148 protein-coding genes and 1 riboswitch (1 of these 149 cut by a window edge) are annotated in these 162234 nt (G+C 67.8%); of the genes, 70 read left to right on the top strand and 78 right to left on the bottom strand.

All coding sequences use genetic code 11. From position 1 onward, the window contains the following. The first annotated feature begins 200 nt into the window (after positions 1–200). Positions 201–908 (top strand): hypothetical protein, encoded by a 708-nt coding sequence (locus ACWF99_RS29700; RefSeq protein WP_378636367.1) that lies wholly within the window; start codon positions 201–203, stop codon positions 906–908. A 15-nt stretch (positions 909–923) separates the two neighbouring features. Here ACWF99_RS29700 and ACWF99_RS29695 read toward each other — a convergent pair whose 3' ends face one another. Beyond that, positions 924–2474, bottom strand: coding sequence for a CBS domain-containing protein (locus ACWF99_RS29695; RefSeq protein ID WP_378636369.1), 1551 nt, complete (start codon positions 2472–2474; stop codon positions 924–926). An 18-nt stretch (positions 2475–2492) separates the two neighbouring features. Continuing rightward, positions 2493–4454, bottom strand: coding sequence for a UvrD-helicase domain-containing protein (locus ACWF99_RS29690; RefSeq protein WP_452537990.1), 1962 nt, complete (start codon positions 4452–4454; stop codon positions 2493–2495). Between the two features lie 464 nt (positions 4455–4918). On the opposite strand from ACWF99_RS29690, the gene ACWF99_RS29685 reads away from it, so the two are divergent. Together ACWF99_RS29685 and ACWF99_RS29680 are read left to right on the top strand one after the other, a co-directional pair. Continuing rightward, entirely contained in the window at positions 4919–5668 is a 750-nt protein-coding gene (locus tag ACWF99_RS29685) for a hypothetical protein (protein WP_452537989.1), read from the top strand. Positions 5669–5770: 102 nt separating this feature from the next. Next, complete coding sequence (locus ACWF99_RS29680) at positions 5771–7147, top strand: DoxX family protein (protein ID WP_452537988.1); 1377 nt, start codon at positions 5771–5773, stop codon at positions 7145–7147. Positions 7148–7178: 31 nt separating this feature from the next. Here ACWF99_RS29680 and ACWF99_RS29675 read toward each other — a convergent pair whose 3' ends face one another. Then, positions 7179–7451, bottom strand: coding sequence for a MoaD/ThiS family protein (locus ACWF99_RS29675; RefSeq protein ID WP_378636379.1), 273 nt, complete (start codon positions 7449–7451; stop codon positions 7179–7181). Between the two features lie 4 nt (positions 7452–7455). Beyond that, entirely contained in the window at positions 7456–8553 is a 1098-nt protein-coding gene (locus ACWF99_RS29670) for a WD40/YVTN/BNR-like repeat-containing protein (protein ID WP_378636381.1), read from the bottom strand. Positions 8554–8738: 185 nt separating this feature from the next. On the opposite strand from ACWF99_RS29670, the gene ACWF99_RS29665 reads away from it, so the two are divergent. Further along, positions 8739–10073 (top strand): hypothetical protein, encoded by a 1335-nt coding sequence (locus tag ACWF99_RS29665; protein ID WP_378661713.1) that lies wholly within the window; start codon positions 8739–8741, stop codon positions 10071–10073. A gap of 41 nt (positions 10074–10114) precedes the next feature. Next, on the top strand, positions 10115–10954 hold the full coding sequence (locus tag ACWF99_RS29660; RefSeq protein ID WP_452537987.1) for an EamA family transporter: 840 nt from the start codon (positions 10115–10117) through the stop codon (positions 10952–10954). Here ACWF99_RS29660 and ACWF99_RS29655 read toward each other — a convergent pair. The 5 genes from ACWF99_RS29655 to ACWF99_RS29635 form a co-directional block, all read right to left on the bottom strand. Further along, entirely contained in the window at positions 10899–11636 is a 738-nt protein-coding gene (locus ACWF99_RS29655; RefSeq protein ID WP_452537986.1) for a phosphoribosylanthranilate isomerase, read from the bottom strand. The genes ACWF99_RS29660 and ACWF99_RS29655 overlap by 56 nt on opposite strands. A 949-nt stretch (positions 11637–12585) precedes the next feature. Further along, a complete protein-coding gene (locus ACWF99_RS29650; RefSeq protein WP_452537985.1) occupies positions 12586–12894 on the bottom strand; it encodes a transposase in 309 nt (102 codons plus the stop codon). A 407-nt stretch (positions 12895–13301) separates the two neighbouring features. Next, positions 13302–13652 (bottom strand): hypothetical protein, encoded by a 351-nt coding sequence (locus tag ACWF99_RS29645; protein WP_452537984.1) that lies wholly within the window; start codon positions 13650–13652, stop codon positions 13302–13304. Next, positions 13649–16144, bottom strand: a complete 2496-nt coding sequence (locus ACWF99_RS29640) for an AAA family ATPase (protein WP_452537983.1) — start codon at positions 16142–16144, stop codon at positions 13649–13651. The genes ACWF99_RS29645 and ACWF99_RS29640 overlap by 4 nt, the downstream gene beginning before the upstream one ends. Before the next feature lie 57 nt (positions 16145–16201). Beyond that, positions 16202–16744, bottom strand: a complete 543-nt coding sequence (locus tag ACWF99_RS29635; protein ID WP_452537982.1) for a hypothetical protein — start codon at positions 16742–16744, stop codon at positions 16202–16204. Positions 16745–17121: 377 nt separating this feature from the next. Here ACWF99_RS29635 and ACWF99_RS29630 point away from each other — a divergent pair, with 377 nt between their 5' ends. The 6 genes from ACWF99_RS29630 to ACWF99_RS29605 all read left to right on the top strand — a co-directional run bounded on the left by ACWF99_RS29630 (position 17122) and on the right by ACWF99_RS29605 (position 26950). Then, positions 17122–19110 (top strand): type I restriction-modification system subunit M, encoded by a 1989-nt coding sequence (locus ACWF99_RS29630; protein WP_452537981.1) that lies wholly within the window; start codon positions 17122–17124, stop codon positions 19108–19110. Beyond that, complete coding sequence (locus tag ACWF99_RS29625) at positions 19107–20342, top strand: hypothetical protein (RefSeq protein ID WP_452537980.1); 1236 nt, start codon at positions 19107–19109, stop codon at positions 20340–20342. Before ACWF99_RS29630 ends, ACWF99_RS29625 begins: the two co-directional genes overlap by 4 nt. A gap of 4 nt (positions 20343–20346) precedes the next feature. Next, a complete protein-coding gene (locus ACWF99_RS29620) occupies positions 20347–23529 on the top strand; it encodes a type I restriction endonuclease subunit R (RefSeq protein WP_452537979.1) in 3183 nt (1060 codons plus the stop codon). A gap of 160 nt (positions 23530–23689) precedes the next feature. After that, positions 23690–25255, top strand: a complete 1566-nt coding sequence (locus ACWF99_RS29615) for a protein kinase domain-containing protein (RefSeq protein ID WP_452537978.1) — start codon at positions 23690–23692, stop codon at positions 25253–25255. 13 nt (positions 25256–25268) lie between these two features. Next, positions 25269–26444 carry a hypothetical protein gene (locus ACWF99_RS29610; protein WP_452537995.1) on the top strand — a complete coding sequence of 392 codons (1176 nt, stop codon included), beginning with the start codon at positions 25269–25271 and terminating at the stop codon, positions 26442–26444. A gap of 98 nt (positions 26445–26542) precedes the next feature. Further along, a complete protein-coding gene (locus ACWF99_RS29605) occupies positions 26543–26950 on the top strand; it encodes a hypothetical protein (protein ID WP_452537977.1) in 408 nt (135 codons plus the stop codon). 46 nt (positions 26951–26996) lie between these two features. Here the strand turns inward: ACWF99_RS29605 and ACWF99_RS29600 are convergent, their stop codons facing one another. From ACWF99_RS29600 to ACWF99_RS29590, 3 genes are all read right to left on the bottom strand, one after another. Next, the gene (locus ACWF99_RS29600; RefSeq protein ID WP_452537976.1) at positions 26997–27623 is read right to left on the bottom strand and encodes a uracil-DNA glycosylase; all 627 of its coding nucleotides are present in this window, start codon (positions 27621–27623) and stop codon (positions 26997–26999) included. A gap of 420 nt (positions 27624–28043) precedes the next feature. Next, positions 28044–29555: a hypothetical protein gene (locus ACWF99_RS29595; protein WP_452537975.1), complete on the bottom strand. Its 1512-nt coding sequence runs from the start codon at positions 29553–29555 to the stop codon at positions 28044–28046. Further along, positions 29552–29767 (bottom strand): hypothetical protein, encoded by a 216-nt coding sequence (locus tag ACWF99_RS29590; RefSeq protein WP_452537974.1) that lies wholly within the window; start codon positions 29765–29767, stop codon positions 29552–29554. Before ACWF99_RS29590 ends, ACWF99_RS29595 begins: the two co-directional genes overlap by 4 nt. Between ACWF99_RS29590 and ACWF99_RS29585 the strand changes: the two genes are divergently transcribed. Further along, a complete protein-coding gene (locus tag ACWF99_RS29585) occupies positions 29742–30590 on the top strand; it encodes a TetR/AcrR family transcriptional regulator (RefSeq protein ID WP_452537973.1) in 849 nt (282 codons plus the stop codon). The genes ACWF99_RS29590 and ACWF99_RS29585 overlap by 26 nt on opposite strands. Before the next feature lie 260 nt (positions 30591–30850). On the opposite strand, the gene ACWF99_RS29580 is transcribed toward ACWF99_RS29585, so the two are convergent. Continuing rightward, positions 30851–32269, bottom strand: a complete 1419-nt coding sequence (locus ACWF99_RS29580; RefSeq protein ID WP_452537972.1) for a WGR domain-containing protein — start codon at positions 32267–32269, stop codon at positions 30851–30853. Positions 32270–32743: 474 nt separating this feature from the next. On the opposite strand from ACWF99_RS29580, the gene ACWF99_RS29575 reads away from it, so the two are divergent. Continuing rightward, complete coding sequence (locus ACWF99_RS29575) at positions 32744–33370, top strand: hypothetical protein (RefSeq protein ID WP_378636434.1); 627 nt, start codon at positions 32744–32746, stop codon at positions 33368–33370. Between the two features lie 10 nt (positions 33371–33380). Here the strand turns inward: ACWF99_RS29575 and ACWF99_RS29570 are convergent, their stop codons facing one another. Further along, a complete protein-coding gene (locus ACWF99_RS29570; protein WP_378636437.1) occupies positions 33381–33968 on the bottom strand; it encodes a TetR/AcrR family transcriptional regulator in 588 nt (195 codons plus the stop codon). A 42-nt stretch (positions 33969–34010) separates the two neighbouring features. On the opposite strand from ACWF99_RS29570, the gene ACWF99_RS29565 reads away from it, so the two are divergent. The 3 genes from ACWF99_RS29565 (at position 34011) to ACWF99_RS29555 (ending at position 35830) form a co-directional block, all read left to right on the top strand. Beyond that, on the top strand, positions 34011–34442 hold the full coding sequence (locus tag ACWF99_RS29565; protein ID WP_452537994.1) for a DUF5360 family protein: 432 nt from the start codon (positions 34011–34013) through the stop codon (positions 34440–34442). A 33-nt stretch (positions 34443–34475) separates the two neighbouring features. Then, complete coding sequence (locus ACWF99_RS29560) at positions 34476–35216, top strand: glucose 1-dehydrogenase (RefSeq protein ID WP_378636439.1); 741 nt, start codon at positions 34476–34478, stop codon at positions 35214–35216. A gap of 80 nt (positions 35217–35296) precedes the next feature. Continuing rightward, positions 35297–35830, top strand: coding sequence for a hypothetical protein (locus tag ACWF99_RS29555; protein WP_062991977.1), 534 nt, complete (start codon positions 35297–35299; stop codon positions 35828–35830). A 48-nt stretch (positions 35831–35878) separates the two neighbouring features. Here ACWF99_RS29555 and ppnP read toward each other — a convergent pair whose 3' ends face one another. Genes ppnP through sucB form a run of 6 tightly spaced genes read right to left on the bottom strand, consistent with a single transcriptional unit; the run spans position 35879 to position 41227 of the window. Beyond that, positions 35879–36190 carry a pyrimidine/purine nucleoside phosphorylase gene (gene ppnP / locus ACWF99_RS29550; RefSeq protein ID WP_452537971.1) on the bottom strand — a complete coding sequence of 104 codons (312 nt, stop codon included), beginning with the start codon at positions 36188–36190 and terminating at the stop codon, positions 35879–35881. 38 nt (positions 36191–36228) lie between these two features. Further along, positions 36229–37251: a lipoyl synthase gene (gene lipA, locus ACWF99_RS29545; RefSeq protein WP_358127197.1), complete on the bottom strand. Its 1023-nt coding sequence runs from the start codon at positions 37249–37251 to the stop codon at positions 36229–36231. Further along, positions 37248–37997, bottom strand: coding sequence for a lipoyl(octanoyl) transferase LipB (gene lipB, locus ACWF99_RS29540; RefSeq protein ID WP_452537970.1), 750 nt, complete (start codon positions 37995–37997; stop codon positions 37248–37250). Before lipB ends, lipA begins: the two co-directional genes overlap by 4 nt. A 44-nt stretch (positions 37998–38041) precedes the next feature. Next, positions 38042–38545: a GNAT family N-acetyltransferase gene (locus ACWF99_RS29535; RefSeq protein ID WP_378636451.1), complete on the bottom strand. Its 504-nt coding sequence runs from the start codon at positions 38543–38545 to the stop codon at positions 38042–38044. Between the two features lie 4 nt (positions 38546–38549). Next, on the bottom strand, positions 38550–39443 hold the full coding sequence (locus tag ACWF99_RS29530; RefSeq protein ID WP_378661629.1) for a TIGR01777 family oxidoreductase: 894 nt from the start codon (positions 39441–39443) through the stop codon (positions 38550–38552). Positions 39444–39454: 11 nt separating this feature from the next. Further along, positions 39455–41227 (bottom strand): 2-oxoglutarate dehydrogenase, E2 component, dihydrolipoamide succinyltransferase, encoded by a 1773-nt coding sequence (gene sucB / locus ACWF99_RS29525; RefSeq protein WP_452537969.1) that lies wholly within the window; start codon positions 41225–41227, stop codon positions 39455–39457. Positions 41228–41459: 232 nt separating this feature from the next. Between sucB and ACWF99_RS29520 the strand changes: the two genes are divergently transcribed. Then, a complete protein-coding gene (locus ACWF99_RS29520; RefSeq protein ID WP_378636459.1) occupies positions 41460–41810 on the top strand; it encodes an oxidoreductase in 351 nt (116 codons plus the stop codon). Here ACWF99_RS29520 and ACWF99_RS29515 read toward each other — a convergent pair whose 3' ends face one another. Beyond that, complete coding sequence (locus tag ACWF99_RS29515; RefSeq protein WP_378636461.1) at positions 41811–43319, bottom strand: leucyl aminopeptidase; 1509 nt, start codon at positions 43317–43319, stop codon at positions 41811–41813. It lies immediately after the preceding gene. A gap of 137 nt (positions 43320–43456) precedes the next feature. Here ACWF99_RS29515 and ACWF99_RS29510 point away from each other — a divergent pair, with 137 nt between their 5' ends. From ACWF99_RS29510 to ACWF99_RS29485, 6 genes are all read left to right on the top strand, one after another. Then, positions 43457–44242: a hypothetical protein gene (locus ACWF99_RS29510; protein WP_452537968.1), complete on the top strand. Its 786-nt coding sequence runs from the start codon at positions 43457–43459 to the stop codon at positions 44240–44242. After that, positions 44239–45324, top strand: a complete 1086-nt coding sequence (locus ACWF99_RS29505; protein ID WP_378636466.1) for a hypothetical protein — start codon at positions 44239–44241, stop codon at positions 45322–45324. The genes ACWF99_RS29510 and ACWF99_RS29505 overlap by 4 nt, the downstream gene beginning before the upstream one ends. Then, entirely contained in the window at positions 45321–46802 is a 1482-nt protein-coding gene (locus ACWF99_RS29500) for a hypothetical protein (protein ID WP_452537967.1), read from the top strand. The genes ACWF99_RS29505 and ACWF99_RS29500 overlap by 4 nt, the downstream gene beginning before the upstream one ends. Next, positions 46799–48103 carry an AAA domain-containing protein gene (locus tag ACWF99_RS29495; protein ID WP_378636470.1) on the top strand — a complete coding sequence of 435 codons (1305 nt, stop codon included), beginning with the start codon at positions 46799–46801 and terminating at the stop codon, positions 48101–48103. Before ACWF99_RS29500 ends, ACWF99_RS29495 begins: the two co-directional genes overlap by 4 nt. A 187-nt stretch (positions 48104–48290) precedes the next feature. Next, positions 48291–50270, top strand: a complete 1980-nt coding sequence (locus ACWF99_RS29490) for a sensor histidine kinase (RefSeq protein ID WP_452537966.1) — start codon at positions 48291–48293, stop codon at positions 50268–50270. Continuing rightward, positions 50267–50641, top strand: coding sequence for a DUF742 domain-containing protein (locus ACWF99_RS29485; RefSeq protein WP_378636475.1), 375 nt, complete (start codon positions 50267–50269; stop codon positions 50639–50641). Before ACWF99_RS29490 ends, ACWF99_RS29485 begins: the two co-directional genes overlap by 4 nt. A 9-nt stretch (positions 50642–50650) precedes the next feature. Here ACWF99_RS29485 and ACWF99_RS29480 read toward each other — a convergent pair whose 3' ends face one another. The 4 genes from ACWF99_RS29480 to ACWF99_RS29465 all read right to left on the bottom strand — a co-directional run bounded on the left by ACWF99_RS29480 (position 50651) and on the right by ACWF99_RS29465 (position 55344). After that, positions 50651–52114 (bottom strand): MFS transporter, encoded by a 1464-nt coding sequence (locus ACWF99_RS29480; RefSeq protein WP_452537965.1) that lies wholly within the window; start codon positions 52112–52114, stop codon positions 50651–50653. 132 nt (positions 52115–52246) lie between these two features. Continuing rightward, complete coding sequence (locus ACWF99_RS29475) at positions 52247–52714, bottom strand: MarR family winged helix-turn-helix transcriptional regulator (RefSeq protein WP_378636480.1); 468 nt, start codon at positions 52712–52714, stop codon at positions 52247–52249. 95 nt (positions 52715–52809) lie between these two features. After that, positions 52810–54765, bottom strand: coding sequence for a GMC family oxidoreductase (locus ACWF99_RS29470; protein ID WP_378636483.1), 1956 nt, complete (start codon positions 54763–54765; stop codon positions 52810–52812). A gap of 114 nt (positions 54766–54879) precedes the next feature. Beyond that, positions 54880–55344 carry a carboxypeptidase-like regulatory domain-containing protein gene (locus ACWF99_RS29465; protein ID WP_378636484.1) on the bottom strand — a complete coding sequence of 155 codons (465 nt, stop codon included), beginning with the start codon at positions 55342–55344 and terminating at the stop codon, positions 54880–54882. 172 nt (positions 55345–55516) lie between these two features. Between ACWF99_RS29465 and msrA the strand changes: the two genes are divergently transcribed. After that, positions 55517–56032 carry a peptide-methionine (S)-S-oxide reductase MsrA gene (gene msrA / locus ACWF99_RS29460; RefSeq protein WP_378636487.1) on the top strand — a complete coding sequence of 172 codons (516 nt, stop codon included), beginning with the start codon at positions 55517–55519 and terminating at the stop codon, positions 56030–56032. Positions 56033–56140: 108 nt separating this feature from the next. Further along, entirely contained in the window at positions 56141–57166 is a 1026-nt protein-coding gene (locus ACWF99_RS29455) for a hypothetical protein (protein WP_452537964.1), read from the top strand. 54 nt (positions 57167–57220) lie between these two features. On the opposite strand, the gene ACWF99_RS29450 is transcribed toward ACWF99_RS29455, so the two are convergent. Next, positions 57221–57469, bottom strand: coding sequence for a hypothetical protein (locus tag ACWF99_RS29450; protein ID WP_452537963.1), 249 nt, complete (start codon positions 57467–57469; stop codon positions 57221–57223). Between ACWF99_RS29450 and ACWF99_RS29445 the strand changes: the two genes are divergently transcribed. Continuing rightward, on the top strand, positions 57453–58010 hold the full coding sequence (locus ACWF99_RS29445) for a hypothetical protein (RefSeq protein WP_452537962.1): 558 nt from the start codon (positions 57453–57455) through the stop codon (positions 58008–58010). The genes ACWF99_RS29450 and ACWF99_RS29445 overlap by 17 nt on opposite strands. A 64-nt stretch (positions 58011–58074) precedes the next feature. Here the strand turns inward: ACWF99_RS29445 and ACWF99_RS29440 are convergent, their stop codons facing one another. Both ACWF99_RS29440 and ACWF99_RS29435 read right to left on the bottom strand, forming a co-directional pair. After that, on the bottom strand, positions 58075–58728 hold the full coding sequence (locus ACWF99_RS29440; protein WP_452537961.1) for a nucleotidyltransferase domain-containing protein: 654 nt from the start codon (positions 58726–58728) through the stop codon (positions 58075–58077). An 83-nt stretch (positions 58729–58811) separates the two neighbouring features. Beyond that, positions 58812–60413: a phosphatase PAP2 family protein gene (locus tag ACWF99_RS29435; RefSeq protein WP_452537960.1), complete on the bottom strand. Its 1602-nt coding sequence runs from the start codon at positions 60411–60413 to the stop codon at positions 58812–58814. A 243-nt stretch (positions 60414–60656) separates the two neighbouring features. Between ACWF99_RS29435 and gcvT the strand changes: the two genes are divergently transcribed. Further along, positions 60657–61757, top strand: coding sequence for a glycine cleavage system aminomethyltransferase GcvT (gene gcvT, locus ACWF99_RS29430; protein ID WP_452537959.1), 1101 nt, complete (start codon positions 60657–60659; stop codon positions 61755–61757). 55 nt (positions 61758–61812) lie between these two features. Next, positions 61813–62910 carry a branched-chain amino acid aminotransferase gene (locus ACWF99_RS29425; RefSeq protein ID WP_378636504.1) on the top strand — a complete coding sequence of 366 codons (1098 nt, stop codon included), beginning with the start codon at positions 61813–61815 and terminating at the stop codon, positions 62908–62910. A 57-nt stretch (positions 62911–62967) separates the two neighbouring features. On the opposite strand, the gene ACWF99_RS29420 is transcribed toward ACWF99_RS29425, so the two are convergent. The 5 genes from ACWF99_RS29420 to ACWF99_RS29400 all read right to left on the bottom strand — a co-directional run bounded on the left by ACWF99_RS29420 (position 62968) and on the right by ACWF99_RS29400 (position 67215). Next, positions 62968–63681, bottom strand: a complete 714-nt coding sequence (locus tag ACWF99_RS29420) for an MBL fold metallo-hydrolase (RefSeq protein ID WP_378636506.1) — start codon at positions 63679–63681, stop codon at positions 62968–62970. A 133-nt stretch (positions 63682–63814) separates the two neighbouring features. Further along, entirely contained in the window at positions 63815–64564 is a 750-nt protein-coding gene (locus ACWF99_RS29415; RefSeq protein ID WP_378636508.1) for an adenosylcobinamide-GDP ribazoletransferase, read from the bottom strand. Beyond that, positions 64561–65676, bottom strand: a complete 1116-nt coding sequence (gene cobT / locus ACWF99_RS29410; RefSeq protein ID WP_378661578.1) for a nicotinate-nucleotide--dimethylbenzimidazole phosphoribosyltransferase — start codon at positions 65674–65676, stop codon at positions 64561–64563. Before cobT ends, ACWF99_RS29415 begins: the two co-directional genes overlap by 4 nt. A gap of 39 nt (positions 65677–65715) precedes the next feature. Further along, entirely contained in the window at positions 65716–66252 is a 537-nt protein-coding gene (gene cobU / locus ACWF99_RS29405; RefSeq protein ID WP_378636513.1) for a bifunctional adenosylcobinamide kinase/adenosylcobinamide-phosphate guanylyltransferase, read from the bottom strand. Between the two features lie 57 nt (positions 66253–66309). Then, a complete protein-coding gene (locus ACWF99_RS29400; protein ID WP_452537958.1) occupies positions 66310–67215 on the bottom strand; it encodes an alpha/beta hydrolase in 906 nt (301 codons plus the stop codon). A 198-nt stretch (positions 67216–67413) separates the two neighbouring features. On the opposite strand from ACWF99_RS29400, the gene ACWF99_RS29395 reads away from it, so the two are divergent. Beyond that, positions 67414–67872, top strand: coding sequence for a MarR family winged helix-turn-helix transcriptional regulator (locus ACWF99_RS29395; protein WP_452537957.1), 459 nt, complete (start codon positions 67414–67416; stop codon positions 67870–67872). Positions 67873–67882: 10 nt separating this feature from the next. Then, positions 67883–68338 carry a hypothetical protein gene (locus ACWF99_RS29390; protein ID WP_452537956.1) on the top strand — a complete coding sequence of 152 codons (456 nt, stop codon included), beginning with the start codon at positions 67883–67885 and terminating at the stop codon, positions 68336–68338. An 8-nt stretch (positions 68339–68346) separates the two neighbouring features. Here the strand turns inward: ACWF99_RS29390 and ACWF99_RS29385 are convergent, their stop codons facing one another. Beyond that, the gene (locus tag ACWF99_RS29385; RefSeq protein WP_452537955.1) at positions 68347–69300 is read right to left on the bottom strand and encodes a helix-turn-helix domain-containing protein; all 954 of its coding nucleotides are present in this window, start codon (positions 69298–69300) and stop codon (positions 68347–68349) included. Between the two features lie 85 nt (positions 69301–69385). Between ACWF99_RS29385 and ACWF99_RS29380 the strand changes: the two genes are divergently transcribed. Beyond that, positions 69386–69553 carry a hypothetical protein gene (locus ACWF99_RS29380; RefSeq protein WP_378636527.1) on the top strand — a complete coding sequence of 56 codons (168 nt, stop codon included), beginning with the start codon at positions 69386–69388 and terminating at the stop codon, positions 69551–69553. A gap of 58 nt (positions 69554–69611) precedes the next feature. On the opposite strand, the gene ACWF99_RS29375 is transcribed toward ACWF99_RS29380, so the two are convergent. Beyond that, complete coding sequence (locus tag ACWF99_RS29375; RefSeq protein WP_378636811.1) at positions 69612–70211, bottom strand: DUF3043 domain-containing protein; 600 nt, start codon at positions 70209–70211, stop codon at positions 69612–69614. 315 nt (positions 70212–70526) lie between these two features. Between ACWF99_RS29375 and ACWF99_RS29370 the strand changes: the two genes are divergently transcribed. Together ACWF99_RS29370 and ACWF99_RS29365 are read left to right on the top strand one after the other, a co-directional pair. Further along, positions 70527–70883: a HesB/IscA family protein gene (locus ACWF99_RS29370; RefSeq protein WP_067459056.1), complete on the top strand. Its 357-nt coding sequence runs from the start codon at positions 70527–70529 to the stop codon at positions 70881–70883. 230 nt (positions 70884–71113) lie between these two features. Beyond that, entirely contained in the window at positions 71114–72040 is a 927-nt protein-coding gene (locus ACWF99_RS29365; protein WP_378636813.1) for a carbohydrate kinase family protein, read from the top strand. A 58-nt stretch (positions 72041–72098) separates the two neighbouring features. Here ACWF99_RS29365 and asnB read toward each other — a convergent pair whose 3' ends face one another. Then, positions 72099–74042, bottom strand: coding sequence for an asparagine synthase (glutamine-hydrolyzing) (gene asnB, locus ACWF99_RS29360; RefSeq protein WP_378661732.1), 1944 nt, complete (start codon positions 74040–74042; stop codon positions 72099–72101). A 481-nt stretch (positions 74043–74523) separates the two neighbouring features. Here asnB and ctaC point away from each other — a divergent pair, with 481 nt between their 5' ends. Further along, positions 74524–75513, top strand: coding sequence for an aa3-type cytochrome oxidase subunit II (gene ctaC, locus ACWF99_RS29355; RefSeq protein ID WP_378636817.1), 990 nt, complete (start codon positions 74524–74526; stop codon positions 75511–75513). A gap of 10 nt (positions 75514–75523) precedes the next feature. Further along, the gene (locus ACWF99_RS29350) at positions 75524–75940 is read left to right on the top strand and encodes a cytochrome c oxidase subunit 4 (RefSeq protein WP_056816603.1); all 417 of its coding nucleotides are present in this window, start codon (positions 75524–75526) and stop codon (positions 75938–75940) included. Between the two features lie 137 nt (positions 75941–76077). On the opposite strand, the gene ACWF99_RS29345 is transcribed toward ACWF99_RS29350, so the two are convergent. The 14 genes from ACWF99_RS29345 to ACWF99_RS29280 all read right to left on the bottom strand — a co-directional run bounded on the left by ACWF99_RS29345 (position 76078) and on the right by ACWF99_RS29280 (position 91117). After that, entirely contained in the window at positions 76078–77571 is a 1494-nt protein-coding gene (locus ACWF99_RS29345; protein WP_452537954.1) for an MFS transporter, read from the bottom strand. A gap of 232 nt (positions 77572–77803) precedes the next feature. Further along, positions 77804–79075: an FAD-binding oxidoreductase gene (locus ACWF99_RS29340; RefSeq protein WP_378660387.1), complete on the bottom strand. Its 1272-nt coding sequence runs from the start codon at positions 79073–79075 to the stop codon at positions 77804–77806. 51 nt (positions 79076–79126) lie between these two features. Further along, complete coding sequence (locus ACWF99_RS29335; protein ID WP_452537953.1) at positions 79127–80680, bottom strand: alkaline phosphatase D family protein; 1554 nt, start codon at positions 80678–80680, stop codon at positions 79127–79129. Positions 80681–80777: 97 nt separating this feature from the next. Further along, positions 80778–82157 carry an ABC1 kinase family protein gene (locus ACWF99_RS29330; RefSeq protein ID WP_452537952.1) on the bottom strand — a complete coding sequence of 460 codons (1380 nt, stop codon included), beginning with the start codon at positions 82155–82157 and terminating at the stop codon, positions 80778–80780. Positions 82158–82331: 174 nt separating this feature from the next. After that, the gene (locus ACWF99_RS29325; RefSeq protein ID WP_378636561.1) at positions 82332–83060 is read right to left on the bottom strand and encodes a lysophospholipid acyltransferase family protein; all 729 of its coding nucleotides are present in this window, start codon (positions 83058–83060) and stop codon (positions 82332–82334) included. Positions 83061–83177: 117 nt separating this feature from the next. Next, positions 83178–84173, bottom strand: coding sequence for an ROK family protein (locus ACWF99_RS29320; RefSeq protein ID WP_378636564.1), 996 nt, complete (start codon positions 84171–84173; stop codon positions 83178–83180). Next, positions 84170–84862: a hypothetical protein gene (locus ACWF99_RS29315; RefSeq protein ID WP_452537951.1), complete on the bottom strand. Its 693-nt coding sequence runs from the start codon at positions 84860–84862 to the stop codon at positions 84170–84172. Before ACWF99_RS29315 ends, ACWF99_RS29320 begins: the two co-directional genes overlap by 4 nt. Then, positions 84852–86102 carry an ArsA family ATPase gene (locus ACWF99_RS29310; protein WP_452537993.1) on the bottom strand — a complete coding sequence of 417 codons (1251 nt, stop codon included), beginning with the start codon at positions 86100–86102 and terminating at the stop codon, positions 84852–84854. Before ACWF99_RS29310 ends, ACWF99_RS29315 begins: the two co-directional genes overlap by 11 nt. A gap of 26 nt (positions 86103–86128) precedes the next feature. After that, a complete protein-coding gene (locus ACWF99_RS29305) occupies positions 86129–86566 on the bottom strand; it encodes an SRPBCC family protein (protein ID WP_378636569.1) in 438 nt (145 codons plus the stop codon). A 39-nt stretch (positions 86567–86605) separates the two neighbouring features. Next, positions 86606–87001, bottom strand: a complete 396-nt coding sequence (locus tag ACWF99_RS29300) for a polyketide cyclase / dehydrase and lipid transport (RefSeq protein WP_378636572.1) — start codon at positions 86999–87001, stop codon at positions 86606–86608. Between the two features lie 43 nt (positions 87002–87044). Further along, positions 87045–88172 (bottom strand): glycosyltransferase family 4 protein, encoded by a 1128-nt coding sequence (locus ACWF99_RS29295; protein WP_378660402.1) that lies wholly within the window; start codon positions 88170–88172, stop codon positions 87045–87047. A 69-nt stretch (positions 88173–88241) separates the two neighbouring features. Continuing rightward, positions 88242–89249 carry a peptidase MA family metallohydrolase gene (locus ACWF99_RS29290; RefSeq protein WP_378660405.1) on the bottom strand — a complete coding sequence of 336 codons (1008 nt, stop codon included), beginning with the start codon at positions 89247–89249 and terminating at the stop codon, positions 88242–88244. Positions 89250–89258: 9 nt separating this feature from the next. Then, complete coding sequence (locus ACWF99_RS29285) at positions 89259–90323, bottom strand: NlpC/P60 family protein (RefSeq protein ID WP_378636579.1); 1065 nt, start codon at positions 90321–90323, stop codon at positions 89259–89261. A 224-nt stretch (positions 90324–90547) separates the two neighbouring features. Continuing rightward, positions 90548–91117, bottom strand: coding sequence for a C40 family peptidase (locus ACWF99_RS29280; RefSeq protein ID WP_378636581.1), 570 nt, complete (start codon positions 91115–91117; stop codon positions 90548–90550). A gap of 721 nt (positions 91118–91838) precedes the next feature. Between ACWF99_RS29280 and ACWF99_RS29275 the strand changes: the two genes are divergently transcribed. From ACWF99_RS29275 to ACWF99_RS29265, 3 genes are all read left to right on the top strand, one after another. Then, a complete protein-coding gene (locus tag ACWF99_RS29275; RefSeq protein ID WP_452537950.1) occupies positions 91839–93653 on the top strand; it encodes a DEDD exonuclease domain-containing protein in 1815 nt (604 codons plus the stop codon). A 123-nt stretch (positions 93654–93776) separates the two neighbouring features. After that, the gene (gene trpF, locus ACWF99_RS29270; RefSeq protein ID WP_378636586.1) at positions 93777–94328 is read left to right on the top strand and encodes a phosphoribosylanthranilate isomerase; all 552 of its coding nucleotides are present in this window, start codon (positions 93777–93779) and stop codon (positions 94326–94328) included. Between the two features lie 4 nt (positions 94329–94332). Further along, positions 94333–94608, top strand: a complete 276-nt coding sequence (locus tag ACWF99_RS29265; protein WP_378636588.1) for an Lrp/AsnC family transcriptional regulator — start codon at positions 94333–94335, stop codon at positions 94606–94608. Between the two features lie 10 nt (positions 94609–94618). Here the strand turns inward: ACWF99_RS29265 and trpD are convergent, their stop codons facing one another. Beyond that, a complete protein-coding gene (gene trpD, locus ACWF99_RS29260) occupies positions 94619–95680 on the bottom strand; it encodes an anthranilate phosphoribosyltransferase (RefSeq protein WP_378636591.1) in 1062 nt (353 codons plus the stop codon). Positions 95681–95771: 91 nt separating this feature from the next. Further along, the gene (locus ACWF99_RS29255; protein WP_452537949.1) at positions 95772–96188 is read right to left on the bottom strand and encodes a hypothetical protein; all 417 of its coding nucleotides are present in this window, start codon (positions 96186–96188) and stop codon (positions 95772–95774) included. Positions 96189–96367: 179 nt separating this feature from the next. Between ACWF99_RS29255 and ctaE the strand changes: the two genes are divergently transcribed. The 4 genes from ctaE to qcrB all read left to right on the top strand — a co-directional run bounded on the left by ctaE (position 96368) and on the right by qcrB (position 100741). Next, on the top strand, positions 96368–96979 hold the full coding sequence (gene ctaE, locus ACWF99_RS29250) for an aa3-type cytochrome oxidase subunit III (protein WP_301905794.1): 612 nt from the start codon (positions 96368–96370) through the stop codon (positions 96977–96979). Positions 96980–97036: 57 nt separating this feature from the next. Next, complete coding sequence (gene qcrC, locus ACWF99_RS29245) at positions 97037–97909, top strand: cytochrome bc1 complex diheme cytochrome c subunit (RefSeq protein WP_378636596.1); 873 nt, start codon at positions 97037–97039, stop codon at positions 97907–97909. A gap of 73 nt (positions 97910–97982) precedes the next feature. Continuing rightward, the gene (gene qcrA / locus ACWF99_RS29240) at positions 97983–99122 is read left to right on the top strand and encodes a cytochrome bc1 complex Rieske iron-sulfur subunit (RefSeq protein ID WP_358071506.1); all 1140 of its coding nucleotides are present in this window, start codon (positions 97983–97985) and stop codon (positions 99120–99122) included. After that, positions 99119–100741 (top strand): cytochrome bc1 complex cytochrome b subunit, encoded by a 1623-nt coding sequence (gene qcrB / locus ACWF99_RS29235; protein ID WP_378636599.1) that lies wholly within the window; start codon positions 99119–99121, stop codon positions 100739–100741. The genes qcrA and qcrB overlap by 4 nt, the downstream gene beginning before the upstream one ends. Positions 100742–100818: 77 nt before the next feature. On the opposite strand, the gene ACWF99_RS29230 is transcribed toward qcrB, so the two are convergent. Further along, positions 100819–101316: a polyadenylate-specific 3'-exoribonuclease AS gene (locus ACWF99_RS29230; RefSeq protein WP_378636821.1), complete on the bottom strand. Its 498-nt coding sequence runs from the start codon at positions 101314–101316 to the stop codon at positions 100819–100821. A gap of 178 nt (positions 101317–101494) precedes the next feature. On the opposite strand from ACWF99_RS29230, the gene ACWF99_RS29225 reads away from it, so the two are divergent. Continuing rightward, the gene (locus ACWF99_RS29225) at positions 101495–102880 is read left to right on the top strand and encodes a class II 3-deoxy-7-phosphoheptulonate synthase (RefSeq protein ID WP_378636602.1); all 1386 of its coding nucleotides are present in this window, start codon (positions 101495–101497) and stop codon (positions 102878–102880) included. Between the two features lie 78 nt (positions 102881–102958). On the opposite strand, the gene pknB is transcribed toward ACWF99_RS29225, so the two are convergent. Then, positions 102959–104878 carry a Stk1 family PASTA domain-containing Ser/Thr kinase gene (gene pknB, locus ACWF99_RS29220; protein WP_378660571.1) on the bottom strand — a complete coding sequence of 640 codons (1920 nt, stop codon included), beginning with the start codon at positions 104876–104878 and terminating at the stop codon, positions 102959–102961. Positions 104879–105003: 125 nt separating this feature from the next. Here pknB and ACWF99_RS29215 point away from each other — a divergent pair, with 125 nt between their 5' ends. Further along, complete coding sequence (locus ACWF99_RS29215; protein WP_378636605.1) at positions 105004–105372, top strand: Rv2175c family DNA-binding protein; 369 nt, start codon at positions 105004–105006, stop codon at positions 105370–105372. Positions 105373–105404: 32 nt separating this feature from the next. Here ACWF99_RS29215 and ACWF99_RS29210 read toward each other — a convergent pair whose 3' ends face one another. From ACWF99_RS29210 to ACWF99_RS29195, 4 genes are all read right to left on the bottom strand, one after another. Next, positions 105405–106523: a phytoene/squalene synthase family protein gene (locus ACWF99_RS29210; protein WP_452537948.1), complete on the bottom strand. Its 1119-nt coding sequence runs from the start codon at positions 106521–106523 to the stop codon at positions 105405–105407. 32 nt (positions 106524–106555) lie between these two features. After that, a complete protein-coding gene (locus tag ACWF99_RS29205; protein WP_378660424.1) occupies positions 106556–108217 on the bottom strand; it encodes an alpha-(1->6)-mannopyranosyltransferase A in 1662 nt (553 codons plus the stop codon). A 101-nt stretch (positions 108218–108318) separates the two neighbouring features. Then, a complete protein-coding gene (gene crtI, locus ACWF99_RS29200; protein WP_378636613.1) occupies positions 108319–109905 on the bottom strand; it encodes a phytoene desaturase family protein in 1587 nt (528 codons plus the stop codon). Positions 109906–109918: 13 nt separating this feature from the next. After that, the gene (locus ACWF99_RS29195) at positions 109919–111073 is read right to left on the bottom strand and encodes a polyprenyl synthetase family protein (protein WP_452537992.1); all 1155 of its coding nucleotides are present in this window, start codon (positions 111071–111073) and stop codon (positions 109919–109921) included. Positions 111074–111323: 250 nt separating this feature from the next. Between ACWF99_RS29195 and ACWF99_RS29190 the strand changes: the two genes are divergently transcribed. Continuing rightward, positions 111324–112325: a methylenetetrahydrofolate reductase gene (locus tag ACWF99_RS29190; protein WP_378636616.1), complete on the top strand. Its 1002-nt coding sequence runs from the start codon at positions 111324–111326 to the stop codon at positions 112323–112325. Between the two features lie 9 nt (positions 112326–112334). Here the strand turns inward: ACWF99_RS29190 and ACWF99_RS29185 are convergent, their stop codons facing one another. Next, positions 112335–112913 (bottom strand): DUF2867 domain-containing protein, encoded by a 579-nt coding sequence (locus ACWF99_RS29185; RefSeq protein ID WP_378660430.1) that lies wholly within the window; start codon positions 112911–112913, stop codon positions 112335–112337. A gap of 146 nt (positions 112914–113059) precedes the next feature. Beyond that, positions 113060–114637 carry a DHA2 family efflux MFS transporter permease subunit gene (locus ACWF99_RS29180; RefSeq protein WP_378636622.1) on the bottom strand — a complete coding sequence of 526 codons (1578 nt, stop codon included), beginning with the start codon at positions 114635–114637 and terminating at the stop codon, positions 113060–113062. Between the two features lie 84 nt (positions 114638–114721). On the opposite strand from ACWF99_RS29180, the gene ACWF99_RS29175 reads away from it, so the two are divergent. Beyond that, complete coding sequence (locus ACWF99_RS29175; RefSeq protein WP_378636625.1) at positions 114722–115204, top strand: MarR family winged helix-turn-helix transcriptional regulator; 483 nt, start codon at positions 114722–114724, stop codon at positions 115202–115204. A gap of 40 nt (positions 115205–115244) precedes the next feature. Here ACWF99_RS29175 and ACWF99_RS29170 read toward each other — a convergent pair whose 3' ends face one another. The 12 genes from ACWF99_RS29170 to ACWF99_RS29115 form a co-directional block, all read right to left on the bottom strand. Further along, positions 115245–116393, bottom strand: a complete 1149-nt coding sequence (locus ACWF99_RS29170) for an LLM class flavin-dependent oxidoreductase (RefSeq protein WP_378636628.1) — start codon at positions 116391–116393, stop codon at positions 115245–115247. Further along, on the bottom strand, positions 116390–117199 hold the full coding sequence (locus tag ACWF99_RS29165) for a DUF1684 domain-containing protein (RefSeq protein ID WP_378636630.1): 810 nt from the start codon (positions 117197–117199) through the stop codon (positions 116390–116392). Before ACWF99_RS29165 ends, ACWF99_RS29170 begins: the two co-directional genes overlap by 4 nt. Continuing rightward, complete coding sequence (locus tag ACWF99_RS29160; protein ID WP_452537947.1) at positions 117196–118563, bottom strand: NtaA/DmoA family FMN-dependent monooxygenase; 1368 nt, start codon at positions 118561–118563, stop codon at positions 117196–117198. Before ACWF99_RS29160 ends, ACWF99_RS29165 begins: the two co-directional genes overlap by 4 nt. Continuing rightward, positions 118560–119687: an LLM class flavin-dependent oxidoreductase gene (locus tag ACWF99_RS29155; protein WP_452537946.1), complete on the bottom strand. Its 1128-nt coding sequence runs from the start codon at positions 119685–119687 to the stop codon at positions 118560–118562. Before ACWF99_RS29155 ends, ACWF99_RS29160 begins: the two co-directional genes overlap by 4 nt. Next, positions 119684–121351 (bottom strand): dipeptide ABC transporter ATP-binding protein, encoded by a 1668-nt coding sequence (locus tag ACWF99_RS29150; RefSeq protein ID WP_452537945.1) that lies wholly within the window; start codon positions 121349–121351, stop codon positions 119684–119686. Before ACWF99_RS29150 ends, ACWF99_RS29155 begins: the two co-directional genes overlap by 4 nt. After that, positions 121348–122175, bottom strand: a complete 828-nt coding sequence (locus tag ACWF99_RS29145) for an ABC transporter permease (RefSeq protein WP_378660576.1) — start codon at positions 122173–122175, stop codon at positions 121348–121350. The genes ACWF99_RS29150 and ACWF99_RS29145 overlap by 4 nt, the downstream gene beginning before the upstream one ends. 67 nt (positions 122176–122242) lie before the next feature. Then, complete coding sequence (locus ACWF99_RS29140; protein WP_452537944.1) at positions 122243–123292, bottom strand: ABC transporter permease; 1050 nt, start codon at positions 123290–123292, stop codon at positions 122243–122245. 2 nt (positions 123293–123294) lie between these two features. Beyond that, positions 123295–124914 (bottom strand): ABC transporter substrate-binding protein, encoded by a 1620-nt coding sequence (locus ACWF99_RS29135; RefSeq protein WP_378660456.1) that lies wholly within the window; start codon positions 124912–124914, stop codon positions 123295–123297. Further along, the gene (locus ACWF99_RS29130; protein ID WP_378636646.1) at positions 124911–125981 is read right to left on the bottom strand and encodes an LLM class flavin-dependent oxidoreductase; all 1071 of its coding nucleotides are present in this window, start codon (positions 125979–125981) and stop codon (positions 124911–124913) included. Before ACWF99_RS29130 ends, ACWF99_RS29135 begins: the two co-directional genes overlap by 4 nt. Positions 125982–126009: 28 nt before the next feature. Continuing rightward, positions 126010–126969: an ABC transporter substrate-binding protein gene (locus ACWF99_RS29125; protein WP_378636648.1), complete on the bottom strand. Its 960-nt coding sequence runs from the start codon at positions 126967–126969 to the stop codon at positions 126010–126012. Between the two features lie 32 nt (positions 126970–127001). Beyond that, positions 127002–127763, bottom strand: a complete 762-nt coding sequence (locus ACWF99_RS29120) for an amino acid ABC transporter ATP-binding protein (RefSeq protein WP_378660462.1) — start codon at positions 127761–127763, stop codon at positions 127002–127004. After that, entirely contained in the window at positions 127760–128770 is a 1011-nt protein-coding gene (locus tag ACWF99_RS29115; protein ID WP_452537943.1) for an amino acid ABC transporter permease, read from the bottom strand. Before ACWF99_RS29115 ends, ACWF99_RS29120 begins: the two co-directional genes overlap by 4 nt. A 110-nt stretch (positions 128771–128880) precedes the next feature. Next, positions 128881–128974, bottom strand: a riboswitch (SAM riboswitch). 153 nt (positions 128975–129127) lie between these two features. Here ACWF99_RS29115 and ACWF99_RS29110 point away from each other — a divergent pair. Continuing rightward, positions 129128–129973 (top strand): hypothetical protein, encoded by an 846-nt coding sequence (locus ACWF99_RS29110; RefSeq protein ID WP_452537942.1) that lies wholly within the window; start codon positions 129128–129130, stop codon positions 129971–129973. A gap of 93 nt (positions 129974–130066) precedes the next feature. On the opposite strand, the gene ACWF99_RS29105 is transcribed toward ACWF99_RS29110, so the two are convergent. From ACWF99_RS29105 to ACWF99_RS29085, 5 genes are all read right to left on the bottom strand, one after another. Beyond that, a complete protein-coding gene (locus ACWF99_RS29105) occupies positions 130067–131239 on the bottom strand; it encodes a glycosyltransferase family 2 protein (protein WP_378636659.1) in 1173 nt (390 codons plus the stop codon). Position 131240: 1 nt separating this feature from the next. Then, positions 131241–131996, bottom strand: coding sequence for an LppM family (lipo)protein (locus ACWF99_RS29100; protein WP_378660581.1), 756 nt, complete (start codon positions 131994–131996; stop codon positions 131241–131243). Positions 131997–132142: 146 nt separating this feature from the next. Next, positions 132143–133141, bottom strand: coding sequence for a carotenoid biosynthesis protein (locus ACWF99_RS29095; RefSeq protein WP_452537941.1), 999 nt, complete (start codon positions 133139–133141; stop codon positions 132143–132145). Between the two features lie 4 nt (positions 133142–133145). Beyond that, complete coding sequence (locus ACWF99_RS29090; protein WP_452537940.1) at positions 133146–134711, bottom strand: phytoene desaturase family protein; 1566 nt, start codon at positions 134709–134711, stop codon at positions 133146–133148. Continuing rightward, positions 134708–135334, bottom strand: coding sequence for a GNAT family N-acetyltransferase (locus ACWF99_RS29085; RefSeq protein WP_378636667.1), 627 nt, complete (start codon positions 135332–135334; stop codon positions 134708–134710). Before ACWF99_RS29085 ends, ACWF99_RS29090 begins: the two co-directional genes overlap by 4 nt. Positions 135335–135451: 117 nt before the next feature. On the opposite strand from ACWF99_RS29085, the gene ACWF99_RS29080 reads away from it, so the two are divergent. From ACWF99_RS29080 to ftsZ, 15 genes are all read left to right on the top strand, one after another. Next, positions 135452–135901 carry an SAV_6107 family HEPN domain-containing protein gene (locus ACWF99_RS29080; RefSeq protein ID WP_378636670.1) on the top strand — a complete coding sequence of 150 codons (450 nt, stop codon included), beginning with the start codon at positions 135452–135454 and terminating at the stop codon, positions 135899–135901. A 125-nt stretch (positions 135902–136026) separates the two neighbouring features. Then, positions 136027–136455 (top strand): DUF3040 domain-containing protein, encoded by a 429-nt coding sequence (locus ACWF99_RS29075; protein WP_378636672.1) that lies wholly within the window; start codon positions 136027–136029, stop codon positions 136453–136455. Positions 136456–136857: 402 nt separating this feature from the next. Then, positions 136858–137289: a division/cell wall cluster transcriptional repressor MraZ gene (mraZ, locus tag ACWF99_RS29070; RefSeq protein WP_056816815.1), complete on the top strand. Its 432-nt coding sequence runs from the start codon at positions 136858–136860 to the stop codon at positions 137287–137289. Positions 137290–137482: 193 nt separating this feature from the next. Beyond that, positions 137483–138481 carry a 16S rRNA (cytosine(1402)-N(4))-methyltransferase RsmH gene (gene rsmH, locus ACWF99_RS29065; protein WP_378636675.1) on the top strand — a complete coding sequence of 333 codons (999 nt, stop codon included), beginning with the start codon at positions 137483–137485 and terminating at the stop codon, positions 138479–138481. Further along, entirely contained in the window at positions 138478–139506 is a 1029-nt protein-coding gene (locus tag ACWF99_RS29060; RefSeq protein WP_452537939.1) for a hypothetical protein, read from the top strand. The genes rsmH and ACWF99_RS29060 overlap by 4 nt, the downstream gene beginning before the upstream one ends. Continuing rightward, entirely contained in the window at positions 139503–141380 is a 1878-nt protein-coding gene (locus tag ACWF99_RS29055) for a peptidoglycan D,D-transpeptidase FtsI family protein (RefSeq protein ID WP_378636680.1), read from the top strand. Before ACWF99_RS29060 ends, ACWF99_RS29055 begins: the two co-directional genes overlap by 4 nt. 170 nt (positions 141381–141550) lie before the next feature. Then, the gene (locus ACWF99_RS29050) at positions 141551–143140 is read left to right on the top strand and encodes a UDP-N-acetylmuramoyl-L-alanyl-D-glutamate--2,6-diaminopimelate ligase (RefSeq protein ID WP_452537938.1); all 1590 of its coding nucleotides are present in this window, start codon (positions 141551–141553) and stop codon (positions 143138–143140) included. Further along, positions 143137–144633, top strand: coding sequence for a UDP-N-acetylmuramoyl-tripeptide--D-alanyl-D-alanine ligase (locus ACWF99_RS29045; RefSeq protein WP_452537937.1), 1497 nt, complete (start codon positions 143137–143139; stop codon positions 144631–144633). Before ACWF99_RS29050 ends, ACWF99_RS29045 begins: the two co-directional genes overlap by 4 nt. After that, positions 144630–145706 carry a phospho-N-acetylmuramoyl-pentapeptide-transferase gene (mraY, locus tag ACWF99_RS29040; RefSeq protein WP_101463569.1) on the top strand — a complete coding sequence of 359 codons (1077 nt, stop codon included), beginning with the start codon at positions 144630–144632 and terminating at the stop codon, positions 145704–145706. Before ACWF99_RS29045 ends, mraY begins: the two co-directional genes overlap by 4 nt. Positions 145707–145756: 50 nt before the next feature. Next, on the top strand, positions 145757–147193 hold the full coding sequence (murD, locus tag ACWF99_RS29035) for a UDP-N-acetylmuramoyl-L-alanine--D-glutamate ligase (protein ID WP_378636836.1): 1437 nt from the start codon (positions 145757–145759) through the stop codon (positions 147191–147193). A 45-nt stretch (positions 147194–147238) separates the two neighbouring features. Further along, complete coding sequence (gene ftsW / locus ACWF99_RS29030) at positions 147239–148732, top strand: putative lipid II flippase FtsW (RefSeq protein ID WP_378636688.1); 1494 nt, start codon at positions 147239–147241, stop codon at positions 148730–148732. 55 nt (positions 148733–148787) lie between these two features. After that, the gene (gene murG / locus ACWF99_RS29025; RefSeq protein ID WP_056816454.1) at positions 148788–149903 is read left to right on the top strand and encodes an undecaprenyldiphospho-muramoylpentapeptide beta-N-acetylglucosaminyltransferase; all 1116 of its coding nucleotides are present in this window, start codon (positions 148788–148790) and stop codon (positions 149901–149903) included. After that, positions 149900–151414, top strand: a complete 1515-nt coding sequence (gene murC / locus ACWF99_RS29020) for a UDP-N-acetylmuramate--L-alanine ligase (protein WP_378636691.1) — start codon at positions 149900–149902, stop codon at positions 151412–151414. Before murG ends, murC begins: the two co-directional genes overlap by 4 nt. Positions 151415–151422: 8 nt before the next feature. Then, positions 151423–152100 carry a cell division protein FtsQ/DivIB gene (locus ACWF99_RS29015; RefSeq protein ID WP_378636838.1) on the top strand — a complete coding sequence of 226 codons (678 nt, stop codon included), beginning with the start codon at positions 151423–151425 and terminating at the stop codon, positions 152098–152100. A 160-nt stretch (positions 152101–152260) separates the two neighbouring features. Beyond that, positions 152261–153520, top strand: a complete 1260-nt coding sequence (ftsZ, locus tag ACWF99_RS29010) for a cell division protein FtsZ (protein WP_378636693.1) — start codon at positions 152261–152263, stop codon at positions 153518–153520. A 68-nt stretch (positions 153521–153588) separates the two neighbouring features. On the opposite strand, the gene ACWF99_RS29005 is transcribed toward ftsZ, so the two are convergent. Then, complete coding sequence (locus ACWF99_RS29005) at positions 153589–154134, bottom strand: LppU/SCO3897 family protein (RefSeq protein WP_378636696.1); 546 nt, start codon at positions 154132–154134, stop codon at positions 153589–153591. Positions 154135–154312: 178 nt separating this feature from the next. Here ACWF99_RS29005 and ACWF99_RS29000 point away from each other — a divergent pair, with 178 nt between their 5' ends. The 8 genes from ACWF99_RS29000 to ileS form a co-directional block, all read left to right on the top strand. Further along, the gene (locus tag ACWF99_RS29000; RefSeq protein WP_452537936.1) at positions 154313–157102 is read left to right on the top strand and encodes an AAA family ATPase; all 2790 of its coding nucleotides are present in this window, start codon (positions 154313–154315) and stop codon (positions 157100–157102) included. A 146-nt stretch (positions 157103–157248) separates the two neighbouring features. After that, complete coding sequence (gene pgeF / locus ACWF99_RS28995; RefSeq protein ID WP_452537935.1) at positions 157249–157980, top strand: peptidoglycan editing factor PgeF; 732 nt, start codon at positions 157249–157251, stop codon at positions 157978–157980. Then, the gene (locus ACWF99_RS28990; protein WP_452537934.1) at positions 157977–158708 is read left to right on the top strand and encodes a YggS family pyridoxal phosphate-dependent enzyme; all 732 of its coding nucleotides are present in this window, start codon (positions 157977–157979) and stop codon (positions 158706–158708) included. The genes pgeF and ACWF99_RS28990 overlap by 4 nt, the downstream gene beginning before the upstream one ends. A gap of 107 nt (positions 158709–158815) precedes the next feature. Next, positions 158816–159571: a cell division protein SepF gene (locus ACWF99_RS28985; RefSeq protein WP_378636706.1), complete on the top strand. Its 756-nt coding sequence runs from the start codon at positions 158816–158818 to the stop codon at positions 159569–159571. Between the two features lie 89 nt (positions 159572–159660). Continuing rightward, positions 159661–159963 carry a YggT family protein gene (locus ACWF99_RS28980; protein ID WP_056816435.1) on the top strand — a complete coding sequence of 101 codons (303 nt, stop codon included), beginning with the start codon at positions 159661–159663 and terminating at the stop codon, positions 159961–159963. 60 nt (positions 159964–160023) lie between these two features. Next, a complete protein-coding gene (gene wag31, locus ACWF99_RS28975) occupies positions 160024–160881 on the top strand; it encodes a DivIVA-like cell division protein Wag31 (protein ID WP_101463560.1) in 858 nt (285 codons plus the stop codon). A gap of 89 nt (positions 160882–160970) precedes the next feature. After that, entirely contained in the window at positions 160971–161171 is a 201-nt protein-coding gene (locus ACWF99_RS28970; RefSeq protein WP_378636709.1) for a hypothetical protein, read from the top strand. A 279-nt stretch (positions 161172–161450) separates the two neighbouring features. Then, on the top strand, positions 161451–162234 hold the beginning of the coding sequence (gene ileS, locus ACWF99_RS28965; protein ID WP_452537933.1) for an isoleucine--tRNA ligase. The gene runs 2351 nt beyond the window's last position; the window shows 784 of its 3135 coding nt (coding positions 1–784); its start codon is at positions 161451–161453; the stop codon falls past the right edge of the window.

Here is a 162234-nt window from a genome sequence, read left to right as displayed (position 1 = left end):
AACCCGGAAGCTAAGGCCACCTGCGCCGATGGTACTGCACTCGACAGGGTGTGGGAGAGTAGGACACTGCCGGAACATCATTGCGAAAGGCCCTCAACCATTGGTTGGGGGCCTTTTTGCGTTCCCAGGGCCGTGCCCCGCGGTTCGGTCGATCTTGGCTTCTCCCAACCTGTCTGGCCGTCTGGGACTAGCCTGTGCGTGTGAGTGCAGAACTCCCGCCCAACGAGGGCGAGCCGAAGGCGCACGTCCATGGTCGTGCCAGCCTCGATGCGCAGCATCGCAGCGCACAGAACGAGTCGTACACCCGCCAAGTGCGTTCCAGTACCAACTTCGGTGTGTGGCGACGTGATGCCGAAGTGAGCAGTAAGGGTACGAAGGAGAAGCGCCGCACCGTCCAATTAGTGGTGGCCGGTGGGTTTCTCGTCGCGGGGGTCGTCGGCGCAGCACTGGTCTTCATGGCGTTTCAACCCGACGCCAACGGAGATGCCCCGGTGAAGGGCGGTTCCGTGACGTCGCTCGCCCAACCGGCCGCGCCGGTCGATGTCACCACGACGGTCGTACCTACCGCGGTGAAACCGACTGCGAGTGTGACCGTCTCGGCGCGCACGCCGACAGCGATGCTGTCTCAACCGTGTCCCGCCGATACCGTCTGCTGGTGGGGTATGCCCGACTTCAAAGACTTGCTTCATTCGTTGCCGCACGGTGAAGTGCCGGCGATCGGTCCGGAAAGCTGCCTGGAGCTGGGCGTAGCCAGTCTGGGTCCGAGAGGCGCCGGCTCTATCGTCAATGGCAGTAGTGTCCCGCAAACGTTCTGGGAGAACGGTGACTGCAGTGGGCAGTCGTTCGTGCTGAAGCCTGGGGAGCAACTGGCAAAGCTGCCGACATTCCCATTCTCCGTCAGCGGGTAGCGGCCGGCCCTGTGCTCAGGGATTGGGTTCGGCGGTGCGCAGGAGTTGCAGCAGACCGTGTACTGCAGCCTCCTGCCCCGCCGACAGCGGATCAGTGGCGAAGTGCATCAACTCGTTCCGTACATCGCGCACCTGCTCCACCAGCTCCAGGACCTGACTTTGATCGAGGCGCCACCCGAGCTTGCGCCAGCGAACCGGGTCGCGCAGCAGGTACACGTAGCCACCGAAGGTCAGGTGCGCCGCTTCGGTGGTGTGGGCGCGCCTGTTCTTGGGGGCCGCGGCTTTGATGTCGTCGGGATCGAGATGATCGTTGGCCGCGCGACGCAGCCGGTTCTCCGCCTCCTCGATCAGCACGAAAGGCTTTGCCAGCATGCCGAATTGGTGGGTGAGATCCGATGCGGTGAGGATGCCTGTCACCCGAGCGCGATCAGGGCTGCGCACGAAGATGAAACCGTTGGCGTAGATGGCGTCGATCTGGTCGAGCAACGGAGCGTCGTGGTCGACGACGACGGCGGGCACGGTCGCCTCGGCCAGGGTCGGGTGGTCACCGGAGATATGGGCTCGGCCGATCGATTCCCAGGTGATCGCACCGTGATAGGTCCCGTCGTGGTCGATGACGGCGAGTTGCGAGAACTGATGACGCACCATGGTCGTCTTCGCCACCGTAAGGCTCACGTGCGAGGGCACCGACGTCAGCGCCGCGGGCAGATCCCCCAGCCGCCGGGTCATCGGTTCCGGATCGGAGACGTTCTCCACCGCGCTGGAATCCCGTTGCCGGACTTCGCTGTCCACCGCGTGATCGGTAACGGTGCCGGGTTCGGCATCGAGCGGCACGATGGTGACGATGTCGCTGAGCGCACCCTCGGTGAACGGCGGGCGGGTGGTGAGTCCGTTCTCGGCGAGGGCGGATTTGATCACCTCGATCGCGGCCGCGGTACGCCGCTCGAACTGCCAGTGCTCGAGCAGACTGCGGATGGTGAGTTGACGGGGATTGCCCGCAGCATGGGAACTCGCCTCGGCGAGCAGTTGGACCGAATCGGTGGCCACCTCGTCACTGTCGAATCCGGGATCCGTCCCGAACTCGGCCAGATGGGCGATGCGAGCGGCCGCATGATTGCGGTGGATCCCGCAGACGGTGAGCAACGAACCGAGACTGGCGCGCAGGTCGGGTCGCAACGCCTCCCACACGATGTCGGTTCGCAGCCAGTCGACCTTCCTGACCTGGCGGAATTCCTCGGGCTCGGTCTCGCGATATTCGTACTGGCCGACCACCCGTCCGATCGCGACATAGCCGGTTTGCAGCTTCAGTGGCATGACAACCAGGTCGTCGTTCGCGATGTCGGTGCCGAATTTCCAGAGTTGCCCAGCCCAGTTGCCGACCACATTGGGTGTAGCGAGGGGATACTTCTCTCGCAGTGCTGCCTTGAGCTCTTCCCAGGTGCGATAGCGGCTGAGGTCGCCCATTTCATCCCAGCCGATGATGGCCAGGCCCTCGTCGAGTGCGCGGTGTTCGCGCTGGCCGTCGCGGCCCGACCGGATGAGCCACGCGCGCGGGTTGTCGTACACAGTTCTGATCCTCCCAGTTCAGTCCGACAGGTAGGCGACCCAGAGATAGTCGCGGGCGCGGCTGGTGGCGACCAGTAGCTGCCTGGCGAGCATCTCGGCTCGATCCCTGGCGCCGCCGGACAGCGCGTCCAGGTCGGTCGGTGGTTCCTCGGTGATATGAAAGACGGCGGCGAAATCCATCCCTTTCGCGCGGCGCACCGTGCCGACTTTGACCGGTTCGACCTGCGAGCCGTCGTAGTTCTCCAGCGAGACAGCCTTGATGCCCGCCCGGCGCAGCACCCGCAGGTATCGCGTGACCTCGCTCGGCCAGTTGACGATCACGGCGATCTCGGCACCCGGCGGCAGGTGTGCGTCACGGAGTGCGCGGGGGAGTAGCCCGTCGATGTCGCGACGGGGGACGCGAACGTCGGCTGCGCGACCGTCCGGCAGCGTGGGATCGCTGTCACGAAGGATGACGCCGGCGCCGCCATCGAGATCATCGACGGTGTTGCCCGCCTCGATACGTTGTGAATACCGCAGCACCGCTTCACGATTGCGGTAGTTCTTCCGCAGCACGCGACCACGCCCACCGGCGAGCGGGATCCCGGCCTCGGACAGGGTGCAACCCCCGGCGTAGACCTGCTGCTGTCCGTCGCCGACCAGCAGCAGCTGTGCGTCGGGACCGCCGCCCGCTATCTGGTGCACCAGCTGCAGTTGCCGGAGAGTGAAGTCCTGCACTTCGTCGACGACGACCATGGCGTACGCCTCGGTGCTGTCGAGTGGGCGGGCTCGAAGTTCGTCGACGGCGAGGGAGATGACATCGTTGAAATCGTGGGCATGCCGCGCGTCCAGGACTTCCTGGTAGGGCTGATACCAGTGCTCCCAGACGAATTGACGGCGGGTCGACCGCAGGCTGATTCCCTCGCGACCCACCCGCTGCACGCGCTTGTACGACTCCAGATCGGTGATCCCGCGGCCCTTGATGACCCGATTGATCTCGTCCTGCCAGTAACCGTGGTCGGTCCCCTCGACTCGCCCCAACACTCCGCGGGCGCCTTGCCACGATTTGGCGAACGCGGCATCGACGGCTTTGTCGTTCAACCGGAAGACGACATCACGGCGGTCCAGGAACGCCATCGCCCACGCGTGCAGCCCGGTGAACTCGGCGCGCCCGGCGGCGTGTGGCGCGATCGGCGCGAAGCATCGCTCATGGTAGGTGGGCAGGCTCTTGACGAACGTCGTGAAGAGCAGTCGCCCGGGGTTGCGCTTGGCGAAGTGCGCCATTCGTTGCAACGCGACGACCGACTTTCCGGTGCCCGCCGGACCGCTGAACCGGGCAGGGCCGGTGAAGGTGGCGTGGACGAGCGGCACCTGATCGGGGTCGAGGAACGTCATCCAGTCGCTGAACGGTCTGGCAAGCGCGGAGGACCTCGCGTCCTCGCGGAGGTCGTCCTGGTCGAATAGACCACCGGCATCGATGGTTTCGGCTTCGGGGGCATCGTCGGCACAGAGGTACCGATGCGTGGGGAGCTTCTCCGCAGCGGTCGCCGCGAGCTCGCTGACCCGTTCAGCGCGCATCCGCTTCTCACGACGTGCCAGCGTCTCGACGAAACCGGCCTCGTCGACGACGAGATAGCGGCCGTCCGAGGTAGCCCGCGCGCCGCGCGGCATGAGCAGTACGACATCGACGGAATGCGGTACGAACTGGGCGCCACCGACAACGAGCCTGGCGAAGGTTCGCTCGGCCTCGCTGCGGATCTTCAGGACGTCGGCCGAGCTGGGCAGCGTGTCGGTGAAGACGAGTGCGAAAACGCCCGTCCGCCCCAGTGCGTACGCCGCGATCCGGTCGGGCACGGGCGAACCGCTGTCCACGAGCAGATGCCAGCCACGCACCGTGAGCAGTCCTGCCAGGAACCGACGCTGCCCCGGTGTCAACTGTCGCTGTTCGGCGAGTGTGCGCTCCGCCCACCGTGCTACCCGCTCGCGATGAATATTCGGCATCGATCCCCCTCCGGATGCGCGGCTCCGCGCAGCTGATGGAGCCGTAATGCGTTGAGTACCAACATAGTTGACATCAGCTGTGAAGGCATGTGGATCGGAGCCCGCACGGGGGCGGGGTTTCCCGCTGATCTATTGCGCTGTCGTGAGTCTCGGCCCGACCGCGGTCATGCGATCGACGTATTTCCAGCGGTGTGCTCCGTCGTGCAAAGCTGTCCGGTTCGCTTCCGTACGAGGGGATTTCATTCATGCAACGTCATCTGGCACCTGTCGCCGTCTTGGCCGTTCTGGCCGGTGTAACCGGGTGCGGGAGCGTTGATTCGCCGGCGACACCAGCCGCCACATCCGCGGCTGGTTCCGCGCCGACATCAGGTCTCGGCACACCGTTCGCGTTCACCGACGCGTCCACGCGGGCGAAGGTAGGCACCGTTACGTTCACCGAAGTAGCCCTCGCGCCCGCTGACTGCGTGACCGATCTGGGTGCGGGCCGCGTCGCGTTGGCGGTTCGCGCCCAGATCGAGAGCATCGGCACCAGCCGGCTGTCGCGACCCGACCAGTGGCTGCTCAGCACCGTGGACCGCGCCGGGATCACCCAGCGGACCGAGCACGCCATCCTCACCGACGCCTGTTTCGACGCGTTCACCTACAGCGCGTCGCCTAAATCGGGAACCACAGTCGAGGGCTGGGCCGTGGTCCAAGCATTACCCGAAATCGTCGCGCTGCAGTTCGTTCCGCTGGTCCAGGACGAAAGCGCCCCGATGAACGCGCCGCGCTTCGTCACCCCGGCACCGGCGAAAGTCACCATTGCGCTCGCGATCGCTCCGGCACCCGTCACCGCCCTGGCACCCGCCGCAGCGACCACTACGCCCTCGGCCGCCGCTCCATTTCCCGCCACGACCCCGGAGCTCGCGCCCGAAAGCACCACTACCGCAGTGCCTACCACGGTGCCCACACCGAAGAAGACGACGCCCGCAGTCGGTGTCGCGTGCACCCCGCCCGGCGACGACTACGCCACCGCGGCTGACGGAAGCACCCTCAAATGCACCAAAGCAGGGGGCCCGAGCGCGAAATGGGTGCAATCAGTGCCCCTGCTCGGTACTCGCACTCCTGGTGCACCCTGCGAGGTGGGCTCGGGTGTAGCGACATCGCCCGACGGTGAGGAGATGTTCTGCCTCGGCGAGGGACCCGACACCAATGTGTGGACCGTTGTGAATTGACGCCTGACCCGAATGCTCGGGGCAACGACTTTGCTGGATTTCCGAGTCACGCCTGCTGCCATAGCGTCTCACCCGCACGGCTTTCGACCGTAGGAGTGACGGATGGTTACAGGGGTGTTGGCTCAGCGGGAGCCCGAGGTCGATGGCATCGAGCGGGAGGCTGTGGAGCGGTGGCATCCGGCGGTCCGTGTGCTCTTCCGGTTCGGGTTCATCGTTGTCGGTGTCGGGATGGCGGGGGTGTGGCTGCTGCACGCGCTGCTGCGCACCCTCGGTGTGCCGCAGGAGATGGTGAGCGAGGTCGCCGAATGGACGGCGCTGCATCCGCTCACCGATTGGGTCGGCACTCAGATCTTCGATGTACCCATCGATTACACGGTCACCGGTAGCGGAGACACCGCGGCGAAATGGGTGGCTGTTTTCACCCTGCTCCTGGTTGCCGTGCCGGTGACCGCCGCCTGGTCGGTCTTCGACCGGCGCCGCCCGAACTACACGCGACTGTATGAGTGGTTCCGGCTGCTGTTGCGTATCTCCCTGGCGAGCGCCCTTTTGCTGTACGGGATGATCAAGGTGTTGCCGTCGCAGATGTCGTTCAATCTCGAGCGGCTGGTCGAACCGTTCGGTCAGATGAGCCCGATGGCGGTGCTGTGGGCGCAGTCGTCGCTGTCGGAGCCGTATGAGATGGCGTTGGGTGCGGCGGAAGTCGTTGCGGCGCTTCTTCTCATCCTGCCGGTGACCGCGGGGCTCGGATCTGTTCTTGCTGTCGTTGTGGCGTTGCAGGTGCTCTTGATGAATCTGACGTTCGATGTGCCGGTGAAGCTGTTCGCCCTGCAATTGTTCTTGTACGCAACAGTATTGGCCGCACCGGACGTCATCCGGGTCGTTCGGGCCCTGCTCGGCCGCGCAGTCGTAGCTCGAACGTCGACACCCTTGCTGTCCACTGCGCGTGGCAACCGAATCCTGCTGACAGTCCAGGTGCTGATGGGGGTGTGGCTGCTCGGTGCCACGACCGTCGAGGCATACGACGGCTGGCACACCTACGGCAACGCACGGCCCAAGTCGCCGCTCTACGGCATCTGGAACGTCACCGAGTACTCGATCGCGGGGGAGCAGGTGCCCGCACTGGTCGACTTCCGCGAACCGCCGTCCAACAGCCGAATGCCCAGTGCCACCGAACGATTCCGCCGCATCATCTTCGACATTCCCCAGGGCATGACCGTCCAGCGGCTGGATGATTCGCTGGTCTCCTTCCCCGCTCGAATCGACACCGACCAGCACACCGTCACGCTGTCGAAAGACACGGGGCACCAATGGACGCTCGCGACGTTCAGTTATATGCAGCCACAATCGGATCGGCTGATTCTGGAGGGCATACTCGGTGGACGTCCGGTACGGATGCAGCTGGACCAGGTCGACCTCGCGCAGTTCCCGGCTGTTTCACGGGGGTTCCATTGGGTGCAGGCGACGCCCTATTTCCGCTAACAGGATTCATTGCACCCCAACGGAATAGGTCTCATCCGCCGGCAACCGACGGGATGATCATCACCTCGGTACGTGCGCCGACAGCGGTGTCCTGGCCGTCGAGAAGACGGCATTCGTCACCGTCGATATAGAAGTTCACGTACCGGCGCAGAACCCCGCGTTCATCGCGGAGACGGCGCTCCAAACCGGGTGATCGTTCGCGCAGCGCATCGAGGACCTGTTGCAGAGTCGCACCGTCGACATCGAGTTCCTTGGCGCCGTCGACATAGGTGCGGAGCATGGAGGGCAAGCAGACGCGAGCCATCGCGCTATCCGATGACCGCGGCGCGCACGCACAGCACGTCGGGCAGCTTGTCGGCCACGAGCCGCCAATGGTCGCCTTCGTCCGCGCTGCAATACACCTCGCCGTTGCGGGTGCCGAAATAGATGCCGGTCGGCTCGGCATCGTCGGCGCACATGGCATCGCGCATGACCGCGGCCCAGAACGGGACCTCGGGGAGGCCGTCGTTCAGCTTCGACCACGTCTCGCCGCCGTCCGCACTGCGATACACCGCGCAGACCGCATCGGGCGGAAAGCGGAAGCGATCCATATCCGCCACCAGCGGGAAGGTGTAGATCACCCCGGGCTTACGCGGATGCGCGACGATCGGAAAGCCGAAATTGGACGGCGGTAACCCACCGTCGATCGACTGCCAGCTCACCCCCGCGTCGGTGCTCCTGAACACCCCACCGTGGTTCTGCAAATACATGGTGCTCGGCGACTCGGCATCGAGAGCGACCTTGTGCACGCACTGCCCCCATTCCGGCAACTCGCCGGGCATGAAGTCCGCGGTGACACCCTTGTTCGTCGGAGTCCACGATTCCCCGCCGTCGGCGGTCTGATAGACCCCGCCAGTGGACATAGCCACCGCAAGTCGCTGAGTATCGACGGGATGCGGCAGCACAGTGTGGAGGGCCAACCCGCCGCCGCCCGGCTCCCACCGTGGCCGATGGGGATGGTCCCACAACCCCCTGACCAGCTCGAACGTCCGGCCACGATCAGTCGACCGGAACAATGCAGACGGCTCGACACCCGCGTACACCACATCCGGCTCGGCCTCGGTAGCAGGCGCGATCTGCCACACGCCACCCAGCGCAGCCCCGGTGTCCTCGGGAAACGCCAGCGGCGCGTCATCCGGCTCGCTCCACGTCTCCCCGAGATCATCACTGACCACCAATGTGGGCCCGAAATGACTGTTCAACACCCCGGCGAGCACCCGCGGCGTCCCCCGCCGGGTATCAATCGCCAAGGCCTTCACATCCGCCACCGGAAACTGCGGCGGCGACACGGTCCAACTGGCCCGCCCATCCCGGCTACGAGCCAAAAACAAACCCTTACGTGTTCCGATTCCGAGCAGCACGTCCATCGCGAACCTCCGGTTGGTCACCCGCAACGCCGATATGCGTGACACTACGCCGCCCCACCGACAGGACCTGCGGATTTCCAGAGCGTTCGCCACGGTGTTCGTGAACTCCTCGGGCGTCTGGGAGCATCTAGTAAGTGAAAGAACCTGGGCTGGAATGGGTTCGACACAGATCGGTAGGTGGGGACATGTCCAATCTCGATGAACGCATGAGACTGGCGGTCGAATGGTTCGAGCGTTACCAATTCTCTGATGGCGCGGGCGGGGCCGGCTGGGGCTGGGTCCATGACGTGCCGCCGAATCCGCAGAACACCGCGGAGGTGGTGTGCGCGCTGACTGCGGCAGGCATTCCCGTTCCCCGGGCAGACGAGGTGCTGCATCTGGTACGTCGGCAGATGATCGTGCCGCCCACCGCGGGCGCGGGGGAGTTCACGGGGCCGATCGATATCGCGTGGCAACTGCGGGCGATGCACTGCCTTGGGGTGGCCGACGACGATTCCGATGTTCGCGAGTGCATCAGGACGTTGATCCAGGAACAGGATGCCGAATCGGGCGGGTATCGGATGTCCGGATCTGTCGGCCCGGTGTCTCTGACCGCGACGACCGCCGCCATGCACGCACTCGCCCCGTACGCGGCCGATGACGTGGAAGTGGCGCGGGCGACGCTGCGCGGCGTGACCTTTCTGGCGCTGACGATGCTGTCCGACGACGTCCGCGCCGAACCGCTGTACTCGGCGGCACACATCGCCACGGTGCTGGCCCGTCCCGAGTACGCGTCGGTGGGTGGCAGGCGGGCGCGGCGGGCATCCGAGCTGGCGATCGAACGGATGCTCGACGGGCTCGCCAGTGGTGCCAACTGCAATGGGGACGAGCATTTCCTGCGTGGCGATGTCGCCCATATCTGGACCCACCTCGGGCTGCATGCGGCAGTCGGTGCCGTGCTGGTCGCCGATGGCACGTTGATCTTTCATCCTGCGGTCCGGGCGGCGTTGACCGCGTTGTTCGATTTGCAGGTGATGACTCAGCAACTGCCGAGTCGCGGCGGATTCCGGACATCGAGCGAGGGGTTCATCACCGCGTACTCGACGACCCTGGCCGTCGAGGCCATGGTGCACGCGCGAACCGCGGTGGCCGAAACCGTCAACCCCGGAAGGGTTTTCGACCTGATCTGTCAGGTCGACGGCGCGCACCACAGCGATGGCCGGGTGGTGACCGAATGGGGGTCACGCCGACTGGTGATGAACAGCCATGCGGGCTTCGCGATGTTCGTATTGGCATTGGCCGCGGGACTGACGATCGTGGGGCTCGGAGCCTTGTTGAAGGCGGGCCTGGCCGAGGAGGCCCCGCTCCCTGAGCGTGCTGCCGCGGGTGGCTTGATCGTGTGGGGCACGTTCGTGCTCGCGTTCGGCACACTCGCCTGGCTGACCAGCCGATTCCCCAACTTCTCCCAGCGGGCTATTGCGGCGGGCGTCTTCGGCGGGTTCACTGCTGTGGTGCTGCCTATCGTGACCTACATTTTTTGACCGCAGTCCGGTCATCGCTCACACGATCGTCGCCGTGGATCATGCTCGCGGCGACCTTCGTGTGGGGCATGTCGAGTGCCGCGCTGGCGGCGCTCGAGGGTTCCCTCGCCTCCTCGGCGCTGGTCGCCGCCGGGGGCGGAGTGACCTTGCTCCTCGTCGCGGGCGCACGCCGCCAAGGTCCGATTCGAACACTGCTGGAATCGCCCGGCCTGTATGTGCGATTGGGCGCGCTCGAGGCAGCCAACTTGCTGCTGTTCGTCGCAGCGTTGAAATGTGGACCGTTACCCGTGGTGGTGGCGTTGCACCTGATCGCGCCGTTGCTGTTGCTCGCCGCCGAGATAGTCCGCGGGCGGCGCCGACCGACGGTGCTCGTCGGCGTCGAATTCGTGCTGGTCGGTGCCGCGGTGGCAGTGGCGGTACCGGGCAGCTCGGCTGAAATCGGTATGGACAGAGCGCTGTTGGGCTGTGTCCTCGCGGTCGGTAGCGCGGTGTGTGTCGCACTGCTGGTCAGCCTCATCGCCCGGGAGTCGGCACAGCGACCGACGATCGCGTCGGCGGGATGGCAGTTGGTGGTGGCCAGTGTGCTCGGCGGCGGACTGATCCTGACCGATCCACCGGACGCTCGGACCGCCGGATCGCTCATCCTGGTCGGGGCGCTACTGCTCGGACCCGGTTTCTGCCTCTATTGGCTGGGCCTGCGGGGCCTGGACGCGACGACGGCGAGCATCATCGGGCTCAACGAAGCCGTTTTCGCGGCCGTGGTGAGTGCGATCTTCACGAACACGCCGATCACGGTGGGGGCGGTGATCGGCGGGGCACTGGTGCTCAGTGCTGTTGTGCTGGATGACAAGTCGAGGCGAGCTCCCGGGTCGCGGCTTTGACGAATTCAGCACATGCCGCCTTGGACTTGTTGCCGCCGGCGTCGTCGACGCCGGTGTTGACGTCCACACCATAGGGCTGCACGAGGTCGATTGCCCGACCGACGTTGTCCGGGGTGAGACCACCGGCCAACGCCACATCCTTGCGCCCGGCCATCGCCTCGACGATCTTCTTGCTGATGTTCCAGTCGTGTGTTTGCCCGGTTCCCCCGAGACGGCTGGGCGTGCGCGAGTCCAGGAGGATGACGTCGCAATACTTGGCGACATCCTCGACGGCGGAGAAAACGCCCTCGTCGGTGACATGTACGGCCCGCAGGATCTCGCGATTGCCCCTGTGCTCGTACACCTTTCGCAAGTTGGCTCGATTCACCAAGCCGTGCACCTGGATAGCCTCGACATCGACCGTCTGCGCAAGCTGCAAAATCGCGTCAGCGTCTTCGAGGTGGGTGACCAGCACACGCTTCACCGAGCGTGCGCCGACTCGGCTCGATACCTGTGCGGACAGGGCGGCGGCCTGCTCCGGTGTGAGCGCGTCCTCGCTGAAGTGCGTGATGCCAGAGATGAACCCCACGGCATCGGGCCGAGCACTCAACGCCGCAGCGAGGTCGAGTTCGGACCTGATACCACAGATCTTCACCTGGACGCGTTTTTCCATATGGTCAACCCTAGTATCAAGGTGCTTCATGGGTGGGGTACGGAGGGTCTGGTCACAGTAGATGCGGTCTCGCAGATACACAGCGGGGCGCAAATCTGTTGGCTGTTCTTCCTCGTCCCAGACGTATGGACTATGGAACGGGCGCAGCGATTTTATCGACAGCTCCTCACTGCTCCGCTCGACATTGCTCTGCCGATTTCACAGCGATGCATTCCATCCACTTGCGTTGAACCTCACCAGAAGTCGGTGCCTCACCACACTGTGTGCCGCACCGCCGATAACCCGGGACCGGAGAGCCATCGGGGTAGGTGCAGTTGGTTCCTTGCGCATCACACTGGTAGTCGCGACCGTGCGGGTCTTCGTTAGCGGTGGGCTGTGGACAGCGTGGATCCCCGACTACGTACGACTGATCGCTGTATATCGCGGTGCCGTTCTCGCAATACAAGAAGGTCGGCTCGGATTGCTGGATCGCGGGTGAGGATGCGGGCGGTGCCGGTGAGGCGTGCGGGGTCAACTCAGCCGAAGGGGTTGGGGTGGTGGTTCCTGGGAGGTGGGTTGACGACATCGACGCAGCGGGCCCCTCGGACAAAGGCTGGGACGCCGTGGTCGGCGACACCGACCCGGTAGGTGTTGTCGGCGGCGGGTTGCCGCCGCATCCTGCCAACGCCAGTGTGGCCGCGGCAATCAGTCCGACAGCGAACCGACCAGCAGTGACGGTCATCAGCACACCTTCCTGGAAAGCGTTGGTCTTCGCAGGTCAGCGTACGTCTGTAGGTGGCATGTGCTTGCTACCGAGCCTGCTGCCCGACCAAGCTCAGCGCAGGGAGGCGCGATCTGCTGAATCGCGGCCGATATTCCGCTTGATGTGCTTGGGACAATGAGTTCACCATCCACGCGAGCCACCGATAGTAGGGCTGGCGAGCGAGCTGCAGCACCCGGCACGTCACCGCCACGGGGATCCCCTCGGCGGCAAGCTCTTTCACGAGCGGGTAGAGCCTTTTCCCGGTATCTGAGCCTGTGACAGATACGCCGCAGCGCGCCGCAGGACCTCTTTCTCCTGCTCGAGCAACCGTATCCGGCGGCGAGCATCCCGCAGCTCGACCGACTCACTGCGAGTGGTCCCGGGCTTGTTCCCGTCGTCGATCTCGGCTTGGCGCATCCATTTCGACAACGTCATCGGATGGACCCCGAAATCGGCCGCGATCTGATCCAACGTCACGCCGTCGTCGCGGTTGCGGGCGACCCGCACGACGTCGTCGCGGAACTCTTTCGGATACGGCTTGGGCACTGCGACATCCTCTCAGGCTTACCTCTCGGCAAGCCATCTTGGTTGTCACCTACCCCTGCAGCAGCCCCGTGTGCGCAGCGATCGCTTCGCCGGTGTCGGCTTGCAGGCGTGCGGTGGCGTCGAGCAGTTCGTCGAACACGTCGATCCGAACAGCGTGTGCGAACGGCAACGGCGCGGTTCACAGCCTTCGGTGAGCACCACTGAGTGTCGGGTGGTGAGTGCTCGGATCGTCTTGATGTAGTCGGGATCGTCGTGCTGGATGACGACCGCGTTCGTGTTTCGGACGACATTGGTGCCGGTGCGGCTGGTCAACCACACGGCAGTGGCTTCGGCATGAGGCTGTCGATCGACGGTTGCGAACCCCATCGTTGTTCTCCTTGCACTTTGCGAAGTTGGAAGATCGGAATTCATCGGGGCGCGCCGGCGATTCGGCCGTGCAGGTTCTGCACGATGCCGAGCAGGTGGACCACTTCGTGGTAGGTGGGTGAGAGTTGGTAGGCATGGTGATGGCAGGCCTCCGACAGTCGGCTCCACGCATACTGCGCCTGCGTCGCGACCTCGGGTGTGTCGTGGTAGGCGACTTCTAAACAGGAGAGTCGGGCGCTGCCGCTGGCTCGGCCGGGATCGATGCCACGCACGCGCAGGAGTTCACCGATGATCTCCTCCAACGCCGTTCGCGTCAGCCAGGCGCCCATGCGGTTGGTGTGTGGGGTCTTGCCGGCGACCTGGGTGGCCGCCAACGTCAGCAGGCCGCTCATTTGGCTACCGCCTCGATGTCGCGCACCATGCGCTGAACGTTTTTGGCCGCTTGCCGTACGTCGGTGCCGACGGGGAATCCGTGGTGCATTTTGGGCCCCACCGTGTGCAATGCCGACTTGAGGTACTCGGCGCGCGCCCAGTTGTCGAGGACGTGGTTTTCCCGCGGTTCCCCGAAGACTGCGAGGGTCACCTTTGATCGGGTGGACGTTGCCTTCTCCCACTCCTGCTCGAGCGCTGCGAGTGTCTGTCCCGCACGGATATTGCGCGAGAAGTAGGTGTGCCGCGCCGCTGCTTCCACTGCAAACCGCAGCATCCCGGGCAGTGTGCGCCGCAGGGCTTCGTCGGGGAAGCGGTCGTTCTCGTACTCCTTGATCAGGCCGAACGCGTCGCCGATGTAGCGGGTGGCCGGATCGGTGACCGGGGAAATGCACACCTGAGAGTCGTTGTTGCGGCTCACCTCCACGATCGTGGCGGCGAAGTTCGCACGGCGTACTGCAGCGGGGAGTCGGTCGTCGTGAGAGAGGACGACCACCTGGCGGGTCTGCGCGAGTTCGCTGAGCAGCGAGACGAGTCCGTCGACCTTGGCGGGGTCCATCGCCTGGACCGGGTCGTCGAGAACCAAGAAGCGGAACGGTGATTCGGCCATGGTGGCGCGTGGGAGGAACAGGGCCAGTGCCATGGCGTGCAGTTCGCCCTGGCTCAATACGGTAAGCCCTGCGGCCGCAACACCGTCCACCGTCGAGTCGACCCGGAGTTTGCGTTGGTTGAGCGTACCCACCAACGAGAGGTCGCCGATCTCGATATTGCTCTCCTGCTTCAGCACATTCCAGGCGTGGATCGCTCCCTCGCGGATCGGTGCGAGGCGTTCGTTTCGCAGGCGAAGGTCGTTCGCCTGCAACCACTTCCTCGCTTCGGCAAGTTGGTCGACCATCGGCTTGTCGGCGAGCCACGTCTGCCAATCCGCACACCACGCACGGACGCGAGCGTTGAGTGGCTGCCAGTGGTCCTCACGTGCGGACAGGCATTCCGCGGCGGATTCGGTGAGCTCGTCTACGGCCGTGATCAGGGCGTCAGCTGCGTTTTCGACGTGGTCCGCGAGTTCGAGCAGCGTTGGACTGTCGGCGCGGCGGGTGATCGCTGCCCAGTCGCGCCACGCAGTGCGGGCTGCGGTGACTGCCGCGTCGAGTTCCTCGACAGGGGAGTTTTCGAGGACAGCAGGCGGTGCCGACAGCATGTGCAATGCCTCGGCCTGTGCCAACTCCACGAATTGTGTTGCTTGGGTGAGCGCGGCCAGCTGCTCGCGGTCTGTGCTCACCGCCTCGCGGCTGCGCGTGGCCCATGCGGCGTCGAGGCGGCCACCTTCGCAAACCGGGCATGGCATATCGCCGTGTACGCCGTGCACCTGCAGGGCTTGTTCGAGCAGGTTCAGGGTGGCGATCTTCTTTTCGCTGGCGGCTGCCCCGAGCTCGGCGACTGCGGTGATGCCTGACCGCAGGCGCTTCGCGACGGCGCTTGCGTTGTCGGCAGTAACGGGCGCGCGCAGCGCGGCGAGTGCGCGCAGTCCGGATACCGGCCCGTTGGTGTCGGTATCGGCGGTGTGCAGCAGGTCTCGCAGCTGCGTGAGATCGGGCTGGGTCTTCCTCAGCAGCGGCGCAACCGCCGCGGCCCGATGGTCGTCGAGCTGGGCGGCAGCCGTGGCAAGATCCTTGCGCCGTTTGCCGAGTTCGTCTCCCGGAGATTTGAGGGCCTTGTGTCGCAACTGAATTCGATATATGGCATCAGTGAGCTGTCCGACTCCGAGTACCCGCGAGATCGCGTCGTGCAGTTCGCTCGGTGTTCCGCTGAGCATGGCGCCGAGTTCGTCGTAGGACAGGATCGGGCGGAATTGCCGCAACGGACCGTCCCAGCCGAGGTCGCCGCGACCGTCCTGTTGTTTGCCACCGCGACGTTGGGTGCGCGTCGTGTGCTTGTTGACATCGGTCTCGTCGTCGGCCCAGCTGGTAGTTACGGTGACCGGTTCGTTGCCCTCCTCGACCAGCTGCACTGCGATGCGCGCCGTTCCGTGGTGCAGGTTGCGCCACTCGTCGCGCCACTGAGTCGACTTTTTGCCGGCCCAACGGTAGGCGCTGTCGGTCAGCGTGAGTTCCAGCGCTTCGGAGATGCTCGACTTTCCCGAGCCGTTGCGCCCGGCGACGATGGTCAGGCCAGGCTCTGGGCGCAGTGTCAGCGCGGTGGTCGGACCGATTCCGCGGAAACCTTCGACCTCGATCGAAGTAAGGAAAGTGCCGCGTGATTCAGGCTGTGCCCCAACGGCTTTTGAGCAGGGCGGGTTCTGCGTTGTCCCACCGAGGTAGTCATCGAGCGCTGGGTCCCCATCCAGCGCGGCGAGGATCAGCAGACCAACTTCGTCGGTGAGCCCGGCCCGATCGAGTTGATCGGCGACCCAGGGAACCAGATCGGTCGCAGCAGTTGCATCGGTGGTGTCTGACATTGCGGTGAACCCTTCTCGTGGTGAACGTGATTCGGGTGAAACCTGGGAGGTGTGAGGTCAGAGCGGGGTTATCGACTGGATCGCGGCGACCGGGACAGTGCTGGCATCGCTGCTCAGGTGCCCCTTGACTACGCCGGCTGTCGTACCGGTGAGGGTGATCGAGTGCACCCGCTCCCAGCTGGTGCCTTCGTCGAGCGCGACGGTGACGCGATAGCGCTTGGTCGGCGCGAAAACGACCGGTGCTGTGGTGACGATCCGCAGTTCGTAGGTGAAGATGCAGCCCGCCGAACCGAAGCACTGCTTCTCGGTGATCGACAGCTCAGGGTCGATGTTGTGCTGGGTGGGAATGTCGTAGACCGGGGCAGGCGGGGTGGTTGTGGTGAAGCGAATGGTGGTACCGGCGTTCGGTGCCGCGGATCTGGTTGTCGAGGCGGAGTTGTCGCTGGAACCGAAGGCCGCTCCGATAACGCCGAGAAGGATCCCGAGCGTGCACAGGCCGCCGATGGCGGCAGCGACGATGACCAGGGGGCTCGTGTTGCGACTGGGACGGCCAGGTGGCCTCGGTGGCTGGAAAGGCTGTGGATGCTGCGGATAAGTCACGGGGGCCTTCTCTGATCGGGGCGCGGAGCTAGCGGCTTAGGCGCCTTGATTCTCGGCGTTGTACACAGACTGCAGAAAGCTGAAAACATTGTCAAGAGATGACATGAGACTTGACGAAACTTCTAGCGTGGTTCAGTATGGTCGTTGTACACGGAGTGTTGGTGCAACGGTGGTCAAGCGAGCACCGCACCGAGTCCGCATCCGCTGCTGACGCACACGCGGCAGCAGCGATACGGTGAGACATTTCGTAGCGCGCACCGGCTTTCGCATGAGCCTGGCGCGAGCCTGTAACGAGGTTGATCGGGTCGCCGAAGTGGTGACCGTCGGCCTCGTCTCCGGCGCGATCGACCCGACAACATTTCCCAAGGAGGTAGCGAGTGAACACCGGCAAGCACAGCGAGCTGGCCAACCACGCGTGGTCGGTCGCCGACCTGTTGCGCGGCGACTACAAGCAGTCCGACTACGGCAAGGTGATCCTGCCGTTCACGGTGCTGCGGCGGCTCGAATGCGTGCTGGCGCCGACGCGGGACGCGGTGGTTGCTCGAAACAAGCAGCTCGAGGGCGTGGATGTCGACAAGCGTGAGCTGTTGTGCCAGGCCTCCGACGCCCGGTTCTACAACACCACCGACCTGACGTTGCGCAAGATCGCCGATGACTCCTCGCAGACCCGCGCGAACCTGCTCGCCTACATCAACGCGTTCTCCCCGAACGCGCTCGAGGTGCTGGAGAAGTACGAATTCGCCCAGCAGATCAGGAAATTGGACTCGGCCGGGCTGCTGTACAAGGTGGTCACCAAGTTCGCCGATCTGGATGTGCGGCCCGAGGTGGTGTCGAGCCACCAGATGGGTTACATCTTCGAGGAACTGATCCGGCGATTCGCCGAACAGTCGAACGAGACCGCGGGCGAGCACTTCACGCCGCGCGAGGTCATCGAACTGATGGTGAACCTGCTGATCGCCCCCGACGCGGATCTGCTGTCGCAGGCCGGCAAGGTGCGCCGCATCCTCGACCCGGCGTGCGGCACCGGCGGCATGCTCAGCGCCGCCGAAGCGCACATTGTGAAGCTGAATCCCAAAGCGACAGTGGAGCTCAACGGCCAGGAGCTCAATCCCGAGTCGTGGGCGATCTGCCGGTCGGACCTGATGATCAAGGGCGAGGACCCTGAGAACATCGTGCTCGCCAACTCGCTCGGCGACAACGACGGACACAAGGGTCAGAAGTTCGACTACATGCTGGCCAACCCGCCGTTCGGCGTGGAGTGGAAGAAGATCAAGGAAGAAGTCGAGTGGGAGGCTCAGAACCTCGGCGACTCCGGCCGCTACGGTGCTGGCCTGCCGCGCATCAACGACGGTTCCCTGCTGTTCCTCCAGCACATGATCTCGAAGATGCGCCCCGTGTCCGCAGGTGGCAGCCGCGTCGCGATCGTCTTCAACGGGTCGCCGCTGTTTACCGGCGCGGCCGAGTCCGGTGAATCGAATATCCGCCGCTGGATCATTGAGAACGACTGGCTGGAAGCTGTTGTCGCGCTGCCGGATCAGCTGTTCTACAACACCGGTATCTCCACTTACTTTTGGATCCTCACCAACCGTAAGACGCCCGAGCATCGGGGGAAGGTGATGCTGGTCGACGCTCGGGACTACTGGGTGAAGATGCGGAAGTCACTGGGAGACAAGCGTAAACAGATCAGCGATAGTCAGATCGAGGAGATCACTCGGCTGTACGGGGACGCGACTGCGATCGCCGGGAACGCTGAGCATCCGCTGCACGGCAAGGTGAAGATCTTCGCCAACGAGGACTTTGGATACCGGCGAATCACAGTCGAACGACCGTTGAAGTTGCGGTTCGAACTCACGGCCGACGGTTTGGATAAGCTGGCCGGTTCGGCGCCGGTGCGCAAGCTCTACAGCGACTCGGATGCGTTCATGCGCCTGCTCACCCCGCTGGTCGGCGAGAGTTGGAAGACGAAAGCTGACGCGATCAGTGCGCTCCGCGATGCTGTGGCCGCCGAGGGTGAAACCTGGCCGACCGGTGCGCCGTTCGCAAAGGTCTTCCGCGATGCCATTGGTTTCCGTGACTCGGATGGCGAAGCGCAGTTGGTGAAGGGAGCCCCCGAACCGGACCCGGATCTGCGTGACTACGAGAACGTTCCGCTCGCCGAGAATGTTGACGAATATCTCACGCGTGAGGTTCTTCCGCATGTTCCGGATGCGTGGATCGACCACGCGAAAACCAAAGTGGGCTATGAAGTTCCGTTCACTCGCCACTTCTACGTTTACGTTCCACCACGACCACTGGCTGAGATCGATGCTGAGTTGAAGGCGCTGGAGGCCGAGATTCAGGTTCTGTTGGGGGAGGTTACGCGATGACTGGCGACCTCGTATTCGGGGCACTGCCATCGACATGGCAAGATGTCCGGGCTAAGTGGTTACTTGAACGGCAGCGACGTAACCCAAAGTCCGACGAGGGAATCGTGACGGCCTTCAGGGATGGTCAGGTTACTCTCCGGGAGAACCGGAGGACCGATGGGTTTACTAACGCGCTTCAGGAGATTGGCTACCAGGGGATTCGTGAAGGCGACTTAGTCGTTCATGGGATGGATGGCTTTGCGGGCGCCATAGGTGTTTCGGACTCTGATGGAAAGGCATCACCTGTCGTACACGCTTACCGAAGTCGCGGAGAAGTTGACGTACGATACGTGGCGTACCTACTTCGAATTCTAGCGCGCAGCGGATATATCGCGACACTAGCTAAGGGGATTCGGGAGCGTTCCACGGCGTTCGATGCGGCAACATTGGCGAATGTAGTGCTTCCGACTCCTTCGCTGGAGGAGCAGCGCCGCATCGCCGACTTCCTCGACGCCGAAACCTCCCGCATCGACCGACTGGCTGAGTTGTATTCGGCTATTCCTGGGGTTCTTCATGAGCGCCATCGGGCGGTGATTGACGGCCAGATGGCTACATGCGGGGACGTAGTGCCGATGCGTTATGTTGTCAAATTCCGTGAAGGACCGGGAATTATGGCGGAAGATTTCCGGGATGAGGGCACGCCTCTGGTTCGGATTGCGGGCCTTCGCGATGGAGTTGTCACGCTAGGCGGATGTAATTTTCTCGATCCGGAGAAAGTGGACAAGCGATGGTCACAGTTTCGGTTGAAGGTTGGTGATCGACTTTTGAGCGGCAGTGCGACACTGGGGGCAGTCTCTATCGTCAGAGATCCGAAGGTCGAGGGGGCGATTCCGTATACGGGTCTGATCATATTGCGGCCCATTTCAGATGTTGACATGGATTTCGTGGAAGCATTTTTGGAATCATCGAACTTCGCGAATCAGATCGACATTTTGAAAGCGGGAGCTACGATGCAGCACTTCGGTCCCACGCATCTTTCTCAGATCAAGATGCCAATGGTGAGTCTGGCGATGCAACAAGATATCGCCCGTACGGTTAAGAGCTCGGAGGGTGTTCTTCGACACGCTGTCAACCGAATACAACGTCAAGTTGCACTCCTCGCAGAGCGCCGCCAGGCGCTGATCACCGCCGCAGTCACCGGCCAACTCGACATCACCACCGCCTCTGGGCGGAATCTCACCCAGGGGGTCTAACGTCATGTCGGTCTACGACGAAAAAACGTTCGGCGAAGCCATTGTTTCCGCGATGGTGGAGAGCGGTGGTTGGCAGGAGGGGAATCCGCACGAGTACAACATCGAGCTCGGGCTGGATATGGGGGAGATGCTGGCGTTCGTCGGGAAGACCCAGCGGGAGGATTGGGATGAGCTGGTTGCCGCGTATGGGGGTAGTCAGGATGAGGCCCAGCGGGGGTTCGCCAAGAGGCTCGGGCAGGAGTTGGCCGGTAAGGGGCTGATCAAAGTTCTGCGGGAGGGGGTGAAGGATCGGGGGACTTTGCTGCGGGTCGCGTACTTCAAGCCGAATCTGGTCGGGTCGGAGGCGGTATTGGATCTGTACCGGGCCAATCGGTTGACCGTGGTGCGGGAGTTGCCGTACACCAGCAAGCCGGGGGTATCGCGGCCGAGGTTGGATTTGGCGTTGCTGCTGAACGGGATTCCGGTCGCGACCGCCGAACTGAAGAACCCGCTCACGGGGCAGGGGGTGGAGAAGGCGAAGAAGCAGTATCGGGAGGATCGGGATCCGACCGAGCTGATTTTCAAGCACCGGGTGATCGCCAACTTCGCGGTCGACCCGGATCTGGTTTTCGTCACCACCCAGCTGCGCGGCGCGAAAACCGTGTTCCTGCCGTTCAATACGGGGTCGGAGGGGCCGGGGAACGCGGGCGGCAAAGGCAACCCGCCAGCGAGTGAGCCGGGCAAGCACGCCACGTCCTACCTGTGGGAGCAGGTGTGGCAGCGTGACGCCTGGATGGACCTCCTGGAACGGTTCGTCCACACCACCGAGCGCAAAGTCGCGGGTGGCAGGACCGTGCGCTCCACCATCTTCCCGCGCTACCACCAGTGGGACGTGGTCAAGAAGCTCACGGCTCACGCGGCCACCCACGGTGCCGGGCACAACTACCTGGTGATGGCCTCGGCGGGGTCGGGTAAGTCGAACACGATCGGCTGGCTGGCGCATCGGCTCAGTGACCTGCACACGGCGCCGCTCGACCAGCTCGAGCCGGAAGCGCGTGCCGCCGGATTGCAGTCGGGGAAGCCGGTTTTCGACAAGATCATCATCATCACCGATCGTCGCAATCTCGACTCGCAGCTCAGCGACACCGTCGGTGGTTTCGAGCGGGTGCAGGGCCTTGTCGTGAAGATCGACGACCGGCTCGGCGCCAAATCCGCGCAGCTCGCGGCCGCCCTGAATTCGGCCTCCGGCAAGATCATCACCGTCACCCTGCACACCTTCCCGGCGCTGCTGGACTACGTGCGTCGCGAGCAGACCGCGCTCGCGCAGGGGCGCTACGCCATCATCATCGACGAGGCGCACTCCTCCCAGTCGGGTGACGCTGCCGCCGCGGTGAAGACCGCACTGCGTGACCTCGGCCTCGACACCGACGACGAGGACACCGGCGCCACCGAGGCCACCGTCGACGAACGGCTGAAAGCCAAGGCCGCAGCTCGGGGCAAAGCGCACAACATCTCCTACTTCGCCTTCACCGCCACCCCGAAGTCGAAGACCCTGGAGAACTTCGGCACCCCGGACCCGCACAGCGATCCGGAGAACCGGAAATACCTTCCGTTCCACACCTATTCGATGCGCCAGGCGATCGACGAGGGGTTCATCCTCGACCCGCTGCGCAACTACCTCACCTACAAGGCCTACTACCGCCTGGTGAACAACAACTCCGACGATGTGGAAGTGCCGGAAGGCAAGGGCAGCAACCTGCTCGGACAGACCGCCACCATGCACGCGTCGTCGGTGGTCGCGCACGCGCGGGAGATCGTCGAACACTTCGTCGCCCACACCCACGGTCGTTTGGGTGGTCGGGCCAAGGCCATGGTGGTCACCGGGTCTCGGCGCAGTGCCGTCGATATGGCGCGGGCCATTCGGCAGTACATCGAGGAGACCGGGTACCTCACCAAATATCCCGATCTCGGTGTGCTGGTGGCATTTTCCGGTGCGCTGGAGATCGACGGCGAGGAGACCACCGAGGTCAAGGAGAACGGTGGCCTCGCTGAATCGGCGCTGCCTAAGGCCTTCAGTTACACCCGCGCCGACGACCGGGCCACCCAGTCCGGCGGCCGTGGTCAGAAGGAATACCGCATTCTCGTCGTGGCGGAGAAATACCAAACCGGCTTCGACGAGCCGCTGCTCACCACCATGTACGTGAACAAGACCCTCGCGGGCATCGCGGCCGTGCAGACGCTGTCGCGGCTCAACCGCACGCGTGATGGGAAGACCCAGGAAGATCTGGTGGTGCTCGACTTCGTCAACGACGCGGACAAGATCCGCGAATCGTTCGTCCCGTACTACGAGAACGCCTACACCCACGCCACCGATCCGAACCTGCTCTACCTCGCGCAGGATCAGGTCCGGTCGGCGCCCATCCTGGTCGACCAGGAAATGTCGGAGTTCGCCTCCGCCTATCTGGCCGCCGAACAGCAGGCCGCAGGGTCGCCCGCGAAATGGGCGAAGCTGCATGCCGAGCTGTACCGGCACCTCGAACCCGCGGTCGGGCGGTTCCGGTCACTGCTGGAAAGCGGTGAGGACAACCAGGTCGAGGAAGCCGAAGCGTTCCGGGGCGCGCTCACCGACTACGTGCGGAAATACGCTTTCCTCGCCCAGATCGTGCCCTATCAGGACTCCGACCTGGAACAGCTCTACCTGTATGGTCGCCACCTGCTCAACCGGCTGCCCCGCCGATCCGACGGCAGCATCGACCTCGGCGACATCGATCTCAGTCACCTGCGGATCGAGAAGACCGGCGAACACGACCTCGGGCTGTCCGCCGACGGTGCCAAGGAACTGCCCGGCTTCGGTGACGGCAGCGGTCCGGCCGCCGAACCCGACAAGACCCTGCTGTCGGCTCTGGTCGACCGCTTCAACGAACGCCACGGCACCGCGTTCACCGAAGGTGACCTCGCTGTCCAGTTCAACGAGGCCGTCGACGATCCCCAGGTGCAGGACGCGGCCCTGGCCAACAACCAGGAGGACTTCGGCGTCGTCTTCGACAAGGTGTTCGCCCAGAAGGTCGGCCAACACTTCGACACCCAAAACGACCTCGGCGTCCGTTACTTCTCCGCCGACCAGGAATTCCGCAAGGACCTCGACCGCCAGGCCCGTAGCGCGGCCTACCGCCTGATCCGCCGCCGCCACGGTCTACCGGAGCTGTAGCGGCAATCGCACGGGGGAGTCATTGAGGGGATCGAGAATTCGGCCCCCTCGTTGCGGCCAAAGCCCGGTATGTTTCTGAGCGGAACAACTGCCGCGTATCGGACTGCCTTGGGCTCCGACGTTGCGTGCGGTCGTGACTGGCGAGCGGAGGGGGTGAGCGGTGCGCAAACGCATCGGCGACCGGTATGAACTGGTCGAGGAGATCGGGTCCGGCGGGATGGGGTCGGTCTGGCGCGGCTACGACAGCGTGCTCGACCGGGAGATCGCCGTGAAAATGATCCGGCTCACCCACCTTCCCTTCGACGCGGATCTGGCGGAACTGGCCGAGCGGTTCCGGCGCGAGGCCCGGATCACCGCGCATATCCGCCACCACGGGGTACCGCAGGTCCACGACGCGGTGCTCGACGCCGAACTCGACAACGTCTACCTGGTGATGGAACTGGTCGAGGGGTCGACCACCCTGGGCCAGTTCATCACTCCGGATCTGGCCCTGCCGATCGACTGGGCGGCATCGATCGCGGCGCAGATCGCCACCGCGCTGTCGTACGCGCACGCGTTGCCGGTGGTCCACCGAGATCTCAAACCCGACAACATCCTCGTCACGCCAGACGGCACCGTGAAGATCATCGACTTCGGCATCGCCGCCCTCTTGCGTCCCGACACCCCGAAACTGACGATGACCGGAGCGGCTGTGGGCACCGCCGCCTATATGTCGCCGGAACAGATTCTCGGCGGGAAGGTCACGCCCCGCACCGACCTCTATGCGCTCGGCTGCATCTTGCACGAAATGCTGTGCGGACAAGTGGTTTTCGGTGGCTCGATGCCGATGGTCATGCAGCATCACGCCTTCACCGCCCCTGTGCCGCCGCGTGAACTGCGCGACGATGTGCCCCTCGAACTCGACAGCCTTGTCCTCGACTTGCTCGCCAAGACTCCCGAGCAACGCCCGGCGGACGCAGCCGAGGTCTACGAGCGACTGCTCCCGCTGTTGCCGGTCGCCGGTATGCAACAGCCGCCCGTTGGTGGGTACCTGTCCGGCTTCCCCGATCCCACGCGAATATTTCGGCACCCCAACGCCCCACTTCGCCAAGAGCGGGTCGCACCGACAATGCGGTTCCCCGGCGCGCTCCCCGCGACCACGCCGGTCAGCGACGAGGCGCTCGACAAGCTCATCGCCGCCAGCGAGGACGAGTACTACGACCTGCTCGACGCGCATCGTTACGCCCAGGCCGCAGACGTCCTCGGCGCGGTCGTGACCACCGCCGGCCAGGCCTACGGCCTCGACAGCCGTCGGGTACTCGACATTCGAGTCAATGTGGCGGCCGCGTACTTCCTCGGCGGGGACTACCGCAAGGCCCGCAGCGAATTCGACAGTCTCGCTGAGGCATTCGCACGGATAGGCGGATTCTCCGAACCCATGTCGCTCGAATGCCGTGGTCGCGCGGTCGACTGCCGAATCGAACTCGGTGAAGTCACCGTGGCGCTGTCCGGGCTGGAGTCGGTGCTGTCGGACGTGCGGTCGGTACAGGGTGACGGCTCGGAATTGGCCGTCGAACTCCGGTTCAACCTCGGCCTGCTGCTCGCCATGACCGGCGAGCTCGCCAAAGCCCGCACGACACTCGAAGCCCTCTACGAGGACCTCCACATGCTGCGGGGCCCCGACGACGACCTCACACACCGCGTCGGCGCCGCCATCGAGCGGCTGGACGGAACACCCGGCAGCTGAGTACCGCCGAGTGATGGTCGGTCGGCGAAGCTCACCTGGCGACGAAAGAGTCGCTGTTCGAGCCGCAGGTGTACAACGGGCTGGTCGACCGAGGTTATGGGTGACCGCTCATCACACCGAAACAGTATGTGACCTCGATATTGTCGTGACTGGGCGGGGTGGTCAGCTGGCAGTGCAGTGTGACGGTGACCGATGGCACGGGGCCGAGGCGTTTCGCGCGGAGCTGAATCGGCAACGCGATCTGCAACGATGCGACTGGCCGTTCCATCGGATTCGGCAGGTGGAGTTCGTGATCGACCCGGTCGGGTGCCTGGATGCGTTGTGCATCGAGTTGGAGGCGCACGGTATCCGGCCGATTGGGGACGATACGGAGCCTGTCAGCGGCGCTGAACCTGAAATCGATACTGCGGCCGATGTTGTCATCATCGAACCGATCGCCGACGAGGTCTGTGGTGATGAAAGGGTCGTCGCGCCTGCGGAGGCTCCGAGCATCGCACTTCTCGACGAATTCGATTGGAGAAGAGCCGAATCTATGTCGTCATCCGAGTTGGTTCGGGAATGGATAAGCCCGGATCACGCTGTGGAACCAATCGACCTAGGCGACGAGTCGCGGTGGGTGAAGCATCCGCAGCTGACGCACGCCGCGGCCGAACCGGACGACGCGGAATCGGGCAAGATGAGCGAATACGCTATGTTCGCAGCCGAATTGGAGAGTCCGACCAGGGCGGATCACCGCACTATTGTCGAGGACCTGTGCAATGTTGTTACCGTCGAAGATCCGGTCACTGGACTCCGGCTGCGGGCCGCCTATATCAGCGCGGCGAAGTCCCGGGAACGCGACAACGTCAAAAGCGCCATCGATCGTGCGCTGCACGCTGCGGTAGCCCATGGTCGTCTGCTCGTCGACGACCCCCTCGATCTCGGTGATCCCGGACTGATGGCATATCGAGTTCCCGACCAGCCGCTGTCGCAGTGGAGGGCGCTGGGTCCGCGGCTCATCGAGCAGGTGCCACCACGCGGGCTGGCCGAGGTGATGGCCCACCAAGCGGTGATGTTCGGCTGGCGCGACGGAATCGGCTTGTTCCGTGCGGTAATCAAGGCGTTCGGTCAAACACGGCTTACCGGCAACACTGCCGCTGCGCTCGACCGCGTCATGGGGTTGGCGCAGTCGACGACCGACAGCTGGTAGTCAATCGCGGCAGGCGAGCTTGCAACCTCGCTCTACAGCACAGAGTCAGTCGCAAGCATCGCGCTAGTCTGATCGAAGTCGGCGTAGGCGCGATCCCGGTGACCACGGAGGTCGAGTTCTGGAGTCAGACGAACCAAGACTTCCGGCGCGGCGGTCATCGAAGTCGTCGGGCCAGTCTGTGGGCCGCGGCGAGTGTGGTCGCCTATAGCAGGATCCCGGGCATGGCGCGCTCGACAACGATCACGATCAGCGGCAAGCATGTTCAGATCAGTGATGAACAGATCTTCCTGGCCACCCGTGACCAGACCCCGGGGACGCCGCAGACGTACGTGGTCCTTGTGAACGACGTCCTTTGGCCGCCGACTCAACTCATCCGATCGGCCACGGGAGTAGCGGCAAGTTCGGGTGAGACGACCAACTACAACTCGCACGCCGCACTGAAAGCCCTGACGAGCTGGGGTTCGCCACGTTCGAGCGGGTGGAATACGAAGCGCGGGGAGCGGTAGTGGTGCGCGAGAGTCGCAAGCGCAACTAGCTGGCTCGGCATTCGAATCAGCGGCGCAGCATGGCGGCCAGTTGGCCGATCGCTTCATCGAAGCGGCGACGGGCAGCTTTCGGGGCCAGACCTCGTTGGGAGCAGTGGGGCACGCCTTCCGGGAATACGTAGAGATCCGGGCGGTGGATGGCGGCGCGGCGCCAGCCGTCTTCGGCTGCTCTGCCCAGGCACAGCACGATTTCCAGGTCGGGGCACTGGGCGATGAATTCGCGGGTCCATCGGGTGCCTCGGTCGCGTTCGGAGGCCAGGGACGCTCCGTTTTCGCGGCCGGTGGGGAATGGGCAGACGTTCCAGTTGACGACTGAGTGCCAGTCGATGCCGTGGGAGGCGTAGGCCTCGCGGCAGTTTCTTGCCGTCGCGTCGTTGTTGTCGGGGCTGATCAGGCCGGAACCTCCGTTGCGCGCGGCCTCGGCCTTAGTGGACGGATTGTCGAGCAGGACGAGTGCTCGTGCCTTGATTCCACCTAGATCGGGGTCGACGTACGGCACGTGGCCGTGCGGGATTCCCTCGGCGTCGGCGATCTTGTCGGCTAGGTCGTTCAGTGGTCGCACGTGGGGTGCGCGGATGCGGGAGTGCTTGTCCGCCAAGACATCAGGGTAGGCATTGCGTCCGTAGACCGTCATATGGGGAGTGTGACAGGGGCCGCCGACATGTTCGGATCATTGGCCGAATGAGCGTCGGAGGTTTGCGTTGATCAGGGTGTTGATGCGGTGGCGGAGGTGGCCGACTGTTGAGGTGTCGAGGTCTGGGGAGGTGACGTAGAGGGTCCAGCGGAGGTGAGTGCCGCCGTGGTTGTCGGATGGGAGGTCGAAATGTAGTTGGGCGGTAGGGTGTTTGGGCCACAGAGTTGTCCAGATGACGCGGTTGGGGTAGGTGCTTTCGAGGACCTCGGGCCGTTGTTCGTCTGTCAGCAAGATGAGCCAGGGTCGGGTGGGGTCGCGATCGGGGTTGGTGAGGGCGGCGAAGACTGCGTGAGGTGGGGCGGGTTGGCTTCGCCGACGGCTGCCGATGGCGTGCATAGGCAGAGGATAGTTGGCGGCGGCTCAGCCGGCGGTCAGGTCGATGCCGAGTTCGGTTCGGCCGCACTGGGTTGCTTGGTTGGCGAGGAGTGTGCGGAGGGGTTGGGGGATTTCCTCGCGGGCTTCGGAGATCGATTGCCAGATCGCCGGGTCCTGCGTCGTGACGGTGGCGACGAAGAGTTCCAGGTTGTCGGATTCGTTGAGGAGAGTCAGGGAGCGGAGTCGGGATGAGACGTCCTGGCGGAGGGCGATTTGTATCAGGGTTGTGGTGCAGTCGGCGGTGGGGGCAGCTTCGAGCGCTTCTCGGAAATTGTTGTCGGTGAGGGTGTTTATGGCGGTGGCGAGGGTGTCGTGGGTGGTGGTGGGGAGGTCGTTGAGGAGGGGGAGGGCTTCGGGCCAGAGGTTGTGGGTGGCGGTGGCTTCGATGGCGGCGGTGAGGTAGGCGGGGCGGTGCATTACCGGGAGGGAAGCCAGGCGTTTGCGGTCCGGGTCGGAGAGGGCGAGGGCTACTGGCAGGAGGGTGGGCCAATGACTTTCGGCGTGGGCTTGCTCTATGAGGGTGGTGAGGGAGTCGTCGGGTTCTGTGGCTACACGGGCGGCGACGGTGTGGAGTTGGGTGGGGGAGAGGTGGGTGGCTAGGGGGAGTAGGGAGAGCCAGAGGTTTTGGGTTAGGGCTAGGTCGGCGATTTTGGTGAGGAGGGTGGGGTTTTGCATGGCTGGGCGTTGGGCCAGGCGTTGTAGGGGTTCTGGTGCCATGCCTGCTGCTACGGGGAGGAGGGTGTCCCAGGCGTCTACTTCTTCTACTGCGGCGATTAGGCCGTCGATGACTTCGTCGTCTTGAGCGGCTACGACGTTGGCCAGTTTGGAGCGTTCGGTGGGGCCGAGGAGGGCTAGCAGGGTGATTGCTTTGGGCCATTCGTCGGCGTCGTGGGTTGCGCGGATGACGCCGGGGACGCGGTCGGTGACGATGGTGAGGAGACGGTCGGCTGCTGAGGTTTCCTCGAGGTAGTAGCCGACTTGGAGGATGTCGAGATCGGAGGCGTGGGGGAGGGCTGCGCGCAGGACCGAGTCGGGGACAGAGCCTGCGAGGTTGCCCATCGTCAGATAGTCGCCGCGGCTGATCAATTCGCTGGCGACGGCTGCTGCCATCGGGCCGGGGACCTGGGCGATCAGTTCGACTGCTCGGCGGGGGTCGAGGGTGAGGGTGGCGTCGGCCAGGAAGCTGGGGGAGAGGGCGCTGGCGATGGCTACGGCGCGGGTTGGGTCGACGGAGCCGGCGAGTGCGGCGGCGAGGACGGGGCCGAAGGCGGCTTCGGTAATCTTGGCGGCGATGGGGGCGGGGACCAGTTTGGCGGCGGCGCCGACTCGCTGCATGCGGCGGGCTTCGCGGCGGGCGGTGAGATCGGTGATCTGGTCGCGGAATTCGCGGAGGGCCGCAGGTGGGAGGGTGGCGAGGAATGCCAGGTCGGCGGGGTCGCGGTCGAGGACGCGGGCCAGTTTGGCCAGTTCGACGGTGGTGTGGTGGGTCGCGGTCATAGTCCGAGCACCTTCTTCACGGCGGGGCGGGCCAGGCGGGGGATGAGGCGCATGCCGGAGTCGAGGGCGCCGTCGAGGGCTGCCCTGCGGTGGTCGAGGGCGGCGCGGACGTAGTTGTCGAGGAGGGCCAGCTCGTCGGGGGTGAGGGTGGCGAAGTCGGGTGGCGGTGGGGCGCCGAGTGTTGCGGTGAGTTGGCGCAGGGCATCCGACACGGACCGTCTCCTTCGATGCGATGTCCGGAAGTTCGTACTGCCGGTACGGACAACGATACTGCCGGTACGACGCACCTTCTGTAAAGAGTCCTTTGCCCTCGGTGCGTGGATCACCTCAATCGTACTGCTGGTACGTGTATGGTTCTCGACCGTGACCCGCGCCAGTCGACGACCTCCGCCGGTGAGCCGGGATGTCATCGTCGACGCCGCGATCCGGGTGCTCGATCGTGACGGGCCTCATCCGAGCATGGATGCTTTCGCGGTCGAGGCCGGGATCACAAAGCCGCGGCTGTACCGGCAGTTCACCGACAAAGGTGACCTCTACGCCGCCATCGGTACGCGATTCGCCGACTCGGCGTTCGCGGCAACGGGGACCGACCTGACCCTGCTGTTGCAGCCGCCCAACGCCGCAATCGATCGCGCGCTCACCGATTACGCAGTCGGAATTCTGGCCCACCCCAATGTTTTCCGGTTCCTGACTCAGACGAGTGCGAATCGTGAGGGTGCTACAGGTCAGTACGACCTCGCCAGTGCGGTGGCGGGTCGCTTCGCGGAAAGAGCTCGGGCGGTGGCGGATTCGATTCCGTTGGATGCCGAGGGGATCGAATATCTGGCGCGGGCGATCGTCGGCGTGATGATCGTGCTGACTGATCTGTGGCTGAGTGACGCGAAACCGGATTCCGGAGAATTCGTCAGAAGGGTGCACGAATTGGTGTGGGGGATGATCGATGCGTTTCTGCGGGGGCGGGGGATCGCGGCCGATCCAGGGTTGCCGATCTTTGTCACCCTGGCCGCGTTGAACCCGGATTCGGGCGAAGTCTGAGGCATCGGCGACTCGCGATGGAACACAACCTGCGGCGGCACCGGCAGTCGGCGTTCTATCTGACCCAGCCCGAGTACGCAGCCCGCCGCCAGCCACAGCCGTCACCTCGTGACTGGCGGACGGTAGTCGTTCGTGGCTGGCGGTGAGGCTGCGACGTTCGTGCGCGTGTTCCGATTTGGTGATCGGGGTCCAGGCCATCGTCGTCTAGTCGATGGGTGGTGGACTCGGCATGACGGCGGGGTTGGGCCGCAGTGGGGGACTCAGCCCAGGCGGCGGATGTCGCCGCGGACTCGGTAGAAGCCGCCGCGGGCGGATTCGGAGACCGCGTCGACGACGTAGCGGGCGCCGGCGAGGCGGATGTCGCGGGGGAATTGGACGTTCCAGGCGGGGTCGTAGCCGGGGGAGATGACGTGGACGCGGAGGGAGTCGCCGTGTTGGAGGCATTCGACGATGACGCCGGTGCCTACGTCGGTGGTGAGTTCGAGGGTGGTGCTGGGGGCTACGGCGGAGAATTCGGGGGCTTTCACCGAGCGGGTGGTGGGGAGGACGCCCTGGTCGGCGTCGCGGATGGCGGCTTCGCTGACGTCGAGGCAGGCCAGGGCGCCGGAGGTGGTGACCAGGTAGAGCTTTTCGTCGTGGTACTGCATGGAGTAGGCGGAGCCGCAGCCGGTGGCGAGTTTCCACAGGCGGGTGCCGGTGGCGTCGAAGCAGTAGACCGAGGAATGGGAGTCGCCGGCGAAGACGTAGCGGCCGTCGGGGGAGGCGGCACAGGAGAAGACGGCGGCGTCGCACTGGTAGGTGCGGGTGGCGGTGCCCTGCTTGGTGATCTCCTCGACCTGGTTGTGGGAGGTGCCCGCGTAGACGGTGTCGGATTCCTGCCAGCCGAACAGGACCGCGCCGCGGGTGGACGAATTCCACTGGGAGCGACCGGTTTCCAGGTGGTACTTGGTGACGCCGGCGCTGTGGCCGTGGTAGACGCCGGTGGGGTCGACGCGGACCATCCAGCCGGAGTTGCCCTTGCTGCGCGCGGACCAGAGGGATTCCTCTTCGTGGTCGATGACGGTCAGGCCGCCCGCGGAGTCGGAGGCGGCGAGGATGCCGTCGTGGATGTCGAGCCAGTAGACGTCGTCGGCGGAGACGTCGTAGGCGGCGCGGGGGACCTTGCCGGACAGGTCGTAGACGCGGCCGTCGTCGCAGCCCGCGTAGATCCAGAAGTCGTCGGCGACGATGCATTTGACCGCGTCGGGCAGTCTGTAGCTGTTGGTGACAACGCCGCCGGGGGAGAGGGTGAAGACCTCGCCGTCCTCGTTGCCGACCCAGCAGCGCTGCTCGTCGACGAAGATGCCGAAGGCGGCGGCGCCGGAGTCGAAGCGCCACAGCACGGGGGCCGACTTGGCGGTGGAGCGCTGGCTGGTGATGCTGCGGCGGGTGACGGTGCGGCGTTCGCGCGCGCCCATGACGGCGGGGGCGTAGCCCTTGCGCACCTTTTCACCGATCTTTTTCCGCGCGGCCGACTTCGCCTTGTCCTCGGTGGCGAAGGAGCTCGCTTTGGACTGGCCCTGCTCGCCGATGCGGCCGTAGCGGATGTTGACGTTCGTTCCGGTGACGATTACCTCGTAGAACTTGTGCGAGGAGCCCGCGTCGTCGGACAGTTCGAGATAGGTGGTTTCGGCGGTCATGCGTCCTCGCTGAGCTCGTGGAGATCGATTGCACGAAAAGTAGCAAGGGGCACCGACATTCGGTGCGGTGCTCGTCAGAGGTGGTATATCCGGTAGTCGGTGGGGTGGACGGATGCAGTCCGGGTGCGCTGGACCGCTGCCCGGCGAACAAGCCGATAGCGCGCGTCGGCAGTTCGACCCGACTGCAGAATCCGGCTCCCAGATGGTGGGATCGAAGGGTTCCACGCAGACGCGGGATCGCGGAGGACCGCGCGATGCCGACCCTTGACGGGTTGGTCCCGGAGAGGTGAGAAACCACTGCGCCGATCATCGCGACAGGCCGTCTTTGTAACGACACGCGGCGAAAGGATTGCGGGATCGCGCTGGGTGATAGATGCTGGTCCAACTGTTGGTGCGTATCTGGGCGTGACTTTTCCGCGACCATTTCGTAATCTTACGGTGACCTGCTCTCGACAATGACTGGTGATAGACAACGTGACTGCTTCGCATCGCAAACCGTCGGCTCCCAAGAGTCGGCTGCCGCTCGCCGTATGCAGTCTCGCGGCGACCGTTCCCGGCATGTTGATGATGGTGATGCGGCCGGGTGCGCAGGTCGAGGCAGTGGCTTCGGTCGAACCGCTGTCGACGTCGGCCATCGAGGTCGACCCGATCGCCGCGGCGCCGACGCACGATGCGCCGCAGCCGGGGCCGATCGTCAGGGCGGATGACGAGATGGCGGCGTTGTCAGCGCTGAAGGTGAAGGTGTTGTGCGGGACGGAGTTCAACGGGACTCTGCCGCATGTGGCGCAGGTCGGAAACCTGCTGCAGAAGATGTTCGGGGTCTCGGACATCGGTGGTGCGCACGGTCGCTACGACGGTGACCATGGTGCGGGGCAAGCACTCGATGTGATGACGGGCAACCTTGCCCTGGGCAATACGATCGCCGATTTCGTCCTGGCCAACAAGGCGCGCTTCGGTGTCACCTACGTGATCTGGCAGCAGCGCTACAACGACGGCAACGGCTGGTCCTACATGGAGGATCGCGGCAGCCCCACGCAGAACCACTATGACCACGTGCACATTTCGTTCGAGTCGTCGGGCGCGACCAACATCGCCTGCTGATCGCGCGAAGTCAGGATCTCGTCTCGAGCTCGGCCAGAATCGGTTCGGCCTGGTTTCGCAGTAGTTCCAGCTGACGGTCCGGGGGGAATCGTTCGGGGTCGAAGACTGCCTGGATACCGATGCCGTCGATGAGGATCGTGAGGGATTCGGCCGCGCTGTCGAGATCGGGGCCCGGTCGGTAGCCGACGGAGGTCAGGACCAGTTCGAGTGCCTCGCGCCAGGCTCGGTAACGCGCGCGTTGTTCGCCGGCGAGCTCGGTGTCGTGGGTGGCCCAGTCCCAGAAGGCGATCCACACCTGCCATTCGACGCGACGGGTTCGATCCATCGGCAGGCACTGACTCAGCAGCTCGTACAGATCGGCGGACTCGGGGGCCATGCGGGTCACGCGGTCCGCGACAGCGGTGGATGCCGCGCCGAGCGCCGCCCGCAGCACGGCGCGTTTGTCCGCGAAGTAGTGCACGACCATGCCGGTGGTGCATCCGGCCTCGGCCGCGATGTCGCGGACGGTGGTGTGCGCCAAGCCTTTGGTGGCGATGACCTGGCATGCCGCAGCGCTGATCGCGCGGCGACGCTCTTCGTGATCGACGATTTTCGGCATTGACACGAGAGTTTACATACCCGTTATTATGTAACCGTGGTTATGCAAAACCTGCGCGTGGTGAAGCGACTGATGTGGGTGACCGACCTCGGCTTCCTCGCCTACTGGGTCGTCACCGCACTGGGGCTGATCAGCGTCGGGTCGGATGAGTTTCTCCAGCAGTGGAACTGGTCGTTTCTCGGACTCGATGCCGCGGCGATCGGGTTGGGGCTGGCCGGGCTCGCGCTCGGCAGGCGCTCGGCCCTCTCGATCCCACTGATCATCGTGTCGTTGTCGCTGACCTCCGCCGCGGGGCTGATGGCGCTGAACTTCTACGTGATTCGGGGTGGGCACAGCCTGATGTGGTGGATTCCCAACCTCTGGTTGTTCCTGTTTCCGGTCGTGGCGCTCGCCGGGATCGTTCGCGCATGGAGCGAAAATGGAACGCGTTCTAGCAATGCTGCCCATGGTGTGGGCTGTCCTCCTACGGTGTGAGGAGGTTCGGTTTCTACGAAGGAGTATGTGGACATGGGACGGTTGGCCGGCAAGGTCGCGGTGATCAGTGGTGGTGCGCGCGGGATGGGGGCGGCGCATGCTCGGCGGTTTGTCGCCGAGGGGGCGTCGGTGGTGATCGGGGACGTGCTCGATGACGAAGGCGCCACGGTGGCAAAGGAACTCGGGGACGCGGTGACCTATCGCCATCTCGACGTTCGTGAGCCGGAGCAGTGGGCGGGGATCGTGGCTGCCGCGGTCGAGGAGTTCGGTGGGCTGCATGTGCTGGTGAACAATGCGGGGATCGTCAACGGGAATCTGTTGGTGGACTTCGCGTTGGACGAGTGGCAGCGGATCATCGATATCAATCTGACCGGGACGTTTCTCGGGATGCAGGCGGCCGTTCCGGCGATGAAGGAAGCCGGTGGCGGGTCGATCGTGAACATCTCCTCGGTCGAGGGGATGCGGGGGAGTCCGGGCCTGCACGGGTACACGGCGACGAAGTTCGCGGTGCGTGGGCTCACCAAGTCGGCGGCGCTGGAGCTCGCGCCGCAGGGAATTCGGGTGAATTCGGTGCATCCGGGCCTGATTTCCACGCCGATGACGGAGGGGATCCCGGCTGACTTCCTGCAGATTCCGCTCGCGCGGGCCGCCGAGCCGGATGAGGTGTCGGCGCTGGTGGCGTATCTGGCCTCCGACGAGTCCTCGTATTCGACCGGCGCGGAGTTCGTGGTGGACGGCGGTCTCACTGTCGGTGTACCGCACAAAAGCTTCTGACCTGGCGTGTAGCCCGATGTGGGCGATCTACTCACCGGAACGGGTGATTTCGGCGCGCGAAAGCGAGGAAGATGGAAGGTATGGCCCCCAACAGTGCGAAATATCTGATCAGCAACGGCACCGACGACCGGGTGTCGCTTTTCGATGACGGGCGCGTGAAGGTTTGGTCGACCACCCATTTGTGGACCGAAGAAGGTCGCGAGCGGCACAACGCCCTCGGCGAGACCGTGCTGCTCGGCATCGGGCGCACGCTCGGTGAGCCCGGCCCCGTGGATCGGCGCCAGCAGTGTGACGCGGAGTTCGAGCTCGACCCGGAGAAGGGTCACACGGTGGCTGCCACCGTCGGCGCGGACAACGGGACGTTCGTGCAGTTCTTCCATGACGGCAAGATCGCGGTCGGCAACGACGGACGCGATGTGGCGACGGTGTTCAACGCCGGCCGGGAAACGACGTCGGCTCGCGGGACGACCGGAGTCGGTGGGTCGGTGATGGTCACCTTCGGTGGCAGCTACCGACCGAGGACCAAGCGCGAGAGTGACTTTCAGGTGGAATTGAGCGAGGCCACGGCCCCGCGGCCCAACCGGCTGTACAAGGACGAGTTCCTGGTGAAGTAGATCCGGCGATCCGGGGCGACCGATCTGGTCGCCCCGGCTCCGGGTTCGTCAGCCGTAGTAGCAGACGTAGTGCATGGTGTCGACGACCTCGATGTCGAACGAGCTGTCGCCGGGGACCTTGAACGACTCGCCCGCACGGTAGGTGATGGGCTCGGTCGTACCGGCCAAGGTCACGTTGGCCTCACCCGCGACCAGCTCCATGACCTCCGGAGCGTTGGTGGTGAAGGTGAGCGACGACGGCTGGATCACGCCGACCGACACCGAGGCGCCATCGGGCAACTCGAGGCTGTAGCTGACGCACTTGCCATCGAAGTAGACGTTGGCCTTTTTGCTGACGGAGACGTTCTCGAACTTCGACATGGGTCCTTCCGAGGGGGTGAGGGGACCCTTAGTCTAGGTCAGCTGCCGAAGCGGGCCAGGACCGAGCTGGCTTCCTGAGAAGCGGTGCCTTCCTTGGCGAGGTGGGCCATGGCCTCGGGGATCTCGCGGCCGTGGTGGGCCATCGCCTGGGCGTAGAGACGGCCTGCCCGGTACGAGGAGCGGACCAGCGGGCCTGCCATCACACCGGCGAAGCCGAGTTCTTCGGCGACCTTGGAATGCTCGACGAATTCCTCCGGCTTCACCCAGCGGTCGACCGGGTGGTGGCGGGGGCTCGGACGCAGGTACTGGGTGATGGTGAGGATGTCGCAGCCCGCTTCGTGCAGGTCGCGCATCGCCTCGGTGACCTCTTCGGGGGTTTCGCCCATGCCGAGGATGAGGTTGGACTTGGTGACCAGGCCCGCCTCGCGGGCGGCGGTGATCACGGCGAGGGAGCGCTCGTAGCGGAAGGCGGGGCGGATGCGCTTGAAGATGCGCGGCACCGTTTCCAGGTTGTGCGCGAGGACCTCGGGGCGCGAGGAGAAGACCTCGGCGAGCTGGGCCGGGTCGGCGTTGAAGTCGGGGATGAGGAGTTCGACGCCGGTAGCCGGGTTGCTCGCTTTGATGGCGCGCACGGTCTCGGCGTAGAGCCAGGCGCCACCGTCGTCGAGGTCGTCGCGGGCGACGCCGGTGATGGTGGAGTAGCGCAGGCCCATCGACTGGACGCTCTCGGCGACGCGGCGGGGCTCGTCGCGGTCGAGGGCGGCGGGCTTGCCGGTGTCGATCTGGCAGAAATCGCAGCGGCGGGTGCACTGCTCACCGCCGATGAGGAAGGTGGCCTCGCGGTCTTCCCAGCATTCGAAGATGTTGGGGCAGCCCGCTTCTTCGCAGACGGTGTGCAGGCCCTCGGACTTCACCAGGCTCTTGAGCTCGGTGTATTCGGGGCCCATGGTGGCACGGGTGCGAATCCACTTGGGTTTGCGCTCGATCGGTGTCTCCGCGTTGCGCGCTTCGATGCGCAGCAGCTTGCGTCCGGCGGGGGCAGAGGCGTCGACGGAAGTCACCGGACCGACTCTACGCTCGGGGCCTGCACGTTCGCAGGGGCGGTGGTGCGATCAATGTCATGGGGCCGAACGGGAATTTCACCGTCGAGCGCGGCAACAATCGCGGCGGCCACGAGGGGCTTGAGTTCGGCGACGGTGACTTCGCGGCCGAGTTCGCGGGTCAGGGTGGTGACGCCGGCGTCCTTGATGCCGCAGGGCACTATCGCCTGGAAGCCGTCGAGAGCGGAATTGCAGTTCAGGGAGATGCCGTGCAGGGCGACACCACGCTGCACGCGCACCCCGATCGCGGCGATCTTGCGCTCGGCGAGCAGCTCGGTGGCGGGCAGCCACACGCCGGAGCGGCCTTCGATGCGGCCGCAGGTGATGCCGAGCCCGGACACGACCTGGATCAGGGCCTCTTCCAGGCGCCGGACGTAGTGGACGACATCGACCGGCTCGGCGAGGCGGATGATCGGGTAGCCGACCAGCTGGCCGGGCCCGTGCCAGGTGATCTTGCCGCCGCGGTCGACCTGCACTACCGGGCTGCCGTCGATCGGCAGATCCTCGGTCTCGGTGCGGCGGCCCGCGGTGTAGACAGACGGGTGCTCGAGCACGAACAGCCGGTCGGAACCTTCGCCTGCGGCGCGCTGATCGGCGGTCTGCCGTTGCAGTTCCCAGGCGGCGTGATAATCGATGAGTCCGAGATCCTCGACCACGATCGGGGTCGTATCGAATCGAGCGGACGCGGTGGGGCGCGTGTCGTTCACCGTTCTGACGTTACGCCGGGGGCCCGGCGCGGCCAAAGAGGGTCTCAGGGTTCGATCGGGAAGTTGCGCTGCATCAGGGTCAGGTCCATCCAGCGGCCGAATTTGTGGCCGACCTCGGGGAGTTCGCCGACGGTGTGGAAACCGAAGCGTTCGTGCAGGACTATCGACGCGCTGTTGGTGGACTCGATGGCGGCGATCATGGCGTGCACGCGGCCGGAATCGATGGCGCGCGCGATCAATTCGGTGAGCAGGGTGGTGGCTACGCCGCGGCGCTGAAAACGGCTGTCGACGTAGACCGAGTTCTCGACGGTGAAGCGATAGCCGGACTTGGGGCGCCACTGGCCGTAGGAGGCGTAGCCGGCCACCTCGCCATCGATGTCGGCGATCAGGATCGGCATGGCGGCATCGGTGCGGGTGGCGAACCAGGTGAGGCGGTCGTCCAGGTCCACTTCGTCGGTGTCCCAGATCGCGGTCGACTCGGCGATGTTGGTGTTGTGGATGGCGAGGACCGCGGGGAGGTCGGCCTTGTCGGCGTCGCGGATCAGCATCGGCTCACCCTCTGCCGACAGCGGCGGCCAGCGCGGCGCCGATGGTCGGGTGCTGGTAGGCGTACCCGGCCTCTTCCAGCACCGCGGGGATGGTGCGTGGGCCGTGCAGGATCGCGTCGGCCAGCTCGCCGACGAGGGCCTGCAGGGCGAAACCGGGGACGATGAACGGGGTCGGCCGGTGTAGTGCGCGGCCGAGGGCGCGGTTGAATTCCGCGTTGGTGACGGGGGCGGGGCCGGCGACATTGATCGGGCCGGAGATCTCGGGGTGAGTGAGCGCGAAGACGATCGCGCCGACCTCGTCGTCGAGGGAGATCCACGGGAGGTACTGGCGGCCGCTGCCGAGGCGTCCGCCCAGACCGACCCAGTACAGCGGGTGCAACTTGCCGAGCATGCCGCCGTTGCGGGCCAGCACCACGGCACTGCGGAGCAGCACGATGCGCGCGCCCGCTTCGGCGGCCGGTTCGGTGGCGGCTTCCCAGTCCCGGCACAGAGTGGCCAGGAAATCCGTTCCGGCGGGCGACGTCTCGTCGATGATCGCGTCACCGGTCTCGCCGCCGTAGTAGTGCGAGCCGCTGGCGTTGACCAGGGTCGGAACACCGGTGGCGGCCACCGCGGTGGCCAGGACATCGGTGGGGGTGATGCGGCTGTCACGCAGCAACTGCTTGTAGCCGCCGTTCCAGCGACGGTCGGCGATGCCGGCACCACACAGGTTCACCACCGCGTCGGCCCCGCGCAACGCCCGCTCGTCGAGCTGGGCGCGCGCGGGATCCCACGCGAATTCGTCCGGTGCGGCGGGAGTGCGCCGCACCAGGCGGGAGACCTGGTGCCCGTCGCGGCGCAGTGCCGCGACGAGCGCCGTCCCGATCAGGCCGGACGAACCGGCGATGACCACCTTCATGAATTCCTCGACTACAGGCCGAGATCGGCCTCGAACGCCGAATCTTCCAGCCGGTGCTTGATGGTGGAGACGAACCGGCCCGCGTCGGCACCGTCGATGAGACGGTGATCGTAGGTGAGCGGCAGGTACACCATCGAGCGCACGCCGATGGACTCGCCACCGGCCTCGTCGGTCACCACCACCGGGCGCTTGACGATCGCGCCGGTGCCCAGCATGGCCGCCTGCGGCGGAACCAGGATCGGGGTGTCGAAGAGCGCGCCCTCGCTACCGATGTTGGTGATGGTGAAGGTGCCACCGGACAGCTCGTCGGGCTTGAGCCCACCGGTGCGCGCGCGGTTGGCGATGTCGGCGATCGCGCGGGCCAGACCGGCCAGCGACAGGTCGCTGGCGTTGTGGATGACCGGCGAGAGCAGACCCTGCTCGGTGTCGACCGCGATCCCCAGGTGCACCGACGCGTGGTAGGTGATTTCCTTGGTGTCCTCGTTGTAGGACGCGTTCACGTTCGGGTGCACACCGAGCGCCTCGACGACGGCCTTCGCGAAGAACGGCAGGTACGTCAGGTTGACGCCCTCGCGCGACTTGAACGAGGCCTTGGCGAGCTGACGCAGATGCGCGATCTTGGTGACATCGGCCTCGTGGACCTGGGTCAGCTGCGCGGTGGCCTGCAGCGATTCGCGCGTCTTGGTCGCGGTGATCTGGCGGATCCGGCTGGCCTTCTGCGTGGTGCCGACGAGGGCGGCCAGCTTCGGGGCGGCGGACTGCTTGGCCGCGGGCGCGGGTGCGGCGGCAGCGGCCGGAGCCGGAGCGGCGGCGGGCGCCTTCTTGGCCTCGGCGGCGGCGAGCACGTCCTGCTTGCGGATGCGGCCGCCGACACCGGAACCGGTCAGGGTCGACAGGTCGACGTTGTTCTCGTCGGCCAGCTTGCGGACCAGCGGGGTCACGTACGGGGTGCTGCCGTTGGCCGACGCCGGGGCGGGAGCGGCCTTGGCAGCCGGAGCCGGGGCGGGCTTGGGAGCCGGTGCCGGAGCGGGCTTGGGAGCCGGTGCCGGTTCGGGTTTCGGCGAGGGCGCCGCGGCGGCGGGCGCGGGAGCCGGTGCTGCCTTGGGCTCGGGTGCCGGTTCGGGCTCGGGGGCAGGCGCGGGGGCGGGCTCGGCGGCCGCGGGCTGACCGCTACCGATGACACCCAGCTGACCACCCACATCGATGACGTCGTCTTCCTGCGCCGTGATCTCGAGCAGCGTGCCGGCGACCGGCGACGGGATCTCGGTGTCGACCTTGTCGGTGGACACCTCGAGCAGCGGCTCGTCGACGGCGACGGTGTCACCCACGGCCTTGAGCCAGCGGGTCACAGTGCCTTCGGTCACCGACTCGCCCAGTTCGGGCATCTTCACGGGCGTGCCGGAAGCAGCGGACGCGGCAGGCGCGGCGGCCGGGGCGGGGGCCTCGGCGGCAGGTGCCTGCGCGGCGGGCGCGGGCTCGGGTTCGGGGGCCGGCTCAGGCGCGGCGGGTGCGGCAGCAGGCTCGGGTGCGGTGGCGGGGGTCTCGCCGGCATCGCTGATCACGCCGAGTTCACCGCCGACCTCGACGATGTCGTCTTCCTGGGCGACGATCTTGGAGAGCACGCCCGCGGTCGGCGACGGGATCTCGGTGTCGACCTTGTCGGTGGAGACTTCGAGCAGCGGTTCGTCGACCTCGACCGTGTCTCCTTCCTGCTTCAGCCACCTGGTCACCGTGCCCTCGGTGACGCTCTCACCAAGGGCTGGCATCTGGACGGAGAAGGCCATGTCCTCTGACTCCTCTGAGTGTGTACCCGGCGGACATCCGTCGCGGGTCGCGGCTTTCGTCCACCCCACCGGTCTCGGCGGAGCACCCGGGAAACGTTGGTTCTTGTTCCGGCAACCATCCTTGCACTCGTCCGTCGCGGGTGTAGCGCAGGGCGGCGATCCGGGCGAAGCTGGCACCATGGAATGTACGGCGGTGAGCAGAATTCCGCCGGAATGTAGGAGGTCGAGCCGGATGGGTTTGCTGGATCGTTTCCGTGGTGGGCGCGGTGCGAGCAGGTCAGGCGCGCGCGAGACCGCGTCGGAAGTGAGCGCCTTGGCGGACTGGGCGCGGACGCGGCGCGGCGTCGAAGCCTTCGTCGAACCCAAAACGACTGTGACCGATGTCACAGCAGTGCTGGTGGCCGCCGACGGTGAGTGGACCCGTCGCATCGTCGGGGAGAAGGGCGCGCGGCGGCTGGCCGGCGCGTTGAAGATCCCCGTCTACGACGTGAACCGCACCGGCTATCCGCAACGCATGCGCGACTTCGATGCCCGCCGCCGCATCGAGGAGCGGCGGGCTCGCGAAGCCGAGCTGGAGGAGTGACTACTCCGCGCCGATCTCCTCGATCACGGTGATCAGCGTGCGGACCGGAACGCCGGTGCCACCCTTGCCGATGTAGCCGAACGGTCCGCCGGTGTTGTAGGCCGGACCCGCGACGTCCAGGTGGGCCCACTGCACGCCCTCGGGCACGAAGTCCTTGAGGAACAGTGCGGCCGAGAGCATTCCGCCCCAGCGGTGCGGCGCGACATTGGCCAGGTCGGCGACCTTGGAGTTGAGGTCGGCACGCAGTTCCGCGGGAAGCGGCATCGCCCAGCCGTTCTCGCCGACCGAGCGCGAGATCGCGGCGACGCGATCGCGGAACTCGTCGGTGCCCATCACGCCCGGGGTGCGGGTGCCGAGCGCGACCATCTGCGCACCGGTGAGGGTGGCGACATCGATCAGGTAGTCGGGCTCGTCCTCGATCGCGCGCACGATCGCGTCGGCCAGGATGAGCCGGCCCTCGGCGTCGGTGTTGATGACCTCGACGGTGGTGCCGCCGTACTGGGTGAGCACGTCGCCGGGGCGCTGCGCGGTAGCCGAGGGCATGTTCTCCGCCATCGGGACGGTCGCGGTGACGGTGACCGGCAGGCCGAGCCGCGCGGCCAGCAGCACGGTGGCGATGACCGCCGCGGCGCCCGCCATGTCGGAGGTCATGTTCTCCATGTTGGCGGCGGGCTTGATCGAGATGCCGCCGGTGTCGAAGGTGATGCCCTTGCCGACGAGCGCGATCTTCTTCGGGCCGCCCGCGTAGGTGATCCGGATCAGGCGCGGCGGACGCGAGGAACCCTGGCCGACGCCGATGATGCCGCCGTAGCCGCCTGCGGCGAGCGCGTTCTCGTCGAGCACCTCGACCTCGAGGCCCGCTCCGACGGCGAGGATCCGGGCCCGCTCGGCGAACTCGGCCGGGTAGAGCGCGCTCGGTGGGGTGTTGACGAAATCGCGTGCGGTGGCGATCGCTTCGGCGACCAGCTGTGCGCGCAGGAGCTCGAGAGTGCCGAATTCCGGCCCGGGCACCAGCAATTCGAGGCGGACCACCGGGCGCTCGTCCGGCTTGGGCGCGCTCTTGGACTTGAACGACGAGAAGGTGTACGCGCCGAGGTAGAACCCTTCGGCCGCCGCACCGAGATCGATGCCGGACAGGGTGGTGGCGACGAGTTCGGTGCCGCTGAGCGCGCGCCCGGCCACACCGGCGCTACGGCGCACCTGTTCGGCGTCGACCTTGTCGGCCGCGCCGAGTCCGACGGCGAGCACGCTGGTGACGTCGGCCAGCGCGGCGGGCGCGGGCACCCGGGTGAGTTCCTCGGGCTTGCCCTTGGCGCCGACCGAGCCGAGAGCGTCCAGCAGTTCCGCGCGAACCTCGGCGGTGAGCACGTCGCCGAACAGGTCCGCGGGCACGATGGCCGGTCCGTTCTCCGAGGACGTCAACCCGATCACCAGCACGTCGGTGTCCGCGGCGATGGTTTCGGTACGCGCCAGTTCCGGTCCGAGTGAACGATCTGCAACAGCTGTCATTGCCCCAGGTTATTCGGTCGCTATCGGTGCTCGCATCACGAGTCCGGGTGGGCGGGTGTGCGGTACTTCGATCCGGCTGTCCCGGAAATACTGGGAATTACTGGACAATACTGGTAGCTGTGGATACGCTCCGACTCGTGACGGACTCGGCCGAGGAGCTGGAGGTGCGCATCTCCGGTTTGCGGGCCGAGGTGCGACGGGCGGCCGCCGGTGGGGACCGGGCCGGGGCGCGGCAATTGCGCGCCGAACTGCGCAGGGCAGAGTTGGCCTGGGACGCGGCGGTTCTCGGTTCGATGCCGGAAGAGGCGTCGGAGGCGCCGGGGGTGCCGGTGCGTGAACACGTACATCGCGCGCTGACCTTGCTGTCGGTACCGTCGTCGCCGAAATTGGTGCTCGCTACCCATGACGCGTTCTTCTCCGGCGAGCTGCTGCCCGCCCGGCTGACGAGCCTGCGCCGTGACGAGGAGCGGTCCTTCCGGTCGGCGCCGTACGCCCGCCCGTACTACCTGTGCGCGGCGCTCACCACCGATCTGCTCGCTCCCGCGCGCGGTCTGATGGCGGTGAGTTCGTGGCCGCTGGAACGGCGGATGGTCGGCCCGTTGAGTCCACGGGTCGGGCTGCTGGTGTCGGCTATTCGCTTGGCCGAACATCTTTCGGCGCAGCCTGCGGGGGAAACGTCGGGTTTGCGCGTACTGTGGCGGCTCGCCGTGTCGATTCCTGGCATCTCCACCGCCCCGGACTCGCTCGACCCGGCGAAGGTGATCGAGGCCGCGCAGCGTGAGCTCGCGGTGCACGAGGACGAGGACGCGAGGCAGCGCAATTCGGCCGCGCGTCGGGCGGCGGATCAGCTGGCGGATCCGGCCGCACAACTATTCGGTGTTCGGCTCGGCGTAGCCGATCGGCGACGAATCGAGGTGAAATGAGCACTCTCGCAGCACAGTTGGACGAGTTGCGCGGCGAAGCCCCCGCGACCAGGCACAATGCCCGCACCATCGCCGCGCTGACGGCCAATCCCGGATGTGCCCGCCGCGCCCTGCTCGACGCGGCCGCGGTGGACAAGACCGTGATCGCCCAATCACTGGGATTCCCGCCACAATTCGGTCAGTCCCAGTTCGCCATTACGCGCGGCAACGCTTTCGAGGCGATGGTGAAGGCGAACGGTTGCGCGGAACTGCTCGCCCTGCTGCGTGACAAACTCGGACTCACGATTCCCGAAGTCGCCTACCACGACCTGAATTCGGTGGGGGAGAACACCGGCAACGCGGTGCGCTATCAACGCACCAGGCAATTGCTGAAGAGCGCGATCGCGGCGGGCGACGGCACCCTGTTCGACCACCCGATGCTGCGGCTCGATATCGCCGGCGCGACGGCCTATCTGGAACCCGATGTGGTGGCCGTGCAGTTGGACGGCAAGTTCCATGTGGTGGAGGTCAAGGCTTTCCCGGTGATCGACGGGCAGGCGGATCCGGCGCAGGTGGCGGCCGCCGCGCGTCAGTCCGCGGTGTACGTGATCGCTTTGCGTGAGCTGATGGCCGAGATCGGCGAGTCACCGGAGATCGTGTCGCACAATGTGATTCTGGTCTGCGCGAAGGACTTCTCGAATCGGCCCACCGCTGAACTCGTCGATCTGCGCAAGCAACTCGCCACGGTCTCGCGCCAATTGACCCGGCTCACCGCGATTCCCGAGCTGCTCGACCTGCTGCCACCCGAGGCCACCTTCGCGCCGGGGGAGAACCTCGAGAAGACGATCGCCGCCATCCCGGCTCGCTACGCGCCCGAGTGCATGTCGAGCTGCGAGCTCGCGTTCGCCTGCCGCGACGAGGCCCGCACCTGCGGCTCGGTGGACGCGCTGGGTCGCGGGGTGTGCGATGTGGTCGGTGGCATCGAGAACATCCACACGGTCCTCGGCCTGGCCGACGGAACGCTGGAACCCGGCCCCGAGCACGCCGACATCACCGCCATGCTGCGGACCGCCCATCGGCTGCGGTGGGAGATCGCCGGATGAGCGTCCTGGCGGCCCTGGCCAAGGCCGAGGCCGTCCGGGCCGGCCGCGCGCAGGCGACCGCGGCGGTGCGCCACATCCACCTCGCCGAGCGGCCGCTGGTCGCGGTGCCGTTACGGCTGGCGGGGGAAGCAGCGGCGCCGGTGGCGATCATGATCGGCACCTCGGCCGACGGCCAGAACGTGCTGACGGTGCCGCAGCCGCGCGACCGCGTGCTGCGGCTGCGGTTCATCGAGCAACTGGCCGATGTTGTGCTGCCCTATCTCTCGATGTTTCTCGTCGAGACCGAGGAGCTCACCAGTAAGGCGGGTGAGACCTACACGCGGTGTCTCGACGCGCCCCAGATGTGGACGCCGAACCCCGGCGGCGTGAATTTCCTGAAGCTGCTGGGGCGTTCGGTGCGGTTTCACCGGACCGATGGGGACAACCCCGTACCGGAGTCGATTCCGCTGCTCGGGCGCTGGCTCACCTGGTTCGGTGATCGCGCCGAACATCCCGGGTCGGCGGTGTTGCCCGCGATGACGACCGTGCTGTCGTCGCATTGGGCGTCGGGCCAGTCCAGCCTCGAAGACGGCAATCTCGCGGCCCTGCTCGGCTGGATCGACCCGCCGCCCGGGTTGACCGGCGCGGAAGCCGCTGTCCTGGCAGAGGACCCGCTGCTGTCGCCGCCCGCGGGTCCGGCCACCGATCCCGGATTCGACAACGAGGAACTCGCGCCGCTGATCGCCGCCTACAACGCCGCACTCGACGACTCAGCCAGATCTGTCGCGGCCGAACGACTCGAGCGCTCGCTGCGTGGCCAGCTCGAACCCACCTGGCAGCTGATGTGGCGTTCGATCGAGCTGCTGAGCGCACTGCCCGAAGGCGCCAGCGTGGAGAACCGGTGGACCGATGATCGCGGTGCGTTCTCCCGCTTCGCCGCCGATGTCGCGGAGGGTGTTCCGCAGGCCCGCCGCGATTCCGCCGTTCCGGCGGTGCGCAGACTGCTGGAGCGGGAACGGGCGCTGGAAGCCCTGCAGGGGCAGTGCGCTTTCGATGATCCGCTGCGCATGCTCGAGCACCGTGTCAGCGGAGCGGCGTTCCGCGGCACCGTCACCCACAGTGAGCCCGAGCGCCTCGATCGTTCGGGATCGCGCCCGAAACTGCGCCCGCACATCCATATTCGGACCGCCGATCCGTTCATCGCCGCGGTCGGGGAAGAGCTGACCTGTGTCGAGCGGCCGAAACAGTCGGGGCTCGTCGTCGAGATCGACGGTGACACGATCGTTCTCGAACTGTCCGGCGGAATGGGGCGCAAACTCGTCGCCGAGCCGGGCAGTGTTCCCGAGGAAGGCGATGACCTCGGTTTCGCCCGCTTCAAACCGGCACCGTTCAACGGGATGCTGAATCTGCCCGCGCGCGAGGAGACGCCGTGGACCCACGGAGGTCCGCCGCCGGAATGGACCCCGCCGACCGACGAGGAGGGGGACGAACTCCAGTGACCACACCGGACGAGGCCGTCGCCGGAATTCTCACCGACCTGCGCGACGAGAGCCATCGCGCAATCGTCGTCGACTCCCCACCGGGAGCGGGCAAGTCGACGCTGGTGGTGCGCGCGGCTCGCCAGCTCGCCGAGGACGGCGACCAGCGGATGATCGTCGCCCAGACCAACGAGCAGGTCGACGACCTCATCGACCGGTTGGCCGCCGCCGACCCCGCACTGCGGATCGGGCGGCTGTCCAGCGCGGCCTACGTCGTGAGCGATCGGGTAGATCGGCACGGCAATGTCCGGGTCGCCAAGCAACCCGGCGACCTCGCCGACCGCACCATCGTCATCGGCACCGCGGCCAAGTGGGCCACCATCACCGAGGGCAGCTGGTCGCACGCGATCATCGACGAGGCCTACCAGATGCGCTCGGACATGTTGTTGCGCATCGCGAATCGGTTCGATCGCGGCCTGTTCGTCGGCGACCCGGGACAGCTCGACCCGTTCGCGACCGTCGAAACCGCGCGCTGGGCCGGTCTCACCTGGGATCCGACGATGAGCGCGGTCAGCGTGATGCTGGCCAACAACGACCACATCCCCACCCATCGGCTGCCGGTGTCCTGGCGGCTTCCCGCCACCGCCGCACCGGTGGTGTCGAAGGCGTTCTACCCCTTCACCGAATTCCAGTCCGGTACCGGATTCGGCGACCGGCGCATGGATTTCACGACCCGCGGCCTGGGTGGGCCGGTCGACGCGGTACTGGAGGAGGCGGCCGAATCCGGTTGGGGCTGGTACGAACTGCCTGCCCGGCACACCCTGCGCACCGACCGTGACGCCGTCGCCGCGATCGCGGCGATCGCGGCCCGGCTGATCGAACGCGGCGCCACCGCCCACTCCGAATCCGGCAGCCACCCGGTGACCACCGAGCGGGTCGCGATCGGCACCGCGCACCGCGACCAGGCCGACGCCATCCGCACCGCCTTGCGCGGCACCTGCGCCGAACCCGTCACCGTCGACACCGCCAACCGGCTCCAGGGTCGCGAGTACGACGTCACCCTGGTGCTGCACCCACTCTCGGGCCGCCGCGACGCCAGCGCCTTCCACCTCGAGGCGGGGCGGCTGTGTGTGCTGGCCTCCCGGCACCGCCACGCCTGCATCCTCGTCGGCCGCGCCGGCATCCCCGAACTCCTCGACGCCCACCCCTCCGCCGACCCGGTACACCTCGGGGTGCCGGTGAAGTTCCCCGACGGCTGGGAGGCGAATCAAGCGGTGCTGAGTCATCTGTCGGGCCATCGGGTGCGAGCGGCGGCGCTATAAACGCACCGGCCGTTCAGATGCTGCGAGTTAGCCTGATACACCCTGTGTTTCGACAATTCGCGACTTCGCGCGCACGCTCGGGCCGTCGGTTAGTCTCACGGCGAGACACGCGTGGTGGGTGGCCCATTAGCGGCACCGGCACGCAGCGGGGCGCCGGGGCGTTCCGGGGAGCGGAAAGATTTCAGATTTGAAGATCAGGCGTACCGGTGTTCGTGGCCGGGTCAGTGTGCGTATCCGGTTGTTGTCGATGGTGCTCATCTCCAGTGTCATGCTGTTGGTGGTCGGTGGTGGCGGAGCCGTCTATCTGGTGAATTCGGCCAGGAATTCCACCGACTGGGCCGAATTGGCGAGCAGTACCACCGGGCCCGCGATTCTCATGGTGTCGGCATTCCAGGAAGAGCGCAGGCTGTCGCTGTTGCGGCTGGCCGGTGACGTGTCGTCGGCGCCCGCGCTGGCCACCGCCAAGCAGCGTTCCGACGAGGCGCTCGCGGCGGTGATCGCGAAAGGCGACGCGGCTCGCGCGCTGAATCCCGATGGTTCCCGCGAGGACATCGAGGGATACAACAAGCTGTTCTCCATGGTGCCGACCGTGCGCACCGGCGTGGAATTCCTGCGGATTTCCAGCGACGAGGTATTCGGGTTCTACACCGGGGTGATCGGCACGATCATCGCCGCGTCGATGCTGGCCGCCCGGGTCGCGCCCGAGGCGAAGGTCGGCATCGAATTGGGCTACGCCGTAGAACAATTGCGTGCGGCGGAAGCGCTGTCACAAGCCGACACTCTCGGCTCCGTCGCAGTGACCACCGGCGAGATGAGCGCTGCCCAGCTGGTCGACTTCGGCCGTCGGATCGGCGAATTCCGCGGCGAGGCGGCCTATTCCGCGACGGTGCTGAAAGGCCGCCGCCTGGCGCAGCTCTCGGAGATCACCGCGAGCCCGCAGTGGCAGCAGGTCATCGCGATGCAGGACGCCATCCTGCTGCGCGGACCGATATCCGTACGCGACGGGGAGGCCGGGCTCCCGATCGGTCTGGCCGACTGGCAGGACGCGTCCAAGCACGTCGGCCTGGCCTTGCAGAAACTGTGGGAAGACCAGAGCGGGGACGCCCACGTCATCGCCAGAGAGCAGGGCGAACGCGACACCGGCAGCGCGCTGCTGGGCGGTGCGCTGATCGCGCTCGCCGCGGTGGCCGCCTTCCTCGTCGCGCTGGTGATGGCGAACCGGTTCATCGCGCGGATGCACCGATTGCGCCACGACACCCTCGAACTCGCCGACGAGCGGCTGCCGGAGGTGATGCGCCGGGTCGCGACGGGGGAGACCGTCGACACCGCGGCGGAGGGTTCGAGCCTGGACTTCGGTACCGACGAGCTCGGCCAGGTGGCCGCGGCGTTCAACCGCGCCCACGTTGCCGCGATGTCGGCCGCCGTCGCCGAGGCACAGACCAAGGCGGGGATCAGTACCGTCTTCCTCGACATCGCGCACCGCAGCCAGGTGGTGGTGCACCGTCAGCTCGCGCTGCTCGACCGCGCCGAGCGCGACGAGAGCAACGCTGATCAGCTCGATCTGCTGTTCCAGCTCGACCATCTGGCCACCCGGGCCCGGCGCAACGCCGAGAACCTCATCATCCTCGGCGGCGAACAGCCGGGCCGTCGGTGGCGCAAGCCGGTCCCGCTGCTCGAGCTGGTGCGCGGCGCGATCGCGGAAAGCCTGGACTACACCAGGATCGCGGCCAAGCAGATGCCGGATGTGCGCGTCTCGGGGCACGCCGTCGCTGACGTGATCCACCTGCTCGCCGAGCTGATGGACAACGCGACCGCCTTCTCCCCACCCGAGACCCAGGTCGTGGTGTCGGGGATCGTGGTCGGTCGTGGGGTCGCGGTGGAGGTCGTCGACCAGGGGCTGGGCATGTCGGAAAGCGATGTGGCCGAACGCAACGCGATGCTGGCCGACCCGCCCGCGTTCAGCGTGGGCACGCTGGCCGGAACCTCGCGGCTCGGACTGTTCGTGGTGGCCACGCTGGCGGGCAGGCACGGCATTTCGGTGCGGCTGTCGGAATCGGTCTACGGCGGCGTGCGGGTCGTGGTGCTGATCCCGTCGGCACTGGCCGAGGCGTCCGATCCCGAGTCGGCGATCTCCGGCCAGTTCCCCGCTGTCTCGCCGCGACCATGAGCGACGAGCGCGAACACTGGTACGAGGACGAAGCTGGTCCGCTGGTGCGCCTGTACGCCGTCACCGGCGGGCGCGCCAAGGCGCAGCGCCCCGACCTCGAGCTCACCACCCTGCTCGTCGCCGCGCGCTCGGGTGCCCGCTCACGCCTGCTCGCTCCCGAATACGACCTGATCGTCGAGTTGTGCCGCACGCCACTGTCGGTCGCGGAGGTCTCCGCCCACCTGCACCTACCCCTGACCTCGACGAAGCTGCTCATCGGCGACCTGATCGACGAGGGCCGGCTCCACGCTCGGGGGCCGCGAAACCAGATGAGCACCGCCCCGGACCTGGACGTCCTACGGGCGGTGCTCGCCGGGATCAAACGGTCCTAGGCCAGGTCGTCAGGCTTTCGCCACCGATACCGGCTGCGCCGACAGTGTCGCGAGTTCGGTATCGAGATCGGCGGGCTCGGCCGGTCGGCGTGGAATGGTCATCGCGATACCGGCCGCCACGAGCGCTACAGCGGCGCCGATCAGCAGGCCGACATGGAACCCGGTCTCCGACGGCACGGCGTGCCCGGCGAAGTCGGTCGTCATATTCGCCAGCACCACACCCACAACGGCCGCCGACACCGACGTACCGAGCGAGCGCATCAGCGTATTGATGCTGTTGGCGGAGGCGGTTTCCGACAGCGGCACCGCACCCATGATCAGGGCGGGCATGGCGCCGTAGGCCAGGCCGACACCGATGTTGGTGATGCAGACCATCGCCATCAGACCCCAGGTCGAACCCATCAGCGCGACCGACGAGCCATAGCCGATGGCGATGATCAGCGCCCCGACCGCGAGGGTGACCTTGGGTCCGCGTGCGGCCGACAGTTTCGCGCCCGCCGGGGACAACGCCATCATCATCAAGCCGCCCGGCGCCATCCACAGACCCATACCCAGCATGGTTTGTCCCATGCCGTGGCCGGTGGCCGAGGGCAACTGCATCAACTGCGGCACGATCAGCGCCTGGCCGTACATGGCGAAGCCGACCAGGACGGACGCGGCATTGGTCAGCAGCACCTGCGGTCGCGCCGTGGTGCGCAGATCGACGAGCGGGTCGGAAGTCCGCAATTCCCACCGTCCCCACGCGGCCAGGGTCACCGCCGAGGCGGCGAACAGCCCGAGCGTCGTGGCACTGCTCCAGCCCCACCCGGCGCCCTTGGACACTGGAAGGAGCAGGAATACCAGTCCCGCGCCGAGTCCCACCGCACCGACGAAATCGAACCGTCCACCCGCGTCACCGCGCTTCGCCTCGGCCGGAACCAGGGTCACGATGAGCACCACGATCAGTGCGCTCAGCGCCGCCGCGGCCCAGAACAGGACCCGCCAGCTCGCGTACTGCGCGACCGCGGCCGATATCGGCAGACCCAGCGCGCCACCGACCCCGAGCGACGCGCTCATGAGCGCGATCGAGGAACCCAGCCGTTCCGCGGGAAGCACATCGCGCATCAGGCTGATTCCCAACGGGATCAAACCGACCCCCATGCCCTGGATTCCGCGTCCGATCAGCATGGGTACCAGCGAGGAGGACATGGCGGCGATCGCGGCGCCCACGATCAGAAATCCACCGGAGACCAGCAGCATGCGGTGTTTTCCGTAGAGGTCACCGAGCTTGCCGGCGACCGGGGTGAACACTGCTCCGACCAGCAGCGTCACCGTGATCACCCAGGACGCGTCGGCGGCGCTGGTGTGGAGCAGTTGCGGGAGTTGACCGATGATCGGCACCACCGCCGTCTGCGTAATCGCGGCGACGGTGCCGCCGAAGGCGAGGACGCCGACGACCACCCCGGGTCGTGCCGTCTTTTTCGAGATCCCCACGTACCGCTCCTATCGACAAACACGCAAGTTATGTACAGAGCACAAGATATGCATACTGCATCAGATGTGTATAGTACACATTATTGGGCGCGCGAACTCGATCGGGAAATCGTGACATAGGTCGCAGTCCCGCTAGTGATCCGCGGGCAGGGCCGCGATCGGGCGCGGCCAGAACTCCCCTGACCGGCGTTCGATGTCGGTGTTGAATCGTCGCAGGTAGCCGGCGAAGGCGGCGATATCCTCGGCCGGCCAGTCCTCGAGGATCGAATCCAGGGCGTCGACGATCAGGGCTCGTTCGGCATTCAACCGGCGCTCACCCTTGGATGTGACCCGAAACTTCCGCGCCATCCCGCCCTCGGGATCCGGCATCCGCTCGATCGCGCCGGTCCGCATCATGGCCGCGGTCTGCCGATTGAGAGTCGAGGCATCCAAGCCCAGTGCGTCACTGAGCTGCCCGATGGACATCATTCCACCCATCCGCAGCCGGCTCAGCAAGATATAGGCGCTGCGGTCCATGGCGTCGGGCCCCCGGCGCGATCTCAGGCTGTGGCGACCCAGGAGCATGGTCTCGAACTCGACCAACTGCGTCGCCTTGTCCATCTCAGCCCTTTCCGCGAATTCGCACCGGCCCGGCCGCGCGGTGGATCACCATATGTGTACCGACCACACTACGTGTCCGCTGCACATCGACACCGCTAACCCAGCCGGGCCGCGAGCCGTTTCGCGTTCATGTAGCCGATCGCCTCGATGGTGACCATCGGGTTCACGCCGGGGGCGGTGGGGAAGCTCGACCCGTCGGCCACCACGATGTTCGGCACATCCCAGGTGGCGCCGTCCGGGTCGGTCGCCGAGAGCTCCGGCGTCCCGCCCATCCTGGCCGAGCCCATGATGTGCAGGGCGCCCATCGAGCAGCGGCCGGGGCCGTAGCCCGCCTTCTTCGCCGCGGCGTCGAATTCGGCGAGCGAACCGCGGGTGCCCGGTTCGAAGGAGATGCCCGCCTGATGGCCGGAGAAGATCCGTTGCGCGCCTGCGGCTTCCAGGATGGAGGCGGCGCCGACGATGCCGGTGTGCAGGTGCGCGGCGTCGTAGTCGGACAGCTGGTATTTCACCACCGGTTCGCCGGACTTGTCGATCGAGACGGTGCCGGGGTCGCGGTCACGGGTGATGATGCCGATGGAGTTCGTGCGCGCGAAATCGAGCATGGTGGCCCGATGTTGCGCCGCGCCGCGCCAGCTCATGAAGCCGGTGGCCAAACCGGGATGGACCGGGCCGGTCTCGTAGATCACGCCGTAGCCGTTGCCGTCGAGGTTCGCGTGGTGCCTGCTGATGCGGGCCTGCAACGCCCCTTCCCACGGGCGGACGTCGTCGTCGAAGACGCCGAAGACCGCCGCGGCCGGGTGTAGGCGCAGATACCGGCCGATGTTCTTGTTGCGCAGACCGGATCGTCGCAGCAGCGCCGGTGTCTGGATCGCGCCCGCGGCGACCACGACCGCCTTGGCGCGCACCGTGATCTCCACCCCGGAGGCGGTGACCGCCGAAACCGACTCGGCCCGGCCCGCTTTCACCGTGATCGCGCGGACGTCGGCGTCGACCACCAGGCGCGCACCGTGCTCGGCCGCATCGGCGAGCCAGGTCTTGGTCGCCGACTGCTTGGCGCCGAGGCGGCAGCCGTAGCCGCAACGCCCACACTCGATTCCGGCGTCACAGGCATCGCTGACATTGCGCGGCAGGGTGTCCACATCCCAGCCGAGCGCGCGCGCACCGCGCTCGAGAATTCCGTCGCGCGCCGAGAGCGGTGACTTGCTGTCGGTGACGCTGATCCGTTTCTGTACAGCGGCCAGCGCATCACCGAACTCGTCCTCGGCGAACTGCGGCACGCCGGTCTCGGCCCACTCGGCACGGACCGTGTCGGGCGTCGGCAGCGAGGTGCTCCAGTTGACCACGGTGCCGCCGCCGAGGCAGGTCCCCGCGACGAGGGTGATCTGGCCTTCCGCCGAGGCGGCGGGTCCCGGCGCGTACAGGCTGGTCAGCGCGTCGAGTTCGCCGTCGCCGAAATCCTGGTCGTCGTAATAGTTTCCGCGTTCGAGCACGATCACGTCGAGGCCGGCTTCGGCCAGCACCGCCGCGGCGGCACCGCCACCGGCGCCGGAGCCGACCACCACCACATCGCATTCGAGCGCGGTGGATTCGGTGAACCGCAGCGGTGACAGCGGCGGCTTCGGGGCGGTGTCGAGCCGGCCGACCGGCGCCGGGTAGCCGATCTCCGCCCACAGTGGATTCGTGCCGGTGGGACCGGGGCTCACGTTGTAGGCGAGCAGGGAAGCCTGCTTGAGCGCCTGGAAGATCGCCCGGGCGGGGGCGAGGCCGGAGTCGGCCAGGCGCAGCAGGGCTGCCTCGCGCTGCTCCTGCGAGAGCGTGGAGAACCGGCGCAAGCCGCTGCCGGTGAACAGGCCGAAGAGGCGAGAATCCCACAGTCCCAACAGCGTTGCCAGCTGCTTCTGCTCGGCTTCGCGAGGATTGCGCCCGAGGATGCGGAAGATCGTGTCGACCGCGCCGATATCGGTCGCGGCGGGCAATCCGCGCCCGTCGCCAGGGAGAAACGTATCGCAGATCATGCCCAGCGCGGCCCGCTGTTCGGCTGTCGGTTCCATGCGGAAACCACCCCTTTTCACTCTGGGGTGATTTCTATCACGGGACACGCGACCGCGCTGGGGGTCAACAGGTTTCGGGCCGGGCGGTGCTAACGCCCGGCCCGGCCTCCTCGATCAGTCGGCGGTGAACTGGATCGTTTTGAGCGACGGAGTCGACAGGTCGACATCGGCGCGGGTGACCGACTGCGTCGCCGAATCGTTGCGGTAGGCCGTGAGCTGGTAACGCCCGGGCTGTAGTCCGCGGAAACTCACCTGCCCGTTGGCGCCGGTGGACATGTGCCGGTGAATATTGTCGCCACAGGCGTCGATGCCGGTGAGGACGATCTTGCCGCCCGCGATCGGCGTGCGGTGCTTCGCGGTGATCAGCACCGCGTCGATCTGGCCCGCGGCCGCCGGGCTCGCCCCGCGGACTCCCTGGCCGTTCTGCCGTGCCTGTCGTAGTTCCTCGCAGGGCGCCGCGTCCTGCGCGATCGAGTCGTCGGCGCCGGGGTGAGCCCCCATGGCGGTCGCCGCCGTCCCCATCAGAGCTGTTGCCGCCAATCCGATCGCCAAACACTGGGAAATGACAAATCGTGGCATCGCGCCGTCTTCCTCCTACTTCCTGGCCTGACCTGAAAGTGCACGTGGACATTGCTGAGGTAACGCTCGGGCGGCAACAATACTGACGGGAATTCCGGCACTGAAACCGGTGTTCCATAGAGGCGGTTGTGGCCGATTCGTGCGACCGTTGAGCCCTCATGAAGGAGGATGTGTGAGCGACACTCGTAAGGCGATTCTGGCCGGTGGATGCTTCTGGGGCATGCAGGATCTGATCCGCCGTCAGCCCGGCGTACTGGCCACCAGGGTCGGTTACACCGGCGGGACCAACGACAATCCGACCTACCGCAATCACCCGGGCCACGCCGAGGCCGTCGAGATCGAATACGACCCGGCGCAGACCGACTATCGCGCGTTGCTCGAGTTCCTGTTCCAGATCCACGATCCGACCACCAAGGATCGCCAGGGCAACGATCTCGGCGACAGTTACCGTTCCGCGATCTTCTATCTCGACGACGATCAGCGCCGCATCGCCCTCGACACCATCGCCGATGTCGACGCCTCGGGCCTGTGGCCGGGCAAGGTCGTCACCGAGGTGACCCCGGCGAGCACGTTCTGGGACGCCGAGCCCGAGCACCAGGACTACCTGATTCGCTACCCCGACGGCTACACCTGCCATTTTCCTCGTCCCGGCTGGAAACTCCCGAAGCGCGAGAACACCGGCAAGTAGCGTTTTCCATATGTCATGATCGGCTGTGTCGGCGTGACCGTGACGTCGGATCGGAGTACTCATATGAGCGGCAGCGGCCGTCTCGAACGATGAGGGGAAGCGATTCGGATGACATATGGACAGCAGCAACCCGGTTATCCCCCGGCGGGACCGACGCTCAGTGTCGGTGACGCCATCGGGTACGGGTGGACGAAATTCAAAGACAACGCGCTCGTATGGATCGGGATGGTGGTCGTCGCATTCCTGATCCAGGCGGTGATCAGCTTCCTGTTCGGGCTCGGAAACTCCGGCGACACCGATTATGACGGCGGTGTCAGTTTCGGGTTCGGGCTCTGGCAGATCCTCGGCACCATCGTGAGCACGGTGATCGGATATCTGATCTCGGCGGCATTCGTGCGTGGCTCGCTGCACGAAACCGATGGCAACAAGCCCGGATTCGGGTCGTTCTTCCAGTTCACCAATGTGGGTGCGGTGATCATCGCCGGCCTGCTGGTCGGTCTGGCGACCGGCATCGGCCTGCTGCTGTGTGTGCTGCCGGGCCTGGTCGTCGCGTTCTTCACCTGGTGGACGATGCAGTTCGTGATCGACCGTGACCAGGACGGTGTCACCGCGATCAAGTCGAGTTTCTCGGCGATATCGAGCAACGCGGGAACGCTGCTGCTGCTGGCTCTGGCGCTGTTCGGTATCAACATCGTCGGTGCGCTGCTGTGCGGTCTCGGCCTGCTCGTCACGATCCCGTTGACGATCATCGCCTCGACCTACGCCTACCGGGTTGTCACCGGTGGGCCGGTCGCCGGCGCGGCGAAGACCCCGGAGCCGGGATACCCGCAGCAATACGGCGGGCCCGCAGCGGGATTCGGCGGGCAGCCGGGGTACGGCGGTCCGGAAGGCGGACAGGGTTACGGCGGTCCCGGCTACAGTGGTCCCGGTTACGGCGGCCCCGAAGGTGGACCCGGGTACGGCGGGCCCGCTGGTGGTCCCGGTTACGGCGGTCCGGGTACCGGTGGACCGGGCACGGGCGGTCCGGGTGGACCGGGCACGGGTGGACCGGGTTATGGCGGTCCCGGGTACCCGGACAATCCTGATCTGGGCAAGCCCGGTGACCAGGGCTGGGGACCTGAAGGCAACCGCTGAGAAGTTGATCCCGAGGGGCGTGCGATGTCGTTCATCGCACGCCCCTCGTGCTGTTCACTCGCAGCCGATGCCGTCTCCGTCACGGTCGAGGCCGTAGTCGTCGGGGCCGATCACCGTGACGCGGCCGGTATAGACGGGGCCGTTGCCGCTACCGCCTTCACAGTCCACATCGCTGACGATGGGCAGGCACGGGGTGTAGGAATCGTGGCAGTTCGAGGGCTGCGCTGCTGCGACGGCCGGCGTGGCGATCGCGAACGCGAAGGCCGCGATGACGGCGGAACCGAGGGTGACGGCGTATTTCATTGTGCTCCATTCAATTATCCAGCGGCGCACAGTGTTTCACGGGTGGGTGATTTGTCGGAAATTTGCTTGTCGGTACCTGCCGGTAGCATCGGGGGACTCGGACAAGGGGGAGTTGATCGATCCGCTACCCGGATTGCATTCGGTGGGTTTGGCTCTCGCCGATCACGGAAAATGGTGGAGCCAAGCCTATTTCGCCGAGGTTGCCCGTCGCGCCGATCAGGTTGCGGTGATGTCCTATGACACGGCGATGCCTACCCGAGCTCTCTACAGCGGGTATGTGGCGCAGCAGACCGGACTCGCCGCCGAGGTGACCCCGGACGGAGTCGATCTCTTGATGGGTGCACCCGCCTTCTGGGCCGACGACCCAGGCCATCACGGTGCTGCCGAGACCGTTGCCGCCGCGGTTCGGGGAATTCGCCTCGGCCTGACCGACACCGATGTCGGCCGAGCGAATTTCGGTGTGGCTCTATACGTGGATTTCGCTGCCACGCCACAGGATTGGGCCGACTATCGACGAGAGTGGTGTCGAACAACCGAATGAATTCGGCGACCGTCCGATTCCGGTTCGGCGGCACTATTGGTTCTCGGCCGCTTGTTCGTCCGGTCTAATCCGTGGTGGGGACGATGGCGGGCGCGCGGATCTCGGCCAGCCACGGGTGATCCGGGTAGAGCTGGATCAGCCAGGAATTCAGCCGGGTGAGCCGGTACTCGGGGAGCAGGGGGAGGACGCGGAGGAAATCGGCGTAGTCCTTGGGGCGGTTGGCTTTCGCCTTGAACAGCAGCACGACCTCGGGGACGAGATAGGGGATGCCGTTGGTCGTGGTGCGGATGAGTTCGGTGTAGGAGAGAGTGATCGTGGGGTCGCGGCGGCAGATCCAGGTGTCGCCGTCGTGCGGTTCACGGAAGACGTCGAGATGGAAGGCGCCGGTGAAGGGGTCGCGCAGCCAGGTCTGATGGAGTTCGGGGCAGGACGCGGCCAGGGCATAGGGCCAGAGCTCGCCACTGCCGACGACGTCCCATTCGTATTCTGGGAAAGCGGCCGCGATCTCGGGGAAATCCATTCGGGGGACGGTGATTTCGATGTCGTCATGGGCACGGGAGATCGCGCCTGCGAACAGGTCGAGGGCCCAGCCGCCCGCGACGGCCCAGGGGGCCGGGCAGGTGGCGAGGCGGGCGGCGACCACGCTCGGGGTCCACGGGTCCCAGCGGCGGGCGGCTTCGGTTGCGGTGATCGGACGTCCCCCGTCCGGCGAGCTCATCTATCCATCCTCGATACCCACGGCCGGGGACGCAAGGCTGTTGTGGGCGATGGTGATCGAGACGAGACGGGTTTGTGAGGAAGTCAGCGTCGGCGGTCGGTGAGCCAGGCCAGGGGGCGGCGGTGGTGGGGTCGTGGGCGGTTTTCCCAGCGGGGGTTGTCCTCGTTGCGGCGGTAGGCCGGGATCCGGCCCGCCACGGAGAAACGGAAAGTGGTGGCGATGCCCACTACTTCGCCGTCGGCGGCGACGGCGACGGGGGTTTTCGAGGTGACGGTGAGTTCGTGCATCTGACGTTCGCCGTAGACGCGGCTGTGCCCGATGGCGGCGAGCATCAGGGCGATGACGGCGCGGGTGCGGGAGAACCGGACGTCGGCCCGGAGCCAGCGGACGTCGAGCAGACCCTCGTCGAGGCGGGAGCGGAAAGCGGGCACAGCGCCGTGCGGGTGGTAGGGGCCGTTGCCGATGAACAGGAACCACATGTCGTGCCAGCGGTCGTCGAGCCGGATGTGGATCGGCTCCGCGCGGCGCAGGGTGACGACGAGGGCGGCGGCGAAGGCGGGCCACTTGCCCCAGCGGTCTTCCCACTTCTCGCGCAGGCGGACCAGCTCGGGGTAGGCGCCGATGCTCGCGGTGTTGATCCAATGGTGGGTGTAGGGGCCGTCGGTGGTGTCGAGTTCGACTGCGGCGATGTCGACTTCGACGGCCTCGCCGGTGCCGGTGGCATCGGCCACCTCGCGCAGGTCGTAGACGCCGAGGTCGCGGGCGAAGTGGTTCAGGGTGCCGGCGGGGATGACGACCAGGGGCAGGTTGTTGCGGACCGCGACAGCTGCGGCCGCGGCGATGGTTCCGTCTCCGCCCGCGGCGCCGACCGCGAGGACCGAGGTGCGGTCGCTCGCCGCGCGATCCGCGGTGTCGGCGTCTGTCGCGACAGCGGTGTCGACCGCTTCCTGTAGCACCTCGACGGCGTCACGGCCGGGTTCGGTGCGTACCAGGGTCGCGGCGGGCAGGGCTTCGGCGATGTCCGCCGTGGGGTCGTAGGAGGAGTCGCCGGAGCGGGGATTCACCAGTAGCAGCAGACCTTTGCCGTCGGCGAGGATCGGCGCGTCGTGCACGACGTGCGCGTCGGCCTCGTCGGATTCGCGAATCGGCCACCAGCGGCGGGTGGTGAGAGCGACAGCGGTGCCGACGCCGGCGCCGACCAGCACGTCGGACGGCCAGTGCGCGCCGGTGTGGATGCGCGAGTAGGCGACGGCGGCGGCCACCGGCGCGACGGCGAGCGCGGCGCGCGGGCTCTCCAGGGCAACGGCCGTGGCGAAGGCGGCGGCATTGGCGCTGTGGCCCGATGGGAAGGACGACGACACCGGCGCGGCGACCAGCCTGCGGCCGAGCGGCATCAGTTCGGCCGGCGGCCGCCGCCGCGGGATCAGGGTCTTGAGCACGAGGTTGACGACGAAACTGCTGCCACCCAGCGCGATGACGCCGCGCAACGCCGCCCGTCGCGGGGGACCCGGCTGCACCGCGAGTGCCACCGCCACGGCCAGCCATAGACCGCCGGTGTTGGCAGACCGGGTCAACCGCAGCATGCCGCGATCGACCGACGATTCCGGAATTCGGGACACCGCCCGGCTCATCGTGTCGTCCATCCGGGCGACATGGCCGAAGCGTGCTCGGGGCAACTCACTCACACCCAGAACACTACCGCCGTTGGGCGTCACGATCTTTGGACACGGACAGCGCCACCCGTGCGCCCTCGATGGCAAGGCCGCGCTGTCCGCGTCGACAGGTCCCGCCGGCCGAGCCGGAGGCGCCGATCCGACGTACGTTGGTGCCCGCGATCCTCGCTCCGGCGGGCGACGCGCGAAACCGGTCGGACCTCCTCGATTACGGGGGCAGGAAGCGGTAGGCGCGCCGCCCGATAAACTCTGCCCATGACCGACACCGCGCTGCTCGAGGGCCCCATCCACGCTGTTCATGTCGAACTCGGCGCCACCTTCGCGCCGTTCGGCGGGTGGGAGATGCCCGTGCAGTACGCGGGCACGGTCGGCGAGCACACGGCGGTGCGCACCACGGTCGGGCTCTTCGACGTGAGCCACCTCGGTAAGGCGACCGTCGCGGGTCAGGGAGCCGCGGCTTTCGTGAATTCGGCGTTGACCAACGACCTGGGCCGGATCCAGCCGGGAAAGGCGCAGTACACCCTGTGCTGTGCCGAGGACGGCGGCGTGATCGACGACCTGATCGCCTACTACGTCAGCGACGACGAGGTGTTCCTGGTGCCGAACGCGGCCAACACCGCGGCGGTGGTGGCCGAGTTGCGCAAGCTCGCTCCCGAGGGGATCACCGTCACCGACCATCATCGCGACTACGCGGTGTTCGCGGTGCAGGGGCCCAAGGCCACCGAGGTGCTGACCGCGCTCGGCCTGCCCACCGAGATGGAGTACATGGCCTACGCCGACGCCGAGTGGCAGGGCCGTCCGGTGCGCGTGTGCCGGACCGGCTACACCGGCGAGCACGGCTACGAGCTGCTGCCGACGTGGGCTGACGCGGAGCCGCTGTTCCGCGCCCTGATCGCGCAGGTCGAGGCCGAGGGCGGCCAGGCGGCCGGACTCGGCGCGCGCGACACCCTGCGCACCGAGATGGGCTACCCGCTGCACGGACACGAACTGTCCCTCGACATCACCCCGAACCAGGCCCGTACCGGCTGGGCCGTGGGCTGGAAGAAGCCGGAATTCTGGGGCAAGGCCGCGCTCGAGCAGGAGAAGGCCGACGGCCCGCGCCGTACGCTGATGGGACTGAAGGCACTGGATCGCGGCGTGCTGCGCCAGGGCCAGACCGTGCTCCGCGACGGCGAGCCGGTCGGCGAGACCACCTCGGGGACGTTCTCACCGTCGCTGAAGGTCGGCATCGCGCTGGCGCTGCTCGACACCGACGCGAAGCTCGAACCCGGCGACGAGGTGGAGGTCGACGTCCGCGGGCGCAAGCTGCGCGCCGCGGTCGTCAAGCCGCCGTTCGTCGACACCAAGACCAAGTAACTCCCCCGTAGTGGGGGCGAGACAGCACCGAATCGGCCCGGATAGGATTCCCACCATGACAGTCGCCGCACAGTTCACCCGTATCCCGCATCCCGCGCCCACCCCGGCGCAGCGGCGGGAAGAGGTACTGGCGGCCCCCGGTTTCGGACGGTTCTTCACCGATCACATGGTGTCGATCGACTACGCCGACGGCCGGTGGGGCAACGCGCGCGTCGAACCGTACGGCCCGCTCTCGATGGACCCGGCGACCATGGTGTTCCACTACGGCCAGGCGATCTTCGAAGGGCTCAAGGCCTACCGCCAGCCCGACGGCGAGATCGCGACCTTCCGCATCGATGCCAACGCCGCGCGGTTCCGCCGCTCGGCCGCGCGGATGGCGATGGCGGAACTGCCCGAGGAACTGTTCATCGAGTCCGTGCGCCAGCTCCTCGACGTCGACGCCGACTGGGTGCCCGCGGCCGGTGGCGAGGACTCGCTGTACCTGCGGCCGTTCATGTTCTCCACCGAGGCGGGCCTGGGCGTGAAGCCCGCGTCGGCCTACAAATACCTGCTGCTCGCCTCGCCTGCCGGGGCCTACTTCCCGCGCGGTGTGAAGCCGGTGCGGGTGTGGCTGTCGACCGAGTACGTGCGCGCGGCTCCCGGCGGCACCGGTGAGGCGAAGGTGGCGGGCAACTACGCCTCGTCGCTGCTCGCGCAGGCGCAGGCCACCGACGAGGGCTGTGACCAGGTGGTCTGGCTGGACGCCTGCGAGCGTCGCTACGTCGAGGAGATGGGCACCAACAACCTGTTCTTCGTGTTCGGCACCGGCTCGGAGGCACGGCTGGTGACCCCCGAGCTGTCGGGTTCGCTGCTGCCCGGTATCACCCGCGACTCGCTGCTCACCCTGGCCGCCGACTCCGGCTACCCGGTGGAGGAGCGCAAGATCTCGGTGGAGGAATGGCGCAAGGGCGCCGAATCCGGTGAGATCAGTGAGGTCTTCGCCTGCGGGACGGCCGCGGTGATCACGCCGGTGGGCTGGGTGAAGTCCGGCGAGGGCGAATTCGCCATAGGTGGCGGTGAACCCGGTGAGGTGACGATGGCGCTGCGCGACACGTTGACCGGAATCCAGCGCGGAACCTTCGCCGACACCCACGGGTGGATGCGGACTCTGTAAGCGTCACAACAGCATTCGAGAGCGGGTCCCTGGCGTAGGGGCCCGCTCTTGTGCTGTTCAGCCCGGCATCAACGCCTGCCACTCGCCGAGGGACTTCGGGCGCAGGACGTAGTTGGATTCGCGGACGGACGACAGCGCGGCGCTGGGGGCTTCGGAGTACCAGTGGCCGGGGTAGACGACCGGGTTGCCGTCGAGGGCGGCGAGTTGGCGCAGGCTGCGGAACATCTCGTCGGTGTCGCCGCCGGGGAAGTCGGTGCGGCCGCAGCCGTCGATGAACAGGGTGTCGCCGGAGATGAGGCGGCCGTCGAACAGGAAGCACTGGCTGCCCGGGGTGTGGCCGGGCGTGTGGAGTAACTCGATCTCGAAGGCGCCGACCTTCACCTTGTCGCCGTGGTCGTGGCCGGTCAGTTCACTGGGGGCGATGCCGGTGGTCTGGGCGACCCAGTCCAGTTCGAGCTTGTTGACATGGACCGGGACGCTGGTCTTCTCGAGCAGTTCGGCCACGCCGCCGAGGGTGAAACCGAGCATGGTGCCGCCGACGTGGTCGGGATGATGATGGGTGGCGAGTACGCCGGATACGCGCATGCCGTCGGCCTCCGCGACGTCGACCAGGTCGGCCGCTTGGTAGGCGGGGTCGACCAGGAGGGTCTCGCCGGTCTCCCGGTCGCCGATCAGATACGCGAAGTTGCGCATCTGCGTGGCGATCGGATCGCCGACGGCGTAATCCCGGCCGGACAGCAGCTGGCGGAAGTAGAGGCGCTCGGATGACATGCGCTCCACTGTATTGCCACCGGTGTGCTGGCGACGCACCCGAGTACCGTTGACCGGACGGTCTGTGGGAGCACACAATCGCCGATATCTTGGACTTGTGACCAGTAAGAGTTTGCGGTAATTGAGCGTTTCGCTATAACGCCAGCGAGAAGCCCACTGCGGCAATCGAAACCGTGATCTCCACTACTGCGCCGAGAATATCGCCGGACAGGCCCTCGAAACGGCGGACACAGTGCCGGGTGACAGCGACGGTCACCGCGAGGGCGGCGATCACGACAACGGGGCCGAGCCAGAGGTTGTCTGGAACCGCCCACACCGCGGCGCCGACGGCGAGCGCGGGCCAGATCCACACGGCGGCGCGCGGCTGCGTGCCCGCGACCAACGCGCCGAAACCGGCGTCGGGGGCGGCGGGGATGCCGGTGCGGCACGCCGGAACGACCGCGACTCGGCCCGCGGCGACGGCGAGGACGAGCGCGAGCCAGCGGTGCTGATCGGCCAGCGTCGCGAAGGCTACCGCTTGGACGGCGACGGCGAAGATGAGCGCGGCGACGCCGAACGGGCCCGCACCGCCGGACTTCATGATCTCGCGGGCCCGCTGGGGCGGGCCATAGCTGCCGAGCCCGTCGACGGTGTCGGCCAGGCCGTCGAGATGCATGCCCCGGGTGAGCACGGCGAGCAGGCCGACGACGAGGAGACCGGCGAGAAGGGCGGTCAGGCCCGCGCTGACCAGTAACCACAGGGCGGCCGCCGCGAACGCTCCCAGAGCGAGCCCGATCAGCGGGGCGAGAGTGATCGCGTGTCCCGCGGTACGCCGGTCGACCAGTGCCGGGCCGGTGATCGGGACGACCGTCAGCCAGGAGACCGCGAGCCGGAGCGCGTTCACTTGGCCAGGTCGACGGTGTCCGATTCCTCGGCCGAGGTGCTGACGCCCGCGTCGGCGAAGGTCGACATCTCGGCGAGGGTCGCGACCGCGGCCCGCAGGATCGGGAGGGCGGTCAGTGCCCCGGAGCCTTCGCCGAGGCGCATCTCGAGGTCGATCAGCGGGGTCAGGCGCAGGTGCTTCAAGGCCAGGTCGTGAGCCGGTTCGGTGGAGCGGTGGGCCGGCAGCCACCAGGCTTTCGCGCCCGCGGCGATGTCCTCGGCGACCAGGGCGGCGGCGGTGACCACGACGCCGTCGAGCAGCACGGGCGTGCGACGGACGGCCGCCTGGGCGAGGAAACCGGTCATGGCGGCGAAGTCGGCGCCCGCGGCGACGCGGAGCAGGTCGACGGGGTCGGTGGCGACCGGGCGGGCACGGCGCATGCCGTCGCGGATGGCGGCGACCTTGCGGATCCAACCCTGGTCGTCGACGCCGGTGCCGCGGCCGACCGCGGCGACGGGTTCGGTGCCGGTGAGGACGGCGATGAGGACGGTGGCGGGAGTGGTGTTGCCGATGCCCATGTCACCGGCGATGAGCAGGTCGGCGCCCGCGTCGATTTCCTCGTCGGCGATCGCGCGACCCGCGGCCAGCGCGGCGGTGACCTCGGCGTCGGTGAGCGCGTCCTCGCGATCGATGGAACCGCTCGAGCGACGCACCTTGTGCTGGGCCACCGAGGGGTCGGTGTCGCCGTTGACGGCGATGTCGACGACCCGCACGGTCGCGCCCGCCACGGCGGCCAGCGCGTTCACGGCCGCGCCGCCCGCCAGGAAATTGGCCACCATCTGCGCGGTGACCTCGCTCGGATACGCCGAGACACCGTGCTCGGCCACGCCGTGATCGCCCGCGAACAGCACCACCCTGGCGCGTTCGAACTGCTGGGGCGGGCATACGCCCTGGCATGCGGCGACCCAGTTGCCGAGTTCTTCGAGCCGTCCCAGTGATCCGGCCGGTTTGGTGAGCTGCGTCTGGCGCTGCTCGGCCGCCGCGCGCACCTGCGCGTCCGGGGCCGCGACCGGGTCGAATCCGTGCGTCACTGGCAAGCCTTTCGGAGGTGGTACAGGGTGTTCGACGCTCATCTTGCCCGGATCACGGTGCACGGCGGTGACCGGCCCGGCTCATTTCAATCGAAGCGGCAGCCCGGCCACGATGAGGTACGCCTCGTCGCACGCCCGCGCGAGACGCTGGTTCAGCGCGCCGATCTCGTCGCGGAACAGTCGCCCCGAGCGGGTCGCGGGGATCACGCCCATGCCCACCTCGGGCGATACGATCACCAGCCGTTCCCGGTAGGACTCGACGGCGTCCACGAGCGTGTCGCAGTCGGGGGTGACGGTGCCGCGCGGTGCGTCCCAGGCGTCGCGGGCGTCGAGGCGGGCGGTGAGCCAGGTGCCGATGTCGTCGAGCAGGGTCGCGGGCGCCGCGGTGGCGAGAACTGTTGCGGGCTCGGTGTTCTCGACGGTCGTCCAGTGTTCGGGGCGGCGGTCGCGGTGGACGGCGATCCGGTCGGCGAAGTCGTGATCGGTGGGATCGACCACGGCGGTGGCCAGGTAGCGAACCGAGGATGCGTCGGTCAGCACGGCCTCGGCGAAGGCGGATTTTCCGGAGCGGGCGCCGCCGAGCACGAGGACGCGGGCCGAGGAGGACCTGTCTGACATGTCAGCACGGTAGCAATCGGCGACCACGCGCCACTGGCGACACCGTCGGCTGCCGAGTCAGGCCGACAGCGCGTCCAAGATCATCGGGCGAGCGGTGGTCAGGGCCTGCTGCCAGTACGGCCAATTGTGGGTGCCGTTGACGATGTCGACACGGGCGGAGACCCCGAGAGCGGTGGCCCGGTCGCGGAAGATGCCCGCGGCGACCACCGTCATCGCCTCCAGGCTCATCGCGTTGAGGGTGTTGCCGAGGCCGTAGGGGACATCGGCGGCGCCGGGGATGCCGTTGCCGGTGGTCACATAGAGGGGCAGGCCGCGCAGTCGCTCGACCTGGGCGGTGGCGTCGTTGCGGGCCCACGCGGGGTCGCCTGCCGGGCCCCACATGTCGTCGACGTTGAAATTGCCCTCGTCGAGCATGGCGACGCGCATGGCCTGGTTCCACATCGGGTAGGTCGGGTTGACGAAGCCGGAGAACGAACCGGCGAAGCGGAACTGATCACGATGATGGGCGGCGAGGGTGAGTGCGGCGTTGCCGCCCATGGACGCGCCGACGATGGCGTTGTTGGTACGCGAGACCCCATATCTGGCAAGGAAATCGGGCAGTTCACGGGTGAGGAACGTTTCCCACCGGTAGGTCGTCTTCTGGCCGTTGGTGCTGCTGGGCCGGTACCAGTCGGTGTAGAAGCTGGAGTGGCCGCCGACCGGGAACACCAAAGTGACGTTGTCGCCGGCGAATTGGCGCAGGGCATCGGTGTCGGTGGTCCATTGGCTGTGGTCGTCGGGGGCGCGCAGACCGTCGAGCAGGTAGAGCGCGGAGCTGCCGCCGCGCGCAGCCCACTGCACCTGGACCTTGACCGGACCCATGCTCGACGGAACGATCAAGTCCTCGAAACCGCCCGCGGGCGTCCGCATCAACGGCGCCGCGATCGGCGCGGCAGCGGCCGCGGAGGTGCCGAGGGACGACACGACCGCAGCCGTAGCGACGATCGTGAGAGCTCTGCTCAGCCGACGAAATCTTCCCCACCCAGCGTGAAACACCTTGCTAGCCGACCAGTTTCCGCCGGTCGAGTCAAGCCGATTGTGTGGCTTCACAGCTTCGATCGCCATTACATGGCTTGCCATGTAATATGGGAAGCGGCGGCAGAGGATCGACGGAGGGTGGGGATGGAACAGATCGAGCGGGATCTCATGGATCGGGCCGACTCCCTGGGGTACGTGATCAATCACCTGGCGCGGCTCATGGAGCAGGCGCTGCGTGATCGTATTGCCGAGTACGGCGTCGTACCGGGGCAATTCGCTCAACTACTCGCGCTGTACGAGGAGGAAGGGATCTCGCAGCTGCGGCTCTGCGAGAAGGTGCGGATCGACCAGTCGACGATGGCGCACACCCTCAAGCGGATGGAGCGGGACGGCTTGATCGAGCGCATCGCCGACCCGCGCGACGGCAGGCGGTCGCTGATCTACCTCACCGACCGGTCCCGTGCGCTGCGCACCGCGCTGACCGCGGCCGCCCGGGAGGTGAACGACCTCGCCACCGCAGGTTTTCCCGACGTGGACGGTGACGAGTTCCTTCGCATGGCTCGACAGTCGATCGGCAATCTCGAGGCCGATCGTGGGGCGTGAGGGGCGAACCGTGGCATCCCGGATCCATCCCGTCGCGGGCGCGGTCGGATTGCTCACCGTGCTCACCTTCTGGACGTCGACGGTGGTGAGCGAACTCAGCGGGTCCACAGCGACGATCGTCGCGGTCAAGCTGGCCATCCCCTGGGCCCTGCCGATTCTCGTGCTCGCGCTCGCCATCACCGGCGGCACCGGCTTCCGACTGGCCGGGAAGTCGGCGATGCCCGCCCTCCTCGCCAAAAAGCGCCGGATGCCCTTCATTGCGGGCAATGGCTTACTGGTGCTGATCCCCTCGGCGATCACCCTGGCGGTGCTCGCCGGCCGTGCCGAGTTCGGGCCGCTGTTCTACGGCGTGCAAGCGCTGGAACTGCTCGCCGGCGCGACCAATATCGTGCTCATGTCGCTCAATGCTCGCGACGGATTCCGCGTCACCGGCCGCTTCGGACACCGCCGTTCCGTGACGGAGTGAAGCTCGGCTCAGCCGGCCGCGCCGAAGCGGCGGCGGTATTCGGTGGGGGCGATGCCGACCTGGCGCTGGAAGTGGTGGCGCAACAGAGCGCCGGAGCCGAAGCCGGACTCGTCGGCGATCCGTTCCAGGGCCATGTCGGTGGTTTCGAGCAGGTGCTTGGCGAACAGGACGCGCTGAGTGGTGAGCCATTTGACCGGGGTGGTGCCGGTTTCGGCGGCGAAGCGGCGGGCGAAGGTGCGGGTGGACATGCTGGAGCGGGCCGCGAGCTCGTCGACGGTGTGTGGGTGGGCGAGGTTCTCGGTGAGCCAGGCCAGCGTGGTGGACAGGCCGATCGAACTGCACTCGGGGACCGGCTGCTCGATGAACTGGCGCTGACCGCCGTCGCGCTGCGGCGGAACGACCATGCGGCGCGCGATGCCGTTGGCGGCGGCGGTACCGATCTCGCGGCGGACCAGGTGCAGGCAGGCGTCGATGCCCGCGGCGGTACCCGCGCTGGTGATCAGGTTGCCTTCGTCGACGAACAGGACGTCGGGGTCGACGGTCGCATCGGGGAACATCGTGGCGAGTCTGTCGACATAACGCCAGTGGGTGGTGCACTTGCGGCCGTCGAGCAGACCGGCCGCGCCGGCCAGGAAGGCGCCCGAGCAGACGGTGAGGACGGTCGCGCCCGCGTCGGCCGCCCCGCGCACCGCCTTGAGTACCCGGTCGTCGTACTGGTCGATCGGGGAGGCCGGGATGGCGACCAAGTCGGCCTTCGCGAGTTGGTCGAGGCCGAATTCTGGGGTGACCGCGATGCCGGGGGTGGTGGAACGCAGTGGCTTGCCCGGGTCGGCGCCGCAGACCCGGAAGTCGAAGCCGGGCAGGCCGTCGGCGGTGCGGTCGAGGCCGAAAACCTCACAGACGACACCGAATTCGAACATCGCGAGCCGGTCGCTGAGGACCACGGCAACCTTCGAGAGCATGCCTCATCGTAGCTGGCTGAATCTTTACGCACAATGACAGAACAGCCACTTTCGGCTGAAAATCATCGAGCGCAAAATTACTGCCATGCTTACTTTTCTGATCGTCCTCACCGCCATCATCGGACTCGCCGTACTGATCGGTCGCGGCACCGCCGGCTCCACCGGGATCGTCGACCGCGACGCCCAGCGCATGGACACCGAGCTCAAAGCCATCGCGGGCTACGCCGACTACATCCGCCCGAGCCATCACTGAAAAGACGAATGCCGCCCCATCCGCAAGGATGAGACGGCATTTGTAAGTCCGGTCGAACTCAGACCGCGTCGCCGGGGCCGACCCGCGGCTTCGGAGCGCGCATCTTGCGGATCTGTGAGGCGCGGACGAAGGCGTACCAGCCGAGCTTGAAGCCGGTGTCGGTGGTGTCGGGGAACCGTTCGATCACCCGGTTGCTCACGATCTTGCCCAGGACGAAGCCCTCGATGATCATGAAGACCATCATCACCAGCATGGCCAGGGTGACGATGGTCTGCAGGCCGGGGGCGACGAACATCGACAGGATCAGCACCAGCGCCATCGGCATGAACAGGCCGACGAGGTTGCGGCGGGCGTCCACCAGGTCGCGCACATACGCGCGGACCGGGCCCTGATCGCGGGGCAGCAGATACTTGTCCTCGCCGGCGAGCATGCGGGCGCGGCGGTCCTGCACGGCGGCGCGACGGTCGGCGGCGGCGGCCTTGCGGTCCTGTTTGGTGCCCTTGACAGCCTTGCGGCGCGCGCGGGCTTCCTTGGCGGTCAGCGGGGCGGGCGCGATCGGACCGCGCCGCTTGCCTTCTGCCTCACGCCTTTTCGGCGTCGGCCTGCCCTTACCGGGAGTGGTCGACGCCGTGGCGGCGGCCTGTTCGGAGTCGGACACCGACGGGTCGACGGACTCGTCGATGGTGCTGGACTCGTCGCGACGAAACAATTTCACGTTCACCAGGCTATTCGATGATGCCGACCATCGGGAAATGCGGTCCGCTCAGCGGTGGGCCCGGTCTCATCCGCGGCCGGGCTGCGACGTAGATCACGCCGTCACAGGGCGTACTGTGGGCACAAGCACCCAGGTGGCGTCTACTGGCTGCGCCGAGGGTGGCAAAATAGGAATAGCAGTTGCTGCGACAGCGTTGAAGACAGTCGTGCGCTGTGCACCTGAGGTCCGTTGACGGGCTGAGTCGAACTAGGAGTGTCCATGACTGTGCAGAACGAGACCGCCACCGAGACCCACGGTGCGACGCTGACCGACGCTGCCGCCATCAAGGCGAAGGCGCTGCTCGACCAGGAGGGTCGCGACGATCTGGCCCTGCGGATCGCCGTGCAGCCCGGTGGCTGTGCCGGTCTGCGTTACCAGCTGTTCTTCGACGATCGCATCCTCGACGGTGACATCGTCGTCGAGTTCTCCGGCGTGAAGCTGGCCGTCGACCGCATGAGCGCCCCGTACATCGACGGCGCCTCGATCGACTTCGTCGACACCATCGAGAAGCAGGGCTTCACCATCGACAACCCCAACGCCACCGGTTCTTGCGCCTGCGGCGATTCGTTCAACTGATGTTCGGCGCCGCGGGTTAGCGGCGCCGTAACCTCGCCTTCGAGGGCGCGCCCGGGATCATTGTGGTTGCGTGGCGAGGTAGCGAACAGGTGAACCACAGGCGGTAGCGCTTGCTAACGTTGAAGTCCGGGATCGGGTGATCCCGGACTTTCTGTTTTCCTCGTCTAGCGTCGAAGGGGCCCTGCCTCGTGTCTGTTGCCGTGTCCGCATCCATCGCCACCGACCACCTCATGCGCTTCCCCGGCCGGTTCGCCGATGCGCTGCTCGCCGATCAACTCGATCATGTGTCCTTGAGCTTCCTCGTCGACGATCTGCAGATCCGCCGCGGCGGAGTGGCGGGCAACATCGCCTACGCGATGGGCCTGCTGAAGCAGCGTCCGGTGCTCGTCGGTGCCGTCGGCGCCGACTTCGCCGAGTACCGCCAGTGGCTGGAGGCCAGCGGTGTCGACTGCTCGGCGGTGCACGTGTCCGCGACATCGCACACCGCCCGGTTCGTGTGCACCACCGATGAGACGATGGCGCAGATCGCGTCCTTCTACCCGGGTGCGATGAGCGAGGCGCGCGATATCGACATCGCCGCGATCGCCGCCGCGCACGATGTCGACCTGGTGCTGGTCGGGGCGAACGATCCCGACGCGATGGTCGCGCACACCCGCCAGGCCAAGGCGCAGGGTATCGCCTATGCCGCCGACCCGTCCCAGCAGCTGGCCCGTCTCGACGGCGAGCAGGCGACCGAACTGGTCGACGGCGCCGCCTATCTGTTCACCAACAAGTACGAGTGGGCCCTGCTGCAGCAGAAGACCGGCCTCAGCGAAGCCGACATCACCGCCAAGGTCGGCATCCGGGTCACCACGCTGGGCTCCGAAGGTGTGCTCGTCGTCGACGCCGACGGCACCGAGGTCCGCGTCGGCGTGGTGCCCGAGGTGGCCAAGGTCGACCCGACCGGTGTCGGCGACGGTTTCCGCGCCGGATTCCTCACCGCCCACCGCGCCGGCCTGACCCTGGAACGCGCCGCCCAGCTCGGCTCCCTGATCGCCGTCCTGATCCTGGAGACCACCGGCACCCAGGAGTGGACCCTCAACACCGAAGACGCCCTCGAGCGCCTCACCAAGGCCTACGGCTCGGATGCCGCCGACGAACTGGCCTTCCTGCTCTGACGGACAGAACGCGAACGCCCCCTGGATCTTTCGATCCAGGGGGCGTTCTTCTGTGCGTCTACAGCGAGACCGGGTAGACCGGTTCCTGGATCTCGGGCTTGATGCGGTCCTCGACGAAGATGCCGTGCCAGACCATGAAGACCAGGACGGTCCAGAGGCGGCGGCTGTGGTCGGAGACGCCCGCTTTGTGGTCGCGGAGCATCTGGAGGACGGCCGGCTTGTGCAGCAGGTGGTCGGTCTGGGACTCGGCGATCTGGGTTTCGGCCCAGTCGTAGAGTTCGGTGCCGCGCAGCCAGTGGCGCAGCGGGACCGGGAAGCCGAGCTTGGCGCGGTGCAGGACGTGGTCGGGGACGATGCCGTCCAAGGCCTGGCGCAGCGCGTACTTCGAGGTTTCCTTGGTGATCTTCTGGTCGAACGGGATGCCCTCGGCGACGCGCATGACCTCGTTGTCCAGGAACGGCACGCGCAGTTCCAGGGAGTTGGCCATGGTCATCTTGTCGGCCTTGACCAGGATGTCGCCGCGCAGCCAGGTGAACAGGTCCAGGTGCTGCATGCGTGCGACCGGGTCCCAGCCCGCGGACTGGGCGTAGATCGGCGCGGTGACGTCCTGGTGGGTCCACTCGGGACGGAAGTCGCGCAGGACCGCGCGCAGCTGGGCGTCGTTGAAGCTGCGGGCATTGCCGTAGTAGCGGTCCTCGAGGCTGAGCGAGCCGCGCTGCAGCAGCGACTTGCCGCGCTTACCGTCGGGGATCTTGTCACCGAGCTTGCCGAGCAGCTTGCGAGCACCGGCGGGCAGATATTCGAAGGGCTTGAGCGACAACGGTTCCCGGTAGATCGTGTAGCCGCCGAACAGTTCGTCGGCGCCCTCGCCGGAGAGCACGACCTTGACGTGCTTGCGGGCTTCCTTGGCCACGAAGTACAGCGGGACCAGGGCCGGGTCGGCGACCGGATCGTCGAGATACCAGACGATCTCGGGGATCGCGGCGGCGAATTCGGCGGGGGAGACCACCTTGACGATGTGGCGGGCGCCGATCAGCTCGGCGCTCTCGGCGGCGACGTCGACCTCGGAGTAGCCCTCGCGCTCGAACCCGGTGGTGAAGGTGATCAGCTTCGGGTTGTGGCGCATCGCCAGCGCGGCGATGGCGGTGGAGTCGATGCCGCCCGACAGGAACGAGCCGACGGTGACATCGGCGCGCATGTGCTTGGCGACCGAGTCCTCCAGGGCGGCGGCGATTTCGGCGTAGCGGGCCTTCTCCGAGCCCGCGACGAACGGGCGAACCCGGAAGTCGGGGCGGAAATAGCGGGTGACAACAGGCTCCTGGCCGACCTTCACCGTGGCGTAGTTGCCGGACTCGAGGCGACGGATGTTGCGGTGCAGCGACTCGGGCTCGGGCACGTACTGCAGCACCGTGTAGTGCTCGAGCGCGCGCGGGTCGAGCTCGTCGGACAGGTCCAGCGGGCTCAGCAGTTCGAGCAGGCTCTTCTTCTCGCTGGCGAAGGCGGTGCCGCCGGGGCCGGTCGCGATGAACAGCGGCTTGATGCCGAACGGATCGCGCGCGAGGAACAGTTCCGAGGTCTCGGTGTCCCAGATCGCGAACGCGAACATGCCACGCAGCTTGCGCACGGCCTCGGGGCCCCAGAAGTGGAAGGCGGCCACGATGGCCTCGCCGTCACCGTCGGTCGCGAAGATCTTGCCCTCGGGGAATTCGGCGCCGTGCTCGGCGGCCAGCTGCTCGCGCAGCTCGAGGTAGTTGTAGATCTCGCCGTTGAAGGTCATCGCGTAGCGCTGCGGGTTGTCCGCCGGGCCCCAGCGCAGCGGCTGGTGCGAGTGCTCGATATCGATGATGGACAGGCGGTTGAACCCGAAGATCATGTGATCGTCGTGCCAGGTGCCCTTCTCGTCCGGGCCACGATGCCGCTGGCAGTGCAGCGCGTCGTACACCTGATCGACCACCGCGGTCGTCGCGGAATCAGCTGTCAGGAATCCGAGCAGTCCGCACACGGTGTCGCCCAACCTTCTCTCGTTCGATGATGGGTGGCCACAACGGGCCGAAACGCTGTGTCCGAGTATGCCGCACGCCTGCCCGACACGCCGCGCTCGCCCGCTCGCGCGGGGTGCGTAGCCACCAGACGGGGGTCAAACCGCAGGTCGCGATGTTCGGTGCGGTCACGGCGGAGTGTCGAAAGTGACCCCGCGACAAGACAGTGCCTGCTTTGGTCTACGCTGCGTAGTACTCAGGTCCTTCTCAGGTGTGCAGGCGTCACAGCGGCAATACTTCGGGACGGCCTGAAACTGCTTTGAAGAGGTGTCGAACGGGCGAATCGCCGCCCGGACGACGCAATGTGTCGGAATGTGTGGCGACCAGGAAGGCGTGAGCGTGGCGCACAAGGCGAGCGAAGAGATCGGGGCACGACCCGAGAAGGGTCGGCAGGGCCGGATCCTTCGGCGGGCCGGGCTGGCGGTGTCCTTGGGGATCACCGCGATGCTCGTCTCGGGCTGCTCGATCGACAATGTTTGGCTCCGGTTCGGCTGGCCATCGGGTATCACCCCGCAGGCCACCCGCATGCGTGAGCTGTGGACCTGGTCGGTGCTGGCCGCGCTCGCCATGGGCGTGCTGGTCTGGGGTCTGACCTTCTGGACGATCATCTTCCACCGCAAGCGCAAGAACTCCCCGGAGTTCCCGCGTCAGACCGGCTACAACGTGTCGCTGGAACTGACCTACACGGCGATCCCGTTCGTGATCATCGCGGTGCTGTTCTACTTCACCGTGGTCGTGCAGAACTACGTGCACGAGAAGACCGACAACCCGGATGTCACCGTCGACGTGACCGCCTTCCAGTGGAACTGGAAGTTCGGCTACCGCAACATCAACAACGTCGGCGGTCTCACCTGGAACGGCATCGACACGGAGAAGGAGCTGCTGAACGAAGAGCAGCTCGCCGAATACCGTGAGCTGAAGAACGACAAGGGTCACCCGCAGCCGGGCCCCCTGCACGGCAAGCCGGCCAACGACATCCTCTCGTACCTGCACTACGACAAGGTCGAGACCTTCGGCTCCAGCGAAGAGGTTCCGGTCCTGGTGCTGCCGACCGGTAAGCGCATCGAGTTCCAGCTCGCCGCCGCCGACGTGATCCACGCCTTCTGGGTGCCGGAGTTCATGTTCAAGCGCGACGTGATGCCGAACCCGAAGGAAAACCAGTCCGACAACGTCTTCCAGATCTCCGAGATCGAGAAGGAAGGCGCGTTCGTCGGCCGCTGCGCCGAGATGTGCGGCACCTACCACTCGATGATGAACTTCGAGGTCCGCGCGGTCTCGCCGGAGAAGTACGCCAAGTACATGCAGGCGCGCATCGACGGCAAGACCAACGGTGAGGCGCTGGCATCGATCGGCGAGTCGCCGGTGGCCACCTCCACGTACCCCTTCAACACCAAGCGTGATGCCAAGAGCGCTTCGGTGAACGAGAGCAAGTGAGGATTCTGATATGAGGATCGAAGCGCGGATCTTCGAACTGCTCACGGCGTTCTTCATCCTGGTGGGCATCGTCTACGGCTTCTTCACCGCCCAGTCGCGCACCGGCATCGAGTGGGCGGGCACCACCGCGATCGTGCTGACCGCGGGCCTGTCGCTGATCATCGGCACCTACTTCCGGTTCGTCGCGCGTCGCATCGACCTGCGGCCCGAGGACTACGAAGAGGCCGAGATCGTCGACGGCGCCGGTGACCTGGGCTTCTTCTCGCCCGGTAGCTTCTGGCCCATCCTCCTCGCGGGCGCCGGTTCGGTGACCGCGCTGGGTCTGGCGTTCTTCCAGTTCTGGCTGATCGGCCTCGGCGTGGTGCTCGTGCTCGCCGCCGCCGCCGGCCTGGTCTTCGAGTACTACCTGGGTGCCGAGAAGCACTGATCCAGCAGGAAAACGGTCGTCGCGACGCCCTCAGCCGAGGGAGTCGCGGCGACCGTTTTCGTTGTCGGAGGGTGTGTGCGCCGAGAACGACAGAGCCGGTCGTGCGAGCGCACGACCGGCTCTGGGCATCGAATGCCTCAGTGCGCGAACACCAGTCCTTCCTCCGGTCCTTCCACTTTGCGCGGAGCGGACAGCTGCACGATCCGGCGGGGCAGCGCCGCCGCGACCACCGCGCCGATGAGCGCGGTCGCGCCACCGATCAGGAAGGCGATCGTGAAGCCGCGGTCCAGATAGAACACCGCGCCCTGCGTCATCTCCGGCGGGATCGGCGCGATGTAGGAGTTGTTCATGATCGTGAACGCGATGACCGGCAGGACGGCGGGGAACACGCTCTGCGAGACGCCGACGATGCTCGCGGTGCCCGCCTGCAACTGCGGCGGCACGGCCTCGATCAGCAGATTCGGGATCGCGGCGTAGGCCATGCCCATGCCCGTGCCGAAGATGCCCGCGAAGACGATCAGCAGGGGCTTGCTGTCGTGCACGGCGGCGGTCAGCACGAATCCGACGGCCATCAGCAGCATGCCGCAGGTCATCAGGATGCGGGGGCGCACGTCGCGGCGGCCGACGAGCACACCCACGAGCACACCGCCGACCACCACCATCAGCCCCACCGGCGCCTGGAAGATCGCGAAACCCTCCGCGGTGACGCCGAATCCGTATTCGAGCCCGAACACGGCCGGTGTCATGGCCATCATCGGCAGCAGGATGGTGAACAGGCCACTGGCGCCGTAGCAGAGTCCGGCGCCGATCGTGGTGAGCAGCACCGAACGACGGCCGAGCACGTCGAGGTCGATCAGCGGCTCCCGGATCATTCGCGCGCTCGCCAGCCAGGCCAGCAGCAGCACGACACCACCGAAGAGGTACACCATGGTCGTACTGTCACGCCAGCCCCAGGTCGGCCCGAAGCTGACCGCGATGAGGATGCCGGCGATGCCGCCGCCGAGCAGAAACGCTCCGAGCGGGTCGATCCGTGAGCGCAGCCGCACCGACGACTCGGCCGTCGTGAAGAAGATCAGCGCGCCCAGTACGGCGAGACCGATGACGAAGAACCAGAAGATGCTGCGGAATCCGTGGTTGTCGATCAGCCACCCGGTGAGGAACGGCGCGGGAATCGCGATCAACCCCATGCCGCTGGTGGCGATGCTGACCGCCAGCGCGATCGTCTTCGCCGGGAACACGTCCCGGATCAGCGAGTAGCTCAGGAACAGGCAGGGGATGAGCAGGCCGGTCAGCGCACGGCCCGCGATCAGGACCGCGTAGCTGCCCGCGATCGCCGACAGCAGCGATCCCGCCGCGGCCACGGTCACGCAACCGAGCAGGGCTTTGCGCTTGCCGTACATGTCCGCCAGCTTGCCGATCAGCGGCGCGGTGACGGCGCCGACCAGCAGGAACGACGTCAGCAGCCAGGCGCCCTGGGTGGTCTGGTAGTGCGCGGCGATCGACGGTAGCGCCGTCGAGATCATCATGTAGCTCACCGCCAGCATCTCCAGCAGGAGCACGATCGAGGCGAGCGAGAAGATCAGGCGTGGGGTCCAGCGGTCCACGGCGGGTGTCGGAGTGGGAGCGACCATCAGAGGTCCTTTCGAGGATGGGGCCCGCATCCGACGAACGATCGGAATGCGTAACCGACATCACACTTTCTCCGGGTGAGCCGTAGAGCCGACTATCCCATCCACTGGGAGATGGATATGACTGATAGTCAGATGGTCGCCGTCGAAACCGACGTGACCAGCGGGTCAGGCGTGTAACACAGTGCGCGAATACGCGCAGCCGGGTGAAACGCCGAACCCGTCGAGTCCTTCCTCAGACGCTGTAGCGCAGGCCCTGCTCCGAGCGGCAGATGTCGTCGATGCCCGAGACGATCTCGCGCAGCTGCTCCGAGGGCAGGGCCGAGGGACGCAGGCGGCAGGTGAAGGTGATCAGGCCGTAGTCGGCGGGCGTGAGGCCGCGGGCGGCGGCTTCGGCGCGCAGGTACTCCGAGCGCACGCCGTAGGTCATCGCGGAGATGACGGTGAAGCAGCCCGAGCGCTCGCGGTGCGCCGAGAACAGATCGTGCAGGCCGTAGAAGACCGAACCGTAGTTGGCCAGCGGGGCGAACACACCGACGCGGTAGGCGGGGCCGCGCTCGGAGGAGTTGATGACGGTGTCGGCCAGGTACTCGGCGTCGCGCATGGTGAGGACCTTCGGCGCGAACATCAGCGCGCCCGCCGCCGCGTTGCGGACCGGCATGCCCGCGCGGCCGCCCGCGGCGGAAGCGATGGCGCCCAACGACTTGCGGGTCCGCGTGCCGACCTCACGCCGGGCCCGCAGGCCGCGCGTGGGGGCGGTGGGGTACAGGCTCGACCACTGACCGAAACGGACGGCGCCGAGGGTCACCTGGCCGGTGCCGACCGGGCGCGCCACCTTCAGCGGGGCGGTGTCGACCCAGCGACCGACCTGCAGCGCCGCGCTGCCGGGGTTGGTGATCTCGTTGGTCGCGTGCTCGACGAAGGAGTCGAAGTCGAGGAACCGGTCGGCGTCGGTGGTGAGCATGGTGTGGTCCTTGTCGACCTCGACCACGTCCAGGGTGAGGGCGGTGATGATGCCCGCGCGACCGCCCGCGCCGAGGATGCGGTGGAACCGCTCGGTGTGGTGACCGCGCCCGCAGGTGCCGATCCGGCCGTCGGGGTCGACGTACTCGAGGTCGACGATCTGGTCGATGAACATGCCGTAGCGATGCGAGGCGGTGCTCACCCCGCCGACGGAGGCGAAGCCGCCCGCGGTGATGTCGCGATGATCGCCGACCACCGGCAGGCCGAGGCCGTGCGCGCCGAGGCGGCGGTCGATCTCGGACAGCTTCGCGCCCGCCTGCACGCGCACGGTGCGCCGACCCAGGTTGATGTCGAGCACCGAGTTCATCTTGCGCAGCGACAGCGCCCCGCGCTGATCGGTCAGGCCATAGGACTCTTCGGTCTGTTCACCGCCGCGCACCGTCAACCGTTCCGAGCGACCGCGCGAATCACGCACAGTGCGAACGACATCCGCCGTATCGGTGGGGAGATATTCTTCGGAGATGACGGTATGCGGCGTGCCCATGACCGCATAGCTAACCATAGGTGCGCGGTTCTTGCGCAGGGTACTTCGCACCTATTTCCGCGTGGGCGCGAGTTGCTTGGTGAACAGGACTTTTCCGGTCGCGTCGCACAAGTTGACGGTCATTTCTCCGGTGCGGCCGTCGATTTTCACCTCGCCGAAGTGCTGGTACTCCGGATCCATCGGGGAGGTGTTGGCGGTGGGCGGCGCGTGGACGTAGACCGCCTCGGGTCCGAAGGTGGGATCGAGGGGGTTGGGGCCGAAGGCGCCCGCGTTGAGCGGGCCCGAGACGAACTCCCAGAACTCGTCGAAATCGGTGAAGGCGGCGCGGGTGGGGGAGTAGTGGTGCGCGGCGGTGTAGTGGACATCCGCGGTGAGCCAGACGACATCGCTGACCTTGTTCGCCTTGATCGCCGAGAGCACCTGCGCGATCTCGGTCTCGCGGCCCGACGGTGCGCCGGGGGCGGCGTTGGCGGGGCCTTCGAAGGCGGTCTTGCCGTCGGGGACGACCACACCCAGCGGCAGGTCGGCGGCGACGATCTTCCAGGTGGCCTTGGAGTTCTTCAACCCGTCGGTGAGCCAAGCGATCTGGGCGGCGCCCAGGATCTGGCCCTGGGGCGCGGTATTGGCGGTGTTGGCGTCTTTGTAGGCGCGCATGTCCAGGACGAACACGTCCAGCAGCGGGCCGTAGGAGATCTTGCGGTAGAGGCGGCCGTCGACGGCTTCCTTGGGCTCCAAGGGCATCCACTCGTGGAAGGCCTGCCAGGAACGCGTAGCGAGGGTGTCCATGCTGCGCTCGGTGTAGCCCTTGTCGGCGGCGACCGTGCCGCCGGGGGACCAGTTGTTGGTGGTCTCGTGGTCGTCCCACTGGACGATCTGGGCGACGGCGGCGTTGAACCGGCGGTAGTTGTCGTCGGTGAGGTTATAGGCGTAGTTGCCGCGGAACTGGTCGAGGGTTTCCGCGGGGGCGTTCTTCGCTTCGGCGGTGATGTTGCGCCAGATCCGGCCGTCGGGCAGCGTCACCGATTCCTTCAGCGCGTTGTCGGCGTAGATGCAGTCGCCGGAATGCAGGAACAAGTGCGGGTCGCGAGCGGCCATGGCGGAGAACACCTTCATGCCGCCGAGGTCCGGGTTGATCCCGAAACCCTGGCCGGCGACGTCACCGGACCACAGCAGCGAGATGTCGGCGGGCGCGGTCGGCGCCGTGCGGAACACGCCGGTGAGGGCCTCCGAGCTCGCGCCCCCTTCCCCATCGAGGCGCACCCGGTAGTGCACGAGCTGCCCGGCGGGCAGACCGTTGACCCGCACCCGCCCGGTGCCGTCGGTAGCCGGGGTGAGTAGCGGCCCGGTGAATCGCTTGACGTCGGTGAACTTCTCGCTCGCCGACGTCTCCACCACCAGTGTCGCGGGCGTATCCGAGCGAGCCCAGATCAAGGCGCCGTCGCTGCGCGGATCCCCGACCGCCACCCCGTGCGTGAGCGAAGGCCTGGCTCGCACCAGTGCGGGCCCTTCGTTACCGCATGCCACCAGCGCGGGGGCGGTCACCACACCGAGGGCGGTTGCGCGCAGCAGCGTGCGCCGAGACATCGCGAAATCCGAAACAGCCATGAACGTCACGGTGCGCCACCGGTCGGAACACGCGGTCGTTAGCAAGGCAACGGAACATGAACGGTGCCGTACGACAGACCGAACTCGGGTGAGGCGTCTACAGACCCGCGGCGGCGGCGGTTTCGGGGTACCAGCGGGTGCATTCGGCGCGGAGGGGCACGGCGGTGTGGAGCTGGCACAGGACTGCCAGGCCGCCGAGGAAGGAGCGCAGGATCGGGGTGTGGGCCGGCGGCATGGTGAGTTGGCGCAGGATGTTCGTCAGGCGCAGGTCGGTGGCGAGGCGGACCTGTTCGCGGAGCCAGTCGGCCGAGAGGGGGTAGGTGGGGGCGAGCAGGGCTTCGCGGACCGGTTGGAGTCGGGCGGCGACGGTGGCGATGTCGAGGTCGCGGTCGGGGGCGACGAAGCCGTGGCGGCGCATGGCGGCCTCGAGGTCGGCGGGGGAGTCGGCGATGACGGCGGCGCCCACGTCGCTCGCGACGTCGAGGAAGGTACCGGGCCAGGGAGTGCAGGCGCCGAAGTCGACCACGCCGAGCCGGCCGTCGGGCATGCGAAGGAAATTGCCGGGGTGCGGGTCGCCGTAGACGAGGGCGGCGCGGGCGGGAGCGGAGAACAGGAAGCGCATGATCAGCACGCCGAGCCGGTCGAGTTCGTTCGCATTGCCGCGAATGATCAGCCGGGACAGGGGAACACCGTCGAGCCATTCGGTGACCAGCACGTCGCCGCGCTGGGCGATCACCCGGCTCACCACGACATCGGGGTCGTCGGCGAAGGAGGTGGCGAAGGCGCGCTGGTTGACGGCTTCGCGGGCGTAGTCGAGTTCGTCGCGGATCTCGTTGCACAGCGCCTCCACCACCGGGCGGGTGTCGGCGCCGGGCAGCAGTGCGGTGAACAACGGTGTGGCGCGACGCAGAGCTTGCAGGTCGGCCAGCACCGCGCGGCGGGAACCGGGGTACATGACCTTGACCGCGACCTGCGTGCCGTCGTGCCAGCGCGCCCGATGGACCTGGCCGACCGAGGCGGCGGCGGAGGCGCGGTCGTCGAATTCGAGGAACAGTGAGCGCCAGTGCGGGCCGAGATGGGTGGCGAGCTCGGCGTGGACCGCGCCGGGAAGCATGGCGGGCGCCGAATCGTGCAGTCGGGCAAGGGCTTGGCGGTACGGTTCGGCCAGGTCGGGGGCCAGTCCGAGTTCGAGCAGGCCGAGGAGCTGGCCCAGTTTCGCGACACAGCCCTTGAGCTCACCGAGGACCTGGAAGAGGTGTTCGGCGGTGCGAACGCGGATGTCGCGGTCGACGGCGGCGGGGTCGCGACCCGCGGCGCGTTTGCCGAAGCCCGCGATGCGGCGGCCCGCGTAGGCCACCGGTACCGCGGCCAAGCGCGCACTGCGCACTACCCGGCCGGTGGGTGGATTGCCGTCACGAGGGGTCGTGCGCCGGGCGAACGGCATGACGCGACCCTCGTCGGATTCGCCTCCGGCCATCGTCTACCTCGCTGTCCCCGACGCCCGCCACCTGTGGTGGCCGCCCGCCCGTGCCTGGCAAAGGTTACCAATCGGGCGCGAAGGTGTCCGGGCAACGGCGGACGCGTGCGAGAAGGATTGATCCGAGCGACGTAGACGTGCGCCGGTTCATCGTGTGGCGCACCAGGTTTCGGCTCAGCCGGCCTTGGTCTCGGGAATGCGGGTGGCGTCGATCTGGTTGTCGGTGGGTGCGACGCCCTTCTTGAGGCTGTGCGCGTACACGTCGACATATTCCTGGCCGGTGAGCCGCATCAGCTCGTACATCACCTCGTCGGTGACAGCGCGTTCGACGAAGCGGTTGCCGCTCATGCCCTCGTAGCGCGAGAAATCAAGAGGCGCTCCGAACTTCAGCGTGACCTTCTGGCGACGCCACTTGAACGGTCCGGGCGGGCTCACCTTGTCGGTGCCGATCACCGCGACCGGGATCACCGGGACGCCGGTCTCCAGCGCGAGGCGCGCCATGCCGGTCTTGCCCTTGTAGAGGCGGCCGTCAGGGGAGCGGGTGCCCTCCGGGTACAGGCCGACGAGGCGACCTTCGTCGAGGAGCTTGGTGGCGGCGGTGAGCGCGTCCTCGGCGGCCGAGGCGCCGCTGCGGTCGATCGGGTACTGGCCGGTGCCGCTGAAGAAGAACTTCTGCAGCCGGCCCTTGAAACCGGGGGTGGTGAAGTACTCGGCCTTGGCCAGGTAGTTGATCCGGCGCGGGCTCAGCAGCGGAGCGAACAGCCAGTCCGAGAAGGAGAGGTGATTGCCCGCCATGATGGCCGGGCCCTCGGTCGGAATGTTCTCGACCCCTTCGACCTCGGGCCGGTTGTACACGTGCATGAACGGCCCCACGAGAACGAACTTGAGCAGCCAGTAGAACATGGCGTCCTTTCCCCGGGACCGTGATGGTCGTGTAGAGCCTCGTCGGACAACGACTTTACCGCTGGTCGCAGGTCACAACCAACCCGAGCTGGTAGCTGGAGCACATGGCTGTGACCCTTATCTCGCCGCGCGACCGGCCACCGGCGCATCGACCGCCGCCCTGGCCAATTCCGCGGCGCCGATCATGCCCGCGGCCTCTCCGAGCTGGGTGGTGCGCAGGCGTGCCAGCGGCCGGTGCCCGGCTCCGGTGACAGCGCTCGCGTAGTGTTCGCGAGCCTCGTCGAGGAACAGCGGCGCCGAACTGCTCACCCCGCCCGCGATCACCACGAGGTCGGGATCGAACAGATCGCTGACGAAGGCGAGGCCGAGTCCGAGCCACCGCGCGAAGTCGGCCATCACCCGGACCGCGAGTGGATCGCCGTCCTGTGCGGCGCCCGCGACCCGGCGGCCGGTGAGCGAGCCGGGGTCGCGCAGAACGTCGCGCGCGAGCACCGAACGCACAGGGTCGGTGGCGAGCATTTCGATGGCGGTGTCGGCCAGCGCCGTTCCGCTGCAGTAGCGCTCCCAGCAGCCGTGTTTGCCGCAGGGACAGGCACGGCCCTCGGGCACGACCTGGAGATGGCCGAGTTCGGGGGCGATGCCGTGGCTGCCGCGATAGAGCTGACCGTCGATGAGCAGCGCGGCCCCGATGCCGGTGCCGATCGCGACGAGCACCACCGTCTGCCCGCCCGCCGCCGCGCCGAAGCGGTATTCGGCCCAGCCCGCGGCGTTCGCGTCGTGTTCGAGGATCACCGGCAGGCCCAGCCGCGCGGTGAGCCGTTGGGCGACCGGGGCGTTCTGCCACGGCAGGTGCGGGGCGAACAGGACCGTCGATTGATCGGTGGAGATGAAACCGGCGACGGCCAGCCCCACCGCCGCGATCGGATGCCGCCGGGCCAGCTCGCGCACCGAGCGGTCGATCGCGTCCTCGAGGGCGCGCGCCGAATGTGGGGTCGGCGCCTGCACGGTGTCGAGCACCTCGCCGTCGACGTCGACCACCGAGGCGCGAATGTTGGTGCCACCCACATCGATGCCGACGGTGAGCAGGTGTTGCGGGTCGATCCTGCTGGTCATCCCCGGATCGTCACCGGAATGTCGACATATTGCGAGCGTGGCGCGCGGGCGGCGGCCGACCGATCCTCGGCCCTGGGGCGCTGGTTCGGGGTGCCGGCCGTCGGCTGCGCGGTGGGGGCGAAGGTGTCAGCGCCCGGCGCGGTCGCGTCGGCGCGGTCCGGTTCGGGGGTGATGTGCGGTGTGCGCGTGGTCCGAGGCGCGTTGTACTCGTCGACCCGGCGTGGGCGCGGGGCACTGGACTGGTCCGGGCGAGGGGCTCGCCGGCGCGGGCTGGAACCCGGATCCTGCAGACCCGTGGCATCGCGGGGGCGTGGGGGCTGCTCCGTGGGCTCGGGTGCGGTGGCGTCGTCGGCCGAATGCGGGTGTGCCGCAGCGTGCTCGGCCCATTCCGGCGGGAGAACCGGTTCGACGGGGATGCCCGCGAGGGCTTCGCGCAGGACCGTCACCATGGAGGTGCCGTGGTCGGCGAGGGCCGCGACGACGTCGTGGTGGTCGCCGCGCAGCAGGGCCGCGGCCGCGCAGACCGGGCACCAGGCGCAACCGCCCAGATCGGCTCGGCCGTCGGCGGCGGTGCGGCGCAGCACGGGTTCGACCCGGGCGAGGAGAACTTCGGAGAGTAGGCGCAGCTCCTCGGTGAACTCGGCGAAGCCGTCGTGGCCGTGGCGCTCGGACTGGGAGTCAGTGCTCATCTGCGGTGGCCTTCGTGTAGTTCGGATCGGCGGGCCACACCCGCGGATCGGGCCGGAAGCGGACCACGAGGTGACCGGTGTCGAGTTCGGCGCCCGCCACCGTGCAGCGGCGCAGCACCGGCGCGAGCCGTACGCGTGTGCGTACCCCGTCGGCTCCCACGATCAGATCGTCCTCCACTCGGCCCAGCCGCAAGGTGCCGGGATCGACTACCGGCAGCCGCATCCGCATCGCGTACACGGAGTCGACACCGGAGCCGGACTCCCATCGAACCATCGGTTCGCCCGAATCCGCTCCCTGAGCGTGTGAGGCGGACAGCGTGTCGACCGAATGCGAGAAGGCCGCCAGCGAATTCACCCCCACCGGTTCGGCGCCGGCGTGCTGGGCGATCAGGATCGGGACATCGGTGAGTTGCTCGTGCAGCCGGGCCACCACCTCGAGTTGCTCGGCGCGGCGGTTCAGGTACCAGTGCACGGCCGGGTGGGCGTTGTCGCCGGGCGGTGGCACCGGCGCCAGCACCTTGTTCACCACCACCGCGTCCATCCGCAGGCCCAGCAACGCGGCCGCCGAACGCACCCGCCGCGCCTCGGCGACGGCGACCTGTTCGGGGCCGGTGATCAGGCGAGCGCTGGTACGGGTGCGGTCGGCGAGGAGATCGCGGACCTGGGTCACCGCGACCACGACCCGTTCGACCGCGGCCGCGAGCACCGCCTTGCGCAGATCCAGTCCGATCGCGCTCATCGTGCGCGCATGCTTGGGCCAGAGGCGTTCGAGATAGTTGAGCATGGTGTCGGGGGCGGTGACGATGCGCAGCATGTCGGCCGAGGGCGGGCAGTCGACGACGATGACGTCCCAGTCGTTCTCCTCGGCGTACTGGGCGATCTCGACCAGCATCAACAGTTCCTGCACACCGGGCAGCCCGGTCAGCTCGGCCGGGTCCAGCGCGGCGAGGTCGAAGCCGTGATCGTGGCCGCCGCCCTTGGCCAGCATCGCCACCACATCGCGGAACCGGTCCTCGAGCAGGGCGAGCGAGTCGATCTCGATCACCTCGATCCCGGGCGCCACCCTGGCCACCCCGGCGACGGTGCCCGGATCGTGTGGGAAACGGAAACCGAGCGCGTCGCCGAGTGAATGGGCCTGATCCAGCGAGGCGATCAGCACACGCTGACCCGAGCGGGCATAGGTCATGCTCGTCGCGCAGGCCAGCGTCGTCTTCCCGACACCACCCTTGCCGACGAACAGTTCGACGCGGGTACCGCCCGGGGCGCTCAGCCTTCGACCCGCTTCTTGAGCTCGTTGAGCGCGGTGTCGGTGATGACCTTCTCGGCTTTGCGTTTGAACATGCCGATCATCGGGATGTTCAGGTCGACGGTGAGTTCGTAGACCACCTCGGTGCCACCCCCCGGCCGGTCCCGGAGTTCGTAGCTGCCGTCCTGGGCCTTCTGCAGGTCACCTTCGAGCAGCCGCCAGCTCACCGCTCTACCGTCGGCGCGCCAGGTGTAGGACAGCACGTAGGTGTCCTTGACGACGCCGGCGTCGAGCACGAACCGTGCTGTGGCCGCGCGCCCTTCGGCGTCGCGATCGATGACTTCGACCGACTTCGCGGCGGCCACCCACTCCGGATAGGACTCCAGATCCGCGATAACGGCCATCACCTGCTGCGACGGTGCGTCGATGAGAATCGATCTCTGAGTCCGGTCGGCCATGGCAGCCAAGCCCTCATTTCTGTCTGGGAACGATGCCTGTCAGGGGGCGGCGGCGATCGCGGGCGCGACGCCCGCGGGGCGACCGGCTTCGAGTCGCGCCTTGAGCTCGAAGGCCATGTTGCGACCCGCGACCCGGCGGGCCCGATTGGCCGCGGCCAGCGCGCGCGGCGACTCCGACGCGGCCGTGGTGGGCTCGGCGTGCAGGAAGTAGTGCAGGATGGCGCCCTCGGGGACGGCCTCGAGCCATACCTCCATGGTGCCGGTCAGCGCGCCTGCCACCGTCCAGCGGATGCCTTTGTCGCCGCGATCCTCGCGCACATCTAGGCGCAGGTCGGGCCACCAGCGGCGCCAGTTGTTCGCGGCGCTGAGCACCTCGGCGATCGCGGTGCCGGGTGCGGCGAGGAAGGTCTGATCTGCGACCTGGATACTGCTCACCCGGCTGAGCGTAGTGGACGCCACACCGGGCCCGGCCAAGGTGTCACCGCAGCAGTTCCCGCAAGCGGGCGCCCTGACGGTCCCAATGCCAGTTCTGCTCCACCCAGGCCCGGCCCGCGGCGCCCATCTCGGCCGCCTTGTCCCGGTCGGTGAGCAGCTCGACGATGGCATCGCTGATCTGCGGGACCGACCGGCCGTGCACCACGATGCCGGTCTCGCCCTCGCGCACCGTCTCGGGGGCGCCGCCGGAATCTCCCGCCACGACCGGGACCCCGGTCGCCGACGCCTCGAGGAAGACGATCCCGAGGCCCTCGACGTCCAGGCCTGCCCCGCGCGTGCGGCACGGCATCGCGAACACATCGGCGATCGTGTGATGGGCGGCCAGCTCGCCGGAGGGTACCCGCCCGGTGAACACCACACTGTCCTGCACGCCGAGCGCCTCGGCCAGCGCGCGCAGGCGCGTCTCGTACGGTCCACCACCGGCGATCACCAGCACCGCGCCGTCGACCCGCTCGCGGATCTCGCTCATCGCCACGATCAGCATGTCCTGACCCTTGCGCGGGACCAGCCGCGACAGGCACAGCACCGTCGGGCGCTCGCCGAGGCCGTAGCGGGCGCGCAGCTCTTCCCGGGCGGCCGGGTCGGGCCGGAACTCGGTGGGGTCGACGCCCGGCGGTAGATGCTCGAGCGCCGCGCGCGGACCGAAGGCCGAGGCGAAACGGCCGCGGGTGTACTTGCTGACGTAGGTCACCACATCGGTGTGCTCGCCGATCGACCGCAGCACCTGGCGCGAACCGGGCAGCATCGACCAGCCGACCTCGTGACCGTGGGTACTGGCCAGGATGCGCTCCGCGCCCGCGCGCCGCAGCATCGGCGCCATCGCGGCCAGGGGAGCGGCCGCACCGAACCACACGGTGTCGCAGTCGTGCTCGCGCAGCAGCGCACTCGCGCGCTTGATGACCGCGGGGGTCGGCAGCATCAGTGTCGTCGGATGACGCACCACCTGGAACTTCTGCGCGGCGTCGAACTTCTCGTGGCTGTCACCGCGCCAGCGCGGGGCGTACACCACCAGGTCCTCGGGCGGCAGCTGATTCGACAGCGCCTGCAGATACGACTGGATTCCGCCCGGCCGAGGCGGGAAATCGTTGGTAACCAGCAGAGTTCGGGCCATAAGAGAACAACCTAATCGGTCGGCTGACAGGTGGGCGGACGTGGTCAGGCGTACCCGCGCCTGCGACCGTCATGCGGCGCGGCCGCGTAACCAGGCCCGCCACCCGTCCAGCAACTCGGCACGCGAGGCACCGAGCACGGCGGTGAACGCCGCATCCTGGGCCGCGGGGGACTGGGGGCCGGTGGCCAGGCGCTTGTACAAGGTGGTGAGGGCGGTGGTGCCGTAGCGGTCGGCGAGGAAGGCACAGGTGCTCCACGCGCTTTCGTAAGCGTAGGCCGCGTCGACACCGGTGAAATCGGTATCGGCGACGAGTTCGGTGGGCAGGGCGCCGCCGCGCAACCGGGTGGTCAGCGTGGGCGCGATCTGGGAGAAGGTGGTCTGCTGATCGCGCTGAGCGACGTACTCCGCGAAGCCCTCCAGCATCCACAACGGTGCGCCGTCGGTGGTGTCGGCCCGGGTGGCGAGGTGGGTGAGTTCGTGGCGCAGCAACGTGGCCATCCCCTCGTTCCCGACTCGCCTGCGGGCGTCGGGGTTGAACACGATGCGCTGGTCGGTGGGTTGGGTGCCGGGGGTGTAGGACCCGGTGAGCGACACGGCGGCCACGTCGGTGCCGGTGGCGCCCGCGGACCTGGTCAGCGCGGTGAATTCGGCCGGAGTGCTCGCCACGACCACCACGGGTGCGCGATTCCACTCGGTGCCCCACACCGCGCTCACATCCGAAATGGCTCGGCCCAGTTGTTGTTCGAGGACATCGAGGTCGGCGCGATGGCTGGGGTGGGCCACCAGCAGCGCCTCGGCCGCGGCACCGTCGGCGACTTCACGCACCAGGATCGGGCCGTACGGTTGCAGCTCGCGGCGCACCGGACTCAAGCGCGGATTGTCGATGCCCTCGGAGGTGTCGAGGACTTCGGCCTCGTCGGTGGCCAGCTGCAACGGACCCGCGTTGCGCGGCACCAGGATCAGTGCCACGCACGCCCCGGTCAGCAGCGTGACCGAGGCGAGCGTGATGCAGAATTCCAGGCGGCCGTTCGACGAGAACCACGAACGCAGGCCCGAGCGGGGGGACGGATCGGTCACCGGTCTTGCTCAGTATCGCCGGGCCGAGTGGTACGGGGTGGTGTTGATCGGCGCGACAGCGACCGGCACGCCGAACGTGGAGGCGTGCACCATCATTCCGTTGCCCGCGTAGATGCCGACGTGGGTGATGTCGGGATAGAACAGGATCACGTCGCCGGGCAGCAGTTCGTCCTTGGACACCGGCGTGCCGTAGCCCGCCTGCTGGGAACTGGTGCGCGGCACGTTCTTGCCGACCTGTTTGAACGCCCACTGCACGAGACCGGAGCAGTCGAACTGATCGGGCCCGGTGGCGCCCCAGACATACGGATCGCCGACGCGGGTGAGGGCGGCGGCCAGCGCGCTGGTGCCGCTGCCGGGGACCAGGCCCGCCAGCAGCGAATCACGGTCGAAGCCAGGGGGGAACGGTGAACCGGCCAGCGTCGACTTGTCGCGAGCCGAGAGCTGACTCCACGCCTCGACCACCGAGGTGGTCGAGGCGGCGAGATCCTGGCGTTTGCGTTCGACGTCCGCGCGCACCGCGTCGGCGGCGGTGGTCGCGGCGTGCGCCGCCTCGGCGGCCGTGCGGGCGACGGCGTCGGCCGCGGTGGCGGCGTCGGCGGCCTGCTTGAACTGGCGGACCGTATCGGTGGTCTGCTGGGCGAGCACGTCCAGCGTCGACATCTTGTCCAGCAACTGCTGCGGGGAACCGCTCGACAGCACGGCGAACATGCTGTTGGTGCGCACGCCGGTATAGGCGGCCACGGCGGTGCGGTCGATCATCGGCTGGAACTTGCGCACTTCGGCGCGGGCGGCCTCGACGACCGCGGAGGTGGCGGCGACCCTGTCGTCGGCTTCGCGTTGCAGCGCGAGCTTGGCGTCGAGATCGCCTTGCGCGGTGAGAGCGAGCTGATTGAGCTGTTCGGACTGACGAGAGAGGTCGACCATGCGGGAGATCGCGTCGGTCGCGGTGGTCGGCAGGGCCACGGGGTCGGCACCGGAGGGACCGGCGGTGTAGATCGCGCACACCAGGATCGCGGCGGAAAGGGCTCCGGCGAAACCACGCGTGGCGTGCGAATTCCGGTGGTGTGCAGTCACAGTGGCCCGTGCCCCGTTCTCTCGTTGTCCGCCGATACAGCGCACTACCTGAGCGCGATCTCCTCGTCAGCCGAGAAGGTCTCGATCAGGTTACGGAACTGCATGCAGTCGTGTCCAGTAAAGGTACGTGCGCCGTCCAACCCAGTGGACGGCGCACGTACCCGGACGATCAGTGCCGTGACGGTGCGCACTTCCCCGCGAATCGCGCATCACGCGGCATTCGATCAGAAGCGTCGAGCGCCCGCGAACGGCATCGACGACAGCGACGCGATCTGAACGGGGGTGCCCGCGGTGGAGGCGTGCACGACGTTGCCGTCACCGGCGTACAGGCCGGAGTGGCCGCCGCCGTAGAACGACACCATGTCGCCGGGCTGCAGGGCGTCGATGGAGACCGGGGTGCCGGCGCCCAGCTGGGCGTCGCTGGTGCGCGGAATGTCCATGCCCGCCTGGGCGTAGGCCCACTGGACCAGGCCCGAGCAGTCGAAGGCGTTCGGGCCGGCGGCGCCGTAGACGTAGGGCGAGCCGATCTTGCTCAGCGCGGCATCGAGGGCGATGTCGGCGGCGGTGGCGCGCGGTGCGGTGAAAACCTGCGGCGCGGCCGGGATCTCGATCCCGGGGACGCCCTGGGGCAGCGGAATCTCGTTCGGAACCTCGAAAGTGCCGATGCCGGGCACGGTCACCGGGGTGGCCGATGCCGGGGCGGCCGGCAGGAGGAACGCGCCGATGGTGGCAGCGCCGACGGCTCCGACGGCAACGGCACGCTGCGCCTGACGCTTGACGGTGTTGTTCGCCATGATGCGGAACTTCCAATCTGCCCCACGACGCCGTGTCCGTTTGACGCGGCGGGCTTCGTCTCGCTGACCGTTTCCGATCGGCGGGACTCCGTGAGGTCTCAAAAAGGTTACGAAGACATCACGGGGGTTTGTAAAGTCGGACATCGGTCCAAAGGGGGTTTCGGCTGATATCACCGAAGAATGTGTGCGAGCTGAGTCACACCCGATCACGAAACGATAACGCCAGGTCGCGGCGTTCGAGATTTCCGGGTGCTACCGGCGCGTCGCCAATAGGGTTCGCGCGGCGATTGTGGTGCCCAGAATCGGTAAATCCGCAGGTCGTGCAGGCTCGGAGCGCGGTTTGCCTGCGTGTCGGACGGTCCGCCTCACGGGCGGCGCGCCGTAAGCTGCGGCGCGCGCAGAGCGGTAAGGCCGATTACCCATTGAAATCTGATGAACTCATGTGAATTCGATAAGAATGTGAGCCCGGTCACAATTCAGTTTGATCTTGGGCATTTTGTTCGCATCAGAACGAAAGTCTCGCGCCGAATTGTCGGCTCCGAAGATCACGGCCCCGGGTCGTACCGGGCCGCGGGCCGGGTCGCCGGGTGGTATCCGCCCCTCGCCGCTTGGCGGGAAAATCGCTGAGGCGGTTACGGTACGGCCACGTCAGGCGGCTGATCGGCTGAGTGGTGACCGAGTTCGGGCGAGCTTGTCGGACCCCCGTCCTACGCTGCTCGCCGTGCCCGATCCCGTTCCGCTCCCGGCTGCCGCCCGGCAGTTGGCCTTCGACGAGCTCGATACCCCGCTGTATGCCACCACTTTCGTCGTCGTCGACCTCGAAACGACCGGGACCAGCGCTGATCGGGACGCGATCACCGAGATCGGGGCGGTGAAGGTGCGCGGCGGCGAGGTGCTGGGGGAGTTCGCGACCCTGGTGAATCCGGGGTACGCGATTCCGCCCGCCATCGTGCAGATCACCGGGATCACCACGGCGATGGTCTACGAGGCGCCGCGGATCGAGGGAGTGTTGCCGGGGTTCTTCGAGTTCGCCGCCGGCGCAGTGCTGGTGGCGCACAACGCGCGCTTCGACACCGCGTTCCTCAAAGCGGCCGCGGCCCGCCAGGACATCGCGTGGCCCAATCCGCAGGTGTTGTGCACGGTGAAGCTGGCACGGCGGGTGCTCACGCGAGACGAGGCCCCATCGGCGCGGCTCGGGGTGCTGGCGCAGATCCTCGGTGCGTCGACGACACCGACGCACCGCGCGCTCGACGACGCCCGCGCCACCGTCGATGTGCTGCACGCGTTGATCGGCCGGGTCGGCAATCAGGGCGTGCACAGCCTGACCGAGCTGCTCGACTATCTGCCCGGCGTCACCGGAACCCAACGCGCCAAGCGCACTTTCGCGACCGATCTGCCTGCCGTGCCCGGCGTCTATCTCTTCCGCGGACCGTCGGACGAAGTCCTCTATATAGGGACTGCGGTGAATCTGCGCCGTCGCGTCCGCAACTACTTCACCGGCTCGGAGACCCGCGGCCGGATGAAAGAGATGGTGGCACTGGCGATTCGGGTCGACCACGTGGTGTGCGCGCACGGCCTCGAAGCCGGGGTGCGCGAGCTGCGGTTGCTCGCCGCGCACGCGCCGCCGTACAACCGCCGCTCGAAGTTCCCCAAGCGTGGGTGGTGGCTCACCCTGAGCGAGGAGGCGTTCCCCCGATTGACCGCGGTGCGCACCCCGACCCGAACCGCGATGGGGCCGTTCAATTCCCGGACCGACGCCGTCGACGTGGCGTTGACGATCGCTGAATTCGCCGGAATCCGAACCTGCGCCACCCGGCTCACCCGCACGGCGAAACACACCTGCCCGCCCACGGTGGTCGGTGGCTGTCCCGCCGCACGTCACGACGGCGATCTCGACGCGACGAGCTACGCGCCGGCCGTCGACGCGGTCTGCGACCTGTTCACCGGGCGCTCCGACGCTGTGCTCCGCGCGATGATCGATCGCATCGAAACATATGCCACCGCAGAGCATTTCGAGGCAGCTGCCCGTTTGCGCGACCGCACCGCCACCGTTGTGACGAAACTGCACCGCACCCAGCGTCTGGCCGCCCTCGCTCGCCTCGCGGAACTGATCATCGCCCTGCCCGACGGTGCGGGCGGCTGGGAATTCTCCGTCATCCGCCACGGCCGCCTCGCCGCGGCAGGCACCGCGGCCCGCGGCACCCCGCCGATGGCCGTTGTCGATCAGATCGTCGCCGCCGCCGAAACCGTGATCCCCGACCTGGGCACCGCGTCGCCGGGTAGCGGGACCCAGCGTCCCCTCGAGGGCGTGGTCGTCGACCTCGACGCCCGCGTCCCACCCCTGCGTGGAGCCCCACCGGAGGAAGTCGGCGTCATCGCTCGCTGGCTTGCCAAACCCGGCGCGCGGATCGTGCGGACCAGCGACGGGTACCACGAACCGCTGCACGGTGCGGCGCGCTGGGTGGGATGGGCCCAGCTCGCGCGCGCGGCCGCCACCACCAGGAGCGAACAGGAGGAGTATCTGGCCGAACGTTGACACCGAGAACACCAGCCTCCGTGCGGGCCGGCGGTCTGGCCGAACGGCCGGGAAGTCCGTCCTGGATCATGGACGACGACTCCGTGCACCGTGGCGGGGCCCGAGGACAAGGAGCAGCGGCGGATGTTCGTGAAGGTGTGCGGTCTGACCACCGAGGAACAGATCGACTGGGCGATCGAGCTCGGGTACTCCGCGATCGGCGTCATGGTGACGACGAAGAGCAAGCGGTACCGCACCCCCGAACAGGCACGCGCGCTCGCCGGCTACGCGCGTGGGCGCATCACCACTTTCGCCGTCGCCCTGGAGGCGAGCGAGGTCGCCGAGGTGGCGGACGCGTTCGACGTCGTGCAGCTCTACCGGTGGACCGACCTGCCGAACCTGGCCTTCTGCTCCTCGAACCCGCCGGAACCGGGTCAGACCAGCGAATACTTCTTCTATGACGCCAGTGCGGGGACCGGTGTGTTCGAAGAATTCCCCGACTGGGTTCGTGCGCAACCGGGCCGGGTGGTGCTGGCGGGCGGCCTCGACCCCGACAACGTCGCCGATGTCATCGCCCGGCACCGTCCCTATGGCGTGGACGTGTCCAGTTCGGTGGAAACGGCACCCGGGGTGAAGAGCTATGACCTGATGCGTCGGTTCAAAGCGGCCACCGAGCGGCCCGAAGTTCTAGAGTGATCCCATGATTACCGCGATCGTGATGATCCAGGCGCAGAACTCTCGCATCCCCGAGACCGCGCAGGCCCTCGCCGACACCGAAGGAGTCGCCGAGGTGTACTCCTGCGCCGGTGACGTGGACCTGATCGCGATCGTGCGCGTGCGCGACCACGCGCGCATCGCCGAAGTGGTCACCGCGGGCATCGACAAGGTGGAGGGCGTGGTCCGCACCACCACCCACATCGCCTTCAAGTCCTATTCCAGCGCCGACGTGGAAGCCGGATTCTCGCTGGGGGAGTGAGCCTTCGGGCTCAGCTCTCGTCGAGCGTCCTGGTGAGTTCGGCCCAGCTCTGCAGCAGCTTCGCCGCCGCCCCGCTGTCCACCGCGGCGGCGGCGCGCTCGAGCCCGTCGGTCAGCGCCGCGTCCAGGTCGAGATCGACATCGCCGACCCCGCGCGAGAGATCGTAGGCCACGATCGCCGCGGCCGAGTTCAACAGCACCGCGTCACGAACCGGTCCGGCCGTCCCCGCGAACACATCGCGCGCGACCTGGGCGTTGACCTCGGCATCCCCACCACGCAGGTCGTCCAGATCCACCCTCGCGATGCCGAGCCGCGTCGGATCGATCAGCGTTTGTCGGATCCGCCCCCCACTGACCACCCACACATCGGTCAGATCCGAGGTGGTGATCTCGTCGAGCCCGTCACGCCCACGCACGACCAGCGCACTCGACCCACGCTCCTCGAACACCCCCGCGATCACGGGTGCGAGATCGGCGAACGCGCACCCGATCAGCCCGGCGCGCGGCTGGGCCGGATTGGTCAGCGGGCCCAACACGTTGAACACGGTCGGGATGCCGATCTCCTTGCGCGCGGCCCCGGCGAAACGCAGCCCCGAGTGGAACAGCGGCGCGAAACAGAACCCGATCCCCGCCTCGCGCACCGATCGCGCCACCGACTCGGGTCCGAGCGCGAGCTTCACACCCAGCGCTTCGAGTACATCGGCACCACCGGACTTCGACGACGCCGCCCGGTTCCCGTGCTTGACCACGGGGACCCCGGCCGCGGCCACGACCACCGCGGACATGGTCGAGATGTTCACCGACCCCGAACGATCGCCGCCGGTGCCGACGACATCGACCGCGTCGCCGTCGACGTGGACCAGCCGCGCGTGCCCGAGCATCCCGGCCACCATGCCCGCCAGTTCGGTCGGCGTGGGGCCCTTGATCTTCATGGCGACGCCGAACGCCGCGATCTGGGCCGGGGTGGCGTTGTCGGTGAAGATCTCGTCGATCACCCAGGTGGTGTCGTCCGCGGCCAGGTCGCCACCGTCGGCGAGGGTTCCGAGCACCTGGGGCCAGCTGCGCACGCTCATCTGCTCTGCTTCTCCTTCGACGACACCGTTGCGCCACTGTAGATCGGGCGCGCGGAGGTGGCGCAAGATCTTTTGCGCCGTCGGGCAAAGTTTACGGGGCGGTGCGCGGGGGTTGCAGCGCGTCCCAGCCGTCGGCGACCCCGTCGTGGCGCTGGGCGAGCCCGGCCATCCGCGAGCGTTCCTGCGAGCAGGTCAGTGGATCGAGCCGTTGCACCCGCTGCAGGATGACCGGGACCAGGTCCTCGGCCGGCGCGGCGGCCTCGGCGCGTTCGTATCCGTCGTACCCGGCGATCTCGCACGCGGCCTCGATCTGCCCGGCGGGCAGCCGCAGATGGTGGCGCAACACCGCATCGGCCTCCCGATCCAGCTCGCTCGCCCGATCCAGCGCGGTCGAACACGCCTCGACATCGTCGAAACTCGACGCGACCACCACGAGATCGTCGCGCCCCGGGTCCAACTCCCGCGCCGACCCACCGAACAGCCGCCGCCACATCCGCACCACGACCATCGCCGCCTCCTCGTCTCAGCCTATCCACATCCAACGCTGTCACAATGGGTTGTCGCGCGGTCGTCGCCAACACGCCGACGGAAGTCGTGGACCCCCTCTGTGCGTGGGTTTTCCGACTTGCGCCACAAACTTTCGTACCCGGGTACATGTGTCGTACTACGAAGAGTCATACTTACCCCGTGACGACCGCAGTAGGCACCCCAGGATCGGCCATTACTCAGCGTGTGCATTCGCTGAACCGGCCCAACATGGTCAGCGTCGGAACCATCATCTGGCTGTCGAGCGAGCTGATGTTCTTCGCCGGACTGTTCGCCATGTACTTCGTTGCTCGCGCGCAGGCGCACGGGAACTGGCCCCCGGAGCCGACCGAGCTGAACATGAAGCTCGCGATTCCGGTGACGGCCGTGCTGATCGCGTCCTCGTTCACCTGCCAGATGGGTGTGTTCGCCGCGGAGAAGGGCGACGTGTTCGGCCTTCGTCGCTGGTACACCATCACCCTGCTGATGGGCGCGTTCTTCGTCGCCGGGCAGGGCTACGAGTACTACCACCTGGTGGAGGAGGGAACTTCGATCGCCGGCAGCTCGTACGGCTCGGTTTTCTACATCACCACCGGCTTCCACGGTCTGCACGTGATCGGCGGTCTGATCGCGTTCGTGTTCCTGCTCGTCCGCACCACACTGAGCAAGTTCACCCCCGCCCAGGCCACCGCCGCGATCGTGGTGTCCTACTACTGGCACTTCGTCGACATCGTCTGGATCGGGCTGTTCGCCACGATCTACTTCGTCCGATAGCGCGCGGCGCACACAGCATTTGCACAAGTCGGTTCCGTCTACTCCAAAGGGACACAGATGAGTTCATCTCCCCCGTCGGCCCCAGAGCCCGCCGGCCACGGCGCCGGGCAGGACGCACAGGCCGCCAAGGCGCGTAAGCAGCGCCGTGCCCGTCGTCGTATCGCGGGTGCTCTCGCGCTGATGATCGGCTTGGTCGGAGCCGGCTTCCTGGCTACTGCGCTCACCCCGCAGGCGCAGGTCGCGACCGCGCACGAGGACCAGTCCGCGCTCATCCGCGAGGGCAAGCAGCTCTACGACACCTCCTGCGTGACGTGCCACGGCGCGAACCTGCAGGGTGTCGCCGACCGTGGTCCGAGCCTGATCGGCGTCGGCGAGGCCGCGGTCTACTTCCAGGTCTCCTCCGGTCGCATGCCGATGGCCGCCAACGGCGCCCAGGCGCTGCGCAAGCCGGAGAAGTTCGACGCGCACCAGACCGACGCGCTCGGCGCGTACGTCGCCGCCAACGGCGGTGGCCCCTCGGTGATCCGCGACGCCAACGGTGAGATCGCCCAGGAGTCGCTGCGCGGCGACGACATCGCCCGTGGCTCGGAGCTGTTCCGCATGAACTGCGCCTCCTGCCACAACTTCACCGGTCGCGGTGGCGCGCTCTCCGGCGGCAAGTTCGCGCCGCCGCTGGCCGAGGCCAGTGAGCAGCAGATATACCAGGCGATGGTCACCGGCCCGCAGAACATGCCCAAGTTCTCCGACCGGCAGCTGACGTCGGAGGAGAAGCGCGACATCGTCGCCTACGTCAAGAACTCCGCCGAGGAGAAGTCACCCGGCGGCTGGGATCTCGGCGGGTTCGGTCCGGCGACCGAAGGTTTGGCGATCTGGGTCATCGGCATCACCGCCGTGGTCGGCGCCGCGATGTGGATCGGATCGCGGTCATGATCGGTCAGCGCGCGGAGGCGGCAGCGCAGCGTAACCACGCAGCGCGCCCGAGCATGACGAATTGGATGCAGCCATGAGTGGACAGGAGCACAGCGACATGGGTCGCGAACCCACCGAAGACGAACTGGACGCGATGTCGCGTGACGAGCTGGTCGAGCTCGGCACCAATCGCGACGACGTCGATGTCGTCTACCGCAACGAGCGGTGGCCGGTGCCGGGCACCAAGGCCGAGAAGCGCGCCGAACGTGCGGTCACGTTCTGGTTCGCCGTCTCCGGCCTCGCCGCCGCCGCGCTCATCGGTGTCTTCCTGTTCTGGCCGTGGGAGTGGAAGGGCTACGGCGACGAGGGCCACAGCGCCTACTCACTGTTCACCCCGCTCGTCGGCCTGACCTTCGGCATCTCGGTGCTGGTCATCGGTGTCGCGGTGGTGCTGATCCGCAAGCGGTTCATCCCCGCCGAGATCTCGATCCAGCAGCGCCACGACGGCCCCTCCGACGAGGTCGAGCGGCGCACCCTGGCGGCCGAGCTGCAGGACGCGCTCGACACCTCCACCCTCGGTCGTCGCAAGATGATGCTCGGTACCGCGGGCGCCGGTGTCGGTGTGCTCGGTATCGGCGCACTGCTGGTGTTCGTCGGCGGCATGGTGAAGAACCCGTGGGCCAAGGGCGACAAGTCGCCGCTGTGGGTCTCGGGCTGGACCCCGGACTACCCGGGCGAGACCGTCTACATCCGCCGCGACACCGGTCGCCCCGGCGACATCGTGCTGGTGCGTCCCGAAGACCTGGACGCCGGCTCGATGGAAACCGTGTTCCCGTGGAAAGAGAAGTGGCGCGGCGATGAGCACGCCACGCTCGAGTCGCTGCGCGGTATCCGCAACGCGGTCATGATGATCCGGTTGCGCACCGAAGACGCCGAGAAGGCGATCAAGCGCAAGGGCCAGGAGAGCTTCAACTTCGGCGACTACTTCGCCTACTCGAAGATCTGCACCCATCTCGGCTGCCCCACCTCGCTGTTCGAGCAGCAGACCAACCGGATCCTGTGCCCCTGCCACCAGTCGCAGTTCCTCGCGACCGAGTGGGCAAAGCCGGTCTTCGGTCCTGCCGCCCGCGCACTGCCTCAGCTGCCGATCACCGTCAACTCCGAGGGCTTCCTGGTCGCCGCAGGCGACTTCATCGAGCCGCTCGGCCCGGCCTTCTGGGAGCGTCGTTCATGAGCGTTGTGGCCAATCAGGCAAATGAGATGGACGAGCGGTATCGCGCCGCCGCGTTCATGAAGCGTTCGATCAACAAGGTCTTCCCGACCCACTGGTCGTTCCTGCTGGGTGAGATCGCGCTCTACGCGTTCATCATCCTGCTGCTGTCGGGTGTGTACCTGACGCTGTTCTTCGACCCGTCGATGACCCACGTGGTCTACGACGGCGCCTACCAGCCGCTGCGCGGCGTCGGCATGTCGCGGGCCTACGAGACCGCGCTCAACATCTCCTTCGAGGTGCGCGGCGGTCTGTTCGTCCGGCAGATCCACCACTGGGCGGCCCTGCTGTTCGCGGCGTCGATCATCATCCACCTGTTCCGCATCTTCTTCACCGGCGCGTTCCGCAAGCCGCGTGAGGCGAACTGGGTGATCGGCTCGCTGCTGCTGATCCTGGCGATGTTCGAAGGCTTCTTCGGCTACTCGCTGCCCGACGATCTGCTCTCCGGTACGGGTCTGCGCGCCGCGTTCTCAGGTATCACCATCGGTGTCCCGGTCGTCGGTACCTGGCTGCACTGGCTGATGTTCGGCGGCGACTTCCCCGGCGACATCATCATCCCGCGCCTCTACATCGCGCACGTGCTGCTGCTGCCCGGCATCATCCTGGCGCTGATCGGCGCGCACGTCGCGCTGGTCTGGTACCAGAAGCACACCCAGTTCCCCGGACCGGCCCGCACCGAGCACAACGTCGTCGGCGCGCGCATCATCCCGGTGTTCGCCGCCGACCAGGGCGCGTTCTTCGCGTTCACCCTCGGCATCGTCGGCATCATGGGTGGCGTCCTGCAGATCAACCCGATCTGGAACCTCGGTCCGTACAACCCGTCCCAGGTGTCGGCGGGTTCGCAGCCCGACTTCTACATGATGTGGACCGACGGTATGGCGCGTCTGATGCCGCCGTGGGAGCTCTACCTGGGTCGGTACACGATCCCGGCGGTGTTCTGGGTCGCGCTCATCATGGGCCTGGTGTTCACGCTGCTGATCGCCTACCCGTGGATCGAGAAGCGCCTCACCAACGACCACTCGGCGCATCACAACCTGCTCCAGCGTCCGCGTGACGTGCCGGTGCGTACCGCGATCGGCGCCATGTCCATCGCGTTCTACGTGGTGCTCACGCTGTCGTGTGTCAACGACATCATCGCGCTGAAGTTCGACATCTCGCTGAACGCGACTACCTGGATCGGTCGTATCGGCGTGCTGTTGCTGCCGCCGATCGCGTACTTCATCACCTACCGGTTCTGCATCGGTCTGCAGCGCAGTGACCGGGCGGTGCTCGAGCACGGCATCGAGACCGGTGTGATCAAGCGTCTGCCGCACGGTGAGTACATCGAGGTGCACCAGCCGCTGGGCGGGGTCGACGCACACGGCCACGCCATCCCGCTGGAATACCAGGGCGCCCCGGTGCCCAAGAAGATGAACAAGCTGGGTTCGGCGGGCAAGCCCGGCACCGGTAGCTTCCTCAAGGCCGATCCCAAGGCCGAGGGCGAGTCCTGGGCCGAGATCGAGGAGAACGAGGAGCACCGGATGCTCACCGTTCTCGCCGAGCAGCAGGCGATCGCGAACAACAGCGAGCCGTTCGGTCACTGATCGAGCATCGCGAACAACGAAGGCCCCGAGTCGAATTCGACTCGGGGCCTTCGCTTTTGTCCTACCGGCGCGGTGTTCTACAGGCGCGGAGTGCGCCGATATGTCTCGATGGCCTCGAACTTGGCCAGGTTGTGGCGGGCGTCGGCGAGTGCGTCGTGCGCGTCATCGGGGATAGGCGGCAGGGCGGGGCTGCCGTTGACGGCCCAGTGCTGGCGCAGTTCGTTGGTGTAGCGCGGCATGCCCTTGGGCAACGCTGTCATGTCACCCCACAGTTGGCACAGCGCCACGTGGTCGTACGCGCCGACCCAGGCCCACAGCTCCGGCTGCACGCTGGGCCGGGGCAGGAAGAACTTGAACAGGTCGTCGCGGATCTGTTCCCTGGTGCGATACAGCGGCGACCCGGCGGCCGGCAGCTTCGGCAGCACATGCTTGCGCACCCACGGCCCGGCCCGCCCGGCGTCGAATTCGGTGGAGACCGCGTAGTACTCGCGCCCGTCCTCACAGACGACGCCGATCGAGATCAGGTCGATCGTCACCCCATCCTCGATGAATTCCGAATCGTAGAAATATCGCAGGGAGATCGCCTCTTCGTGCCGGTGGGTTGCTCGTGGGCTCCGACGCGACGGGCGATGGACCCCACGATGGGTCGACGAAACCCTATGTGGGCGCTCTGTGCGTGTTTCGCACGGGTCGGCGGTGGCTTCGCGGGTACGCCGGATAGTCGCCCGTGCGCGCGGGTCGTATTCTGATCTGGTGACCTGGACCGTCGACGTACCCATTGACCGCCTGCCGGAACTGCCGCCGCTGCCCGAAGAGCTGCGTGGTCGCCTCGATGCCGCGCTGGCCCGGCCCGCTCTGCAGCAGCCGTCCTGGGACGCCGACGAGGCCGCCACCATGCGCACTGTGCTGGAGAGCGTGCCACCGATCTGCCTGCCCGCCGAGGTGGAGGACCTCAAGGCACAGCTGGCCGCTGTCGCGCGCGGTGAGGCGTTCCTCATGCAGGGCGGTGACTGCGCGGAGACCTTCGCCGACAACACCGAGCCCCACATCCGCGGCAATATCCGCACGCTGCTGCAGATGGCCGTGGTGCTCACCTACGGCGCGAGCATGCCGGTGGTGAAGGTGGCGCGGATCGCGGGCCAGTACGCCAAGCCGCGCTCGTCCGACACCGATGCGCTGGGCCTGAAGTCCTACCGCGGCGACATGGTGAACTCGCTCGTCGCCGACGAGGCCCTGCGTCGCCACGACCCGTCGCGTCTGGTCCGTGCGTACGCCAACGCCAGCGCCGCGATGAACCTGGTTCGTGCCCTGACCAGCGCGGGCACGGCCGACCTGCACCGCCTGCACGACTGGAACCGCGACTTCGTCGCCCAGTCGCCCGCGGGCGCGCGCTACGAGACCCTCGCCGAGGAGATCGACCGCGGTCTGCGCTTCATGGCCGCCTGTCAGGTCAACGACCCGAGCCTGAAGACCGCGCGCATCTACGCCTCACACGAGGCGCTGGTCCTCGACTACGAGCGCGCGATGCTGCGGCTGAGCGAGTCCGAGACCGGTGAACCGCTGCTCTACGACCTGTCCGCGCACTTCCTGTGGATCGGTGAGCGCACCCGTCAGCTCGACGGCGCCCACATCGCGCTGGCCGAACTCCTCGCGAACCCGATCGGGCTCAAGATCGGGCCCACCACCACGCCGGAACTGGCCGTGGAATACGTCGAGCGGCTCGACCCGAACAACGAGCCCGGCCGGCTCACCCTGGTCGCCCGCATGGGCAACGGCAAGGTGCGCGATGTGCTGCCCCCGATCATCGAGAAGGTGCAGGCCACCGGCCACCAGGTCATCTGGCAGTGCGACCCCATGCACGGCAACACCCACGAGTCGTCCACCGGTTTCAAGACCCGCCACTTCGACCGCATCGTCGACGAGGTCCAGGGCTTCTTCGAGGTGCACCACGCCCTCGGCACCCACCCCGGCGGGCTGCACATCGAGCTGACCGGCGAGAACGTCACCGAGTGCCTCGGCGGCGCCCAGGACATCTCCGATCTCGACCTCGGCGGCCGCTACGAAACGGCCTGCGACCCGCGCCTGAATACCCAGCAGTCCCTGGAACTGTCGTTCCTGGTCGCGGAAATGCTGCGCTGAATCAGCGGGACGAGCCCGGGGCGGTCAGCGGGGACCGCGCCCGGGCTTTTCTTTGTCCTTCTCGGGATCCTTGCCCCTTCAAGGCAGGGCGGTGAGCGTGACGACGCTGCCCGCCTCCACATTCGAGTTGAAGCCGGGTACCTGGCCGATGACCAGGGAACTGTCCGAATCGGTGAGGGATTTGACCTCGACCCGTAGACCGAGCTGTTGCAGTTTGGACCGGGCACTGCCGACGCTTTGACCCATCACATTGGGGACCTTGACCGCATTCGACACGATCAGCGTCACGGTATCGCCCGATTGCAGGGTGGTGCCGACGGCCGGCTCGGTGGCGATGGCCTTGTCGCCCTCGACGCTCTTGTCGAACTGCACGCGTGTCTCGCGAACGACCAGGCCCGCGGTGGTCAGCGCACTCGCTGCCTCCTCGGCGGTCTTGCCGCGGACATCGGGCACGTTCACCGGCTGGGAACCCTTGCTGCGGTACACCTTCACCTGCGCGCCCATCGGCAGGATCGTGCCCGGCGCGGGCTCCACCTTGGCCAGCGAACCCTTCGGTGCGGTACTGGCCGCCTCGCCGCTGTCGATGGGCTGCAAACCGGCATCGCGGATCGCCTGGTTGGTGGCGCTGAGCTGGTCGCCGGGCTTGATGTCGGGCACCCGCGGTTTGCCGTTGGAGATCAGCACCGCGACCGTGGAACTCTTGGTCACCCGCGACCCGGCCGACGGATCGGAGCCGACGACCCCGCCCACCGGGACCGTGTCGGAGGCCTTCTGCCGTAACTCCGTCTCGAAACCGGCTTCCTGCAGGACCGCGACGGCCCGCTCGGAGTCCATGCCCGCGATCGGCGGCACCGCGGTGTAGCGACCGACGCCGATCCACCAGCCGCCGATACCGACCAGCAGGGTCAGCGCGGTGACGATGCCCACCCACACCAAACCTGTTCGGCGCGAATGATCGTCGCCACCGCCGAACGCGCTCGCCGCCGGTGCGGGGGCGTACTCCTCCGGGCGCGGGCGCGGTGCGGTGACCACCCGGGTGTGGTGCGGTTCGGGCGCGGGGGAATGGTGCGCGGCCATCGGCGGCGGGGTCGCCGGGCGCTCGCCGGGATGATGCGCGGCACCGGTCTGATAGCTCTCGCTGAGATGTTCGGCCGAATCGCGCGGTGCGGGCACCCGGTAGGGCGGCAGATTCAGCTCCATCGCGATCGTCTGCAGTTTCGCCGCCATCTCGTTGGCGTCGGCGAAGCGCTGCGCGGGGTCGCGGGAGGTGGCCTTGGCGACCAACGCGTCGAATTCGGGCGGTACGCCACCGATGAAGTTGCTCGGGGCGGGCACATCGTTCTCGACCCGCTGATACGCCACCGACAGCGAGTTGTCGCCGGTGAACGGCACCCGCCCGGTGAGCAGTTCGAAGATCAGGACGCCGAAGGAGTACACGTCGCTACGGGCATCGGCGGTGCCGGTGGTGACCTGCTCGGGGGAGAGGTAGGCGGCCGTGCCGAGGATCACGCTCGCGGAGGTGGTGTTGGCCGCGGCCACGGCACGGACCAGGCCGAAGTCGGCGATCTTCACCTCGCCCGCGTCGGAGATCAGCACGTTCTCCGGCTTCACATCGCGGTGGACCAGGCCCGCGTCGTGGGCGGTGCCGATCGCGCGCAGCACCGGCTCGGCCACGGCGCGCACGGCGTGTGGCGGCATCGGCCCGCGTTCGCGCAGCAGCTCACGCAGCGTGCCGCCCTCGACCAATTCCATGATCAGGAACGGGTATTCGCCATCGACGCCCTGGTCGTACACGGCGACCAGCGACGGATGCTTGAGCTTGGCCACCGCCCGCGCCTCGAACTCGAAACGGCTGAGGAACTGCGGGTCACCGGCGAACTTCGGGTCCATCACCTTGATCGCGACGGGGCGATCGAGCCGGGTGTCGGTCCCGCGGAAGACCATCGACATCCCGCCGCGAGCGATCGGCGCATCGATGCGATAGCGCCCTTCCAGCATCTGGCCGATCAAGTGATGTCCTCCGGCATTCAACCGGCCGCCGTGTGCGGCCACCACGATGGTAACCGGGTGGTGTGGGCATGCCAGACGATGCGTGCGCGCCGACACGTACTACCGTTGTGGGAGTGAGTGCCTTCCCCTGCAGCGACGACGTGCTGCCCGACACCGAAACCATCGTCTCGCTTCCCGAGGCGGCCGATATTCTCGGCATCCCGGTCACCTCGGTGCACCAATTGCTGCGTGACCACCAGATCCTCGCGATCCGCCGCGACGGCGTCGCGGGCATTCCGTCCCGGTTCTTCGATTCCGAGGACGAGATCGTCCGCATGCTTCCGGGCGTGATCACCGTCATGCGCGACGCGAAGTACACCGACGAGGACATTCTCGGCTGGCTCTACACCGACGACCCCTCCTTGCCCGGCCGCCCGGTGGACGCTCTGCACGGGCAATTGGCCCGCGAGGTGGTTCGCCGCGCGCACGCCGAACCCTTCTGACCGTCACACCGCAGGATCGCGCGCGACCACGATCAGTGGCCGTTGCCGGCGAACCGCAGTGACCAGCGGTGGCCGCTGGGGGTCGTGAAACCCTTGGCGGCGACCAGGATTCGGCGACGGTGGGGGACCGTGGCCCGGGTGGTGAAGACCTGGTAGTCGGCCGCTTCGATGCGGTCCAGGATTTCGGCGTAGAGGACGGCGGCGGTGGTGATCGCCGGGCGTACGCGGGGGGCGAGCAGGGCGATGCCGGGGAGGGCTTGCCGGTAGATGTCGCGGTTGACGGCGATCAGGTGGGCCAGCGCGCGCCGCAGCGGTGCGTCGGTGTGGCCCCGACGACGGCAGTCGCGCAGGTGGGCTTCGTCCACGCCGAACGCCGTCAGCTCGTCGAGGGGCAGGTAGACGCGGTCGCGGTCGAGGTCTTCGGCGACATCGCGCAGGAAATTGGTGAGCTGGAAGGCCTCGCCGAGGGCCGCGGCGGCCGGTTCGGCCTCGGTGACGGGGACGACGGTGCCGAGGACCGGCAGTAGTTGCAGGCCGATGGCCGCGGCGGATCCGCGCATGTACTCGCGGAGCTCGCTCATCGTTGCGTAGCGGGTGCGGTGGGTGGCCGTACCGGGGACGTCCATACGCATGGCGTCGAGGAAAGTCCAGATGTGGGTGTGCGCGATGTCGTAGCGGCTGATGGTGTCCGCGGCCGCGGTGATGATCTGATGGCGGCGCGGGTCGGTGGTGTCGAGGTCGCCGTGTTCGAGGGCCAGTCGCAGGTGTTTCTCGACGAGGTCGAGGTGCTGGGCGGGGGAGACGTCGACGACCTGCGGAGGTTCACTCGGTACGGGAGCGTGCGGCTGGGCCGAGGTTCCGGCGAGCCGCGCTGGGGCGCGTCGACCAGCGATGAGATCGGTCGGAGCGAGGCTGTGCCGGGCGCCGTCGCGGGGGTCGAGGACGCGGGCTGGGTTGTCGGCATGGTCGACGATGTCGTCGACCATCCGGGCGAACGCGTACAGCGCGTGTACGGCCTGCCGACGTTCCGGTGAGAGCAGTGTGGTGGCCAGGTAGTAGGTGCGCCCGTGCTCGGCGGCGATCCGCCGGCAGCTCGCGTAGGCCGCATCCAGATCGGCGGTCAGCGGTCGGGCATCTCCGGACACGTTCACGGTGTCGTGTCGAAGCCTCTGCGCGCGAGGGCTCATGCTCGAACTGGCGGCGCCGATTCCGTGGCAACGGCCTTCGAACCGGCCGAACGCAGATGCAGCGGATCGACGGTGCGCAGCGACACCGCCGCGACCACGGCGGCGAAGGTCGCGAGCGCGACATGCCAGAAGTTGTAGAGGCCGATCGACCCGTCGGGCTGGAACACCAGCATCAGCCATGTGCAGATCCCGACCAGCCACATCAACGTGCGGGTCGACATCGCGAACCCGGCGGCCAGCGCGAGCGGCCACGAGTAGTACCAGGGCAGCGCGGCGGGGGAGAGCAGCACGATCGCGACGAAGGCGATGATGATGCCCATCACGGCCTCACGCTCACTGTGCCGGAACCGCCACCAGGTCGCGACGAGCAGCGCGACCATGGCGATCTGGCACAGCAGGCGGGTCACGTCCAGCACGGAGTTGAAATCGAGCGGGGTCACCCAGGTGACCATGTGCGCGAGAATCGTCGGCAGCGACAGCCAGTTGATGATCTTGTTCGAGCCCTGCAACGCGGTGACCCAGCCGAAACCGACTCCCGCGATCACCGACGCCGCGCCGAACACCAGCGCGAACACGCCCACGCCGATACCGGCGATCTTGGCGAAGACGAACAGCGGGTGCGGCATATCCGCGGACGGTCTGGCAGCGTCGGGGTGTTTCTGTTCTTCGGCGAGTGCGGCGTCGGAATCCACCGCGGCTCGCCGCTCGGCGGCTCGCCGTTCCTTCTCGTGCAGAATCCAGATCCACACCAGGAACGGCAGTGCCACGCCTGCCGTCGCCTTGATCGCCACGCCGATGGCGACCACCACGATGCCGGCCACATGATGGCGTTCGAGCACGAGCGCGACGCCCGCGCACATCAGCCCGACCATCAGCATCTCGTTGTGCACGCCACCGATCAGATGCACCAGCACCAGCGGGTTGAGCACGGCCAGCCACAGCGCGACCGTCGGCTTTCCGCCCAGATGCTTGGTCAGATACGGCACCGCCCACATCATCAGCGCCAGTCCGGGCAGCATGACGACGCGCAGCGCGATGGTCCCGGCGATGACGTTCTCGCCGGTGAGCGAGGTGATCGCACGGCCCATCAACAAGAAGACGGGGCCGTACGGGGCGGTGGTGGTGGTCCAGACCGGGCTCACGTTGTCCAGCAGCACGCCGGGATTGGCGACGGGACCCACCTGATAGGGGTCGAAACCGTCACGCAACAGGGCACCCTGGGCGAGGTAGGAGTAGGAGTCACGGCTGAACATCGGCGCCGCGAACAGCAGGGGCGTGATCCAGATTCCGACGATCGCCCGCAACTCGTTGAGCGTGACCGTCGATTCGCCCTTGCCGATGGTGGTGCGACCCAGCCGGACCCACGCCGTGATCATCAGCAGCACGCCGATCCAGATCACGATCGTCGACAGCACGTATCCGTGGCCGAATCGCAGCCACGACAGGTGCAGCGCTTCGAGCAGCGGATCGCGTTTGCGAACAGCCCCCGCACCGAAGCCACCGAAGGTGATCATCATGGCGCCGAAGAAACCCATCAGAGCGGCGTGGCCCTCGGGGCTCCTGGCGAACTCGCCTGCGGTGCGCAGCCAGGTCCGGACGCCCGGGTCGCTCCCGGCGGGTAGGTGACGCTGGCGCTCGAGGGTGCGCGTGTTGTCCATGGTGCCTACGGTCGTCTCGGAGGGCGGCATGTTCGGTCGGTCCCCCCGGATGGTCGGCGGTCGCAACCGCGAGCTGATAAGTCGGCCGTCAGTTTACGGCTTCAAGTTGGAACACTAACCCGGTGGTCGGTACCGGCGTGTGCCCGGCTGCCGGTGATTCGTGCCGCCGCCAGCTTGCCGGACAGCAGTGTGGTGGGCACACCCACCCCCGGAGTGGTGCCGCAACCTGCGAGAACGACGTTGTCCACACCCCTTGGCAGATTGCGTGGCCGGAATGGCCCGGTTTGCCGGAATACATGGGCGAGGGAGAACGGAGTGCCCGCGATCATGCCCTGGGCGGCCCACGTGGCGGGTGTGTCGAGGTGGTCGACGCGGAAATGTTCGGCGATGCCGGTGTAGCCGCGCTGCTCCAGTACCCCGAGCAGCTCGCGCAGGTAGGCGGGGGCGAGCCGGTCCCAGTCGAGCGGGGCGGCGGTCAGGTTGGGGCACGGCGCGAGCACCGACAGTGGTTCGAAGCGCCCGGTGGCCCGGTCGACGAACTGGTCGGCGTCGGTGAGCGCGGGCCGGGTGAGCAGCAGCGACGGATCGCTCATGAGCCGGCCGCGGCCCTTGCGCGCGGCGATCTCGGCGAAGGTCTGTGCCCAGGCGGCGCCGAACTCGATGGTGTGATGGGCCTGTACGGGCCAGCGTGCGGCGACTTCGGCCGGGATGGTGCCGTGGGCGACGACGGCCGAGGGAGAGGCGCGCAGGCCGCGACGGTGGCGCAGGCCGAATGTCGGCAGTGAGCCGATATCGGCGGTGAGGACCACCGCGTCGCAGGGGTAGGTGCGCCCGTCGGCGGTGCGCACCGCTTCGGCGCGTCGGCCACGGCCCTTCTGCCCCTGTCCGTTCGGTGTCCGTGCGGGGCGATAGTCTATGCCGTCGACGTCGGCATTCAGTACGAGCTGACCACCCGCGGCCGTGAACGCCTCGGCGAGCGCCGCCGTGATCGCGCGCATTCCGCCTTCGGGGAAGTAGACACCCAGGCAGGTGTCCATGTTCGGGATCGCGCCGTAGACGGCGAGCGCGTCGTCCGGCGACATGCCCGCGTACAGCGCCTGGAAGGTGAACAGCCTGGTCAGTCGTTCGTCGCCCAGAAAGGACCGTACGCGTGGCCCGAGTTTGCCGAAGCCGCCGAGCTTGGCGAGCGCGGTGAGCGCGGCCCTGGAGCGCGGTGTGCGCACCATGTCGAGCGGCGAATCGAAATCGGCGTTCATGAACTCGTCGAACTCGGCGTCGTAGACGCGGCCGAGCCAGTCGCGCAGTCGGCGGTAGTTGCGCGCTTCGGTAGGCCCACAAGCACTTTCGACCTCGGCGGCCATCAGATCGGCGTCGTCGAAGACGCGGATGTCGCTGCCGTCGGCGAAGCGTGCGTGATAGGCGGGCGCGAGGCGGTGGATGCGCAGGCCCACGCTCTGCCTGGTGTGCCCGACGGCGGCCAGCGCGTCGTCGATCACCTCCGGCAAGGTGAGTACCGTTGCGCCGCTGTCGATCTCGTAGTCGTCGAACCGGTATCGACCCACCCGGCCGCCCGGATGATCGGCCCGTTCCAGCACCGTCACCTCGCGACCCGCGCCCCGCAGGTGCAGCGCGGCCGCCAGACCTGCCAGCCCGGCTCCGACTACGACGACGTGATTCCCTTGTCCCACAACACTTTTCCTATCAGGCTGCGCGGCGAGTGGCAGCCAGTGCCATGGTGTGGAGCAACTGCTTGGCCTCCGGCGTCGCGGAACTGGTCGCGATGGCGGCGAGCCCGGTGTCGGTGAGCTCGGTGATCCGGCGCTCCACGTCGTCGACCGCGCCCAGGTCGGTGAGCACTGCGCGCAGCCGGTCGACGGCGTCGTCGTCGAGGTCCGTGCCGAGGCCGGTCCGGATCAGCGCGGCGGAGGCCGGATCGGCCCGGCGCAGCGCCTCGGCGATCAACACGGTCCGCTTGCCCTCCCGCAGGTCGTCGCCCGACGGCTTCCCGGTCACCGCCGGGTCGCCGAACACGCCGAGCAGGTCGTCACGCAGCTGGAACGCGATCCCCACGTCGGTTCCGTAGATCCGCAGCGCGTCCACCAGTGCCTCGTCGGCACCCGCCAGCGCCGCGCCCAGATGCAACGGCCGTTCGATCGTGTACGCGGCGGTTTTGTACCGGTTGATCCGCAACGCGGCCTCGACCGACTCGTCGCCGCCCGCCTCGCCGTTGATGTCGAGGAGTTGCCCACCGAGCACCTCGGTCCGCATCCGGGCCCACACCGGCGCGAACCGGGTCAGCGCCCGCGGGCTCAAACCGGCCTCGTGCACCAGATCGTCCGCCCACGCCAGCGCGAGATCGCCGATCAGAATCGCGACCGCCGAGCCGTAGGCGGCGCCGTCGCCGGGCCAGCCCGCCGCCGCGTGCCGATCCTCGAACTCGATGTGCACGGTCGGGAACCCGCGCCGAGTACGCGAGGAGTCGATGATGTCGTCGTGCACGAGCGCGCATGCCTGCACCAATTCCAGGGCCGAACAGGCGGTGAGTACGGCGGCGGCATCCGGCCCGGCGGGATCGCCACCGGCGCCCAGCCAGCCGGTCCACGCGAATCCCGGTCTCGTGCGCTTGCCGCCACGAACCACGAACTGTCCGAGCGCTTCGACGGCGTCGAGGAAGACGGGCCCCAGCGGCTCGACGATCTCACGCCGGGTGGCGAAGAAACTGGTCAGCACCTGTTCGACAGCGGCGACGAAGGCCGGTGTGCCCGGGGTCAGCGCGACGAGATCGACCGAGGTCAGAGCGTCGGCGGCGGACCGGGATAGCGGGGTACCGATTCCGGCGGACAGGGCGGCCTCCAGGGGCGAAGTGGGCGAACAGCGGGACCGGTTGGGCACTCGGTGGTGCGGTCACCAGCGTTGTCTCGAACGATACGCGGGCCGACCGGGCGCGCTCGCGGCGCACAGGGCCGCTGCGACGCAGCCCACATCCGGGTTTCCGCAGTGCTGCCGACCGCGGGCCCGTCCATCGGCCTTGACGCATTGTCCGGTGTTCGGCGCCCGGTTTCCCAGTCGGTGCCGGGGCGTCATCGCCTCCCACTAGACTGAGCCGGTGGATTTCGACAATGGACGGGGAAGTTCGACCCCAGATCGACCCGCCCAGCGGCCGTCGATCGTCTCGAACACCCCCTCGGTGGTGCAGAGTCTGCGCACCCATTCGGGCAACGGCGTGCCGTTCTCCGTGGAGTTCAACCCTCCGCGCGACGAAGCGGGCGAGGCTCGGCTGTGGCGCGCGGTTCGCGAGTTCGAACGCATGCATCCCGCCTTCGTGTCGATGACCTACGGCGCGGGCGGGTCCACCCGCGACCGCACCGTGCGTATCACCGGTGCGCTCGCGCAGGAAACCACCCTGCTGCCGGTCGCCCACCTCACCGCGGTCGGGCACAGCATCGCCGAACTGCGCTCCCTGATCGGCTCGTACGCCGACTCCGGCATCTGCAATGTCCTGGTCCTGCGCGGTGACCCGCCCGGTGACCCGCTGGGCGAATGGGCCAAGCACCCCGGCGGGGTCGAATACGCGGAGGAACTGGTCCGCATCGTGCGCGATCTCGGGGACTTCCACGTCGGCGTCGCCTCGTTCCCCCAGGGCCACCACCGCTCGCCCGACCTCGACCACGACACCCACCACCTGGCGGCGAAACTCCGTGCGGGAGCGGAGTATTCGATCACCCAGATGTTCTTCGACGTCGAGCACTATCTGCGTCTGCGCGACCGCGTGATCGCCATGGACCCCATCGAGGGCGCCAAGCCGATCATCCCCGAGCTGATGCCCATCACCTCCCTGCGCACGGTCGCCCGCGCCGAAGAACTCAGCGGCCGCCCCGTCCCCGCCGACGTGGTAGCCCGCCTCACCCGCGCGGCAGGCACCGGCCCGGAGGAAGACCGTGCCGCCGTCCGCGCCGAAGGCATCCAGATCGCCACCGAAATGGCCCAGCGCCTCACCGAAGAAGGCGCCCCCTGCCTCCACTTCATCACCTTGAACTTCGCCAAGGCCACCAGCGAAGTCCTCACCAACCTCGGCTACGGCGTATCCGCCGCCCCCCTCAGCGCCTAGGAACAGCGCTTACCGCGTGACGGCCAGGTCGTTCCAGGTGCGTTCCCAGCTGCGGGTCATCGCCGGGTAGACGATGCCGTAGCGGAAGGGCTTGATCAAGGCCATGTAGAAGCGGCCGAACCAGCCGTTGGGCTTCACCAGGACGGCCATTTGTAGGTGGTAGCCGGTGTTGTCGGGGACCCAGCCCAGGTGCATGATGCCGTGCATCGTGCCGTTGGCGATTTCGGCGGCGTATTCGTTGTCCAGGACGTAGAGGGCAGTGAGGGGGCTGTCGTCGGTGGGGACGTCGGTGTCGCGCAGGTCGGCGGGGAGGCGGTCGCGGAGGGAGGCGACCCGGGTGCCGGTGCCTGCGTCTTCGCGGTCCCAGCCGAACAGTTCGCCCAGCTTCCAGCGGATCTTGAACAGCAGGCCGCTGATGCCGGTGGACTCGGAGGCGCGTTCGGCCTGGAGGGCGGCGAGCAGGGCGGGGAAGTCGTCGGGACCGCCACCGGGGGTCCGGAATTTCCAGATGTCCTCGACATGGAAGTCGGGAGCGATCTCGTGGATGCGCCAGGGTTGGCCGGTGTGGGCCGATTCGGGTAGTCGCATAGCTGGAACCTCCATGTGTACGGCGGCGTATAAGTCGAGAGTAGCGCTGATATACGCCTACGTATAGAAGGGGGAGTGTGATTGATGCGGGCTTGACGAGAGCGTGGGGGCCGCGAAACGAGTCCGGGCCCCCGGGTGAACTGGTGCTACTCGTGTCGTTCGGGTTTGACGAACGCCGTAGTGGCCAAGGCGAGCACGAGCAGGCCGGCGCACAGGTAGCTCGCCACCTCGATGCCCGCGGCCATGGCCGCGCGCGCCGCTTCCGCGATGGGCACTGTGTCCGGGTTTTCGGCGAACGCTCCGATCGCCGAACCGGCGCTGTCGGTGACGGTCGGCTCCAGTTGCCGCACTTCGGGTTCGGGCAGGCCCGCGTCGGTCAGGCGGTCGCGCAGGCCGGTGCCGACGGTGCTGAAGTAGATGGTGGTGAGGACGGCGATGCCCAATGCTGAGCCGAGTTCGCGTGCCGCGCTTTGAATTCCCGAGCCCTGTCCCGCGCTCTCGCCCGGCACGTCGGCGAGCACGATATTGGTGACCTGGGCGGTAGCGAAGCCGACGCCGATGCCGTAGACGAACAGCGCGAGCGCGATCGACCACCAGCTGCTGTCCGCCGCGGCGAACAAGCCGAGCAGCGCCAGTCCGGCCGCTTCCAGCAGCAAACCGATCCTGACCTGGCCCAAGGCCGAGACCGAGGCCGTCAGTGAGAAACTCGCGCCGCTGGCGACGAAACTGCCGATCGCGAGCGGCAGGAGGGCGAGCCCGGCCTGCAGCGCGGTGTAGTCGAGGGCGAATTGCATCCACAGCGGCAGGACCGCGATGATGCCGAACTCGCCGACGCCGACGATCAGTGTCACCACATTGCCCCTGCGGAACGAATCGATCGAGAACAGCCGCACGTCGACCAGCGGTTCCCCGTCGGTACGTCCGAGTAGCGCCTGTCGGCGCCAGAAGAGCCCGAGGGCGAGGGCGGCGCCGACGAACGCGACGAGAACTGGTGAAAGCCCACTGCGCCAAGCGAACCCGCCGATGCTCAGCGGCTCGGTGACGACCAGCCATCCGTAGTGCCGGCCCTCGATCATGGCGAAGGCGAGCAGCCCGAGGCCGAGTGCGGACTGGGCCGCTCCGAGCCAATCGACGTGACCGGCGTTCTTCGGTGCGGCGGGGAGATGGATCAGCACGGCCACCATGATCAGCGCGACCGCGGGGATGTTGATGCCGAAAGCCCACCGCCAGGAGAAGTCGGCAAGCCAGCCGCCGAGCAGCGGGCCGAGCGCCGCGGCCGCGCCGATCGTGGATCCCCAGATCGCGAAGGCCTGTCCGCGAGCCTTTCCGGTGAATGCCGCGTTCACCAGAGCCAGCGAGGTCGGCAGGATCATCGCCCCGCCGACGCCCTGCAGGAAGCGGGCCGCGATGAGCAGGCCGCCACTGGGCGCGAGCGCGGCGAGCAGGCTGGTGGCGCCGAAGACGACCAGCCCGATCAGGAACAGCCTGCGTGCGCCGTAGAGATCGCTGAGTCGGCCGGCGACCAGGAGGAGCGCGGCGAAAACGATCGCGTACGACTCCTGGATCCATTGCGCCTGAATCGAGGTGATCGCCAGGTCCTCGACGATCGGCGCGAGGATCACGTTCACGATCGTCAGGTCGACCACGATCAACGCGACGCCGAGTGAGACGGCGATCAGCCCCAGCCACAAGCGCAGCGGTGGAGTCTCGGTTTCTGTCCGCACTATACCTCCGTCATAAAGTTACTTTACGATGAAGGTAAATGGCGGGCAGGTAAGTTGTCAATCGGTGGTCGACGAGAGGACGAGATGGTGGAGCAGACGTCCGGCGATGTCGCGATGCGGCGGCAGCGGCTCGCCGCGGGGCTCATCGACTACGGCGCGAGCTTCACCGAACTGGGCCGCCGATTCGCGGAAACGCTCGGCGTGCACTCCACCGACGCCTTCGCGCTGATGGAGATCGCGGCCGCCGAACACGCCGAAGAACCGCTGTCTCCCGCGCTGCTGAGCAAGCGGATCACCCTGACCTCGGGGGCGATGACCACCCTGCTCAACCGGCTGGAGCAGGCGGGATATATCACCCGCAGCCGCGAGCACGCCGATCGCCGGGTCGTGACGTTGCGGTGCAGCGCGAACGCTCGACAGCTGGCCGACGAGTTCTTCCACCCGATCAACGCCGAGCAGGACGCGATCCTCGCCGAATACGAGCCCGACCAGCTCGCGCAGTTCGAGCGGTTGCTCGAGCGGTTGCGCACGGCGATGGACCCCGGACAGCCGAAGGGCGCCCCGTAGTCGAGTCGACGTTGCGGGGCGCCCAAGGGTGGTCGGCCGATCAAGCCGCGCGGGCCGCCCGCAATCCCCACGCATCGGCCAGCAGGCGGTGTGATTCGAGCCGGTCGGCGTGGTCGTGGGTGATGGTGGTGATCAGCAATTCGTCTGCGCCGGTAACCCTTTGGAGGGCCTCGAGCCGTTCGACCACGGTGGTGGGCGAGCCGACGATCTGCGAAGCCAGGCGATCGTCGACGAGGCGGAGTTGATCCGGGGTGAGCGGGGACGCTGTTGCGGGATCGGGGTATTCGGCCGCGCCGCCGCTGCGGATGCTGTGAACCCAATGTCCGTACGTGCTCGCGAGGTGGCGGGCGGTGTCGTCGTCGGCCGCGGTGACGACGTCCGCCGAGACGATCACGTGCGGTTCGGCCAGCTGAGCCGACGGTCGGAACGCCGCCCGGTACGCCTCGACCGCGTCCAGTGCGGACCCCGGCGCGACGTGGTAGGCGGCCGCGAACGGCAACCCCGACTTGCCTGCCAGCTCGGCGCTTTCGCCCGCCGAACTGCCGAACAGCCACAGCTCGGTGTCGATGCCCTCGCCGGGAACGGCGTGCAGCTCGACACCGCCTGCGGTGAAGTAGCGGCCGTCGAGGAGCGCTTGCACCTCGGCCACCTGGTCGGCGAAGTCCAACGACTCCGCGCCGGGCTGCTGCAGCGCCTCGGCCGAGGCGAGGAACTTCGTGCGGTCGGTGACGCGGCGTGGATCGAACGGTGGCGGCACCACCACACCGTCACGCACCTCGGTCCGGCCGGTGACCGTGTCCAAGATCGGGTGCCCGCCCTTGGTTGTCGTGGCCGCGGCGCCGAACTGGCTGCGCCGATGCCCCGACCGGCCCAGACCCAGATCGAGTCGTCCCGGGTACAGCGCGTCGACGGTGCCGAAGGCCTCCACGATCGAGGCCGAGGTGTGATGGCCCACCTGTACCGCGCCGGTCCCCACCCGGATGCGCGAGGTCGCCGCGGCGACCAACCCGAGCAGCGTCAGCGACGACGAACTCGCCACCGACACGAAATGGTGTTCGGCCAGCCAGTATCGGCGATACCCCCACTGCTCGGCCTGCCGGGCGAGGTCGACGGTATTGCGCAGTGCCTGTGCGGCACTGGAGCCTTCGCTGATCGGTGACAGATCGAGAATCGACAGCGCGACGCTCATAGCTTCGGATCCTGTTCTCCCGCTTCGATCGCCACGCGCAGCCGGTTCTCGCGCGGTGCGACCGGGCAGGTGGCGAAGTCGGTGAACGCGCACGGCAGGTTCACCGCCCGGTTGAAGTCGAGCGTGACGGTGCCGTCGGCCTCGACCGCGCCGACGGCGAGCGAGCGGGCGGCCGGGTAGGTGGTGACGCCGCTGGTGGCGTCGGTGAACAGCACCTTCAGGTCGTCGGGGGTGCCGAAGGCGAGCAGCGCCTCGTGGCTGTCGCCGATGCGGAATTCGATGATTCCCGCGGCGCTGTGGTGGTGCTCGAGCCCGTCGACCACGGCGCCGGTCGTGACGGTGCGTGCTTCGCCGAACGCGGTGAAGCGCCCGGTCACCACCCAGCGGGCGTCGGCCGGGTAGGCCGCGACCCCGGTGAACGCGGTCAGTGTCGGCGCGGCCGGATCGTGCACGCGCACCGCGTACTGACCGGAGCGCCTGATCACCTCGAGGACCCGCTCCTCGTTGAGCACGCTCACCCCCGGCGCGCCCTCCACGGGCGTCACGATCTGCACGCCGCCGATCCGCTCGCCGTCCACATCGAGCCGATCGGCGGGCTGGGCGGTGATGAACACCTTGTCGTCGGTGACCCACCAGGTGCCGGGGACGCCGTCCAGGCGCGCCGGGCTGTCGGTGAGCCAGTGCAACCCCGCCAGGCTGAGCCAGCCGAGAGGATCGCGCAGGCCGTCCTCGCGGGCGTGATGCCAGCGCGCCCAGTCGTCGGCGAATGTCGTGGTGGGGGTCGGGTTCTCGACGGTGATCGTCATGACGCGCGTGCTCCTTCGGCGACGGTGTGGTGGTGGGGGTGACGCAGACCGAGATGGTCGCGCAAGGTAGTGCCGGTGTATTCAGTGCGGAAGCTGCCGCGTTCCTGCAGTTCGGGGACCACGGTGTCGACGAATTCGTCGAGCCCGCCGGGTGTCAGGTGCGGGACGAGGATGAAACCGTCGGACGCGTCGGACTGCACGTACTGGTCGATCTGCTCGCCGACCTGGGCGGGTGTGCCGATGAACTGCTGGCGGGCGGTGACCTCGATGATGAGTTCGCGGATGCTGAGGCCGCCCGCCTCGGCCTGTTCACGCCACGCCTTCGCCACGGCCAGTGGATCTTTCGTGTGCCGGACCCGGCCGCGGGTGATCTCGGCGGCGGCGTCGGGCTCGACATCGGGCAGCGGGCCGTCGGGGTCGTAACCGGAAAGGTCACGGCCCCAGACCTGTTCGAGGAAGGCGATCGCGGTCTGCGGACTCACCTGCTGGTAGCGGATGTCGCGAGCCCGTTCGTGCGCCTCGTCGGTGGTGTCGCCGAGGACGAACGTGGCCGCCGGCAGCACCAGCAGATCACCGTGTGCGCGACCGTATTTCGCCAGCCGGCCCTTGACGTCGGCGTAGAACTTCTGGCCCGCCTCCAGGGTGCCGTGCCCGGTGAAGATCGCGTCGGCGGTCTTCGCACCGAACTCGCGGCCCTCGTCGGAATCGCCCGCCTGCAACAGCACCGGATGCCCCTGCGGACTCGGCGGCACGACGAACGGCGCCGCGAAGTCGAATTGTGAACTGCGGAAGGCGGTGCCGGGAATGTCGCGGGCGAAGATTCCCCGCTCGCGATCGATCACCAGTGAGTCGGTGGGCCAGCTGTCCCACAGTGCCCTGGTCGCGGCGACCACCTGTTCCGCTCGCCGATACCGCTCACCGTGTTCGAGGTAACCACCGCGCCGGAAATTCTCGCCGGTGAACGCGTCCGAGGAAGTGACCACATTCCACGCGGCCCGACCGCCGGAGAGATGATCGAGCGAGGCGAACTGCTTGGCGACCTCGAAGGGTTCGTTGTAGGTGCTGTTGATGGTGCCCGCCAGCCCGAGCCGCTCGGTCACCGCCGCCACCGCGTTGAGCACGGTGAAGGTATCCGGCCTGCCGACCACATCCAGGTCGTGGATCTGCCCGCGATGTTCGCGCAGCCGCAACCCCTCGGCCAGGAAGAAGAAGTCGAACAGGCCACGTTCGGCGGTGCGCGCCAGATGCTCGAAGGACTCGAAGTCGACCTGCGATTTCGAGGCGGGATCGGCCCAGACGGTGGTGTTGTTCACGCCGGGGAAGTGCGCGGCGAGGTGGACTTGCTTGCGTGGTTTCGAGGTCACCGCGCTGCTCCTGTCGTGGCGTATCGGCTGAGTGGACGGGGGAGACCGAGGCGCTCACGCAGGGTCGCGGTGGTGGTGCTCGGCGCGACAGCGGACCGATGGGTGGTGAGCTCGGCCAGCGAGGCGTGCAGGGCCAGCGGTCGCAGGACCACGCCGTCGACGGCGTCGGCGCGCGTGATCTCGGCGAGGAGATCGTCGAGCGCGGCGGCGGTACCGACGTGGTGGAATCCGAGCGGCGGGTGGTCGGCCGCCCAGTGATCGAGCTCTCGCACCTCGGCGAGTGCGGCGTCTGCCGAATCTGCCAGGTGCGCCGGCAGATCCAGCAGGATCTGCACCGTGTCGGGATCGCGGCCCTCGGCGGCGATCGCCGCGCGCAAGGCCACGCGATGCGCGGCGGCGGCCGCGAGATCGGGGGCGCTGATGCGGATGATGTCGGCGCGGCGAACGGCTACCTCGGTCGACTCGGGGGTGTCGGCGCGGACCGTGATGACGGGTTGGCCCTGCGGCGAACGCGGGGTGATCGACGGGCCCTTGACCGAGAAGTTGTCGCCGGCGAAGTCGATGTAGTGCAGGCGGTCACGGTCGATGAACCGGCCGGTGGGTACGTCGCGGATCTCGGCGCCGTCCTCCCAGCTGTCCCACAACCGGGTCACCACCTCGATCGCTTCGTCGGCCTCGTGCCACAGCGACTTCGGATCTTGTACCGCTTTGCGCCCGAAGGCCTTCGCCTCGACCTCGGTGGTGGACACGGTTACCTCCCACCCGGCGCGGCCCAGGCTCGCGAAGTCGAGCGCGGTCACGGCCTTGGACGCGTGGAACGGTTCGGTGTGGGTGACCGGTACCTGCGGGATCAAGCCGATCCGGCTGGTCAGCGGGGCGGTGCGGGCGGCGATCGCGACGGCGTCGAGCCTGCCGCGGGTCACGGCCGCGCCCCCGGACTGGATGCCGAACGAGTCGGGCAGGAAGACAGCGTCGAACCCGAGCTGCTCGGCCGAGGCGATCACGGCGGTCCAGTAGCCGGCGGTGAACAGGTCTTCGGCGCCGGAATCGGTGCGCCGCCAGGACGCGGGATGCGTTCCGGTGCCCACCGTTTCGATGCCGAGGAACAGTCTGGGCTGGCTCATCGGGTGAGGTCCTTTCCGTCGAGGGGATCGATCCGGGCGCCCGGCGCGGGAATCGCCGCGAGCAGCTCCCTCGTGTACGGGTGCCGCGGATCGGTGAACAGGGTTGCGGTGGGACCGGTTTCGACGACGCGACCGTGGCGCATCACCGCGACCCGGTCGCTGATCCGGCGCACCACGGCCAGGTCGTGGGAGATGAACAGGTAGCCGAGGGCGAGTTCGTGCTGGAGGGTGTCGAGCAGGTCGAGGATCTGCGCCTGCACCGAGGCGTCGAGCGCGGAGACCGGTTCGTCGAGCACCAGCAGGTCGGGGTGCAGGGCCAGCGCGCGGGCGATCGCCACGCGCTGTCGTTGTCCGCCCGACAGTTCCGCGGGCCTGCGTTTCGTGAAATCCGCCGGTAGCGCGACCTGTTCGAGCAGCTCGGCGACTCGTTTCGTCCGGTCGCCGATCCCGTAGGCGCGCAGGGGTTCGGCGATGATGTCGGCGACCTCCCAGCGTGGATCCAGCGAGGAGTACGGGTTCTGATACACCACCTGGAACCGTCGACGCAGCGTGCGCAGGCGGTTTCGGCGGGCGCTGGTGAGGTCGTGGCCGTCGAAGGTGACCGTCCCGCTGTCGGCGTCGGTGAGTCGCAGAGCGATACGCGCCGTCGTCGACTTGCCCGAACCGGATTCGCCGACCAGCGCGAGCGTTTCCCCACGATCGAGACTGAACTCCACATCGTCGACGGCGGTGATGGAGCCCGCTCCCGCGTGGAAGCGCTTGTGCAGGGCGTGAACCGACAGCAACGGCTTTTCCGCTCGGGGTCGCAGGGGCCGGAATTCGGTGGGCGACAGGGCCGGGGACGCGGCGAGCAGGCGCTGCGTGTACGGCTGTGCCGGGTGGTGCAGAACCTGTGCGGTAGTGCCGGATTCGACGACCTTGCCCTGCTCGAGCACCACCAGTCGATCGGCCCGTTCCGCGGCAACGGCCAGGTCGTGGGTGATCAGCAGGACAGCCGTCCCACGGGCCGCGATCCGCTCGGCCAGCCGATCGAGCACCTGCCGCGCCACCGTCGCGTCGAGTGCGCTCGTCGGCTCGTCCGCGATGATCAGCTCCGGCCCGCACGCCAGCGCGATCGCGATCAGCACGCGCTGACGCTGCCCGCCGGACAGCTCGTGCGGATACTGCCGCGCCCGCACCTCCGGGCGATCCAGCCCGACCTCTTCCAGCAGGTCGAGAGCCTGGAGTGCCGCCCCGCGCCCGTCGGCCAGCCGATGCACCAGCAGCGCCTCGGCGACCTGATCACCCACCCGCAGCACCGGATTGAGCGACAGGCCCGGATCCTGTGGCACGAATCCCACCCGCGCCCCGCGCAGCCGCCGTAGCGCCTTCTCGTCGCCCGGATCGACCCGCTCACCGGCGAACTCGACCTTGCCCGCCACGATCCCCGCCGAATCCCCGAGCAGTCCGATCACCGCGTGCGCCAAGGTCGATTTTCCCGACCCCGACTCGCCGACGAGGGCGAGGACCTCTCCTCGCGCCACCTCGATCGACACACCGCGCAGCGCGGACACCGGCCCCGCACTGGTCCGATACTCGATATGCAGATCTTCGACCCGGAGCAACGGCTGGTCCGTTCCGGCCGAGCTCAGCGTGGGGCGTGTTCCGTTCGTCGTGTCGCTCATCGTGTTTCGGTCCTTCCAGCGAATCGACCCACCCGCTGAGCCGACAACACGACGGCGATGATGACCAGGCCGGGCAGCGTCGTCAGCCACCAGGCGGAGGCGAGGAAGTTGCGGCCCTCCGAGATCAGCGAACCCCATTCGGGGGTGGGTGGTTTGGTGCCGTAGCCGAGGAAGCTGAGCGAGGACACGGCCAGCACCGCCATGCCGAATTCGACCGCGGCCAAGGCCAGGACCGGCTGGAACGCATTGGGCAGCACGTGCCGGACGAGCACCGCGTACCAGCGCACGCCGGACGCGTGCGCGGCCTCGACATAGGGCGCGTGCCGCACCCGTAGCACCTCCGAGCGCATCACCCTGGCGAAGTTCGCGATCAGCGAGACACCCACGGCGACAGCCACATTGCGGGTGCCGAAGCCGAGCGCGGTGACCAGGGCCAGCGCGAGCAGCAGCGACGGGATGGACAGCAGCACATCGACGATCCGCATGATCGCGGTGTCGACGATGCCGCCCGCGGCGCCCGACAGCAGCCCGAGTACCGACCCGACCACCAACGCGATCCCGACCGCGGTGAGCGTGGCGGTGAGCGAGAGCCCCGCACCGTGCACCATCCGCGTGTACAGGTCGCGCCCGAGATTGTCGGTGCCGAACCAGTGCGTCGCGCTGGGGGCCTGGAACTTCTCCGCGGGCACTCCGATCAGCGGATCGCCGGAGGCGAACACCGAGGGCGCCACCGCCCAGCCGACCGCGACGGCCAGCACCACGCCCGACACCACCAGGCCCAGGTGCGCGCGGGCCCATCGGGCAGTTCGGGCCGCTCGGTGCACGCGCGCGATGCCGTGATCGGTCACCGATTCGGGCCGTGCGGTCGGCGCCGGTCGGCGCACGAGGATGTCAACCACGTTCACTCCTTTCGGTGTCGGTGTTCGAGCCGTCCGATTCGCTGGACTTCCCAGCGACGGACACGGCTTCGGCGGGGGTGCCCGCGATGGGTACGGCACGACTGCGCCGCGTCCCGGTGATGCGCGGATCGAGCAGCGGATAGAGCAGGTCGACCGCCAGATTCACGCCGACGAAGATCAGCGCCGAGAGCAGCACCACGCCCTGGACCACGGGGATGTCCTGGTTGAGCACGGAGGTCTGGGTGAGCCGGCCGACGCCCGCGCGGGCGAACACCGACTCCACCACCACCGACCCGGCCAGCATCGTGCCGACCAGCACCCCCGCGATGGTGAACGCGGGCACGCTGGCCAGCCGGGCGATATGACGGCGCTGCACCCACCAGCGGGACGCGCCCTTGGCCAGCGCCACATCGGTGAACGGCTGACGCCAGGTCTGTTCCAGCCCGGCGGCGAGAACCTGGGCGAGCACCGCCCCGATCGGTAGCGCCAGCGTCAGCGCGGGCAGTAGCGTCCCGCGCAGCCCGGTCCCACCGAAGGCGGGGAACCAGTGCAGCCGGAAGGAGAACAGCTGCAACAGGAGCAGGCCGGTCCAGAATGTCGGCACCGAGACGCCCAGCGGTGGTAGCGCACTCAGGGCGTTGCGCAGCCAAGGCCGTTGCGTGTAGGTAGCGGCGAACGCGAGGATCGTCCCGCCGATGATCGCCACGAGCAGTGCGAGAGCGGCCAGTCCGAGAGTGGGCGGGACCGCGTCACCGATGGCTTCGGTGACCGGCTGGCCGGTGTTGATGGAGCGGCCCAGATCGCCGCGCAGGGCGTTGCCGAGCGCGGTCAGGTACTGCTCCCACAGCGGCTTGTCCAACCCGTACCGGGCTTGCATCTCCGCTACGGCCGCCTTGTCGACCGGGGTGCCGAGCCCGGCGCCGTCGGCCGCCATCGAGACCGGATCCGAGGGCAGCGCGTACAGCACGAGGAAGGAGATCGTGAACGCCGCCCACAGCACCCAGATCGCCTGCAGTACGCGCGAACCCACGTATCGGCCCATGATCAGTGCCCGCTCAGCCAGGTGTCGAAGAACTGCAGTCGGGCTGAGGCCTCGAACTTCACGTCCTGGGTGTGTCCGGCCACGCCGATCGCCTGCGACAGTTCGATCGTCGGCAGGTAGAGGCCGTTGTCGAGCACCAGCTTCTGCACGGTCGCGAGCAGTTCCGCGCGCGCCGCCGGGTCGTTGGTGGCCAGCTGCTTGTCCAGCGCCTCGTCCAGGGCCGGGATCGGGCCACGGGCACTGAGATTGCGACCGGTCAGCGAGAACGAGGTCCGCAGGATGTCACCATCGGCGCGGGTGGAGTTGCCGTAGAAGGAGTCGTAGTCCTTGGTGTTCATCTTCGCGGTGCTCTCCGGTCCGGAGACCAGGTCGAGCTTCAGATCCACCCCGATCTGGCGCAGCTGCTGCTGGGTCAGTTCCAGAATCGCCTGGTTGCCCGCGAACACCTGGCTGAACGTCACCGAGAAGCTCAGGCGCTCACCGTTCTTGGTACGGATGCCGTCGGCGCCGGGCAGCCAGCCCGCCTGGTCGAGGGCGGCCTTGGCCTTGGCCGGGTCGTAGGCGAGCCGGGCCGACTGATCCAGGTACGCCGGGGTGGCCGAGGCCAAGCTGCCGGTCGCGTACTTGAACTGCGGGCCGAGCACGGTGTCGACGAGCTGCTTGCGATCCAGTGCGGGCAGCAGCGCCTGACGCACGGCCTGGTCACGCAGCGGACCACGAGTCACATTGAGCTGGAGGCCGAACGGGGTCCCCGGGTTGGAGGTGGACAGCACCCCGCCGCCCGCGGCCTCGATCTGCGGCGCGTCCTGCGGCAGCGCGTCACTGATCGCGTCGAGCTGACCCGAGGCCAGGCTGCCGGTCCGCACACCCGATTCCGGGACCACGGTGAACTCGATCCTGTCCAGATACGCCTCGCCCTTGTGCCCGAAAACGGCGGAGCCCCAGTTGTATCCGGCACGCTTGGCCAGTGTGGCCGAGGAGTCCTGCTTCCAGCTGGTGTAGGTGAACGGTCCGCTGCCGATGTTGTCGCCCGCGCACCGAGCCTCGGCGGGCTTGGCGTTGGTGGACTGGGCGAGGATGCCCAGCTGCGGGGTCGAGGTGGCCTGCAGGAACTGGGCGTTCGGCTGGCTGAATTCGACACGGGCGGTGAGCTTGTCGACCGCGGTGGTGCCGACATAGTTGGTGAGGTAGCTGACGCCGAGCGCTGCCTTCGCCCCGCCGAGCTTGATCGTCGCGTCGAAGGTGTCGCGCACCGAGTCCGCGGTGAGCGCGGTGCCGTCGCTGAAGGTCACGCCGTCGGCGAGCTTGAAGGTGAACACCTTCGCGTCCGGGCTGACCTCCCAGCTCTTGGCCAACCAGGGTGTGATCGCGCCGGTCTTCGGGTCCTGATCGGTGAGCGAGTCGACGATCTGGCGGGCGACGTAGATGGTCTGATTACTGGCCGACTGAGCCGGATCCGAGCAGGTCGGGGCCTGGGAGAGACCGTAGCGCAACGTGCCACCGGGCTGCGGCGGTCCGGCCTGACCACCCGAGCCGCCGGTGTCGCTGCCACAGGCGACCACCGTGGTGACGGCGGCCAGGGCGCCGACGGCGGCGGCGATGCGATGACGAGGACGGATCACGAGATAACTCCAGATAATTGGCGGCCAGCGGCCAGAGGACGACTCGGAATGCGGCGGCGCAGCTCGGGCGCCACCTCGGCCTGGAACAGTTCGAGACTGCCCAGGTACTCGGATTCGGTGCGGCCGTCACGTTCGGCGGACAGGTGGATCACCTCGTGCCCGAACTGTTCGTGATAGCGGCCGACCTTGTCGATCACCTGCTCCGGGCTGCCGACCAGCGCCGACGAGCGGGTGACGAAGTCTTCGACGGTCTCGAACACGACCGGATTACCGACCTTGCGCTGCAGCGAGGTCCGCGCCTCGAACAGCGGGCGGAACACCTCGACGGCCTCCTGCGAGGTCCGCGCGACATGCAGGCCCGCGGTGCCCGCGCCGACCAGCGCATCGGCTGGGTCGTGACCGTAGTGCGCCCACCGCTCGCGATAGTGGCGGATCAGCGCGGCGTACGGCTCGATCGGATTGGTGACATTCGCCGAGAACACCGGATCACCGTGGCGCGCGGCCAGTTCCACCGACTCCTTGCTCGTCGCACTCCCGTGCCAGATCCGCACCCTCGGCTGCAGCGGTCGGGGCAAGGCCTTGGCCGCGGCGAGCGAAGGCCGGAACTGTCCCGACCACGTCACTTCCTCGCTGTCCCACAGCGCCCGGAACAGTTCGTACCCTTCCCGATTGCGCTCCCACTGATCCTCGGTGGTGACGTGGTAGAGCTGCGCCTGCGCCGCGCCGTTGCCCTTGCCGATGATCAGCTCGAGCCGGCCCTCGGACAGGTTGTCCAGGGTCGAATAGTCCTCGAACGCACGCACCGGATCGAGCAGACTCAACGTGGTGACCGCGGTGAACAGGCTGATCCGCGAGGTGAGGGCCGCGATATGGCTCAGCACCACCGGGGGAGCGGCCGACAGGAACGGATCCTCGTGCCGCTCACCGACAGCGAACCCGTCGTAGCCGAATTCCTCGGCGCGCCTGGCCTGTTCGACCACCTCGTGCAGGCGATCACGTGTCGTCGGGACCACACCGGTGACCGGATCGGGTACCCGGGTGATCAGCGTCATCAGCAGGAACTTCATGCGTGGTCTCCCAGCTCGTCGAACGACCTCATGCGGCGGGCTTCTTCGGCAGACCGGGCGGGTTGATCCGCGACTCGGTGACCTTCTCCGAATTCAGGCCCCATCGGTCGAGGATCTTCTGGTAGCTGCCGTCGGCGATCGCGTGCTGCAGCGCCTTGTGGATCGGGCCGATCAGGCCGTTGTCCTTCTTGGTGAGCGCCGCGATCTCGCCCTGCAGCTGCTCACCCGCGCCGGAGAAGGTGGCGATGATCTTGCCGTCGCTGGTGGCGGAGTGGTACACGGCCGCGGGGTTCGGGCCGATGTAGCCGTCGATGCGCTTGGAAGCCAGCGCCAGGTAGTAGTCGGTGCTCTGCTGGTAGTAGGCGATGTCGACCGGGGGCAGACCCTCGGCGACGTTCTGCTCGTTCCAGCTCACCAGCAGCTGTTCCTGATTGGTGCCCGCGCCGATACCGATCCGTTTGCCCGCCAGGCTCTTGCGGTCGGTGTAGGTGAGCGGACTGTCCTTCGGGACCTCGAGAGCGACGGTGTCGGTGCGGTAGGTAGCGAAGTCGTACTTCTCCTTGCGCTCCTCGGTGACGGTCACATTCGAGATGAACGCGTCCACCTCACCGGAATCCACCCGCACGAAGTTCTGCGACCAGTCCGCCACCTGGATATCGAGCTTCAGGCCCAGGATGTCGGCCACCAGGGTGGCGAAGTCGACCTCGGAGCCGATCACGGTCCGGTCGTCGGTGGCATAGAACCGCAGCGGCGGCACGGAACCGGCGGGACCGGTCACCACCAGCGTGCCGCGGTTACGGATGGCCTGGGGCACCTCGGCGGCGATCGCGTCGACCTTGGCGGCCCGCACCCTGCCCTCCTGGGCGGGGGACAGGTCGTAGGTGATCGCACCGGCCTGCACGGTGTCGGCGGCCTCGGGCTCGGCGGTGCAGCCTGCCGTCAACAGCGTGGCCGCCGCGACGATGCCGATCAGGGTGGAGAGCTTCATCAGTGTCGAAACCTGTTCGTGGGAAGGGATGTTCAGCGGACGCGGGACAGGAACGCCTGCGTGCGCGGGTGTTCGGGGTGGTCGAGAACGCTGGCGGCCTCGCCCTGTTCGACGATCACGCCCTCGTCGAGGAACACGACCGTGTCGGCGACCTCGCGGGCGAAACCGATCTCGTGGGTGACGATCACCAGCGCGGTGCCGCTGTGCGCGAGATCGCGGATCACCGCGAGGACCTCGCCGACCAGCTCCGGGTCGAGTGCGGAGGTGGGCTCGTCGAACAGGATCAGCCGTGGTTTCAAGGCCAGGGCCCGCGCGATGGCCACGCGCTGCTGCTGACCACCGGACAGCCGCCGGGGATAGGCGTCGACGAAATCGGCCAGTCCTACCCGTTCCAGAAGCTGTTTCGCCTCGGCGACCACCTCGCCGCGTGGGCGCCGCTGCGCAGAGACCGGGGCGAGCGCCACATTGTCGAGCACCGTGAGATGCGGGAACAGATTGAATTGCTGGAACACGAAGCCGATGCGGCTGCGCTGGGCGCGCACCGCGTGGTCGGGCAGCGAACGCAAGATGTTGCCGCGTTGCCGGTAACCGATCAGCTCACCGTCGATGTGCACGGTGCCCGCGTCCTGCGCTTCCAGATGGTTGAGCACCCGCAGCAGCGTGGACTTGCCGGAGCCGGAGGGCCCGATCACGGCGACCACCTCACCGGCGCGTACCGCCAGATCCACGCCACGCAGTACCTCGGTGCCGCTGTAGGACTTGCGGATTCCGCGCGCCAGCACCGCTGCGGTCATCGGGTTGCTCCTCGGGGTGCGGCCGCACCGGCGGCGATCTCGGTGACCTTGGCGCGGACCCGCTGCCACGGTGTCGGCGGCAGCGCACGCTGCGCGCCCTTGGCGTAGTGCCGTTCGATGTAGTACTGCAGGATCGACAGCGCCGTGGTGAGCGCGATGTACCAGACGGTCGCCACCATCAGCAGCGGAACCACCCGGCCGTTGCGGCCGAAGATCACCTGCACCTGGTAGAACAGCTCGGCGATCGCCATCACCGACACGATCGAGGTGCCCTTGAACAGGCTGATCACCTCATTGGCCGCGTTCGGCAGAATCGAGCGCATCGCCTGCGGCAACACGATCGTGCGGAACTGGCGCCAGCGCGGAATCCCCAGCGCCGCCGCCGCTTCGAGCTGACCGTCGTCGACGGCGAGCAGACCCGCCCGGATCAGTTCGGCCGAATATGCCGCCTGATGCAGGGCCAGCCCGATCACCGCCGCGGTGAAACCGCTGATCACACCATTGACATCGAACTCGTAGAAGCCGGGGCCGAACGGAATGCCCACGGACAGGCGGGGATACAGGTAGGCGATGTTGAACCAGAACAGCAGCTGCACGATCAGCGGGATCGAACGGAAAGCCCAGATATAGGTCCAGGCGATCACCCGCAGCACGGGATTGTTCGACACCCGCCCGATCGCCAGCAGGGTGCCGAACACGAAACCGAGGGCAGTGCCCCACAGGGTGAGCTCGATGGTCACCCGGAGCGCGGCCAGCACCGATTTCGCGGTGAAGTACTGGGCGAAAGTGCCCCAGTCCCACCCCGGATTGGTGATCAGGCCGTGCGCGAACTGGGCCACCAGCAGCAGTGCGATCGCCGCGACGACCCAGCGCCACGGGTGCCACGACCCGGCGATCCGGGGCAGGTCGCCGGCGGGCGCCTTGCCGCCGGATTCCGGATCGGCGGGGAGAGCGTCGCCGGGCGGTGCGGGCGCGGTCTCGGCGCCGGAAACGGCAGACGCGGTCATGGGAATCCTTCGGAAAACAGTGGAACGAGGCACAGTGACCTCCACCCGGCCAGCAACGGGTTCGCGATCTGGCGGCGCTCAGGCCGGACAGGTAGACAGCACGAAAATCTCCTCCATCGAACCCGGCAGAAGCACCCACACCCCGAAACGGGCGGGTTGCTGCGACGTCATCGAGCCAGGTCTCTCGGTCGCTCTGGATGGTTGCGCCCCGGTTTTGTGACCCGAGCTGAATCAGCATGTGGCACATGTGCGGTACCCACAACGGTAGAAATCAGCGTGAGCACAGAGGTTGGAACCGGGCGCGAGCACGGGCACAATTGCCCCGGTTCGGCGTGGTGGGGGACCCGCGGACCGGGGGTGAGCGGCGATCGGTGGGTTCGCTGGGAAATTGCGACGCGCCGAACGGGCGGTTACTTCACCTGTCCGGAATCCCGCATCGCAGGCGGTAGCGTCGGGGTTCTCTGCGTCGATGAGGAGTACGTCGTGATCATGCCGCGTCGTTCCACCGCACTGACCGCCCTGACGGTTTGCGCCGCTGCGTTGCTGTCGGCTGTGCCGTCGGCCGTTGCCGAACCGGCCGTGCCGGTGGCGCCCGCTGTCACTCGGGACGCACCCGGTGTCACGCCCGCCGCGGGGGCGGGGGATCTTCTCGGTGCCTATCAGAGTGTTGTCGAGACGCTGAAGGCGCTGGGTATCCAGCCGTTCCTCTACCCGACGGTGGCGGCGAACTGTAGCGGTGACGGAGCGGGGCTTGTTCCGGCTGTTGCGGGGGCGGTGCCGGGGCCGTGGCCGGCCAACACACTGCCGATACCCGGGCTCGATCTGTCCGCGGTGAAATCCGGGCAGACTCTGTTCACGTTCCTGCCCTATGGGCTTGCGGCCGATACCGCGGCTACGAAGACGTCCGGGATGCAGGTGGCGTGGCTCAATGTGAGTACCGGGCGTGGGGGGATGGCCTCGATGGGGTCGATTGCCGACATTGTGCGGGCGATGGTGCCTGCTGAGGTTCCTGGTGAATTGCGGCCTCTTGCTGAGACGGCTATTCGGGATTTTCTCTTCGCCGCTATTCCTGTGGGGGGTGTGCGGGCTGTGCCTGTGGATACGGGGCGGGGGACTGTGTTGGCTGCTGTTTTCGGTACTACTGACAACGGTGGGCGGTCGTGCTTCTTCTTTCCGACGGTGGGGATCACCGAGGTGGCTTGAGGGTGGTTGCTCGACTCGGTGTCGAGCGGGTGCGCGCCTGCCCTTCACCCGCTCGGCGGCCCTGATGCGCCTGCGCCGTCGCGGAACTGCGGGTCAGGCGTGGTGGGCTATCGGGTCTTCGGGGGTTACCAGGGGGCGCTGTTTCCAGTGCAGGCGGCCGGTGCGGTGGCGGTGGTGGGAGCGGGTCCACAGGCTGAGGTAGTGGGCCACTGACAGGGGGTGGGCCACAGCTGAGGCGAGGTCGGTTCCGGTGGGGGGCTTGCGGGTTTCGATGGTGCGGGCGGTGAGGCGGCTGGTGACGGCGGCCAGGTAGCCGAGCAGGCCCGCGCGGCGGGTTCGGCCTCGGCCGAGGATCGCGGCCAGCGGGGGAATCCAGTAGGCGAGGGCGGCGAGGATTCCGATGGCTGCGCCGGTGTCGCGGCGGCCGCCGTAGGCCGACCACAGCCAGCGGGTGTAGCCGTCGGTGAGTTCGGTGGTGCCGGTATACATTCGGGTGCTCGCGGCGGGGCCCGCGGTCACCAGGGCGGTGCGATGGCCTGCTCGGCGGATGGCGCGGGCCAGGTCCAGGTCCTCGGTGGCGCTGGCCGCCACGGCCGCGTGGCCGCCGCCGGCGCGGTAGGCCGCGGCGTCGACGGCCAGGAACTGGCCGCACGCTACGGCGGTGGACGGGCGCAGGCTGTGGTTGGCGGGGCCGACGGGCAGGGTCGAAGCCCAGGACCAGGCGAGCAGGGGCTGGATCAGGCGCTCGGCGGTCGAACCGGCGTCCTGTCTCGGCCAGGCCGAGACCAGACCTGCTCCGCGCCTGCGTAATTCGGTCACCGCCGCGGCGATCGCGTGGGGGGCCAAGCGTACGTCCGCGTCGATGAACACCAGGGCGGCCGCGTCGGTGCGGGCGGCCAGGCGCGCGCACGCGGCGGCCTTGCCGGTCCAGCCGGGGGCGGGGTGGGCGGCCGAGCGCAGGACGGTGAAGCGCTCGTCGTCGGCGATCGCGTCGAGTGCGGCTTCGTAGGTGCCGTCGGTGGACGCGTCGTCGAGAATCAGCACGCTCAGGCGGGGGACGCCGATCTGCGCGCGAAGGTCGGCGATCAGCGCGGGCAGGCGCTGCGATTCGTCGCGGGCGGGGACGCACACCGTGACCGGTTCGATCACGCCGGCGACCCCGCGCGGCAGGGTGCGCAAGGTGACCAGGTTGTAGGCGGCGGTGGCCGCGCCGAGCGCGGCCAGACCGGTGCCCGCCCAGGTCAGGTAGCGGGCCGCCGCGCTCATGTCAGCGGCCCAGTCTGCGACTGGAGATTTCGCGCCACATCTCCGAGGGGGAGAAACCGCCGCGCGGTGCGTTGGGCGGGCCGGGGTTGCGGTCGCGGAACGCCAGGCCCGCGATCAGCGCGGCCACCGCGAGGGTGATGCCGCCGACGATGCCCGCCCAGCCCGCGAACGAGCGGGTGTTGGGGTCGGCGTACTTCACCTCGGCACGCAGGGTCGACACCTCGCCCGCGGGCAGCTTCCACGACACCGTGTTCTCGCTGTCGGTGGTCTCACGGGTGCCGTTGGTCTTGGCGACGCGGGCCGGGAACGCAACGGAGAACTGCACGTCCGACCCGTGCGGCGGCACCGATTCCAGATCGACCCGCCCGGTGAGACTCACCAGATCGCCGCTGCGCTGGAATTCGAGCGTGAACATGCCCTGTGTCTGATCCGACAGGCCACCGAGCTGGCCGACCTCGCCGAAGGACAGATCGTCGAAGAACACTTGGGTGCCGACGTATCCGTCCTGGTTGTAGTTCTCCACCCGCACCTTCGCCGCCAGCTGCTCCGGCGCCTTCAGCTGCGGCCCCTTGTCGTCGGGCCCCGTCGGCACCACCGCGGCGACGATCCGCCCCGACACGCGATCGTTCGACGACACCCCCATCGACACCTGCACGCGCAGGCACCCGGCCAGCGCGGGCACGAGCAGTGCCAGCAGGACGGCAACGGCCGCGACGCGCCGCGCGGGCACGGAACGACGCGGCGAAGGAGCGGGCATGTCGGCGACGGGACTCGGCTGCACGGTTGACATCGTGCCAGGCTCAGGCCCGAGAGCCCACACGACGGGCCCAGCACTCACCGCCCACCCGCGCCCATCAGGCATTTTCGCCCCGAATCGGGGTGTGTCGCGGCGGGGTCGGCCGCTCAGAACGCGCGTCGTGCGGCCCGCGCACGCAGAAACAACGGGATTCCGAGCACACCGAGACCGAGGAAACCCCAGATCGCCGACGCGGGAAGGCCGAGGAACACCGCGTGCGCGAGGGCCGAGCCGAGCCAGGTCCACGCGAACACCGCGACCGGGACCGCCACCGACGGGTCGCGCGGCGGCGGCAGGAAATGATCGAGCAGGGTGAGAATCACTGCCATGACCACGGCGACGAGCGCCCAGCCCAGGTAGTTGGTGTACGGGATCTCGGGGATGCCGGGCAGGCCCGCGTCGGTGACCGACCAGGTCCATTGGCCGTCGGCCACCATCTGCGGATCGAGGAACAGATCCCAGCCGACCGCGCCGAGGACGAACAGCCCCAGGCGCCCGGCATTCGACCCGCTGAGCAGCCGAGCGCCCGACGCGCTGGGTGGCTGGGCATGCGTGGATGCGGACCGACCGGGGCTCTGCGTGATGGAGGCGCCCGACAGGTGCGCACGGGACACGACCATGCCCGCGACGATCCAGATCGGGTACAGCCCGCCGGTCCACGCCAACGGCACGGCCAGCGGCACATCGGCGAACGCGGGCCCGAGCCGATCGACGGCGTAGGCGTAGCTGCCGAACGGGAATCCGGTCGCGGTGCCGACGATTTCGGCGGTGAGCCCCAGCCCGGACACGACGACGAAGAACCCGGCGGCCCACCGCAATCCGCGAGTGGTCGCCGCGTGCAGCAGGGCGGTCGAGGCGGACAGCACCACGACCGCGACGGTGATCCGGTCGCGCGCCACCCCCGCGCTCAACGGGTACGTGATCTGCACGAGCACCAGTGCCAGCGCGGTCACGGCCGGTATCGCGCGGCGTGGGTCGGCGCGTAACCAGGCGCGGATCGCGGCCAGGGTACGACGACCTGTGTCGAGGACCGTGCCGGTCATCGATGCCGCCGAACTGCCGGGCCGGTGCGGCCGTGATGCCGACTGCGGCGCTGTGGCGGGCATGCCTTCATCGCTTGCGCAGCGGTGTGAACCGGCGCTTGCGCCCGTCGCCGAGGACCAGGCGGGCCGCGCTGCGCCCGCTGGCTCCGGAAACTCCGCCGCCCGGATGGGTGGATGCGCCGGTGAGGTACAGGCCGGGAGCGCCGGGGACGCGCTGGTCCGACAGCTCGGGCAGCGGCCGCCACAGCATCATCTGATCGAGGGACATCTCCACATGCATGACGTTGCCGCCGCGCAGTCCCATCTCCCGCTCGAGATCGACCGGCGTCTGCACGAATCGCTGGAGCACCGACGAAGTGAAGCCCGGGGCGTACCGGTCGACCTCGGCGATGATCCGGTCCGCCTCGTGCTCGGCGTGTGCTGCCCAGTCGCCGCCGTCGGCGAGTTCGTAGGGATGCCACTGCGCCCACAGCGACAGCTGATGTTCGCCCGCGGGTGCGATGGACGGGTCGAGCGCGCTGAAACTCATCGCCAGCACCACCGGGCGTGGCGGCAGCGAACCGGCCATGGCGGCGCCGTGAGCCAGTCGAAGCTGTCGGCGGTCGGAGACGAGAAACTGCAGACCACGGGCGGATTCGGCGGGGGAGGCGCCGGGGTATTCGGGTAGCCGGTCGGTGGCCAGGCGCACCACCATGCCGATGCCGGGGCCGACCCGGATGCGGCGCTGCCAGTCGTCGAGGACCCGGGGGTCGAAATCGCCCGCGCGCAACAGGTCGAGCGTGGACAGGATATGGGAGCCCGCGATCACCGTGTCGGCGTGCAGTGTCCGGCCCGATTCGGTCGTCACCTGCCACCCGGTGCCGGATCGGCGCAGCGAGGTGACGGCGTCGCCGGTGTGCAGCTCGCCACCGTCGGCCCGCAGGCGCGCGATCAACGCCGCGCTGAGCGCCCCACTCCCACCCACCGCGCGCCCGGGCGGCAGTGTGTGCATGAGCGCGGCGAATCCGGCCATCGGCGCCGTCCCCGGCTCCGACATCGGCGGACCCGACTGCGCGCCGAACCACGCGAGCGACGCCTTGAGCCGTTCGTCGTCGAACCAGAAGTCCAGTAGCGCGTCACCGGACTGCAGGAACTCCCGTGACAACGCCGATCCGCCGGCCCGCGCGTCCAGCCCCCAGAACGAGCGAACGAGCCTGCCCGGCGTCGGCGGCCCGCCGAACGACCGCATCACCCGTGCGCTGCGCTCGCCCCACACCTCGACGAAGCGGCGATATGCGTCAGCGTCCTTGACACCGCAGGCGGCCGCGATCGAGGCGCACGTCTCGTCGAGATCACGGTGGAACACGATCGGCGGGCGCGCACCGTCGGACGGTGTGAAGCCCCATGGATCACAGTCGAGATAGCGCAACCCGAACCGTTCGAGCTCGAGCTCCTCGATGATCCCGGTGTGCCGGATCATGATGTGCGCCGAAGATCCACGATCAACGAGATGGCCGGGGAATCGTGCCACCGTCGACACCGCGCCACCGGGCACCTCGTCGCGCTCCAGCACCTGCACCCGGTGCTCGGCCCGGGCCAGATAACAGGCCGCGACCAGCGCGTTGTGGCCGGATCCGACCACCACCGTCGTCATGGGCGCGTGGGCGGCATCGGCAGCCTGCGCCCGAGGATGGCGAACGGCCGGGTATCGCCCGCGAACACGAAATTGCGGATCACATCGGTGAATCCGGCCCGCCGGTACAACTTCCAGGCCCGGTTCGCCTCCTCCGGGACTTCCGGGGTCGACAGCAGCACCGCGGCCTCGGCGCGGTCGGCCAGCAGCCGCTCGAGCAGGCGCGCGCCGATCCCACGGCCCTGCGCCGCCGGGTGGACGTGCAGCTCGGTGAGTTCGAAATAGTCGGCGAGCAGGTCACGGGCAGCGGCATCGGGCCATCCACAGCGCCGCATGCCGGTCTGTACCTGCTGGTGCCACCACTGCCGGGGCGCACCGCTGTACCCGTAGGCGATCGCCAGGATCGGCGCGGTGCGCAGGTCGACGCCGCCCGCGTCATCGGGCAGCACCGCGGCCACCGCCCGCCAGCCGGCCCTGGTGGTGTGTTCGGTCCACATCGGTGCGCGGTGATGTTCGGTGCCACGGGGGTAGTCCATGGCGGCGACATAGACCGACAGGGCGTCGTGCAGGCGTGCGCGCAGGGCGGCGACGCTGAGGTCGACGATGACGGGTGCGGGGGTGTGATTCGGCTTGACGGCTGTCATGGCTCTCGTCGATGGCGCGCGGACGCGGAAAGTTGTCGGTGGGTGTCCCTATATTCAATCTCAATTCAAACGTTCGAATGTTAGTTCGATCAGTGCGAGGGGCGAAAGGGGCAGCAGATGGCTGGTCACAACGATGGTCGAGCGCACGCGGGCCACGACGGGCGCGCCGGCGGACTACTACGCCAGGCCGATGCGCTGCTCACCGATTCCGCCTGGGAGCACGAACCGGGGGAGCGGTTCCGTACCGCGTACCTGGCCGCGCTGCGTGGCGCCGGCTCGATGATCGCGCTCACCGGCGCCGATCGCGCGCCGCGAGCACGGTCGCGTAGCGCCTGGGTGTTACTGAGACGCGCCAGCCCGGAGTTCGTGATGTGGGCCGACTACTTCGAGGCGCACTCGCAATTACGGGCCGCGTTGGAGGCCGGATTGGACCGAGCGATCACCGACACACAAGCTGACGAGTTCTGCTCACGGGTGGGCGCATTCCTCTACGACGTCGACGATGCGCTGGTAGCCGCGGCTAAGAGCCTCCCGCAGCCGAGTCGTGGCCGCGACATGACCGCTTAGTTATGACCGAGTAGGTGGTACGCCACCGATCGAACTCGTATCATGGGGAGCAGATAGCCGCCAAGGTCGGCTACCCGTCGCCTACCCGGAGGCGACCAGCCACGCCTAGTGCCGGGGGAGGTACCGTGCCACTCTCCGAGCACGAGCAGCGCATGCTCGAACAGATCGAGAGCGCTCTCTATGCTGAGGATCCGAAGTTCGCCTCGTCCGTCCGCGGCGGACGTCTTCGCTCCACGTCGAGTCGACGCAGACTCCAAGCTGCGGCGTTGTTCGCCGTCGGCCTCTTTCTGCTCGTCGCCGGCATCGCCGCCCCGTTCAAGCCGGGCGGTTTCCCGATCATCAGTCTCGTCGGATTCATCGCCATGTTCGGCGCTGGTGTCCTGTTGATGATCGGCAACTCGCGTCGCGCCGCCCGACCGGACGCGACCGAGCCTCCCGCGGCGGGCAGCGGCCCGACCACGGGGCACCCGGCCCGTGGTGGTCGCCAGCGCAAGTCCGGCGGCTTCTCCGAGCGAATGGAAGACCGATTCCGGCGACGGTTCGAGCAGGAATAGCTCAGACCTAGCCGACTACGTTGGCGGCGCCACATCCAGTAAGGGTGTGGCGCCGCTTTCGTGCGTCTATGGGCGCGGTGACTGTCAGAACGCGAGGCCAGGGCGGTTCCCCCACCTTCCCCACCGCTCCCCACACTTCCCCCACCCGGTCACTCGGCCGACGTCGCACCTGCGATGTTTGCTGAACGTTGTCGGAACGAGGGGTTGCCGACCCGCGCGGGTTGCCCGAACACGGGATAACCGCGAATCTCAGTGATAGCTGGGATGACCTGCGGAATTGTGTTGGCGGGGAGCAGGATCACTCAGGGTTTCGATTGAAAGTGGGGGAAAGTGGGGTAATGTGGGTCGCGCACTACAGGAGAGGCCGTACGGCGAGGTGAATCCAGTAGGGAGGTGGCCGAGATGTTCCTCGGTACCTACACCCCCCGATTGGACGACAAAGGGCGGCTGACGTTGCCTGCGAAGTTTCGAGACGATCTGGCGGGAGGGTTGATGGTCACGAAAGGCCAAGACCACAGCCTGGCCGTGTATCCAAAAGACGAGTTCACCGCGCTCGCGCGGCGAGCCGCGTCGGCGTCCCGAAGTAACCCGCAGGCAAGGGCTTTCGTCCGAGCGCTGGCGGCGGGCACCGACGAGCAACGTCCGGACGCGCAGGGCCGGATCACGCTGTCGCCGGACCATCGGCGCTATGCGAACCTCTCGCGGGATTGCGTGGTGATCGGTTCGGTCGACTTCCTCGAAATATGGGATAAGCAGGCGTGGGAGACCTACCTCGAAGAACACGAGGAGGACTACGCGCAAGCCGGAGACGAGTCGCTGGGCGGAATCTTCTGACCCGGAGCACGCGAGTGCTGCGAGGCCTCTGCCCGGGCGTGGACCCTGACGTACTTCCCCGACGCCAGGTGCCTTGCCCCGGTCAGAGACCTCGAAGCATTCGCATCAACTCGTTCGACAAGCACTCATTCGAAAAGCACTGTGTGGCACGGCGATCCGTCTGCGACGCGAGGCAGTATCCCGGGAGGTCGAGGTGAACCATGACGCCGAGAACCCCCGTCATGTGCCGGTTCTGCTCGAGCGCGCCGACGATCTGCTCGGCCCCGCGCTGAGCGAACCGGGCGCCGTCTACATCGACGCGACCCTCGGATTGGGCGGGCACGCCGAGCATTTCCTGCGCACCTACCCGCAAGCGCGTCTGGTCGGTCTCGACCGTGACACCACCGCGTTGCGCATGGCAGGCGAGCGCCTGGCGCCCTACGCCGACCGGATCACGCTGGTACACACGCGATACGACGGCATCCCCGCGGCCCTGGCCGAAGCGGGGCTCGACGAAACCGGTTCCGTCTCAGCCATCCTCATGGATTTGGGCGTGTCCTCGATGCAGCTCGACGAGGCCGAACGCGGCTTCGCGTACTCCGTCGACGCACCGCTGGACATGCGCATGGACCCGACCACCGGGATCACCGCGGCCGACGTGCTCAACACCTACAGCCACGGCGACCTGGCCAGGGTGCTGAAAACCTATGGCGACGAACGGTTCGCGGGCAAGATCGCCTCGGAGGTGCTGCGCAGGCGGGCGGTCAAGCCGTTCGCCACCAGCGCCGAACTCGTCGAGGTGCTCTACGCGACCATTCCGGCCGCGGCGCGCCGCACCGGCGGACATCCGGCCAAGCGCTCGTTCCAGGCGCTGCGGGTGGAGGTCAACGGTGAGCTCGACTCGCTGCGGGCGGCCCTGCCCGCGGCATTGGATTCACTGCGTGTGGGCGGACGGATCTGCGTCATGTCGTACCAGTCGCTCGAAGACCGGCTGGTCAAGCACGAACTCGCGCCACGGATCGTGTCCCGGTCGCCGATGGACCTGCCGGTCGAACTGCCCGGCATGGGACCGGAATTCCGGATGCTGACCCGTGGAGCGGAAAAGGCGACCGAGTCCGAGATCGAGGTCAATCCGCGATCCGCGCCGGTGCGGATGCGCGCGGCCGAACGAATCGCGGAGAGGTCAGGGAGGACACAGGAGGGGACACGATGAGCGTGCGGACGAGCACAGTCGCGGTGCCGAGCAAAGCGGCCCGGCGCGTGGAGGCGGCCGAACGAGTGAAGTCCGGTGCGGCACAGCGGGCCTATGCCCGCAAGCGCACCAGGGAACAGCTGCTCGACGGCATCGAACTGCCCGAACCGTCCTCGACGATGGCGGGGCGGATCCCGTTCGTCACCGCGATCATCGGACTGCTCGGCTGCGGCCTCGCCCTGACCCTGTTGCTCACCACCCGTGCCGCCGAGGACAGCTACCAGCTCGGTGACGCCAGGGCGGTCAACCGCAAGCTCGACGACGAGCGGGCCGCGCTGCAGCGCGAGGTCGCCGCCGCCGACTCCGCTCCCGAATTGGCCGCCCGTGCACGTGAGCTCGGCATGATCCCCGCGAAGGATCCGGCCCGGCTGGTGATCGGCGCCGACGGCGAGGTCACCGTGATCGGTAACCCGACGCCCGCGCAGGGTGCGCCGGTACCGCCGCTGAACGGTCCGCCCACCACCGCCCCGAACACCCCGGCGCCGGGACACGCCCAGGCGCAGGGCGAGCGGGTCGTCCCGGTGCAGCCGGGTGCGGCCACCGCGAGTCCGAGCGCGCCCAACGGTGCCGCGCCCAACAGCGTTCCGGCGAACGTGCTCGCGTCTCCGCCCGCGCCGACGGCCCCCACCGTGAACGCGCCGCAGCCCGCGGTCGCTCCGGCCCCGGTCGACGCGGCCGTCCCCGCTCCGGCGAACGGTCAGGCACCGGCGGCGAACGGTGAAGCCCCCGCTCCGGTGGACGGCGCTGCCCCGGCCCCGCTCGCCCCGGCGACGGTGCCCGATCGCATCGACGTCGCGGGTCAGGGCGAACCACTGGTCTCGGCCGACACGCCCGCGCTCGCACCGGATGTCGTGGCCGACCCGCCGATTCCGGCCGGTGCGCCGTTACCGGGTGCGGTGGCTCCGGCCCCCGGACTACGTGCCCCTTCGGCCGGACCGCCTAGTGAACAGCCGCAGGTCGTCGAATCGCAGGATGGTCCTCGATGAAGCAGAGCGGGCCCGCGTCGCAGCAGCGACGCGGGCCGGTCTCGTCGAGGGCCCGCCGCGCAGGCTCGCTCTCGCCGGACCGGCCGATCCGCCTGCGCCTCGGCGTCGGCCGGGTCACCCTGCTGGCCACGTTGGCCGTGGTCGCGTTGCAGCTGCTCTACATTCAGAGTCTCGCCGCTCCCGCGCTGTCGGCGCAGGCGGCCTCGCAGCGCACCATCAAGGCCACCGAGGCGGCCGTGCGCGGCCCCATCACCGACCGGCACGGCAACCAGCTCGCCTTCACCCTCACCGTGAAAGCTCTGACCTTCCAGCCGGTGACGGAGCGCGAGAAAATGGTCGAAGCCAAGAAGCTGAAGCCCAGTGCGCCGGACCCCGAACAGCGGCTGAAGGACATCGCGAAGTTCATCCACGAGAAGCTCGGCGCGCCCACCGAGCAGGAACTGCTCGACAAGCTCAAGAGCGACAAGAAGTTCCACTATCTGGCCAAGAACGTCGATCCGCGCGTGGCGGCCGAGATCACCGCCAAGTTCCCGGAGGTCGGTGCCGAACGGCAGGACCTGCGCGAGTACCCGGGTGGCTCGCTGGCGTCCAATGTCGTCGGCGCGATCGGCGGCGATCGGCACGGTCAGATGGGGCTGGAATCGGCGCTGGACTCGGTGCTGTCGGGTACCGACGGTTCGCGCACCTACGACCAGGGTTCCGACGGTGCGGTGATCCCCGGCAGTTACCGGGATCTGCAGCCGGCGGTGAACGGCTACGGCGTCGAGCTGACTCTCGACGCGGACCTGCAGTACTACGTGCAGCAGCAGGTGCAACAGGCCAAACAGGTGTCCGGCGCGTCCTCCGCCTCGGCGGTGGTGCTCGACGCCAAGACCGGCCAGGTGCTCGCGATGGCCAACGACGGTACCTTCAATCCCGCACTGGGCCCGAATCATTGGGCCTCGGGCAAGATGGGCAACCCCTCGGTCTCCGAACCCTTCGAACCCGGCTCGGTGAACAAGATCATCACCGCGGCGGCCGCCATCGAATACGGCGTGACCACCCCTGACGAAGTACTCCAGGTGCCGGGCTCGATCCGGATGTCGGGCGTTACGGTGAACGACGCGTGGCAGCACGATGTCGCGCCCTATACGACCACCGGCATCTTCGGAAAGTCCTCCAACGTCGGCACTCTCATGCTGGCCCAGCGCGTGGGCGAGGACCGCTTCGCCGACATGGTCACCCGCTTCGGGCTCGGCCAGCGTACCGGCGTCGGCCTGCCCGGCGAGAGCGGCGGCCAGGTACCCGCCCGTGACCAGTGGTCCGGCGGTTCCTTCGCGAATCTGCCCATCGGTCAGGGACTCTCGATGACGACCCTGCAGATGACGGCCATGTACCAGGCCATCGCCAACGACGGCCTGCGGATCCCGCCGCGCATCGTCAAGGCCAAGGTCGCCCCCGACGGCACCCGCACCGAGGAGTTGCAGCCCGACGGCGTGCGCGTGGTCAGCCCGCAGACCGCGCACACCCTGCGTGAGCTGTTCCAGGCGACCGTGCAGAAGGACCCGATGGGCGTGCAGATGGGCACCGGCGCGCCCGCCTCGATCGAGGGGTACCAGGTGGCGGGCAAGACAGGCACCGCGCAGAAGGTCGACCCCGCGTGCCGCTGCTATTCGACCTCGTCGTTCTACAGCACGTTCGCCGGGATGGCGCCCGCCGACAACCCCCGCTACGTGATCGGCATGATGCTCGACGCGCCCGTGCGCAGCTCCGACGGCACCGGGGGCGGCTCGGCCGCACCGCTGTTCCACAGCATCGCATCCTGGGCGTTGCAGCGCGACCGGGTGCCGCCCTCCCCGGAGGCCAAGCGACTGGTGCTGGAGGCGGTGTCATAACGGCTGGTGCCGCAGTTCTCGGCCCTTTCGTCGCACCTTCCACTCAGTCCGGCGGCGGGCGGGCCGAGAACACCGATTAACTCAACCCGCGTTGTCCGACCGACACCGCGCGTCGGTAACCTGACTGCTCGTCTCGCCCACGCGCTCGATCACTCTCAGAGAGGAGCCTTGTGCCCGCGCAGTCCAGCCCGCACGCGCTCCGGCCAACCACTCCGCTGTCGACGTCGCTGCAGGCCGTGGCGGACCTCACCGGTGCCACGTCGGTGCCCCCGGCGTCCGCCGAGGTGATGGTCACCGGCATCGAGCAACGATCCAACGCGGTGCGCGCCGGAGACCTGTTCGCCGCGCTCCCCGGCGCGAACTCGCACGGCGCCCGATTCGCCGCCGACGCGATCGCGAACGGCGCGGTCGCCGTGTTCACCGATGCCGCGGGCGCCGAGCTGATCGGTGACGTCGCGGTGCCCGTGCTGGTGCGCGAGCAGCCCCGTGCGGTACTCGGCGAGCTGTCCGCCGAGATCTACGGCCACCCCAGCGATCGGCTGCGCATCATCGGCATCACCGGCACCTCGGGTAAGACGACCACTTCGTATCTGGTGGAAGCCGGTCTGGCCGCGGCCGGACTGTCCACCGGGCTGATCGGCACCATCGAAACGCGGATCGGCGGGCAGCGGGTGCCGAGTGCGCTCACCACGCCCGAGGCGCCGCAGCTGCACGCGATGTTCGCCGCGATGGTCGAGCAGGGTGTCGACGCGGTCGTGATGGAGGTGTCGAGCCACGCGCTCGCGCTGGGCCGGGTCGACGGCGTGCGGTTCGCGGTCGGCGCGTTCACCAACCTGTCGCAGGACCATCTCGACTTCCACAAGGACTTCGAGGACTACTTCGCCGCGAAACGTCGGCTGTTCGACGCGGATTCGCCGGTTGCCGCGCGCACCGCGGTGATCTGCGTTGACGACGAATGGGGCACCCGCCTGGCCGGTGATCTGGTCGAGCCGGTCACCGTGTCGACCACCGGCGCGGCGACCTGGCAGGTCAGCGGTGACATCAAGACCACCGGTGGCGAGCAGGAATTCACCGCTGCCGGACCCGACGGCGAACTGACGGTGCGCCTGCGCCTGCCCGGCCGCTACAACGTCGCCAACGCGCTGCTGGCCGTCGCCACGTGCGCCGCGGCAGGCGTCGATCCGGCGATCGCAGCTCCGGCGCTGGCCGTCGTGGACGTGCCGGGCCGGATGCAGCGCGTCGAGCGCGGCCAGGACTTCCTCGCCGTCGTCGACTACGCGCACAAGCCTGCCGCCATCGAGTCCGTGGTCACCACCCTGCGCGGCCACCTCGTCGAAGCGGGTACGGGCAGGCTGGCTGTCGTGCTCGGCGCCGGTGGCGACCGTGACGTGGCCAAACGCCCGCTCATGGGCGCCGCGGCGGCCCGCGCCGACCTGGTGATCGTCACCGACGACAACCCACGCACCGAGGACCCAGCGGCCATCAGGTCCGCCGTGGTGGCCGGTGCGCACGAACTCCCGGCCACCGACCGCGGCGAGATCCGTGAGATCGGTGACCGCGCGGCGGCCATCGCCGCGGCCATCGCCTGGGCGCGCGCGGGCGATGTGGTGCTCGTCGCGGGCAAGGGCCACGAGGCGGGCCAGGAGATCAAGGGCGTCAAGCATCCCTTCGACGACCGCGAGGTGGTCGCGGCGGCGCTGGATGCCCTGCGGATACGACACAGTCCGCACACGGACTCGGAGGACTTGACAGTTTCATGATCGAGATGACACTGCGGGAGATCGCGGACGTCGTCGGCGGCGAGCTGCACGACGTACCCGACCCCCAGGCACTGGTGACCGGTTCGGTCGAATTCGATTCGCGCCGAATCGGTTCCGGCGATCTGTTCCTCGCCCTACCCGGCGCCAACTCCGACGGACACGACTTCGCCGCGAAGGCGGTCGTCGCCGGGGCGGTCGCGGTACTCGCTGCCCGCCCGGTCGGCGTGCCCGCCATTGTGGTGGCCCCCGACCTCGGTGCGGTTCCGGGGACGTCGGTGGCGCTCAGCCACGATGACAGCGTCGGTTCCGGCGCGGCCGTGCTGGCCGCGCTGGCCGAGCTGGCGCGGGTCAGCACCGAGAGGCTGGCCGAGCGCACCGGTCTCACCGTCGTCGGCGTCACCGGGTCTTCCGGCAAGACCTCGACCAAGGATCTGCTGGCCGCCGTGCTGGCGCCGCTCGGTTCGGTCATCGCCCCGCCCGGCTCGTTCAACAGCGAACTCGGCCACCCGTGGACGGCTCTGCGCGCCGGCCTGGACACCAAGTTCCTCGCGCTCGAACTGTCGGCTCGCGGTGTCGGCCACATCGCCGCCGCGGCCCGCATCGCGCCGCCGCGGATCGGTGTCGTGCTCAATGTCGGCACCGCCCATCTCGGCGAATTCGGTAGCCGCGAGGCGATCGCGCAAGCCAAGGGCGAGCTCGTCGAGGCACTGCCCGCCGAGGGGCTGGCCGTGCTCAACGCCGACGACCCCAATGTCGCGGCCATGGCGTCGCGAACCAAGGCGCGCGTCGTGAAGGTCGGCCTGTCCGGTGACGCCGACATCCGCGCCACCGACGTGGTCACCGACGACCAGGCCCGCGCCCACTTCACCCTGCGCGTGGGCGGCGAATCGATCCCGGTGCGACTCGCTGTGCACGGCGAACACCAGGTCGGCAACGCCCTGGCCGCCGCTGCCGTCGCTCTCGAATGCGGCGCCGATCTGGCCACCGTCGCCCAGGCGCTGTCCGGCGCCACCGCGGCCTCGGTCCGCCGGATGGACGTGACTACCACCCCCGCGGGCGTCACCGTGATCAACGACTCCTACAACGCCAACCCCGACTCGGTGCGCGCGGCGCTCAAAGCGCTGGTCACCCTGGCGAAATCGGCCGACGAGCCCCGGCGCAGCTGGGCAGTGCTCGGTGAAATGGGCGAACTCGGCGACACCTCGGTGATCGAACACGACGCGATCGGACGCCTGGCCGTGCGCCTCGACGTCGACCGGTTGATCGTGGTCGGCACCGGACGACCCTCCCACGGCATGCACCAGGGAGCGGTGATGGAAGGCTCATGGGGCGAGGAATCGATCCTCGTTCCCGATATCGACGCGGCGATCGCGCTGCTCGACGACGAGATCGCCGCAGGCGATGTGGTACTGGTCAAGGCGTCGAAGGCGGTGGGCCTGTGGGCCGTCGCCGAGCACCTGACCGGGGCAGCGGAAGGTAATACAGCTCGATGAGGCAAATTCTGTTCGCGGCGGGGATCGCACTGGCGGTGTCGATCCTGCTGACGCCGTTGCTGGTTCGGGTGTTCGCCAGACAGGGCTTCGGCCAGGAGATCCGGGTCGACGGCCCGGCCAGTCACCAGGCCAAGCGCGGCACCCCGACCATGGGCGGTGTCGCGATCCTGATCGGCATGTGGGCGGGCTATCTCGGCTCGCACCTGATCGGCATCGGCTACGACGCGGAGGGTCCGACGGCGTCGGGTCTGCTCGTGCTCGGGCTCACCACCGCGCTCGGCGTCGTCGGTTTCCTCGACGACTTCATCAAGCTGCGCAAGCAGCGCAACCTCGGGCTCTCGGCCGCGGGCAAGTACATCGGGCAGACCGCCGCGGCGGTCATCTTCGCGGTGCTGGCCCTGCAGTTCCGCAGCACCGACGGGCTCAGCCCCGCCAGCAAGCACCTGTCGTACGTGCGCGACTGGAACACGGTGTCGATGGGCGCGATCATCTTCGTCGTCTGGGTGCTGTTCCTGGTCGTGGCCTGGTCCAACGCGGTCAACCTGACCGACGGCCTCGACGGTCTCGCGGCCGGTTCGATGAGCCTGCTGCTCGGCGCGTACGTGATCATCACCTTCTGGCAGTACCGCAACTCCTGCTCCACCAGCCCCGAAGCCGGGTGCTACAACGTGCGTGACCCGCTGGACCTGGCCCTGGTCTGTGCCGCCGCGGCCGCCGCGTGTATCGGATTCCTGTGGTGGAACGCCGCGCCCGCGCGAATCTTCATGGGCGACACCGGTTCGCTGGCACTCGGCGGCCTGATCGCCGGTCTGTCGATCACCACCCGCACCGAGCTGCTGATGGCCGTGATCGGCGCGCTGTTCGTCGCCGAGGCGGCATCGGTCATGCTGCAGGTGGCGGTGTACCGCACCACGCGCAATCGGTTGTTCAAGATGGCGCCGTTCCACCATCACTTCGAGTTGAGTAAGTGGGCCGAAACCACGGTGATCATCCGGTTCTGGATTTTGGCGGGCATCTCCGCCGCAGTGGGCCTCGGCCTGTTCTACAGTGAATATCTGTCACAGGTCGGGTGAGTAGAGACATGGTCGAACACTCTCCCCGCGCCCTGCGTTCCCCGGGCCCGATGCTCGAATTCCTGCGTGGCCGTGACGTTCTCGTCGCCGGTTGGGGCGTCTCCGGGCGCTCGCTGATCGAACCGCTGCGCGATATCGGCGCCCACCCCGTCGTCACCGACAACGGCGCGAAGGCGCTCGCCGAGGCCGCCGAACTCGGCCTCGAGATCGCCACCAGCGTCGAACTCGAAAGCGCCGACCTGAGCCGGTTCGCGCTCGTGATCACCAGCCCGGGCTGGCGGCCGGATTCGCCGGTGCTGGTCTCGGCGGTCACCGAGGGCGTGCCCGTCTGGGGCGACGTCGAATTCGCCTGGTGGGTCGATCAGGCCCGCATCTACGGCCCGGTCCGCAAATGGCTGGTGATCACCGGCACCAACGGCAAGACCACCACCACCCAGATGACGCACTCGATCCTGCGCGCCGCCGGCATCTCCAGCGTGGCCTGCGGCAATATCGGCCTGCCGATCCTGGACGCACTGCGCCGCAACCCCGGCCCGCAGGTTCTCGCCGTCGAGCTGTCCTCGTTCCAGCTGCACTGGGCGCCGTCGGTGCGGCCCGAGGCGGGCGTCGTGCTCAATGTCGCCGAGGATCACCTGGACTGGCACGGCGGTCTCGATGCCTACGCCGCCGCGAAGGCCCGCGCGCTGACCGGTCGCGTCGGCGTCGTCGGCCTCGACGACCCGGTCGCCGGCGCACTGGCCCGCAAGGCCAAGGCGCGGCGCACCGTCGGCTTCCGGATCGGTGTCCCCGCCGACGGTGAGCTGGGTGTGGTCGACGGCAAGCTCCTCGACCGCGCCTTCACCAAGGCCGCGATCCTCGCCGAGACCAGCGACATCAGCCCGCCGGGACCCGCGGGCATCGCCGATGCGCTGGCCGCGTCCGCGCTGACCAGGGCCATCGACGTGGCACCGCAGTTCGTCAAGGAAGGTCTCGCCGAGCACAAGGTGGGCCCGCACCGCACCGCGTTCGTGCGCGAACTCGGCGGTGTGGAGTTCATCGACGACTCCAAGGCCACCAACCCGCACGCCGCGCGCGCCGCGATCATGGCGCACCCGCAGGTGGTCTGGGTGGCGGGCGGTCTGCTCAAGGGCGCAAGTGTCGACGATCTGATCGAAGAGATCGGTGACCGGCTGGTCGGCGCGGTGCTGTTCGGGGCCGACGCGCCGGTGATCGCCGCCGCGATGACGCGACACGCACCCGAAGTCCCGGTCATCGAGCTGGATGCGGGAGACGATGCAGACATGGAGTCGTCGAGATCGCAGCGAGCCGAGGCGGTCATGGGCCGCGCGGTGCGCGCCGCGGCGGGTCTGGCTCGCGCCGGAGACACTGTCCTGCTCGCGCCCGCGGCCGCTTCCCTCGACATGTACGACGACTACACCCATCGCGGACGCTGTTTCGTGGATGCGGTGACGGCACTGGAAGATGGTGACATCGGGCGGGCGCTGTGACGAAGGCGCGCCCGGCCGAGCAGTCACCGCCCAAGAGGGGGCAGCGTGGTTAAGAGCCGGGGCAGCGTGGACGACAGCCGGGTCGGTAAGGGCCAGGCGGGCGCGAGTACTCGCCGGAAGAGTTCGGGGCAGCCGAATTGGGCGGGGGAGCGCTTCGGCGCGTGGTTGGCCCGGCCGCTCGCGTCGTTCCATCTGATCGTCACCATCGCGACCCTGCTCACTGTCCTGGGTCTGGTGATGGTGCTGTCGGCGTCGAGCGTCGAGGCCTACGCCGGTGGTGGTTCGGCCTACGCGCTGTTCATCCAGCAGGCCATGTTCGCCGGGCTCGGTGCCATCGCCTTCTATGTGGCGTTGCGGTTGCCGCTGCGGTTCCTGCGCCAGTGGTCGTTCCCGATCTTCAGCATCTCGGTGCTCGCGTTGGTACTGGTGCTCATCCCGGGCATCGGCTCGATCCACGGCGGCGCGCGACGCTGGTTCGACATCGGCCCGCTGTCGATCCAGCCCTCCGAAGTCGTCAAGGTGACCCTGATCGTGTGGGGTGCGCATCTGCTCGCCTCGCGCCGGGGCGCCCAGCTCAAGGACATCCTGGTGCCGCTGGTGCCCGCCGGTCTGCTGGTGTGCCTGCTGGTGGTGCTCGAGCCGAACCTGTCGACCACCATCGCCCTCGGCATCGTGCTGATGGCGCTGCTGTGGTTCGGCGGGCTGCCGGCGCGGCTGTTCGTCGGGATCATGGTGACCGGTCTGGTCGCCGCTTCCGTGCTGGCACTCTCGGCCGGGTACCGCTCCGATCGTGTGCGGGCGTTCTTCAATCCCGGTGACGATCCGCAGGGGGTCAACTACCAGGCGCGTCAAGCCAAGTACTCCCTCGCCGACGGCGGTATCTGGGGCCGCGGCCTCGGGCAGAGCCGCGCGAAGTGGAGCTACCTGCCCAACTCGCACAACGACTTCATCTTCGCCATCATCGGCGAGGAACTCGGCTTCCTGGGCTGCATGCTGGTCTTGGCGCTGCTCGCCCTGTTCGTCTACGCGGGTATCCGCATCGCACTGCGCTCGGTCGACCCGTTCCTGCGCCTGCTCACCGCTACCGCCACCACCTGGATCACCGCGCAGGCGCTGATCAACATCGGCTATGTCGTCGGGCTGCTGCCGGTGACCGGTCTGCAGTTGCCGCTCGTCTCGGCCGGTGGTTCGTCGCTGGCGATCACGCTGTTCATGTTCGGCATCATCGCCAGCGCCGCCCGGCACGAACCCGAAGCGGTGTCGGCGTTGAAGGCAGGTCAGGACGGCAGGCTCAGCAGGCTGCTCCGACTACCGGTGCCCGAGCTGTACACCCCGCCGGCGCCACGCAAAGTCGCGCCGCGCGCCCGCACCGAACGACCACGTCAGGCCCCTCGCCGCCAGCCGCCCGCCGACCGCAGGCGACGGGTGCCGGAAAGCCGCGGCACGAGTTCGCTACGGTCGACAAGAGCATGGGAGCCGACCTACCCGATGCCACACCGCCCGGTGAAACGGCGGACCGGCGGAGGCGGCGGCGCATGACCACGCAGGCTTTCGCGAGATCGAATTCGATACAGAGAGAACGAGGTAGATCCAGGTGAGTAACCCGCGATCCGGGTTGTCGGTGATCGTCGCAGGCGGAGGAACCGCAGGCCACATCGAACCCGCGCTGGCTGTCGCCGACGCGCTGCGCAGACTCGACGACTCGATCCGGGTGACCGCCTTGGGTACCGAGCGTGGACTCGAGACGAAACTGGTGCCCGAACGTGGGTACCCCCTGGAGCTGATCCCGCCGGTGCCGTTGCCGCGCAAGCCCTCCGCCGACCTGCTGCGGCTGCCCGGCCGGGTGCTCGCCTCGGTCAAGGCGACCAGGGCGGTGATCGACGACGTGCAGGCCGACGTGATCATCGGGTTCGGCGGCTACGTCGCGCTGCCCGCGTATCTCGCCGCGCGCGGCGGGCTGTTCGGTCGCAAGCGCAAGGTGCCGGTGATCGTGCACGAGGCCAACGCGAAGGCCGGTATCGCCAACAAGGTCGGCGCGAAACTCGCGGCGAAAGTGCTCGCCGCCGTTCCGGATTCCGGACTGGCGGGCGCGCAGGTCGTCGGCATTCCGGTGCGTGCGTCCATCACCGAACTCGACCGGGCGGCCTTGCGCGCGGAAGCTCGCGCGCACTTCGGCCTGCCCGCCGAGGGACCGGTGCTGCTGGTGTTCGGTGGTTCGCAGGGTGCGCGCAGCCTCAACGAGGCAGTCTCCGGCGCCGCACCGCAACTCGCGGCCGCGGGCGTCTCGGTGCTGCACGCGCACGGCCCCAAGAACAGCGTCGAGGTGAGCACCGCCGACGCGCCCGCCCCCTATGTGGCGGTGCCCTACCTGTCGCGGATGGACCTGGCCTACGCCGCCGCCGACGCGGTGGTGTGCCGATCCGGTGCGATGACCGTGGCCGAGGTGTCGGCGGTCGGCCTGCCCGCCTTCTACGTACCGCTGCCGCACGGCAACGGTGAACAGGAATTCAACGCCCGACCAGTGGTCGCGCAAGGTGGTGGCACAATTGTGGCCGACGCCGAGCTGACCCCGAAATACGTGATCGATGAGGTGATTCCGCTGCTGCTCGACCCCGCTCGACTCGCGCAGATGAGCCGCGCCGCCGCAGGCGCAGGCCATCGCGACGCTGCCGACACGGTGGCCAGGATCGTCACCGAGGTCGCCCGATGAGCGAGCCGGACCAGCAGATCGGGGAGTCCGCGGGCGCGGCACTGCCACCCGAACTCGAACGCGTGCACATGGTCGGCATCGGCGGTGCGGGCATGTCCGGTATCGCGCGCATCCTGCTCTCGCGCGGGGGCAAGGTCTCCGGCTCCGATGCCCGCGAGAGCCGTGGCGTGCTGTCGCTGCGGGCCCGTGGCGCCGAGGTGCGCATCGGGCACGCCGCCGACGCGCTCGACCTGCTGCCCGGCGGCCCGACGGTCGTGGTCACCACCTACGCGGCCATTCCGAAGACCAATCCAGAACTGGTCGAAGCGAATCGGCGCGACATCCCCGTGCTGATGCGCCCGACCGTGCTCGCCGCGCTGATGCGCGGGCACAGGACCTTGCTGGTCTCGGGTACCCACGGCAAGACCTCGACCACCTCGATGCTGATCGTCACGCTGCAGCACTGCGGCGCCGACCCGTCGTTCGCGGTCGGTGGAGAGCTCAACGAGGCGGGCACCAACGCCCACCACGGCAGCGGTGACATCTTCGTCGCCGAAGCCGACGAGTCCGACGGCTCACTGCTGCAATACGACCCGGACGTCGCGGTGGTCACCAATATCGAATCCGACCATCTGGACTACTTCGGCACCGACGAGGCCTACATCCAGGTCTTCGACGACTTCGCCGACCGACTCGCCCCCGGCGGCCTGCTGGTGGTGTGTCTCGACGATCCGGGTTCGCTCGCCTTGGCCCAGCGCGTCGCACCGCGCATGGCCGAACGCGGGATCGAGGTCCTCGGTTACGGATCGGGCGATCTCGATGACGCGCCCGTGCCCGTCGGCGCGCGGCTGCTCGACTGGCAGCCGCGCGATGTCGGCGGCATCGTGGAGTTCCAGCTCGACGGCGAGACGATCCCGCGGTCGTTGCGCCTGTCGGTGCCCGGCAGGCACATGGCCCTCAACGCGCTGGCCGCGCTGCTCGCCGCCCGCGCCACCGGCGCCGACATCGACGAGATCGTGCAGGGTCTGGAGGGATTCGGCGGCGTGCACCGCCGGTTCCAGTTCACCGGCCGGGAGAACGGGGTGCGCGTCTTCGACGATTACGCCCACCACCCCACCGAGGTCCGTGCGGTGCTGGAAGCCGCCGCGCAGCTGGTCGCCCAGGAAGCGCGGGACGGCGCTCGCCTGCAGCGCGGCCGGGTGATCGTGGTGTTCCAGCCGCATCTGTACAGTCGCACGGCCACTTTCGCCACGGAGTTCGGCACCGCGTTGAGCCTGGCCGACGAGGTGGTCGTCCTCGACGTCTACGGCGCGAGGGAAGACCCGCTGCCCGGCGTCAACGGCGCGCTGGTCGCCCAGTCGGTGACCACACCCGTGCACTACCAGCCGGATATGTCCAAGGTCGGCAAGCAGGTTGCCGCGCTCGCGGGCGACGGTGACGTCGTGATCACCATGGGCGCGGGCGATGTGACGATGCTCGGCAGCCAGATCCTCGACGGCCTGCGGGCCAGGCCGCAGCAGGGCGGCCGGTGAGATTGCCGATGCCCGCCGCGCGCGGGTGGCACGGCTACCGTCTCTGGACGGTGGTCGGGGTGGTCGTGGTGAGTCTGCTGGTGGTGCTGGCCTGGTTCACACCGGCGTTGTCGGTGCGCACGGTGCGCGTCGACGGGCTGTCGGCGGTACCGGAGGCCGACGTGCGTGGTCGGCTCGAAATTCCGGACGGCCGTTCGATGTTACGGATCGATACCACCGCGATCGCGCAGCGCGTCGCCGCGATCCCGAAGGTACGTTCGGTCCGGGTGCAGCGTAAATTCCCCTCGACAGTGCTGGTCACCGTCGTGGAGCGAACACCGGTGGTGTACTTCGACGCTCCGGACGGCGCCCATCTGGTCGACGCCGAGAGCGTCGAATTCGCGATCGAGCCCGAACCACCCATCGGGGTGCCGAAACTGCTCACCGAGGGCTCGTTCACCGGGCCGGCGGCGGCCAGGGCTGCGGTGGATGTGCTGGTCACCCTGCCACCCGCCTTGTCGGTGCAGGTGGGCGAGGTTGTCGCACGGTCGATTTCGGACGTCTCGCTGAGCCTTCGTGATGGCAGGAAGGTAGTGTGGGGCGGCACGGGCGACGGTGAGCGCAAAGCTGCTGTCGTGTTGCCACTACTGACCCGTGAGGGGACCGTGTTCGACGTTTCGAGTCCGAATCTGGTCACGGTAAAGTGAGCGACATTCTTTGTGGCACAAGATTCTGGCTCTCATCTCGGCGCGCCTGCGCCGCGATCGCAGTGGCTGCGAATAGCGTTCCGCAGCAGTCGGATACTTGACATAACGCCAACCCTATGGTTGAGGTTGAGGGTTTAAGATCGAAGGAAGGCGAGAGCCCATGACGCCCCCGCACAACTACCTTGCAGTGATCAAGGTCGTCGGTATCGGCGGCGGCGGCGTGAACGCCGTCAACCGAATGATCGAACAGGGACTCAAGGGAGTCGAGTTCATCGCGGTCAATACCGACGCGCAAGCCCTGCTGATGAGTGATGCCGACGTCAAACTCGATGTCGGTCGTGAGCTCACCCGAGGCCTCGGTGCCGGAGCCGATCCGGAAGTCGGCCGCAAGGCCGCAGAGGACCACAAGGACGAGATCGAAGAGGTGCTCAAGGGCGCCGACATGGTCTTCGTCACGGCGGGCGAGGGTGGTGGCACCGGTACCGGTGGCGCCCCCGTCGTCGCCAGCATCGCCCGCAAGTTGGGCGCCCTGACTATAGGGGTCGTCACCCGGCCGTTCTCCTTCGAAGGAAAACGGCGCGGGAACCAGGCCGAAGTAGGGATCAACCTGCTTCGCGAGTCGTGCGACACCCTCATCGTCATTCCGAACGACCGGCTGCTGCAGCTGGGCGACGCCGCGGTGAGTCTGATGGACGCCTTCCGCTCCGCGGATGAGGTGCTACTCAACGGTGTTCAGGGTATTACCGACCTGATCACCACCCCCGGCCTGATCAACGTCGACTTCGCCGACGTCAAGAGCGTGATGTCGGGTGCCGGCTCGGCACTCATGGGCATCGGCTCGGCGCGGGGCGAGGGCCGTTCGGTGAAGGCGGCCGAGACGGCGATCAACTCGCCGCTGCTCGAAGCCTCCATGGACGGCGCGCACGGTGTGCTGCTCTCGATCGCGGGCGGTTCCGACCTCGGGCTGTTCGAGATCAACGAGGCGGCCTCGCTGGTGCAGGAGGCGGCCCACATCGAGGCCAACATCATCTTCGGTACGGTCATCGACGATTCGCTCGGCGACGAGGTGCGGGTCACCGTCATCGCCGCGGGATTCGACGGTGGCGGCCCGTCTCGGCGGAGTTCGGAGCCCAGCGCGGTCACGACCAGCCGGACCGGGACGAACCCGATCGGTTCCGGCCGCGCGGGGGAGATCGGCCAGGGACGTCCGTCGGAGGCGCCGTCGCGTCCCACCGAGCCCGCCACGGCCGGGGTGTCCGGTGGCCGGGCCGCCGCGCCGAACTACCGCGATACCGAGCGGTACCGGGAGTCGGAGCGTCAGCGGGTCACCGAACGCGCGATGAACCAGGTGAACAACCCGGAAGTGCGCGAAGGCGACGACGACGACGAGATCAACGTCCCGGACTTCATGCGTCGGTAAGCGTTCGCAGACACGAAAAGCGCCCGAACTCCTGTCGAGTTCGGGCGCTTTCGCGTGGTGGGAGGGGATCAGCCCTTGGCGCTGCCGAGGCAGTAAGTGATCTTCGGATCATTGACCACGAGCACCTGGTCGGCGTCCTCGCCGCACAGCTGCTCGTCGACCTGACCGTCGACGCGGGTGACGACCTTGAAGCTGGCGTCGGACGCGGTGCACGGCACGAACTTGTAGCCGGTCATCATGCCCTCGTTGTAGCAGCTGCCCTCCTTGAAATTCGGGGCCAGACAGAGGAACGCGACCGTACCGCCGCTGCCGAAGGTCTCCTCGTAGGACGTGTAGTCCTCGTGGCACTCGACCTTCTTGTCGTGGACCTGCACGACCTGGTAGACGGCGTTCTCGGCCGAGCACGGGACCGGCTCGGTCTTGGAGTCGATCACCGACGCCGAGATCACGTTGATGCACTCACCGACCTTCGAGCGGGCGGTGTCGGACTTGCTCGCGTCCTTGGCGACCTCGGTGACCTTGTCGACGGCCGAGCAACTCGCGGCACCGAGTGCCGCGACCGCCAGCAGTGCGAGCGAGAACCGCGAAACCATTCCCTTGCCGGTGAACGTCATGCGAACCTTCTTTCTGCAGAACCTCACCGCGGACCCTTCGGCGGTGTAGGCCCCGATCACCCAACCTCACCCGGCGCCGGCGAGCATCCGGGAAACCACGGTAATTCCGCCGCGGTGGCACCGTTATGCTCTGATCCGGCCGTCCACGGCCGATCTCGCCAGTGAGGTACGGAGTGTCATGTTCGAACGCGCATTCGTCGGCCGCACCGCCGAACTCGCCGCGCTGACGATGACTTTCACCGGCCCGGACGCGCCCTGGTTGCTGCTGGTCGACGGACCGGCCGGAATCGGCAAGTCCCGCTTGATCGCCGAGTTCGTCGGCGCGGCCCGCTGCCGGGTCCTGGTGGTCACCAGCGCCGAGGACGCCCAGTCGCAGCCGCACTATCTCGCCGATGACATCGTCGAACAGGTGGGCGGGAGCACGGGTGATGCGTCCGCGGCGGCACCGAAGGACTCGGGAGTGACGCCGGATTCACGCGACCATGCCGACCTGGTTCGCCACGTGCGGCGTGCGCTCGGCGCGGTCGAGACCCTGCTCGTTGTCGACGACGCGCAGTGGGCAGACCTGGAATCGGTGCGGCTGCTGGCCTTTCTGATCCGGAACCGGCCCGCGCGGGGATTCCGCCTGCTGCTCTCCTTCCGCGACGGTGGTTGCCCACCGTCGATCGCCCGATCGGTGCGCGCGCCGCAGGTGCGGACGGTGCACGTGCGGGTTCCACCGTTCACCGAGGCCGATGTCGACGGGTTGCTGCCGGGGGAGGACCCGGGTCGGCGGGCCAGATTGTTCGCCGCGTCCCATGGCAATCCGCTGTACCTGACGCTGCTCGCCGATCTGCCCGACCGCGAATTGGACCGGGCATTGCACGGGGAGGAACCCGACCCCGCGTCGAACGATTTCGCGGCGCTGGACCGGACGATCCGCGCCGAACTGGCCCAGCTTCCGGATACCGAGCGGCTCGTGGCGCAGGCCATCGCGGTGTGCGGACTGCCCCCTGACCTCGAACTGTTGTGCTCGACGGCCGATCTCGCGGAGGGTGCGGTGGTCGCGGCGGTGGATGGGCTGGTTCGGCGCGGAGTGGTCAGCATCGGCGACGGCGCGGTGACGTTCGCGCATCCGCTGATTCGCACGGCCGCCTACCGGCTGTCCGGCCACGGCTGGCGAGCGATGGCGCACCGCAGGGCCGCGCTCGCACTGCGCGCACGCGGTGCGTCGATGCCCTCGCGCGCACGTCATCTCGAGCACACGCTCCTCGGCGCCGACGAGATCGCGGGCGCGGAACTGCGACTGGCCGCCGAACAGGTGCTCGCCGACGCCCCGGCGGCGAGCGCCCGCTGGCTTTCGGCCGCCGTGCGGATCGCGCCCGCGACCGACGACCCGCTCGCCGACGCCTTGGCGCTGGGCCGGGCGCAATTGCTGTCCGGTGCGGCCGCACAGGCGGTGGAGACCCTCGAACCGGCTGCCGCGACCACGGGTCGGCACCAGTTGGAGGCGCTGCTGCTGTCGGCCCGTTGCGCGCGCATGCTCGGTCGCATCGACCAGGCGCGCACGCTGCTCGCGCACGGTGCGACGCTGCCTCGCCGCCCGGGCGACGGACCGGTGCAACTGGAACTCGCGATCCTGGAAATGCAGGACCGCCAGGACTCCGAAGGCCAGGCCCGCCTCACCGCGCTGTTCGACTCCGACGCCATCGACGACCCGGCCGTCCGCGCCGCCGCGACGGCCCTGCGCTGCCTCGGTCTCCTGGCCGACGCGCGCATCGCCGAGGCCGCCCAGCTCTACGACCCCTGTGGCCGAGCGTTCGGCGTGCTCACCGACACAGTCCTGCGTGAAGTGGTCCACGCCGCCCCCGCGTTCGGCTGGTGCGCGTACTTCCTCGACCGCGACGCCGACGGCCTGCACCACCTGGACCGCGCGATCGCGGTGAGCCGCCGCTTCGGCCGCACCTACGCTCTCGCCGAGCTCCACATGGTCCGCGCCTACTCGCTGGCCAAACTCGGCCGTCTCCACGACGCCATCGCCGCCGCCGATGAAGCCACCGACGCCGCGACCACCTTCGGCTATCCCGACCTGCTCTCCTTCGCAGGCGCGCTGAAACTGCGCACTCTCCAACTGACGGCCCCGGAGGCGGCGGTAACCACCCAGTGGCACACCGTTTCCGCGCTCGCGCGCCCCACCGTGCGCTGGTGGCGCCAGGTTGTGGAGACAACCCTCACCGAAGTCGCCCGCACCCTGGATCTGCCCGCCTGCGCACCCCCACCCCAGAACGGCCGCCCCGGCCCGCTCACCCCGACGCACCTGTCCAGGGCCGCCCGCGCCGCGATAGCCACCGGCGACCTCACCGCCGCCGCGGACCTGATCACTCGTGCCGAAGCGGCCGCCGCGGCGACCAGCCACGCCGTCCACCTCGGCGAGCATTCCGTCGCGACCGTGCAGATCACCCCGGGCGGTGACCTCGGCAGTCAGGTGGGCGCGGCCGCGCTGGCGCGGGCCGACTACGCCGCGACCACGGGCGAGCTGGCCGTCGCGGCAGCGGCTGCCGAGGTAGCGGTCGCGGCGTTCGCGCGTGCCGGAATGGTGGTGAACCGGGCACAGGCCGAATTGATCGCCGGTGTCGTCGCGGGCAGAGGTGGTGATTTCGGTCGCGCGACCAGTCGATTCGCCTCCGCACGCGCGGTCTTCCTCGCCACCGGGGCCACCCGGCTGCTCGACGAGGTGACCACCGAACAACGTCGTCTCGCAGGCGCCCAGCGGGTCGGCCCCCCGGCCGCGCTGACCAGGCGCGAACGCGAAGTCGCCGACCTGGCCGCCAACGGCCACACCAACAAGGCCATCGCCGAGCACCTCTGCCTCAGCCCCCGCACCGTCGAAGACCACCTCAGCCGAGTGCTGCGCAAACTGGGTCTGGCCGGCCGCGCGGGCATCGCGCGCAAGCTCGGCGAGCTCGACATCGCGGAGTCCACCGCGTGACCGGGCGCGCGGTCATCGCCGTAGCGGTCGACGGCGGCGGTCCGTTCGGTGCGGTCGGGCACCTGTCCGCCCTGTCGTTTCGGGCTTGACCGACGTCACTACGCGCGATGACCGCCCGACCCGGTGACCGCACTACGCTCGAACACATGACTTCCGCACCTCCTACCGTGACCGTTCGCCGGGTGACCACCACCCGCGCCGGTGGCTTCTCCGCCGCGCCCTACGACTCGTTCAACCTGGGTGACCACGTCGGTGACGATCCGGAAGCTGTGCGCCGTAACAGGATTCGGCTGGCCGAGGGCATCGGCCTCACTCCCGACCGGCTGGTGTGGATGGAGCAGGTACACGGGCGCACCGTCGAGATCGTCGACGGGCCGCGCGCCGAACCGGTGCCGGTGACCGACGCGCTGGTCACGACCGTGCCGGGACTGGCGCTGGTGGTGCTCACCGCCGACTGCGTGCCGATCCTGCTCTCCGACGACGAGGCCGGCGTCATCGCCGCCGTGCACGCGGGCCGCATCGGCGCCCGGATCGGCATCGTGCCGCGCGTGCTGGACGCGATGGTGTCGGTCGGCGCCCGCGTCGACCGCATCGGCGCCTTCCTCGGCCCCGCCGCCTCGGGTCGTCAGTACGAGGTCCCGGCCGCGATGCGCGCCGACGTCGAAGCCCACCTGCCCGGCAGCGCGACCACCACCGTCCGGAAAACTCCCGGTCTCGACCTGCGCGCGGGCATCCGCCGACAGCTCACCGAGGCGGGGGTCGCCGGAATCGCCGTCGACCCCCGCTGCACCATCGAGGACAAAACCCTGTTCAGCCACCGCCGCGGCGCCCCGACCGGCCGCATCGCCGGCGTGATCTGGATGGATGCCGCCGCATGACGACGGAAACCGCGACGGACCGCACCGCGGAGCTCTCGGCCCGTCTCGACGGGCTGCTCGCGCGCGTCGACGCCGCCGTCGACGCCGCCCGACGCCCGGCGGGCTCGGTCCGTCTGCTCCCGGTGACCAAGTTCTTCCCCGCCACCGATGTGGCCATCCTGCACGCCCTCGGCCGGCGCGAATTCGGTGAGTCGCGCGAGCAGGAAGCCTCGGCGAAGGTCGAGCAGCTGGCCTACGACGATGTCGAATGGCACATGATCGGCCGTTTACAACGCAACAAGGCGCGCTCGGTCGCGCGATGGGCGCACACCGTGGCCTCGGTCGACAGCGAACGTCTGGCAAACGCCCTGGACAGGGCTGCGCAGGACGCACTCGCAGCCGGCGAGCGTATCGCGCCGCTGCGGGTGCTGCTGCAGGTGAGCCTGGACGCCGACCCCGGACGCGGGGGTGTCGCACCGGCCGATCTGCTCGCCCTGGCCGACCTGGTAGCGAAGGCGCCCGGTCTGCATCTGGCCGGTCTGATGGCGATTCCGCCCCTTGACGTCCCGAGTCATGTGTCGTTTGCGAATCTTGCGACATTGCACACTTCGCTGCTCGCGCAACACGCCGAGGCCACCGACCTTTCTGCAGGTATGTCGGGTGATTTGGAGATTGCGGTCGAACACGGTTCGACGTGTGTGCGTGTCGGAACCGCCTTGATGGGCGCCCGGCCGATAACCTCGGCGTAGCAAAGAAACCTCACCAGTCACATTCGACACATACGATTGGGCTGAAGAGGCGCTGAGCAAGAACTTCAACACCCGGCCGCCACCGGGGCCGAAGGAAGGTCGACCAGATGAGTACCCTGCATAAGTTCAAGGCGTACTTCGGCATGGTTCCGCTCGATGAGTACGAAGACGACTACGTCGACGATCATGCCCCTCGCGGCGTCGAGGAGCGCGCGGGTCGCGTTCGTCCGCGCAGCTACGACCGTTATGCCGAAGACCGCTACGGCGCCGACCGTTTCGAGGACGAGGCCGACGACTTCCCGCAGCCGGCATACAAGTCGGCCTACCAGGCGCGTCGCGACGACTATGTCGCCGACACCTACGCCGACGATCGCTACGAGACGCCGCGTCGCCCCACCAGGATCGAAACGGCGCCGTCGTCGGGCCGGTCCTTCCGGGCAGGCGGTGTCGCACCCGGTATGCGCGGCTCCACTCGTGGTGCGCTCGCGGTCGATCCCGACGCCGAGGAGCGCAGGCTGGAGGAGCGCTTGCGCCCCGAGCCCGCCCCCGCGCGGCGTCCTGGGATCTTCGAGGACGGAGGTCCCTTGTCCAAGATCACCACGCTGCGTCCGCGCGATTACAGCGAGGCCAGGATCATCGGTGAACGGTTCCGCGAAGGGAATCCGGTCATCATGGACCTGGTCGACCTGAGCAATGCCGATGCCAAAAGGCTGGTCGATTTCGCGGCCGGACTCGCTTTCGCGCTGCGTGGTTCGTTCGACAAGGTGGCGACGAAGGTGTTCCTGCTCTCACCGGCCGATGTCGACGTATCAGCGGAAGAACGCCGCCGCATCGCCGAAAACGGCTTCTACAACCAGAAATAGAGAACGCACACCGGATACCGAGATGGCCGCCCGCGCACTGCGCGGCGCGGCCATTTTGCACCATGCCGATTTTGCGGCAGAGTGAAGCCGTGGCCCTGTTCGCGGTTCTGTACCTCGTGCTTTTCATCTTCTGGCTGTTGCTCATCAGTCGGGTGATCGTCGAGTTCATTCGCAGTTTCGCGCGCGACTGGCGCCCGACCGGTGTGGTGGTGATCGTCCTCGAGGTGATCTTCACCGTTACCGACCCCCCGGTGAAACTGCTGAGGCGGTTGATACCTCCTGTGAATCTTGGGGGGATTCGTCTCGATCTTTCGATAATGGTCCTGCTCTTCCTCGTCTTCATCCTGATGTCGATCGTGGGTAGGCTCGGTCAGCCCGTGACCTCCGTGTGACACAATGAATCGAGAAGACCGCTTGCTAGTTCTCCAAAAGACGCGTGAAGGGATCCTTCGATGCCGCTGACTCCTGCCGATGTGCACAACGTCGCGTTCAGCAAACCGCCGATCGGTAAGCGCGGCTACAACGAGGACGAGGTCGATGCCTTCCTGGATCTCGTCGAACAGGAGCTTTCGCGCCTGATCGAGGAGAACGCCGACCTGCGTCAGCGGGTCGCCGAACTCGACACCGAGCTGGCCGACGCCAAGAAGAACCGTGGTCCTGCCCCGGTCAGCGCCGTGAAGGCGCCCGTGCAGCAGGCACCTCCTCCCGCGCCGGAACCTGTTCCGCAGCCGGTTCCCGTCGCGCCGCCCGCCCCGATGCCCGTCGCGGCGCCGGCGCAGAACAACGGCCCCGACGCGAACATGCAGGCCGCGAAGGTGCTCACCCTGGCGCAGGAGATGGCCGACCGCCTGACCACCGACGCCAAGACCGAGGCCGAGGGGCTGCTCTCGAACGCGCGAGCAAACTCCGAGCGACTGGTTGGCGACGCCCGCACCCGTTCGGAAGCGATGATCGCCGACGCGCGTCAGAAGTCCGACGCGATGCTGGCCGACGCGCAGAACCGCTCCGACACCCAGATCCGGCAGGCCAAGGACAAGGCCGAGGCGCTCACCGCCGACGCCGAGCGTCAGCACGCCGAGATCATGGCCACGATCACTCAGCAGCGCACGGTGCTGGAAAGCCGCATCGAGCAGCTGAAGACCTTCGAGCGCGAGTACCGCGTGCGCCTGAAGTCCTACCTGGAATCGCAGCTGGAAGAGCTCGAGAACCGTGGGTCGGCCGTGCCGGTCGACGGTGGCGAGTTCGCGGGCGAAACCAACGGTTCGGCCAACAGTCTGGCTCCGGCTTCCTTCGCCAAGGGCGGCAAGTAAACTGGTTCCCGAGTCGCGCGACGCAGCGCGTCGCGTGATTCGGGAATGCCCAGTTATCGTCGGGCTGCTCGGTTGGCTTGGGAGTCACCATGCTCGTCTTGACGCTTGTTCTAGCGGCGATCGGCTTCGGACTGCTCGTCGCGGCGCTCGCCACCGGTTCGGTGGTGTGGGCGTGGGGATGCATTCTGATCTGCGTAGTCGGTGCCGCGAGTTTGCTCGTGAGCGCGCTGGCCACCCGAAAACCCGAGAGCGAACCGGCCTCACCCGGCCGACACGCCCGGCGGAACTGAACGGGCGCGGAATATCCACTGGACGCGCCCGGTTAGAATCGAACTACACATGGCGCTGATCCGGCTATCACCGGGGAGCCTTCGGAAGAACGGCGCGCAGCGCTCAGTAGAACCGAACGGGTGAGCCCGTCACAGCTCACACAACGAGAGGCCTGAACCCTTCGCAGGGAGTGGATCAGGCAAACGGGGTGGTACCGCGGTACGGCGCACCGGCGCCGACATCGTCCCCGTGCCCACATCTCGCGCTCACGGCGCGGCGGCACGAGGAGCAGATCCGCGATGGCGGACGAGACAACTACCGGTAGCGCATACCCCCGGGTCGATTTCGGCGCGGCTGCGGGCGCGACGTTCCCGGAGCTCGAAACCCAGGTGCTCGACTACTGGGCTCGCGACGACACCTTCCGCGCCAGCATCGACAATCGCGACGGTGAGGGTGAGTTCGTCTTCTACGACGGGCCCCCGTTCGCCAACGGCCTGCCGCACTACGGGCACCTGCTGACCGGCTACGTCAAGGACCTGATCCCGCGCTTCCAGACCATGCGCGGCAAGAAGGTCGACCGCCGCTTCGGCTGGGACACCCACGGTCTGCCCGCCGAGATCGAAGCCGAGAAGCAGCTCGGCATCACCGACAAGGCCCAGATCGACGAGATGGGGCTGGCCGAGTTCAACGCCGCCTGTAAGTCGTCGGTGCTGCGCTACACCGGTGAGTGGCGCGATTACGTCACCCGGCAGGCCCGCTGGGTCGACTTCGACAACGACTACAAGACCCTCGACCTCGACTTCATGGAGTCGGTCATGTGGGCGTTCAAGTCACTGCACGAGAAGGGCCTGATCTACCAGGGCTTCCGCGTGCTGCCCTACAGCTGGTACGAGCAGACGCCGCTGTCGAACCAGGAGACCCGCCTCGACGACGCGTACAAGATGCGTCAGGACCCCGCGGTCACCGTCGACATGCGCCTGTCCGTCCCCGCCGAGCACCCGTTCGCCGCGCTGGACGGCGCGAACGCGCTGATCTGGACCACCACGCCGTGGACTTTGCCGTCCAACCTCGCGATCGCGGTGC

It is taken from the genome of Nocardia sp. NPDC055002 (assembly GCF_053608825.1).
This window is presented reverse-complemented; position numbering and strand designations above follow the sequence as displayed.

Bases quoted from the DNA above. Each gene is read 5' to 3' on its own strand.
- ACWF99_RS29665 (WP_378661713.1), top strand. From the start codon at position 8,739: ATGTCCAATCTCGATGAACGCATGAGACTGGCGGTCGAATGGTTCGAG.
- murD (WP_378636836.1), top strand. From the start codon at position 145,757: ATGCTCGAATTCCTGCGTGGCCGTGACGTTCTCGTCGCCGGTTGGGGC.
- ACWF99_RS29600 (WP_452537976.1), bottom strand. From the start codon at position 27,623: ATGACGGTCTACGGACGCAATGCCTACCCTGATGTCTTGGCGGACAAG.
- ACWF99_RS29555 (WP_062991977.1), top strand. From the start codon at position 35,297: ATGGCCCCCAACAGTGCGAAATATCTGATCAGCAACGGCACCGACGAC.
- mraZ (WP_056816815.1), top strand. From the start codon at position 136,858: ATGTTCCTCGGTACCTACACCCCCCGATTGGACGACAAAGGGCGGCTG.
- ACWF99_RS29455 (WP_452537964.1), top strand. From the start codon at position 56,141: ATGACATATGGACAGCAGCAACCCGGTTATCCCCCGGCGGGACCGACG.
- ACWF99_RS29170 (WP_378636628.1), bottom strand. From the start codon at position 116,393: ATGAGCGTCGCGCTGTCGATTCTCGATCTGTCACCGATCAGCGAAGGC.
- ACWF99_RS29395 (WP_452537957.1), top strand. From the start codon at position 67,414: ATGGAACAGATCGAGCGGGATCTCATGGATCGGGCCGACTCCCTGGGG.
- ACWF99_RS29645 (WP_452537984.1), bottom strand. From the start codon at position 13,652: ATGAGCGGCCTGCTGACGTTGGCGGCCACCCAGGTCGCCGGCAAGACC.
- ACWF99_RS29440 (WP_452537961.1), bottom strand. From the start codon at position 58,728: ATGAGCTCGCCGGACGGGGGACGTCCGATCACCGCAACCGAAGCCGCC.
- ACWF99_RS29295 (WP_378660402.1), bottom strand. From the start codon at position 88,172: ATGGCCCGAACTCTGCTGGTTACCAACGATTTCCCGCCTCGGCCGGGC.
- ACWF99_RS29130 (WP_378636646.1), bottom strand. From the start codon at position 125,981: ATGAAGTTCCTGCTGATGACGCTGATCACCCGGGTACCCGATCCGGTC.
- wag31 (WP_101463560.1), top strand. From the start codon at position 160,024: ATGCCGCTGACTCCTGCCGATGTGCACAACGTCGCGTTCAGCAAACCG.
- pknB (WP_378660571.1), bottom strand. From the start codon at position 104,878: ATGCTGGAAGGGCGCTATCGCATCGATGCGCCGATCGCTCGCGGCGGG.
- ACWF99_RS29505 (WP_378636466.1), top strand. From the start codon at position 44,239: ATGAGCACTCTCGCAGCACAGTTGGACGAGTTGCGCGGCGAAGCCCCC.
- ACWF99_RS29060 (WP_452537939.1), top strand. From the start codon at position 138,478: ATGAGCGTGCGGACGAGCACAGTCGCGGTGCCGAGCAAAGCGGCCCGG.
- ACWF99_RS29120 (WP_378660462.1), bottom strand. From the start codon at position 127,763: ATGACCGCAGCGGTGCTGGCGCGCGGAATCCGCAAGTCCTACAGCGGC.
- ACWF99_RS29175 (WP_378636625.1), top strand. From the start codon at position 114,722: ATGGTGGAGCAGACGTCCGGCGATGTCGCGATGCGGCGGCAGCGGCTC.
- ACWF99_RS29205 (WP_378660424.1), bottom strand. From the start codon at position 108,217: ATGGACAACACGCGCACCCTCGAGCGCCAGCGTCACCTACCCGCCGGG.
- ctaC (WP_378636817.1), top strand. From the start codon at position 74,524: ATGCTCGTCTCGGGCTGCTCGATCGACAATGTTTGGCTCCGGTTCGGC.
- ACWF99_RS29015 (WP_378636838.1), top strand. From the start codon at position 151,423: ATGCCCGCCGCGCGCGGGTGGCACGGCTACCGTCTCTGGACGGTGGTC.
- ACWF99_RS29000 (WP_452537936.1), top strand. From the start codon at position 154,313: ATGTTCGAACGCGCATTCGTCGGCCGCACCGCCGAACTCGCCGCGCTG.
- ACWF99_RS29325 (WP_378636561.1), bottom strand. From the start codon at position 83,060: ATGTTCTACTGGCTGCTCAAGTTCGTTCTCGTGGGGCCGTTCATGCAC.
- ACWF99_RS29660 (WP_452537987.1), top strand. From the start codon at position 10,115: ATGCTCGCGGCGACCTTCGTGTGGGGCATGTCGAGTGCCGCGCTGGCG.
- ACWF99_RS29565 (WP_452537994.1), top strand. From the start codon at position 34,011: ATGCAAAACCTGCGCGTGGTGAAGCGACTGATGTGGGTGACCGACCTC.
- ACWF99_RS29450 (WP_452537963.1), bottom strand. From the start codon at position 57,469: ATGAAATACGCCGTCACCCTCGGTTCCGCCGTCATCGCGGCCTTCGCG.
- ACWF99_RS29105 (WP_378636659.1), bottom strand. From the start codon at position 131,239: ATGAGCGCGGCGGCCCGCTACCTGACCTGGGCGGGCACCGGTCTGGCC.
- ACWF99_RS29345 (WP_452537954.1), bottom strand. From the start codon at position 77,571: ATGGTCGCTCCCACTCCGACACCCGCCGTGGACCGCTGGACCCCACGC.
- cobT (WP_378661578.1), bottom strand. From the start codon at position 65,676: ATGAGCGTCGAACACCCTGTACCACCTCCGAAAGGCTTGCCAGTGACG.
- ACWF99_RS29380 (WP_378636527.1), top strand. From the start codon at position 69,386: ATGCTTACTTTTCTGATCGTCCTCACCGCCATCATCGGACTCGCCGTA.
- qcrA (WP_358071506.1), top strand. From the start codon at position 97,983: ATGAGTGGACAGGAGCACAGCGACATGGGTCGCGAACCCACCGAAGAC.
- ACWF99_RS29515 (WP_378636461.1), bottom strand. From the start codon at position 43,319: ATGACAGCTGTTGCAGATCGTTCACTCGGACCGGAACTGGCGCGTACC.
- ACWF99_RS29095 (WP_452537941.1), bottom strand. From the start codon at position 133,141: ATGCCCGCCACAGCGCCGCAGTCGGCATCACGGCCGCACCGGCCCGGC.
- ACWF99_RS29670 (WP_378636381.1), bottom strand. From the start codon at position 8,553: ATGGACGTGCTGCTCGGAATCGGAACACGTAAGGGTTTGTTTTTGGCT.
- ACWF99_RS29315 (WP_452537951.1), bottom strand. From the start codon at position 84,862: ATGAGCACTGACTCCCAGTCCGAGCGCCACGGCCACGACGGCTTCGCC.
- ACWF99_RS29640 (WP_452537983.1), bottom strand. From the start codon at position 16,144: ATGTCAGACACCACCGATGCAACTGCTGCGACCGATCTGGTTCCCTGG.
- qcrB (WP_378636599.1), top strand. From the start codon at position 99,119: ATGAGCGTTGTGGCCAATCAGGCAAATGAGATGGACGAGCGGTATCGC.
- ACWF99_RS29500 (WP_452537967.1), top strand. From the start codon at position 45,321: ATGAGCGTCCTGGCGGCCCTGGCCAAGGCCGAGGCCGTCCGGGCCGGC.
- ACWF99_RS29620 (WP_452537979.1), top strand. From the start codon at position 20,347: ATGTCGGTCTACGACGAAAAAACGTTCGGCGAAGCCATTGTTTCCGCG.
- ACWF99_RS29625 (WP_452537980.1), top strand. From the start codon at position 19,107: ATGACTGGCGACCTCGTATTCGGGGCACTGCCATCGACATGGCAAGAT.
- ACWF99_RS29055 (WP_378636680.1), top strand. From the start codon at position 139,503: ATGAAGCAGAGCGGGCCCGCGTCGCAGCAGCGACGCGGGCCGGTCTCG.
- gcvT (WP_452537959.1), top strand. From the start codon at position 60,657: ATGACCGACACCGCGCTGCTCGAGGGCCCCATCCACGCTGTTCATGTC.
- ACWF99_RS29155 (WP_452537946.1), bottom strand. From the start codon at position 119,687: ATGAGCCAGCCCAGACTGTTCCTCGGCATCGAAACGGTGGGCACCGGA.
- ACWF99_RS29340 (WP_378660387.1), bottom strand. From the start codon at position 79,075: ATGGGCACGCCGCATACCGTCATCTCCGAAGAATATCTCCCCACCGAT.
- ACWF99_RS29580 (WP_452537972.1), bottom strand. From the start codon at position 32,269: ATGACCGCCGAAACCACCTATCTCGAACTGTCCGACGACGCGGGCTCC.
- sucB (WP_452537969.1), bottom strand. From the start codon at position 41,227: ATGGCCTTCTCCGTCCAGATGCCAGCCCTTGGTGAGAGCGTCACCGAG.
- ACWF99_RS29610 (WP_452537995.1), top strand. From the start codon at position 25,269: ATGGTCGGTCGGCGAAGCTCACCTGGCGACGAAAGAGTCGCTGTTCGA.
- ftsZ (WP_378636693.1), top strand. From the start codon at position 152,261: ATGACGCCCCCGCACAACTACCTTGCAGTGATCAAGGTCGTCGGTATC.
- ACWF99_RS29535 (WP_378636451.1), bottom strand. From the start codon at position 38,545: ATGCTGATCCGCGACGCCGACAAGGCCGACCTCCCCGCGGTCCTCGCC.
- ACWF99_RS29680 (WP_452537988.1), top strand. From the start codon at position 5,771: ATGGTTACAGGGGTGTTGGCTCAGCGGGAGCCCGAGGTCGATGGCATC.
- ppnP (WP_452537971.1), bottom strand. From the start codon at position 36,190: ATGTCGAAGTTCGAGAACGTCTCCGTCAGCAAAAAGGCCAACGTCTAC.
- ACWF99_RS29090 (WP_452537940.1), bottom strand. From the start codon at position 134,711: ATGACGACGGTGGTGGTCGGATCCGGCCACAACGCGCTGGTCGCGGCC.
- ACWF99_RS29100 (WP_378660581.1), bottom strand. From the start codon at position 131,996: ATGCCCGCTCCTTCGCCGCGTCGTTCCGTGCCCGCGCGGCGCGTCGCG.
- ACWF99_RS29655 (WP_452537986.1), bottom strand. From the start codon at position 11,636: ATGAAGCACCTTGATACTAGGGTTGACCATATGGAAAAACGCGTCCAG.
- ACWF99_RS29305 (WP_378636569.1), bottom strand. From the start codon at position 86,566: ATGGCCGACCGGACTCAGAGATCGATTCTCATCGACGCACCGTCGCAG.
- pgeF (WP_452537935.1), top strand. From the start codon at position 157,249: ATGACTTCCGCACCTCCTACCGTGACCGTTCGCCGGGTGACCACCACC.
- ACWF99_RS29280 (WP_378636581.1), bottom strand. From the start codon at position 91,117: ATGGCGAACAACACCGTCAAGCGTCAGGCGCAGCGTGCCGTTGCCGTC.
- ACWF99_RS29080 (WP_378636670.1), top strand. From the start codon at position 135,452: ATGGCTGGTCACAACGATGGTCGAGCGCACGCGGGCCACGACGGGCGC.
- ACWF99_RS29125 (WP_378636648.1), bottom strand. From the start codon at position 126,969: ATGAAGCTCTCCACCCTGATCGGCATCGTCGCGGCGGCCACGCTGTTG.
- ACWF99_RS29675 (WP_378636379.1), bottom strand. From the start codon at position 7,451: ATGGCTCGCGTCTGCTTGCCCTCCATGCTCCGCACCTATGTCGACGGC.
- ACWF99_RS29690 (WP_452537990.1), bottom strand. From the start codon at position 4,454: ATGCCGAATATTCATCGCGAGCGGGTAGCACGGTGGGCGGAGCGCACA.
- ACWF99_RS29570 (WP_378636437.1), bottom strand. From the start codon at position 33,968: ATGCCGAAAATCGTCGATCACGAAGAGCGTCGCCGCGCGATCAGCGCT.
- ACWF99_RS29520 (WP_378636459.1), top strand. From the start codon at position 41,460: ATGGGTTTGCTGGATCGTTTCCGTGGTGGGCGCGGTGCGAGCAGGTCA.
- ACWF99_RS29595 (WP_452537975.1), bottom strand. From the start codon at position 29,555: ATGACCGCGACCCACCACACCACCGTCGAACTGGCCAAACTGGCCCGC.
- ACWF99_RS29330 (WP_452537952.1), bottom strand. From the start codon at position 82,157: ATGGCCGGAGGCGAATCCGACGAGGGTCGCGTCATGCCGTTCGCCCGG.
- ACWF99_RS29470 (WP_378636483.1), bottom strand. From the start codon at position 54,765: ATGGAACCGACAGCCGAACAGCGGGCCGCGCTGGGCATGATCTGCGAT.
- ACWF99_RS29425 (WP_378636504.1), top strand. From the start codon at position 61,813: ATGACAGTCGCCGCACAGTTCACCCGTATCCCGCATCCCGCGCCCACC.
- ACWF99_RS29255 (WP_452537949.1), bottom strand. From the start codon at position 96,188: ATGGTCGTGGTGCGGATGTGGCGGCGGCTGTTCGGTGGGTCGGCGCGG.
- qcrC (WP_378636596.1), top strand. From the start codon at position 97,037: ATGAGTTCATCTCCCCCGTCGGCCCCAGAGCCCGCCGGCCACGGCGCC.
- trpD (WP_378636591.1), bottom strand. From the start codon at position 95,680: ATGAGCGTGCGCAGCTGGCCCCAGGTGCTCGGAACCCTCGCCGACGGT.
- ACWF99_RS29350 (WP_056816603.1), top strand. From the start codon at position 75,524: ATGAGGATCGAAGCGCGGATCTTCGAACTGCTCACGGCGTTCTTCATC.
- cobU (WP_378636513.1), bottom strand. From the start codon at position 66,252: ATGTCAGACAGGTCCTCCTCGGCCCGCGTCCTCGTGCTCGGCGGCGCC.
- ACWF99_RS29335 (WP_452537953.1), bottom strand. From the start codon at position 80,680: ATGGCTGTTTCGGATTTCGCGATGTCTCGGCGCACGCTGCTGCGCGCA.
- ACWF99_RS29150 (WP_452537945.1), bottom strand. From the start codon at position 121,351: ATGAGCGACACGACGAACGGAACACGCCCCACGCTGAGCTCGGCCGGA.
- ACWF99_RS29265 (WP_378636588.1), top strand. From the start codon at position 94,333: ATGATTACCGCGATCGTGATGATCCAGGCGCAGAACTCTCGCATCCCC.
- ACWF99_RS29045 (WP_452537937.1), top strand. From the start codon at position 143,137: ATGATCGAGATGACACTGCGGGAGATCGCGGACGTCGTCGGCGGCGAG.
- ACWF99_RS28970 (WP_378636709.1), top strand. From the start codon at position 160,971: ATGCTCGTCTTGACGCTTGTTCTAGCGGCGATCGGCTTCGGACTGCTC.
- ACWF99_RS29370 (WP_067459056.1), top strand. From the start codon at position 70,527: ATGACTGTGCAGAACGAGACCGCCACCGAGACCCACGGTGCGACGCTG.
- ACWF99_RS29385 (WP_452537955.1), bottom strand. From the start codon at position 69,300: ATGCTCTCGAAGGTTGCCGTGGTCCTCAGCGACCGGCTCGCGATGTTC.
- ACWF99_RS29005 (WP_378636696.1), bottom strand. From the start codon at position 154,134: ATGACGTTCACCGGCAAGGGAATGGTTTCGCGGTTCTCGCTCGCACTG.
- ACWF99_RS29320 (WP_378636564.1), bottom strand. From the start codon at position 84,173: ATGACCAGCAGGATCGACCCGCAACACCTGCTCACCGTCGGCATCGAT.
- ACWF99_RS29140 (WP_452537944.1), bottom strand. From the start codon at position 123,292: ATGGGCCGATACGTGGGTTCGCGCGTACTGCAGGCGATCTGGGTGCTG.
- mraY (WP_101463569.1), top strand. From the start codon at position 144,630: ATGAGGCAAATTCTGTTCGCGGCGGGGATCGCACTGGCGGTGTCGATC.
- ACWF99_RS29485 (WP_378636475.1), top strand. From the start codon at position 50,267: ATGAGCGACGAGCGCGAACACTGGTACGAGGACGAAGCTGGTCCGCTG.
- ACWF99_RS29420 (WP_378636506.1), bottom strand. From the start codon at position 63,681: ATGTCATCCGAGCGCCTCTACTTCCGCCAGCTGCTGTCCGGCCGGGAT.
- trpF (WP_378636586.1), top strand. From the start codon at position 93,777: ATGTTCGTGAAGGTGTGCGGTCTGACCACCGAGGAACAGATCGACTGG.
- ACWF99_RS29085 (WP_378636667.1), bottom strand. From the start codon at position 135,334: ATGACAGCCGTCAAGCCGAATCACACCCCCGCACCCGTCATCGTCGAC.
- ACWF99_RS29465 (WP_378636484.1), bottom strand. From the start codon at position 55,344: ATGCCACGATTTGTCATTTCCCAGTGTTTGGCGATCGGATTGGCGGCA.
- ACWF99_RS29560 (WP_378636439.1), top strand. From the start codon at position 34,476: ATGGGACGGTTGGCCGGCAAGGTCGCGGTGATCAGTGGTGGTGCGCGC.
- ACWF99_RS28990 (WP_452537934.1), top strand. From the start codon at position 157,977: ATGACGACGGAAACCGCGACGGACCGCACCGCGGAGCTCTCGGCCCGT.
- ACWF99_RS28985 (WP_378636706.1), top strand. From the start codon at position 158,816: ATGAGTACCCTGCATAAGTTCAAGGCGTACTTCGGCATGGTTCCGCTC.
- ACWF99_RS29165 (WP_378636630.1), bottom strand. From the start codon at position 117,199: ATGACGATCACCGTCGAGAACCCGACCCCCACCACGACATTCGCCGAC.
- murC (WP_378636691.1), top strand. From the start codon at position 149,900: ATGAGCGAGCCGGACCAGCAGATCGGGGAGTCCGCGGGCGCGGCACTG.
- ACWF99_RS29185 (WP_378660430.1), bottom strand. From the start codon at position 112,913: ATGCGACTACCCGAATCGGCCCACACCGGCCAACCCTGGCGCATCCAC.
- ACWF99_RS29365 (WP_378636813.1), top strand. From the start codon at position 71,114: ATGCGCTTCCCCGGCCGGTTCGCCGATGCGCTGCTCGCCGATCAACTC.
- ACWF99_RS29115 (WP_452537943.1), bottom strand. From the start codon at position 128,770: ATGACCGCGTCTGCCGTTTCCGGCGCCGAGACCGCGCCCGCACCGCCC.
- ACWF99_RS29475 (WP_378636480.1), bottom strand. From the start codon at position 52,714: ATGGACAAGGCGACGCAGTTGGTCGAGTTCGAGACCATGCTCCTGGGT.
- ACWF99_RS29530 (WP_378661629.1), bottom strand. From the start codon at position 39,443: ATGAAGGTGGTCATCGCCGGTTCGTCCGGCCTGATCGGGACGGCGCTC.